Raw genomic sequence first — 230,686 nt, 5'->3', positions numbered from 1 at the left:
CGTTTTTCCGCGTCGCGCAATTCACGATCGGCGTCTTCCAGGGCGATCTGCGCGGTCTTGAGCTCTTCATCGACGGTCATGCGCTTGTCGAGCAGTTCTTCAAGTTTCAGACGCAGCTCTTCCAGCGGCGCCTCGCCCTCCTCCAGATTCAGACTCAACTGTTCGCGCTTTTCAGTCAGGCGCTCGGCCTGCATCTCCAGACGCTCCAGCGCCTGGCGCGTGGAGTCATGCTGGGCGCGCAACGAGCCGAGACGCACGGCCAATTGGTGGGCATGATCCTTGTGCTGCCGCGCTTCCTGACGCACGCGATCAAGGCGCTCGCGCAGGCTGTCGCGCTGGGCCAGCAGCAACTCGCGCTGCTCGGTGTCGAGCGCCATGGAATCCAGCGCTTCCTGCAAATTCATGCGCGCTTCGCCGACCTGTTCGTGCTCAAGCTCGCGCTGTTCGGCGAGTTCGACCAGTTCTTCATCGAGACGGGTGCGGCGCAATGTCAGTTGCTCGGCCTTGGCCTTGCCGGCGGACAACTGCGCTTTCAGTTCGCCTTGCTGGCGCGCTTCGTCCTGCAGCAAGCGGCGCAGATGTTCGCGGCCGTTTTCCTGCTGGCGCTGTTGCGCGCGCAGGGTTTGCAGGCGGGTCTCCATGGCCTCGACCGTGGCTTCACGCTCTTCGCGTTCAAGCTGCAAGTCTTCGATTTCCTGGCCACGGGCGAGCATGCCGCTTTCCGCTTCGCTGGCGCGACGTACACGCAAGAAGTGCCGAGCGACCCAATAGCCATCGCGACTGATCAGGCTCTGCCCGGCGCTCAACTGGCCGCGCAAGGCCAGCGCCTGTTCAAGGCTGTCGACCGGTTTGACCTGACCAAGCCACGGCGACAGATCGATCTGCGCCTCGACTTTGTCCAGCAGACTGCCGGCCACCCGCACGCCATCGCTGGCCGGGCTGAGCAGGCGCAGATCGCCCTGGGTGAATCCGGACAGATCAAAACCGCTGAAATCGTCGACCAGCACCGCTTGCAGATCGGCGCCGAGCACGGTTTCCACCGCCAGCTCCCAACCGGCCTCGACCTTCAGGCCTTCGGCCAGGCGCGGACGCTCGGCGAGATTGTGTTCCTTCAACCATTCGGCGGTGCCGGTGCCCGGATCGAGCGCGGCCTGCTGCAAGGCTTCCAGCGACGCCAGACGCCCATTGAGCCGCTGCAGATCGCCCTGCGCCTGCTGCTGCGCGCTCAGCGCCTGCTGCAATTCCTGACGCAGTTGTTCGAGCTTTTCGACCTGTGCTTCTTCGCTGGTCTGTAAATCTTCGAGGGTCGCTTCGGACTCGGCGAGCTGCTCGTTGAGCGCCATGATCGCCGCGTCTTCCGGGTCGGCGGACAGCAACGCACGTTCTTCGGCGAGGCGTTTCTGCCGATCGGCCAGACGCTCCATGCTGCTTTCCAGCTGCTGAATCCGCGATTGCTGGACTTCAGCCTGACGGCGCGGTTCGGCAGCGGTCAGGTTGAAAGCATCCCACTGCTCCTGCCAGCCGTGCATGGTGGTTTCGGCTTCTTCGAGGGCCGCAGCGGCTTCCTCGGCGGCGGCGCTGGTGACTTCCTGTTCTGGCGTGAGCATGTCCAGCTCTTCGCCGAGGGTCAGCAACAGCGTGCGGTCGTGGCCCAGGTGCGACTCGGTTTCCAGACGAGCGCGCTCGGCTTCTTTCAGATCGTCCTGCAACTGGCGCAACCGCTGCTGGCCATGCTGAATGCTCTGCTCGACCCGGGCGATGTCGCCGCCGACCGAATAGAAGCGGCCCTGCACCAGATTGAAGCGCTCGGACAGGTCGTGGTGACCGTCGCGCAGGCGCTCGATGGCCGCATCAGCGTTACGCTGTTCAGCGACCAGCGCTTCGAAGCTGACTTCCTGATTGCCGATGATCGACTCGCGCTGGCCGACCTGCTCGTTAAGATCCTGCCAGCGCAGGGCCGACAGTTGCGCCTTGAGCTGACGCTCTTCGGCCTTGAGTTCCTGATACTTTTTCGCCGCCTCGGCCTGACGGTGCAGACGTTCGAGCTGGCGCTCCAGCTCTTCGCGCAGGTCGGTCAGGCGGGCGAGGTTCTCGTGGGTGCGGCGGATGCGGTTTTCAGTCTCGCGGCGACGCTCCTTGTACTTGGAGATGCCGGCGGCTTCTTCGATGAAATTGCGCAGGTCTTCGGGCTTGGATTCGATCAGCTTGGAGATCATCCCCTGTTCGATGATCGAGTAGCTGCGCGGGCCGAGGCCGGTGCCGAGGAAGATATCGGTGATGTCGCGCCGACGGCATTTGGTGCCGTTGAGGTAATAAGTGGTCTGGCTGTCGCGGGTGACTTTGCGGCGGATGGAAATCTCCGCGTAGGCGGCGTATTCGCCGAGCAGCGTGCCGTCTGAGTTGTCGAACACCAGTTCGATACTGGCCTGGCTCACCGGTTTGCGGCTGGTCGAACCGTTGAAGATGACGTCGGTCATCGACTCGCCACGGAGGTTCTTCGCCGAACTTTCGCCCATCACCCAGCGCACGGCGTCGATGATGTTCGACTTGCCGCAACCGTTCGGCCCGACGACCGCCGCCATGTTACTGGGGAAGTTCACCGTGGTCGGGTCGACGAAGGATTTGAACCCCGCCAGTTTGATGCACTTCAGCCGCACGCTCAGGCAACCGTCAGCGCAGACACCACCAGATCGCAGCTGCGCTGGGCATACGCCGTGAGCACGATGCGGATCTGCGGCAAATCACGGGCGAGTACGGCGGCGAGCAAGCGTTCGAACAGTTCGAGGAATTCGCTCATTTCCGCCTTGCGCTGTTCGAGGGCGAGGAAATACGCGCGGCTCATCGCCGGCTGGAGGTTCTCGACGGTTTCTTGCAGGTACGGATTGTTGGCAAACGGATAGGCGGCGCGCATCACCGCGAAGCTGTCATCGACGAAGCTGCGGATATCGCCGCGTTCGTAATTGGCGGTCAGGCGCTGCTGGATCTGCACGAACGGCGCCATGTCCGACTGCACTTGCCAGCCATTGGCCACCGAATTGCCTAGCAGGATATACAGCTCGCTCATCAGCGTGCACAGGCTCTGCACCTTGTGCGGCGTCAGCTCGGTAACGTGGGCGCCACGACGCGGCAGGATCGCGATCAGGTGACGGCGCTCGAGGATCAGCAAGGCTTCGCGGACCGAACCGCGGCTGACGTTGAGCGCCAGCGTGACCTTCTGTTCCTGGATGCGCTCTCCCGGCTTCATTTCGCCACGAATGATGCGTTCGGCGAGGTGGTGAGCGATTTGCTCGGCGAGGCTGTCCGGCGCCTTGAACGTCATGGTTGTCCTTCAAACTCTATCGATCTGCACAAGCGGCGCAGTGTAGCGCAAATGCGCGGTCATGGCGGAGTGCCCACTCAGCGGTTTTTGGCACGAATCCCGCAAAAAAGCGCAGTGACCGATGAAGGTCAATACTGAATAGACACGCTGTTGATCGACGAAACGGATTTTCCTGACCTTTAAGTCAGAAAACCATTGACCGAAAAGTCAGACCTGCTAAATTCGGTTCACGTCGGTTAACAACAATAATGAGTCTGCGAGGCCTTCCGTGATCCAGTTTTTACTTAACCAGGAACTCCGTAGCGAGCACGCCCTGGACCCGAATCTGACTGTGCTCAATTACCTGCGTGAACATGTGGGCAAGCCCGGCACCAAAGAAGGTTGCGCCAGCGGCGACTGCGGCGCCTGCACCGTGGTGGTTGGCGAGTTGCAGACCGATGACACGGGGCGTGAACATATTCGCTATCGCAGCCTCAACTCGTGCCTGACCTTCGTTTCGTCGTTGCACGGCAAACAACTGATCAGCGTCGAAGACCTCAAGCACAAGGGCGAACTGCACAGCGTGCAGAAAGCCATGGTGGAGTGCCACGGTTCGCAGTGCGGCTTCTGCACCCCCGGTTTTGTGATGTCGTTGTTCGCCCTGCAAAAGAACAGCGATGCGCCGGATCAGGCCAAGGCTCACGAAGCGCTGGCCGGCAACCTCTGCCGCTGCACTGGCTACCGGCCGATTCTCGCCGCTGCCGAACAATCCTGCTGCGCCAAGCCAGCGGATCAGTTCGACGCCCGTGAAGCCGAAACCATTGCCCGCCTCAAGGCCATCGCGCCGACCGATATCGGTGAACTCAACAGCGGTGACAAACGCTGCCTGGTGCCGCTGACCGTCGCTGACCTGGCCGACCTCTACGACGCTTATCCGCAAGCGCGGCTGCTCGCCGGCGGCACCGATCTGGCGCTGGAAGTCACCCAGTTCCACCGCACTCTGCCGGTGATGATCTACGTCGGCAACGTCGCCGAAATGAAGCGCATCGAAACCTTCGATGACCGCATCGAAATCGGCGCCGCCACCGCCCTTTCCGACTGCTACGAGGCGTTGAATGCCGAGTACCCGGACTTCGGCGAACTGCTGCACCGCTTCGCCTCATTGCAGATCCGCAATCAGGGCACCCTCGGCGGCAACATCGGTAACGCCTCGCCGATCGGTGACTCGCCACCGCTGCTGATCGCCCTCGGCGCGCAGATCGTGCTGTGCAAAGGCGAAACCCGCCGCACCTTGAACCTGGAAGATTACTTCATCGACTATCGCGTCACCGCGCGCCAGGAAAGCGAGTTCATCGAAAAAATCATCGTCCCGCGCGCCAGCGCCGAGCAGTTGTTCCGCGCCTATAAAGTGTCGAAGCGCCTGGACGACGACATCTCCGCCGTCTGTGCTGCGTTCAATCTGCGCGTGGAAAACGGTGTGATCAGCGACGCCCGGGTGGCCTTCGGCGGTATGGCGGCAATCCCCAAACGCGCCGCGCATTGCGAAGCCGTGCTGCAAGGTGCGCCGTTCAACAACGCCGTGATCGAACGTGCCTGCGCCGCGCTGGCCGGGGATTTCACACCGCTCTCGGACTTCCGCGCCAGCAAGGAATATCGCCTGCTCAGCGCGCAAAACCTGCTGCGCAAATACTTCATCGAACTGCAAACACCGCACATCGAGACTCGGGTGACCGCTTATGTCTAACCATCACGCCGTAGAGAAGACCCAGGCTGAATTGGCCGAATTGTTCGCCAAGGATCTGACCACCGGTGTCGGCCGCAGCGTCAAGCACGACAGCGCCGCCAAGCATGTGTCCGGTGAAGCGCAGTACATCGATGATCGCCTGGAATTTCCCAACCAGCTGCACCTGTATGCACGCCTGTCGGACCGCGCCCACGCGAAAATCCTCAGCATCGACACGTCGCCGTGCTACGCCTTCGAAGGCGTGCGCATCGTCATCACCCACGAAGACGTGCCGGGCCTGAAGGACATCGGCCCGCTGATGCCGGGTGACCCGCTGCTGGCCATCGATGACGTGCAGTTCGTCGGCCAGCCAGTGCTGGCAGTCGCGGCGAAAGATCTGGAGACCGCGCGCAAAGCAGCGATGGCCGCAATCATCGAATACGAAGACCTCGAACCGGTGCTCGACGTCGTCGAAGCCCTGCGCAAGCGCCATTTCGTGCTCGACAGCCACACCCATCAGCGCGGCGATTCGGCTTCGGCGCTGGCCACGGCTGAACACCGTATTCAGGGCACGCTGCACATCGGCGGCCAGGAGCACTTCTATCTGGAGACGCAAATCTCCTCGGTGATGCCTACCGAAGATGGCGGGATGATCGTCTACTGCTCGACGCAGAACCCGACCGAAGTGCAAAAACTGGTCGCCGAAGTGCTCGACGTGTCGATGAACAAGATCGTTGTCGACATGCGCCGCATGGGCGGTGGTTTCGGTGGCAAGGAAACCCAGGCCGCGAGCCCGGCGTGCCTGTGCGCGGTGGTCGCGCACCTCACCGGCCAACCGACCAAGATGCGCCTGCCGCGCGTCGAAGACATGCTGATGACCGGCAAGCGCCACCCGTTCTACGTTGAGTACGACGTCGGTTTCGACAGCAGCGGCCGTCTGCACGGGATCAACATGGAGCTGGCCGGCAACTGCGGCTGCTCGCCGGACTTGTCTGCTTCGATCGTTGACCGGGCGATGTTCCACTCGGACAACTCCTACTATCTCGGCGATGCCACCATCAACGGTCACCGTTGCAAGACCAACACCGCCTCGAACACTGCTTATCGCGGCTTCGGCGGCCCGCAAGGCATGGTCGCCATCGAAGAAGTGATGGACGCGATTGCCCGGCATCTGAAGCTCGACCCGCTGGCGGTGCGCAAGGCCAACTACTACGGCAAGACCGAGCGCAACGTCACCCACTACTACCAGACCGTCGAGCACAACATGCTCGAGGAAATGACCGCCGAGCTGGAAGAAAGCAGCCAGTACCACGAACGCCGCGAAGCGATCCGTCGCTACAACGCCAACAGCCCGATCCTCAAAAAGGGCCTGGCGCTGACCCCGGTGAAATTCGGTATTTCCTTCACCGCGAGCTTCTTGAATCAGGCTGGTGCGCTGATCCACATCTACACCGACGGCAGCATCCACCTGAACCACGGCGGTACGGAAATGGGTCAGGGCCTGAATACCAAAGTCGCCCAGGTCGTGGCGGAAGTGTTCCAGGTCGAAATCGATCGTGTGCAGATCACTGCGACCAACACCGACAAAGTGCCGAATACCTCGCCGACCGCTGCCTCCAGCGGCGCCGACCTGAACGGCAAAGCCGCGCAGAACGCAGCACAGACCATCAAGCAACGCCTGGTCGAATTCGCCGCGCGGCACTACAAGGTCAGCGAAGAAGACGTCGAATTCCGCAACGGCCACGTGCGGGTGCGCGAGCAGATTCTGACCTTCGAAGCGCTGATCCAGCAGGCGTATTTCAATCAGGTCTCGCTGTCCAGCACCGGCTTCTACAAGACTCCGAAAATCTACTACGACCGCAGTCAGGCCCGTGGGCGTCCGTTCTATTACTTCGCTTTCGGCGCAGCCTGCTGCGAAGTGATCGTCGATACCCTGACCGGCGAGTACAAGATGCTGCGCACCGACATCCTGCATGACGTCGGCGCCTCGCTGAACCCGTCGATCGACATCGGTCAGGTCGAGGGCGGTTTCGTCCAGGGCATGGGCTGGCTGACCATGGAAGAGCTGGTCTGGAACAACAAGGGCAAGCTGATGACCAACGGCCCGGCCAGCTACAAGATCCCGGCGGTGGCGGACATGCCGCTGGATCTGCGGGTGAAACTGGTGGAAAACCGCAAGAACCCGGAAGACACGGTGTTCCATTCCAAAGCCGTCGGTGAACCGCCGTTCATGCTCGGCATCGCCGCGTGGTGCGCAATCAAGGACGCGGTGGCGAGCCTCGGGGATTATCAGCATCAGCCGAAAATCGACGCGCCAGCCACGCCGGAGCGGGTGTTGTGGGGCTGTGAGCAGATGCGCCAGCTTAAAGCGGTGAAGGCTGTCGAAGCTGAAACCGCGGTTGTTTGATGATCGTTCCCACGCTCTGCGTGGGAATGCAGCCCGCGACGCTCTGCGTCGCATCCTGAACAGCGGACGCGGAGCGTCCAGTGATGCATTCCCACGCAGAGCGTGGGAACGATCTGAGAGGTGTGTATGTACAACTGGATCGACGCCCTCGCCGACCTGCAGAATCAGGGCGAGCCCTGTGTGCTGGTGACGATCATCGAAGAACTCGGTTCGACGCCACGCAACGCCGGCTCGAAAATGGTCGTCAGCGCCGACCGCCTGTTCGACACCATCGGTGGCGGGCATCTGGAATTCAAAGCCATGCAGATCGCCCGCGAGATGCTCGCCAGCGGTAAGCAGGACACCCATCTGGAGCGCTTCAGCCTCGGTGCCAGCCTCGGCCAGTGTTGCGGCGGCGCCACGGTGTTGCTGTTCGAACCGATGGGCCAGGTCCAGGCGCAGATTGCCGTGTTCGGTGCAGGCCACGTCGGTCGCGCCCTCGTGCCGCTGCTGGCCAGCCTGCCCTGCCGGGTGCGCTGGATCGATTCGCGCGAGGCCGAGTTCCCTGAACACATCCCCCACGGCGTGCGTAAAATCGTCAGCGAAGAGCCGGTGGATGAAGTCGATGACCTGCCCGCCGGCAGCTACTGCATCGTCATGACCCACAATCATCAGCTCGATCTGGAGCTGACCGCGGCGATTCTCAAGCGCAACGATTTCACCTGGTTCGGCCTGATCGGTTCGAAAACCAAACGCGCCAAGTTCGAACATCGCCTGCGCGATCGTGGTTTCGACCCGAGCGTGGTGCAGCGCATGCGCTGTCCGATGGGCATCGGCGAAGTCAAAGGCAAACTGCCTGTGGAAATCGCCATCTCCATCGCCGGAGAAATCATCGCCACCTACAACGCCAATTTCGGCCAGCACAGCGCCCGCGCCGAACCGATTGCCCGACTGCTGCCCGCCTCGCGCCGCAGCCAGTCCGCCAAACTCAAAGCCTCAAACTGATTAGAGAACCCTCATGCCTCTGACTCGCAAAGCCTACCGCGCCGCCATCCTGCACAGCATCGCCGACCCTGCCGAAGTCGGCATCGAAGCCTCTTATGAATATTTCGAGGACGGCCTGCTGGTGGTCGACGACGGCAGGATCAGTGCCCTCGGCCACGCCAGCGAACTGCTGCCAACCCTGCCGGCAGATATCGAGATCAACCATTATCAGGATGCGCTGATCACCCCGGGCTTTATCGACACACACATTCACCTGCCGCAGACCGGCATGGTCGGCTCCTACGGCGAGCAATTGCTCGACTGGCTGAACACCTACACCTTTCCCTGCGAAAGCCAGTTTGGCGACAAGGCCCACGCCGACGAAGTGGCGGACATCTTTATCAAGGAACTGCTGCGCAACGGCACCACTACGGCGCTGGTGTTCGGCAGCGTGCATCCGCAATCAGTGAATTCGTTTTTCGAAGCGGCGGAAAAGCTTGATCTGCGCATGATCGCCGGCAAGGTGATGATGGACCGCAATGCCCCGGATTATCTGGTCGATACCGCCGAATCCAGCTACGTCGACAGCAAGGCGCTGATCGAGCGCTGGCACGGCAAGGGTCGCTTGCACTATGCGGTGACGCCGCGCTTCGCCCCCACCAGCACCCCGGAACAACTGACCCTGGCCGGGCAATTGCTGACGGAATACCCGGATCTGTACATGCAGACCCACATCAGCGAAAACCTCAAGGAAATCGAGTGGGTCAAGGAACTGTTCCCGGAGCGCAAGGGCTACCTCGACGTCTACGATCATTTCCAATTGCTCGGCGAACGCTCGGTATTCGCCCACGGCGTGCACCTGTGTGACGAAGAATGCGCGCGACTGGCAGAAACCGGCTCGGCGATCTCGTTCTGCCCGACCTCGAACCTGTTCCTCGGCAGCGGCCTGTTCAACCTGCCGATGGCCGAGAAACACAAGCTCAATGTCGGCCTCGGCACCGACGTCGGCGGCGGTACCAGTTTCTCGCTGCTGCAGACGCTGAACGAAGCGTACAAAGTGATGCAACTGCAAGGCGCGCGCCTGAGTCCGTTCAAATCGTTGTATCTGGCGACCCTCGGTGGTGCGCGGGCGCTGCGCCTGGAAGACAAGATCGGTAACCTGCAACCGGGCTCCGATGCCGACTTCCTGGTGCTGGATTACAACGCCACGCCGCTGCTGAGCTATCGCTTGAAGCAGTCCAATAACATTGCCGAGACGTTGTTTGTGCTGATGACCCTGGGCGATGACCGCACCGTGGCGCAGACGTATGCAGCGGGGGCGCTGGTGCATCAGCGCTAGGTTTTCCTGCACTGATCGTTCCCACGCTCTGCGTGGGAATGCAGCCCGTGACGCTCCGCGTCACTGGACGCGGAGCGTCCCTAGAGGCATTCCCACGCAGAGCGTGGGAACGATCATCCCCGGAGGTGTTTACCCCGGGGGATTTTTATTGCCTGTCAGATCGCCTTCGCGAGCAAGCTCGCTCCCACATGGGAATGCATTTCAAATGTGGGAGCGAGCTTGCTCGCGAAGGGGACGACTCGGTGTCATTTAGAGCTTGGCCGCTGGACGCCCTGGCTTCTTGGTCTGCAACAAATGCGAGAACACCGCATGCAGATCATCCGACGCGCCTTCCTCGTCGAGGTTGAGCTTGCTGTCGATGTGATCCATGTGATGCATCATCAGGTTCACCGCCAGTTCGCCGTCGCGCTTTTCAATGGCGTCGATCAACTGGGTGTGTTCGTCGTACGAACAATGCGAGCGGTTGCCGCTTTCGTACTGGGCGATGATCAATGAAGTCTGCGACACCAGGCTGCGCTGGAAGCTGATCAACGGTGCGTTCATCGCCGCTTCGGCAAGTTTCAAGTGGAATTCACCCGATAGACGAATACCGGCACCACGATCGCCACGGGAGAAGCTGTCGCGCTCGTCGTTGACCATCTGCCGCAGTTCGGAGATCTGCTCGGCCGTGGCGTGCTGAACCGCCAGTTCAGTGATCGCCCGCTCGACCAGACGCCGAGCGAGGAACACTTGACGCGCCTCTTCAACGCTCGGGCTGGCGACCACGGCACCACGATTGGGCCGCAACAGCACCACGCCTTCATGGGCCAGACGCGACAGCGCGCGGCGAATGATGGTGCGGCTGACCCCGAAGATTTCCCCCAGCGCTTCTTCGCTCAACTTGGTACCGGGCGCCAGACGCTGCTCGAGGATGGCCTCGAAGATATGCGCGTAGACAATATCGTCCTGGGTTCCGCTGCGGCCGGCTTTGCCTGCTCGCGGTTGTTTCTTGAGGGGTTGCAACTGTTCGTTCATGGGCACTCGAGTCGGGAAAACTGCGGCGAATAGACCGTGACTGTAATACGGCACAGTAGGTCGCTGGCAAGTATCGCGTAAAAAACAGCGCGATTGTACACAATGAATGGTGGCAACACGACTGTACGGCTGTTTGCGCCTGCGGCTGTATTGCAACGCTGGGTTACGTTTGAGTTTAGGCTTGATCGCAGAATCCGCCTTCTACGCACAATCCCCTTATGTAGGAGCTGCCGAAGGCTGCGATCTCTTGATCTTGCTTCTTAAAATCAAAGTCAAAAGATCGCAGCCTTCGGCAGCTCCTACAGGGGGATGTGTTGTGGCGGACATCTCCATTGGTATAAGGAACACCGCCGTCATGACCGACGCCACCCACGCCCGCCTGCGCCCTCTGGCCGACACCTCGCCTTCCGCCATCGTCGCCGGTTTCATCGCGATGATGACCGGTTACACCAGTTCGCTGGTGCTGATGTTCCAGGCCGGGCAAGCGGCCGGCCTGAGCAGCGGGCAGATTTCCTCGTGGATCTGGGCGATTTCGATCGGCATGGCTGTGTGTTCGATCGGCCTGTCGCTGCGCTATCGCACACCGATCACCATCGCCTGGTCGACCCCCGGCGCGGCGTTGCTGATCACCAGTCTGGGCGGCGTCGGTTACGGCGAGGCGATCGGCGCCTACATCACGTGCGCGGTGCTGGTGACGATCTGCGGCCTGACCGGCAGCTTCGAACGGCTGGTAAAAAAGATCCCGGCCTCTCTGGCGGCGGCTCTGCTGGCAGGGATTCTGTTCAAGATCGGCAGCGAAATCTTCGTCGCCGCGCAACACCGTACCGGGCTGGTGCTGGGAATGTTCTTCACTTATCTGCTGGTCAAGCGCCTGTCACCACGCTATGCGGTGCTCGCGGCGCTGCTGATCGGCACTGCGCTGTCGGGCTTCATGGGGCTGCTGGATTTCAGCGGCTTTCACCTGGAGGTCGCCACCCCGGTCTGGACCACGCCGCACTTCTCTCTGGCCGCAACCATCAGCATCGGCATTCCGCTGTTCGTGGTGGCGATGACCTCGCAGAACATGCCCGGCATCGCCGTGCTCCGCGCCGATGGCTATAACGTCCCGGCCTCGCCACTGATCACCACCACCGGCATTGCCTCGCTGCTGTTGGCGCCGTTCGGCTCCCACGGCATCAACCTCGCGGCGATCAGCGCGGCGATCTGCACCGGCCCGCATGCCCATGAAGATCGCAACAAGCGCTACACCGCAGCGGTGTGGTGCGGGGTGTTCTACGGGATTGCCGGGGTCTTCGGCGCGACGTTGGCGGCATTGTTTGCGGCGTTGCCGAAAGAACTGGTGCTGTCGATTGCCGCGCTGGCGTTGTTCGGCTCGATCATCAATGGCTTGAGCATTGCCATGAGCGAGGTGAAGGAACGGGAAGCGGCGTTGATCACCTTCATGGTCACGGCGTCGGGGCTGACGCTATTTTCCATTGGTTCGGCGTTTTGGGGGATTGTCGCGGGGGTTTTGACGCTGGTGATTTTGAATTGGCGCAGAGCTTAAGATCAAAAGCCCCTCACCCTAACCCTCTCCCAAAGGGAGAGGGGACTGACCAAGGTGCTCGGAAGATATACGCCGACGAGGGATACCAAGTCGAACTCACATCCCGAAAAGCCCACAGATCGGCTCCCTCTCCCTCGGGAGAGGGCTGGGGTGAGGGGCGAGTCCACCATCAAATCCAAGCCGTATCACCTAAACACCAGACGAAAAAAAACGGCGACCCTCAGGTCGCCGTTTTTTCAGTATCACTTGGCCGCGTTGATCGGCTTTTCCGGATACCACACGTCCAGCAGCGGGCTGACTTCGTACTTGGTCAGCTCGGAGCGGTCTTTCAGCCAGGCTTCAACGGCAGCGCGCTGCTCTTCGTTGACCGAGCCACGCTTCTGCAGGCACACCAGACCGAAGTCGTCGCCGCCAACATAACCCAGACCGTTGGCTTCCATGGCTTCTTTGATGAATGCTTCGAGGAAAGCGTCAATGGCTTCTTCGGACAAGTCTTCTTTGAAGTCCAGGTTCAGTTCGAAACCCAGCTCTTGAAATTCATCAACGCACAGTTTTTTGCGCAGACGCTGGGAACGGTTAGTCGCCATTGGAACAATCCTCTTAAGTAATAACGGCCGGCACTTTACCAGTTTAAGCCGGCGATTGCCCGACTCTCTGGTCGCTGCGGCCGACCGCCTGTAAAAAAATAAGCGATTGGCCGGTCGCGACACGGCACAAGCTGTTACAGCTTGGGGCATAATGCCGACACTTTCATGACCACTGAGGGCCTTTTCATCCATGTCCTCGTCTTTTTCCCCCTCTTTTGCAGGGTTTTATTGCATATGATCAAATCGTTGCGTCCACTGTTTCTCGCCGGCCTTCTTCTGCCTCTGGCCCTGCCTGTCTCCGCTGCCACCATCAACACTTCCCTCACCCCGAACGTCGAAAAAGCCCTCAAGGCCAGCAAGTTGCAGCCCACTGCGCTGTCGCTGGTGATGGTGCCGCTCGACGGTCCGGGCACGCCGACCGTGTTCAACGCCGACGTCTCGGTCAATCCGGCCTCGACGATGAAACTGGTCACCACCTACGCGGCGCTGGAAATGCTCGGCCCCAACCATCAGTGGAAAACCGAGTTCTACACCGATGGCGACCTGAGCGGCGGCATTCTCAACGGCAACCTCTACCTCAAGGGTGGCGGTGACCCGAAGCTGAACATGGAAAAACTCTGGCTGCTGATGCGTGACCTGCGCGCCAACGGCGTGACCCAGATCACCGGCGATCTGATCCTCGACCGCAACTTTTTCGTGCAGCCGCAATTGCCGGAATTCAACGATGACGGCAACGACGACAACAAGCCGTTCCTGGTCAAACCCGACTCATTGCTGGTCAACCTCAAGGCCCTGCGCTTTGTTGCGCGCAATGACGGTGGCCGCGTACTGATTTCGGTTGAGCCGCCGATTGCCAGCATCCGCATCGAAAACACCGTCAAGGCGCTGCCGTCCAAGCAATGCACCGGCGGCGTGCGCTACAACCCGGTGCCGCAGGCCGATGGCAGCGTGACCGTAACCGTCGGCGGCCAGTTGGGCGAAGGCTGCAGCTCGCAGACTTACCTGTCGCTGCTCGACCACGCGACCTACACGGCTGGCGCCGTGCGGGCGATCTGGAAGGAACTGGGTGGCAGCATCCAGGGCAAGGATCGTCTGGCACCGACGCCGAGCAGCGCCAAACTGCTCGCCCGCGCGTACTCGCCGGATCTGGCCGAGATCATCCGCGACATCAACAAATACAGTAACAACACCATGGCCCAGCAGCTGTTCCTCAGTCTTGGCCAGCGTTTCCGCAACGATGCCGACGGTGATGACGCCCGGGCTGCGCAACGCGTGGTGCGGCAGTGGCTGGCGAAGAAAGGCATCACCGCGCCGCATCTGGTGATGGAGAACGGCTCCGGTCTGTCGCGGGCCGAGCGGGTCAGCGCGCGTGAGATGGCCAACATGCTGCAAGCCGCCTGGCACAGTCCGTACGCCGCCGAGTACATCAGCTCGCTGCCGATTGCCGGCACCGACGGCACCATGCGCAAACGCCTGAAAACCACAGCGATGCGCGGTGAAGCCCACGTCAAGACCGGCACCCTGAACACCGTGCGCGCGATCGCCGGTTTCAGCCGTGATGTGAATGGCAATACCTGGGCGGTGGTAGCGATCCTTAACGACAAGGCCCCGTTCGGCGCCTCGTCGGTGCTCGATCAGGTGCTGCTGGATCTGTACAAACAGCCGAAACTGCCGCAGACCGCTTCGGTGCTGTAAGCGGATTCTGAAAACACCTTCAAACCCTGTGGGAGCGAGCTTGCTCGCGAAGACGTCAGAACAGTCAATACCCATTGACTGTTCGACCGCTTTCGCGAGCAAGCTCGCTCCCACACTGGTTTTGCGCCAGGCTCAGCTCATCTCCCGCTCAACCCGATCCCGGCCATTCTGCTTCGCCGCGTAAACCCCTGAGTCAGCACGCAGCAGCAGCGCATCCGCGCCCTCCCCCGGGCGCCAGCTGGCGATGCCGAAACTCGCGGTGACCAAGCCGACCACATCTACCGGCGCGCTACGCAAACCTTCCCACAACTCCATCGCCAGCATGTAGGCGTGTTCGCCGTCGATGTCCGGGCACAGCACCATGAACTCTTCACCGCCCAAACGGCAGAACACGTCGGTGCGGCGCAGGCGATGGCCGATCCGCTCGCAGACTGCCTGCAGCACGCGGTCGCCGACGGCGTGGCCGAACTGATCGTTGATGCGCTTGAAGTGGTCGATGTCGAGCATGATCACCGACAGCTCACCGCCGCCACGCTCGACCCGGGCCATTTCGGTGGTCAGGCGTTCCTGGAAATAGCGGCGGTTGTGAATGCCGGTCAGCGAGTCGGTGATCGACAACGCGCGCAATTCTTCTTCCACGCGCTTGAGATCGGAGATATCCGAGATATAACCGTGCCACAGCACTCCGCCGCCCGGCAGCTCTTCCGGTGTCGCCTCGCCGCGCACCCAGCGCAGACCGCGCTCGGGCAGTTGCACGCGGTACTCCTCGCGCCAGGGGCTGAGGTTTTCCGCCGATTCGCGGATCGAGCTGCGCACGCGAATCGCATCCTGCGGGTGGATACGACTGAAGATCGCCTCGGAGTCGAGCAGCAGCACATCCGGCTCCAGCTCGTAGATTTCGCGGATGCCATCGCTGGCGTAGATCACGCTGAAGCGTCCGTCGAATTCCATCTTGAATTGGTAGATGCCACCGGGAACATGGGCGCTGAGCTTCTTCAGCAAAGTGTCGCGTGCTGCCAGCACCTCGTGCACTCGCTTGCGTTCGGTGATATCGATGCAGATCGCCAGATGACCGACCCACAGGCCTTGCTCGTCAAGCACCGGGGTGGCGAGCATGTTCACCGGCAGGTGACTGCCATCGCTGCGCACCAGGGTCCATTCGCGTGCCTCGTGGCCGCCGACTTCGCCGCCCTCGACCAGCATCGCGTGGCAAGTCGGAATACTTTTGCCGTAGCGCGCACTCAACTCGGCCGAACGCGCCGCCAGTTCCCGTGGCAAATGCAGGTTCTCCAGGGTCATGCGCCCGACCACTTCGGCGCTGCTGTAGCCGAGCATTTGCTCGGCGCCGGGATTGAAAGTGTTGATCACCCCGCGCAGGTCGGTGGCAATGATCGCGACCTGAGTGGCGGCATTCAGCACGCCGCGCAACTGACCGTGGGTGCCGCGCAGTTCCTGCTCGCGCTCGTGCAACTCCTGGGTGCGCACCTCGACCAGGCGCACCGCGCGCTGGCGCTGGCTGACCAGCACATAAAGCAAGGCGCTGAGCAATGCGCTGAGCAAGCCACCAAGAATGATCACGCTGCCCACCGACGAATGGTTGGCCTGCATGAACGCTTCGCTCGGCAGGATATCGACCTGATAGTCGTGATCGGCCATGCGCAGCAAGCGCGTCGCTGCCAGATCGCCGGGCACCGCCTCGTTGCTCGATTCGAACAGCGCTTCGTGCTGATCCTGGGTCGACAGGTCGAGAATGCGCACCGACAGGTAATCGTGCAGGGCATCGGGCAGTCCGTCGGCGAGCAACTGGCGCATGCTGATCACCGCCATCACATAGCCGAACGGCTGCGATTCTCCGGCGCGACTGACCGGCGCCAGTAGCAACACCCCACGCGCGTAGGAAGGCTCAATCCCGACCAGATGCATCGGTTGCGACACCGCCATGCTGCCGAGCTGGTCGGCGCGTTGCAGGGTTTCGCGGCGCATGGGTTGGGCGAGCAAGTCGTAGCCCAGCGGTGGCGCCAGTCGGCTTTGGGTTTGCGTGTAGAGCACCGGCACGTATTCGTCGCGCGGCGCCGCCAGTTGCAGCTCGCCCTTGGCGTCGAGTTCGCGAATGGTGAAATTGCTCAGGCCTTCGTCACGCACCTGCTGTTCGAACGCGGCCCGTTCGGCACCGCTGACTCGCGGCGCGTAGGTATAGGCTTGGGTGCGCAGCAATAAGGGTCGAGAGTAACCATCGAATTCAGCGCGGGACACCGATTCGGAGTTGGCGAAGAACCGCCGCAGACTATCGAGACGTTGCTCCTGGTCCTGAAAACGTTCGGCGATGCGGCTGTAGCGTTCGTTGGCCAGCAGTTGGAAACGCTGACGCGATTGTTGCTGAAACTGGTTGAAGGTGCCCCATGCGAGCAGCCCGGTGAGAATCCCGCCGGCAAGCAACACCAGCAAAGCGACCAGCCAGGCTGAGACGTCTTCACTGATGAAACCGAGGATTTTCGGGCGCACGGGGTGCAACGGCATAAGCACGACTCACTCCGCCAGATTTGCGGGAAAACCCCATTGGCGGTGTGTGAGTTATAGCTATTAGCCACTAATTTAGCTAGCACCGCTGGATCCACCGAGCCGTTAAAAATCAACGCTCTGTGGATCCAACCAGTGAAAGCGTCAACGAGCCGTGATTTTCCAGGCGCGGTGGATCTTGGTATTGCGGGCGAAATCCGGATCAATGGTCTGCGCACTGATTTCCTCGACCGCATAACGCTCGGCGAGGTTTTCCTCCAACTGGAACTTGCGGAAGTTGTTGGAGAAATACAGCACGCCACCCGGTGCCAGCCGCGCCATCGCCAAGTCGATCAACTGCACCTGATCGCGCTGCACATCGAAGATGCCTTCCATGCGCTTGGAGTTGGAGAACGTCGGCGGGTCGATGAAGATCAGGTCGTACTCGTCGCGGCTGCTTTCCAGCCACGCCATCACATCGCCCTGCTCCAGACGGTTCTTGTCCGAGAAGCCGTTCAGCGACAGGTTGCGCCGCGCCCAGTCCAGATAGGTTTTCGACAGATCGACGCTGGTGGTGCTGCGCGCGCCGCCCTTGGCCGCGTGCACGCTGGCGGTCGCGGTGTAGCAGAACAGATTGAGGAAGCGTTTGCCGGCCGCTTCTTTCTGGATACGCATGCGCATCGGCCGGTGATCGAGGAACAGGCCGGTGTCGAGGTAGTCGGTGAGGTTGACCAGCAACTTCACGCCACCTTCATTGACCTCGACAAACTTGCCCTGCGCCGCCTGACGCTCGTACTGCTTGGTGCCGCTCTGCCGCTCGCGGCGCTTGACCACCACACGGTTCTTGTCGACGTTCAACGCCTGCGGAATGGCCGCCAGCGCATCGAACATGCGCGCCGAGGCTTTTTCCGGGTCGATGGATTTCGGCGCGGCGTATTCCTGAACGTGCACCCAGTCGTGGTACAGGTCGATGGCCATCGCGTATTCCGGCATGTCGGCATCATAGACGCGGTAGCAATCGATGCCTTCGCGCTTGACCCACTTGCCCATCGCCTTGAGATTTTTCTGCAAGCGATTGGCAAACATCTGCCCGCCTTCGCTCAGGCGCGGTTGTTCGATCACTGGCGCCGGGGCTGGCGTCGGCTTGATCGGGTTGCCGTTCTTGTTGAACTTGCGCTCTTGCGGCTCGTCCGGGGTCTGATCGTAAGCCGCTTGCTCGCGCTCGGCCTGACGCTGTTCCGGAGTGCGACGTTCGCCAGTGACGAACTGATCCGGCAGAACCTTGATCAGCAGCAGTTTGCACGGCAGCGCGCCGTTCCAGAACGAATACTGTTTGTGGCTGCGGATACCCATGCGCTTGCCCAGATCCGGGGCGCCGGTGAACACCGCCGCTTCCCAGTTCAGGCAGGCCTGACGCAGACGCTCGCCGAGGTTCTGGTAGAGATACAGCAGGCTGGCTTCGTCACCGAGACGCTCGCCGTACGGCGGGTTGCAGATCACCAGGCCTTTCTGGTTCTGGTCCGGGCGCGGCTCGAAGGTCGCCACTTCGCCCTGGTAGATCTTGATCCACTCGCTGAGGCCGGCACGTTCAACGTTGTTGCGGCCTGGCTGAATCAATCGTGGGTCGGCTTCGTAACCGCGAATCCACAGCGGCGGTTTGGCCAGACCGGCGGCGGCACGCTCGACGGCTTCTTCATGGAGTTTTTTCCACAGTGCCGGCACGTGACCGAGCCACGCGGTAAAGCCCCACTGCTCGCGACGCAGGTTCGGCGCCATGTCGGCGGCGATCATCCCGGCTTCGACGAGGAACGTACCGACACCGCACATCGGGTCAGCCAGTGCGCCGCCTTCGGCAGCAATACGCGGCCAGCCGGAACGGATGAGGATTGCCGCCGCGAGGTTTTCCTTCAGCGGCGCCGCACCCTGCTGCAAGCGATAGCCGCGCTGGTGCAGGCTGTGGCCGGAGAGGTCGAGGGACAGAATCGCTTCGCCGCGATCCAGACGCAGGTGAATGCGCAGGTCCGGGTTGAGTTTGTCGATGGATGGACGATCGCCCTGCGGCGTGCGCAGTTTGTCGACGATGGCGTCTTTGACTTTCAGCGCGCCGAAGTGGGTGTTGTCGATGCCCGAACCGTGGCCGCTGAATTCGACGGCCAGGGTGCCGTCGCTGAGCATGTGATCCTGCCAGTCGATGTCGAGCACGCCGTGGTAGAGGTCTTCGGCGTCCTTCATCGGGAAACGCTTGAGCACCAGCAACACACGGTTGGCCAGACGCGACCAGAGGCACAGACGATAGGCGGTTTCCATGGTCGCCATGCCACGCACGGCGGAGGTGTGCTCGCGCGCTTCTTCAAGGCCAAGCCCGACGGCTTCCTCGATGAGCAGGCCTTCAAGGCCTTTGGGGCAAGTGAGGAAGAGTTCGAAACGATCGGACATGGTAATTCCAGAGCCTTTGGCTAGTGGGCCGGCAACGCATTGCCGACCCGGTTTTCAATCAGGCGCTTTTCTGAAAGAGCGCCCGCGTGGCACGAAGGTGTGCCGTTCCATCCCCGCTGCTCGGGTTAAAAGAGCTTAGATGCCGGGACAGATAAAAAAGTTGGTGCAACAAAAAGACTGAAAGCGACCCTTCGTCGAATATTATCCAAGCGCAAACGTGGGTCATTCTCACTAAAGGACTAACCCCCTGAGTCAGCGGGGCGCCGATCATACCGGGGTTTGCGCATTGAACGTTGAATAAATACGCGGTTACTTATCGCCATAGCATCCTTTACGTTACGTGCTTATGACAAAACGATCATTCCCTCGGTGTGACTCATTGGTTAGAACTGAGCACAGGTTGACGTCGCAACGGCGTCAACACCTTGGCTCGCCACGCCGGCAGCGAGCCGCACGATGGCAGGTTTTTTCTGCCAGACCTCAATTGAGGTCAACGCGACACTACAGTCAACAAGTGAGGGAAACACCCTATGAGAAGACTTAAGCGTGATCCGTTGGAAAGAGCATTTTTGCGCGGATATCAATATGGCGTTGGTGGCAAATCCCGTGAGCTTTGCCCATTTACTCTACCGTCGGTACGTCAAGCCTGGATCAACGGCTGGCGAGAAGGACGCGGCGACAACTGGGACGGTATGACCGGCACTGCGGGAATCCACAGACTCAACGAACTTCACGCCGTCGGCTGACACAGGGCATTTATTCCGACACGACAATCTGAATTTGCAATGAACTAACCACGCACGTCCTTCCCGGACGGCGGGCTACGGCCCAGGGGCTCCTTCGAGGAGCCCTTTTTAATGCCTGCAAAAAGGGTTAACCGGGAGCCACGTGGCGAGGGGATTTATCCCCGCTCGGCTGCGCAGCAGTCGCGAAGTCGGAATTTCAATTTAACTGGCATATCAATGTGCAAGGTTTGGGGCTGCTGGGCAGCCCAGCGGGGATAAATCCCCTCGCCACAAAGGCTCCCACAAGGCCTCCGCAATCCTCAGCGCAACGCGGCGATGGCGTCTACCGATTCACGAATCAGCGCCGGGCCTTTGTAGATGAAGCCCGAATAGATCTGCACCAGGCTCGCGCCAGCGGTAATTTTCTCCGCCGCGTGTTTGCCCTCGGTAATCCCGCCCGCAGCAATGATCGGCAAACGCCCGACCAATTCGCTCGCCAGCACTTTCACGGTATGGGTGCTCTTCTCACGCACCGGCGCACCCGACAGCCCGCCCGCCTCGTCGCCATGCTCCATGCCTTCGACGCCGATACGGCTCAAAGTCGTATTGGTGGCGATCACCGCGTCCATGCCGGTTTCGATCAATGCCTGGGCAACCTGCGCAGTCTCTTCGTCGGTCATGTCCGGCGCGATCTTGATCGCCAGCGGCACATGCTTGCCGTGACGCAGGGCCAGTTCGGCGCGACGGGTGGCCAGATCAGCGAGCAATTGCTTGAGCGAGTCACCGAACTGCAGGCTGCGCAGGCCCGGGGTGTTTGGCGAGCTGACGTTGACGGTGACGTAGCTGGCGTGAGCGTAAACCTTGTCCAGGCAGATCAGGTAATCGTCGACCGCACGCTCGACCGGGGTATCGAAGTTCTTGCCGATATTGATCCCCAGCACGCCCTGGTATTTTGCCGCAGCGACCCGCGCCAGCAGGTTGTCCACACCGAGGTTGTTGAAACCCATGCGGTTGATGATCGCCTCGGCTTCCGGCAGGCGGAAGATTCGTGGTTTCGGGTTACCCGGCTGCGGACGCGGGGTCACGGTGCCGATTTCGACAAAACCGAAACCCAGTTGCGCAAAGCCATCGATGGCCGCGCCGTTCTTGTCCAGACCTGCCGCCAGCCCTACCGGGTTCGGAAACTCCAGCCCCATGACGGTCACCGGCATTTTCGCCGGCGCCTTGCACAGCAAGCCGTTGAGGCCCAAACGTCCACCCGCGCCGATCAGATCCAGCGACAGATCGTGGGAGGTTTCCGGGGAAAGTTTGAACAACAGCTGACGGGCCAGGGTGTACATGGGCGGCAATGACTCGGGCGGCGAAAAGAGGCGGCGATTATAGCCGGGCATCGTCCCCCGGCGCGAGGCGCCTGCGCGAATCAGGCGACTGGCATATGCCTTGCACCACCCCGCTCATCAGTCTGCCGACCAATGACGGCGCGCAGGCCAGGACAATGGCGTCGTCCCCGGGTTTTGCTTGCGCAGAATCCGGGACGACGTTTTTTTTGAGGTAGCGTATGAACGAAACGTCCTTGGGGCCTCTGGCCTGGGTCAATGGCAGCGATGCGCCGGAAAAGAGCGCGATCGATCTAGGCTTCATGGCGCTGAGCGACTGCGCCTCGGTGGTGGTCGCCGCCACTCAGGGCTTCGCCCAGCCCTACGGCCTGACCCTGAACCTCAAGCGTCAGGCGTCATGGGCCAACTTGCGCGACAAGCTGGTCAGCGGCGAACTGGATGCCGCGCACAGCCTGTACGGGCTGATTTATGCGGTGCACCTGGGCATCGGCGGCGTCGCCCCGACCGACATGGCAGTGCTGATGGGCCTGAACCAGAATGGCCAGAGCCTGAACCTGTCCCATGGTTTGCAACAGGCTGGCGTGAACAGTCCTGAAGCGCTCGATCGGCATGTGCACCAAAGCCGCGCAAAACTGACCTTCGCCCAGACCTTCCCCACCGGCACCCATGCGATGTGGCTTTATTACTGGCTGGCGAGCCAGGGCATTCATCCGTTGCAGGACGTCGACAGCGTGGTGGTGCCGCCGCCGCAAATGGTTGCGCACCTGCAAGCCGGGCGCATCGACGGTTTTTGCGTCGGCGAACCGTGGGCGGCCAGCGCCGTGCAGCAGAATCTCGGTTTCACCCTGGCGACCAGCCAGAGCATCTGGCCCGACCACCCGGAAAAAGTCCTCGGCTGCACCCGCGAATTCGTCGAGCAATATCCCAACACCGCGCGGGCGCTGGTCATGGCCATCCTTGAGGCCAGCCGCTTCATCGAAGAGAGCCCGGAAAACCGCCGCAGCACCGCGCAATTGCTCAGCGCCACCGAATACCTCGACACCCCCGCCGCGTGCATCGAGCCGCGTTTCATGGGGGATTACGCCGACGGCCTCGGCAATCGCTGGCAGGATCCGCATGCGCTGCGTTTTCATGGCGATGGCGAGGTCAATCTGCCCTACCTTTCCGACGGCATGTGGTTCATGACCCAGTTCCGTCGCTGGGGTCTGTTGCGCGAGGATCCCGATTATCTGGCCGTCGCCCGCCAGGTTCAGCGCCTGGATTTGTACCGCGAGGCAGCGAGCGCTGTCGGTATTGCGGCTTCGCACGCAGACCTGCGCAGCAGCCAGTTGCTCGATGGCAAGGTCTGGGACGGCAGCGATCCGGCGGGCTATGCGCGCAGTTTCAAACTGCACGCGCTGAACGACGATGCCCCCCTTCTCGCCCGCCGCTGACAGGAGACCGCGAACATGTTGCGCATTCTGCTGATCAACGACACCGCGAAAAAAGTCGGACGCCTGAAAGCGGCGCTGACCGAGGCCGGCTTCGAGGTAATCGACGAGTCCGGCCTGACCATCGACCTGCCGGCGCGCGTCGAAACGGTGCGCCCGGACGTGATCCTGATCGATACCGAGTCACCGAGCCGTGATGTCATGGAGCAAGTGGTGCTGGTCAGCCGCGACCAGCCCCGGCCGATCGTGATGTTTACCGACGAACATGACCCGGGGGTGATGCGTCAGGCGATCAAGTCCGGGGTCAGTGCCTACATCGTCGAAGGCATTCACGCACAACGGTTGCAGCCGATTCTCGACGTGGCGATGGCGCGCTTCGAGAGTGACCAGGCCTTGCGCGCGCAATTGCAGGCCCGTGACCAGCAACTGGCCGAGCGCAAGCGCATTGAACTGGCCAAGGGTTTGCTGATGAAGATGAAGGACTGCAACGAGGAACAGGCCTACACGCTGATGCGCCGCCAGGCGATGAGCCGCCAGCAGAAGCTGATTCAGGTGGCGGAGCAGATCATTGCCATGAGTGAGTTGCTGGGCTGAAGTTTTCGCTGCAAATCAAGAGCCCCTCACCCTAGCCCTCTCCCGGAGGGAGAGGGAACCGACCGCGTTGTCTGGCGCTGTCCGCCGACCTGAACGACCGAGTCGATTATGGATTCACTCGAAATCGTTCAGATCGGCAAATGATGCGGCCATCCCCCGCTCGGTTCCCTCTCCCTCTGGGAGAGGGCTAGGGTGAGGGGCTTTTGCTTTTCAGCTGTTGGCACAAATCTCGCTAAGTAAAACGCACAGGTAACCAACGGCGGTTGCCCCACCTACGACAAAGACGTCGCTCACCCCGTTCGCCCCTCGGCGAATCAGGTAGCGGCGTTTTTGCGTTTTGGCCCCATAGAGCGGGGCCGGTGGTGCGGCCGTGAGGCGCTCCACCTGCTGTGCATGACTCCTTTCGAGACTCTTTTCAGCCGAGGTGCGCGATGAATTCAAGCTTCTGGAAATCCGGCCATACCCCGACCCTGTTCGCGGCCTTCCTGTATTTCGACCTGAGCTTCATGGTCTGGTACCTGCTCGGCCCGCTGGCGGTGCAGATTGCCGCCGACCTGCACCTGACCACCCAGCAACGCGGCCTTGTGGTCGCCACGCCGATTCTGGCCGGCGCGGTGTTGCGCTTCGCCATGGGCATGCTCGCTGATCGCTTGTCGCCGAAGACCGCCGGGCTGATCGGCCAGGTCATCGTCATCTGCGCGCTGTTCGGTGCGTGGAAACTCGGCATCCACAGTTATGAACAGGCGCTGATCCTCGGCCTGTTCCTCGGCATGGCCGGCGCGTCGTTCGCCGTGGCCCTGCCGCTGGCCTCGCAGTGGTACCCGCCAGAGCACCAAGGCAAAGCCATGGGCATCGCCGGTGCGGGCAACTCCGGCACCGTGTTCGCCGCGCTGCTGGCGCCAGTGATTGCCGCCGCGTTCGGCTGGAGCAATGTTTTCGGTTTCGCCCTAATCCCGCTGGTTTTGACCTTGGTGCTGTTCGCCCTGTTGGCAAAAAACGCCCCGCAGCGGCCAAAACCCAAAGCCATGGCCGACTACTTCAAGGCCCTCGGTGATCGCGACAGCTGGTGGTTCATGTTTTTCTACAGCGTCACCTTCGGCGGCTTCATCGGCCTAGCCAGCGCCCTGCCCGGTTACTTCAACGATCAATACGGTCTGAGCCCGGTGACCGCCGGCTATTACACCGCTGCCTGCGTGTTCGGCGGTAGCCTGATGCGGCCATTGGGTGGCGCGCTGGCCGATCGCTTCGGCGGCATCCGCACTTTGCTGGCGATGTATACCGTCGCAGCCATCTGCATCGCAGCGGTGGGCTTCAATCTGCCAAGTTCCTACGCGGCGCTGGCGCTTTTCGTCTGCACCATGCTCGGCTTGGGTGCTGGCAACGGTGCGGTTTTCCAATTGGTGCCGCAGCGTTTTCGTCTGGAGATCGGCGTGATGACCGGGTTGATCGGCATGGCCGGCGGTATCGGCGGCTTCGCCCTCGCCGCCGGTATGGGCGCGATCAAGCAAAGCACCGGCAGTTATCAACTGGCGCTGTGGTTGTTCGCCAGCCTGGGTGTGTTGGCTTGGTTTGGCCTGCACGGCGTCAAGCGTCGCTGGAGAACCACCTGGGGCTCGGCGGCGGTGACAGCGGCGCGGGTCTGAGGCCTCAATGGCCCTGCAACTGAGCTTCGCCGAAGCCAGCGCCACCGGCCCGCGCGCGGAGAATCAGGACGCCCTGCGTTCGGTGACTCCGGCGCCGGCACTGGCGGTGAGCAAGGGTTATCTGTTCGCCATCGCCGACGGCGTCAGCCAGTGCGCCGATGGCGGCCTCGCCGCGCGTTCGACCTTGCAGGCGCTGGCGCAGGACTACTACGCGACGCCGGAAACCTGGAGCGTGGCCCAAGCGCTAGATCGCCTGCTGCTCGCGCAAAATCGCTGGCTGCAGGCCAACGGCGGCGGGCAACCGTTGCTGACCACGGTCAGCGCGCTAGTGATGCGCGGTCGACGCTTCACCCTCGCCCACGTCGGCGATTGCCGGGTCTATCGCTGGCACGCCGAGCGCTTGCAGCGCATCAGCGAGGATCACGTCTGGGAGCAACCGGGCATGCAACACGTGCTCAAGCGTGCGCTCGGGCTCGATCAGCATCTGGTCTTGGATTTCCTCGACGGCGAACTGCGTGAGGGCGAAAGCTTCGTTTTGCTCAGCGACGGCGTCTGGTCGACCCTGGGCGATACCGCAATCGCGGCGATTCTGCGTGATCAAGCGGATCTGCCCAGCGCGGCGCAAACCTTGGTCAACGCCGCGCATCTGGCCGGCAGTCAGGACAATGCCAGTGCCCTGCTGGTGCGCGTCGATGCGCTGGGCGAAGCGAGCATTGGCGATGCGCTGGTGCAATTGCAGCAATGGCCACTGCCGCCAACGCTGAAACCCGGTCAAGCGTTTGAAGGCTGGCAGGTGCAAGGCATCATCGGCCAGAGCCAGCAATCATTGCTGTATCGCGTGCTCGATAGTCAGGGCCAGCCTTGGCTGTTGAAGACCTTGCCGACGCGGCTGGCCGACCATCCGCAAGCCGGGCAGGCGCTGCTGTCGGAAGAATGGTTCCTCAAGCGCGTGGCCGGCCGGCATTTTCCGCAAATCCATGCCTGCACTCAGCGTCAGCATTTGTATTACGTCATGCGCGAATACGCCGGGACGACGCTGGCCGACGTGTTTCAACATAGCGGCCCGTTGCCTTTGGCGCAGTGGCAGGACATCGCCGAACGGCTATTGCGCGCGGTCGGGCTGCTGCATCGGCGGCAGATTCTGCATCGCGACATCAAACCGGAAAACCTGTTGCTGGGGGATGATGGCGAGCTGCGCCTGCTGGATTTCGGCCTGGCTTATTGCCCGGGACTGTCCGAGGACGCGCCGTCGACCCTGCCGGGAACGCCTGGTTTCATCGCCCCGGAAGCGTTTCGCGGCGAACCACCGAGTGCGCAGCAGGATTTGTACTCAGTCGGCGTCACTCTCTATTACCTGCTCACCGGGCATTTCCCCTATGGCGAGATCGAAGCGTTTCAGCGGCCCCGATTCGGCGTGCCGGTGAGTGCCAGTCGCTATCGCCCGGACTTGCCGGAATGGCTGGCGCAAAGTCTGGAACGCGGCGTCGCCGCCGATCCGCAGCAACGCTTCGAAACCGCTGAAGAGTGGCTGCTGGTGCTGGAACAGGGTGAGCGGCAAAGTTTGAGTATGCGGCCCCGGCCTTTACTCGAGCGAGAGCCGTTGAAGGTCTGGCGGACCATGGCGTTGGTGGCGTTGCTGGGGAATGTGGTGCTGCTGGTTTTGTTGTTTCACAGTTGAACCGCGCCGCGCCATTCGCGAGCAAGCTCGCTCCCACAGGGGATTGGTGTCGTTCGCAGACACCTTGTGGGAGCGAGCCTGCTCGCGAAGGCATTCGGCTTCACACCGCATAACCCCAAGAATTAACGCGCCACGAACGAGCAACACGCCTCGATTCGGTGCAAAAAAATCTCCTGTCACAACCCCAATCCCCAATAAATACGCGTCCCCCCGAGTTGGCACAACCACTGCATTACCCTTTTCACCATACATAAAGCCCAACCTTCAACGACGAAGGCTGCGCTTCCCGAGAGAACGGGACCAGGACAAAGGCGTCCTCGCTAGGCAACTAGCGGGACGCCTTTTTTTGTTTGCGCAAAATTTGTCGAGCAAGGCCCGACGGCCCACCAGAGGCCAGCCGCAGCTCCCGGAGAACCTGATGAAAAAACTCAAACTGGTGATGATCGGCAATGGCATGGCCGGGGTGCGTACCCTGGAAGAACTGCTCAAGCTGAGCGACGAGCTCTACGACATCACCGTCTTCGGCGCCGAACCGCACACCAACTACAACCGCATCCTGCTGTCGCCGGTGCTGGCCGGCGAGCAGACGTTCGAAGAGATCGTCCTCAACGACCTCGACTGGTACCTGGAAAACAACATCAAATTGCTGCTCAACCGCAAAGTGGTGGAGATCGACCGGGTCAAGCGCCGGGTAATCGCCGAGGACGGCACCGAGGCCGAGTATGACCGTCTATTGATCGCCACCGGCTCGACCCCGTTCATCCTGCCAATCCCCGGCAACACCTTGCAGGGCGTGATCGGTTACCGCGACATAGCCGACACCCAAGCCATGATCGACACCGCCAAGACCCACAAGCACGCCGTGGTCATCGGCGGCGGCCTGCTCGGCCTCGAAGCGGCCAACGGCCTGATGCTGCGCGGCATGCACGTGACCGTGGTGCACCTCGGCGAATGGCTGCTGGAGCGGCAACTGGACAAGACCAGCGGCCAGCTTCTGCAATCGGCGCTGGAATCCCGTGGCCTGCATTTTCGCCTGTGCGAACAGACCCAAGCCCTGCACGATGCCGGCAATGGCCGGGTCGGTTCGGTGCAGTTCAAGAACGGCGACATCATTCCTGCCGATCTGGTGGTGATGGCCGCCGGCATCCGCCCCAACACCGAACTGGCAGAAAAGGCCGGCATTCCGTGCAATCGCGGGATTCTGGTCAACGACACCCTGCAAACCTACGACCCGCGCATCTACGCAATCGGCGAATGCGCCAGCCATCGCGGCATTGCCTACGGCCTCGTTGCGCCGCTGTTCGAACAAGCCAAGGTCTGCGCCAATCACCTCGCGCAACTGGGTTTCGCTCGCTATCAGGGCTCGGTGACTTCGACCAAATTGAAAGTCACCGGCATCGACCTGTTCTCCGCCGGCGACTTCATGGGCGGCGAAGGCACCGAGACCATCACCCTCTCCGACCCGATCGGCGGCGTGTACAAAAAACTGGTGATCAAGGATGACGTGCTGGTCGGCGCCTGTCTGTACGGCGATACGGCAGATGGCGGTTGGTATTTCCGGCAGATTCGTGAGAATCACGCCATCGGCGAGATCCGCGATCACCTCATGTTCGGCGAAAACGCTTTAGGCGACGTAGGACATCAGGGCCAGGACAAAGCCATGGTCATGGCCGACAGCGCCGAAGTGTGTGGCTGCAACGGTGTGTGCAAGGGCACCATCGTCAAGGCGATTCAGGAACACGGCCTGTTCAGCGTCGATGAAGTGAAGAAACACACCAAGGCTGCCAGCTCCTGCGGTTCCTGCGCCGGTCTGGTCGAGCAAATTCTGATCAATACCGTGGGCGGCGCGGCGGACGTCAAACCGAAGAGCGAAAAAGCCATCTGCGGTTGCAGCGACCTCAACCACGGGCAGATTCGTCACGCGATCCGTCAGGAACACCTGCTGACCATCGCCGAGACCATGAGTTACCTGAACTGGCGCACGCCCAATGGCTGCGCGACCTGTCGCCCGGCGCTCAACTACTACCTGATTTCCACCTGGCCGGGCGAAGCCAAGGACGACCCGCAATCGCGTCTGATCAACGAACGCGCCCACGCCAACATCCAGAAGGACGGCACCTATTCGGTGGTGCCGCGCATGTGGGGCGGCGTGACCAATCCATCGGAACTGCGGCGGATCGCCGATGTGGCCGACAAGTACAACGTGCCGATGGTCAAGGTCACCGGCGGTCAGCGCATCGACTTGCTGGGGATCAAGAAACAGGACCTGCCCGGCGTGTGGAAAGACCTCGACATGCCGTCCGGCCACGCCTACGGCAAATCCATCCGCACCGTGAAAACCTGCGTCGGCAGCGAGTTCTGCCGCTTCGGCACGCAGAACTCGACGCAACTGGGCATCGAACTCGAGCACGACCTGTTCAACATGTGGTCGCCGCACAAAGTGAAGCTGGCGGTGTCCGGTTGCCCACGGAACTGCTCGGAAGCGGGCATCAAGGACGTAGGAATTATCGGCGTCGACTCCGGCTGGGAGATGTACATCGGTGGCAACGGCGGGATCAAGACCGAAGTCGCCGAGTTCTTCGTCAAACTGAAAACTGCCGAGGAAGTCCGCGAATACAACGGCGCATTCCTGCAGCTCTACCGCGAGGAAGCCTTCTACCTCGAACGCACCGTGCATTACCTGCAACGGGTCGGTATGGAGCACATCAAGAAGAACGTGCTCGAAGACGCCGAGCGGCGTAAGGCCCTGAATGAGCGCCTGCAATTCTCCCTGTCGTTCGAACAGGACCCATGGAAAGAGCGCCTGGCGCAGCCGCAACTGAAGAAAGAATTCGACGTGATCCCCGTGAAAAACCTGGAGGTGCCGGCATGAACTGGCTCGATATCTGTGCGCTGGAAGAGATCAACGCCCTCGGTTCGCGGATCATTGCCGGGCCGAAAGGAGACATCGCGATTTTTCGTACAAGCGACGACGAGGTTTTCGCCCTCGATGACCGCTGCCCGCACAAGGGCGGCCCGCTGTCGCAAGGCCTGATCTACGGCAAGCGCGTGGCCTGCCCGCTGCACAACTGGCAGATCGACCTGGAAACCGGCGAAGCTCAGGCGCCAGACATCGGCTGTGCCCATCACCATCCGGCGCGGGTCGAGAATGGCCGGGTGCAACTGGCCCTGCGGGACGCCATCTGATGAACCGCCAGACGACCGCCTCGACCTGCTGTTACTGCGGGGTCGGCTGCGGCGTACTGATCGAGCATGACGGCGAGCGCATCCTCGGCGTCAGCGGCGATCCGGCGCACCCGGCCAACTTCGGCAAACTGTGCAGCAAAGGCTCGACGCTGCACCTGACCGGCGACCTCGCCACCCGCGCCTTGTACCCGGAACTGCGCCTGGGCAAAGGCCTGGCGCGCAGCCGTACTGACTGGGATACCGCCCTCGACCACGCGACCAACGTGTTTGCCGAAACCATCGCCGAACACGGCCCGGACAGCGTGGCGTTCTACATCTCCGGGCAGTTGCTCACCGAGGACTACTACGCCTTCAACAAACTGGCGCGGGCGCTGGTCGGCACCAACAACATCGACAGCAATTCGCGGCTGTGCATGTCCTCGGCGGTGGTCGGCTACAAACGCAGCCTCGGTGCCGATGCGCCGCCGTGCAGTTACGAAGACCTGGAGCTGAGCGACTGCGTGATGATCGTCGGCAGTAACATGGCCTACGCCCATCCGGTACTTTTTCGTCGGCTGGAGGAAGCCAAATCCCGTCGCCCGCAGATGAAAGTCATCGTTATCGACCCGCGTCGCACGGACACCTGCGATTTGGCTGACCTGCACCTGGCGATTCTTCCGGGCACCGATGTCGCCTTGTTCCATGGGATTTTGCATCTGCTGCTGTGGGAAGACTGGATCGATCGCGATTTCATCAAGGCGCACACCGAAGGCCTCGCCGAACTCAAGACGCTGGTGCGCGATTACACCCCGCAGATGGTTTCGCAACTGTGCGGCATCAGCATCGAGCAACTGCAGCAATGCGCAGAATGGGTCGGCACGGCGCCGAGCTTCCTGTCGCTGTGGTGCATGGGCCTGAATCAGTCCACCGCCGGCAGCGCAAAGAACAGCGCGCTGATCAATCTGCACTTGGCCACCGGGCAAATCGGCCGGCCCGGTGCAGGACCTTTCTCCCTGACGGGTCAGCCAAATGCGATGGGCGGGCGGGAAACCGGCAGTCTGTCCAATCTGCTGCCCGGTCACCGCGATGCCGCCAACCCGGAGCATCGCGCCGAGGTGGCGGCGTATTGGGGCGTGGAGAGCTTGCCCGAGGCGCCGGGCCTGAGCGCCATCGAACTGTTCGAAAACCTGCGCAGCGGCAAAATCAGAGCACTGTGGATTGCCTGTACCAATCCAGCGCAATCGATGCCAGACCAGAGCGCAGTCCGCGCAGCGCTTGAGGCCTGCCCGTTTGTGGTGTTGCAGGAAGCCTTTCGCACCACCGAAACCGCTGCGTTTGCCGACCTGCTGTTACCCGCCGCCAGTTGGGGCGAGAAAGAAGGTTCGGTGACCAACTCCGAGCGGCGCATTTCCCACGTGCGCAAAGCGGTTGTCGCACCGGGCGAAGCGCGGCCGGACTGGGCAATCACGGTGGATTTCGCACAGCGTCTGGAGAAACGTCTGCGCCCCAAGCAGCCAAGTCTGTTCGCTTTCGATCAACCTTCGCAGTTGTTTGATGAATTCAAAGCGCTGACCCGTGGGCGAGACCTGGATCTGTCCGGGATCAGTCATGCCTTGATCGACCAGATCGGTCCGCAGCAATGGCCCTTCCCTGCCGGCGCCCGGCAAGGCACGCCACGCTTGTACGGCGACGGCATTTTCCCTACAGCCAATGGCCGCGCGCAGTTCATTGCGGATCCGTACCGCGCCGCCAAGGAACAACGCGACGCGCGCTTCCCGCTGACTTTGATCACCGGCCGCCTGCGTGACCAGTGGCACGGCATGAGCCGCACCGGCACCGCCGCGCAATTGTTCGGCCACGTCAGCGAAGCCGTGCTGAGCCTGCACCCGGACGAGATGCGCCGGCACCGCTTGCAGCCCGGCGATCTGGTCAGTTTGAAAAGCCGCCGTGGCGCGGTGATTGTTGCGGTCGGCAACGACGACAGCGTGCGTCCGGGCCAGGCGTTTCTGCCGATGCACTGGGGCGATCGCTATCTCAAGGGCGGCGTCAACACGCTGACCTTGCCGGCTTTTGATCCACTGTCCAAACAACCGGAGCTCAAGCACAGCGGCGTGCGTCTGGAGGCAGTCAACCTGCCGTGGCAGCTGTTCGCCTTGATCGAGGGTGATGTTCAACGGCATTTCGAGACGCTACGACCGCTGTGCGAGGCGTTTTCCTACGTCAGCCTCAGCCTTGTCGGTCGTGACCGGCCAGCGTTGCTGATACGCGCTGCACACGCCGAGGCGCCGGATCCACAGCTGCTGGGCGAGATCGACCAATGCCTGTCCTTGCTGGATGGCCCGGTTCTGGCCTATGACGATCCGCGTCGCGCCATTGGCAAGCGGGTGCGCATCGAGAACGGCCGTATCACTGCGATTCGCCTGGCCGGCGAAACCCTTGCGCAACACTGGCTGCAAAGCCTGTGGCTGGAGGGCCGCGCCGACCAACAACTGCGGCGCTGGCTGCTCGCGCCGATGAGCGCGCCGCCGGGCGCGCCGCCGGGCGCTGTCGGCGCCATTGCGACCGACAAGACCTTGTGCAATTGCGAAAACGTCAGCCTCAACGCAGTCTGCGCCGGCATTCGCCAGGGACTGGATCTGCAAGGCCTGAAAAACAATCTCCGATGCGGTACGCAATGCGGTTCCTGCGTGCCGGAAATCAAGCGTCTGCTGGCTGCCGAAGCGCGGCCGGTCGCGGTCATTTAACGAGGACAACACCATGAATGCGAAAGTCTGGCTGGTGGGCGCAGGCCCTGGCGATCCGGAGTTGCTGACGCTCAAAGCGGTGCGCGCGTTGCGCGAGGCCGATGTGGTGATGATCGATGATCTGGTCAACGACGCGGTGCTGGAGCACTGCCCGGCTGCGCGGGTGATCCCGGTGGGCAAACGCGGCGGCTGCCGTTCGACCCCGCAGGCGTTTATCCATCGGCTGATGCTGCGTTATGCGCGCCAGGGCAAATGCGTGGTGCGCCTGAAGGGCGGCGATCCGTGTATTTTCGGGCGCGGTGGCGAAGAAGCGCAGTGGTTGCGCGAGCGGGGGATTGAAGTGGAACTGGTCAATGGCATCACCGCCGGTCTGGCCGGGGCGACGCAATGCGATATTCCGCTGACGTTGCGTGGCGTGGCACGCGGAGTAACGTTGGTGACTGCGCACACCCAGGATGACAGCCAGTTGAACTGGCAGGCGCTGGCGCAAGGCGGGACGACGCTGGTGGTTTACATGGGCGTGGCCAAGCTGGGCGAGATTCGTGATCAGCTGTTGGCCGGAGGAATGGCGGCGCATACGCCAGTGGCGATGATCGAAAACGCCTCGTTGGCGCATCAGCGTGAATGTCGCAGTGATTTGACTGCGATGGCTGAGGATGCCTCGGCGTTTGAATTGAAGAGCCCGGCGATTCTGGTGATTGGCGCGGTGGCTGCTGTCGTGGAAGAGCAAAAGATCGCAGCCTTCGGCAGCTCCGGGACGGCGTACAACGTGCAGGCGCTTTAAGCGTCAAAGCCAAATCGCAGACAAAGAAAAGCCCGGCCTGAGCCGGGCTTTTCCATCAGCGGCAGCTAATTACTTAGCTTGAGCTTCAACCTGCGCTTCTACGCGACGGTTTACAGCGCGGCCAGCGTCAGTTTTGTTGTCAGCAACTGGGCGGGATTCGCCGTAGCCAACAGACTGAACGCGGGACGATTCAACACCGTACTGGTTGGTCAGAACTTGCTTAACGGCGTTTGCACGACGCTCGGACAGTTTCTGGTTGTAAGCGTCAGGACCGACGGAGTCAGTGTGACCTTCAACAGTAGTGGTGGTGGATGGGTACTGCTTCATGAAGTCAGCCAGGTTCTTGATGTCGCCGTAGCTGTTTGGCTTGACTACCGACTTGTCGAAGTCGAATTTCACGTCCAGCTCAACACGAACAACTTCAGCAACTGCTGGGCAGCCATCAGCGTCAACGGTTACGTTGGCTGGGGTGTCCGGGCACTTGTCAACGTTGTCGCAAACGCCATCGTTGTCGCTGTCGGAGCAGACTTCAGCAGGTGCTGGAACTGGAGCAGCAGCTGGCTTGGAGCCGCCACCGAAGTTCACACCGATACCGACGCTAGGAGCCCACTCGGTGTCGCCCTGGTCGATGTTGTACTGAGCTTCAACGCCGGCACGGGCGTAGAAGTTCTCGGTGAAGTACAGCTTGGCACCGCCGCCAACGTTGGCGAAGGTGGAACGGTTACGACCGTTCGAACCGTTCTGGTCGATGCTCTGGTCAGAGAAACCGGCCGAAACGTATGGACGAATCATGTCGCCTGGGTTGTTGAAGTGGTACAGAGCGTCCAGAGCGGTGTTAGCGCCTTTGACGTTCTTGCCATCGTCGGCACGTACGTTGTGCACTTCGTCGTAGCCCAGACGCAGTTCAACGTCGTCGGTCAGGAAGTAACCGATCGAACCGCCGAACAGGTTGCCGTTGTTCTTGAAGTTACGAGCGCTGTCGAATTGTTCTTTCTTAGCGAAGCCTTCGATTTCAACTGCGCCTTGGCCTTGTGCCAGAGCGCCGATCGAAGTGGCGGCAATCAGAGAACCAATGGCCAAGCCCAAGGTGTTTTTCAGTTTCATCCGTTAAATCCCCATCTGGTGATTGTGAAGCAGTCCCGCAAACCGGGGGACAACTCGGCGGCAAGTCTATCAGAACTTGCCTACACGTAAGAGATATTTGCGCTGAACTAAGTTTCAGCAATGCCTGCAAATTTCTCACGCAATTTATCTAGAGCGCGTTTGTAACGCATTTTTGTCGCACTCAAACCCATATGCATGATGTCTGCGATCTCCTGAAACTCCAGCTCTGCGACAAATCGTAGCACCAGAATTTCGCGGTCAATCGGATTCACATACACCAGCCAGCGATCAAGCCCACCCTTCTCCTCCGGCTTCGGCGCCTTTTCTTCAGACGCTTCTTCAAGAGGGTCCAGACTGAGAGCGTCCATCAAGCGACGCTTACGCCGTTCCTTCCGATACTGCGTGATGCATTCGTTGTAAGTGATGCTGTAAAGCCAGGTTTTGAACTTCGATTTCCCCTCGAAGTTCTTCAGGCCGTACAGCACCTTCAGCATCACTTCCTGACAGACATCGTCTGCGTCGCGATCGTTCCCAAGATATCTCGCGCAGACGTTAAATAATGTTCGCTGGTAACGCCGCATCAACTCTTCGTAGGCGCGCGTTACGTGAAACAGCTCGGTATGCGAGCGCGCGACCAACTCCTCATCAGAGAGCTCGCGGGGGTCGTAGCGCGTGGATAGCGGTTGGGCTTTATTCAAAACAAGTCGTGCCGACAGTCAGGTCAATGTCCGCCACAACCAGCCTCGGCTGGCATTTTGCGGCGGCATACATTAGCAGGGTTTGCCGGTTTAGCGGCTACTCACATGCTGTTCCAGCAGGATCCGATTGGAGAGAGAGACTAGCTCACCCTCATCGGTCAGCAATGTGGTTTTAACCGTGCCGATCTCTTCGATCTGGCCTTCGACCTCGCCAACACGCACTTGTTGCCCAACCTCGTACAGCTCACGCACATAGATTCCCGCAAGAATCTGACCGGCGATTTCCCGGCTTCCCAAACCCATGGCCAGCGCAACTGCCAGACCAACGGTAATCAATACGATGACAATCACATGGTTCAGCAGGTCGGTCTTGACCTCGAGCTGGCTGATCGCAACCGAAATGCTGATGATGATCACCAGCCCCTGCGCGATCCGCCCCAACCCCGAAGCGTAGTCCAGGCCTACGCCTTCTGCTGCGCCGCGCACCAGCCCGTTGGCCAGTTGCGCGAGCAGCACACCGACCAGCAACACCAGCGCGGCGCCGAATACTTTCGGCAGATACAACGCCAGCATGTCCAGCGTAGCTGAAACTCGTTCAAGGCCAAGGGATTCTGCCGCAGATACCAGAAAAATCAGCAGAACGAACCAGTAGACGATTTTACCGATCAAGGTCGAGATCGGCACCTGCAGCCCGGCGCGCGACATCAGCTTGGTCAGCCCGGTGCCGCCCATCAGGCGATCGAGGCCCAGTTTGGCGAGCAATTTGGAGAGCAAGGTGTCGAGCAGCTTGGCCACGACGAAACCCAACAGCAGCACAACCAGTGCGCCGAACAGGTTCGGAATGAAGTTAGCGACTTTGGTCCACAACGCAGTCATTGCAGTGACGAGGCTCTGAGTCCAGAGATCAAGTTCCATATTCAATCAGCCTTATCAGCAGTGCGAGCAGTGGTTTTACGAAGACGGGAAACCGGCGAGACATGCGCCGAGCCATTGTTCAGGGCGATCATCAGCGCGGGCAGCCAGCGGCCCAGCAGGCTGAACAGATCACCGGCGCCGACCTGGCGGTTGGCGGTTTTGAGTACGCGGCCAAGGCACGCATCGTCGTCGCGGCTGGACGGCGAAGCGTTGAGCATGTCGCGCAAAGACTGTTCAAACGGATCGTGCATACGCACCTCTCGTGATGTCTGTGAAAGACGCGGGCAGATTTACTCGGGTCACATGCGCCATGTTCACACCCAGCGCAATCGACGGAACAACCACCACTGGCCGCATGCCAGGGCGAGCACCGTCAGGCAGGCGATCAGGAACCCATACGGGCTTTCGGCGAACGGAATACCGCCGACATTGATGCCGAGCAGACCGGTGATGAAACTCATCGGTAAAAAGATGCAGGTAATAATGCCGAAGCGGTACATGGTGCGGTTCATGTGCACGCTCAAACGCCGGTCTTCGGCCTCCAGCACAAGCCCCACGCGCTCTCGGGTCAATTCGAGCTCTTCCAGATAACGGGTCAGGCTGTTGTTCAATTCGTTCCAGTAGTCGGCGTCGTCTTCGACGAACCACGGCAGTTTGATCCGCGTCAGCTGTCCGAAAATATCCCGCTGTGGGGCGAGAAAACGCTTCAGCCCAGCGGCTCTGCGGCGGATGTGCAAAATGGCCCCATGCTCGGGGGTATACCGTTCGTCGGCGTCGAGTTTTTCTTCCTCTTCATCCACCACTTCCGACAGGCATGTGACCAGATCCTGCACTTTATTGGTGAGGAACTGCGCCAGATACAGCATCAATTCCGAAGAAGTTTTCGGCCCTTTGCCCTCAACGAGGAGCGCCAGCAACTCATCCGTAGCCCGCAACGGACGCAAGCGCAGGGAAATCACTCGCTGAGCCGAGGCGAAAATCCGCACCGAGACCATGTCTTCCGGCTCGGCGCCCGGGTTGAGATTGACCCCGCGCAGAAACAGCAGCAGCTCGGAGTCGGGCAATGGCAACAGACGCGGGCGAGTATTCTCTTCCAGCAACAGATCGCAGGTGAATTCATTGAGCCCGCTGGACTTGCGCAGCCAGGTCTGGGTCTGCGGATGGCTGCGATCCCAGTGCAGCCACAGGCTTTCATGGGCCTGCAGCTGCAAATCGTCGAGCTCAGTCCGGGCTATCGAACGCGCACCGCCCTTGCCGTCCAGCACCAGGGCATGCACCAGCCCCCATTGCGCGTTTTCTTCCTCGAACATCCGCATCCCTTGTCGAAAAGCTTATTCAGGCATTTTCAGCGGGCTCGGCGACACGATCACGCCGTTGTTGTCCGCATAAATGTACTGGCCTGGGTGGAACGTCACGCCGGCGAACGTCACCGGGACGTTGAGGTCGCCAATGCCGCGCTTGTCGGTTTTCATCGGATGGCTGGCCAGCGCCTGCACGCCGAGATCGGTCTGGGCGATGACGTCGACGTCACGGATGCAACCGTAGATCACCAGCCCTTCCCAACCGTTCTGCGCGGCCTTGGCGGCGATCATGTCGCCCAGCAGGGCGCGGCGCAGCGAACCGCCGCCATCGACCACCAACACCTTGCCCTTGCCATTGAGTTCGGCCTGTTCCTTGACCAGCGAATTGTCTTCGAAGCACTTGATGGTCACGATTTCGCCGCCGAAGGAATCCCGGCCGCCGAAATTGCTGAACATCGGTTCCAGCACCTGCACCAGCTCCGGGTAGGCGTCGCACAGGTCAGGCGTAAGGTAATGTTCCATCGAAAAACTCCTGTAACAAGGAAGACGATCAAGGATGCCGCATTCTGATGAGACGAGTTCCGGCGGTCGCTGTTTACCTTAGTCCATGCCATGGTCGCTGAGCGAACCTGAACCGCAGCTGAAACGTTATCGCTAAACAGTCACGAAATATGACCGGAACCGCACAATGCGTCATATCTTAGCCGCAAGCCAGGCTGAACGGAACGCCCCTCACACCGCAGCGGCCAGATCCGTCGCCTGCGCCAGCAATGGCGTCTGCTGATCGTTCAACCAGCGCGCCACCAAGGGCCACACTTCAGCCTGCGCTGCTTTGCTCACCAGCATTTCGACATGACCGAAATTGTCCGAGAAGCCCTGCTCGCGGCCCAGATTGATGAACTGCTTGCACTCGGAACCGATCTGCTCGAACAGCTTGCGGCAGGCCCATGCCGGATCCTGATGATCGCCCGCTGCGGTCACGGCCAACACCGGCACCTGCACCTCGGCAAGTCCGGCCCACCAGTCCTTGTCCTTGTCGCCGAAGCGGCCGAACAAGCCGTACCAGCGCATGCTTTCGATGGCCAGGCCGATCGGCTCGTCTTCCGGGCCGCGTTTGAGGCGTGAGCCGGACAACTGCGCGAAACGCTTGAGAATAAAGCGCCCGCCCCATTCCACCGGTGGGATTTTCAACGGCCAGTAGGTGCGGCTGACCTGCGTGCCGAAAAACGCCGCCGAGGCCACGGCCGGTTCGCCGAGATATTCGCCACCGAGCGCCGCCGCCAGGGTGATGCCGCCCAGCGAATGGCCGATCCAGTGCGGGATCTGTCCGCTCTGCTCACGCACGAACGCGGCAATCGCCGGCAGATCGTAGCGGGCGTAGTCGGCCACACGATTTCGCCGATAGTCTTCGTTGCGCTGAGACAGGCCGTGACCGCGCATTTCCGGGATCCACACGTCGAAGCCCAGCCGCGTCAGATACGCGCCGAGCCCGAGGCCTTTGGGGGAAAACCAGAAGCGCCGATTGGAAAAGCTGCCGTGCAACAGAATCACCGGCACGCCGCGTGGCGCCGTGTCATCGGCCATGCCCAGGCGGGTGACGGCGATCTCTACGGACCAGTCCGGGCTGTTGCCGGGTTTCAATCGATAGACGTCTTCGCTCAGATCGCCGCGCCGCTCGGCGCTGATCAGCGCGACAGGAAACAGGTTGCTGCTGCTTTGCATAATGCTCTTGCACAAAAAAGGGCGGCATCCGCTGGAGCCCGCCCTACTTCAATCTCAAGGCCCGCTCCCACATGGGGCGCGGGCCAATTACATACTGATCAAGCCTGACCTTCGGCGAGGAAGAACCAGGTTTCCAGCACGGTGTCCGGGTTCAGCGACACGCTTTCGATGCCCTGTTCCATCAGCCACTTGGCCAGATCCGGGTGGTCCGAAGGACCCTGACCGCAGATGCCGATGTACTTGCCGGCCTTGTTGCAGGCCTGAATGGCGTTGGCCAACAGCTTCTTCACCGCCGGATTACGCTCGTCGAACAAGTGCGCGATGATCCCGGAGTCACGGTCCAGACCCAAAGTCAGTTGGGTCAGGTCGTTGGAGCCGATCGAGAAACCGTCGAAGAATTCGAGGAATTCCTCGGCCAGAATCGCGTTCGATGGCAGTTCGCACATCATGATCACGCGCAGACCGTTCTCGCCGCGCTTCAAGCCGTTCTCGGCGAGCAGATCGACCACCTGGCTGGCTTCGCCCAGAGTACGGACGAACGGCACCATGATTTCCACGTTGGTCAGGCCCATCTCGTTACGCACACGTTTCAATGCGCGGCATTCGAGCTCGAAGCAATCGCGGAACGATTCGCTGATGTAACGCGAAGCGCCACGGAAGCCCAGCATCGGGTTCTCTTCTTCCGGCTCGTAGAGCTTGCCGCCGATCAGGTTGGCGTATTCGTTGGACTTGAAGTCCGACAGACGCACGATGACTTTTTTCGGCGTGAACGCTGCAGCCAGGGTGCTGATGCCTTCCACCAGTTTGTCGACGTAGAAGTCGACCGGGTCGCTGTAACCGGCAATACGCTTGTCGACGCTGTCCTTGATTTCCTGCGGCAGGCCGTCGTAGTTCAACAGCGCTTTCGGGTGCACGCCAATCATGCGGTTGATGATGAATTCCAGACGCGCCAGACCAACGCCGGCGTTCGGCAATTGCGCGAAGTCGAAGGCGCGATCCGGATTGCCGACGTTCATCATGATCTTGAACGGCAGCTCCGGCATGGCGTCGACGGAGTTCTTCTTGATGTCGAAGCCCAGTTCGCCTTCGAAGATGTAGCCGGTGTCGCCTTCGGCGCAGGACACGGTCACGCCCTGGCCATCCTTCAGCAGCTGGGTGGCGTTGCCGCAACCGACCACCGCCGGAATGCCCAGCTCACGGGCGATGATCGCCGCGTGGCAGGTACGCCCGCCCCGGTTGGTGACAATGGCGCTGGCGCGCTTCATCACCGGTTCCCAGTCCGGGTCGGTCATGTCGGAAACCAGCACGTCGCCCGGCTGGACTTTGTCCATTTCCGAGACGTCTTTGATGATGCGTACTTTGCCGGCGCCGATGCGCTGGCCGATCGCCCGACCTTCCACCAGCACGGTGCCGGTTTCCTTGAGCAGGTAACGTTCCATCACGTTGGCCTGGGTGCGGCTTTTCACGGTTTCCGGACGCGCCTGCACGATGTACAGCTTGCCGTCGTCACCGTCCTTGGCCCACTCGATGTCCATCGGGCAGCCGTAGTGCTTCTCGATGATCATCGCCTGCTTGGCCAGCTCGCTGACTTCGGCGTCGGTCAGGCAGAAACGCGCGCGTTCGGCCTTGTCGACATCGACGGTCTTGACCGAACGACCGGCCTTGGCCTCGTCGCCGTAGATCATCTTGATGGCTTTGCTGCCCAGATTGCGACGCAGGATCGCCGGACGACCGGCTTCCAGCGTGCCTTTGTGTACGTAGAACTCATCCGGGTTGACCGCGCCTTGTACGACGGTTTCACCCAGGCCGTAAGCGCCGGTGATGAACACCACGTCACGGAAACCCGATTCGGTATCGAGGGTGAACATCACGCCGGCGGTGCCGGTTTCCGAACGCACCATGCGCTGCACGCCAGCCGACAGGGCGACCAGTTTGTGGTCGAAGCCCTGGTGCACGCGGTAGGAAATCGCACGGTCGTTGAACAGCGAAGCGAACACCTCTTTGGCGGCGCGGATAACGTTTTCCACACCACGGATGTTCAGGAAGGTTTCCTGCTGACCGGCGAAGGACGCGTCCGGCAGGTCTTCGGCGGTGGCGGAAGAACGCACGGCCACGGCCACATCAGGATTGCCCGCCGACAGCGCGGCGAACGCGGTGCGGATCTCGGTGTTGAGCTTTTCAGGGAATTCGGCGTCCATGATCCATTGGCGGATCTGCGCACCGGTCTTGGCCAGGGCATTGACGTCGTCGACGTCGAGCGCGTCGAGGGCCTTGTGGATCTGCTCGTTCAGGCCGCTCAGTTCGAGGAAGTCACGATAGGCCTGAGCCGTCGTGGCGAAGCCGCCGGGGACCGAAACACCGGCGCCTGCCAGGTTACTGATCATCTCGCCCAGGGATGCGTTCTTGCCCCCCACATGCTCAACATCGTGTTTGCCGAGCTTATCGAGGGAAACTACGTACTCTACCAAGGTGATCTCTCCACTAACTGTGTTGGAAAAGCTCAGAAACCGGCGGCCCGGGGGAGCCTTGGCCGGTTGTATGGCCTGGACCTGGAAAATAAGTGAGAATGCGGGCCAATGGCGGCCGGCAAATCGCGCCTATCATATCCAAGATTCGTTACTAGCTTAAGGCCCAAGGTGCAAATGAAACGATCTGCTTTCTTCATCTCCGATGGCACCGGCATTACCGCCGAAACCCTGGGTCAAAGCCTGTTGGCGCAGTTCGAAAACATTACCTTCAGCAAATTCACGCGGCCCTACATCGACAGCGTGGAAAAAGCGCGGGCCATGGTACAACAAATCAACAAAGCCGCTGAAACCGACGGCTTTCGGCCGATCATCTTCGACACCATCGTCAATCAGGACATTCGTGAGATTCTCGCAACGTCCAATGGTTTCATGATCGACATTTTCTCGACCTTCCTCGCGCCGCTCGAACAGGAGCTCACCGAGCATTCTTCCTACACCGTCGGCAAATCCCATTCCATCGGGCACAACTCCAATTACATGGAGCGCATCGAGGCGGTGAACTTCGCCCTCGACAACGATGACGGCGCGCGCACCCACTATTACGACAAAGCCGATCTGATACTAGTGGGCGTGTCGCGATGCGGCAAAACGCCGACGTGTCTGTACATGGCCATGCAGTTCGGCATCCGCGCGGCCAACTATCCGCTGACCGAAGACGACATGGAGCGCCTGACCCTGCCGACGGCCCTGCGCGCCCATCAGCACAAGCTGTTCGGCCTGACCATCGACCCCGACCGCCTGACCGCGATCCGCAATGAGCGTAAGCCCAACAGCCGCTACTCGAGCTACGCCCAGTGCGAATTCGAAGTGCGCGAAGTGGAAAACCTGTTCCGCCGCGAAAACATTCCGCATATCAATTCCACGCATTTCTCGGTGGAAGAGATTTCGGCGAAGATTCTGGTGGAGAAAGGCGTTGAGCGGCGGTTCAAGTAGTCCGGCGTTGCCTGATCTGGCGCCTTCGCGAGCAGGCTCGCTCCCACAGTGGACCTGCATCGTAACGACTGTGGGAGCGAGCCTGCTCGCGAAGAACGATAACGCGGTCTGTCAGAGCACAAACAGATCGATGAATCGATTCACCGCTGTGGCTTCCAGCCGCGCCTGATCCTCACAGAGCGCAAATATCTCAGCGCAACGCTGGCCGGCAAACCGCGTGGCCAGATTGGCCTTGAACTTGTCCTCCAGCAACGGAATGCCCTCGGCGCGGCGGCGGCGATGGCCGATCGGGTACTCCACCACGACGTTGTCGGTGCTGCTGCCGTCCTTGAAAAACACCTGCACGGCGTTGGCAATCGAGCGTTTGTCGGGCTCAAGGTATTCGCGGGTGAAGCGCGGTTCTTCGACAATCACCATTTTTTCTCGCAGCACATCGATGATCGGATGCGCCTTGTGGAAGTCGTCTTCGTAGTGCTCAGCCACCAGATTGCCGAATGCCAGCGGCACGGCGGTCATGTATTGCAGGCAGTGGTCGCGGTCGGCGGCATTGGCCAGCGGGCCGACCTTGGAAATGATGCGGATCGCCGATTCATGGGTGGTGATGACGATGCGGTCGATCTCATGCAGCCGATTGCGAACCAGCGGATGCAAGGTCACCGCCGCCTCGCACGCCGTCTGCGCATGGAATTCGGCGGGGAAACTGATCTTGAACAGCACGTTTTCCATCACGTAACTGCCGAACGGCCGGGAAAAGCTGAAAGCGCGCTTGTCCTCGGGCTTGAGCGCCAGATCGTTGTTGGTGTGGCTGAACGATACGTCATAGAAGCCCCACTGCTTCGCGCTCAAAACGCCGGGAATGCCCATCTCACCGCGCATGGCGATGTCGGCCAGGCGCACGCCGCGACTCGCCGCATCCCCTGCCGCCCAGGATTTGCGCGAGCCGGCGTTCGGCGCATGGCGATAGGTACGCAGCGCCTGACCGTCGGCGAAGGCATGGGACAGCGCCGACAGCATCTGCTCGCGATTGGCACCCATCAGTCTGGCGCTGACGGCGGTCGAGGCGACTTTCACCAGAATGACGTGGTCGAGTCCAACCCGGTTGAAGGAGTTTTCCAGAGCGATCACGCCTTGAATCTCGTGGGCCATGATCATCGCTTCCAGCACATCGCGGACCGTCAGCGGCGCTTCACCGTTAGCGATGCGTTTCTGTGACAGGTGATCAGCAACGGCGAGGATGGCACCGAGGTTGTCCGATGGATGCCCCCATTCGGCGGCAAGCCAGGTGTCGTTGTAGTCGAGCCAGCGGACAATGCAGCCGATATCCCAAGCGGCTTTGACCGGATCGAGGCGATAAGGGGTACCTGGGACCCGTGCACCGAACGGTACAACCGTGCCTTCGACGATCGGGCCGAGGTGTTTCGTGCATTCGGGAAAACGCAGGGCCAGCAGACCACAGCCCAGCGTGTCGATCAGGCAATTGCGCGCGGTGTTCAGCGCCTCGGCGGATTCGGGCTTGAAGGTGAGGACGTAGTCGGCGATGTCCTGCAGGACTGCGTCGTAATCGGGGCGGTTGTTCAGGTCGACGTTGGCGCTCATGTTCGATTCACTCGTGAAGTGGTTCGTTGATGGGACCTCGGTTCAGGGCTAACGATTTCTTATGATTGAAATGCAATCCACTGTGGGAGCGAGCCTGCTCGCGAAGGCTGAGTGTCAGTCAACATTTGCATGTCTGATGCATCGCTTTCGCGAGCAGGCTCGCTCCCACAGGGATATTGCTGTTGCTTAAAAGCAATCGCCGGGCACGCGGACATAGCCCTCCATGAGCACCCGCGCACTGCGGCTCATGATGGCTTTCTTCACCACCCACTCGCCATTCTCCAGCGTCGCCTCGGCGCCCACGCGCAACGTCCCGGACGGATGGCCGAAACGCACGGCATTGCGTTCAACGCCACCAGCAGCAAGATTGACCAACGTCCCGGAAATCGCTGCCGCCGTGCCGATCGCCACCGCTGCCGTGCCCATCATCGCGTGGTGCAGCTTGCCCATCGACAACGCGCGCACCAGCAGATCGACATCACCAGCAGCGATCGCTTTACCACTCGACGCTACGTAATCCGCAGGCTTGGCGACGAACGCGACTTTCGGCGTGTGCTGCCGCTTGGCGGCTTCTTCCAGATTGGCGATCAGGCCCATGCGCAACGCACCGTAAGCACGAATCGTCTCGAACATCAGCAGCGCTTTTGGATCGCCGTTGATCGCGCCCTGGAGTTCGGTGCCGGTGTAACCGATGTCTTCGGCGTTGACGAAAATCGTCGGGATCCCGGCGTTGATCATCGTCGCCTTGAACGTGCCGACACCCGGTACTTCCAGCTCATCGACCAGATTGCCGGTGGGGAACATCGAGCCACCGCCGCCCTCTTCTTCCGCCGCCGGATCCATGAATTCGACCTGCACTTCGGCCGCCGGAAAGGTCACGCCATCGAGCTCGAAATCACCGGTTTCCTGCACTTCGCCGTTGGTGATCGGCACGTGGGCGATGATGGTCTTACCGATGTTGGCCTGCCACACGCGCACCACCGCCACGCCGTTGTGCGGAATGCGGCTGGCGTCGACCAGACCGTTGCTGATGGCGAACGAACCGACCGCCGCCGAGAGGTTGCCGCAGTTGCCGCTCCAGTCGACGAACGGCTTGTCGATCGACACTTGGCCGAACAGGTAATCGACGTCGTGATCGGCGCGGGTGCTTTTCGACAGGATCACGGTTTTGCTGGTGCTCGACGTCGCGCCGCCCATGCCGTCGATCTGCTTGTCGTAGGGATCGGGGCTGCCGATCACTCGCAGCAACAAAGCGTCGCGCGCCGGGCCTGGAACCTGCGCTGCTTCGGGCAGATCCTTGAGGCTGAAGAACACGCCTTTGCTGGTGCCGCCGCGCATGTAAGTCGCAGGGATTCTGATTTGTGGTGCGTGAGCCATGATTGCTCCTTCTAAGCGGCCAAGGGACTCATCACCCCTCGGCCGCTGAACCTGTTTAAACGGCTACCGCCGATCCTTCAAGGAAGTCCTGTGCGAAGCGCTGCAACACGCCGCCGGCCTCGTAGATCGACACTTCTTCAGCGGTATCGAGACGGCAGGTCACCGGCACTTCGACGCGCTCGCCGTTCTTGCGATTGATCACCAGCGTCAGATCCGCGCGGGGTTTGCGTTCGCCGATCACGTCGTAGGTTTCGCTGCCGTCGATGGCCAGGGTGTGGCGGTTGGTGCCGGGTTTGAATTCCAGCGGCAACACGCCCATGCCCACCAGGTTGGTGCGGTGAATGCGCTCGAAACCTTCAGCGGCAATCGCCTCGACACCGGCCAGGCGCACGCCTTTCGCCGCCCAGTCACGGGACGAACCCTGACCGTAGTCAGCGCCAGCGATGATGATCAGCGGCTGCTTGCGTTGCATGTAGGTTTCGATGGCTTCCCACATGCGCATGACCTGGCCTTCCGGCTCGACACGCGCCAGCGAACCCTGCTTGACCTTGCCGTTTTCCACGACCATTTCGTTGAACAGTTTCGGGTTGGCGAAGGTCGCGCGCTGGGCCGTCAGGTGGTCGCCACGGTGAGTGGCGTAGGAGTTGAAGTCCTCTTCCGGCAGGCCCATTTTCGCCAGGTATTCGCCGGCGGCGCTGTCTAGCATGATCGCGTTCGATGGCGACAGGTGATCAGTGGTGATGTTGTCCGGCAGCACCGCCAGCGGGCGCATGCCCTTCAGCGGACGGGCGCCGGCCAGCGCGCCTTCCCAGTACGGCGGACGGCGGATGTAGGTGCTCATCTCGCGCCAGTCGTACAGCGGCGCGACTTTCGGCCCGGTGTCTTCATGCACGGCGAACATCGGAATGTAGACCTGACGGAACTGCTCAGGCTTGACCGACGACTTCACCACCGCATCGATTTCTTCGTCGCTCGGCCAGATGTCTTTCAGGCGGATTTCCCGGCCATCGACCACGCCCAGCACATCCTTCTCGATATCGAAACGGATGGTCCCGGCGATCGCGTAGGCAACCACCAGCGGCGGCGAGGCGAGGAATGCCTGTTTGGCGTACGGGTGAATGCGGCCGTCGAAGTTGCGGTTGCCGGAAAGCACTGCGGTCGCGTACAGATCGCGGTCGATGATCTCTTGCTGGATCAGCGGATCGAGGGCGCCGGACATGCCGTTGCAAGTGGTGCAGGCAAATGCCACAACGCCGAAACCGAGCTGTTCAAGTTCAGTGGTCAGCCCCGCTTCATCGAGGTACAGCGCCACGGTTTTCGAGCCCGGCGCCAGCGAAGATTTGACCCACGGCTTGCGCGTCAGGCCGAGCTTGTTGGCATTGCGCGCCAACAGGCCAGCGGCGATGACATTGCGCGGGTTGCTGGTGTTGGTGCAACTGGTGATGGCGGCGATGATCACCGCGCCGTCGGGCATTTGCCCCGGCACGTCATCCCACTGCCCGGAGATGCCTTTGGCCGCCAGATCGGACACCGCGACGCGGGCGTGCGGGTTGCTCGGGCCGGCCATGTTGCGCACCACCGAGGACAGATCAAAAGTCAGGCCGCGCTCGTATTGCGCGCCTTTCAAGCTGTCAGCCCAGAGGCCGGTCAACTTGGCGTATTGCTCGACCAGTTGCACTTGCTGGTCTTCACGACCGGTCAGTTTCAGGTAATCGATGGTCTGCTGGTCGATGTAGAACATCGCCGCCGTGGCGCCGTATTCCGGGGCCATGTTGGAGATGGTCGCGCGGTCGCCGAGGGTCAGCGCCGCCGCGCCTTCGCCGAAAAACTCCAACCAGGCGCCAACGACTTTCTGTTTGCGCAGGTATTCGGTCAGGGCCAGGACCATGTCGGTAGCGGTGATGCCCGGTTGCAACTTGCCGGTCAGTTCGACGCCAACGCTTTCCGGCAGGCGCATCCACGACGCGCGACCGAGCATCACGCTCTCGGCTTCGAGGCCGCCGACGCCGATGGCAATCACACCCAGCGCATCGACGTGCGGCGTGTGGCTGTCGGTGCCGACGCAGGTGTCGGGGAACGCCACGCCTTCGCGCACCTGAATCACCGGGGACATTTTCTCCAGGTTGATCTGGTGCATGATGCCGTTGCCCGGCGGGATCACATCGACGTTCTTGAAGGCCTTTTTGGTCCAGTTGATGAAGTGGAAACGGTCTTCGTTGCGGCGATCTTCGATGGCGCGGTTCTTCTCGAAGGCCTGGGCATCGAAACCGCCCGCCTCGACGGCCAGCGAGTGGTCGACGATCAATTGCGTCGGCACCACCGGGTTGACCTGCGCCGGGTCACCGCCCTGCAAAGCGATGGCGTCACGCAGACCGGCGAGGTCGACCAGCGCGGTCTGGCCGAGGATGTCATGGCAGACCACCCGCGCCGGGAACCACGGGAAATCGAGGTCGCGCTTGCGTTCGATCAGTTGCTTGAGGGAATCGGTGAGCGTGGCCGGGTCGCAGCGACGCACAAGGTTTTCCGCCAGCACGCGGGAGGTGTACGGCAGGGTGTCGTAGCTGCCAGGCGCAATCGCCTCGACCGCCGCGCGGGTGTCGAAGTAATCCAGCGGCGTGCCGGGCAGGTTCTTGCGGAATTCTGTGTTCATCGGGTCAGGACTCGGGTCACGGTGGTTGCAAAGGGTGGGCGTTACACCGACCTTGAAATTCACCCCGAACCCTGTGGGAGCTGGCTTGCCAGCGATAGCGGTGGGTCAGTCGACATCAATGTTGAATGTGACTCAGTCATCGCTGGCAAGCCAGCTCCCACAGGGTCTTCGGTGAATCTCGGATCAGCGCTTGGCCCTCACCATTCAGCGACGTTCGATTGGCACGAACTTGCGCTGTTCGACGCCGGTGTACTCGGCGCTTGGGCGGATGATGCGGTTGTTGGCGCGTTGTTCGAACACGTGCGCGGCCCAGCCGGTCAGGCGCGAGCAGACGAAGATCGGCGTGAACAGCTTGGTCGGGATGCCCATGAAGTGGTACGCCGAGGCGTGATAGAAGTCGGCATTCGGGAACAGTTTCTTCTGCTCCCACATGGTCTTGTCGATGGCTTCCGAGACAGGGAACAACACCTTGTCGCCGACCTCGTCCGCGAGTTTTTTCGACCAGCCCTTGATCACCTCGTTGCGCGGGTCGCTGTCCTTATAGATCGCGTGGCCGAAACCCATGATCTTGTCCTTGCGCTCGAGCATGCCGAGGGTGCCTTTGATCGCCTCTTCCGGCGACGAGAAGCGCTCGATCATTTCCATCGCCGCTTCGTTGGCGCCACCGTGCAACGGGCCACGCAGCGAACCGATCGCCGCCGTCACGCACGAGTACAGGTCCGACAAAGTCGAAGCGCAAACCCGTGCGGTAAAGGTCGAGGCATTGAATTCGTGTTCGGCGTAGAGGATCAGCGACACGTTCATCACTTTGACGTGCAATTCACTCGGTTTCTTGCCGTGCAGCAGGTGCAGGAAGTGGCCACCGATGGTTGGCTCGTCGCTGACGCAGTCGATGCGCTTGCCGTCGTGGCTGAAGCGATACCAGTAGCACATGATCGCCGGGAACGCGGCGAGCAGACGGTCGGTCTTGTCGCGCTGTTCGGCGAAGTCTTTCTCCGGTTCGATGTTGCCGAGGAATGAGCAACCGGTGCGCATGACGTCCATCGGGTGGGCGTCGGCGGGAATGCGTTCAAGCACTTCTTTAAGCGCCTGCGGCAGGTCGCGCAGCTTGCTCAGTTTGCTTTGATAGTCGGCCAGTTGCGCTTTGGTCGGCAGTTCGCCGTACAGCAGCAGATAGGCGACTTCTTCAAATTGCGCATCGGCGGCCAGTTCACGCACGTCGTAGCCGCGATAGGTCAGCCCGGCTCCGGCCTGGCCCACGGTGGACAGTGCGGTTTGCCCGGCTACCTGGCCACGGAGCCCGGCGCCACTGAGTACTTTTGCTTCGGCCATTGTGTTCTCCAATCTTCTTGAATTTGTATGGGGAAACTTGTGGGAGCGAGCCTGCTCGCGAAAGCGCTGGATCAGTCGACATCAATGTTGGATGTCAGTCCGTCTTCGCGAGCAGGCTCGCTCCCACAGGGTTTTGTTCAGCCTTTCTTCTGTGCAAACAACGCATCGAGCTTCTGCTCGAACGTGTGGTAATCGATACGATCGTAGAGCTCCATGCGAGTCTGCATGGTGTCGATGACATTCTGTTGCGTGCCATCGCGGCGGATCGCCGTGTAGACGTTTTCCGCTGCCTTGTTCATCGCGCGGAACGCCGACAGTGGATACAGGACCAGCGAGACGTCGGCGCCGGCAAGTTGTTCGGTGGTGTACAGCGGCGTTGCGCCGAACTCGGTGATGTTGGCCAGGATCGGTGCTTTCACACGATTGGCGAACAGCTTGTACATGTCCAGTTCGGTAATCGCTTCCGGGAAGATCATGTCAGCGCCGGCTTCGATGCACGCTGCCGCGCGATCAAGTGCCGATTCCAGACCTTCCACCGCCAGTGCGTCGGTACGCGCCATGATCACGAAGCTGTCATCGGTACGGGCATCGACGGCAGCTTTGATGCGATCGACCATTTCCTGCTGGCTGACGATTTCTTTATTGGGGCGATGGCCGCAGCGCTTGGCGCCGACCTGATCCTCGATGTGAATCGCCGCCGCGCCGAACTTGATCATCGACTTGACCGTACGCGCCACGTTGAACGCCGACGAGCCAAAACCGGTGTCGACATCCACCAGCAGCGGCAGGTCGCAAACGTCGGTGATACGGCGCACGTCGGTGAGCACGTCGTCCAGCCCGGTGATGCCCAGGTCCGGCACGCCGAGCGAGCCTGCGGCCACGCCGCCACCGGACAGGTAGATCGCCTTGAAACCGGCGCGCTTGGCCAGCAGCGCGTGGTTGGCGTTGATCGCGCCGACCACTTGCAAAGGATGCTCGCTGGCGACCGCATCGCGGAAGCGCTGGCCCGGCGTGTTCAGGTTGGAAGTCATGCATCACCTCGTTCAGTGGCTGTCTTGTTGTGGGCGCCGTCCTCGTAGTGACGGGCGATGTTGCGTTTCGAGGCGCCGATGTGGCGGCGCATCAACAATTCCGCGAGCTCGCCGTCGCGGTCGGCGATGGCATCGAGAATGCGGTGGTGTTCGGCGAAGGCCTGGTGCGGGCGGTTCGGCGTGGTGGAAAACTGGATGCGGTACATGCGCACCAGTTGATACAGCTCGCCGCAGAGCATCTGCGTCAGCGTGCGATTGCCGCTGCCCTGGATGATCCGGTAATGAAAGTCGAAGTCGCCTTCCTGCTGGTAGTAACCGACGCCGGCCTGAAATGCCGCATCGCGCTCGTGGGTTTCCAGGACCCGGCGCAGTTCGTCGATTTCCTCGACGCTCATGCGCTCGGCAGCGAGGCGGCAGGCCATGCCTTCGAGAGATTCACGGATTTCGTAGAGTTCGATCAATTCGGCATGGCTGAGCGAGACCACCCGCGCACCGACGTGCGGCACACGCACCAGCAAGCGCTGGCCTTCCAGACGATGGATCGCCTCACGCAGCGGCCCCCGGCTGATGCCATAGGTGCGCGCCAGCTCCGGCTCGGAGATCTTGCTGCCCGGGGCGATTTCGCCTTTGACGATAGCCGCCTGGATGCGCCGGAAGACGTTTTCCGACAGCGTCTCGGAATCGTCGCCATTGATGACCGGGGGATCGAGTTGATCCAGCATGATTGTCGACACCTTTAAATCCAATGCGGCAAAAACTAGCCAATCTGGCCCAATGAGTCAAAGGATAAATAGGTATTGTCGACAATCGTCTAATAACCTCAAAAAGATCGCAGCCTTCGGCAGCTCCTACAGGGCGCACGCAAATCCAAATGTAGGAGCTGCCGCAGGCTGCGATCTTTTGATCTTGCTACACCCTGCCCCAAGCGCTGGCGCCATAAAACCACCGTGCTAGAATGCCGCCCGCATTTGCGGGTCTTTGTACGGCTTGCCATAAAAAGCTGCCAGGCACACGCGGGGGCTTGCGCACGGTTGCGCGGGCACCTGAACCGATAACGGAACGCTGCGCACCAGGATTTATGAGACTCAAGCCTTTCCCCACCTTTTTTGCTCTGTTTTGCCTGCCCGGCCTCGCCGTCGCGGGGGAAAAAACCGTGTACGGCCTCAACGAATACGCTTCGCTTGACGGCATCAATCTCGAAGTTGCGGCCAAACTCGACACCGGGGCGAAAACCGCCTCGCTGAGTGCCCGCGACATCAAACGTTTCAAACGCAACGGTGAATCCTGGGTACGTTTCTACCTGGCCATCGACACCGCGCATTCACACCCCATCGAACGGCCGCTGGCTCGCGTCAGCAAGATCAAGCGCCGCGCCGGCGACTACGATCCAGAAGAAGGCAAGCAGTACACCGCCCGTCCGGTGATCGAGCTGGATATCTGCATGGGTTCGGCATTGCGCAGCATCGAAGTGAACCTCACCGACCGAAGTGCGTTCCAATACCCGCTTTTGATCGGCTCCGAGGCGCTGAAACGCTTCGACGCGCTGGTCGACCCCAGTCTTAAATACGCTGCCGGCAAACCTGCCTGCACCATCGCCGCTCATACCGCCGAGTAATTTCCATGCGTTCTCTAACCTTCCACCTGAAAATCCTGATCGCCGTGCTGGTGCTGCTGGGCGTTTCGGTTACGGCCTATCAGATTTTCGTGCTCGGCATCCCGGTGACCGAAGACGCCACCGACGACCTGTGGAACATCGACGCCAAGGTCGAGTTCGTCGCCAGCACCAAGGATCCGGTGAAGATCCAGATGTTCGTGCCGCCGTTGAGCCGCGACTACGTCAGTCTCAACGAAAGCTTCATCTCCAATAACTACGGCGTAGCGGTCAACCGCATCGACGGCAACCGCAAGGTGACCTGGTCGGCCCGTCGCGCCAAGGGCAACCAGACGCTGTATTACCGTCTGGTGCTGACCAAGCGCTACACCGCGGAAAAATCCAAGGTCAAAGGCCCGACCTTCCGTGACAGCATGGTCATCGAAGGCCCGGAAAAAATCGCCGCCGAAGCCCTGCTCGCGCCGATTCGCCAACACTCGGCCGACGTCGAAACCTTTATTGGCGAGGCGATCAAGCGCGTCAACAACGTGAATGACGACAACGTCAAATTGCTGCTGGCCGGCGATCCGTCGACTTCGCACAAAGCCAAGATCGTCGAACTGCTGCTGTCGATTGCCCACGTTCCGGTAGAAAAAGTGCACACCATCCGCCTCGTCGCCGATCAGCCTCAGACTCCCGAACTGTGGCTGCGCAGCTTCAACGGCAACGACTGGCTGTACTTCAACCCGGAAACCGGTGAGCAAGGCCTGCCGACCGACCGCCTGCTGTGGTGGACCGGTGACGAAAACCTGATCACCGTCGACGGCGGCAAGAAAGCCAACGTGACCTTCAGCCTGAACAACAGCGAGATGAACGCGATTCGTCTGGCCAAGCTGACCGACGAAAACACTGACGCCAACTTCCTCGATTACTCGCTGTACGGCTTGCCGCTGCAGACCCAGCAGACCTTCATGATCATGGTGATGATCCCGATCGGCGTGCTGGTGATCCTGATCCTGCGCAACCTGGTCGGCCTGCAGACCCTGGGCACATTCACCCCGGTGCTGATCGCCCTCGCCTTCCGCGAAACGCAGCTGGGCTTCGGCATTCTGCTGTTCACGGTGATCACCGCGCTGGGCCTGTCGCTGCGCTCGTATCTCGAACATCTGAAGCTGCAAATGCTGCCGCGCCTGTCGGTGGTGCTGACCTTCGTCGTGGTGTTGATTGCGGCGATCAGTCTGTTCAGCCACAAGCTTGGCCTTGAGCGTGGCTTGTCGGTGGCGCTGTTCCCGATGGTGATTCTGACCATGACCATCGAACGCCTGTCGATTACCTGGGAAGAACGCGGCGCCAACCATGCGCTGAAAGTCGCGATCGGCACGCTGTTCGCCGCCTCCCTGGCGCACCTGATCATGACCGTGCCGGAGCTGGTGTACTTCGTGTTTACCTTCCCGGCGATCCTGCTGATTCTGGTCGGATTCATGCTGGCGATGGGGCGCTATCGCGGCTACCGCCTGACCGAACTGGTGCGTTTCAAGGCCTTCCTGAAGAAGGCTGACGCCTGATGTTCGGTTTCTGGAAGACCTGGAAGGCCCTCGAGGCGCGCGGCATCATGGGCATCAACCGCCGCAACGCGGACTACGTGCTCAAGTACAACAAGCGCAGCCTGTACCCGATCGTCGATGACAAGATCCTCACCAAGGAACGCGCCATCGCCGCCGGCATTCACGTGCCGGAGCTGTACGGGGTGATCTCCACCGAGAAGGAAATCGACAAGCTCGACGAGATCATCGGCGGGCGCAGCGACTTCGTGATCAAACCGGCGCAGGGCGCGGGTGGCGACGGCATCATCGTCATCGCCGACCGCTTCGAAGGCCGTTATCGCACGGTGTCGGGCAAGATCCTTGCCCACGAAGAGCTGGAGCATCACATCTCCAGCATCCTCACCGGCCTGTACTCGCTGGGCGGCCACCGCGACCGCGCGCTGATCGAATACCGTGTGACCCCGGACCAGATCTTCAAGAGCATCAGCTACGAAGGCGTGCCGGACATCCGCATCATCGTGCTGATGGGTTACCCGGTGATGGCGATGTTGCGTCTGCCGACCCGTCAGTCAGGCGGCAAGGCCAACCTGCACCAGGGCGCCATTGGCGTTGGTGTGGATCTGGCCACCGGCCTTACGCTGCGCGGCACCTGGCTGAACAACATCATCACCAAACACCCCGACACCACCAACGCGGTGGATGGCGTGCAACTGCCCTATTGGGACGGTTTCATGAAACTCGCCGCCGGCTGCTATGAGCTGTGCGGGCTGGGTTATATCGGCGTGGACATGGTGCTCGATCAGGAAAAGGGTCCGTTGATTCTCGAACTGAATGCACGGCCGGGGCTGAACATTCAGATCGCCAACGATTGCGGCCTGACCTTGCGCACTCACGCGGTCGAAGCGCGGCTGGAAGAGCTGAAGGCGCGGGGCGTTAAGGAATCGGTAGAAGAGCGGGTGGCGTTTACTCAGGAAATGTTTGGGCATATTCCTGCGGTCGAGGGCTAAAAGCTGAAAAGCCCCTCACCCTAGCCCTCTCCCGGAGGGAGAGGGGACTGACCGTGGTGGATGCGAGAGCTGCGCCGACCTGAAATACCCGGTCGAACTCCGGCCTTGAAAAGCATGAAGATCGGCTCCCTTTCCCCCTCGCCCCCTTGGGGGAGAGGGCTGGGGTGAGGGGGAGGCTTTTGACTTTGATCTGGCAGCGCAGAGGACTACAATCCCCACCCCGCCTCAACGGCCGATCTGCCCCGCCCATGCTGACCTGCTCCGTACACCCACTGCCCTACCGCGCCAACCCCGCCGACTATTTCGCGGCCATTCGCAACGCACCCGGCGCCGTGCTGCTCGACAGCGGCCGGCCGAGCGCTGAACGCGGCCGTTATGACCTGCTCAGCGCCTGGCCGCTGGAACAACTGGCGGTGTTGCCGGACGAGAGCGGCGCGCATTTCCTCCAGCGCCTGCGTGACCACCTCAGCCGCTTGGGCGAAGCGCAGTTGCCCGCCGGGTACGAATTGCCGTTCGCCGGCGGACTGATCGGTTATCTGAGCTACGACTTCGGCCGGCATCTGGAAAACCTGCCGAGTCAGGCGCTGGATGACCTGCAACTGCCCGATGCGCGTTTTGGCCTGTACGACTGGGCGCTGATCAGTGATCACCACGGGCAAACCAGCCAATTGGTCTTTCATCCATCGCTTGTCGACAGTGAACGGCTGCGATTGATCGCGCTGTTCACTCAGCTTCAAGTTGACGCGCTGGCGCCCTTCAAACTGAACGCCCCGATGGCCGCTGATCTCTCGGCCGACGATTACCGTCAGGCCTTCGAACGCATTCAGGACTACATCCAGGCCGGCGACTGCTATCAGGTCAACTTCGCGCAACGCTTCCGCGCGCAGTGCCAGGGCGATCCGTGGCTGGCTTACTGCGCTTTGCGTCAGGCCTGCCCGACGCCGTTCTCCGGGTTCCAGAGCCTGCCCGATGGCGGCGCGGTGCTGAGCCTGTCACCGGAACGTTTCGTCAGAGTCAGCCAGCGTCAGGTTGAAACCCGTCCGATCAAGGGCACCCGCCCTCGCGGCCTGACCCCAGCCGAGGACGCGGCCAACGCCGCCGAACTCTTGGCGAGCCCCAAGGACCGCGCAGAAAACCTGATGATCGTCGACCTGCTGCGCAACGATCTCGGGCGCACCTGCCGCATCGGCTCGGTGCGGGTGCCGGAGTTGTTCAGTCTGGAAAGCTATCCGAACGTGCATCACCTGGTCAGCAGCGTGACCGGTGAACTGGCGGCGGATCGTGATGCGCTGGACCTGATCGCTGGCAGCTTCCCCGGCGGCTCGATCACCGGCGCACCAAAGATTCGGGCGATGCAGATCATCGACGAGCTGGAACCGACGCGGCGCGGTCTGTATTGCGGCTCGTTACTGTATCTGGACGTGCGCGGCGAGATGGACAGCTCTATCGCCATCCGCAGTCTGCTGGTCAAGGATGGCCAGGTGTGCTGCTGGGGCGGCGGCGGGATCGTCGCCGATTCGGACTGGCAGGCGGAGTATCAGGAGTCGATGACCAAAGTGCGGATCCTGCTCGATACCCTGCAAAACCTCTGAGGAATGATCGTTCCCACGCTCCGCGTGGGAATGCAGCCCGGGACGCTCCGCGTCCCATCCAAAGCCGAACGCGGAGCGTCCGTTGAGGCATTCCCACGCAGAGCGTGGGAACGATCATCAGGTAGCCAGGCTTACAGGCTGAGATCGCGGTTTGAGGCTTTGACGAATTCCCGCTTCAGCTCTTCAAACGTATGCACCGCCGGGAACTGCGGAAACTCGCGAATCACGTTGTCCGGCGCGTGAAACAGAATCCCTGCGTCCGCCTCGCCGAGCATGGTCGTGTCGTTGTACGAATCACCCGCCGCGATCACCCGGTAGTACAGGCTCTTGAACGCCAGCACCGACTGGCGCTTGGGATCTTTCTGGCGCAGTTGATAGCCCGTCACCCGACCGCTTTCGTCAGTGATCAAGCGGTGGCAAAGCAGAGTCGGGAAGCCCAGCTGGCGCATCAACGGCTGCGAGAATTCATAAAAGGTGTCCGAGAGAATCACCACCTGGAAACGCTCGCGCAGCCAGTTGACGAACTCCACCGCACCATCCAGCGGTTTCAGCGTGGCGATCACTTCCTGAATGTCCGAGAGCTTGAGGCCGTGCTCGTCGAGGATGCGCAAACGCTGCTTCATCAATACGTCGTAATCGGGAATGTCCCGAGTGGTGGCCTTGAGGGAGTCGATTCCGGTTTTTTCGGCGAAGGCGATCCAGATTTCCGGTACCAGTACCCCTTCAAGATCCAGGCAAGCAATTTCCACAAGACACTCCCGTTTGTAGTGATTATTTGAGTCAAGCGAGGCCGAACTCTAGCGTCTGCACCAGACGCGCGCAACGCAGAGGACGCCCCGGCCCCGGCAGCTTTTTGTTACCATCGGCCCCCTATAGAGCGCCCGAGCGCCATTGACCTGTAGGAAGCCGCCCTGATGAGCCCAACGTTCGACGTCGTGGAACTCGCCACGACCTATGCCAACAAATCCGCCCAGGACATCCTCAAGCTCGCCTTCGCCGAGTTCGGCGATGACTTGTGGATATCTTTCAGCGGCGCCGAGGACGTGGTGCTGGTGGACATGGCGTGGAAGCTGAACAAGAACGTCAAAGTGTTCAGCCTCGACACCGGCCGCCTGCACCCGGAGACCTACCGTTTCATCGAGCAGGTGCGCGAGCATTACCAGATCGATATTGAAATCGTCTCGCCGGACTACACGAAACTCGAACCGTTCGTGAAGGAAAAAGGCCTGTTCAGCTTCTACAAAGATGGCCACGGCGAATGCTGCGGCATCCGCAAGATCGAACCGCTGCGGCGCAAGCTGTCCGACGTCAAAGCCTGGGCCACCGGCCAGCGCCGCGACCAGAGCCCGGGCACCCGCAGCGCTGTGGCGGTGCTGGAAATCGACACGGCGTTCTCGACACCGGAACGCACCCTGTACAAGTTCAACCCGCTGGCGCAGATGACCAGCGAGGAGATCTGGGGTTACATCCGCATGCTCGAACTGCCCTACAACAGCCTGCACGAGCGCGGTTTCATCAGCATCGGCTGCGAACCCTGCACCCGCCCGGTGCTGCCGAACCAGCACGAGCGCGAAGGCCGCTGGTGGTGGGAAGAAGCCACGCAGAAAGAATGCGGCTTGCACGCGGGGAATATCATCAGCAAGAGCAAGGTTTGATCATTTGCTGAAATGAGTTCCCCTGTGGGAGCGAGCCTGCTCGCGAAAGCGCCGTTCCAGTCAACGTTTCAGTTGCCTGATCCACCGCATTCGCGAGCAGGTTCGCTCCCACATTGAATATGTGCCAGGCACACAAAATGTGTACACAAGGTTGTCACCATCGGTGCCATTTATGTGTGCACTTTCAGTTCCGACGCCCTGAAAAGTTACACTCCCCAGCAGAATCCCCATCTGCTTGCCCCTCTGCAAACTCCCTCCCCTGAAAAAAATTCCTGTCCAATCGATCAATTTATATCGCCGGTTTTTCAGCGACTTATGTTGCATCGATAACTATTCGAAATGAGCCCTGCCGCTTATAGATTGGCAACTGGCACAAATCTGGCTTTATCGCATACATGTTTTGTATACAAAACTGCAAAACATGCACACTTTCGATCCGCAAGCCTGAAGCGCCCTATCCCGTACAGGCTGCAGATGCCCCGTAACCAGTGATGTTTTCACCGCCGCGACGAAGATTTGTCGAGCCTGAGCGCTCATGCACAGTCATCGCGGTGGCGAACGTCAGGAGCCTGCCGGAATGCGTACAAGTCTTTCGAATAACATCGCGCTGAATCTGCCCTCCGCCACGCTCGATCAACCGTTGCCCGATGACGGACTGAGCGAGCCGCTGCAACTGAGCCCGCGTCTGCACAACAGCGATCTGGCGCCGACCAAAGCCGAAGGCCGGCGCTGGGGCCAGTACAGCATCTTCGCCCTGTGGACGAATGATGTGCACAACATCGCCAACTACTCGTTCGCCATCGGCCTGTATGCGTTGGGCCTGGGCGGCTGGCAGATTCTGTTGTCGCTGGGGATTGGCGCGGCGCTGGTGTACTTCTTCATGAACCTGTCCGGGTACATGGGGCAGAAAACCGGGGTGCCGTTTCCGGTGATCAGCCGGATCAGTTTCGGCATTCACGGTGCGCAAATTCCTGCATTGATCAGGGCGGTTATCGCCATCGCCTGGTTCGGTATTCAGACGTATCTCGCCTCAGTGGTATTCCGCGTCTTGCTGACTGCCGTGCATCCGGGCTTTGCCGAATACGATCACAACTCGATTCTCGGTCTGTCGAGCCTGGGCTGGGTGTGCTTTGTAGCAATCTGGCTGGTGCAACTGGCGATCCTCGCCTACGGCATGGAGATGGTGCGCCGTTACGAGGCATTTGCCGGGCCGGTGATTCTGCTGACCGTTGCTGCCCTCGCCGGGTGGATGTACTTCCAGGCCAACGCGACCATTGCCTGGTCGATCCGCGAGCCGCTGACCGGTGGCGAGATGTGGCGCAACATCTTTGCCGGCGGCGCGTTGTGGCTGGCGATCTACGGCACGCTGATTCTCAATTTCTGCGACTTCGCCCGTTCTTCGCCGTGCCGCAAGACCATCAAGGTAGGAAATTTCTGGGGTTTGCCGGTGAACATTCTGGTGTTCGCTGCGATAACCGTACTGCTGTGTGGCGCGCAGTTCCAGATCAACGGCCGGATCATCGAAAGTCCGACCGAAATCATCGCCTCGATCCCCAACACATTCTTTCTGGTGCTCGGCTGCCTGGCTTTTCTGATCGTCACCGTTGCGGTGAACATCATGGCCAACTTCGTCGCCCCGGCGTTCGTCCTCAGCAACCTGGCGCCGAAGTACCTGACCTTCCGCCGCGCCGGGTTGATCAGCGCGACCATTGCCGTGCTGATCCTGCCGTGGAACCTCTACAACAGCCCGCTGGTGATCGTGTATTTCCTGTCGGGCCTCGGCGCCCTGCTTGGCCCGCTGTACGGGGTGATCATGGTCGACTACTGGCTGATCCGCAAAGGCCGGATCAACGTGCCGCAGCTCTACAGCGAAGATCCCAACGGCGCTTATTACTACAGCCGTGGCATCAATTTCCGCGCGGTGGCGGCGTTTATTCCGGCAGCGCTGATCGCCATCGTCCTGGTCCTGGTACCTGGTTTCCACAGTGTTTCGCCATTCTCCTGGCTGATCGGTGCCGGTATCGCCGGCATGCTTTACCTGATCATCGCCAAACGCCAGACGCATTACGCCGACGTCAGCGGCGAATGCATCGCTGTGGATAACGTCAGCCATTGATCCCTTCGCGGCCCGGTTTTCGGGCCGCACCACTGCCCGCAATAAGGATTTTCCATGCGTATTCTCGTGGTCAACGTCAACACCACCGAATCCATCACCGACGCCATCGCCCGCTCGGCGCAGGCCGTCGCTTCGCCCGGTACCGAAATCGTCGGCCTGACGCCGTATTTCGGCGCCGAATCGATTGAAGGCAACTTCGAAAGCTACCTGGCCGCCATCGCCGTGATGGACCGGGTGATGGCCTACGATCAACCCTTCGATGCGGTGATCCAGGCGGGCTACGGCGAGCACGGCCGCGAGGGTTTGCAGGAATTGCTCAACGTGCCGGTGGTGGACATCACCGATGCGGCGGCCAGCACCGCGATGTTTCTCGGCCATGCCTACTCGGTGGTGACCACACTGGATCGCACCGTGCCGCTGATCGAGGATCGGCTGAAATTGTCCGGTCTGTGGGATCGCTGTGCGTCGGTGCGCGCCAGTGGTCTGGCGGTTCTGGAGCTGGAACACGAACCGCAGCGCGCACTGGAAGCGATCGTGCAGCAGGCCGAACTGGCGGTGACCCAGGACAAGGCCGAGGTGATTTGCCTGGGCTGCGGCGGCATGGCCGGGCTGGACGAGCAGATCCGCCGGCGCACCGGCGTGCCGGTGGTGGATGGCGTGACAGCGGCGGTGACGATTGCCGAATCGCTGGTGCGCTTGAAGTTGTCGACGTCGAAGGTGCGCACGTATGCGACGCCACGGCCGAAGAACATTATTGGCTGGGCGCAGCGCTTTGGTCGATAGACCGAGTTATCGTTCATCGCGGGCAAGCCCGCTCCCACAGGATTTTGTGTTGTTTGCAAGATGTGTGAACAACTCAAAACTTGTGGGAGCGGGCTTGCCCGCGATAGCCGCAACTCGGTTTGGTGCCTGGCTCAGATAGCACTAAACCGCCGCCCCAGTCCCTGCTCAGCAAACTGTTCAATCACAAAATCCACAAACGCCCGGGTCTTGCCCGGCAACAATTTGTGCTCGGCGTAATAGATCGAAATGTTGCCGTCATCGACAAACCAGTCAGGCAGCACCCGCTGTAACGTCCCTGCCTGAAGATACGGCACCGCAAACGGCATGCTCACCAGCGCAATGCCCAAACCTTGCATCGCGGTTGCACAGGCAGCCTCGGAATCACTCATGGTCATTCGCGCCCGCAATGTCAGCGGACTGTGTTGCTGATCGCGGTGAGTCAGTTGCCAGGAGCGCACGCGTCCGGTCTGCGGTGAGCGAATCAGAATGCCGTCGTGTTGCCTGAGGTCATCGGGATGGCTGATCGGCGCATGTTTTTGCAGATAGTCCTCCGATGCCACCAACACCCGATGCGCCGGTGTCAGCCTGCGCGCAACCACGCCTTGTGGCAGTTCAAAGCCGCCACCAATCGCTGCGTCGAAGCCCTGTCCGATCAGGTCGACCTGGCGGTTATCGAAATGCCAGTCCGGGTTGATCGCCGGATAGCGCCGCAAGAACTCACCGAGCAGCGGCACGATATAGAGACGACCGAACACCGTACCCATGCTGACTTTCAGCGTGCCGGCGGGTTGCCCGCCGGCACTGGCCAGATTGGCCACGGCATTCTGGATGGTGGTCAGGCTGGCGCTGACTTCACTCAAAAACAGCTGCCCCGCTTCGGTCAGGGTCAGGCTGCGTGTACTACGCTGGAACAGCCGCACGCCAAGCCGCGCCTCCAGTTTCGCCACGCTCTTGCCGACCGCCGCCGGGGTCAGGCTCAAGCGTCGCGCGGCTTCGGCGAAGCTGCCGACTTCGGCGCTGCGCACAAAGCATTCGATACTGCTGAACGTTTCCATGATCGCCACTATAAACTTTTGGTTTACACAGACTATAGCAATCATGGTCTACCCGGTTGTCGATGCCACGCCGATACTCGGCACCAACACCAAGGCATTCCGCCTTGAACACTTGGAGATCGAACATGACCACTCAACACCTCAGCGGTAAGGTAGCTCTGATTCAAGGCGGTTCGCGCGGCATCGGCGCGGCCATCGTCAAACGTCTGGCCGCTGAAGGCGCCGCCGTCGCTTTCACTTACGTCAGCTCCGCCGCCAAAGCCGAAGAACTGCAGAACAGCATCACCGGCAACGGCGGCAAAGCCTTGGCGATCAAGGCTGACAGCGCCGATGCCAGCGCGATTCGCCACGCCGTCAGCGCCACCGTCGAAGCGTTTGGACGCCTGGACATTCTGGTCAACAACGCCGGCGTACTGGCCATCGCGCCGCTGGAAGACTTCAAACTCGAGGACTTCGATCAGACCCTGGCCATCAACGTGCGCAGCGTGTTCATTGCGTCCCAGGAAGCGGCGAAACACATGGGCGAAGGCTCGCGGATCATCAACATCGGCAGCACCAACGCCGACCGCATGCCCTTCGGCGGTGGCGGCGTGTACGCGATGAGCAAATCGGCACTGGTCGGCCTGACCAAAGGCCTGGCCCGCGACCTCGGCCCACGAGGCATCACCATCAACAACGTGCAACCTGGCCCGGTCGACACCGACATGAACCCGGCCCATGGCGAATTCGCCGACAGCCTGATCCCGCTGATGGCCGTCGGTCGTTACGGCACCGCCGAAGAAATCGCCAGCTTCGTCGCCTACCTGGCCGGACCGGAAGCCGGTTACATCACCGGTGCCAGCCTGACCATCGACGGTGGTTTCGGCGCCTGACAGACCGGCAAGAAAAAACGCCGCCCTTCTTTATAGCAAGGGCGGCGTTTTTGCGTGGACGGTCAAGCCAGTTCCAGCATCGGTAAGCCAAAGGCGCTGGGCCTGAAGTCTTTCAGCGAGCGGATAATGCCGTCAGCGTGAGCATATTTCTCGTCTGCCATTGCTGCGTCGGGGATGGCGATTGCGGTCATGCCTGCCGCTTTCGCTGCGGTGACGCCAAACGGCGAATCCTCGAACACCAGACAATCCTTGGGCGCAACGCCCAAACGCCGGGCGGCGGTGAGGAAAATATCCGGCGCCGGTTTGGCCGCGCCGACTTCCGGATCGTCCGCCGTGACGATGAAATCGAACAGCGCAAACCACTCACGGTGCAAGGTGGTTTTCTGCCCGAACGACTGGCGCGACGAACTGGTGCCCACCGCGATCGGGATGTTGTGCGCCTTGAGGTGACGCACCAGCGCTTCGGCCCCCGGCATCGCCTGCGCCTTGGGGAAACGCTCGCGCATCAGCGGCTCGCGAATCTGCAGGAATTCTTCCGGAGTGATCGGTAGTTCCAGCGCCTGCACCACGTAATTGGCCAGGTCATTGGCACCGCGACCAATGATGTTTTGTTTGACGCTCCAGTCGAAGGTTTTCCCGTAGCGCCCGGCAATCAGCGAGGTGACCTCGGTGTAAATGCCCTCGGTGTCGAGCAGCAAACCGTCCATATCGAAAATCACGGCCTTGATCGGGCCGAACGTCTTCAGCGGTGCATTCATCATCGGATCCGTTAACAAAGACATCCCGGGCGACAGGCAACGTGCCGCAACGCGGATCTGATTAATGGGTTCAGCAGCATAGCGAGGCCGATGGACATTGAGCAACGGGCAATGCCATCGACGCCTTTTCGCATTTAGCGAAAACTCCTACAGACACTGCCTACTTCCCCGACTTCTTTCCTTTTTGATCCCCCGCAAAGTCCGCGCTCCCGTTTTTTCACATGCGCGAGCGACTGCGAATGTTTCAACCCGATCGGCTCCTGGCCCTGAACAACAGCATCGGACTGCTGGTGGTGGCCGCCCTGAATCCGAAGCAGCCAGATTTCGAAGCGCTGATCGACGAGTTTCGCCTGTGCCTGAAAAACTACGACGCCTGGGCCGAGCAGTTCTGGACCGGGACCGCGCTGGACATCGAGCAGGTGTTCAAGGTTGGCAATGACGTACAACTGAGCGCGCCGATCACCTCGCGCGCACCTGTCAGCTCATCGGTGGTCATGTGTCCGGCCAGCGGTCCGTTGACCTTGGTGCACCTGTTTGAAGCGGCGCGCTTTGTGCCGATCGGCGACACCCCGGTGACCCTCGAACCGCTGCTCAGCGAAGTCGACGGCGTACAGACCTTCGGCGAACCACTGCGCCACACCATCGGCCCGAGCGGGATCCTCGAGGTCACCGATTGCGTGCGGAGCCAGCGCTACCGCGTCACCTTCTTTCCCGATGTTTCTACCGACCATGTCCGCGCCCTGTATGCCTCATATGAAGGCGTCATTGCCGGTCTTGAAGGCTGGCTGCGCGGCGAATGGACGGGCTTCCAACCGCAATGGACGGAGTTTTCCAGCGCCGGCTTTCTTGATCGTTACGGACAGTTGCAACGGGCCGATTGGCGCGGCCTGGAAAAAGCCCTGAATGGCGTCTGGGATGACATTCGGCAACTGTTCGCCCTCCTTGCCGATCTGCAGGAGCACAGCGCAAAGCTCCTGGAATACCTGAGCGAAGCCGAACTTGAGGCGCTGCTGGCGGCTTCCAGCGAGGCGATTGCCAACGCCTTGTTGATGCTCAGCGACGAGCCGTTGCTGTTCATTCATCTGGCTGCGTTCACCAGTTGGCTGAAGATGCTGCCGCCGCAATACCTCGCCGAAGTGGTGGCCGAAGTTCGCACCGAGTTGCTCATCAGTTTCCTGTTGATGCGCGTCGCCGGCGGTGCCGGCGTATCGCTGCGTTTGAGCAGCAAGGTACTGGCGAAAGTCAAGTCGCCACGGGCGCGAGAGTGGCTGGCCGCCTCAGCCTTGCGTCTGGCTGAGCTGACTTCTACAACGGAGCTCAAGCAGCACGCGAGCACGCTGAAGCCGCTGATGTTTCATGCCCGCGAAGTGGAGCTGAAGCCGACGCCATCGATTCCGCTGAACATTCGCCAGGCCGACGCGGTGGTATTGAGCGTGCCGAATCCGGCGCCGCTCGCGCGGGAAAAATCCCAAGGCATGGCGCGCCTTGAGCGCCACGAGCCCCACGACGACGTCCCCGACCAAGCGAAAAACCCCAACGGCGATGCCGCCGATTGCGTGCCCAAAACCTGTACCAACGGCTGCCCGGTGTCGATGGTCACCGGCGAAGAACTGCTGACCCTGACCGACGCGGTGCTCGATGGCGTGCTGCCGTTCGAGTTCACCCGTTTGTACCGCAGCAGCGCGGTCGAGATCGACATCGGCCTGGGGTTCGGCTGGAGCCATACGCTGGCCCATCGCCTGTCCTTCGACGGCGATGGCGTGATCTGGATCGATCATGAGAACCGCCGCACTCGGTTTCCCCTGCCCAATGTCGCGCGCCCGGCGATTCACAACAGCCTGTCGCGGGCGGCGATCTTTCTCGGCGATGAGCCGGAAGAACTGATTCTGGCGTTGGCCGGCGACAGTGCGCGGTTTTACCATTTTCGCGCCGGCCGGCTGACCGCAATCAGCGATGTCTACGGTAATCGTCTGACCCTGCAACGCGATCGCTCCGACCGCATTCAGCGTCTGGACAACGGCGCCGGCCGCGCCCTGCTGTTGCGGTATGACCGCGCGCAACTGGTGGCAGTCGATTACCAAGTCTTTGTTCAGGGCGAGTGGACCACCGAGCAAAACCTCGCCACCTACAGCTTCGATGCGCGGCAACGCCTGCTGGTGGCGACCAACGCGGTCGGCGACAGCGAGCGCTACGACTACGACGATCACCACGTCATCCTCCAGCGCCAGCTGACCGGCGGCGCGAGCTTCTTCTGGGAGTGGCAGCGCGAGGGCAAAGCCGCCCGCTGCGTGCGGCACTGGGCGTCGTTCTCGCAGATGAACACCCGTTACGTCTGGAACGATGACGACGCCAGCGTGACCGTGCATTACGTCGACGGCACCGAAGAAGTCTACGTCCACGACGAACGTGCGCGGCTGGTGCGTCAGGTCGCGGCCGATGGCGGCGAGCAGCTCAAGGCCTATGACCAGCAGGGGCGCTTGATCGCCGAGCAGGATGCGTTGGGCGCGGTTACCGAATACCGCTACGACGAAGTCGGACGGCTGATCGCGCTGATTCCGCCGGACGATGCACCAACGTCCTACGAGTACCGCAACGGTTTTCTCTACAAGCGTTGCCGTGGTGATGCGGTGTGGATTTACCGGCGCAACGCCGAAGGCGCCGTCACCGAAGCGGTCGATCCCGACGGTCAGGTCACCCATTACTACTACAACCTGCGCGGGCAATTGCTGTCGCTGCGTTATCCGGACAGCAGCCGCCACCGCTGGGTGTGGAACGAGCTCGGCCAGCTCATCGAAGAAACCCTGCCCGATGGCGGCGTGCGGCGTTTTTCCTACGATGCGCTGGGACGGCGGATTACCACCCAGGACGAATTCGGTGTTGTCAGTCGTCAGCAGTGGGACGCCGCCGGCCGACTGATCCTGACGACTTCTCCTACGGGCAGCACGCGCGCCTACAGCTACGGCGCCTACGGCCAGATCACCGCCGAACGCGATGAACTGGGGCGCATCACCCGCTATGAATATGACGATGATCTGCACCTGGTCTCGCGGCGCATCAACCCCGACGGCACCCGCGTGCAGTACCGCTACGACCATGCGCGGTTGCTGCTGACCGAGATTGAAAACGAATCGGGCGAAAAGTACCGACTGGATTACACGCCGACCGGATTGATCCGACAGGAAACCGGGTTTGATGGGCGCCGGACTGCGTATGCCTATGACCTCAATGGGCACCTGCTGGAAAAAACCGAGTTTGGTGATTTCGGTCCCAGTCTGGTCACCCGCTACGAGCGCGACGCGGCTGGAAGGTTGCGAGTCAAAACCCTGCCCGATGGGATCAAGGTCCACTACGACTACGACCGCCTCGGACGATTGATCGGTGTCGATGACGGCCAGAACCATCCGCTGGCCTTCGAGTACGACCGTCAGGACCGGCTGATCACCGAGCATCAGGGCTGGGGCACCTTGCGCTACGCCTATGACGCCTGCGGCCAGCTCAAACGCCTGCGCCTGCCGGACAACAGCAAGCTCGATTATCACTACGCCAAGGGCGGTGCGCTGTCGGCCATCGACCTTAATGGCACGCCGCTGACCCGGCATGTGTATCAGTCCGGTCGCGAGCAGCAACGCCAGCAAGGTCTGCTGCTCAGCGAATACTCCTACGACGATCAGGGCCGTTTGCTCGCCCACGCTGTAGGCCATCGCCACGCCTCGCTGTACCGCCGCGATTATGCCTACAGCGCCAACGGCAATCTCGAGCACATTGCCGACAGCCGCCACGGCCAGCGCACCTACGGCTACGACGCCCTCGACCGGTTGATCCGCGTACGTCACTCACGCGACGAACTGCCCGAATCCTTCGCCCACGACCCGGCCGGCAACCTGCTGATGCAGGATCGCCCCGGTCCCGCGCAGATCAAAGGCAACCGCCTGCTGATGCAGGGCGACCGCCATTACGACTACGACGCCTTCGGCAACCTGATCCGCGAACGCCGAGGCCACGGCCAGACCCTGGTCACCGAATACCGCTACGACTGCCAGCACCGCCTGATCGGCCTGACCCGCCCCGACGGCCAGACCGCCACTTATCACTACGACGCCTTCGGCCGGCGCATCCGCAAAACAGTGGATGGCGCCGTCACCGAATTCTTCTGGCAAGGCGAACACCTCGTCGCCGAAAGCAGCGCCACGCAATACCGCAGCTTCCTCTACGAACCCGGCACCTTCCGCCCACTCGCGATGCTCGATGGCAAAGGCCCGAAAAAGGCCTGCCCCTTCTACTACCAACTCGACCACCTCGGCACCCCGCAGGAACTCACCGACTACAGCGGCGAAATCGTCTGGTCCGCGCAATACGACGCCTACGGCAAAGTCGCCGCCGTCACCCTCGCCGGCGAAGACTACCTGGATCAACCGCTGCGTTTTCAGGGGCAGTATTTCGATGTTGAAAGCGGCCTGCATTACAACCGGCATCGGTATTACGACCCGAGATTGGGGCGGTATCTGACACCGGACCCGGTGAAGCTCGCGGGTGGGTTGAATCAGTATCAGTACGTGCCGAATCCGACGGGGTGGGTGGATCCGTTGGGGTTGACGTCCAATTGTCCGCCGCCGAAGAAGCTTGGGTGTGAGGTTCCGGGGGCAAGTGATGGGGTTAAGGTTGATGATGGGGAGCCTGATGCACCAGCGCCTAAGAAAAAACAGGAATATCTGTACCGAGGAGACTCAAGAGACCCGTCCGATGTTTTTGTGAACGGATTCAAAAGCAAGGGAGACAGCGAGGACTTATTCCTCCACTCCATTGATAGCGATTTTCCTCCAAGCGGCTTTATCAGCACCTCCCCCTCTAGAGATGTGGGAAAAGAGTTTGCTACCAGCTTTTTTACAAAAACCGGGTTTCTTTATACTTTGAAGAGAGTCGAGGGCTATGATTTGAAGCAAGAATTAGGAAACCGATACAAATTTTCCCGAGAACAGGAATTCGCCGTTCCAAAAGTCATCAAAAATGAAGATATTCTAGGCGCCACGATAATTATTGATGATGGGCGTGACTTTGGTTACTCCATCCCGAATCCATATAGGAAAATTGACAAATGATTTCGGAGTTCAAAATTATCGTAGAAAAAAAATACGCAATCAAAGATGTAATTCTGATTTGCGACAGCGAGGAAATAAGCATAACCCTAAGCCTGGACGAACTATCGCCAAAAACATACACCGGCAAAAATTTTTATCACTGTTTCGGCTTAATCCGCAAGGACAACCCCCTAGTAACTTTCTTTTGCAAAGGCTCAAAGTTAAATGTTCACCCCTCGAGCTTATCATCACAAATGTCTCTTGGTTTAAAAGCTTATGAATTGACAAATGGAGCAGAACCATCACTGAAAGATGTGGTGTCGATATTTGACTACGAAAATGAAAACCTAACAAACTCACCAGAACTACAAAGAGAATTTTTCTTACAGTGGATGGGGACCTAGGGGCAGAAAGATATATTTTTTTGACGACAGAAATGATAAATGGCGCCCAAGTGAATTTTAAGAAAGACGCAAGCCGAGCCTTAACCAACACTACGTAAAGACGCTTTTTAGGTAGATCGACAGACTAAAAGAAAAATATGAATTACTGGAATGAGATACATGGCAGTAAACTCTTCAACATGGTCTTCAGCCGAAATGTACCTATCGGAGAGATTAAGCTCTTCACTCTAAACATAGACAATAATCTTTCAACACTGACTCTGGCATTTGACATCAGAGAAATTCCAGACACGCCTCCGAAGAAGTGGGAATCCATAGGATACAATGCTTGTCGCATAGGGATAACGTGCAGTGAAGTTACAAGCTTGACGACATCCAATCTCCCCACACGGGAAATACTTCAATTATCCATTAAAAATTTTGAGAGCGGGCACTTGGTTTGCATTGCATCAGAGACTTCCGAGATAAAATTCATTACGTCATCGTTGAGATTAAGAGAACCTAGCGTCTATTTAACAGTGTCACCTGTCTAAAATCACGCACTTAACACTCCACGCGCAGCGCCTGCAAGACCAAAAGCAATATCACCAACGCTAAAGCTATTACCGCCCCAAAGAGCATACCGCAATTTTTAAACAATAAAAAATGCAATCCAGCCAGCCAATTCATCGGACTAGATATTTTGCAAATTAGGAGAAAAGGATGAGTGATCAAACCTTGGATGCCCTGATAAATGACTTTATTGCTATGGTAGAGACAAGCACGCTGATATTTGAAGAAAAATTTGGTACTCGAGACATTCGAAGGCTTTGGCATACCAAGGCGATAAAGCGTCGCGGGAGAGTCACTCGAGGAGTTAAATATGAATTGCACGGCATTGGCTGCCGCATTAATTTATCGACAGGAACTGTAGATTTTGACTATGGGCCTAATGGTGAAATCAATGGGTTTGACATTTGCCGCTTATACTTCTTTGCTTGCGAAAGACCATCTAAATATAGAAAATACTGCGACAAAAAAATAATCGAAAAAGAATTCGCCGAATACATAGACCTAAAAAAAATCAAGAAAATCTCTTTAATTAGCAACTTATATATATGGACCAACTAAAAAGAAACCGAAAAGACCAAAACGCATAAAAAATCACCCTGACTTCGGCATCTACTTGTGAGACAAACACCAAAATTCACAATGTAAAAATCATTAGAAATATTGGAAAAACCATTTTCGAGACAAGAGCGAATGAAACATGTCATCCTAAAAAGACTCGATACCGATCGACTGGATAATAATAGAAAAACATGAGCAACAACATGATACGTCTCGAAGACTTGATCAAAGGCTTCCTCAGCAAAGTTGAAGAAGGAACAACGCTATTACAAGAAAAATTTGGTACTCGAAACATCCTAAGACTTTGGAGGAGCGGCAAAATAGAACGTTGCGGAGAAATCATCGATGGTGTTGAATATGAACTACACGGCATAGGCTGTGCTATTCATTTTCCCACTGACTCAGTGGACTTCGATTACGGTTCGAATAACAGGATCGATGGTTTTGATGAGTGGCGCCTTTACATACACGCCACCGACAGGCCTTTAAGATATAAAAAATACACTAACATGAAATTTCTTGAGCGTGAATTCAAGACCTATATAGATGCAGGCAGAATCAAAAAAATGTCGCCCTCCGATGACCTCTATGTATTAATCGACCCGCATGAAAACTCTGAAAACTAGACTTAGGCACCTACTGACTCAGGCCTTTATGCCAAAGTTCACCTCTTAAAAACCTCACTGTTCATCTCAATCCTCTGAAAGAAAAGAACAGCATGGCTCGCAAATGACTAAGAAATATCCCGCGCATATTGTGAAGATCGACCCAATCATTGAGGAAATGCTACTGCTCAGCATCAACGGTGTGACTGTGAGATGTTTCGCAGGCCACTGCCCGTCAGTCATCGAAGTAGGTGAGACCTACTCAGCCGAGTTCGAAATGGTGCTGCCGGACGAAATTGACATCGCAAAATGTGAAAACAGCGAAACATATGTCGAGATGCTTGACGACGGTTTCTCATGCGAGATCCAGGGGCGCTTAGAAGGCGATACGCTCAAGTCGTTCGTCGAATTTGCGGATCAAGATATCCACTTCGATTTTCCGCACCTCAATGGTCAGTTTGTAAAAATCAGAGCACAAAGAATCGACGTATCATTCTGAGGAACAGATTTTTCTGTAGGGCCTGCTGAGTCAGGCCCTTAAACCATCATTCAACACCTCAACCCCACCTCACTGCTCATCCCCATCCTCCTCATACTCCATATCCGCCTCATCCGCATCATTCAACGGCACCGTCGCATCATCCATCAGCGAGCCGGGATCTTCATTCCCCGGATCATTGATAAACGGCAATCCACTCGGGCCCTTCTCTTCTTTGCCTTCGGTTTCCGGAGTCATGGCGCACCTCTTGAGCGTGTGGGATGTATGACGTTCGAAAAGCCCTGCCGCCAATCGTTCCTCTGCCTGACGGCCACACACGAAAAACCCGGCGCCAGGCCGGGTTTTCGTTGATCAATCAGCGATGTTTATTTTTGTGTTTGTTCTTGTGCTTGTGGCCGCCGGAATGAGATCCGCCGTCGTCGTCGCCAAGATTGTTACCTACCGCGCCGCCTGCTGCGCCGCCCAGGCCTGCGCCAATGGCGGAGCCGGTGGAGCCGCCGAGGCTGTTGCCGACGACCGAGCCGCCTGCCGCGCCAAGGCCGCCGCCGATCGCGGCTTCGGTGCGGTTGCGTTTGTTCGCGCCGACGGCACTACCTGCCGCGCCGCCAACACCTGCGCCGACCGCTGCGCCCGTACTGCCGCCAAGTTGTCCGCCAACCACATTACCCAGCGCACCGCCGAGACCACCGCCTACGGCAGCGGTGCCATCTCCGGCCGCCATCGCGCCCTGCGCCACGACCAAGCCAAAAAACAGTGCAGATAATGACAATCGCATATGAACCTCGCAGTTCCCGAATCGGGACAGTCCGCCCAAGCGGGGCGTATGCAGATTGGAGATGATTTCGCACGAAACGTTCAGCCATGAAAAAGCCCGACATCGAGTCGGGCTTTTTCTGACAGGCCATCAGTCTCAGTGGCGCTTGTGACCTTTGCCCAGGTTGCTGCCGACTGCGCCGCCGGCCGCGCCGCCCAGACCCGCGCCGATGGTGGCGCCGTTGCGGCCGCCCAGGCTGTTGCCGATCACCGAACCACCGGCTGCACCGACACCGCCGCCGATCGCCGCTTTGGTGCGGCTGCCCTTGCGTGCGGCGACTGCGCTGCCCGCTGCGCCCGCGACGCCAGCACCAATGGCAGCACCGGTGCTGCCGCCCATTTTCTGACCGACCACGTTACCCAGCGCGCCACCCAGGCCACCGCCCAGCGCCGCGGTGCCATCACCGGCAGCCATTGCACCTTGAGCAACCAGAAGGCCAAGAACCAGAGCAGGCAGTGTTAAACGCATGACGAAAACCTCAAATAAACGGGATGACGAGAAGGAGCGGGATTTAATGCGCTCGGCACAGGGAAGTCCAGACGCCGGCGACAGCGTCGATTGGACCGCGATCAGGGAAAAGGTTTTATGCCGGGCAAAAAAAAGCCCGCTGGGGAGACGGGCTGGAGACTTGCTTTCTAACGGATGGCTTCACACTACGTTGGCCAACGTGAAAAGTTTGTGAAAAAAAACCGACATTAATGTCAACGCCCGCCCCCTCATTCTTGCGCACATAAAAAACCCCGTTCAATGACGGGGTGCAGGATGAAATCACTTTCTGGTCCTTGCCGTGACCTTGGGCAGGAATTTCGCTTTCGGCCCTTTGGGGGCCGTGGATTTGATTTTGCCGATGCTGACCGGATCCTCGCCAAACCCCGACTGATACTCCGACTGACCGCAGCGCACACAGTTGTTGAATGAAAACTCAGCGCCATCATCTTCGATAAATGGACCTGACATAGACTCTCCCCTACGCAACCGGGCCGACACCGGCAAAACAGTTTTGCCTGAAAAATATCGTCCCTCAGCGCTTTTGAGACTAGCTGGTCACTACTGGACTTGCCGTTCAGAAAGGCTGATCACCGACGAATGGAAAAAAGTGTCGCGAGCGATCATTCGCTAAAGATTTCCATCGAACGGCCGCTGCCCTGACTCCTACCAATGAATCTCAAGGAGAGATCATGCAGATCAATGGATTCCCGAACATGCCAGTCGTAAAACTCACGGACGAGCAGATCGCTGCCGGCAAGGCCGGTGCGGAAAAACTCAAGGAAAAGATCGCCTCGGGTGAAATCACCATCAAATACCCGGACAAACCGCTTCTCCAGCCGGGCGTCGTCTACCATCCCAGCGAGCCAGCGCCATCGGCGCAGCCTGACGGGACACCGCCCCTCGTTGCCATCGATACACCGCTGACCTATGACGCAAGAGGTGCTGTGTCGCTCAAACCTCAAGGCTGATTGACGCGAAAAAAGCCCATTCCTCGTGCGAGTGGGCTTTGCCTTCAACGCAATGATCAACGCAGCTTCACCGCCGTTCCGGTGACAAACACCACGACCATGCCACCCTTGCCTGCCGGCATGCTGATCTCAAAATCCACGCCAACCACCGCGTCAGCCTGCAATGCCCGCGCCCGATCTTTCAATTCATCGGTTGCCTGAATGCGTGCTTCTTTAAGAGCCCGCTCCAACGTCTGCGAGCGCCCGCCAAAGAAGTCGCGCATGCCGGCGAACATATCGCGGATCACGTTGACCCCTTGCACAGACTCGGCGCTGACAATGTCCAGATAGGCCGTGATCTGCCGCCCCTCGACGGAATGAGTGGTGGAAATGATCATGAAAGTCGTCCCTTTACTGCATAAGTGAAGGCAGCGATTGTAACGCGGCACCAGATCTGGCCCGTGCCTCAATTGGATTTAACGACCCACAATTGATCCAGCTTCGTCGTAAAACTCGAACTCATCATCTCCCGTCGCATGCCCCAGGCCGGATCCGCCGGCACACTCCCCGCTCGCAACGTTCCATGCCCCCAGCGCTGATTGATCTGGTCGAGCACCCCCATCACCCTCTCCGCCGCTTGAGGTTGGGACTGTGCAAACAGGTCTTCGGTAAATTCTCCGGGCTGTCGCAGATCCATCAACAGCACCTCAGCCTTGCTGTACTTGAACCCCGGCCGGAACAATCGATCGATCGCTTCGCTCGCCACCTTGCTCAGCAATCGCACATCATTGGTCGGATAAGGCAACTCGATCAGCGCGCCATTGGCGTACTTCGCCTCTTCCGGATTGAACATGCCGGTGCGGATACTCACGCGGATCTTTTTGCACAGCGAACTCTGCGCACGCAGCTTTTCCGCCGCTCGATGCACATAAGTAGCAACGGCTTCCTTGATCGGCTCGATGGTAGTCAAACGGTTGCCAAACATGCGGCTGCTGCAAATTTCCTGCTTCGGCGGTTCTGTTTCCGACAGTTCCAGACAGGATGTGCCGCCCAGTTCGCGCGCGGTCTTCTCGATCACCACGCTGAACTTGCGCCGCAGTGTCCACGGATCGGCCTTCGCCAGGTCCATCGCGCTTCTGATCTGCATGCTTTCCAGATGAGCTTTCATCCGCCGCCCGACGCCCCACACTTCACCGACATCGGTATTGCGCAGCACCCAGTCGCGTTTGGACGGATCGCAGATGTCGACCACGCCGCCGGTATGCGCTTGCAAGCGTTTGGCAGTGTGGTTGGCGAGCTTGGCCAGCGTTTTCGTGGGGGCGATGCCGACGCCGACCGGGATGCCGGTGCGCTTATAAACAGCAGAGCGGATGGTGCGGCCAAACGCGGTCAGGTCCCCAGGGATGCCGCTGAGATCGGCGAACGCCTCATCAATGCTGTACACCTCGACGGCCGGCACCATGGATTCGATGATCGTCATCACCCGCTCGCTCATGTCGCCGTACAAGGCGTAATTACTGCTGAACACCTGAATGCCATGGCGGCGCAAATCATCGCGAATCTGGAAATACGGCGCGCCCATTTTCACAAAGGGCTTGGCTTCATAACTGCGCGCAATCACGCAGCCATCGTTATTGCTCAGCACGACAATCGGCGTCTTCGCCAGATCGGGCCGGAACACTCGCTCACAGCTGGCATAGAAGCTGTTGCAATCGATCAGCGCGAAGACCTGCTCACGGTTTGCCATGGTCGCGCACGCTGTAAGTCACCACACCCCAGATCACCAGCTCATCCCCTTCCATCACGTAGCGAGGCGGGTATTTGCTGTTGGCCGAAAGAAGGATGACGGTGTTGTCGCGCATGTGCAGGCGCTTGCAGATGGGTTCGGAGTTGAGACCGGCGATGACGATATCGCCGTGCTCGGCATTCAGGCTGCGATCGACGATCACCAGATCACCGCAAAATATCCCGGCGTCCTGCATGCTTTCGCCTTCGATCTTCGCCAGATAAACGTGCGGCGCACGAATATCAAAAACCTCGTCCAGAGAGATGTGCTTTTCAATGTGATCAGCCGCAGGCGAAGGAAAACCGGCGGGAATCCGAAACGAATACAGCGCAAGCTTTTCGCCCGCGCCTGACAAAGGGCCGAGGATGGTGACGCTCATGATACGAACCTGATAGTGAATTTACTGTATGCGCATACAGTAAACTCGGGACGGTTCGGAGGGTCAATGAGGCGTGTAGGAGATTTCGACGGGTGACAGGGTTTTGTACAACTTCTACTGAGAGCCAGATTTCGCCACTACGCGTGGACCTCACGATCGAGCACGTCTGCAACCCATTGATTGATGCTCTTATGGGCTAGCTGCGCCTTTACAGCGACCGTCGCATGCAGCGCTGGCGCCAAGCGCAGGCTGAGATTCCCCGAATAGGGTTTCTGCGGTGCGCGACCGAGCCTGGCGCAGGTATCGAGATAATCAGTCACGGCCTCCTGGAACGCGTTCCGCAGCTCTGCGACCGACTCACCATGGAATCCGACGACGTCCTTGATACCGGCGATATGGCCGACGAAGAGGCCGTCTTCGTCACTGTATTCAATACGGGCGGCATAGCCGTTGTAGTTCATTACGTTCACGGGATGACTCCTGCTTGCTCAAGAAAAGCCCGAGCGTCGCGCACCTGATAGGGCTTTGCTTCTTTGTCTGGGTGGGGCCGGTGAAAAGTCACGACCACACCGTTCAATTCAAAGCGCACTCTTGAACCATTGCCTTCAATGGTCTGGGCGCCCACTGCGCCGAAGAGCGATTCCATACGCACCCACTCCAAGTTATTCGGGACCGGCCTTGAAAAAATAGCTTTGAGCGTGCCGCGCTGTTTGTTGTTCATGGTATTAGATCATGATACCGCGATGGTAGGGCAACTGGGGCAAACCGCAATTACGAGGAGAAAGCCTGCTTTCTGCGGGAAACGTATTTCCTGATGAAGCCGCTGCAGACTGGTACGGCATCAGGATAACGAGAGACTCAATGCGCGGTTGTAGGCAAATTCTCGGAGTTGCGTGAGGAAGAGCGACTTTTCCGTTTCCGACAGGCAGAGTTCTTTTCCGAGTACCAGAATTGGGGAACCGTGATATAGCACAGATATTTTGGCGAGAAAAAGGTGAGGGAGCTGTGCTCTTGGCGCACCATCCAAGACACAAAAAAACCGACACTGAGTCGGGTTAGTTTTATTAGTCGTTTTTTGGCTTCCAGAAACGCAAAACCCCTGAAAACTTTAACGTTTTCAGGGGTTTTGTCGTTTCAAATTTGGCGGTGAAGGAGAGATTCGAACTCTCGATACAGTTTCCTGTATACACACTTTCCAGGCGTGCTCCTTAAGCCACTCGGACACTTCACCGTATCTCCGCAGACATGTTCTGTCTGTCGAGGCGCGCTAATGTAGTCGAAAGCTTTTGCGATGGCAAACTTTTTTTCAGAATTTTCATGCGCTTAAGAGAGGCCCTTGCGTTCAGCCAGAGCGGACGATGGCAAACCTGCCAATCTCGGGTAAGCCGTGCGCTTCCTTTTATAGCAGGCAACACGCGCGCGACGCTGGCCGAAGCGCAAAACGGTGACTGGCAGGTCAGTCACGGCGCTTTACCTGGCTTGCGGCGGTGGGTAACGTCTGCCCATCTTTCTAATAAGGAATAGCGTCATGAGCGAGTTGATTGCCTACCACCTCGAAGACGGTATCGCGACCCTGACCCTGAACAATGGCAAGGTCAACGCGATTTCTCCGGATGTGATTGCGGCGTTTAACGCGGCGCTGGATCAGGCGGTGGCGGATCGCGCGGTGGTGATCATCACCGGGCAGCCGGGGATCCTCTCGGGCGGGTATGACCTGAAGGTGATGACCGCCGGCCCGAAAGAAGCCGTTGCGCTGGTGACAGCCGGTTCGACGCTGGCCCGCCGCCTGCTCTCTCACCCGTTCCCGGTGATCGTTGCTTGCCCGGGACACGCTGTGGCCAAGGGTGCTTTCCTGCTGTTGTCCGCCGATTACCGCATCGGTGTCGATGGCCCGTTCAGCATCGGCCTGAACGAAGTGCAGATCGGCATGACCATGCACCACGCCGGTATTGAGCTGGCACGCGACCGTTTGCGGCGTTCGGCTTTCCATCGGTCGGTGATCAATGGCGAGATGTTCGATCCGCAAAGTGCTGTTGATGCAGGCTTCCTCGACAAAGTCGTCACAGCCGAAGAATTGCAGGGCGCCGCGCTGGCTGCCGCGCGGCAGTTGAAGAAGATCAACATGCTCGCGCACAAGAACACCAAGCTGAAAGTGCGCAAGCAACTGCTGGAAACTCTTGACGACGCCATCCTGCAGGATCAGCAACATCTGGGCTGACTCGTCCAGGATCTGCCGGTAAGTGAATAGCCCGACCCTCGTGTCGGGCTTTTTCTTACGTCACACGTCGAAGATTCGCGGAAAGCTCTAGGACGCGCCTGACAGGCAAGACTGAAACATGCGCTTAAACATCGGCCATCTCCGGACTCTATAGCGGCAATTGCCGAAAACAGTGCACATCCGTACACTGCGCCACCTTTTGTCCCGGTGGGCGTGCAAAAATGCTGTTTGTGTTTCGTATGTTGTTGATGGGCCTGCACTTTATTCTGGCCGGCGTGCTCGGCGTGATCCTTGGACTGTGCCGCCCGTTCAACCCGGACAACAGCCGACTGTGCGCCCGCCTCTACGCTTTGCCGGCGATGTGTATCTTGCGTTTGCGGGTCAAGTCCGAGGTCAACGGCTTGATGAACAAGCCCGACAGTTGCGTGATCATCGCCAACCATCAGTCCAACTACGATCTGTTCGTGTTCGGCAATGTCGTCCCGCGCCGTACCGTGTGTATCGGCAAGAAAAGCCTGAAGTGGGTGCCGTTGTTCGGCCAGTTGTTCTGGCTGGCCGGCAATGTGTTGATCGACCGTGGCAATGCGCACAAGGCGCGGCAGTCGATGCTGACGACGACCCACACCTTGCAGAACGAAGACACCTCGATCTGGGTGTTTCCGGAAGGCACCCGCAACCTCGGTGAAGATTTGTTGCCGTTCAAAAAAGGCGCGTTTCAGATGGCAATTGCCGCCGGCGTGCCGATCGTTCCGGTGTGCGTGAGCAGCTATATCAAGCACATGCGCCTGAATCGCTGGCGCAGCGGCAACGTTCTCATACGTTCCTTGCCGGCGATTCCTACAGTCGGATTGACCATGGACGACATGCCTATGCTGATCGAGCGATGCCGCGAGCAGATGCGCGAGTGCATCGAGTCGATGGATCGACAACTGCAAGCCGCGTGAAACCAAACCCGCCCCGTGCGGGTTTTCTTTTGCCGGGTGAACTGTAGAAGTTTCACTGACTCTCAAGCAGCGACACGGCTAAGCTGAAGCCTTGTTCCCCTGCCATCTGCCAAGAAGAAGTGAACCACCACCATGGGTCGAGTTGTTGCTGCTGCGGTGTACAGCGAGGGTAAGAAAGTCACCAATATTTCGCTGGACGAAGGTGCTGCGTGGGCTGCCAAACCCGGGCACTTCGTGTGGATCGGCCTGGAAGAACCGGACGCACAGGAATTATCCAACCTGCAACGTCAGTTCAACTTGCATGAACTGGCCATCGAAGACGCGCTGGAAAAACACAGCCGACCGAAACTGGAAACTTTTGGTGACGCTCTGTTTATCGTCACCTACTCGCCGGTCCGCGAAAACGGCGTTTTGCAATTCATCGAAACGCATATTTTCGCTGGCAGGGGTTACATCATCACTGCTCGCAACGGCCACTCCGCGTCGTATGCCTATGTGCGCCAACGCTGTGAAGCGCGCCCGCTGTTGCTTGAGCACGGGGAGGATTTCGTCCTGTACGCGCTGCTCGATTTCGTCATCGAGAACTATCAGCCGGTGGGCGAAGCGATCCACGCCGAGATCGATGAGCTGGAGCGCAACGTTTTGTGTAGCGCCCTCAACGAGCGTGACATCCAGAAGCTGCACGGTTTGCGCCGTGATGTGGTGCGCTTGCGTCGGTACGCGGCACCGATGGTGGAAATCGGCGAAGAGCTGCAAAAGCTGAGTTTCCCGTTCATCGACAAGAACATGCGACCGTACTTTCGCGATGTGCAGATTCACGTGACGCGGCAGATGGAAGACCTGAGCACGCTGGCGGACATTGCCAGCCAGACCATCGAGATTGGCGTGTTGCTCGAGGCATCACGGCAGAGCGTGGTGCAGCGCAAGTTTGCGGCGTGGGCGGCGATTCTCGCGTTCCCGACGGCGGTAGCGGGGATCTACGGGATGAATTTCCAGAACATGCCGGAATTGACCTGGCACTACGGTTACTTTGCAGTGCTGGGGTTTATTGCGGTGGGGTGTGTGAGTTTGTGGGCGAGTTTCAAGCGGTCCGGGTGGCTGTAGCCGGAACCGCGTTGCCCCGGATATTCGCGAGCAGGCTCGCTCCCACAGGGATTGTGGGAGCAGGCCCTTTTAGCGTTGAGCCGCTTCTGGCTTGTGCGCCACGAAGCGCATCATCCACTCTGCAACGGTGGCGCCATGATGCTCCTGCTCTAGGCTCGCGACCCCCTTGCTGTAGATCTGCGAGCCCAGCGCTTCCTGGCGCAGGTCGAGCAGCGCGCGCGAGTAATCGTGAATGAATTCCGGGTGGCCCTGGAAGCACAGCACCTGGTCGTTGATGTGATAAGCCGCGAACGGGCAGAAATCGCTGGAGGCGATGACTGTCGCGTTTTCCGGTAGTTCGGTGACCTGATCCTGGTGGCTGATCAGCAGTGTCAGCTCTTCGCGCACCGGGCTCATCCACGGCGCCTTGGCTGCCAGCTGATAGCTGTGAGTGCCGACTCCCCAACCCTGGGAGGCCCGCTCGCTCTTGCCACCAAGCAGCAGCGCCAGCAATTGATGGCCAAAGCACACGCCGAGCAATTTGTCGCCGCGTTCGTAGCGATTCAGAAGATAGGTCTTGAGGGTCTGGATCCACGGATCCGTACCGAACGAATCGGCTTTGCTGCCGGTGACCAGGTACGCATCGAAAATCTCGTCGTCGCTTGGATACTCACCCTTCACCACGTTATAGACAGTGAACTCAGCGGCGATCGGTTGCTGCGAGAACAGGCGCTGGAACATCTGCCCATAGCCCTGATATTGGTCAATCAATTCGGGCCGCAGGATGTCGGTTTCGAGAATGCAGATGCGCAGCGACATAAAAAATACCTGACACGTGATGGGAATAATGAACACCCCAGAGCCTGCCTTGAAACACGTGGCCAAGGCAAGCCCCGAAATGCTCGCTGGCCCTAGAACATTTCACCTTTCGCCGCTTTGTCCAGCAGCAGCGCTGGCGGGGTAAAGCGCTCGCCGTATTGTTCCGCCAGATACTGCGCGCGGGCGATGAAGTCCTTCAGGCCATACTGGTTGATGAACTGCAGCGCCCCGCCGGTCCATGCGGCGAAACCGATGCCGAAGATCGAGCCGACGTTGGCATCCGCCGTCGAGGTCAGCACGCCCTCCTCCACACAGCGCACGGTTTCGATGGCCTGCACAAACAACAGCCGATCACGCACATCCTTCGCAGAGATCTGTCCGTCGGCCTTCTCGAAGCGCGTTTTCAGCTCCGGCCATAAATGCTTCTGGGCACCGGCTGGATACTCATAAAAACCGCCTCCGGCAGCTTTGCCCGGTCGCTTGAATTCATTGAGCATCAAGTCAATCACGGCAAAGGCCGGGTGCTCAATCAGCGGTTTCCCTTCAGCCTGTAGGTCCTTGGCCGTCTGTTGACGGATATGGCTCATCAGGCTGAGGGAAACTTCGTCGGAGATTGCCAGAGGCCCGACCGGCATCCCGGCCTTGCGCGCTTCGGTCTCGATCATCGGCGCACTGACGCCCTCGCCAAGCATGGCAATGCCCTCGTTGGTGAACGTGCCGAACACCCGCGAGGTAAAGAAGCCGCGACTGTCGTTGACCACGATCGGAGTTTTCTTGATTTGCAGAACGAAATCGAAACCGCGAGCGAGAGTTTCGGCGCTGGTCTGCGCACCTTTGATGATTTCCACCAGCGGCATTTTTTCTACCGGACTGAAGAAATGCAGGCCGATGAATTTGCTTTGATCGGCCACCGCCGTCGCCAGACCGGTGATCGGCAGCGTCGACGTATTGGAAGCAATCACCGCTTCGCCGCCCACGACCTGTTGCGCGGCGGCGGACACCCTGGCTTTGAGTTGGCGATCCTCAAACACAGCTTCGATGATCAGATCGCAACCGGCCAGATCGGCATCGCTTTCGCTCGCAACGATGCGCGCCAGCACCGCTTCGCGCTGTTCGGCAGTCATTTGGCCACGGGCAACTTTCTTGTCCAGCAGCGCTGCGGAATGCGCTTTGCCCTTTTCGGCAGCGGCGAGGTTGATGTCCTTGAGGACGACCTCGATACCGGCCGAGGCGCTGACAAACGCGATGCCTGCGCCCATCATTCCGGCGCCGAGCACACCGACTTTGCGGGTTTTATAGGGCGCAAAACCTTGCGGCCTGGAACCGCCGGCGTTGATCTCGTTCAGTTGAAACCAGAACGTACCGATCAGATTTTTCGAGATCTGCCCGGTCGTCAGCTCGGTGAAGTAACGGGTTTCGATCAGGTGCGCGGTGTCGAAATCGACCTGAGCGCCCTCCACCGCCGCGCATAGAATCTTCTCCGGCGCCGGCAGAGTGCCTTGGGTTTTCGCGCGCAGGATCGACGGCGCAATCGCCAGCATCTGCGCCACTTTCGGGTTCGATGGCGTGCCGCCAGGAATCTGGTAACCCTTGACGTCCCAGCGCTGCACTGGCGCCGGATTGGCGAGAATCCAGGCGCGCGCCTTGGCCAGCAGCTCATCGCGATCCGCTGCCAGTTCATCAATCAGCCCGGCCTGCAACGCCTGTTGCGGGCGCACCTTCTTGCCTTCAAGCAAATACGGTAGGGCTTTTTCGATACCGAGCATGCGCACCATGCGCACCACCCCGCCGCCGCCCGGCAGCAGGCCCAGGGTCACTTCCGGAAGACCGAGTTGCACCGAGGCGTCATCAACAGCAATGCGGTGGTGACAGGCCAGACAGATCTCCCAGCCGCCGCCCAGCGCGGCGCCGTTGATCGCCGCGACCACCGGTTTGCCGAGGGTTTCCAGGCTGCGCAATTGCTCCTTGAGGGTCAGCACCATGTCGTAGAAAGCTTTGGCTTCGGGCTTGCCGACCTTGATCAGTTCATTGAGGTCGCCGCCGGCAAAAAAGGTTTTCTTCGCCGAGGTGATGATCACTCCGGAAATGCTGTCTTTCTCGGCCAGCAAGCGGGCGACGCAAGCGGCCATGGCCTCGCGGTACACGGCGTTCATGGTGTTGGCGCTCTGGCCCGGCATGTCCATGGTCAGCACGACGATACCGTCCTGGCCTTTTTCGTAACGAATGGCTTCGCTCATAACAGGGTTCCTTGAAGTCGGGGCTCAGAGGCGTTCGATGATGGTGGCAATGCCCATGCCGCCGCCGACACACAGCGTCGCCAGGCCGTAGCGCAGATGCCGCGCTTCCAGTTCATCAAGCAGGGTGCCGAGGATCGCGCAACCCGTGGCGCCCAGCGGGTGGCCCATGGCGATCGAGCCGCCGTTGACGTTGACCTTGCCGGGATCGACGGCCATGTCCTTGATGAATTTCAAAACCACCGAAGCAAACGCTTCGTTGACCTCGAACAGATCGATGTCCTCCACGCGCAGTCCGGCCTTCGCCAAGGCTTTGCGGGTCGCCGGCGCTGGGCCGGTGAGCATGATGGTCGGATCTGTGCTGGTGACGGCCGTGGCGACGATACGCGCGCGTGGCTGCAGCCCCAGCGTGCGGCCCTTGGCTTCGGAGCCGATGAGCATCAGCGCCGCACCGTCGACAATCCCGGAACTGTTGCCCGGCGTGTGCACGTGGTTGATCCGCTCGACATGGCTGTAGACCCGCAACGCCGTGGCGTCAAAGCCCATCTGCCCGATCATTTCGAAACTTGGCTTGAGCTTGCCCAGGCCTTCGAGGGTCGATTCGGCGCGGATAAACTCATCGTGATCAAGCAGGATGATGCCGTTTTGATCCTGCACCGGCACCAGCGACTTGTTGAACGAGCCGTCGGACCGTGCTCGCGCGGCTTTTTGCTGGGAGTGCAGTGCGTAGGCATCGACATCCTGCCGGCTGAAGCCTTCGAGGGTGGCGATCAGATCGGCGCCGACCCCTTGCGGGGTGAAATGGCTGTGCAGGTTGGTCTGCGGGTCCAGTGCCCAGGCGCCGCCATCGCTGCCCATTGGCACCCGCGACATCGACTCGACGCCGCCAACCACCACAAGATCCTCGAAGCCGGAGCGCACTTTCATCGCGCCAAGATTCACCGCTTCCAGACCCGAAGCGCAGAAACGGTTGATCTGCACACCGGCGACGCTGACGTCCCAGTCGGCCACTTGCACCGCCGTCTTGGCGATGTCCGAGCCTTGATCGCCAATCGGCGTGACGCAGCCGAGGACAACATCATCGACCTGACTGGTGTCCAGCGCGGTGCGCGCCTGCAAGGCGCTCAGCAAACCGGCCACCAGGTTGACCGGCTTCACGCTGTGCAGCGCGCCATCGGCCTTGCCTTTGCCACGCGGGGTGCGCAATGCATCGAAAATCAAAGCTTCAGTCATGACGTCCTCGAACCTGATTTATTGTCACTTCACTTTCGCCCTGCGCCGACTGGCAGGCAATGACCACATTGCTCAAAGCGCTTGACGCACACGCTCAGACGGACGGTCATCCGTCATCAGGTGAACCGGTTCAGGTCGCCGAGTTGTCTAGCCAGCGGGCGGCAAAGAAGCTGGCAATACGCCTCATGCCGTTTTAAGAGCTTTTGCAAAGAACTCCATATGAAATGGATCTAAGCGAAGGGAGACGCGGGCTCTAAGGTGAAGATGTACGCCATCGTCGTCGGGTTTTGCCGAGACGGGCGTCCTTTAACAGGAAGTGCAACGCGTGCCGTCAGGGATATGCAGTCAGGCATGCATCAGGAAATAACAATAAAGGCGGTCAAGCCATGTTCAAACAACCGAAAGTACGTCAAGCAGGACTCATTCTTTTCGCCACGACGCTGTTGTTGATCTTGCCGAATCTGACCAAAGTCATCGGCTGATTCAAACGTCGCGTGCTGTATATCGCCACTGAAAATGTGACTGGCCCGCTACCCGGGCCAGCGCGGTTGTGCCAACCTTTGCGCACTCCCACGACATGGACGGCGATCATTTGAAAACGCTCACTGCGCTCGGTGCCTTGCTGCTGAGCTTGCCCTTGTCCGCCGCACAACTGGATCTGCAGTTGGGCGCAAACAGCCGCACCTGGCAGACCGAAGAGCTGCTCAAACATCCTCAGCTGCAAACTCTCACGATCAACAATGATGTTTCCTACAAGAAGGACATGACCTATCAGGCTGTGCCTCTGGCCGCATTGCTGAAGGGGGTCAAGCCGGAGGATCACTTGCAAGCGGTGGCGCTGGACGGCTTTGCCGCAGAGCTGGCCGCCGCGCCCTTGCTGAACAAGGACGGCGCACGAGCATGGCTGGCAATCGAGGACCCGGCGCGGCCGTGGCCACCGCTGTCTGCCGGCAAGCACAGCGCCGGGCCGTTCTATCTGGTCTGGACCGATCCGCAGGCCGGCAATATCAGCCCCGAACAGTGGCCGTTCGAAGTCGCCAGCATCAAGCTGATGGCGCCGGTGGCCCAACGCTTCCCTGCCCTGCTGCCCGATCCTGCCTTGAAGGCCGATGATCCGGTGAACAAGGGTTTTGCCCTGTTTCAGAAAAACTGCCTGGCCTGTCACCGGTTGAATGGTGCCGGAGACGCGCAGTTCGGTCCGGATCTGAATATTCCGTATAGCCCGACCGAGTATTTCGGGGCGGATTTCTTGAAGCGCTACATCCGCGATCCGCAGAGTTTGCGCCAATGGCCGCAGGCGAAGATGCCCGGGTTTTCCGCGCAGGTGTTGCCGGATGGAGACCTGGAAATGCTGGTGGGCTATCTCAAGCACATGGCCGGCCGCAAAGCCAAGCCGTAAGCCTTAGGGTGTTATTACTGGCCTCTTCGCTGGCAAGCCAGCTCCCACAGGGTAGGCGCAGAGTTCGAATCACCGGTCATCCTGTGGGAGCTGGCTTGCCAGCGATAGCGGTATCCCGAATCTATTGTTGCTGCACGGAAATAACCGGCGTCGGCGAGACGAACACCTTCGCATGCATCTGCTCACAGCCGCCGCCCCGGCGCATGCCACGGACCGGGCAGGCATCGAGATAATCCAGGCCGACCGCCAGCTTCAAGTGTCGCTCCGGACGCGCCAGTTGGTTGGTCACGTCGAAGCTGTACCACGCGTCATCCAGCCACGCTTCTGCCCAGGCATGACTGGCCAGATGCTCGCAATCTTCGCTGTAGAGATACCCCGACACGTAACGCGACGGCACGCCAAGACTGCGCGCGCAGGCCAGAAACGCATGGGCATGATCCTGACAAACCCCGGCGCGACCGGCGAAAGCTTCGGCGGCGCTGGTGTCGACTTCGGTTGAGCCCGGCGTGTAGGTCATGTGCTGATTCAAACCGTGCATCAAGTCGATCAGCGCGGTGCGATCACGCCGTTGCTTGCAGTTCTTCGCGGCAAATTCGCGCAAGGCTTCATCGGCTTCGGTCAGGCGCGTGAAGCGCAGGAACGGCAGCGCCGACTGGCTCTCATGTTCGGCCTCGCGCAATTCATCGATATCGACCTGCCCCCGGGCGCCGATGATGATCGCTTCGTGCGGCTCGTCCATGGTCAGCACATGCAGGATGTTGCCGAACGGATCGAGCTGCGCACGCACCGGACGCGGCAGGTCGAGTTGCCAACTGAGGACATGCTGGCGCTCGCTGTCGTGGGGCGTCAGGCGCAGGTACTGGATGCTCGCGCGCACCTGATCTTCGTAGTGATAGGTGGTCTCGTGGCTTATGGAAAGTCTCATGCAGCCTCCAGGTAGGAACTGTGAATGGCGTTGCCCAACTGGCGCACCAGCGGGATGAATTCGGTCAGCCAGGCGTGCAGGCCTTCTTCGAGGATTTCGTTGATGCCGGTGTAGCGCAGGCGTGCGTCCATTTCCGCCGCCAGGCGTTGTGCCGGTCGGCCGTTGGCGCCTGGCAGTTGCGCGAGGATCTGGTCGATCTCTTCGGTACAGGCACGCAGCGAACGCGGCACATCGGCGCGTAACAGCAGCAGTTCGGCGACATGCCGGGCGCCGGGCGCGTCGCGGTAGATTTCGGTGTAGGCCTCGAATGAGGACAAGGCGCGCAGCAGCGCACTCCATTGGTAATAGGCGTGCGCCGTGCCGTCGCTGACTGCTTCGGCCTGATCGCCGGCCATTTCGTAACGGGCATCGAGCAGGCGCAGCGTGTTGTCCGCGCGCTCGATAAACGTGCCCAGACGAATAAAGCGAAACGCGTCGTTGCGCATGATCGTGCCGTATGAGGCGCCACGAAACAGGTGCGAACGTTCCTTGATCCATTCACAGAAACGACTCATGCCATAGCGGCTCAAGCCCTGTTCGGCGATGCCGCGAATTTCCAGCCAGGTCGCGTTGATGTTTTCCCACATGTCCGCAGTGATTCGCCCGCGCACGGCATGGGCACTGGCCCGCGCAGCGCCAAGGCAGCTGTAGATGCTCGCCGGGTTGGCCGCGTCCAGTGCGAAGAAATGCAGCAAGCGTTCAGCGTGCAGGTCACCGTGGCGTTCAAGGTAATCGTCCAGGGTGCCGGTGATCAGCAACGGCATGGCGAGTTCGTGCAGACCGTCGCCGCGCCCGTCCTGCGGCATCAGCGACAGCGAATAACTGATGTCGAGCATGCGCGCGAGATTCTCCGCACGCTCCAGGTAACGCGACATCCAGTACAGATCCGAGGCAGTTCTACTTAACATGGCAAGCTTCCTTCAATCCTCGACTACCCAGGTGTCCTTGGTCCCGCCGCCCTGGGAGGAGTTCACCACCAGGGAGCCTTCACGCAACGCGACACGGGTCAAACCGCCAGGCACCACACGGGTTTCGCGACCGGACAGCACAAACGGACGCAAATCGATATGGCGCGGCGCGATGCCGTTTTCGACAAAGGTCGGACAGGTCGACAGCGACAGCGTCGGCTGCGCGATGTAGGCATGGGGTTTGGCTTTGATGCGCTCACGAAAGGCATCGATTTCCGCTGTCGTCGCGGCTGGCCCAACGAGCATCCCGTAACCGCCGGAGCCTTGGGTCTCCTTGACCACCAGTTCCGGAAGATTGGCCAGCACGTGGGACAGCTCGGACGGGTTGCGGCACTGCCAGGTCGGCACGTTTTTCAGAATCGGCTCTTCGTCGAGGTAGAAACGGATCATGTCGGTGACAAACGGATACACCGATTTATCGTCCGCCACTCCGGTGCCGATGGCGTTGGCCAGCACCACGTTGCCGGAACGATAGGAGGACAGCAGCCCAGGCACGCCGAGCATTGAGTCCGGGTTGAATGCCAGCGGATCGAGGAAGGCGTCGTCGAGGCGACGATAGATCACGTCGACCGCTTTCGGGCCATCGGTGGTGCGCATGAATACCTTGTCGTCACGCACAAACAAATCCGCGCCTTCTACCAGTTCCACGCCCATTTCCCGGGCAAGAAACGCGTGTTCGAAGAACGCGCTGTTGAAGCGTCCCGGCGTCAACACCACCACGCTCGGGTTGTCGATCGGGCTTGAGCTTTTCAGGGTGTCGAGCAGCAGATTGGGATAGTGATCGATCGGGGCGATGCGCTGGGCGGAGAACAGTTCGGGGAACAGACGCATCATCATCTTGCGATCTTCGAGCATGTAGCTGACGCCGCTGGGTGTGCGCAGGTTGTCTTCGAGAACGTAATAAGTGCCATCGCCATCGCGCACCAGATCGACGCCGGAGATGTGCGAATAGATATCGCGGTGCAGATCCAGACCTTGCATCGCCAATTGGTATTGCTCGTTGGCCAGCACCTGTTCGGCGGGAATAATCCCGGCCTTGATGATGCGCTGCTCGTGGTAGAGGTCGGCGAGAAACATGTTCAACGCTTTGACCCGCTGAATGCAGCCGCGCTCGACAATCCGCCATTCACTGGCCGGAATGCTGCGGGGAATGGTGTCGAACGGAATCAGGCGCTCGGTGCCCTGCTCGTCGCCATAGAGCGTGAAGGTGATCCCGGCACGGTGGAACAGCAGATCGGCCTCGCGGCGGCGCTGCGCGAGCAGCTCGTCGGGCGTCTCGGCCAGCCAGCGGGCAAATTCCCGGTAATGCGGGCGGACCAGTCCGCCGGCATCGTACATCTCGTCAAAATAGGTGCGGATCATGCCGTACTCCTTGTCACTCCGGACATACAGGCCTTCGCAAGGCCCGTGCCATCGGCATAAACGCTTTGATTTCAATCGGTTGTAGATCCACGCCGAAGGCTGCGCACCATTCCTGTGCGGCAAATGCCCCGGTCCGATTGCCCCCGCTTCATTGCGACGCACTGCATCGCCTATCACCAGCATAGTCAGAGTTGATTTCACTGCCCGGCCACGACTGCGGATAATCCGCGCATTCGCTGCAAAACTTCCCCGGCACGCCGCCGCGAAGTAGACAGCTCAACTGATCTGAACTGCCTTGGCAGCCCCGTCCCGACAGGACTTTATTGCATACCCGTCTTCCCTTTTAGCCACCCTCTCCGGTGGCTTTTTTTTGCCCAGGATTCTTGTTTCAGGGTTTTGCCACTGCGATGTGCAGAAGCCAGAAACGACAACGGCCGACCCGAAGGTCAGCCGTTGCCCGACAGACAATGCGCAATATCAATTCAACCGGTAACGATTGCGCACCTCCTGCTTCACGCCCCAACCCTCGATAATGCCGCCCAGCGGTTCGACCACGGCTGAAAAGCCTTGCTCGAAATCGCCGATGTCGTCATAGGTTGCGTACATCACTTTGCTCAATTCCAGCGACCAGGCGCCGTCGTCGCGCGCACTGACCTGGGCATTGATGGATTCACCACGAAATTTGCCTGCTGCCCTGCGCGCCCGCTCCTCGTCCGGGAAAATCGCGTAGAACTCGATGGGATGGAACCGGGAAAAATCGAAACCGCCTTCTTTCATGCGGCGCAGAACGTTGCTGCTGATGTCTTCTTGATAGGCTGTGCTCATGAATCGTCCCCCTCGATTGATGGATAGACTTTCCGTATTCCCGCCCCGGGCCTTTTGGCCTAAGTACTACGGCAACGTGGTTGCGCGCGGGAAACAAGCATGTAGCTGACAAGACCAGACCTTAGCGATCCATTCGCTGATCTCGCTTGCAGAGTAGCCCCAAGAGAGCGCCGCTGCCAAGGCCTGGTTTACGAGATGACAGGAAGTGTTCAGACAGGGGTGATGCTGCGGATTTCGATGCCGTTCTGGGTCTTGAGGTTTTTCACACCGGCATCGGCGGTGCGCCCTTCCAGATCGTTGAGATCCAGCTTGGCGGCGACCGGAAGAAGCCGCTCTTTGACGAGCCGTGCGGCTTCATCATCGGACGGGCATTCCTCACGTTCGAAGACTTCATCGACAATTTCACCGTGATCATCCACGAAAGTGACTTTCCACTTTTGCATCAGTGCCTCCTCGATCAACCCGTAAATGGGCTTACCTCTATCTCGACTTTTTTCCGCGATAGTTGGTTCAAAAGGATTACAGCCGACAACGGTGAAAATAACCATCCAATCGGTAAGGCGGACTTCTGTGGCGAGGGGATTTATCCCCTCACCACAAAAGCTCCCTTGCAGAGCGACTTCAGCGTGATCAGTCGTTGCTCGGCTTGTTGACCGCCTGCAGCACGTATTGCGGCAAGGCGAACGCGCCGATGTGGATTTCCGGGTTGTAGTAACGGGTGACGATGCCGCTGCCGATGAAGCGCTGTTGCAGGGTTTCACGGCTGAGCTTGCGGTAGGCCGGGTTGGTCGAGCCCCAGGCGAAGGTCATCGAACCGCCGATGTAGGTCGGCACGGCGGCCTGGTAGAAATGCCAGTCCGGGAACAGGCTGCGCAGGCGACCGGCGGTGGTTTTGACTTCGTCGATTTGCATGAACGGTGTGCCGTTCTGAGTCACCAGGATGCCGCCTTCGTTCAGGCAGCGGTGGCATGCCTGGTAGAAGTTCTCCGAGAACAGCACTTCGCCCGGGCCGATCGGGTCGGTGGAGTCGGAGATGATCACGTCGAATTTTTCAGTGGTGGTAGCGACGAAACGCATGCCGTCATCGATCACTAGGTTCAGGCGCGGATCGTCGTAGGCACCGGCGGAATGGTTCGGCAGGAACTCCTTGCACATGTCGACCACGGTGCCGTCGATTTCAACCATGGTGATGTGCTCGACGCCGGCGTGCTTGGTCACTTCGCGTAGCATACCGCCGTCACCGCCGCCGATGATCAGCACGCGCTTGGCAGTGCCATGGGCGAGGATCGGCACGTGGGTGAGCATCTCGTGGTAGATGAATTCGTCAGCTTCGGTGGTCTGGATCACGCCGTCCAGCGCCATCACCCGGCCCATGCGCGGGTTCTGGAAGATCACCAGATGCTGGTGTTCGGTGCGCACTTCGTGCAGCAGTTTTTCCATGCGAAAACGCTGGCCGTAGCCTTCGTAGAGGGTTTCCAGGTACTCGCTGGTCTTGGTGACGGTCATGGTCAAGTGCTCCGATAAATGCGCGGGCGCCATCGTGGGGACGATTGCCCGGGAAAGGCGCGCATTCTACGTTGCCGAAGATGACAGGTCGAACCTCCGGTTGTTTTTTACCAGCGCAAATTACTGTGGGAGCGAGCCTGCTCGCGAAAGCGCAGCATCAGTTGCCGGTGATGGCGACTGACCCAACGTCTTCGCGAGCAGGCTCGCTCCCACAGAGATGACCGTGTGATCGAAAATCAGCTCAGATCCGGACGTTGCCCCGTGGCCCGGCAATCGCCCAGATGATCAGGCCCAGCACCGGCAGGAGGATGATCAGCAACACCCAGACGATTTTCATTCCGGTGGAGGCGCCGCTTTTCAGCACGTTGATGATGGCCCAGATGTCGAGGGCAAGGATGATCAGGCCAATCAGACCGTTGAACGTGGAACCCATGGTGTCGCTCCAGAATAGTGGCATGCACTTTTAGGATAGACGGTCGCGCGCAGGGTTCCCTTTTATTGCGTTCAGACGTGAACGGCGACCTTCAAGGCTTCCAGCGCTGGCGCGGCGGCGATGCCAACCTCGGCGCACAACTCCAGCACGCGGGGCACATCGTTGCCGTAGACCAGGACCATTTGCAACTCATCGTCGAGCAACTGGCTGAAGTTCATCAACGTGTAACCGCCGTTCTCCTTGTTCAGGCTGCTCATTTGCACCTGGATGCGGTTGAGTGCGGTCAGCGCTTCGGTCTTGGCCAGTTGTTTGGGCTTGAGATTGAAATCGACGCCCGGACCAAACGAGGCAACGATTTGTGCGAACAGGTCGACATAGGTATCGGCCTGAAACAGCACGGTTTCCGGCAGGCTACCGACCACTACCCACTCACCCAGCGGGATCGGGAAAGTGTCGTCGTAGTTGATGTCCGGATTGGCGGTCAGAAAAGCCTCGGCATCGGCGTAGGCCTGAGCGGCTTCGTCGGCCACCTTCAGGATCTCGTCCTCGCCCATGCAGCTGGAGCTGATTTTGCTGATGAGTTCGACGAGTGCGGCTTTCATGAGGGCGGATCCTGTGGCGGAGGTGAATTTTCAGGGCGCGAAGGATAGCGCATTCTGCCCTTCGCCACAGTCCGTGGACTTTACGCCAGCAACTTTTCCAGCTGCGCGGTGGTATCGACCGCGCCCATGGTCCGCGCCGCATCCAGCGCGGTCACGCCGTTGGCGTCCTTGGCTTTCGGGTCTGCACCCTGGCCGATCAGGTAGTCGACGATTTCAACGCGGTTGAACATTGCCGCCATCATCAGCGCCGTGCGGCCGTCGAAGGAAGAACCTTCAATCTCGGCGCCCGCCTCGACCAGCGCCTTGACCACCGCCAGATCGCCCTTGAACGCGGCGCCGGCAATCGGGCTCTGGCCGTTGCCATTGCGCATTTCCGGATCGGCCTTGTGTTTAAGCAGGACCTTCACCGCATCAACATGGCCGTAGTAGCTGGCGAGCATCAACAAGGTGTCGCCCTTGCTGTTTTTCAGGTTCACCGGCAGCCCGGCGGTGACCAGGCGATCAAGCATCTCGGCATCACCGTCGCGCGCCTTGTTGAAAACCTGCTCGGTGAATTCGGCAGCTTCTTCAGGGGTCATCTGGCGGCTTTGGTCGGACATGGGGCACTCCATTTCGGTCTATCGGAAAGCCGACAGTTTCCCGAGCGCGACGGTGGCTGTCACTCGGTTTTTTCCGAGCGTCCCGATAGCCACACTCAATATCGATGTTTGCCCTGTTGAATTTCAGCGAGGATTTGCTCACTGACATGCACATAGGTTTCGCTGCCCGGCAGCCAGGCGAAGATCGGGTCATCGCCGGTGAGCCCGGGGTCAAAGCCTTCCGTTTTCAGGCGAGTTTTCTGGTATTTGAAGGTCCCGGTGGTTTCCATTTTCACTTTCACCCGCAAGAACAACGGCACGGCATAAGCCGGCATACGTTGCCGGACGAAACTCAGCAGTTCAGCGAAATCCAGCGTGGCCAAGGATTCGGCGGGAGTAATTGCAGCCATCCCCGCACGCCCATTGGTGTTGGGGATCTCCACACCGTAGGCCACGGCTTCAGCGATCAGCGGATGTTGCAGCAACAAATTCTCGACTTCGGTGGTCGACACGTTTTCACCCTTCCAGCGATAGGTATCGCCGAGGCGATCAACAAATTGCGCATGGCCGAAACCGATATTGCGCAGCAGGTCGCCGGTGTTGAAAAAGCGATCGCCCTTGTTGAACACATCGTGGAGGACGACGCGGGCGGTTTTCTGCGGGTCGGTGTAACCGTCCAGCGGTGCCTTGTCGTCGATCCGCGCCAGCAGCAGGCCCTGCTCGCCCTTGCCGACCTTGCGCATGAAACCATCATCGCCGCGCAATGGCTCGCCACTGTCATGGTCGTAAGCGACCAGTTCCCACGCCATCAGCGAAAACCCGACAGTGTTGTCGAAATTGAGGATGTTGGTGAAACCGATGTTGCCGTCGCTCGCCGCGTACAGCTCACAAATGTGCTCGACGGCAAAACGCGTCTTGAACTCGGCCCAGGCACCAGGACGCAAACCATTGCCGATCATCTTGCGCACGTCGTGCCGGCTGTCATCGGCGCTGAGCGGTTGCTCGACCAGGTAGCGACACAGCTCACCGACATAGCCGATGGTGGTTGCGCGATAGCGGCGCACATCATTCCAGAACTGGCTGGCGCTGAACTTGCGGCGGATGGCGAAACCCGAGGCGCCATTGATCGCCGATCCCCAGCACACGCACAGACCCGTGGCGTGATACAGCGGCAAGGTGCAGTAGACGACGTCATCCGGGCGCATATCGAGGGCGATCATGCCGAAGCTCGCCGAACTGCGCATCCAGCGTCCATGCTTGAAAACACCGGCCTTAGGCAGGCCGGTGGTGCCGGAGGTGTAGATGTAGAAACACGGATCGTCGAAGAAAATCTGCGCGCTGCTCGGCGGGTTATCGCTACTGGCGTCAGCACTGGCGCTGATCAGATTGACGTAACCCTCAGGCGCGATGCCCGGATGGCTGTAGGTGTCCTGATCGGCGACGAACCAGGTGCGCGGCGCTGCGATCGCAACCTGATCACGCACGCCGGCATAGGCAGCGGTCAGTTCTTCGCCAACCACAATAGCCACCGGCGCGACCAGATTGATGCTGTGAACAAGCGTGTCGCGCATCAACGAGGTATTGAGCAGCGCACTCACCGCGCCGAGCTTGGCCAGCGCCAGGATTGTCACCAGTAATTCCGCACGGTTCTCGATGAACACCGCGACCACATCGCCCTTGCCGATGCCTTGCTCGCTCAGGTAATGCGCAATGCGATTGGCCCACTGATTGACCTGCGTGTAGGTCAACGCCACGTCGCCCTGCAACAACGCCACACCATCGGGATTGCGCAGCGTCGCCTGCTCGAACGTCCAGCCCAGACCACACGTTTGGGTCGGATCCGTGACATTGGCCACTTTCATGCCTTTGACCACGCGGGGGATGGCCTTGGCGATCATCGGCAGTTTGCGGAGCATCATGCCCCAGGTAATCGTGTCGCTTGGTGCGTGACGCATGAAAGCTCCCCGTTCGATCTTGACGTGCAGACCGCTGTTCTTGTTATCGGGTAATGACTGCGACCGACGCGTTTACGCTGTGGGTCGAGAAGGAAAGTACGTCAGTGCTCGCGGGGCTGTACACGCGGTTTTTGCAATGATTTGTATCCCGTCGCGCCTCCGGGGAAGAGCGGATTCTGGTACGGACGTTTGGTTCCGTTGTACAAGGAAAAATCACGCAAAATGCAGGATGCACGATGGCCATTCATGCAGATTGCACGACGCCTGCAAAATGCAATGCCTTCAACTTATTGATTTTAAAAGGATTTTATTCGCACCAATACTGGCACAAACGCTGCAACTACCTCCGCATGCTTGCCATTCAAGTACATACGGAGCTGATGACATGAGCCTGATTCAAGAAAAATTTACATCGCTGTTCTCCAACTACGAAGTCAGCACTGCCCCACGTCCTGACGGTGGCATCCTGCTCACTCTGCGTAGCAGCGACGGCAAAGTCTTCAAACGCGCCCTCTCGTATCAGCAACTGCATGCCGGTGACCAACTGTCGTGGGCGATCAGCGCGATCCGCCGCGACCTGGCCGAACAAGCCAGCGAGCTGCCGCAAATTGCAATGCTGCAGAGCCAGCAGCGTTTTGCTCTGCCAACCTATCACTCGCTGTAATTTTTAAAGCGCTATAAACAAAACAGGCCGTGGAGCTTTCGCTTCACGGCCTGTTTTTTTGTGTTGATGCAGAACCCTGTGGGAGCGAGCTTGCTCGCGAAAGCGGTGTGTCAGGGCTAAATTTTTATCTGATATTGCGCCTTCGCGAGCAAGCTCGCTCCCACATTTGATTCGTGTGGATCAGAAAGCTTCGGGTTCAATTCCGGTGAAGATGTCGACGGTAATGTGGCTTCCCAGCTCCCCCCCTTCACGCGCCAGGCCGCAGGTTTTCAGGCCAGCCGACTGCGCAGCATCGAGCTCTTCGACGATGTCCGAGAGAAACAGGATCTCCCCCGCATCTACCCCAATTGCCTGCTGAATATGGCGATAAGACTGCGCCTCACGCTTCGGCCCCGACGTCGTGTCGAAATAGCCGTTGAACAGCGGCGTCAGATCGCCCGCCTCCGAGCAGCCGAAAATCAGTTTCTGCGCCTGGATTGAACCGGACGAATAAACAAACAGTTGATAACCCGCCGCATGCCAACGTTGCAGCGCTTCAACGGCATCCGGATAAACATGCCCTTTCAGCTGCCCTGCCTGATAGCCCTGCGCCCAGACCATGCCCTGCAATGCCTTGAGCGGCGTGGCTTTGCGGTCTTCGGCGATCCAGCTCAAGAGGATTTCAACAACCCGTTCAACGTCAGCCAGCGGCTCATTGCTGTCTCGGCGCACGGCGTCGAGCTGTTCGGCGACATCAGCACGCGAAGCGTTCTGCCGCACAAAGTCGGGCAAATGTTTGGCGGCGTAGGGAAACAGCACGTCGAAGACGAAACTCACCGCGCTGGTGGTGCCTTCAATGTCGGTGAGGATGGCTTTGATCGACACGGTTTCAGTCCTCCAGACGCGGGAAGCGACCGGCGATGTCTTCGCCGGTGAAATTGGCAACCCAGCCTTCCGGGTTGTTGAACAGACGGATCGCCACAAAGTGCGGATGTTCGCCCATGTCGAACCAGTGCTTGGTGCCGGCCGGAACCGAGATCAGGTCGTTCTTCTCACAGAGAACGGCATAGACGTAATCGTCGATGTGCAGGGTAAACAAGCCACGACCGGCAACGAAAAATCGCACTTCGTCTTCGCCATGGCGGTGCTCTTCGAGGAACTTGGCGCGCAGTTCGGCTTTTTGCGGATGGTCGCTGTTGAGGCTGATCACGTCGACGGTGATGTAGCCGCGCTCGGTCATCAGCTTGTCGATCTGCTCTTTATAAGCGCTGATGACCTCTTCCTGACTGGCGCCGGGCTGGATCTTCGCGGCGGCCTGCCAGCGGTCGAAACGCACGCCCTGCTCGGCCAGCGTCGAGGCGATGTCTTCGAAATGGGTCAGCACCTTGTTGGGAATCTCAGGGCTGGAAACGTGATAAACGGACAGGCTGCTCATGGGCAATTCCTCGGTAGCGGCGGCGCCGTCCGGCTCTTGCAGACCGGTCGGGCGCCGCATGGCATCAGGCAAACAGGCTGTTTCAGATGAACTCAGCCTTGGCGGTTCATGACGCTGCGGGTTTTCAACTCGCATTCAAACAGGAATTCAAAAGCCTCGATCTGCCGCAGCGCGTCGCTCATCTGCGCGCCCCAGGTGTAGAGACCATGGCCGCGAATCAGATAACCGACGCAATCGGGATGGGCGTCGAGCCAAGGCTGCACCTTGGCGGCGAGGCGTGCAATGTCCTGATCGTTGTCGAAAATCGGCACACGCACCCGCGATTCGTGAGTCGAGATGCCGCTGAAGGCTTTCTGCAATTCGTAGTCTTCGAATTCGATGAAGTCCTCCGGAGTCAGGCGCGACAGCACCGTGGCGTTCACCGAATGGGTGTGCAGCACCGCACCGATCTGCGCACGCCAGTTGTAGAGCTGGGTGTGCAACAAGGTTTCGGCGGAGGGTTTCTTGCCCGGCTCCAGACTATTGCCGGCCAGATCGGTAGCGAGCACGTCATCCACACCCAACTGGCCCTTGTGCTTGCCCGATACGGTCAACAGCGCTTCGCTCGGCGACAGGCGCGTCGAATAGTTGCTGCTGGTGGCTGGCGACCAGCCACGGCCATATAGAAAACGCCCGGCGTCAACGATCTGCTGGGCGAGCTGTTCACGGCTAAGGCTCATGGCCTGTCCTCTTGCATACATGTGGCAATGATAACGGCAGCGGCAAGCGCTGCGAGACTGGCAATACTAAAGGTCAATGTCGCGCCAAGGGCATTCCAGCTGTAACCGGAATACAGCGCACCGAGCGCCCCGCCGGTGCCGGCCAGTGCCGCATACAGCGCCTGGCCCTGGCCTTGCTGGCGGGCGCCGAAACTACGTTGCACGAAAGCGATGGCAGCCGCATGAAAGCTGCCGAAAGTCGCTGCGTGCAGCACTTGGGCGAACAACAGCACCCAGAGAAACTCCGCAAACGAACCGAGCAGCACCCAGCGCAACGCCGCCAGCAGGAAACTCGCCAGCAGCACCCGGCGCAGGGAAAAGCGCGCCAGAATGCGGCTCATGGCCATGAACATCAGCACTTCCGCCACCACACCCACGGCCCAGAGCATGCCGATGACGCCACGGCTGTAACCGAGGCGTTCAAGGTGCAGGGTCAGAAAGGTGTAATACGGCCCATGGCTGACCTGCATCAGCGCGACGCAGGCATAAAACGCCAACACGCCGGGATGGCGCAATTGCTTGAGAAAGCCCTCACCCGCCGGCCGATTGCCTTGCGCCGGCTGCGCATTCGGCACCCACAAACTGCTGAGGACGATGCCAGCCATGATCAGCACCAGCGCCGCCGGATAAATGTCCAGACTGAGCCATTCGAACAGCCGCCCCAGCACCACCACGGTGATGATGAAACCGATCGAGCCCCACAGGCGAATCTGGCTGTAGCGCGACGTTTGCCCCTGCAGATGCGCGAGAGTGATGACTTCAAACTGCGGCAGCACCGCATGCCAGAAGAACGCATGCAAGGCCATGACCATCGCCAGCCAGGCGTAGGTCTGACTGACGAAGATCAGCGAAAAGGTCAGCAACGTGCACACCGCACCAAAGCGCACGATGGCCAGACGCCTGCCGGTGTAATCGCCGAGCCAGCCCCAGATGTTCGGCGCCACACAGCGCATCAGCATCGGAATCGCCACCAGCTCGCCGATGCGCGCGGCGCTGAAGCCGAGGTGATCGAAGTACAGCGCCAGAAACGGCGCTGTCGAACCGAGCAAGGCGAAATAGAACAGATAGAAACTGGACAGCCGCCAGTAAGGAAGCGCCGCCACGCCGGTTATGCCGCGACGGCTTTGAGCGCAGCCATCAGAGCTGGCCCAGCACCGGCGTGCTCACGCGCACATCGGCGTTCTGCCCACGGTGGCGCAGCAGGTGATCCATCAGCACGATGGCCATCATCGCTTCGGCGATCGGCGTCGCGCGGATACCGACGCAAGGGTCGTGACGACCCTTGGTGATCACGTCGACCGGGTTGCCATTCACGTCGATCGAACGCCCCGGGGTGGTGATGCTCGAGGTCGGTTTCAATGCCAGATGCGCAACGATTGGCTGGCCGGACGAGATGCCACCGAGGATGCCGCCGGCGTTGTTGCTGAGGAAACCCTCCGGCGTCAGTTCATCGCGGTGTTCGGTTCCGCGCTGGGCGACGCAGGCGAAACCGGCGCCGATCTCCACGCCTTTGACCGCGTTGATGCTCATCAGCGCGTGGGCCAGTTCGGCATCGAGGCGATCGAAAATCGGCTCGCCAAGACCCGGCATCACGCCTTCGGCGACCACGGTGATCTTCGCCCCGACCGAGTCCTGATCGCGGCGCAACTGGTCCATGTAGGCTTCCAGCTCCGGGACCTTGTCCGGGTCAGGGCTGAAAAAGGCGTTTTCTTCGACCGAATCCCAGGTCTTGAACGGAATTTCGATCGGGCCGAGCTGGCTCATGTAACCGCGAATGACGATGCCCTGACTGGCCAGATACTTCTTGGCGATCGCACCGGCCGCTACGCGCATGGCGGTTTCCCGCGCCGAACTGCGGCCACCGCCGCGATAATCGCGCTCGCCGTATTTATGGTGATAGGTGTAGTCGGCGTGGGCCGGGCGGAACAGGTCCTTGATCGCCGAGTAGTCCTTGGACTTCTGGTCGGTGTTGCGAATCAGCAGGCCGATCGAGCAACCGGTGGTGCGGCCCTCGAACACGCCGGAGAGGATTTCGACTTCATCGGCTTCCTGGCGCTGGGTCGTGTGGCGGCTGGTGCCAGGCTTGCGGCGATCGAGGTCGCGCTGCAGATCTTCCAGGGAAATCTCCAGACCCGGCGGGCAGCCGTCGACAATGGCGACCAACGCCGGACCATGGCTTTCGCCAGCGGTGGTGACAGTGAACAACTTGCCGTAGGTATTGCCGGACATGCAGGACGCTCCGTGAAATCAAACCCGAATTCTTGATGCGCGCCAGTATACGCAGGCTAACCGAGTAGTTCATCCTCGAACCTTAGTGGTGCTGGCGAGTCCAACCGGCACCTTGACCAATGATGGCGTGATGATGCTGCGAGTTCTGATCTTGAGTCTTACCCTCTTTACCGGCTTTGCCCAAGCGACAGTCCTACAGCGCCCGGTCACTCTGGACACCGGCAGCGGCGAACTTTTCGGTTCGCTGTTGCTGCCCAAGTCCGACAGCCCGGTGCCGATTGTTCTGATGATTTCTGGCTCGGGTCCTACAGATCGCGACGGAAACAACCCCGACGGCGGGCGCAATGACAGCCTCAAGCGCTTGGCCTGGGTGCTGGCCAAACACAACATCGCCAGCGTGCGCTATGACAAGCGCGGCGTCGCCGCGAGCCTGGCGGCCGCTCCTGATGAACGTGATTTGTCTGTAGAAGGCTACGCGGCGGACGCCGTGGCGTGGGGGCAGAAGCTCAAGGCCGATCCGCGTTTCGGCAAACTGATTCTGCTCGGCCACAGCGAAGGCGCGCTGATTGCCAGCCTCGCCGCGCCGAAACTGGACTCAGCGGCGGTGATCTCGCTGTCCGGCAGCGCGCGCCCGGTCGATCAGGTAATCCGCGAACAGTTGGCGCGCAGCCTGCCGCCGCCACTGATGCTGCGCAGCAACGAACTGCTCGACAGCCTCAAGGCCGGCCACACCGATGACAACGTGCCGCAACCGTTGCAGGTGATCTTTCGCCCGAGCGTGCAGCCGTACCTGATTTCGCTGTTCCGTCAGGACCCGGCGCAAGCCTTTGCCCAGCTGAAAATGCCGGCACTGATCGTTCAGGGCAGCAACGACATTCAGGTCGGCACCGAAGACGCGAAGCTGCTCAAGGCGGCGAAACCGGACGCGCAACTGACGGTGATCGAAGGCATGAATCATGTGCTGCGCATCGTCCATAACGATATGAAGCGGCAATTGGCCTCCTACAAAGACCCGAATTTGCCCCTGGCCGCCGAACTCGGCGCTGCCGTCATCGAATTTATTGACGGAATTCGTGCAAGTTAACTGCGTTTTACCCTCCAGCCTCACAGAAAACGGCCGATAAGCCTTTGTCGCCAGCGCAACGTCTGGCGGCAAGCAGGGCTTGGACAGGATCTCGCCGTTATGACTGAAACCCAGACTTCACCCGACACCAGCGCTGAAAAAGACGCACCGCCAGCGGTCGAACTGCCGTGGGCGGATGTTCAGGCCGAGCACCACAAGATGCTCCGCCTGGCGCCGCTGCAGACCGACCGCAACACCGGTGGCCGGCCGTTGCGCTTTGTCGAATTCGGTTACGCCGAGCGCAACAGCAAAGAGCGCAGCCTGATGCGCATGGCGATCAAGCTGCCCAACCAGCGTGTGCGCAAAGAACAAAATCATCTTGATGTGTGGGTCGACCACGCGAGCAAACGTGTGAGTTTCGGTCCCGACAGTGGCTTGCAGGTCGAACCGCTGAATCGCGGCATTGGTCGTTTCATGGCCGCGCAAGGCATCAATTGGGCGAAAAAGCGCTGGCCCGGCTACACCGTCGAAGGCATGGACCTGAACAACAAGGACGCGCTAAACGAAGACACTCGCTTGCGTCGCGACCATTTCCTGCGCGTGCACGGTTTCGATGTGGTTTACGCCGACGCCCAGCATTTGAAAGGCAGCATCAAGGCGGTTCAGGTCGGTGATCTACTGGGTGACTGGAACAGCGAAAAAATGCAGATCGTCGAGATTCTTGAAGCCGCGCAGATGCTGCAGCAGGCCGAACAGAATCTCGCTGAGCAGGAAGTGAAACTGAAGAAGCAGGAAGAGAAAGTCAGCAAGTTCAAGCGTGAAGACGCCGGGTTGCGCTTCACCATTACGTGTCTGGTGGCGTTTGCGGTGTTTCAGGCGGGGTTGTTGATCTGGATTGCTACGCACCGGTAGATCAAAAGATCGCAGCCTCCGGCAGCTCCTACACTGGAATGATGGACATCCTGCAGGAGCTGCCGAAGGCTGCGATCCGATCGTTCCCATGCTCTGCGTGGGAATGCAGCCCGGGACGCTCTGCGTCCCTAAAAGAGGTCAGACGCGAGCTGCGAAAAGTGCCTGATGCGCGCGGCACTGCTCGGCTGTCAGCATGAACACGCCATGCCCGCCGCGCTGGAACTCCAGCCAGGCGAAATCGACTTCCGGGTACAACGCCTCGACGTGCACCTGGCTGTTGCCCACCTCGACAATCAGTAAACCTTTCTCGGTCAGGTGATCCGCCGCTTCGGCGAGCATGCGCCGGACCAGATTCAGACCATCATCACCGCAGGCCAGGCCCAGTTCCGGCTCGTGCTGATATTCGTCCGGCATGTCGGCGAAATCTTCCGCGTCGACGTAGGGCGGGTTCGACACGATCAGATCGAAACGCTGACCCGGCAAACCATCGAAGCCATCACCCTGCACGGTGTAGACGCGCTCATCGACGCCATGGCGTTCGATGTTCTGGTTGGCTACTTCCAGCGCCTCGAACGACAGGTCCGCGAGCACTACCTCGGCATTCTGAAACTCGTAAGCACAGGCAATACCGATGCAACCGGAACCCGTGCACAGGTCGAGAATTCGTGCCGGTTCGTTGCCGATCCATGGCGCAAAGCGGTTTTCGATCAGCTCACCGATCGGCGAACGCGGGATCAGCACGCGCTGGTCGACGATGAACGACATGCCGCAGAACCACGCTTCACCGAGCAGGTAGGCGGTGGGAACGCGATCTTCGATGCGGCGCTTGAGCAAGCGCTGCAGATTGACCAGTTCGTCATCTTCGAGCGCGCAATCAAGATAGCTGTCGGCGATTTCCCAAGGCAGGTGCAAAGCGCCCAGCACCAACTGGCGAGCCTCGTCCCAGGCGTTGTCGGTGCCATGACCGAAAAACAGATCCTCCCCATGGAAGCGGCTGACGGCCCAACGGATGTGGTCGCGCAGGGTACGAAGTCGGGAAGTGATCACGGCGTAGAACTCCAGAAAAAACGACTGGCGATTCTAGCAGCCAAAACGCCCGACGACGACGCAGGAAAAACCGCGCTGCAACGGTAGGAGATTTCTTTTTTTTGCATCAGGCATTGAACGGAACGTGTAACTTGACAAGGCTGCAGGCCAAGAACGACGGCGCCTACGATGGTAGCGATTCACAGAACCGCTCAGCCAGAGGACAATGTCGCAAAAGCCCCACCCCGAGGAGCCCCAGAATGTCCGTTCCAAAAACGATGTTTCAACTCAGCGGTCGCGGTTACGCAGCGGCCACCCTGAGCCATGCCACCGTGGTCATCATCGATGCCCAGAAGGAATACCTCAGTGGCCCGCTGGCCCTGAGCGGCATGGACGCGGCCGTCGCGAACATCAAACAAGTGGTTGCCGCAGCCCGTGCCGCCGGTCGGCCGATCGTGCACGTGCGTCATCTCGGCACCGTTGGTGGCCTGTTCGACCCGCAGGGCGAACGTGGCGAATTCATCCCCGGTCTCGAACCGCAAGGCGATGAAACCATTATCGGCAAACTGCTGCCGAGCGCATTCCATGGCACCGAACTGCTCGAGCGCCTGCAAAACCTCGGCTCTCTGGACCTGATCGTCTGCGGTTTCATGAGTCACTCCAGCGTCAGCACCACCGTGCGCGCGGCGAAGAATCTCGGTTTCCGCTGCACGCTGGTCGAAGACGCCTGCGCGACACGCGATCTGCCGTTCAAGGGCGGCGTGCTCAGCGCCGAACGCGTGCAGGAAGCGGAAATGGCGATCATGGCTGACAACTTCGCCACGCTGGCCAAGACTCAGGACCTGATCTGATCCTGCCCTTGTGAGCGGTGCATTGGCGCCGCTCATCCGCTATATCCGCTGATTTGCCGCAAATGCCATAGCCTCAGGAACAACCCGGTCAACTCCCGGTCGAAGGGCCGATACCATTGAGGAAGGTCGGAATGAAGTTATCCGATGGATTTGACGCACGCCGTTTGCGGCCCAAAGGCCAAAGCAACTGGCGTTTTCGATTTGGCGCGGCGATCTCGGCCATTCTGGCGACGTTCGGCGTGCTGCTGGCGATGGCTGGTGCAGCCAGCCTGCTCGGCCGTCCGCCGGCGCTGGGTGACCTGAACGCATCACCGCTGGGCTCGGCAATCATGCTTGCCGTCGGCTTGCTGTTTCTGTATTTCGGCGTTGCCCTGTGGCGCCGCTGCCGCCGTCGCGCACGGCAATCGCGGGAACTGAACATGTCCCCGCATCTGATGAAAAAACACGACTGACCCAACGGCCTGGCTTTTTGCCGGGCCGTTTTCTGTCGACTTGGGTAAACTGGCCGCCCTTCGCGGAGGCTGACATGCAAGACGACGATTTTTCTCTGTTCAAAAGTGCCATCCAGGGCGTCAAGCCGATCAAGCACGACCGCGCCGACACCGGCAAACCCAAGGCTGACCGCGCGCAGATCGCCAAGCTGCGTCAGTCCGCCACCGTGCGCAGCGACACCACCATCATTGACGGCTTGTCCGACCAGTTCGTGATCGACGTCGGCCCGGAAGACGAGCTGATGTGGTCCCGCGATGGCGTGCAGGAAAGCCAGATGCGCAAGCTCAAGGTCGGGCAGATCCCGTTCGAAGGCAGCCTCGACCTGCACGGCATGAGCGTGGAAAAGGCTCGGGAAACACTTTGGGCCTTTCTCGCCGAAGCGACCAAATTCGAAATCCGCTGCGTGCGCGTGACGCACGGCAAGGCTGTGCGCCTGGATGGCAAGCGCCCGATGATCAAAAGCCACGTCAACACCTGGCTGCGCCAGCATGCGCAAGTGCTCGGTTTCTGCTCCTGCCAGGCCCGCCACGGCGGCGCCGGCGCGGTTTATGTGATGCTGAAACGGACGATGATGGAAGGCCGCGACGAATAAAGCCGTCACACCGAACTTGCAGGGTTGTGTCCGCCACCGTACCCTTGCCCTTTGCGAAAATCCCCACAGGTAGTTTCATGTCCCTGGAACAGAATTACACCGCGATTCTCGGCCAATTGGGCGAGGACGTGTCCCGCGAGGGCCTGCTCGACACGCCAAAGCGTGCCGCCAAAGCCATGCAGTACCTCTGCCGCGGTTATGCACAGACGCTCGAAGAGGTCACCAACGGTGCCCTGTTCAGCTCCGACAACAGCGAGATGGTGCTGGTCAAGGACATCGAGCTGTATTCGTTGTGCGAACACCACCTGCTGCCGTTCATCGGCAAGGCGCATGTCGCCTACATCCCGAGCGGCAAAGTGCTGGGCCTGTCGAAGGTTGCGCGGATCGTCGATATGTACGCGCGCCGCCTGCAGATTCAGGAAAACCTCAGCCGCCAGATCGCCGACGCGGTAATGCAAGTCACCGGCGCGCTGGGCGTGGCCGTGGTGATCGAAGCCAAGCACATGTGCATGATGATGCGCGGCGTCGAAAAGCAGAATTCGTCGATGATCACTTCGGTGATGCTCGGTGAATTCCGTGAAAACGCGGCAACCCGTAGCGAATTCCTCAGCCTCATCAAGTAATTCGCAACAGAAAAGAACCGGCATTGATCGCCGGTTTTTTTTCGCCTGTGAAAAATCGGGTAAGCTGCGCGCCTTTCTTCATTTGCACCGTGAGGCTTTCAACGTGTTCGTCAAAGCGCTTCGTGTCGGCCTCGGCCAACTGGTTATCTTCATCGACTTCATTACCCGCCCGGGCAAGAAAAAGCGCCCCGCTACTGCTCAGGCGCAAGTCGACGCTGCCGCGAAAGATCTGACGCTGTATCAGTTTCACGCCTGCCCGTTCTGCGTGAAAACCCGCCGCGCCCTGCATCGCCTGAATGTACCGGTGGCGCTGAAAGACGCGAAGAACAACGAGCAGGATCGCCAGACCCTGCTGGAACAGGGTGGCCGAATCAAAGTGCCTTGCCTGCGTATTGAAGAGAACGGGCAAACCACCTGGATGTATGAATCCAAGGTGATTATCGATTATCTGGATAAGCGGTTTGCGGCGGTCTGATGTTAATGGGTTGGAGCGCTAGCCGCCTTCGCGAGCAGGCTCGCTCCCACCCTTGAAACGCATCCCGTCCTGTGGGAGCGAGCCTGCTCGCGATGAGGCCACACTGACAACGCCGGCCCTTGAGCCGGCGTTTTTGCTAGGCCGCCCTTTCCATCTGCGCCCGCCGCACCACCGCCGCCAACCGCTTCAGCCCTTCATCCAGCCGCGACGGATCGATGTGACTGAAATTCAAGCGCAAATGCCCATGATGCTTGTCCGGCTCAGGAAAGAACGGCTCACCGGGCATGAATGCCACATCATTGGCCAACGCCTCATTGAGCAATGACCGGGTGTCCAGCGGTTGCTTCAACGTCAGCCAAAAAAACAGCCCGCCCTGGGGCATGTTCCACTCAGCCAGATCGGCAAAATGCTCTTCCAGCGCCAACTGAAACGCATCGCGCCGCTGCCGATAGAAATCCCGCAGCTCGCTCAAATGCTGTTGATACTTCTGCGAGCCGATCCATTGCAGCGCCTGCCATTGGCCGATGCGATTGGTGTGCAGATCCGCCGATTGCTTGAGTTTGAGCAGGTGCGGGAACAGATCCGGACTGGCGATCAAGTAACCGACACGCAAACCCGGGAGCAAGGTTTTCGACACGGTGCCGGTGTAGATCCAGCTGGCTTTTCTCAGACGCGCCGCAATCGGCTTCGCGCTGCCACCATCGAAAGTCAGTTCGCGGTATGGCTCATCTTCAATCAGCGTGACGCCAAATTCATCGAGCAATGCCGCGACTGCGGCGCGCTTGGCCTCGCTGTAGCGCACGGCGGAAGGATTCTGAAACGTCGGGATCAGGTAGATAAACGCCGGACGGTGTTGTTCCAGACGTTTGCGCAGTTGCGCCAGGTTGGGTCCGTCGGCTTCCTGCGGCACGGTCAGGCAATCGGCGCCAAACAGTTGGAAGATTTGCAGCGCGGCCAGATAAGTCGGCGCCTCCAACAGAATCTCCGTGCCCTTGTCGATGTACAGCTTGGCCGCTAGATCCAGGGTTTGCTGCGAGCCGCTGACCACCAGCACCTGACTCGCCTCGCATTCAAGGCCCAGCGCCCTCGCCTCTGCCGCCAGCGCCTCGCGCAAGGCCGGCTCGCCTTCGCTCATGCCGTACTGCCCCAGCGACAGCGGCATCTCGTCCCACTCCACCTTCGGCAACATCGTCTCAGCGGGCAAACCGCCGGCAAACGACATCACCTCTGGACGCTGGGCGGCGGCGAGAATTTCTCGGATCAAAGAACTTTTCAGGCGCGAGACACGTTCGGAAAAAGCCATGGGGATCACCGTAGCGAGGCAGGTAAAAAATGAGTCAAACTGGTTGACTGAAACTACGACAGCTTGAGCGAGTACGTCAACATGCTTGACCTTAAAAACCCCGCAACTCAGCAACAGGCCATGGAAGCGTTCTTCTTCGGCTATCAGGCGTTCACGGCCAAGGCGGATGAAATGCTCGAGCGCCGCGGACTCTCGCGGGTGCATCAGCGCATCGTGTTTTTCATCGCGCGCTATCCGAACCTGAGTGTGAAAGAGTTGCTGGCCCTGCTGGGCGTAAGCAAACAAGCGTTGAACATGCCCCTGCGCCAGTTGCAGGAAATGCATCTGGTCGACAGCGTCGCTTCACAGACGGACAAGCGTAAGCGCCTGCTTGAGCTGACGGCGGAAGGCGCGAAGTTCGAGCAGGCGTTGCGCCGTGAGCAGGTGAAATTGCTTGAGCGGGTGTTTGCCGAGGCGGGGGAAGCGGCGGTGAATGGGTGGTTGGCGGTGAATCTGGCGCTTGGGGGCAGTCAGACGCATCTTGATTGACAGGACCGCCCTCTTCGCGAGCAGTCTCGCTCCCACATGGGAACGCTTTACAAAGGTGAGAGCGAGCCTGCTCGCGAAGCCATCCTGGATGGGCATATATCCCTATCAGCAAAAAAATCGGCGACAAAAACCAAAACAATATTTGCTTTATTTGTACACAAAAGCATAATCCACTGCGTGCGAGTTCCTGACTACACGGTCAACAAATTCGCGTATGCCTCAAAGGGCCGCTGCCACCCCTCATGGGGTCCGGCCCTGGAAATAACAATAAAACTCTTGAGGAGTACTCGCTGTGGAAAGCCGCAAATCCGAAGCACCGCCGCTCGAGCTCACGCCGCCATTACGCAATGGCCTGCTGGAGCGTCTGTTCAAACTCAGCTTGCATGGCACCACGGTGAAGACCGAGCTGATTGCCGGTCTGACAACCTTCATCACCATGGCTTACATCATTTTCGTCAACCCGAACATCATGGCCGATGCCGGGATCGATCACGGCGCAGCCTTCGTCGCCACCTGTATCGCTGCCGCATTGGGCTGCCTGTTGATGGGGCTCTACGCCAACTGGCCGGTCGGCCTGGCGCCGGGCATGGGCCTCAATGCTTTCTTCACCTACACCGTGGTCGGCACCATGGGCTACAACTGGGAAACCGCCCTCGGCGCGGTGTTTGTCTCGGGCGTGCTGTTCATGTTCCTGACCTTTTCGCGGATTCGCGAGTGGCTGCTCAACAGTATTCCGGTCAGTTTACGTTTTGCGATGGGCGCCGGTGTTGGTCTGTTCCTGGGCCTGATCGGGCTGAAGACTGCCGGCATCGTCGTCGACAGCCCGGCCACCCTGATCAAACTTGGCTCGCTGCGCGAACCCGGCCCGTTGCTCGCCGCGATCTGCTTCCTGATGATCGCGATCCTCAGTTACCACCGCGTGTTCGGTGCGATTCTGATCAGCATCATCACCGTCACCCTCGCCGGTTGGGGCCTGGGTCTGGTCCACTACGAGGGCATCATGTCCGCGCCGCCGAGCCTGGCGCCGACCTGGATGGCAATGAACGTCGCCGGCGTGTTCAACGTCAGCATGATCAGCGTAGTACTGGCCTTCCTCTTCGTGCACATGTTCGACACCGCCGGCACGCTGATGGGCGTGGCCCAGCGCGCCAACCTTGTCGCCGCTGACGGTCGCATCGAGAACCTTTCCCGAGCCATGAAGGCAGATAGCGCCTCTAGCGTATTCGGCGCCGTGGTTGGCGTGCCCCCAGTGACAAGTTACGTGGAAAGCGCCGCCGGCGTAGCCGCTGGTGGTCGGACTGGTCTTACCGCCGTCACCGTGGGTGTGCTATTTATAGCGGCCATGTTTTTCGCACCGCTGGCTGGCATGATTCCCGCTTATGCCACAGCAGGTGCCCTGATTTACGTGGCGATGCTGATGATGGGCGGCATGGCCCACATCGAATGGGACGAGGCTACCGACGCCATTCCGGCGATTGTCACGGCGATCATGATGCCGCTGACCTTCTCCGTCGCCGACGGCATCGCGCTGGGCTTTATTACTTACGTCGCGTTGAAGGCCGGCACCGGCAAGTACAAGGAAATTTCCGTCAGCCTGTGGGTGCTCTGCGCGATCTTCATCGCCAAGTTCATCTTCCTGTAAGCGCTGCGCGGTTCAGGCTTCAAACCAGCCTCACCCTCACCGGTGGGGCTTTTGCACATCTCGATAACAACAAAGGAGCAAAACGATGAGTCTGGAAACCTGGCTGCTGTTCAGTGGCGCTGCACTGGTGGTGATCCTGATCCCGGGGCCACTGTCATTGCTGATGATCAGCAACAGTCTGAATTACGGTTTACGCAGGTCGTACCCCGCGTTCCTGGGTGGCGTGATCGCCTCGATCTGCCTGCTCAGCGCTTCGGCACTGGGGCTTGGCGCTCTGTTGCTGGCCTCGGAACAGTTGTTCAGCGCGCTGAAAATCATCGGTGCGCTGTACCTTTTTTATCTCGCCTGGCAGAGCTGGCAACAGTCGCGTCAGCCATCGACGGGTGCCGAAGTACCCGAAGCCGCACCGGTGCCGCGTTTTCGCACATTGTTCGGACGCGCTTTTGTACTGGGTGCGAGCAACCCTAAGGACATCCTGTTTTTCGCCGCGTTTCTTCCACAGTTCCTCCGCGCAGACCAACCGTTTCTGCCGCAGTTACTGATCATGATTGCGACCTGGGTAGTGCTCGATCTGTGCTGCAAACTGGCTTACGGTCTGGGTGCCAATGGTGCCGCACGTTATTTGCGCAGCGGCAAAGGCCAGAGTTGGTTCAATCGGGTGAGTGCCGGACTGTTTGGTGGTGCTGGCGCGGCGTCGTTGCTTGGCAGCCACTGACTGAAAAGCGCCACTATTGATTATCCTGCCGGAATGGATCTCGGGCAGGATCATGTTGTTCATGAATCAATTAAGTGTGAGCAACATCCAGTCCCTGATATGCAATAGATAGCAACAACCCTTCGATATACAGGTCTCGAAAGGCCAACGTAATATCCTTGGCCTTAACAACAATTGCCGGAACAAGGAAGTTCTAATGGCCACACTTATACGCGAAGCAATAGCACAAACCGACCCTGCAATACATGCGGACACCCAACCTGTTTCCGATACCGTCATAGTTATGGATTTGGGCTATGAATCCAACGAATACAAGCCTTCAACCATCGACCATGGCCAAACCAGTGGAAAATCGAGTCAGTTGCAAATGGTGGACGAAGTGTTCGGCCCTTTGGAGATTGGCGATATTTCGATTACTCGTACAGCGCTCGACGGACTAGGCGCAACAATTGACGGTCAGCCATTGAATGGCCAGAACAGCTTCTTTCGCCGCCCCAAACTTTCTTTTATCAATAGCCTGCAGTTCGACGCCAATAAAGTTGAACACTTTCTGAAAACTTCAACAGGCAGCGATGGCTACTTGTTACCCACGCTCCTGTTTGAAATGGCCAGCCAGCGCCCGCTTGGCGCCCCTCAGCTCTTGAGGGAAAACATTGCCAATGAAAAGGTAGCCGGCAATTACCGCGACAAACTGGTAAAACTTCTGAGCGCAGCACAGTCGCTTGATCTACAACACGTGCACGTCCCCAAACATCATCCCCGCTGGGCGGCATTGACCAAAAGCTACGCGACGCTGGGCTCCAGCCTGGGCATCCAGGGTTTCGGCATTTTCATGGGGATTCGTGGCGTAATCGATGCGATCAAAGCCGATAACCGTGCTGAAGTAGCGATAAACAGCGCGGGCATTGCGTCGGAGCTGGCCTCCATCGCGGCCGATGTCACGGTCAGTAAAATAGCCACACAGATGCTCACAGCCGGACAGAATGCTTACCGGGACTTCGCCCGAACACGCTTCGCCCTCAGACTGGGTCGATCGGGCGGTCTGGTCGGCGGCATGCTGACGCTGCCCTTCGACATCTTTACCGCCGTGAGATCCATGAACGCCGCTGAGAATGCCACCGGCAAAGAGGCTATGGATCATTACGTCAGCGCTGGCCTGAGCATTACCAGTGCAGCCATGACCGTCATTCTCGGCACTGCCGCGATGGCCGGTTTCTCGCTTGCCGGCCCCGTCGGGCTTGCAGCCGGCGCGATTCTCGCCATTGGCTCGCAGGTCTACGGTGCGGTACGTATCGTTGACGACATAGATGACTACATCGAATTAACCGTTGATGAGCGGTGGCGTAGCGGATGGTTTTCGTTCTGCATGATGGACGTCGACGAAAGCGTTCAAAACCGCTATATCAAGGCCAAAACACTACTTCAACACTCATTGCAGTTAAAAAAGACCGCGAGAACGCTACTCGATGGCCCCTTGAAAGAGAGCACCGAAGCCATCGTCAATGGCAAGTTTGATGTACGCCTGAAACCGACGCGGGTCTGGAAACGAAACTGGTGGACCAAACAGGATGCGTGGGAGTCGGTCAATGTCCCTGAAGTGGTAGGCACCGATGACATCATTGATGCAAGCGCAGGGGTTACAAAAGATACACCCGGCGCGGAACTGGGAGTTGCGGCAGAGGGCAAAAACATTCTGTGGTTTCTCAGCGAGGGTAATGACTCGATCAAAGGTGTAGAAAAAAAACCCAACACGTTCTATTACAAGTCAGGAAAAAAACAACTGTCGGGCGGTGAAGGCAATGACCAGTTCCTGTTTGAGAACGCAGCCGCTTTCCTCGAAAAGGACAGCCATGTTGCAGAATATTCAACGCTGAGCGGCGGCGCAGGAAATGACACACTGGTACTTGGCGGCAATTACTCCTCTCGTGATACGAACAGAACTGGCTATGACATAGATTTGCTGGCCGGAACATTGCAGATCATCACCAGCGATGTCGATGCCGAGAATAACAAGATATCCATCCTGCACAGTTTGCTGGACAGTATCGAAAATATTGAAACAGTCTATCGCGCAGCAAGCGTTGTAACCGGCACTGCGCAAAACAACGTCATCAAATCACGGGGCAGCGACATCATTGAAGCTGGCGCCGGAGACGATCAGATATTCCTCTCCCGCGAAAAAGCAAAAGCGTCGGGAGGCGCCGGTGCGGATCAATATTACATTGCGCATGTGGCTGGTCGTTTTTCCATTATCGATGATGGTGAACAGACCAGTTATATCGTCATGAATTGGCGCAAGGACCTGATTGAGTCCTGGGCTATCGAGGGCAATGACCTGGTCATCCGCTCAGGCTTCGAAACTCATGACAATCCCAAAAACGTATTGACCATTCATGACGTTTACAAGAAAAACGAAGGCACAAGAAAGCTGAGCAACAAAAATCTGATTTTCATAACCAGTGATGATTGCCATTTCAGACTTGACCTGCCTGAAACAATCCCGGATGGCCACACCGCCGATATACCGGAAATTTTCGTCAAACGTGGCAAACCGGTAACACCGATCATTATTTATGCGCCGGAATGCTGGATCCGACACCGCAAGGAAGCGAGCTATTACGTACCGAGAACCGGCAAGGCCAACACTTTCTACGCGGTTTTACGTCCGGATGTCATAACCCGGATATATCTGGACTTCACCAGTGATGAGCTGACAAAAGCCGAGGCGCATTTTTTCTCCGACAAACCCAAGTCATATCGACTGACTGTCGGCTGCCATCTCGTCTATCACTTCGGCGCGAAGACCATCAAGCTGAATTATTACTCGGCTGCGCGTAGCGAAGACGATCACGACAATATCATCAAGATCCTGCGAACCATGGCCGTGCGACCGTTCGGCCGTTATGTGTTGATTTTCAAGGACGGTGTCGTTGCAAACGCTGGTCTTACAGCGGAAACCGACATCCCGCCAGCCTTTACTGACTTCTCGGTCTCGAGGCATTGGGTAACCCAGATGAAAGTGCCACTCACGGGTCGTTCTCGACAGTGCTTTTATGCGCTGCCTGAGAAAGCGGGTTACTCGCTTGGCACTACGAGGAGTTGCGCAATGCCGATACCACTGGCCGTGCAAACCAGCATGGACGCCTATGAAGGAGTGGGTGCGAGTTATCTCATCCACGTACTGCCTGACATGACTATCAGACTCTCGACTCCTGGCGCGCTCGCCAATGCCAAAGAGCGGCTTCCCTACTCATCCACCTGGGAACTTGATGCAACGCAGCTCGGCGAGATCGATATAAAACTCGAAGAAAACCGGCTTTCCATCGGCACTACCACTTTTTATCTGCCTGTCTATGAAAGCGAGGATTTGATAGACCAGATCCGCGTTATTGCCACCGGTGGAGTTGTACATACGGTCGATCTGGTCTTTGACCGTGTCTATCTGGATGGTCTCGATGCACGTTTTTTCGAAGAGCCCGACGCCTCAAAAGCACTCCCGCAAGCTCTTGCCGCATTGGCCAATGACGAAGTCAAAGTCTGGAACATTATCTGCCTTAACGACCAGACCGCGCGCGTGGGCTACAACTTTGCCGCGCATGGCTGGGTATTGCGTGCCGACAAATCCCGCATCGAAAAGTCTGCTTTAAGGGTGGTGAATCGCTGCAACCACCAAACCAACATTTTCGGCCCCGTTTCTGTGATGAAAGTGCCTCCCGCGTAATTCGCCGGTCGTTCGTCAATAAACCCATTTTTTTCGAGCGTTGCTGTCTACGCGGCACTTGCACGCGTCTGCGCGCTCTTTTACCGAGCATTCCCCATGGCCAAGTCACCCAAGAAAGTCCCTGCAGTAAAACCACCCACTGCCCCCGATGCTGGACATTCCGGCTCACCGCCTCTCGTCAGCCGTATGGGCCTGGACATGCCTGACGCCCTGCTTCTGGGCATCGATTCACCGGCCGTCAGTCAAGCGGCAAGCACATCTGCCGCAGCCAGAACACCGCCCACGGTTACCGTTCACGCCCTGCCGGATGCAACGGAAAACTTCAGCGCCACTCGTAACGCAATCGCCTGGCCGCAAGAGCGTTTCCACGAACTGGTACCCGTGGCGCAGAACGAAGGTTTGTTCACCGGACCGGATCAGCGCACGTACGCTCAGATCGCTAATGAAGGCCAGTTCGTCGTCGAGCAGGACGGGCAAGGCAATTATCATGTGCCTCTGACCTTCGCACCCGGTGTGCCCGGCCTGCCCCTGACCCGCCTCGAGGGTCAGACGACTTGGCAGATCCGGCGGCCCGAGAGGCTATCCAACCGGCCTGCATCCGCCACCCCCAACCTGCCCTCATACATCTCGCCGGCCGACGCCATGACGCTGAGCAAGCCTGAGCTGGCAACGGAGGGCCTTCGATACAACAGACTCAGGCAGACCTTCGTAACGACGGTGGACGGCACGGTCATGGTGCGCAAAAACAAGGATGGCGAATACCAACAAGCGTTTGCCTCGACGAGCAATGCACCCGACGTTTTCTTCGAGCAAATCCCCGGCACTGTTTTCTGGCGACAAAAACCGCCAGGGGCGAAGCCATCGCAAACGCCAGCCCAATCCAGCCAGCCAGGCGAACAGACCGACCAGGCAGCACCTGGCCCGAGCAAGCGTCCCCGACTTGCCGAAGCCGCAGAGACGCTAACCGCGTCGACAGCCAAGCCGTCCTCTGACAACGACCAGACGCCGTATTTCTGGCTTCCCTGGGGGCATCTGAACAAACCTGCGCACACCGAATCGGTACAGCTTGGCTGGCTGCATTATCCAATCGTTCCGGTTGGCTCGAATACGGCGCCCACCGTGTATTTCGTATGTCATCCCGAGTTTTTCCCGAGCGGTTTCGACGCTTTCGAGAACATGCTGAAAAACGCCCCCGAGCAACAGCCGGTGGCGACGTTTCGAATCGGCAGCGATCCAGGTGAAGTCCATCCGGGCAAACGCTTTTTCGAAGAGCCTATAACAACGTCCGTCGCTCGCGCGTTCCCTGATTTTTCGCAAGCGACAACGACAGCCGTTGCCCGCAGGTTATTCGAACTCGCCGATCATTCCCCGACGATTACCGGCACCGGTCTGATCAACGTTCAGGCCGTCTTGCATCAATGGAAACAATTGCCGTTTTCCACAGCACCTGATTTTGCCGACCCGCTGAATATGCTCGCCATAGCGCCGGACATCGATCTGGGGGGCAAGCGGCTTATCCCGATGCCTTCCCAGACCGACAGCGAATTGCAACGCCTGACCTTTGATCCACAGCACTTCTCCTCCGCCTGGAATCATTACAAGACCTATCCATCAGATCTGAATCTGCGGCGATTGCTCGGCGCGTTGCTGGTCGGCTGTGGTTACGAGCTGTTCCCACTGACCTATGAACACAGAATGCCGACGCTGGTATTCAAACGCGCCGGTCACGATCAAATCTTCTTTTTGAAACTGGGGGCAATCAGTCAAGCCGGCCTGACTCACGTTCCTGGCAACGAACTGACAGAACCGAGCTTGCCCGCCAGAATCGGTCAGGACGCCTTCAAGGCACTGACCGATGCAGCGGCGCAGAACAAAGTGGTATGGCTGATAGGAGGCGTATTGAAGGTCGCGTCCACGCCAGACTCGGTGTTCATTATTCGCGAGCGCTGACCCGAGACTCGACTGCGCCGGCAGTTGCGCCGTAAACACGCATAAAAAAAGCCCGCAGTGTGAGCGGGCGAAAGACCAAAGAAGCTATATGCGCAGTCGCTTCCCGGTGGGGGCAGCTGCTTGGGGGTCAGCTGCCCCGATACGTGGAATAGCTGTAAGGCGAAATCAGCAGAGGCACGTGATAGTGGTCCTGCTCGGCAGAGATGCCGAAACGCAGTACGACGACATCGAGAAACGCCGGCTCGGGCAGTTGTACGCCACGGGCGCGGTAGTAATCGCCGGCATGGAACTGCACCTGATAAACCCCGGTGCGATAATCGTCGCCTTGCAGCAACGGCGCATCGACCCGGCCATCGCTGTTGGTTGTCGCACTGGCGACCAATTCCAGGTGCGATCCTTCAACGCGGTACAGCTCGACCTTGATCGAGCTGCCCGGGCAACCGTGTGCAGCGTCCAAAACGTGTGTTGTCAAACGTCCCATTGATTCTGCGCGCCCGGCCGCAACAAGCGGTCAGACTTCGCGCCTCCCGAAGTCAGTTGAAAAGGAGACCGCACCGTTTCGGAGCACGAAACGCTGCGGCGAGCGACTGATTAAGACACTTTTCAAAAAAATTGTACACAATAAAAGCGACATTTTTCGCTTCACCCCCGCCATGCGGGTCTTTATCACCAATTCGCAGGCAAAGCGCCTGAACATTGAACCTTCTATTCATTAGCTGACTGGTCAGGCAGGTTTCTTGCAGGCTGGAACCATTAACAGCAAAAGATGACAGCCGGTGAAAAATGCGAAAATTCAGGCTTACAAAATGTAAATAAAGTTGTATACAATCAGCCCATCGCTGTGACGCCAGCCTGCCAGGCCGCCACACCAATCTGTCAACGTACAAGAAGGAAGACTGCAGTGAGCGCTGACTACCCACGCGACCTGATCGGTTACGGCAGTAACCCTCCTCACCCACACTGGCCGGGAAATGCCCGGATCGCCCTGTCCTTCGTACTCAATTACGAAGAAGGTGGCGAGCGCAACATTCTGCACGGCGACAAGGAATCCGAAGCCTTCCTCTCCGAAATGGTCGCCGCTCAGCCGCTGCAAGGCGCTCGCAACATGAGCATGGAATCGCTTTACGAGTATGGCAGCCGTGCCGGCGTCTGGCGGATTCTGAAGCTGTTCAAGGAATTCGACATTCCGTTGACCATCTTCGCCGTGGCCATGGCCGCCCAGCGTCACCCGGACGTGATCCGTGCGATGGTCGAGGCCGGCCATGAAATCTGCAGCCATGGCTACCGCTGGATCGACTATCAGTACATGGATGAAGCGCAGGAACGCGAGCACATGCTCGAAGCGATCCGCATCCTCACCGAACTGACCGGCGAACGTCCGCTGGGCTGGTACACCGGCCGCACCGGGCCGAACACCCGCCGGCTGGTCATGGAAGAAGGCGGTTTCCTCTACGACTGCGACACCTACGACGACGACCTGCCCTACTGGGAACCGAACAACCCTACCGGCAAGCCGCACCTGGTGATCCCCTACACCCTCGACACCAACGACATGCGCTTCACGCAAGTGCAGGGTTTCAACAAGGGTGACGATTTCTTCGAATACCTCAAAGACGCGTTCGACGTGCTTTACGCCGAAGGTGCCGAAGCGCCGAAAATGCTTTCGATCGGTCTGCACTGCCGCCTGATCGGCCGTCCTGGTCGCCTCGCTTCACTCAAGCGCTTTATCGAATATGCCAAAAGTCATGAACAGGTGTGGTTCAGCCGTCGCGTCGACATCGCGCGTCACTGGCAAGAAACCCACCCGTACCAAGGGACTGCAAAATGAGCCGCTTTCAAACCCTGCAACCGTCGACCCTGAGCCGCGACGCTTTCGTCAAAGCCTTCGCCGACATCTACGAACATTCGCCATGGGTGGCCGAAAAGGCCTACGACCTCGGTGCGGACGCTTCGATCGACGAGATCGAAACCCTGCACCAGCGCATGAGCGATATCCTGTTGAGCGCCGATCATGCCAGCCAGCTGGCCCTGATCAACGCTCACCCGGACCTGGCCGGCAAAGCCGCCGTCCAGGGCCAACTGACCGAAGCCAGCACCAATGAACAGGCTGGCGCCGGTATTCACCAATGCACGGCCGAAGAGTTCCAGCGCTTCACCGAGCTGAACGACGCCTACAAAGCCAAGTTCAAGTTTCCCTTCATCATGGCGGTAAAAGGCAGCAACCGGCATCAGATCCTCGCGGCGTTCGAAACGCGCATCAACAATTCGGTGGAAGCCGAGTTCAAATGCGCGCTGGCGGAGATCAACAAGATTGCCCTGTTCCGTTTACTGACTCTTTAGCAAGCCTGGCCCGAGCGTGAATGAACGCGCAAACGCCCAGGGCCCTGCGAGCATCCCCAGCCAACTTATCAAAGGCAGACAAGAAGAATGAAAGCTTACGCCGTACCTTTCGAAAAATACGTCAACCTGGCCGACGCCCGTTTGGGCACCAAGATCATTTCGGTCACCGATGACTGGTTCGCAGACGCCAATCGTCTGTTCCAACCGACCCCGGCCGTATGGAAGGAGGGCGTGTTCGATGACAACGGCAAGTGGATGGACGGCTGGGAGTCGCGCCGCAAGCGCTTCGAAGGTTTCGACAGCGCGGTGATCCGTCTGGGCGTACCGGGCTCAATCAAAGGCGTGGACATCGACACTTCATTCTTCACCGGCAACTACCCGCCATCGGCCTCGCTGGAAGCGTGCTTCCTGGCCTCGGGCGAGCCGGATGAAAACACCCAGTGGACCGAAGTGCTGTCGGCCGTCGAGCTGCAGGGCAACAGCCACCACTACCACGAAATCAGCAACGACAAAGCGTTCAGCCACCTGCGCTTCAACATCTACCCGGACGGCGGTGTTGCCCGTCTGCGCGTATACGGCATTCCGTTCCGCGACTGGTCCGCTGTGGGTGACAACGAGCAAGTGGACTTGGCAGCAGCCCTCAACGGTGGCCGCGCCCTCGCCTGCTCCGACGAACACTTCGGCCGCATGAGCAACATCCTCAACCCGGGCCGTGGCATCAACATGGGCGACGGCTGGGAAACCGCGCGTCGTCGCACACCGGGCAATGACTGGGTGATCGTCGCCCTGGGTCATCCGGGCGAGATCGAGAAGATCGTCGTCGACACCCTGCACTTCAAAGGCAACTACCCGGACACTTGCTCGATCCAGGGCGCGTTCGTCAAGGGCGGCACCGACAGCCAGATCGAAACCCAGTCGCTGTTCTGGCGCGAACTGCTGCCAAGCCAGAAGCTGGAAATGCACGCCGAACACACCTTCGTCGAGCAGATCAAGGCACTCGGCCCGATCACCCACATCCGCCTGAACGTGTTCCCGGATGGTGGCGTGAGTCGCCTGCGTGTATTGGGCAAGGTCGCTAAATAACACTGCAATGATCGTTCCCACGCTCTGCGTGGGAATGCATCACTGGACGCTCTGCGTCCGCTTTGGATGTGACGCGGAGCGTCACGGGCTGCACTCCCACGCAGAGCGTGGGAACGATCACTCAACGAAAAGAAGAACAGCATGCGCACACTGACGATTGAACCGCTGACCAAAGAAGCCTTCGCCCCTTTCGGTGACGTGATCGAAACCGACGGCAGCGATCACTTCATGATCAACAACGGTTCGACCATGCGCTTCCACAAACTGGCGACGGTCGAAACCGCGACGCCTGAGGACAACGCAATCATCAGTATTTTCCGCGCCGACGCGCAGGACATGCCGCTGACCGTTTGCATGCTGGAACGCCATCCGCTGGGCAGCCAGGCTTTCATTCCGCTGCTCGGCAACCCCTTTCTGATCGTGGTCGCGCCAGTTGGCGATGCACCTGTATCAGGCTTGGTCCGCGCCTTCGTCACCAACGGCAGGCAGGGCATCAATTACCATCGCGGCGTCTGGCACCACCCGGTGCTGACGATCGAAAAGCGGGATGACTTCCTGGTGGTTGATCGCAGTGGCACAGGCAATAACTGCGATGAGCATTTTTTCAAAGAGGATGAGCGGTTGATCCTCGCCCCCCACCAATAAGAGAAGGTCTGATCACTCGACAACAAGAGTGACAGGCGAGAGGTAAAGACTGTGGAAGCACATCTGTTGGAATGGCTGAACCTGAGCGTGCGCTGGGTTCACATGATCACTGGCGTGGCCTGGATCGGCGCGTCGTTCTACTTCGTCTGGCTGGAGAACAACCTCAACCGCGTCAACCCGAAAACCGGTCTGGCCGGTGATCTGTGGGCGATCCACGGCGGCGGCATCTACCACCTGGAAAAATACAAACTGGCCCCACCGTCCATGCCGGACAACCTGCACTGGTTCAAGTGGGAAGCCTACTTCACCTGGATGTCGGGGATCGCGCTGCTGTGCGTGGTGTTCTACTCCAATCCGGTGCTCTACCTCGTGGCACCCGGCAGTGGCCTCAGCGGTCCTGAAGGCGTGGCCATCGGTATCGGCTCGCTGATCGTCGGCTGGTTCGTCTACGACTTCCTCTGCGATTCGGCTCTGGGCAAGAAACCCGCCCTGCTCGGCTTCATCCTGTTCGTGCTGATCATTGCCGCCGCCTATGGCTTCAGCAAAGTGTTCAGCGGTCGTGGTGCGTACCTGCACGTCGGCGCGATCATCGGCACCATCATGGTCGGTAACGTGTTCCGCATCATCATGCCGGCGCAACGGGCACTGGTCGCGGCGATCGCCGAGAACCGCACGCCTGATCCGGCCCTGCCGGCCAAGGGTCTGCTGCGTTCGCGTCACAACAACTACTTCACCCTGCCAGTGCTGTTCATCATGATCAGCAACCACTTTCCGAGCACTTACGGCAGCCAGTACAACTGGTTGATCCTGGCCGGGATCGCGGTGCTGGCAGTATTGGTGCGTCACTACTTCAACACCCGTCACGACAGCCACAAGTTTGCCTGGACCCTGCCGGTGGCAGCGGTGGGCATGATCTGCCTGGCCTACGTCACTGGACCGACGCCGATGTCGACTGCACCTGAAGTGGCCAAGGCACCGGCGAAAATCGAGTACCAACCGCTGCCGGAGACGGCACTGGGCGGTGGCGCGAAACCGGCCGAAGCGGCGCAACCTGCGGCACCCGCAGCTCCTGCGGCGGCACCCGCGCAAGCCTCGAATGCCGGCCCCGGTTTCGACAAGGTGCACAACGTGATTCAAGAGCGTTGCACGGTGTGCCATTCGTCCAAGCCGACCAGCCCGTTGTTCAGCGCAGCCCCGGCCGGTGTGATGTTCGACACCCCCGAGCAGATCCGCCAGAACGCCGCGCGCATTCAGGCGCAAGCCATCACCACGCAGATCATGCCACTGGGCAACATCACCCAGATGACCCAGCAGGAACGTGACCTGATCGGTGCCTGGATTGCCCAGGGAGCGCAGACCAATTAATCGTTGAAAGCATCGCGAGCAGGCTCACGCCTACAGAGATCCTGTGGGAGCGAGCCTGCTCGCGAATAGCCGCCGCAACGCGGTCTCCCCTGATGCAAAGAAACAGCTGCAAGCAACCCGGCAGCTGTTAATCACAAGAATAAAAAAGATCCGAGGTGTTGCATGTCCGAGCTGTCCAAAGCGCGCATCCCCGACGCACCCGCCATTCAGCGTTTGCCCCTTTTGCAACTGATCCTGGTCGGTCTGCAACATGTTCTGCTGATGTACGGCGGTGCCATCGCGGTGCCGCTGATCATCGGACAGGCCGCTGGCCTGAGTCGTGAAGAAATCGCCTTCCTGATCAACGCCGACCTGCTCGTCGCCGGCATCGCCACTATCGTGCAGTCGCTCGGCATCGGCCCGATGGGCATTCGCATGCCGGTGATGATGGGCGCCAGTTTCGCTGCGGTCGGCAGCATGGTGGCCATGGCCGGCATGCCCGGCATCGGTCTGCAAGGGATCTTTGGTGCGACGATCGCCGCCGGTTTCTTCGGCATGCTGATCGCGCCGTTCATGTCCAAGGTCGTGCGTTTCTTCCCGCCGCTGGTGACCGGCACGGTCATCACCTCGATCGGTTTATCGCTGTTCCCCGTGGCCGTGAACTGGGCCGGTGGCGGGGTCGACGCCGCGCAATTCGGTTCGCCGATTTATCTGGCCATCGCTGCGCTGGTGCTGGCCACCATCCTGTTGGTTCATCGCTTCATGCGCGGTTTCTGGGTCAACATTTCCGTGCTGATCGGCATGTGCCTGGGCTATGTATTGTGCGGCGTGATCGGCATGGTCGACCTCAGCGGCATGGCCAGCGCACCGTGGATTCAGTTCGTCACCCCGCTGCATTTCGGCATGCCCAAATTCGAGCTGGCGCCGATTCTGTCGATGTGCCTGGTGGTGGTGATCATTTTCGTCGAGTCCACCGGGATGTTCCTCGCGCTGGGCAAGATCACCGGCCAGGAAGTCTGCCCGCGCATGCTCCGTCGTGGCTTGTTGTGCGATGCCGGCGCGTCGTTTTTCGCCGGTTTCTTCAACACCTTCACTCACTCCTCGTTCGCGCAGAACATCGGCCTGGTGCAGATGACCGGTGTGCGCTGCCGCTCGGTGACCATCGTTGCCGGTGGCCTGCTGATCGTCCTCAGCCTGTTGCCGAAAGCGGCGTTTCTGGTGGCATCGATTCCACCGGCGGTGCTGGGCGGCGCGGCGATTGCGATGTTCGGCATGGTCGCCGCGACTGGCATCAAGATCCTGCAAGAGGCGGACATCGGTGACCGCCGCAATCAGTTGCTGGTCGCGGTGAGCATCGGTATGGGCCTGATCCCGGTGGTACGTCCGGAATTCTTCGCCCACCTGCCGCTGTGGATGAGCCCGATCACCCACAGCGGCATCGCCATGGCCACCCTCAGCGCCCTGACGCTGAACCTGCTGTTCAACATCCTCGGCGGCAAAGAGCGTGCGGCGATCAATGATTGCCATGCGCACTGATTGAAACCACCACACCACCTGTGGGAGCGAGCCTGCTCGCGAAAGCACTGTGTCATTCAACATTGATGGCGACTGACACAACTGCTTCGCGAGCAGGCTCGCTCCCACAGGGACTACGCAACTGCTTGTGCCTCAAACAATAAAAACAACAGGGAGCAACAGATGATCCGCACGCAAAGCAACGTTCTGTTGAGTGGCGGCCTGCTGACCGCGAGTCAGGCCATGGCCGGCGATCTGCTGCTGTGGCAGAGCAACAGCCTCAGCTATCTGTACGGCAAGAACTTCGCGATCAACCCGTCCTATCAGCAGACGGTCACCTTCGAGCACGCCGACAAGTGGAAGTACGGCGACAACTTTCTGTTCGTCGACAAGATCTTCTACAACGGCAAGGAGGACCCGAACAAAGGTCCGCACACCTTCTACGGCGAGTTCACCCCGCGCCTGTCTTTCGGCAAGATCCTCGACCGCAAGATCGAGTTCGGCCCGATCAAGGATGTGCTGTTGGCGATGACCTACGAGTACGGCGAAGGTGAAAGCGAGGCCTACCTGATCGGTCCCGGCTTCGATCTGAAAGTGCCCGGCTTCAACTACGTCACCCTGAACATTTTCCGCCGCCAGACCGAAGGCCCGCGGCCCGGCGACGGTGTCTGGCAGATCACCCCCGCGTGGTCCTACAGCTTTCCGTTGGGCAATTCCGATGTGCTGATCGACGGTTACCTCGACTGGGTCGTCGACAACGACGAAAACTCACGCGGCACCTACCACGCCAACCTGCACATCAATCCGCAGATCAAATACGACCTCGGCAAAGCCATGGGCTGGAGCCAGAAACAGGTATACGTCGGCACCGAGTACAGCTACTGGAAGAACAAATACGGCATTGAAAACAGCCACTCGTTCGATACCAACCAGAACACTGCCAGCCTGCTGCTGAAGGTGCACTTCTGAAATGGCCCGCAACCGTGCGCCATGCCTATCGTCGGTGCTCTGTTGCGGGGCACTTGAGCCTTGGCCGAGGAGTCAGTATTCTCCGCGGCCTTCCGAATTCGCTCTAAAAAAAAGCCTGAATTCAATTTCTGACCGAAAAGCCAACTTATCCCGGCTGCGGTCAGTCCTGAGGCATCCCGAAAACACGCTCGTCGACTGTTTTTCAGCAGCCGAACGGGCGTTTTTTGGTTTTTCAAAAGCCTTGGCGCAGCTTTTGCTACCAGCATTCAAAGCTGACCGATCGGATGAAATTTGCGGTACGAAAAAAGGCGCCACATCAGAGCGCCGATCTTAAAAAAATAACGTGGAACACCTACTTTGGGAGCAACCGAATGAAACGTATGTGCACCAGCCTGATGCTGGCCGGATCGATGTTCGCCGGCGGCCAGGCGATGGCCGAAGGCCTGCTGCAGTGGCAGAACAACAGCCTGACCTACCTGTATGGCAAGGACTTCCAGGTCAACCCGCGCATTCAGCAGACCGTGACCTTCGAGCACGCCGATGCCTGGAAGTATGGGGACAACTTCCTGTTCATCGACAAGATCTTCTACAACGGCAAGGATGATGGCGGCGTCGGCTCCAACACCTACTACGGCGAGCTCAGCCCGCGCCTGTCATTCGGCAAGATCTTCGATCAGAAACTGGCCTTCGGCCCGGTGACTGACGTGTTGCTGGCCATGACCTACGAGTTCGGTGAAGGCGATACCGAGTCGTACCTGATCGGTCCGGGCTTCGACCTGGCGATTCCAGGCTTCGATTACTTCCAGCTGAACTTCTACCAGCGTCACACCCAGGGCGCACGCGCCGGTGACAATGTCTGGCAGATCACCCCGGTGTGGTCCTACACCATTCCGGTGGGCAAATCGAACATCCTCATCGACGGCTTCATGGACTGGGTGGTCGACAACGACTCCAATTCCAAGGGCGACTACCACGCCAACCTGCACTTCAACCCGCAGGTCAAATACGACTTGGGCAAGGCGCTGAATTTCGGCGAGAAGCAGTTGTATGTCGGTGTCGAGTACGACTACTGGTCGGACAAGTACGGGATCAAGGACAGCCAGTACTTCAAGACCGATCAGAGTACCACGAGCTTCCTGGTCAAGTTCCACTTCTGACCCGGCGGCGTCCTCCCCGACGCCTTCGCGAGCAAGCTCGCTCCCACGGTGGTTCTATGTTGACTGCAAATTGCGCATTCAATGCAAAACCCTGTGGGAGCGAGCTTGCTCGCGAACAGGCTCACCGTAATTTCAGGCAGGAGCCACCGCTTCAGATATCCGCAAAAACCGGCACAGTTCCTCACGCTTGGCCAACGCATCCCGCCGCCCCAACTCGATCAACTCGCTGCAATACCCCGCCTCGAACAGCAGGTAACTGAGCACCCCCGCCCCGCTCGTCTTCGTCGCCCCCGGCCCGCGCAGAAACAGGCGCAACGCCGCTGGCAGCTCCTGACGATGCCGTGCGGCGATTTCGTCGATCGGCTGACTCGGCGCAATCACCAGCACTTCCACCGGCGCCACACCCAGCGCACGGGTCGGCGTGCCGGTCGGGAGCAAATGACTGAACTGATTCAGACGCTGCAGCAGCTCGATATCGCTTTCCAGACTGTCGATAAACGTGCTGTTGAGCATATGCCCGCCGATCTGCGCCAGCGTCGGTTGCTGGCCGCTGTAGGCGCGCTCCAGCGGCTGCTGCGGATCAACGCCGCGCGGGTTGCCGCTGACGCCCACCACCAGCACGCGACTGGCACCCAGATGCAGCGCCGGGCTGATCGGCGCCGACTGGCGTACTGCGCCGTCACCGAAATATTCCTCGCCGATTTTTACCGGCGCGAACAACAGCGGGATCGCCGAACTGGCCAACAGGTGATCGACCGACAATTGCGTCGGCACGCCAATGCGGCGGTGCCGCAGCCAGGCGTCGATGGTGCCGCCGCCCTGATAGAACGTCACCGCTTGCCCCGATTCGTAGCCGAACGCGGTCACCGCCACCGCATGCAATTGCTTGCGCGCGATGGATTCGGCGATGCCGGGCAGGTGCAGTTTTTCCTCGAGCAGTTCGCGCAGCGGCGAACTGTTGAGCAGCGCCACCGGCATCTGTCGACCGAGACCGAGCAGGCTGTGGCTGACGAAGCGGCTGGCTTGATGGATGACTCCAGGCCAGTCGCTGCGCAACACGCGGTGGCTGCGAAAGCCCTGCCAGAACTGGGTCAGGCGTTCGATGGCGGCGCGAAAATCCGTGGCGCCACTGGCCAGGCTGACCGCATTGATCGCCCCGGCCGAGGTGCCGACGATCACCGGAAACGGATTGTCCGCGCCGACCGGCAGCAACTCGGCAATCGCCGCCAGCACCCCGACCTGATAAGCCGCCCGAGCCCCGCCGCCGGAAAGAATCAAACCTGTGACCGGTTCAACAGGACTCATCGCAACACTCCACAGTGCTTGTCAGTACGGGTGAATCAACGACGCTTGGGATAAAGTTTCGGCTCACCCGGCGGGCGACTCTTGAAGCGCCGATGCGCCCATAGATATTGCTCGGGGCAGGCACGCAAAGCGCTCTCGACCCACTGATTGATGCGGATGCAATCGGCCTCCTCGCTCTCGCCGGGGAAGTCTTCCAGCGGCGGATGAATCACCAGGCGATAACCACTGCCGTCGGCCAGACGTTCCTGAGTGAACGGCACCACCAGCGCTTTGCCCAGCCGTGCAAACTTGGTCGTCGCAGTGACGGTGGCGGCCTGAATGCCGAACAGCGGCACGAAGACGCTCTGCTTGGCGCCGTAATCCTGATCCGGCGCATACCAGATCGCCCGCCCCGAGCGCAGCAGTTTGAGCATGCCGCGCACGTCATCGCGCTCCACCGCCAGCGAATCGAGATTGTGCCGCTCGCGGCCACGGCGCTGGACGAAGTCGAACAAGGGGTTTTTGTGTTCGCGGTACATGCCGTCGATGGTGTGCTGCTGGCCGAGCAGCGCCGCGCCGATTTCCAGCGTGGTGAAATGCGCGGCCATGAGGATGACGCCTTTGCCTTCACGCTGAGCCTTCTGCAGATGTTCAAGGCCTTCGACGTGGGCCAGTTTCGCCAGACGCTCGCGCGACCACCACCAGCTCATCGCCATTTCAAAAAAGGCAATGCCGGTAGAGGCGAAGTTTTCCTTGAGCAGGCGTTTGCGCTCGGCGGCGGATTTTTCCGGGAAGCACAATTCCAGATTGCGCCGGGCGATGGTTCGCCGGTCGCTGGCGACGCGATACATCAACGCGCCCAAAACTCGACCGATGGTCAGCAGCGCCGGATACGGCAGCTGCACGATCAGCCACAAAAGCCCCAGGCCGCACCAGAGCGGCCAGAAGCGCGGAGCAAGATATGCTTTTCGAAAACGCGGGCGATCCATTAAAGCTTCCGTAAATACAGTGGCCGCGCATTCTACATCGTTCGACCCGGCTTGCGGCTCGCGGGCGTTCTCGTTATAAGTCTCGGCACTTTTAGTGACAAGCCGTTGTATGCCGACATGAGCCAAACCGACCCGTTAGACCAAGATCCCGTATTCCAGCTCAAGGGCAGCATGCTGGCCATCACTGTGCTGGAACTGGCCCGTAACGACCTCGAAAGCCTCGATCGGCAATTGGCCGCCAAAGTCGCCCAGGCGCCGAATTTTTTCAGCAATGCACCGCTGGTCCTGGCGCTGGACAAACTGCCGCCGAATCAGGGCGCGGTTGATCTGCCGGGGCTGATGCGCGTCTGCCGTCAGCACGGCCTGCGTACCTTGGCCATTCGTGCCAGCCGCATCGAAGACATCGCCGCTGCCATCGCCATCGACATCCCCGTGCTACCGCCCTCCGGCGCCCGCGAGCGTCCGCTGGAGACGCCGGAAGCCGAAGTCAAAAAGAAGCCGGAAAAGCCGCCTGAGCCGAGCGTCAAACCGACCCGCGTAATCACCACGCCAGTACGTGGTGGCCAACAGATATATGCCCAGGGTGGCGATCTGGTCGTGGTCTCTTCGGTCAGTCCGGGGGCGGAACTTCTTGCCGATGGCAACATCCATGTATACGGCCCGATGCGCGGCCGTGCGCTGGCCGGCGTCAAAGGTGACACCAAGGCACGGATTTTCTGTCAGCAATTGAGCGCTGAACTGATCTCCATCGCCGGTCATTACAAGGTCTCCGAGGATTTGCGTCGCGATCCGATGTGGGGCTCGGGCGTCCAGGTCAGCCTGTCAGGCGACGTGTTGAACATCATTCGGCTTTAACGGATACTGCCGCATTTTCCAAGCATCTCTAAAACGTAGCGAAAACGGCTCAAACGAAGTAGGAAAAAGGCCCAAAGCCAAATTCCAGCCAAGGCTGTCCGACTGCAGTAGTTTTCAAGAGATGTTTTTCAGGGGCTGAACAGTCCTTCTTCCTTAGGGGTGAAACACCTTGGCCAAGATTCTCGTGGTTACATCCGGCAAGGGTGGTGTGGGTAAGACCACCACCAGCGCCGCTATCGGTACCGGTCTCGCTCTGCGCGGCCACAAAACAGTGATCGTCGACTTCGACGTGGGCTTGCGTAACCTCGACCTGATCATGGGTTGCGAGCGCCGCGTGGTGTATGACTTCGTCAACGTGGTAAACGGCGAAGCCAACCTGCAACAGGCACTGATCAAAGACAAGCGCCTGGAAAACCTCTACGTACTGGCGGCCAGCCAGACCCGCGACAAAGACGCGCTGACCGTCGAAGGCGTGGAAAAAGTCCTGATGGAGCTCAAGGAACAATTCGAGTTCGTCGTCTGCGACTCCCCGGCGGGCATCGAGAAAGGTGCGCACCTGGCCATGTATTTCGCCGATGAAGCGATCGTCGTGACCAACCCGGAAGTGTCCTCGGTACGTGACTCGGACCGCATGCTCGGCCTGCTGGCAAGCAAATCGCGCCGCGCCGAACGTGGCGAAGACCCGATCAAGGAACACCTGCTGATCACCCGCTACCACCCGGAGCGTGTCGAGAAGGGCGAGATGCTCGGCGTTGAAGACGTCAAGGAAATCCTCTCGGTGACCCTGCTCGGCGTCATCCCGGAATCCCAGGCAGTGCTCAAGGCTTCCAACCAGGGCGTGCCGGTGATTCTCGACGACCAGAGCGATGCCGGTCAGGCTTACAGCGATACCGTCGACCGCCTGCTGGGCAAAGAAAAAGCCCACCGATTCCTCGATGTCGAGAAGAAGGGATTCTTCGAGCGCCTGTTTGGAGGTAGGTAATGAACCTTTTTGACTTCTTTCGTGCCAACAAAAAGCCAAGTACCGCCTCGGTAGCGAAAGAGCGTCTACAGATCATCGTGGCGCATGAGCGCGGCCAGCGCAGCACGCCGGATTACCTGCCAGCCTTGCAGAAGGAACTGGTCGACGTGATCCGCAAGTACGTCAACATCGGCAACGACGACGTACATGTTGCACTGGAAAGCCAGGGCAGTTGCTCGATTCTGGAACTCAACATCACCCTGCCCGATCGCTGAGTCGATCCGGCAGGTATGACGGCGGTTCAGGGCCATTCCCCAGTGGAATGGCCCTGAACCGCCGTTGGCATTTGTTACGAGGCTGTTTTAATGCCGCTGTCCAACATCCGCATCATTCATGAGGACGCCGCCGTACTGGTGGTCGACAAACCGACCCTGCTGCTCTCGGTGCCCGGTCGCGCTGACGACAACAAGGACTGCCTGATTACCCGCTTGCAGGAAAACGGCTACCCGGAAGCGCGCATCGTCCATCGTCTGGACTGGGAAACCTCGGGCATCATCCTGCTGGCCCGGGATGCCGACACCCATCGCGAGCTGTCGCGGCAGTTTCATGATCGCGAAACCGAAAAGGCCTACACCGCTTTGGCCTGGGGTCAGCCGGAACTGGACAGCGGCAGCATCGATCTGCCCCTTCGCTACGATCCGCCGACCAAACCACGGCATGTGGTCGATCACGAATTCGGCAAACATGCGCTGACGTTCTGGAAGGTGCTGGAACGGTGCGGCGACTGGTGCCGCGTCGAACTGACACCGATTACCGGGCGCTCGCATCAACTGCGCGTGCACATGTTGTCGATCGGCCATCCGCTGCTCGGTGACGGACTCTACGCCCACGAGCAGGCGCTGGCCGCCTGGCCACGTTTGTGCCTGCACGCGAGCATGCTCAGCTTCACTCATCCGCAAACCGGCGAACGCCTGCGCTTCGAGTGCCCGGCGCCATTCTGAAATGCGTAAATACTTTGAAAGCCCTTCCTTGCGAAGGGCTTTTTTTGTCCTGCCAGAATTCCACCGGCAATAGATTGACGTAAAGAACTGTCATAAAATTGTAATCAAATATAAAATCATGGCACTTCGATATCAGGCAGGAGGCCTCTTCCGTGTTCTGCAGCAAAACACTTCAATCCGAATACCCCATTGTGTGCGCATTCGGTAACACCACCCTGCACCTGAGCGAAGCACCCAGCATCCAGGCACGCCAGGCCCTGGAGCAGCTCATTAAAAAACGTCGCGCGCGCAAACTGACCCGAGCCAGCGCACCGTTATCGTCCTGTGAAACACCACTCTTTGCCAAGGTCCAGCCATTGGACACGTTCAAGGCAAAGGTGCGGGTGAGTCTGAACAAACCGCAACGCAACGGGCGCTTCGACTGGCCGCTCGAAGAACTGATAAATTCCCTCGAAGCTCAGCGCCGGGGCGTGGAGATGCCTGCGCTGAAGGGCTATGGCTATACGCGCAGCAGACTCGGCCTGACCGAGGAATTTTTCCTCCTGACTCACCTGCTCGAAGGCCATATGGATGGGGCGGAGTGCATCAGACGCAATCCCGAAAACATCGAGACCTTTATCCTCGACGCGTTTCAACTGCTCAGCTCGCTCGCCAGCAAGAACATCACTCACATGGATTTCTGGGTGGGCAACATCATGGTGCCCGAGCAAACGCACAGGCCACTCAAAGCCATCGACTTTGAAAACTGCTTCGCCGGCCCGACCGCGCACCCAAGTGAAACACTCGGTTTTCAACTCGGCTTCTTTTATCGTCGGGATATCTACAAATTCATTACCGAAGCCGCCTACGATCGCCTGGTCGATCAATATCTCAGCGCGCTGCCCGGTCTATCGAGAGACAGGTTCGAGGCGGTCTATCAGTTGAGCAAACATGAATACGTCGGTCGCAAGCAGCGCCGAGAAGTCTTCCTCAGTGGCAGACTGATCACCGGTTGACGCCCACCCCGGCAACACTTTGAAGCAAGTGCCCGGCCTGCAAATCAGCGGAGCAATACGGTAGACTCGCGCCCCCCGCCGTATGGAGCCGCTTATGCGCGAAGCCTTCCCCCCCATGGAAAAAGTGCCGCACCAGTTGCTCTACCTGATCTATGGTGACAAAGACGTTTATCGGCGCGAGGCGAAATTCAGCATCCTCACCGCCCTGGCACAGCTGCAGCCAGGTGAATCACTGTGCATCCGAGTGCTGACTGATCGTCCGCAGGACTATGCCGGCTGGCCGGTCGATACCGTCCCTTTGAGCGAGCAGACCCTGATCCAGTGGCAGGGCGAAAACGGCTACCACCACCGCCGCAAAGCGTGCGCCATTGCGCTGGGCCTGACACTCGCCGAAAAAACCCTGTTCGTCGATACCGACACGCTGTTTCTTGATTCGCCGCACCGGCTGTTCAGCATGATCACGCCCGGCCGTTACGTGATGGACCGCTTCGAATATGACTGGAGTTACGTCTGTAACCGTGCGGACTACGAAAAACTCGCGCGCTGCCTGCAAGTCCACGGCATCTCTTCGACGAACAGCTTCAAGCTCTACAACAGCGGCTTGTGCGGCGTCACCGATGGCGATGCAGCGCTGCTGGAGAAATCGATCCGGCTGATCGATGAGTGGACGCAGGGTTCGTTCGACATCCATACGATCGAACAGATTGCACTGTCGTTCGCCATGCGCGACCAACCGATCCAGGAAGCGAAGAAATTCGTCTATCACTACTTCGCCGACAAAAACTTCTTCCACGCCATGCAGAAACACTTTTTCGCCCGCCATGGCGAGGCTTTCCACCCCGAACTGCCAGCGCTGTGCACCGAGGTTCCGCGCAGCAAGCCCGTCCCCTCGACCTGGCAGCGCCTGCGCATCAAGTGGAAGCTGCGCAAAAAGCGCGGCGGCATGAAGAAAGTCGGCCGGGCATTGCTGTTCGGCAGTGCTGCACCTGCCCACCCGTATTACGAGATCTGCCGTCACGAATGGTGGGAATCGGCGTCGCGGGAAATCCTGCGTTGGGACAGCGTTGCGCAAAAGGCCTTCTTCGGCAGCGGCAAGGGCTGGCCGAAGCACCTGCCGAAACCCGCCAGAAAGGATGATCAACAAGCGATCATTGCCTACCTGCGCAAGCGCATCGATCAGCACTCCTGAGCGTGCTTGCGCAAACCACTTGCCCAATGGCGCCGAGTGATGCGTTAAACTGCCGCCCATTGCTGTCTGGAGTTTCTTATGCGCGCAGAGTTGAACCAGGGCCTGATCGACTTTCTCAAGGCCTCCCCTACCCCGTTCCACGCCACCGCCAGCCTCGTTCAGCGTCTGGAGGCCGCCGGTTATGTGCGCCTCGACGAGCGCGAGCCATGGTCCACCGAGGCCAACGGCCGCTATTACGTCACCCGTAACGACTCCTCGATCGTCGCGATCAAAATGGGCCGCAACTCGCCACTGCACGACGGTATCCGTCTGGTCGGCGCTCACACCGACAGCCCGTGCCTGCGGGTCAAGCCGCAACCGGAACTGCAACGTCAGGGCTTCTGGCAACTGGGCGTCGAAGTCTACGGCGGCGCGCTGCTGGCGCCATGGTTCGACCGCGATCTGTCGCTCGCCGGCCGCGTGACCTTCCGCCGTGACGGCAAGGTCGAGAGCCAGTTGATCGACTTCAAGGCACCGATCGCGATCATTCCCAACCTGGCCATTCACCTCAACCGTGAAGCCAACCAGGGCTGGGCGATCAACGCGCAGACCGAACTACCGCCGATCCTGGCGCAATTCGCCGGTGACGAGCGCGTCGATTTCCGCGCCGTGCTCACTGATCAACTGGCCCGCGAACACGGCTTGAATGCCGACGTCGTCCTCGATTACGAGCTGAGTTTCTACGACACGCAAAGCGCGGCGGTGATCGGCCTGAACGGCGATTTCATTGCCGGTGCGCGTCTGGACAACCTGCTGTCCTGCTACGCCGGCCTGCAAGCGTTGCTCACCGCCGAAACCGACGAAACCTGCGTGCTGGTCTGTAACGACCACGAAGAAGTCGGCTCCTGCTCGGCGTGCGGTGCCGACGGCCCGATGCTTGAACAGACTCTGCGCCGCCTGCTGCCGGAAGGCGACGAGTTCGTGCGCACTATTCAGAAATCCCTGCTGGTCTCCGCCGACAACGCCCACGGCGTGCATCCCAACTATGCAGACAAGCACGACGCCAACCATGGCCCGAAACTCAACGCCGGCCCGGTGATCAAGGTCAACAGCAACCAGCGCTACGCCACCAATAGCGAAACTGCCGGTTTCTTCCGCCATCTGTGCATGGCCGAAGAAGTCCCGGTGCAAAGCTTCGTGGTGCGCAGCGACATGGGCTGCGGCTCGACGATTGGCCCGATCACCGCCAGCCATCTGGGTGTGCGCACCGTCGACATTGGCCTGCCGACCTTTGCCATGCACTCGATTCGCGAACTGTGCGGCAGCCATGACCTGGCGCATCTGGTCAAAGTGCTCAGCGCGTTTTATGCCAGTCGTGAATTGCCATAAAGGCTGAAAAGCTTCGCGAGCAGGCTCGCTCCCACAATTGAACTGCATTTCATTGTGGGAGCCAGTCATCTCCCCTTGGAATGCCAATCAACCTGTGGGAGCGAGCCTGCTCGCGAAAGCGCCTGTGCAGACAGCAGAATCCTCTCGGCCTGATGCATTCCTGAGCCACATCACACCCTGCCTCGAAAACCCGCCTAGACTGCAAGAATCCTCTACAGACAAGGCAGTCTTCATGATCTCGATGTCCTCCTTCCACGCCATGCTCATTCCCATCCTCAGCGGAATGATCCTGCTGGCCATCGGCTTCAACTTCCGCGACAAGAACGCCGGGGTGTTCGCCATGTGGATCGGCATGCTGATGATCCTCGCCACGGTGGTCTACAAGATCCTCGCCAAACTCAACGAATGACCGCGCCCGGCTCGCATTGCGCCAAGGGGCCTCGTACACTCCAGCGCATCCGCCTATCGCGAGGTTGTTTTCTGGTGTTTGCTCGTCTTTTTGCTTTGCCCGGTCTGCTGCTTGTCTGCCTGATGACGCTGCTGCCGCTGGCGCCCGCCCAGGCAGTCGGTCTGCCCGGCCTGCTCAACACTTCCAAACCGCAGCCTGAAGCCGTGGAACCCCTCGGCCAGTCCCTGGACGAAGTGATCAAGTCGCTGGAAAACGACAAGCAACGCGCGCAGCTGCTCAGTGATCTGAAGAAGCTGCGCGACGCCACGAAGAAAGCTCAGACCACCCCCGAAGAAGGCGTGCTGGGCCTGATCGGCGGCACCCTCGCCAGCTTCGAAAAACAGTTTTCCGGCGCCGACAGCCCGCTCACCCGCTGGTCCAACGAATTCGATCTGGCCAAGGACGAACTGACCAGCAAGCTGCTGCCGGCCAATGAATGGCTGCCGATCATCTTCGGTTTCGCGGTGATCCTGATGGTCTGGAGTCTGCTCGCCGCCGCGCTGATCTGGCTCAGCCACCGCGTGCGTCTGCGCTTCGGCCTCACCGAAGAACTGCCGCAACACCCCAAGGCCCTCGACATGCTGCGCTTTGCCCTGCGCAAGCTCGGGCCGTGGCTGATCGCATTGGTGATGACGGTGTACATGAGCTACGTGCTGCCGTCGTCACTGGGCAAAAGCCTGGCGATGGTGCTGGCCTATGCCTTGGTGGTCGGCACCTGTTTTTCGGCGATCTGCGTGATCGCCTTCTCCCTGCTCGATGGCCCGCACCGCCATCGCGCGCTGTACATTCTGCGTCATCAGGCGTTTCGGCCGCTGTGGCTGATCGGCAGCTTCGCCGCGTTTGGTGAAGCGCTGAGTGATCCGCGTCTGGTCGAGAGCCTGGGCGTGCATCTGGCGCACACCGCCGCGACCACTGCCAATGTGCTCGCGGCGCTGTCGACCGGCCTGTTCATTCTGCGATTCCGCCGACCGATCGCACACCTGTGATCCGCAACCAACCGCTGTCACGCCGCCTGACCCGCCGCGCCCTCAGCGACACCATCGAGATCCTCGGCACCTTCTGGTACGTGCCGGCACTGGTGCTGGTCGGCATCTCGCTGTTCGCCACGTTTGTCTCCGCCGGCGACACCAGCACCGCGCTGCGGCAGTCGCTGATCTGCACGGTGCTGCTGGTGTTGTGCATGGTTATCAACGGCCTCGTGCGCCGCCATTCGCTGAAACCGCAACGCGGGCCGAAACGCCATGCGCTGTATTCGGAGCGACTGAAAAACTTCTTCTACACCCTGACGCATTTGCTGGTGTGGCTGATCTTCATCGAACTGGGCCTGCGCGTCTGGGGCCATTCGCTGATCGCGTTCGCCGAAGGCGATGGCCATGACATCAGCGTCAAACTGTTCAGCCTGATCGGCACGCTGATTTTCTCCTGGCTGATCTGGATCCTCGCCGACACCGCCGTGCACCACGCCCTCACCCGCTCGCGCAAAGGCCTGGCCAACGCCCGGGCGCAGACGATGATGCCGCTGATCCGCAACGTGCTGTTCGTGGCGATATTTATCATTGCGCTGATCGTCGCCCTGGCGAACATGGGCATGAACGTCACGCCGCTGCTGGCCGGTGCCGGCGTGATCGGTCTGGCCATCGGTTTCGGCGCGCAGTCGCTGGTCGCCGACCTGATCACCGGCCTGTTCATCATCATCGAAGACTCGCTGGCCATCGACGATTACGTCGACGTTGGCGGCCACCTCGGCACCGTCGAAGGTCTGACCATCCGCACCGTGCGCCTGCGCGACATCGACGGCATCGTCCACACCATCCCGTTCAGCGAAATCAAAAGCATCAAGAACTACTCGCGGGAATTCGGCTACGCCATCTTCCGCGTCGCCGTGCCGTACAACATGGAAATCGACGACGCGATCAAACTGATGCGCGACGTCGGCCAGAAGATGCGCAGCGATCCGTTGCAGCGCCGCAACATCTGGTCGCCATTGGAGATTCAGGGTGTGGAAAGTTTCGAGTCCGGCAGCGCGATCCTCCGCGCACGGTTCAAGACTGCGCCGATCAAGCAGTGGGAAGTTTCCCGGGCGTTCAATTTGTCGCTGAAAAGGCAACTGGATGAGGCGGGGCTGGATCTGGCGACGCCAAGGATGAGTGTGCAGGTGATTACGCCTGGGGTGGAAATCAAAAAGGAAAGCTGAACAGAGATGGCCCCCTATTGGCAGGTAATACCAATAGGGGGCTAGCTTTATCTGGCCTTGAAACCAGGTTTGCCATTAGCGGAACGCCAGTTTTTTACCTCCAAGACAACATTTTCAGGCCCATCCTTACCTTCCTCTGGGTAGTAAATCAAATCGTAACCAGATGGATGTTCAACTAGCCGGCAGAACTCAAGAATGGCAGCAATTTGCTGCTTTTCTGTAGTAAACCCGGAATCATGTATTTTCCTGACAAACTCGAGAAAATCTTCCTCTCTCATATCCTGTATCGATCTCATATCAAAGCCCTTTATGAATTTCAACATGCGCCTTCGGGGTAACGATATTTATGTTGTCAGCATTATATAAATCCCCTCCCTCGGCCAAGCCGACCTTATGATGCAGTTCGTATTTCACTCTTGCTCCTGCTGAATCGTTCATTCTAACTATCGGGGCTTTGCCCTTTTTCATTTCGTTCAAACTTGTTTCATTAAATAAGTCAGCCAGTTTTTCGTCATTGAAAACAGCTTTCCAGAATGTTTCTCTGAATGCTCTGAAACTGTTGAACTGACGACCCCGTAACTGATCAGCAATGTGCGATGGGATTAGCGCCCCATCACCCTGCGCAGCAGCCCCTAACCATCCACCCGCAACCGGCGCTCCATGACCACTCGCCACCCCTGGATCATTGCGTCGATCCCGGAACATGACGTACTGCGGTGGCAGACCCGATTCCGGTGGGAAGACCAGAATGAAGTCGTCGAAACGAATGTTGCCCCGCCCTGGGTAAGCGTCGATCCGTCCTTCAATCGGCACGAGGTTGCCGCCGATATATCGCGGTGGGGACGGATTCTCGATTGGGAATAGCGTTGAACTGTCTGCCGGCGTTACTGCGGGAGTCCAGACCGCGGTTGTCGGCGGGATGTCAGTGAGGGTCGCGCTGTAAGTGTTGTTCCCTGCGTTGAAACCAGCTGCAACCACGCGAACGCCGGAAGGCCGTTTTGTCCCCGCTACCGGAACGACAAGCAGTTCGGCGAGAGAGCCCGTCAGCGGCCGGGCGCTCAAACGCACCGGCAGATTCAGTCGTGCCCTTTCGCTTGCCAGCCTGTCCAGATCAGGCAGTTGACCGGGCAGCAGATCGGACAATGGAACGCTGAGCAGAAAGCGTTCAGGCAATTCTCCATTGCCCAATGCCGGTGAGTAGACAAATGCACTTACCCCCACCATCAGACCGGACGCCGTGCCAGCAGCCAGCCCCGATAAACCTGCCACCGCCGAGCGAATCGAACCGGCAAGACCCGCCATCAGGCTGTCGGCAATTGCGACCGCACCAGCGGAGGTCGCAAATACGAGTTGGGCGTGGCTGGTATTGCCCTGAAAGCGCAAAAGGCTACTGTGCCCACCGGGGGTGTCCTGCCGGCGCTTTTCGTCAGCCACCCTGCGTGCTTCGGCTTCAGCCTCAAGCGCCGCCTGTTCCTCGGCACGCTTGCGCTCCAGTGCCTCAGCCGCCAAACGGGCCTGTTCCTCTTCGAGCCGCCTGATTTCATCGGCGGCGGCCTGCCGCGCCAGCTCCTCCGCCAGCCGCCGCGCCTGCTCTTGAGCAACGCGGGCCTGTTCCTGTGCAACCTGCCTGGCGTGTTCCGCCGCCAACCGCGCCTGCTCCTGAGCGATCCGCTCGGCTTCCTGCGCTTGCACCACGGCAATCATGCCCTTGACCGTGGCCGACTGGCTGTTCAACAAGTTGATGCCTTCGACCAACAACTTGGCATTGAACAAGGCGCTATAGGCCTGCCGAACGCTGACACTACTGCCTCGCCGATTTACCTGCGGTAACCGGCCACCGTTAAAAAACGTTTCAATTTGGGCATGACTGAAACGTTGAATGGCAACGTCTCTCGCCACGAAAAACGCATTGAATTTTCGTGTCGTCAGCGACTCCCTGAATCGCATCTCCCGCGCCAGCGCATCCAAAGGCGGCAATACACTTTGGTCGCCTGCTGCCCGCACTTCTGCCAGTTCATGTTCGATGACTTGAGCAATATTTCTGGAAGTATCTTTGTAGATACTTTCCATATCGAGTATTTCACCCAACGGCGCAAAGTTAATGCCTGGTCCCGAGCCGTCCCCTGCACCTAAATAATGTAAATATTCATCTTGTTTATCCGGACGCACAACAATCGGCGGAAGCGTTATTCCATTACGCTGCATTTATAAGTCCTCCATGGACAATAGTTTTGTCGCACTGACCCGTTATCCTCAAACAGCCAATAACGTGACCGGTACCTGGAGAAATTTATGGAAATAGATGTTGTGCGGTGCGGTACATGGTTATCGCCCGCGTTTTATCTGTCACGCCGGACGGAACTGATAAAGCGGTAGGAGTTTTCGCTGATAACTTATGCTCAAACGTAAATCTGTCGGAGCGCATAGCGTTTTCCGGACCCGATCGCACTTGCGTGCAAAGCCTTTGTCACAGGCAAGGAAGCCAACAACAATAATCAAGGAGAAACCCATGCAACTGACGCGCATTGCCCAGACCCTTTTGCTCACCCTGGTCGCCAGCCACGCCAGTGCCGCGACGATGGACAGCGCCCGCACGCGCATCGCCGAGCAGGCGCAGAAGCTCGAACCGGAGCTGCTCGAAACCCGCCGCGACCTTCACGCTCATCCAGAACTTGGCAACACTGAAAAACGCACCGCTGAACTGGTCGCCAAACAGCTGCAAGCAATGGGCCTGGAAGTGAAAACCGGCGTCGCCCGCACCGGCATTGTCGCCATTCTCAAAGGCGCCCTGCCCGGCCCGACCGTGGCCCTGCGCGCCGACATGGACGCGCTGCCGGTCAAGGAAGTCTCCGACTTGCCGTTCGCTTCGAAAGCCAAAGGCACGTATCTCGACAAGGAAGTCGACGTCATGCACGCCTGCGGCCACGACGCCCACACCGCAATCCTGCTCAGCGCAGCGAAAATTCTGACGGGCATGCGCGACACCCTGCCCGGCACCGTGGTGTTCTACTTCCAGCCCGCCGAAGAAGGCCCGAGCGACTTCATTCCCGACGGCAAAAACACCTGGGGCGCTAAGATGATGGTCGAGGAAGGCGTAATGAAATCGCCGAAACCAGACGCGGTGTTCGGCCTGCACGTCTGGGCCGGCGTCCCCGCCGGCCAGATCGCCTACCGCCCCGGCCCGACCCTGGCCAGCTCCGACGACCTGCGCATCAAGATCCACGGCAAACAAACCCACGCCGGCCGCCCCTGGGATGGCATCGACCCAATCACCGTCGGCGCACAAACCATCGTCGGCCTGCAGACCGTGGTCAGCCGCCGCACCGACATTTCCTCTTACCCGTCGGTGGTCAGCATCGGCACCATCAACGGCGGCACCCGCTACAACATCATCCCCGAATCACTCGACATGACCGGCACCATCCGCTCCTACGACTACGGCATCCGCCAGAAACTGCACAGCGACGTACGCCAGACCATCGAGAAAATCGCCGAAAGCGGCGGCGCCAAAGCCGACGTCACCATCATCGAAAAATACGACCCGACCATTAACAACCCTGCACTAACCGAGAAAATGCTGCCGACATTGAAGTGGGCGGCCAAGGATGATGTGGTGCAGGGACCGCTGGTGGGTGGGGCGGAAGATTTCTCGTTCTTCGCCAAGGAAGCGCCGGGACTGTTTGTGTTTCTTGGAGTGACCCCGAGGGACCAGGACATGAGCAAAGCCGCGCCGAATCACAATCCGGGGTTCTTTGTGGATGAGTCGGCGCTGGTGGTTGGGGTGAGGACACTGGCGCCGTTGGCGACGGATTATCTGTATGGGAATGCGGCGGTGGGCAAGTAGAGAGGGAGGTGACTGTGGGAGCGCAGCGACCAGAAGATCAAACCACATCAACCCCTACGTGAATCGCATCATGCCGCCAAAACTCCAGATCACAATCAATCAGCCGCCCATGCTGATCATAATTGACCCGAGCAATCCTCAATCCCGGACTCCCCACCGACACCCGCAAAGCCGCCGCCGCATCGACAGATAAAGACGTAGGCACGATCTCAAACCGCACCCGCCCATAGTGCAAATCGAAATGCCGCGCATACAACTCGGTGATCGACTGATTCAAATCAAACTCGAGGATCCCCGGAAAAAACTGCGGATTCAGATAGTGCTCCACATACAACACCAGTCGCCCATCAATGCGCCGCGAGCGGCAAATCTGAATCACGCTCGACAACGCCGGCAACTGCAACCACGCACACACCGCCGCCGAAGCCGGCTGCAACCGCGCCGAAATCACCTCGGTCGAAGGTTCGCGCCCCTGCGCACTGACCATGGCGTGGAAGTGACTGCGCTGCATGAGGTTATAAGCCAGACGCGGCGGCGACACGAACCAGCCACGCCGCTCCTCACGGTAAATCTGCCCCTGTGCCTCAAGCTGCAACAGCGCTTCACGCACAGTGATCCGCGTCGTCCCGAACAGCTCGCTCAGCTTGCGTTCAGCGGGCAACTTGCTCCCGGCCGCCAGCAAACCGTGATCGATTTGCTCCTGCAACACTTGGCCAATCGCTGTCACCGCTTTCGTTGCCTCATCGCGCATCAACGTTACCTATCTGGACTAGACCAGCACTGTTTCAGGGCAAATCCGGGCGCTGCTCAGAGCGCTTTCGTGTGTTGCAAGCCTAGGCAGTGCAGATGACCGACAGATGACAAAACTACCCAACGGTCGTTTTCACGGCTTGCAATACATCGGCCAAGTCCCTTGCGTATCGGGCCTGCGTCATGGTCTACGCTTGTTTGGCAACGGCCAATCCCGGGCGGAGAAAAGATCAGCCACAAGGCCATCGACATCAAAATGTCATCCAGCCCGCCTAAATTGGCTCAGGTATTGCTGACCTAGACCAACCCAACCGCAATCGCAGCGTTGAACACGACCAAGGAGCTTCGGAATGAAACAGTTTTTCCTGGCAACACTGTTAGGCTCGACCATTGCAATGTGCAGCGCCGCCATGGCGGCCGACACCGATCTGAAGACCCTCGAAGCCGCTGCGAAAGCGGAAGGCGCCGTCAATAGCGTCGGCATGCCCGACAACTGGGCCAACTGGAAAGGCACCTGGGATGATCTGGCTGCGAATTACGGCTTGAAACACATCGACACCGATATGAGTTCGGCTCAGGAAATCGCCAAGTTCGCCGCTGAAAAAGACAACGCCACCGCCGATATCGGCGACGTCGGTGCTGCCTTCGGCCCGATCGCGGTCAAGCAAGGCGTGGTGCAACCGTACAAGCCAAGCACTTGGGATCAGATTCCGGACTGGGCCAAGGACAAGGACGGCAACTGGGCACTGGCCTACACCGGCACCATCGCCTTCATCGTCAACAAGAAGCTGCTGAACGGCTCCGACGTGCCGACCAAATGGGCTGACCTGAAAACCGGTAAATACAAAGTCTCCATCGGCGACGTGAGCACTGCTGCCCAGGCCGCCAACGGTGTCCTCGCTGCCGCACTGGCCAATGGCGGTGACGAGAAAAACATCAAGCCTGCACTGCTGTTGTTCGCCGACCTCGCCAAACAGGGTCGTCTGTCGATGGCCAACCCGACCATCGCCACCATGGAAAAAGGCGAGATTGAAGTCGGCGTGGTCTGGGACTTCAATGGCCTGAGCTACAAAGCCAAGATGGCCAACCCGGATGATTACGTAGTGCTGATTCCATCCGACGGCTCGGTGATTTCCGGCTACACCACGATCATCAACAAGTACGCGAAAAACCCCAATGCCGCCAAGCTGACGCGCGAATACATCTTCAGCGACGCCGGCCAGACCAACCTCGCCCGCGGCAACGCCCGGCCGATCCGCGCCGAACACCTGCAACTGCCGGAAGACGTGAAAGCCAAACTGCTGCCGAACGAGCAATACAAAAACGTCACGCCGGTCAAGGACGCCGATGCATGGGAGAAGACCTCCAAAGCCCTGCCGCAGCAGTGGAACGAGGAAGTCATCGTAGAGATGAAGTAATCCTGTGATCCCCCTGTTCGGGATCCGCTGAAGATCCGAATGTGGGAGCGAGCCTGCTCGCGAAGGCGGCGCGTCAGTCGACATCACTGTTGAATGATGTATTGCATTCGCGAGCGGGCTCGCTCCCACAGGGGATCGGGTTGATTTCGGAATATCTGAATTTCGCGGAGTTCTTGCCCCTATGAAGCACAACGTCATCCTTGTCGTGCTCGACGGCCTCAACTACGAGGTTGCGTGTCACGCCATGGGGCATCTGCAGGCTTATGTTGGCGCAGGACGCGCGGCGCTCTATCAACTAGAGTGCGAACTGCCGGCCCTGTCCCGACCGCTTTACGAATGTATTCTCACCGGCGTGCCACCGATCGGCAGCGGCATCGTCCACAACAATGTCTCGCGCTTGTCCAACCAGCGCAGCATCTATCACTACGCCCGCGATGCCGGATTGAAAACCGCCGCTGCGGCGTATCACTGGGTCAGCGAGTTGTATAACCGCTCACCGTTCGTGGCCGCGCGCGACCGCCACACCGACGATCCGACGCTGCCGATCCAGCACGGGCATTTCTACTGGAACGACCATTATCCGGATTCGCACCTGTTCGCCGACGCGGAGAACCTGCGCCTGCGTCATGCGCCGGATTTCCTCCTGATCCACCCGATGAATATCGACGACGCCGGACACAAGCACGGCCTCGACAGCTCGCAATACCGCAACAGCGCGCGCTCGGCTGACGTCATCCTCGCCGACTATCTGCAAAGCTGGCTCGACGCTGGTTATCAGGTATTGGTGACCGCCGACCACGGCATGAACAACGATCGCTCGCACAACGGCCTGCTGGCGGAAGAACGTCAGGTGCCGCTGTTCGTCCTCGGCGAGGCGTTCAGCCTCAACCCTGATGTCACACCGAAGCAGACCGAGCTCTGCGGCACGGTTTGCGAGCTGCTCGGCGTGCCCCACGACAAACCTGTGTGCCGGGAGCTGCTCAAGTGAATGCCATGAATCGCGGCAAATGGCTCGCGGCGCTGTGTCTGGTGCCCTTCGCGCTGTTCTTTATCGTCTTCGAAATCGCCCCGCTGGTCTGGGTGATGATCAACAGCCTGCAATCGGAAGAGTCCGGCTGGGGCCTGGCCAACTTCAGCAGGATCTTCGGTTCGAAGTTCTATCGGCAGGCGATCCAGTACAGCCTGGAGATCAGTTTCTGGTCGAGCGTATTCGGCATCATCATCGCCGTGCTGGGTGCGTATTCACTACGCCGCGTCGATTCGAAGCTGCGCAACTTCGTGAATGCCTTCGCCAACATGACCAGCAATTTTGCCGGCGTGCCGCTGGCTTTTGCGTTCATCATCCTGCTCGGTTTCAACGGCAGCATCACCATCATGCTCAAGCAGTCGGGGATCATTCAGGACTTCAACCTGTACTCGAAAACCGGCCTGATCATCCTCTACACCTACTTCCAGATTCCCCTCGGCGTGCTGCTCCTCTACCCGGCTTTCGACGCTCTGCGTGAAGACTGGCGCGAGTCCGCCGCACTGCTCGGCGCCAACGGCTGGCAGTTCTGGCGGCACATCGGCCTGCCGGTATTGACCCCGGCGTTGCTCGGTACTTTCGTCATCCTGCTGGCCAACGCCCTCGGCGCTTACGCCACGGTTTATGCGCTGACCACCGGCAACTTCAACGTTCTGCCGATTCGTATCGCGGCCATGGTCTCCGGCGACATTTCCCTTGACCCGAACCTGGCCAGCGCGCTGGCCGTGGTGCTCGTGGCGCTGATGACCATCGTCACCGTCGTGCATCAATTGCTGTTGAAGAGGAGCTACCATGTCTCGCGCTGAATCCGGCCCGGCCGGCGTCTACCACCGCGTCGTGGTCTATCTGCTGTTCGCCATTCTGCTGTTGCCGCTGCTGGGCACGCTGGTCTATTCGATCGCCAGCAGTTGGTCGGCAACGATTCTGCCCAGCGGCTTCACCTTCAAGTGGTACATCCAGCTGTGGAGCGATCCGCGCTTTCTCCACGCATTCGGGCAGTCGCTGATCGTCTGCGTCGGCGCGCTGGTGTTATCGGTGGTGCTGATCCTGCCGCTGCTGTTTGTCGTGCATTACTACTTTCCGAAACTCGATGCGCTGATGAACATCCTCATCCTGCTGCCCTTCGCGGTACCGCCGGTGGTGTCCTCGGTGGGGCTGTTGCAGCTCTACGGTTCCGGGCCGATGGCGATGGTCGGTACGCCATGGATTCTGATCGGCTGCTACTTCACCGTGGCGCTGCCTTTCATGTACCGCGCGATCACCAACAACCTGCAAGCGATCAACCTGCGCGACCTGATGGACGCCGCGCAACTGCTTGGCGCCAGCACTTTTCAAGCGGCGTTTCTGGTGGTGCTGCCGAATCTGCGCAAAGGCCTGATGGTGGCGCTGCTACTGTCTTTCTCGTTCCTCTTCGGAGAGTTCGTGTTCGCCAACATCCTCGTCGGCACCCGCTACGAAACCCTGCAGGTGTACCTGAACAACATGCGCAACAGCAGCGGCCACTTCACCAGTGCGCTGGTCATTTCGTATTTCTTTTTCGTGCTGGTCCTGACCTGGATCGCCAACATCTTGAACAAGGACAAAAGCGAATGAGCTACGTCAGCGTCCAACACCTGCAGAAAAGTTATGCCGGCACCACGGTGTTCAGCGACATCGATTGCGAAATCAACAAAGGCGAGTTCGTCACCCTGCTCGGCCCGTCCGGTTGCGGCAAGTCGACTTTGCTGCGCTGCATCGCCGGGCTGACCCCGGTGGATGGCGGCAAGATCCTCCTCGACGGTGTCGACCTCGTGCCGTTGAGCCCACAGAAACGTGGCATCGGTATGGTCTTTCAAAGCTACGCGCTATTCCCCAACATGACCGTCGAACAGAACGTCGCCTTCGGCCTGCGCATGCAAAAGGTCAACGCCGATGACAGCCACAAGCGCGTCTCTGAAGTGTTGAAACTGGTTGAACTGCACGACTTCGCCAGCCGCTATCCGCATCAACTGTCAGGTGGGCAGTGCCAACGTGTCGCCCTCGCCCGGTCGCTGGTGACCCGCCCACGCTTGTTGCTGCTGGATGAGCCGCTGTCGGCGCTCGATGCTCGGATTCGCAAGCACTTGCGCGAACAGATCCGTCAGATCCAGCGCGAACTCGGCCTGACCACGATCTTCGTCACCCACGATCAGGAAGAAGCGCTGACCATGTCGGACCGGATTTTCCTGATGAATCAGGGAAAGATCGTCCAGAGCGGCGACGCCGAAACCCTCTACACCGCGCCGGTCGATGTATTCGCCGCCGGCTTCATCGGCAACTACAACCTGCTCGACGCCGAGGCTGCGTCGAAGCTGTTGCAACGGCCGATCAACCACCGCATCGCCATCCGCCCGGAAGCCATCGAATTGAGCCTCGACGGCGAACTCGACGCGCAGATCCGCAGCCACAGCCTGCTCGGCAACGTCATTCGCTATCGCGTCGAAGCGCGCGGCGTGGAACTGGTGGTGGATGTGCTCAACCGCTCCGCCGCCGATCTGCATCCCGACGGACAGCGCCTGGCACTTTCCATCGATCCAACGGCCTTGTGCGAAGTAGCATAAAAGCAGCTGCAAGCTTCGAGCTACAAGCTTCAAGTTGTAGACTGCGGTGCACCTGATTTTAATTCTTGCAGCTATTAGCTCGTAGCTTGCAGCTGTTCTCGGAGAGAACCCGATGGCTTTGGCAATTTTTGATCTGGACGAAACGTTGATCCACGGCGACTGCTCCTCGCTATGGAGTGAGCAGATGGTCCGCCTCGGCTGGGTCGATGGCGAGTCGTTCATGCAGCGCGACAAGGAACTGATGGATGCCTATGGCCGCGGACATCTGGCGATGGAGGACTATATGGCCTTCAGTCTCGAACCATTGATTGGCCGTACCCCTGAGGAAATCGAGCACTTGGTTGGCCCGTGGGTGGAAGATTTCATTGAACCGATCATCTTCAGCGACGCGACCAAAACCATCGCCGCCCACCGCAAGGCCGGCGACCGGATTCTGGTGATTTCGGCATCCGGTGCGCACCTGGTTCGCCCGATCGCTGATCGTCTGGGCATCGACGAGATATTGGCCATCGAACTGGAAGTCGCCCATGGCGTGTACAGCGGCAACACCGTCGGCACCCTGACTTACCGCGAAGGCAAGATCACCCGCTTGCTGGAATGGCTGGATGCCGAAGAAGAAAACCTCGAAGGCGCGAGTTTTTATTCCGATTCGCGCAACGATCTGCCGTTGTTGCTTAAGGTGGACTTCCCGCACGTGGTCAATCCGGATCCGGTGCTGCTTGAGCACGCCGAAAAGGCCGGCTGGCCGATCCACCTCTGGAAATAAAAGCAAAAGATCGCAGCCTTCGGCAGCTCCTACTTTTGGAATGCGTGCCTCTGTAGGAGCTGCCGAAGGCTGCGATCTTTTGACCTTGTTTTGCTGTCAGCTCAAACCCTCATTGATCACCAACACCAACTTGCCCGCCACCGTATTGCTCGCCAGTTCGGCAAACGCTGCTTCGGCATCCTTCACCGCAAACGCTTTGGCCAATTGCGGACGCAAGCGGCCCTCGGCAAACAGCGGCCAGACATGCTGGCCCAGGTCACTGAGCAGATCGGCCTTGAACTGATCGCCACGACTGCGCAACGTTGAACCGAGCAGTTGCACACGCTTGGCCAACACCTGCGCCAGATCCAGCTTCGCCTCGCGCCCGCCCATCAAACCGATCAGCACCCAACGCCCGTCCAGCGCCATCAGCTTGAGGTTCAATGCTGAATAATTGCCGCCCACCGGATCGAGAATCACGTCGAACGGCCCGAAGTCGCGCAGGCTCTCCAGATCATCGGTGCGCACCACGCCGCCCTGCGCACCCAGCGCTTCGCAGTAAGCCAGGCGCTCGGCGGAACCGACGCTGACCCAGCACGGGTTGCCGAAGGCTTTGCACAGCTGAATGGCGGCTGAACCGATTCCACTTGCGCCGGCGTGCAGGAGAATTTTCTCACCGGGCTTCAACGCTGCAAGTTGAAACACATTCAGCCAGACGGTGGCGTACACCTCGGGCAATGCCGCCGCCTCGATCAGCGAAACACCTTCGGGCACCGGCAGCACGTGCCGTCCGTCGACGACCACCTCTTCGGCCATGCCGCCCCCGGCCAGCAAGGCGCAAACCCGATCGCCGACCTGCCAGGACGAGCCCGCACCGACTTCGCTGATCACCCCGGAGCACTCAAGACCGAGCACGTGGCTGGCACCGGGGGGCGGCGGATAAAGCCCTGCCTTCTGTAATAAATCGGCGCGATTGAGGCCGGCTGCCGCCACCCGGATGCGGACTTGTCCTACATCGCAGGTAGGGCTCGGCTCTTCAACCCATGCCACTTGACCTTCAACGCCTTGCAATGCCTTCACACTGCCTCCATAGTGAGTCTGGACTGAGCCCGAAGCTGTAGCGCCGGGCTTTTTGCATTATGCGACCGGCTCTCAAAGAACCGGCGACTTCAAAGACGGCCTAATATGCGTTATCAATTGTCCCCGCGTCGAATCAGCATGAAGCATCTGCTCCCCAGCACCGCCCTCGCTCTTTTCATCGGTATCGGCCTGTTGCCGGTGTCGGGCACCACATTCGCAGCCAACAGCTGGGACAAGTTGCAGCCTGATCGCGATGAAGTCATCGCCAGCCTGAACGTCGTCGAGTTGCTCAAGCGTCACCACTACAGCAAGCCGCCGCTCGACGATGCGCGCTCGGTGATCATCTACGACAGCTACATCAAGCTGCTCGACCCGTCGCGCAGCTATTTCATGGCCAGCGACATCGCCGAATTCGACAAGTGGAAGACGCAGTTCGACGACTTCCTCAAAAGCGGCGACCTCAACGCCGGGTTCACCATCTACAAGCGCTATCTGGACCGCGTCAAGGCGCGTCTGGACTTCGCCCTTGCCGAGCTGAACAAAGGCGTCGACAAGATGGACTTCAACACCAAGGAGACCTTGCTGATCGATCGCAAGGACGCGCCTTGGCTCAAGTCCACCGCAGAACTCGACGACCTGTGGCGCAAACGCGTCAAGGACGAAGTGCTGCGCCAGAAGATCGCCGGCAAAGACCCGAAGCAGATCCAGGAAACCCTGACCAAGCGCTACAAGAATCAGCTGGCGCGTCTCGACCAGACCCGCGCCGAGGACATCTTCCAGGCGTACATCAACACCTTCGCCATGTCCTACGACCCGCACACCAACTATCTGTCGCCGGATAACGCGGAAAACTTCGACATCAACATGAGCCTGTCCCTCGAGGGCATCGGTGCCGTGTTGCAGAGCGACAACGATCAAGTGAAGGTCGTGCGTCTGGTGCCGGCAGGCCCGGCGGACAAGACCAAGCAGGTCGCTCCGGCCGACAAGATCATCGGCGTTGCCCAGGGCAACAAGGAAATGGTCGACGTGGTCGGCTGGCGTCTGGACGAAGTGGTCAAACTGATTCGCGGTCCGAAAGGCACCGTGGTGCGCCTGGAAGTGATTCCGGCGAGCAATGCGCCAAACGATCAGACCACCAAGATCGTGCCGATCACCCGTGAAGCGGTGAAGCTCGAAGACCAGGCCGTGAAGAAGTCGATTCTCAGCCTGAAACAGGACGGCAAGGACTACAAACTCGGCGTGATCGAGATCCCGGCCTTCTACCTCGACTTCAAGGCCTTCCGTGCCGGTGATCCGGACTACAAGAGCACCACCCGCGACGTCAAGAAGCTGCTCACCGAGCTGCAGAAGGACAAAGTCGACGGCGTGGTCATCGACCTGCGCAACAACGGCGGCGGCTCCCTGCAGGAAGCCACCGAACTGACCAGCCTGTTTATCGATAAAGGTCCGACCGTGCTGGTGCGTAATGCCGATGGCCGTGTCGACGTCCTCGAGGACGAAAACCCGGGCGCGTTCTACAAAGGCCCGATGGCGCTGCTGGTCAACCGCCTGTCCGCCTCGGCCTCGGAAATCTTCGCCGGCGCCATGCAGGACTACCACCGCGCGCTGATCATCGGTGGTCAGACCTTCGGCAAAGGCACCGTGCAGACTATTCAGCCGCTGAACCATGGCGAACTGAAACTGACCCTGGCCAAGTTTTATCGTGTCTCCGGGCAGAGCACCCAGCACCAGGGCGTGCTGCCGGACATCGACTACCCGTCGCTGATCGACACCAAGGAAATCGGTGAAAGCGCCCTGCCGGAAGCCATGCCGTGGGACACCATCCGCGCGGCGATCAAACCAGCGGCCGATCCGTTCAAGCCGTTTCTCGCCCAGCTGAAGTCCGAACATGACGCGCGCACCAACAAGGATGCCGAGTTCGTGTTCATCCGCGACAAGCTGGCCCTGGCGCAGAAACTGATGGAAGAAAAAACCGTCAGCCTCAACGAAGCCGATCGTCGTGCCCAGCACGCCGACATCGACGCCAAGCAGCTGGCGATGGAGAACATCCGTCGCAAGGCCAAAGGCGAAGAACCGCTCAAAGAGCTGAAGAAAGAAGACGAAGACGCATTGGCCGCTGCCGAGCCGGACAAGGTCAAACCGGAAGATGATGCCTACCTGAGCGAAACCGGGCGCGTCCTGCTGGATTACCTGAAACTGAGCAATCAGGTGGCCAAGAAGTAAGTGATGGCAATTTAGTGCTGACGATCCCCGGATCGTCATCAAACAGTCATCATTCTGTCGTGCAATAAAGGACCGGGAGCAAGCGCTCCCGGTCCTTTTTTTATCGCCAGAGACTACCATGACCACGACCGAACAGCTGAGCGCGTTGAGCTCGATCCTGACTCAAAGCGGTTTACACAGCCTGTTCCAGCCGATCATCTGTCTTTCCGAACGCCGCATTCTCGGTTACGAAGCCCTGACCCGTGGCCCGTCCAACAGCCCTCTTCACTCGCCGATTGCCCTGTTCGCCGTGGCGCGACAGGCTGGCCGATTGAGCGAACTGGAGATCGCCTGCCGGCAAAGCGCCTGTCGCCGCTTCAATGAGCAGCAACTGCCGGGCAAGCTGTTCCTTAACGTCTCGCCAGAATCCTTGCTCGAAGCCGCGCACCAACCCGGGCGTACGTTGCAACTGCTGCAGGACTTGGGCATTGCGCCGAGCCAAGTGGTCATCGAGCTCACCGAGCAGACGCCAATCGATGACTTCCAGTTGCTGCAAACCGCTCTGCATCACTATCGGGCGATGGGTTTTTCCATTGCGCTGGACGACTTGGGCGCAGGCTATTCGAGCCTGCGCCTGTGGTCGGAATTGCGTCCGGATTACGTGAAGATCGACCGGCACTTCATCGACGGTATTCATCAGGATGCATTGAAAAGAGAGTTTGTCGGTTCGATTCTGCAAATCGCCAAAGCCTCGCGCGCGCAAGTCATCGCCGAGGGCATCGAGCTACCGGAAGAACTCGCGGTGCTGACTGAAATGGGCGTCGACCTGGTGCAGGGCTACCTGCTCGGCCGCCCTCAGGAACATCCATCCCGCGACGCTCGCGCCTTAATGCCCAAACACGATAGCAGCGCCGTCGCGCTGAATGACGAAGGCAGCGACCTCAGCGCCCTGCTCAACGACCAGCCCGCCGTGCAACGCGATACGCCCACCGCGACGGTACTGGAAGCCTTCCGCCGCCAGGCCAATCTCAATTCGCTCGCGGTGCTCGACGAACAAGGCCAGCCCTGCGGCATCGTCCATCGCCACTCGCTGTCGGACGCACTGCTCAAACCGTTTGCCACCGATCTGTTCGCGCGCAAACCGATCAGCCGCCTGATGAACGATGATTTCCTCGCCGTGGAAATCAGCCAGTCGCTGCAGCAGGTCAGCCGCCTGATCACCAGCCGCGCCCGCCAGCGCATCGAAGAAGACTTCATCATCACCCTCAACGGCAGTTACCTCGGCCTCGGCCGGGTGATCGACGTGCTGAAACTGATCACCGAACTGAAAATCCAGCAGGCACGCTACGCAAATCCCCTTACCCTGCTCCCGGGCAACGTACCAATCCAGCAATGCCTCACGCGCCTGCTGCAACAGGCCCGCGAGTCGATCATCTGCTACGTCGACATCGACAGCTTCAAACCCTTCAACGACATCTACGGCTACGGCCGTGGCGACGAAGTCCTGCTCTGCCTGGCCCAATGCCTCAACGAACGCATCGACCCCACCCGCGACTTCGTCGGCCACATCGGCGGCGACGACTTCCTCCTCGTCCTCGGCCCCGAAGACTGGCGCAAACGTCTAAACCAACTGCTCGACGATTTCCAAAGCCAATGCCGCCGCTTCTATCGCCCCGAGCATCTGGAGGCCGGCTGCTTCGTTGCACCCAATCGCCAAGGCGTGCGGCAGGAGTTTGCGTTGTTGTCGTTATCGATCGGGGTGGTACATCTGCGACCTGAAGCTTGCGCAACGCTTGATGCCAGCCAGCTTGCGGAGATGGCTTCGCAGGCTAAGCATCATGCGAAGGGGGTTGTGGGGTTTAGTGTGTATTTGCTCGATGCTGCAGCGCCTCCGGCCCAGACATCACAGCTAGTTGGTTAAACCCCAGCACAGTAGCGCATCATGAACTCCATGTAGTTCACAATCATAATCTAGCGATCACATGCCCCTCTTTCAAGACACGGAAGGGTAGTAAGTAGTCACGACTAATTCTCAATCTATCGGATAGTCGCAAGCCCAAGGGGGAACGAACAACTCTGGATTAATCCCATTCAATTCAAGAAAGGCATTTATTTCGTCCTCCGTCTCCATTTTTTTCAGTTTTGTAATTGTGATATCGCTAGCACCAAAACTATCTCTGGTTTCCAAAATATGAACTGGCACGGTGAACTCAATGAAGACGAACTTAGAGCTCTTGGAATCCTCAAGGAAGTCGTAATAGCGTTCTCCTGGGTGCCTATCCATAAAATTCAAGTGATACACAGCATAAATGGCAGCCCATTTCCGAAGCGAACGATCATGCGAAGGCATCTCTTGGGCTATCTCTGTGTAATTTCTAGCTTCCAGCCCCCACCATACTTTTCTAGAAATCACTTTGTAAATGCTCATTTTTCCGTTTGATGAGGCTCGCCCCATATTACTCTCGTGTGAATTCGTTAGTTCACAGACTCCATCAACATCGCGTTGTGTGCTCTACGCCGGCGGTGGCAATGGACTAATCAAATCGGATACCCGCACCGCCATGGGGGGCAGAATAATTCCGGATTGATCGCGAGCCGTTCCAAAACCGTATAGATATCCTCCTCAGAATTAACGGACACAAAGTTTAATATCACGACATCCCGATCATCAATACCATCGCTGGAGCCAATTTCTTTAATAGCCAAAGTAAACACTACAATCGAAAACCTAAACCCTTTCGATTTATGAATAAAATCGTAATATTGATGCGGATCGCCTGAGAAAGAATATTTGTATATAGCATATATTGAGACCCACTTTCGACTTGAGTGATCTTTGCACGGAAGTTCTTGTGCAATATTGTCGTAGCTCGTCCCTTCGAGTCCATACCATACGCTACGAGCGATTTTCTTCTGCTGTTTCATTTTTGAAGTGAAAATGAGTTTGGCCGGTAAAACCTGAAGTGTCGGATCGGTACTATGGCTTGAAATATTTCTTGCTTATTAAAACCCGTCCCCACCAAGTAACTCCAACATTGTAAGAGTGTGAAAAAATTAAGCAGCAGCTAATTTATCAATTCTGAGCAACCGCCTAACTTGCCGCCACTTCCACCAACAGACTATAACCCTCACATTCTAATGGCAATCACCATGTAGACCTATCTTCGCGAGCAGCCTTATCAATATCCTCCCTCCAAACTTCAGCAGCCAAACGGTACACATCTGCAAAAAAACAGCGGGGACTCTCCAACGAGTACCATTCTGCCCTAGGCCAACTGCAGGTTTCGCTTTCATCAATATCGAATAAGCTTTCAAAGTCATAGGCCGAATTGCTTAGCGCTTCTTCTAACGCCTCGAACAAAACAAACTTATGCCTGTACGAAAGATAGGGCAAGTTCAAACAATACTTCCTTATTAGCCTCTCTCTATCCTCTGATATATCTGGATTATATGCGCCCAGCTCCATGCCGCGAGTTTCCTCCCGATCATAAACATCCAAGACACCAATAAACCAAGTAAACCTTGGCTTGAAAAGCTCGTCCAAATACGGATCTTTAATCATATTTTCTTCTCCGAGGGGTAACCCGTGAATGGCTCTTGGGTGTTGATTTTATCGAATTTAACCTCAAACCAATTCATATTTTCATTCAAAATCGGGTTTTCAGGATCGTTCCTATTCGGCTTCCAGCCACGCCCTGCGCCGGGCAACTCCAACCTGACAATTGGAGTCTCATTGTGATCTTTACCAGTATGTCTGATTAAGCCATTTTTATCTTTCGTCATCGCCTTGTTCAATGCTCCCAAATGCATGCGCCAGTTATGAAACTGTGAGCTGGGATTTCCCCTTGGAGGAAATGGAGTGATTCCAGTGTGAGGATCAGTGCCATCGATAGCGCGCTGTTTTAGAGCATGATCAGGAATTTCGGGACCGTGTTTCCTTACCGTGTGCATGTCATAACGTTCTTCGTACTCATAAACGCGCCGTTTCGCATTCTCCTCAGCCACTTCATCAATCCTCGCCCGTCGTTCCTGCGCCGTCATCTTTGGCAGCGGGGGCGCTCCCTCTTCGACGACCACGCGACCAGCCTCGTACCGCATAGGACGTCGCGGCGCTGACGGTGGACAAATGCAACTCAACCCCAACGGATCCACCCACCCCGTCGGATTCGGCACGTACTGGTACTGGTTCAACCCACCCGCGAGCTTCACCGGGTCCGGGGTCAGATACCTTCCCAATCTCGGGTCGTAATACCGATGCCGGTTGTAATGCAATCCGCTTTCAACATCGAAATACTGCCCCTGAAAACGCAGCGGTTGGTCGAGGTAGTCTTCGCCGGCCAGGGTGACGGCGGCGACTTTGCCGTAGGCGTCGTATTGCGCGGACCAGACGATTTCGCCGCTGTAGTCGGTGAGTTCCTGTGGGGTGCCGAGGTGGTCGAGTTGGTAGTAGAAGGGGCAGGCCTTTTTCGGGCCTTTGCCATCGAGCATCGCGAGTGGGCGGAAGGTGCCGGGTTCGTAGAGGAAGCTGCGGTATTGCGTGGCGCTGCTTTCGGCGACGAGGTGTTCGCCTTGCCAGAAGAATTCGGTGACGGCGCCATCCACTGTTTTGCGGATGCGCCGGCCGAAGGCGTCGTAGTGATAAGTGGCGGTCTGGCCGTCGGGGCGGGTCAGGCCGATCAGGCGGTGCTGGCAGTCGTAGCGGTATTCGGTGACCAGGGTCTGGCCGTGGCCACGGCGTTCGCGGATCAGGTTGCCGAAGGCGTCGTAGTCGTAATGGCGGTCGCCCTGCATCAGCAGGCGGTTGCCTTTGATCTGCGCGGGACCGGGGCGATCCTGCATCAGCAGGTTGCCGGCCGGGTCGTGGGCGAAGGATTCGGGCAGTTCGTCGCGCGAGTGGCGTACGCGGATCAACCGGTCGAGGGCGTCGTAGCCGTAGGTGCGCTGGCCGTGGCGGCTGTCGGCAATGTGCTCGAGATTGCCGTTGGCGCTGTAGGCATAATCGCGGCGGTACAGCGAGGCGTGGCGATGGCCTACGGCGTGGGCGAGCAAGCGGCCCTGATCGTCGTAGGAATATTCGCTGAGCAGCAGACCCTGCTGGCGTTGCTGTTCACGACCGCAGTGGTAGACGTGGCGCGTGAGCGGCGTGCCATTGAGGTCGATGGCTGACAGCGCACCGCCCTTGGCGTAGTGATAATCGAGCTTGCTGTTATCCGGCAGACGCAGGCGCTTGAGCTGGCCGCAGGCGTCATAGGCGTAGCGCAGAGTGCCCCAGCCCTGATGCTCGGTGATCAGCCGATCCTGACGGTCATACTCGAAGGCCAGCGGATGGTTCTGGCCGTCATCGACAGCAACCAAGCGGCCGAGGCGGTCGTAGTCGTAGCGGATCTTGGCGCCATTGGGCAGGGTCTTGACCAGCAAACGCCCGGCCTTGTCGCGCTCATAGTGGGTGACCAGACTGGGGCCGAAATCCCCAAACTCGGTCTTCTCCAGCAGGTGCCCGTTGAGGTCGTAGACGTAAGCCGTACGCCGCCCATCAAACCCGGTTTCCTGTCGGATCAATCCGGTCGGCGTGTAATCCAGTCGGTACTTTTCGCCCGATTCGTTTTCAATCTCGGTCAGCAACAGCCGCGCATGGTCATAGCGATACTGCACGCGGGTGCCGTCAGGATTGATCCGCCGCGAGACCAGGTGCAGATCATCGTCATATTCATAGCGGGTGATACGACCGAGCTCGTCGCGCTCAGCGGTGATCTGCCCGTAGGCGCCGTAGCTGTAGGCGCGGGTGCTGCCCGTAGGAGAAGTCGTCAGGATCAGTCGGCCGGCCGCGTCCCACTCCTGACGACTGACAACACCAAATTCGTCCTGGGTGGTAATCCGCCGTCCCAGCGCATCGTAGGAAAAGCGCCGCACGCCGCCATCGGGCAGGGTTTCTTCGATGAGCTGGCCGAGCTCGTTCCACACCCAGCGGTGGCGGCTGCTGTCCGGATAACGCAGCGACAGCAATTGCCCGCGCAGGTTGTAGTAGTAATGGGTGACCTGGCCGTCGGGATCGACCGCTTCGGTAACGGCGCCTTCGGCGTTGCGCCGGTAAATCCACACCGCATCACCACGGCAACGCTTGTAGAGAAAACCGTTGCGGTACTCGTAGGACGTTGGTGCATCGTCCGGCGGAATCAGCGCGATCAGCCGTCCGACTTCGTCGTAGCGGTATTCGGTGACCGCGCCCAACGCATCCTGCTCGGCGATCAAGCGCCCCTGCTGGTCATAGGCCTTGAGCTGCTCGCCGCCATCGGCCGCAACCTGACGCACCAGCCGCGCACGATCGTCGTGGACGTAGACTTCTTCGGTGCCGTCGACGTAATGCACGGTCACGCTGGCGTCGTCATCGTTCCAGACGTAACGGGTGTTCATCTGCGAGAACGACGCCCAGTGGCGCACGCAGCGGGCGGCTTTGCCCTCGCGCTGCCACTCCCAGAAGAAGCTCGCGCCGCCGGTTAGCTGGCGCTGGAGGATGACGTGGTGATCGTCGTAGTCGTAGCGTTCGCTGTCGCCCACCGCGTTGGTCGCGACCAGCAGGCGTTGCCGCGCATCGAAGCTGTAGGTGGCAAGGTTTTGTTCGGTGGTCCACTCGCCCTGAACAAAGACTTGGTAATCGACCGCCACCAGTTGCGCGCGGTCATAACGCAACAGCAGGGCGCGTCCGGCGCCGTTGTCCAGACGCTGAATGCGGTCGGAGCGATCGCGTTGCAGGGTCAGACGATTACCGTAGACATCGCTGATTGCGGTCAGTCGTCCGGCGCGAAAGTGATAGAACCGCGCGCTGTCACCGGCCAGGGCGAGGATCAGTTCTTCCGGCTCATCGCCGAGAAAGATCGCCGCCCGCGACAGGCTGTTGTGAATCGCTGGGCGCGCGACGTTGGGCAGGGGAAAGCGGGTGCGGCGGTTTTCGTGGTCGATCCAGATCACGCCATCGCCGTCGAAGGACAGGCGATGGGCCAGCGTATGGCTCCAGCCGAAACCCAGGCCGATGTCGATCTCGACCGCGCTGCTGCGGTACAAGCGGGTGAACTCGAAGGGCAGCACGCCATCAAGCACTGCGTCGGTCAGGGTCAGCAGTTCTTCGCCGGTGACCATCGACACCGGGCAGCCGTTGGTACAGGTTTTGGGCACGCAATCGGCGGCATCGCCGTTGGGGTTTTTCGCTTGGTCGGGCGCGTCGTCGTGTGGCTCGTCTTTCTTCAACATGGCGTTGCGCTTGGCATCCCAGCGCAATTGCATCCGGCCCTTTTTCACCCCGGCGGCGATGCCCCGCGCGGCAACGGCTTTGTAGCGGTCAACGTATTCAATAAAGGCGTTGACGATGCTGAACAGCGCCTTGACCAGACGCTTGGCGACGTTGAACAGCTGCGTTGCGCGGTCTGCCAGACGCAGCGTCAGATAAGCGATCCCCGCCCCCGCTCCGACAAACGTCAGCACCACGCTGATCAACACATCGATGATCAGTTGCACGATCATCATCGACGCCACTTCAGCAGACTTGCCGGCAACCTCGCTGGGCGGCAGCATGTCCAGCCACAGACTCGCCGACCGTAGCAGCAAGCACATCGCCGCTTCGTCACTGACCAGCAACTGCAGCTTTTCCATGAGATCCGGAGCGGTCTGTGCCAGCTCGATCAGATCAGCCGCGCCGCTGCCTAGACGCTCGGCAAACTTGCCGGGGTCCTGGAGGATTTCCGAGAGCAGACCGAGGCTGTCCCATACCCCTTCGATGGCCGCCCAACTGCCGGCGAGCATGCCGTTGCTGGCTGCGGTCGCCACCGACTGTGACCACTGCGGCTTGAAACCTTGCCACTCGCTACGCAGCCAGCGCTCAAGTTCGCCGGTCAAACCGTCGTAGGATTTGAACAGCTCGTCGACTTGACTGGAGGTGACAGCGCTGTGGACCAGAACGCGGTAGAACTTGCCCTCGTCGCCTCTGAACTCGCCCTTGCCCTGCTGATCAAGGGTGACCGGCGCGGTTTTGCCGCTATCCACGTCGACCACATCGACGGAAATGTTGCCCAGCGGGATGTCGTAGACCGATTCGAACTTGCTCTCGATTTGCATCAGCCCGCCGTGCGGGCACTGGACGACGCTGGAGGAAAATTCGTCGTCGCTGCTGCTGACCGACGTACTGCTATCGCCGAAGCGGATGATCCGCTCCATACCCACCAGCGATGGCAGGTCTGCTGCCTCGCTGATCTGGTCCGCCCTGCGACTGAGCCAGTGATCAAGCTGTTTGCGGTAGAGGCTGAGCGTTTGCGGAAAGCTGTCGAGTTCCTGCTCGATGCGCGCGATGGCTTCCATCAACACACGCGAGCAAACAAGGTGGACTGAAAAACGGGCTGAAGCATGAGCGGTCCCTCGCGCAAGAAATTAGTCGCGGGAACTGTGCGGGGGATCAAAGAGGAAAGAAGTCAGGCGAGTAGGCAAAGGATGTAGGACTAATCTGCAATCCAGCATCAAGCGAAAAACGTGCAGGCAGAAACGTAAACGCGGCGTGAGGAAACCTCACGCCGCGTTTACTTAGAAGACATACATGGAATTACTGCGTTGAATCACCAGCCTTCAGCTGTTGCAGCTTCAGCTCGGCCAACGGGTGGCCGGCCTTGGCGGCCATGCTCCACCAACGAGCGGCCTCAACGGGATCCGGCGCCTTGCTCGGGGTACCGGCGAGGCTGATCACGCCAACTTGATAAGCGGCTTTACCATCGCCGGCCAACGCCGCCAGACGCAGTAAACGCACGCCTTCTTCACGCGCGCCCAACCCGACGCCGCGAAAAGTCAGAATGTGCCCATAAAAGCTTTGCGCACCGACATCGCCGAGGTTGGCCATTCGTGCAAACTGGCCTTCGAGCCAGCGCCAGCCACGCGGCTGGCGAACGAACCACGACCAATGAAACAGCCTGCGGGCCAGCCAGTAACCGGCCCGCGCCTTGAGCCGCAGAAACACTCAGGCCTCCGCCGATTCCGGGTATTCGTATTCGAAGACGCGCACCACTTCCGACGCATGCCAGGACGCCGCCGCAACGCCATCTGACGGCCCGGAAAAGCGCCCCAGACGCTCGACACATTCAAAGAACCCGGTACGCGGCAAACGACTCGCGCCCTGACTGATGACCAGCGAACTGCGCAACGGCTGCTCGGCTTTGGCATCCAGTGCGGCCAGATGCTCCAGCGCAGCCGTCAGTGTCTGCATCGCCGGTGTCGGCAGCTGCAAACGCTCAAGCAAGGCTCGATAGGTCAGAAGATGGCGCTGACGGCGCGCCTGGTCCAGTTCCCCCAGCAATCCGTCCCAATGTTGACGGCTGATGCGTACGCTCACGATTCGTCCCTCCAACCCGGCACCGTCAGTTCCCAGGCCAGGCTGCGGCGAATCGCGGCGTCGGGCTGACGCTCACCACTTTCGATCATGGCCAGGTAAGACGGGCTGATGCCTACCGTGCGGGCCAGCGCCTCGATGGCGATGCCCTTCCCTTCGCGCAAACTGCGTAATTGATCCAGACCCGGAAGAATCGGCTCCGGCGAGGCGGCGAGCGGCGCTGCTGGCTGCTGCACCGGTGTTGCGTTGATCCCTGCTGCTTTCAGTAAAGCCTGATATTGAGCCCACGGCAGAACCGCGTATTCGGGTTCGCCATCGCGTGCAATTATCTGAATATCCATGACTACCCCGTAGGACAACACCACTTAGCGAGTCGGCACTTTTCCCTAGAAGTGTAATCCTAACAGCGGCCAAGGTCGCGAGTGGTATCTATCTGTAGGCAGTCTTGGTCAGTCAGGGCTTTTTCGGGCCTTGCAACTGCAATTGTTCAGGGGTATCAGGGAGGCGTTCAACCACGGCCAGCTTTTCGGGTTGCTGGCGCTTGCGCCACAGGCGGAAGGCGTTGAGCTCGTCATCGAGGGTTTTCATCAGCCAGGCGAGGACAGCGATGTCATCGAGCATGCCGAACATGGGAATGAAATCCGGAATGGCATCGACCGGGCTGAGGAAATACATCAGGCCCGCCACCACCGAAATCAGCGACTTGGCACTGATCGCGCGATACTCGCCACGCCAGTAGGCCAGGCACAGCGACTGTAGCAAGCGCAGATCATCCTTGAGTTTGCCCAAGCGATTGCCTTGCGCGGCGCCTTTGCTGGCCACGGCAAACAACAGGGTCGGCAGGCGTCCACGGGCCAGCAGGCGACCGGCCAACGGCAGGAATCGAGCGAAATTCCACGGAGCTTTCATCTATTCTTCCCGTTGAAATGTTATCCACACAAATTGTGGATAACCTTGTGAACAGAGCTGCATTTCAGCGCTGAGAACCCCGTTTCATAAGGGCTGCGCTTAGATCGGGCGTTTTTTACTCACATAAAAAAGCCCAATATTTCATTGACTTGGCGGCTCAGGGCGTCTAGCGCGGGCAGCCTCAAAGCTATGACTGTGTTGAACGGCGTCAGTTCGCTCTGTTTACCTTTCCTGACCTGCAGATGCAACAACGCCCCGCATAAGCGAGGCGTTGTTGGCGATGCCGTTGCGTGTTACTTGGCAGCGGCGTCTTCTTTGGCTGGATCCTTGATGGCCAGCAGTTCCAGGTCGAAAACCAGAACCGAGTTGGCCGGGATTGCCGGGCTTGGCGACTGAGCGCCGTAAGCCAGATCGCTAGGGATGTACAGTTTGTACTTCTCGCCAACGTGCATCAGTTGCAGACCTTCAACCCAACCCGGGATCACGCCACTGACTGGCAGATCGATCGGGCTGCCGCGCTCTACGGAGCTGTCGAACACGGTGCCATTGGTCAGCTTGCCGGTGTAGTGAACAGTGACGACGTCGGTCGGCTTAGGCTGTGGGCCATCGGCTTTCTTCACTACTTCGTACTGCAGGCCCGAAGCGGTGGTGGTGACACCGGCCTTCTTGCCGTTTTCTTCGAGGAATTTCTTGCCGGCGGCTGCCGACTCTTCACTCATCTTGGCCATACGCTCTTCAGCACGCTTTTGCAGCGAGGCGAAGGCTTCGACCAGTTCTTCATCTTTCAGCTTCTGTTCTTTCTTGCCAACGGCATCTTCGATGCCCTGGGCTACCGCTTTGGAGTCCAGATCATCCATGCCTTCCTGGGCAAGGCTTTTGCCCATGTTCAGGCCGATGCCGTAGGAAGCTTTTTGCGCCGGGGTTTTCAGCTCTACGCTGGTCTGCGAGTCACAACCCGCGAGTACCAGGCTAACCAGGGCTACCGCCGCCGCCAACCGATGCTGTTTCATGCTATTTCCTTGTTCATGCGCCGAATGGGCAATCGAGTAAAGCCGCGAGCTTATCAGGCCGCCACGACCAATGGCTACCGGCATGAGAGCAGGAATCTTCCGATAAGTTCAGGGATTAAAACGCATTTGGACAACGGCTGGATGAAGCTTCTGTCATCCACGGACGACAAGCGTCATCGGAGCTTGCCTCAGCGTCTGGCGTAATGGCCACTTGCCCAGCAGTCATGGCTCAGGCATAACAGCGCAACAATTCGACAAGGATGTTTAACTTGCGCCTTCTATTCCGCGTTCTCACTCTGGGGATCGTGCTAGCGATAATCGCCGTTGCGATGATTGTCTATTACGTCGCCAACCCGAAATTGCCCTTCTACACCCCGCCGCAACAGGTACGTTACCTGGATCAATGGAGCGAAGAGCAACGGCAGACCTACTACTTCACGCCGCAAGGTACGCAAGTCAAAGGCCTGCGTTACGAGTGGTTCCAGGCTTTGGAATTGCCCTTCTCTGAGCAGCGCTTCGCCTCCCCTGAACATCTCGCCCGTTTCGGCTTCCTGGTCGACCCGCAGCAGAAATCTAGCCCGAACAATCCCGGCAACCTCCCCGTCGGTTTTGCCCGGCACCAGAATCCCGGCAACGCATCGGAGCATTATCTGGACATCACCTGCGCTGCTTGCCACACCGGCGAGTTGCGCTATAAAGACCAGGCCGTGCGTATCGATGGCGGCAGCGCACAGCACGTGTTGCCTTCCAGCGTTCCTACATTGCGCGGCGGCAGTTTCGGACAGGCCCTGGTCGCCAGTCTCGCCTCGACTTACTACAACCCATGGAAGTTTGAGCGCTTCGCCCGCCAGGTGCTCGGAGATGATTACGAAGCGCGCCGCGAACAATTGCGCAGCGAGTTCAAGACCTCGCTGAACACCTTCGTCAAAGTGGCGTGGAACGACACCCATCGCGGCCTGTACCCGACCGAGGAAGGCCCGGGGCGCACCGACGCGTTCGGCCGGATTGCCAACGCTACGTTTGGCGACGCGATTTCCCCCGCCAACTACCGCGTGGCCGATGCCCCGGTGGATTACCCGCAGCTGTGGGACATGTGGACGTTCGATTGGGTGCAGTGGAATGGCTCGGCCCAGCAGCCGATGGCGCGCAACATCGGCGAGGCGCTCGGCGTCGGTGCCACGCTGAATTTCTTCGACGCCAATGGCCAGCCGCTGCAAGGCGCTGAGCGCTACCCCTCCAGCGTGCGCGTGCGCGATCTGCACGCCATCGAAGAAACCTTGCAGCAGCTGAAGCCGCCAACCTGGCCCGAAGATCTGTTCGGTGCGATCGACAAGCCGCTGGCCGCCAGAGGCCGCGCGCTGTTCGCGGAAAACTGCGCCGGCTGCCATGTCCCGCGCCAATCGCAGGAAGGCGAACGCTGGGTGCAGCACTTGCACATGCTTCCCGTGGAGGTGATCGGCACCGATCCGAATGCGGCCAACAACGTTGCCAGTCACCGTTTCGACCTGAGCGCGCTGCAATGGGATGTCGAAGAGCTGCAAAAGATGGACGTCAAGTTGCACCCCGAACCCAAGGAGCCGCTTGATCTGCGCCAATTGTCGGTGGCCAAGGGCCTCGCTTACGTCACCGCATTCGTGGAAAACCGTGCCTATCGCGACGCGCAGATCACGCCGGAAGAAAAACCGCGCATGGATGGTTTCGGCCTGCCGATCGGCGTGCGCGAGAAAGTCGCTTACAAGGCCCGGCCGCTGGCTGGCGTGTGGGCGACTGCGCCGTTTCTGCACAACGGCTCGGTGCCGAGCCTTTATCAGTTGCTGTCACCGCAGGATGAGCGCGCCACCACCTTCTATAAAGGCACGCTCGAATACGACCCGCACCACCTCGGCTATCGCACCGAACCTTTCACCAACGGTTTTCTGTTCGACACGCGCATCAGCGGCAACCACAACAGCGGCCACGAATTCCGCGCCAGCGCTCGCGGTAACGGGGTGATCGGCCGCCTCCTGCAACCCGAGGAGCGCTGGGCGCTGCTCGAATACCTGAAAGTATTGGGCGGACCACTGGAGGCGCAGTTGCCATGATCATGCCGACATTCAAAAGAGAACTGCCACCACTCGCGCGGTTCTGGCTCTGGTTGGGGCGCTTGCTTGGCAAGACTCTGCTGATTCTGCTGGTCATCGCCCTGCTCGGCTGGGCCATCGCCACCGCGTGGTTTGCCTGGCAGCATCGCGGGCCGGTGTCGGCGCAGGAACAGATTCCAGCAGGCGAAGCGGCGATGACCCAAGACGTCATCCAAACCGCAGTGCGCATCGTCGACCAGCACCGCGAACCCACGCGTTATCTGCGCGATGCCCACGCCAAAGCGCATGGCTGCGTGAAGGCGCAAGTGCAGGTGTTACCGGAACTGGCGCAATCGCTGCGACGGGGTGTGTTCAGCGAGCCGGGCAAGACCTGGCAGGCGCTGATCCGGTTGTCCAACGGCAATGCCTATCCGCAATTCGACAGCATTCGCGATGCGCGCGGAATGGCGATCAAGTTGCTTGAGGTTCCTGGCACGCAACTGCTCGGCAATCGCCAGGAGCAGCATGAACAGGATTTCGTGATGTTCAGCCATCCGAACTTCTTTGTCAGCGATGTCGCCGAGTATCGTCAGAATGTAGCGGCGCAGGCTGACGGCAAGAAGGTCATGGCGTTTTTTCCGACGTGGGATCCGCGCACCTGGCAGGTCCGTCATCTATTCATCGCGCTGGCAACCCTGTCAGCGCCGCCGGACAGTCCGACTGAGACCACATATTTCTCGGTATCGCCCTACAAGTTCGGTGAGGCCAATGCGAAATTCCGCGTCGTGCCGGATCCGGAGCGTTGCCCGGCGTATACGCTGCCCAAACAGAATCACGACTTGCCGAATTTCCTGCGCAGCGCACTGAATCAGCAGTTGTCGACGGATCGGGTGCCGGCGTGCTTCGCCTTGCAGATCCAGCGCCAGGACGCGAACAAATACATGCCGATCGAGGACACGAGCATTGAGTGGCGTGAGCAGGATGCACCGTTTGAAACCGTGGCGCGGATCACCCTGCCCGCGCAGGACTTCGACACGCCGGCGCTGAATCTGCAATGCGACAACCTGTCGTTCAACCCGTGGTTCGGCATCGAGGCGCATCGGCCGATTGGCGGGATCAATCGCTTGCGCAAGGCAGTGTACGAGGCGGTGAGCGATTATCGGCATGCCCGCAATGCGGCGCAGTAGCGCGGCGATTTTATAAATCGCAGACAGCAAAAAGCCCGCACAAGGCGGGCTTTTTGTGGTGTCTGGCGTTCAGTTCCAGATACCGAATATGGCGCAGCGGACGGGACTCGAACCCGCGACCCCCGGCGTGACAGGCCGGTATTCTAACCGACTGAACTACCGCTGCGCGAAACGCTTGAAACGAATGGTGGGTGATGACGGGATCGAACCGCCGACATTCTGCTTGTAAGGCAGAAGCTCTCCCAGCTGAGCTAATCACCCTTCGCTTCGTTACGGGGCGCATTATGCCACAGGTTTTCGTAAAATGTTGATTTAATTGAATATTTTTCAAAAAAATCTGAAAACCGGTGAAACGATACATCCCGCGGGTACAACCTTGAGACAGAAAAAAACCCGCTTCAGCGGGTTTTCCGTGGCGACCTGGCGTTCAGTGGTCCAGGTTACCGAATATGGCGCAGCGGACGGGACTCGAACCCGCGACCCCCGGCGTGACAGGCCGGTATTCTAACCGACTGAACTACCGCTGCGCTAAACACTTGAAACGAATGGTGGGTGATGACGGGATCGAACCGCCGACATTCTGCTTGTAAGGCAGACGCTCTCCCAGCTGAGCTAATCACCCTTCGCTTCGGTGTGGCGCGCATTCTACGGAGCACCCCCACCTCTGGCAAGCACTTTTTTAAATAATTTTCCGAGGCCTTCCAAAGGCTTAGAGAAGGGTTGGCCTATGCCCCGGCGAAGACAATAATGCCCCCCTTTGTATAAAGGAGTGACTCGCCCCATGTGGTTCAAGAACCTGCTGATCTATCGCCTGACCCAAGACCTGCCTGTCGATGCCGAGGCGCTGGAAACTGCACTGGCGACCAAACTGGCGCGGCCGTGTGCAAGCCAGGAGCTGACCACTTACGGTTTCGTCGCACCGTTCGGCAAGGGCGAAGATGCGCCGCTGGTGCACGTCAGCGGCGATTTCCTGCTGATCTCTGCGCGCAAGGAAGAACGTATTCTGCCGGGCAGCGTCGTGCGTGACGCGGTCAAGGAAAAGGTCGAAGAGATCGAAGCCGAGCAGATGCGCAAGGTCTATAAGAAGGAACGCGACCAGATCAAGGATGAAATCATCCAGGCCTTTCTGCCGCGCGCATTCATTCGTCGCTCGTCGACCTTCGCCGCGATCGCGCCGAAACAGGGCCTGATCCTGGTCAACTCGGCCAGCCCGAAACGCGCCGAAGACCTGCTGTCGACCCTGCGCGAAGTGATCGGCACCCTGCCCGTGCGTCCGCTCACCGTGAAAATGGCACCGACTGCGGTGATGACCGAGTGGGTCACCACGCAGAAAGCCGCCGACGATTTTTATGTACTGGACGAGTGCGAACTGCGCGACACCCACGAAGACGGCGGCATCGTCCGTTGCAAGCGTCAGGACCTGACCAGTGAAGAAATCCAGCTGCACCTGAGCACCGGCAAAGTCGTCACTCAGCTGTCGCTGGCCTGGCAGGACAAACTGTCGTTCATGCTCGACGACAAGATGACCGTCAAGCGCCTGAAATTCGAGGATCTGTTGCAGGATCAGGCGGAACAGGACGGCGGCGACGAAGCCCTGGGCCAACTGGATGCCAGCTTCACCCTGATGATGCTGACCTTCGGCGACTTCCTGCCGGCACTGGTTGAAGCGTTGGGTGGGGAAGAGATGCCGCAGGGGATCTGACTCTGAAGAGTAACCTGTGGGAGCGAGCCTGCTCGCGAATGCGGTGCGCCAGCAACATTAATGTATCTGGCTCACCGCTTTCGCGAGCAGGCTCGCTCCCACAATGTTTTGTGGTGTAACCAAAGATAAGGATCAAGCCATGCGCGCACTGGCTGCACTCAGCCGCTTTGTCGGCAATACCTTCGCTTACTGGGTTCTGATATTCGCCGTCGTGGCCTTCCTGCAACCGGCGTGGTTCATCGGCCTGAAAAGCGCGATCGTACCGCTGCTGGGTCTGGTGATGTTCGGCATGGGCCTGACCCTCAAACTCGACGACTTCGCCGCCGTCGCTCGCCACCCATGGCGGGTGGCGCTGGGCGTGGTTGCGCATTTCGTGATCATGCCCGGTGTGGCGTGGTTGCTCTGCCAGGTTTTTCACCTGCCGCCGGAAATCGCCGTCGGGGTGATTCTGGTCGGTTGCTGCCCGAGCGGCACCTCTTCGAACGTGATGACCTGGCTGGCGCGCGGTGATCTGGCGCTTTCCGTGGCGATTGCCGCCGTCACCACCCTCCTCGCTCCGCTGCTGACCCCGGCACTGATCTGGCTGTTGGCCTCGGCGTGGCTGCCGGTATCGTTCATGGAGCTGTTCTGGTCGATCCTGCAAGTGGTGCTGTTGCCGATCGTTCTCGGCGTGGTCGCGCAGCGGCTGCTCGGCGACAAGGTGCGGCATGCGGTGGATGTGTTACCGCTGGTGTCGGTGGTCAGCATCGTGATTATCGTCACCGCCGTGGTGGCGGCGAGTCAGGCGAAAATCGCCGAGTCCGGCCTGCTGATCATGGCCGTGGTCATGCTGCACAACAGCTTCGGTTATCTGCTCGGCTACTTCACCGGGCGCCTGTTCGGCCTGCCGCTGGCTCAGCGCAAGTCGCTGGCACTGGAAGTCGGCATGCAGAATTCGGGACTGGGCGCGGCATTGGCCAGTGCGCACTTCTCGCCACTGTCGGCGGTGCCGAGCGCGCTGTTCAGCGTTTGGCACAATATTTCCGGAGCACTGCTGTCGACGTACTTCCGGCGCATGAGCGAGAAGGAAGACCGCGACAACCTCGCGCAACGGGCTGCCGATTGAGGCTGAAAACTTGATCCCCGGGTTAATGCTCGTCAGTATATTGCGCAACGCGGGGACGACCCTGCGGCTCGCTCGAGTCATTAATCTGGGGACGACCCCGTCAATCGATGGAGGTCCTGCATGTCCTGGATCATTCTGTTTTGCGCCGGCCTGTTCGAAGTCGGCTGGGCCGTCGGCCTGAAATACACCGACGGCTTCACCCGCCCGCTCCCCACCGCCCTGACCGTTGCCGCCATGGCCATCAGCCTTGGTTTGCTCGGTCTGGCGATGAAGGAATTGCCGTTGGGTACGGCCTATGCGATCTGGACCGGTGTCGGTGCCGTGGGTACAGTGATCGCCGGGATCATTCTGTTCGGTGAGTCGATGGCATTGATTCGGCTGGTCAGTGTGGCGTTGATCGTCACGGGTTTGATAGGCCTTAAAGTCAGCGCTTAAGCCACTAGCGTCTTCGCGAGCAGGCTCGCTCCCACATTCAACCGCGTTCCGTCATTGGAATACGGCCAACTGTGGGAGCGAGCCTGCTTGCGAAGGGGCCTTTTAATACACCGACTATCTGACGGATCCGCGCAACTCCCCCACCAACACCTGCAACTTCGCCGGCTCCGTCCCTTCGGTAATTGCCGGCCCCGCCACCAGCGTCACCCGCGACCACAAGCGATGGAACAAGCCCTTGTTCGGATCGCGACTGAAGAAACTCCCCCACAATCCTTGCAGCGCCAGCGGAATCACCGGCACCGGCGTCTCCTCCAGAATGCGCGTCACGCCGCCGCGAAACTCGTTGATCTCGCCATCGGCGGTCAATTTGCCTTCCGGGAAAATACACACCAGCTCACCGTCCTTCAGATACTGAGCGATGCGGGTGAAGGCTTTTTCGTAGATCTGGATATCTTCCTGGCGTCCGGCAATCGGAATAGCGCCCGCCGTGCGGAAGATAAAGTTCAGCACCGGCAAGTTGTAGATCTTGTAGTACATGACAAAGCGAATCGGCCTACGCACGGCACCGCCGATGAGCAAGGCGTCAACGAACGACACGTGGTTGCACACCAACAGCGCCGCGCCCTCGTCCGGGATCGCTTCAAGGTTGCGGTGCTCGACGCGGTACATGGAATGGCTGAGCAGCCAGATCATGAAGCGCATGCTGAATTCCGGAACGATCTTGAAGATGTAGGCGTTGACGCCGATGTTCAGCAGCGACACCACCAGGAACAGTTGCGGGATCGACAGTTTGGCGACGCTCAACAACACGATCGAAACAATCGCCGACACCACCATAAACAGCGCGTTGAGAATGTTGTTGGCGGCAATCACCCGCGCCCGTTCGTTTTCAGCCGTACGCGACTGGATCAGCGCGTACAGCGGGACAATATAGAAGCCACCGAAAATGCCGAGGCCAAGGATGTCGATCAACACCGCCCAGGTGTGAACGAAGCCGAGCACCGCAATCCAGCTATGGCCGGTGACGCTGTCCGGGATCCCACCGGAATGCCACCACAGCAACAGGCCGAACACGGTCAGGCCAAACGAGCCAAAGGGCACCAGCCCGATCTCGACTTTGCGCCCGGAGAGCTTTTCGCAGAGCATCGAACCCAGCGCGATGCCCACCGAAAACACCGTCAAAATCAACGTGACCACGGTTTCGTCACCGTGCATCCATTCCTTGGCGTAGGCCGGGATCTGCGTCAGGTAAATCGCCCCGACAAACCAGAACCACGAGTTGCCGACAATCGAGCGCGACACCGCGGGCGTCTGGCCCAGACCGAGTTTCAGCGTCGCCCAGGACTGGCTGAAGATATTCCAGTTCAGGCGCATTTCCGGCGATGAGGCCGCCGCGCGCGGAATGCTGCGGCTGGCCAGATAACCCAGCACGGCAATGCCGACGATCGCTGCGGAGACTACCGGCGCGTAGTGCTCGGACGACATCATGATCCCGGCGCCGATGGTGCCGGCGAGAATCGCCAGAAACGTGCCCATTTCCACCAGACCGTTGCCGCCGACCAATTCATCGTCGCGCAAGGCCTGCGGCAGGATCGAATACTTCACCGGGCCGAACAACGCCGAGTGAGTGCCCATGGCGAACAGTGCCACCAGCATCAGCGACAGATGATCGAAGAGGAAGCCGATCGATCCTACGGCCATGATGGCGATTTCCGCGAGCTTGATCAGACGGATCAGCGCGTCCTTGGCGAATTTTTCCCCAAATTGCCCGGCCAGCGCCGAGAACAGGAAAAACGGCAGGATAAACAGCAGCGCGCAGAGGTTGACCCAGATCGAGCGATCGCCCTCGATGGTCAGCCGATAGAGGATGGCGAGGATCAACGACTGCTTGAACACGTTGTCGTTGAACGCGCCGAGCGACTGGGTAATAAAGAAGGGCAAAAAGCGCCGGGTGCGCAACAGGTTGAACTGTGAGGGGTGACTCATCTTCCGTGTTTCCTGATGTTAGGTAGTGAGGCCTGGGTGCTTGTTATTGGAATCCCGCACCACGATCCAGGCCACACCTTACCTAAACTTTTCGGATTATTTCTTCAAACCTGCAATACACGGCGAGACAAACAGCTCGCCTCGCCACGCGCCCTGCACGGTGCGCTTGCCGACGATCAGCCACATTGCCGCCAACAAAATCACCAGCGCCGTACCGAACACACTGAAAAATGTCAGGTTGAGGATACTTGCCAGTTTCAGCGTCGCCAGCGAATACACGCCCAATGGGAAGGTGAAGCCCCACCAGCCGAGGTTGAACGGAATGCCGTCACGCAGATAACGCCCGGTGATCAGCAGCGCCATCAACATCCACCACAGACCAAAACCCCACAGCGTGATCCCAGCGACCAGACCCAGGCCTGAAGCAATTTCACCGACGCCGGGCAGACCATTCGCGGCAAAAATCGCTGGCGCCTCACCGCCCAACAGCAACATGCCCAGGGCACCGGTGCCGATCGGACCCAGCGCCAGCCAGCTCGACGCGGCCATGTTTTCGTGGGGCAGTTTGTGCAAGGCCATGCGCAGCAACAGAATGGTGAGAATGCTGAACGCCACTGGCAGGGAGAAAGCCCAGAGCACATAGCTGGTGGTCAATACGACGAGTTGCCCATGGGCGTCGGGCAGATGCGGCGCGAGCAAGCCACCGCTGGCCGCTGCCACTTCCGCTGCCACCACCGGCAGCAACCAGACCGCGGTCATCTGATCGATGCTGTGTTCCTGGCGGGTAAACATCATGTACGGAATCAGCACACCGCAGGCCAGCGACATCGCCACATCGATCCACCACAACACTTCAACAAGTTGAATAACACCGTCGCCCCAGCGCGGCAGGCCGAACAACAGAAAGCCGTTAATGATCGTCGCCAGGCCCATGGGAATGGTGCCGAAGAACATCGACACGGTGGAATGACCGAAAATCCGCCGCGCCTCGTCAAAGAACAAAATCCAGCGCGCGGCGTAGGCAGCGGTAAACAGGCTGAACAAGAGAATGTTGAACAGCCACAGCCCCTCGGCCACGGCGCGCAATCCGGGAATGGCCAGCGGCAACTGGGCAAGCGCCAATGCCAGCACACCGGTGCCCATGGTCGCGGCGAACCAGTTCGGCGTGAACTGGCGGATCACTTCACGAGGATGTTGAAGCTGACTGAAAGGTTTGTAGCCGGGGGTGACGCTGTTGCGGCAAATCATCATGAACTCCTGTCCTCTGGTGAGGTTGAATCCATGGTAGATCCGAATCGAATATCGATATAACGGGTAATATCTCTAACTGTTATCTGTTTTGCAGATAAGCGTCTACACGCGCTAAGGAGCGCTGCAAACTCTGCCCGTCTGCGGACGCAGACTGAGCAGCAGCGCAGCCACGGCCAGCACGATCAATACAACGCCGTAACCGTCGGTGGTCACCAGCAACCCGAAACTGCGAGCCAGGTGCCCGGCCAGCAACGCCGGCAAACAGAACGCCAGATAACTGAGCACGTAATACGCCGACATCAACCCGGCTCGTTCATGCGGCAAAGCCAGAGGTACCAGGCTGCGCACCGCTCCGAGAAAGCCCGAACCAAAGCCGCAACCGGCGACCAGTGTGCCGAAGAAAAACAGCGGCAGACTGGCGCCATGCACGCCGAGCAAAATCAGAATCAGCCCAACCGGCAGCAAGCTCGCACCCAGCCGCAGCGCCTGAGCGGCCGGACGATTGCGCATCATGAAAATCATCAACGCACCGGTCACGGTGAGCGCCGCGACCGTAGCGCCGCCGATCAGATTGGAGGTAGAACCAGTGGCCGTGCGCACCAATGACGGTGCCAGCGAGGCATAAAAACCACCGAGCGCCCAGGTTGCGGTGTTCAGCGGCAGCACTCGCCACAACGTTGAACGCGCTTGCACCGGCACGTGCAGGGTCGGCCGCAACGACGCCAGCGCCCCACCTTGCCGCGTAACACTCTCCGGCAGGCGCCAGACATACACGCCTTGCAACACAAACAGTGCCAACAGTAACCAGTAAGTCAGCTGTAACGGCGCCGGCGCGAATTCCGCCAGCAAGCCACAACCCAAACCGCCCAGAGCCATCCCGAGTAACGGTGCGACACTGTTGATCAGCGGCCCCTGCTGCCGGTCGGTATCGAGCAGCGTTGCGCTCAATACGGCAGTGGCCATGCCAGTGGCAAAACCCTGCAACACTCGTGCGCTGATCAGCCAAGCCACGCTGTCGGCATAAATGAACAGCAACATGGCCAGCGCATTGAGCAACACGGCGGTAAAGATCACCGGTTTGCGTCCGAGATGGTCGGAAAGCGAACCCACCGTCAGCAACGCTGCCAACAGACTGAAAGCGTAAACGGCGAAGATCAGCGTGAGCATCGCTGCCGAGAAATGCAGTTGATCCTGATACAAGTGATACAACGGCGTCGGCGCGGTGGAAGCGGCGAGAAAACTGAGTAAGGTGATCGCCAGAAACCACAAGCTGGACCGGTGAGAAGCGAAATTATTCAAGGGGCTGGTCATGGGCACACTCCGCAAAAGCTAATTTTTTGCTTTTGCGCAGTGTGCTACCGCCCAGCGCTTAAAGCAAATTCTTTGTGTTAAGGTCTGCCGCATGGCTATTAAAGAAGGTTTACGCCCCGGTGGCCGCAGTGCCCGGGTGCAGGAGTCGATTCATTCGGCGGTCAATGCGCTGCTGCGAGAGCAGGAACGTTCTACCGTGACCGTCCCGCAAATCGCCGCCCGCGCGGGGGTTACGCCGTCGACGATCTACCGCCGCTGGGGTGATCTGGCAGCATTGCTGGCGGACGTCGCCCTCGCCCGCATGCGCCCGGACAGCGAGCCGGCGAACACTGGCAGCCTGCGCGGCGATATCCGCGCCTGGGCCGAGCAATATCTCGACGAGATGAGCTCGGAGGTCGGGCGCAACATGATGCGCGACGTGCAGGCCAGCGCTACGCCGGGCTATTGCGTGGCGATCATCGGTGCGCAGTTGCAGACCATTGTCGATCGCTATCCGGATGAAAAGGCGCCGAGTGTCGATCGCTTGATCAATCTGGTGGTGGCGCCGGTGGTGTTCCGGATTCTGTTTTCGGCCACGGCGCTGGAGGTTGATGAGTTGCATCGGTTGATCGATATTGCGCTGCGTCGGGACTGACGCGCTCGCTCCCACAAGGAAATGCATTCCATTGTGGGAGCGAGCCTGCTCGCGAAGAGGCCCGCCCGGACACCACAAAAACCACCCGGTACCCCGCCTGCGACACCCCGCCACGCCACGACCTTGGTCGACACTGACTAACCGCCGCGCGCGTGCGAGACTGTCCGCCCGGGCAGGAGTGCCGGGGGAGTCTTTTGTCGGGAGTGCTGCATGTCGTTGTCCACCGGGCTGATCGCCGTCGTTGCCCTGGCCTACATGGCCATCATGTTCGCCATCGCCTTCTACGGCGACCGTCGCAGCACACCGTTGCCGCCACGTGTGCGTGCCTGGGTGTACAGCCTGTCGCTGGCGGTTTACTGCACCAGCTGGACGTTCTTCGGCGCGGTCGGTCAGGCGGCGGAACAACTGTGGTCATTCCTGCCGATCTACCTCGGGCCGATCCTGCTGCTGGTCGGCGCGCCGTGGGTCCTGCAGAAAATGGTGATGATCAGCAAACAGGAGAACATCACCTCCATCGCCGACTTCATCGCCGCGCGCTACGGCAAATCGCAATCGCTGGCGGTGGTGGTGGCGCTGATCTGTCTGGTCGGCGTGTTGCCCTATATTGCCCTGCAACTCAAAGGCATAGTCCTCGGCGTGAACCTGTTGATCGGCGCCGGCGCCGATGCCATGGGCACCCGCGCTCAAGACACGGCGCTGATCGTGTCGCTGGTGCTGGCGTTGTTCACCATCGTCTTCGGTACGCGCAACCTCGACGCCACCGAACACCACCGTGGCATGGTGCTGGCGATTGCCTTTGAATCGCTGGTCAAGCTGTTCGCCTTTCTCGCCGTCGGCGCCTTCGTCACGTACGGCCTGTATGACGGTTTCGACGACCTGTTCAATCAGGCGATGCTCGCCCCGCGCCTTGAGGCGTACTGGAAGGAAACCATCAACTGGCCATCGATGGTGGTGCAGACCGGCGTGGCGATGATGGCGATCATCTGCCTGCCGCGGCAATTTCACGTGACCGTGGTGGAGAACATCGACCCTCAGGATCTGCGTCTGGCGAAATGGGTCTTCCCCGCCTATCTGGCTTTGGCCGCATTGTTTGTAGTCCCGATCGCTCTCGCCGGTCAGATGATGCTGCCCAGTGATGTACTGCCCGACTCGTTCGTGATCAGCCTGCCGCTGGCCCAGGCCCATCCGGCGCTGGCGATGCTGGCGTTTATCGGCGGCGCATCGGCAGCGACCGGCATGGTGATTGTCGCCAGCGTCGCACTGTCGACCATGGTCTCCAACGACATGCTGCTGCCGTGGCTGTTGCGCCGCAACAACGCCGAGCGCCCGTTCGAGGTGTTCCGCCAGTGGATGCTCTCGGTGCGCCGCGTCAGCATCGTGGTGATTCTGCTGCTGGCCTACGTCAGTTATCGCTTGCTCGGCTCGACCGCGAGCCTGGCGACAATCGGCCAGATCGCCTTCGCCGCGGTTACGCAACTGGCGCCGGCGATGCTCGGCGCGCTGTATTGGAAACAGGCCAACCGTCGCGGCGTGTTCGCCGGCCTCGCCACCGGCACCTTTCTGTGGTTCTACACGCTAGTACTGCCGATTGCCGCGCACAGTCTCGGCTGGTCGCTGGCGAGTTTTCCCGGCTTGGCGTGGCTGCACAGCAATCCGCTGAACCTGCCGATCACGCCGCTGACCCAAGGCGTGGTGCTGTCGCTGGCCGGTAACTTCACCCTGTTCGCCTGGGTCTCGGTGCTCTCGCGCACGCGGGTTTCCGAGCACTGGCAGGCTGGGCGTTTCATCGGCCAGGAAATCAGCGCACGACCTAATGCTCGTTCGATGCTGGCGGTACAGATCGACGATCTGCTGCAACTGGCGGCGCGTTTTGTCGGCGAAGAACGCGCGCGGCAGAGCTTCATTCGCTTCGCCTACCGTCAGGGCAAGGGCTTCAACCCCAACCAGAACGCCGACAGCGAATGGATTGCCCACACCGAACGCTTGCTGGCCGGTGTCCTTGGCGCTTCTTCGACGCGCGCTGTAGTAAAAGCCGCCATCGAAGGTCGGGAAATGCAGTTGGAGGACGTAGTCCGTATCGCTGACGAAGCCTCGGAAGTGCTGCAGTTCAACCGAGCGCTGCTGCAAGGCGCGATCGAGAACATCACTCAGGGCATCAGCGTGGTCGACCAGTCGCTGAAACTGGTGGCGTGGAACCGGCGTTATCTGGAGCTGTTCAACTACCCCGACGGCCTGATCAGCGTCGGCCGGCCGATTGCCGACATCATTCGCTACAACGCCGAACGCGGCTTGTGCGGCCCCGGCGAAGCGGAAGTGCACGTCGCGCGACGCTTGCACTGGATGCGTCAAGGCCGCGCGCACACTTCCGAACGGCTGTTCCCCAATGGCCGGGTGATCGAGCTGATCGGCAACCCGATGCCCGGCGGCGGATTTGTCATGAGTTTCACCGACATTACCGCGTTCCGCGAAGCCGAACAGGCGCTGACCGAGGCCAACGAAGGGCTGGAACAACGGGTCAGCGAGCGTACCCAGGAACTGTCGCAACTCAACGTCGCGCTCACCGAAGCCAAGGGCAATGCCGAGGCGGCCAACCAGTCGAAAACCCGCTTCCTCGCCGCCGTCAGCCATGACTTGATGCAACCGCTGAACGCCGCACGGCTGTTCTCCGCCGCCCTCTCCCACCAGAACGAAGGCTTGAGCGCAGAGGCGCAACAACTGGTGCAACACCTCGACAGCTCGCTGCGTTCGGCGGAAGACCTGATCAGCGATCTGCTGGACATCTCGCGTCTGGAAAACGGCAAGATCAACCCGGACCGCAAAGCGTTCGTCGTCAATGAACTGTTCGACACCCTCGGCGCAGAATTCAAGGCACTGGCCCAAGAGCAAAAACTCACGTTCCGGGTGCGTGGCAGTCAATTGCGCATCGACAGCGACATCAAACTGCTGCGGCGGATTCTGCAGAACTTCCTCACCAACGCGTTCCGCTACGCCAAAGGCCCGGTGCTGCTGGGCGTGCGTCGGCGCGGTGGTGAGTTATGTCTGGAAGTCTGGGATCGCGGCCCGGGCATTCCGGAAGACAAGCAGCAAGTGATTTTCGAAGAGTTCAAACGCCTCGACAGCCACCAGACCCGCGCCGAAAAAGGCCTGGGCCTGGGTCTGGCGATCGCCGACGGCTTGTGCCGCGTGCTCGGGCACACCCTGCGCGTTCGCTCCTGGCCGGGGCGCGGCAGTGTGTTCAGCGTCACGGTACCGCTGGCGCGCGCGCAAACGCCTGCGGCGAGCGCCTCGGTCGAACCGAACAGCAAAATGCTCAGCGGCGCGCAGGTGCTGTGCATCGATAACGAAGACAGCATCCTGATCGGCATGAACAGCCTGTTGAGCCGCTGGGGCTGCCAGGTGTGGACGGCGCGCAACCGCGAAGAATGCGCAGCGATATTGAATGAAGGTGTGCGGCCGCAACTGGCGCTGGTCGACTATCACCTCGACCACGGCGATACCGGCACAGAGCTGATGGCCTGGTTGCGCACGCGCCTGGGTGAACCCGTGCCCGGCGTGGTCATCAGCGCGGATGGACGCCCGGAGACCGTGGCGCAAGTGCATGCGGCGGGCCTGGATTACCTGGCCAAACCGGTGAAGCCGGCAGCGTTGCGGGCGCTTTTGAGTCGGTATTTGCCGTTGTAGAAGGTGACCTTGCAGACGCCTTCGCGAGCAGGCTCGCTCCCACCGAAAAGCAAAAGCAAAAGATCGCAGCCTTCGGCAGCTCCTACACAATGAGCGCAAGCTCGAGTGCTTTTGATCTTGATTCACCGGCGACGTCGGAAGGCTGAGCGGATTGATCCCGGAGCGAAGGAACCCGAGCTTGCGAGGGCCGAACGTAGGAGCAAGCGTTTTTTTGCTTATTTTTTTACTGGGCCGGCATTCCGGGCGTTTGTAAAAAAAGTGAGTCGCCGTAAGGGCGAAACCGCCAGCCGCCATCACCGCAGCAACGGATATGCCCCCAAAATCAGCCCAAAAAACGACGCCTACTCAGGCAACTCAACCAACCCATCAACATCCGTCATCGCCCGCTCCAGCAAATCCGCCGGCAAGCTCTTGCTCGCCCGCGCACCGAGCAACTTCAACTGCTCACTGCGGCTGACCAGATTACCGCGCCCCTCTGTCAGCTTGTTGCGCGCTGAGCTGTAAGCCTTGTCCAGTTGCTGCAGACGATTGCCCACTTCGTCCAGATCCTGAATAAACAACACGAACTTGTCGTACAGCCAACCCGCGCGCTCGGCGATTTCCCGGGCGTTCTGGCTCTGCCGCTCCTGCTTCCACAGACTGTCGATCACCCGCAACGTGGCCAGCAGCGTAGTCGGGCTGACGATCACGATATTGCGGTCGAAGGCTTCCTGAAACAGCGAAGGCTCAGCCTGCAGCGCAGCGGAAAATGCCGCTTCGATCGGTACGAACAACAAAACGAAATCGAGGCTGTGCAGGCCTTCCAAGCGCTTGTAATCCTTGCCGGCCAGACCTTTGACATGATTGCGCAGCGACAATACATGCTGCTTGATCGCGACCTGCCCCAACGTTTCGTCATCTGCCGCAACATACTGTTGATACGCGGTGAGGCTGACTTTCGAGTCGACCACGACTTGCTTGTCGCCGGGCAGATAAATGATCACATCGGGCTGGAAGCGCTCGCCGTCCGGGCCTTTGAGATTGACCTGGGTCTGGTACTCGCGGCCCTTCTCCAGACCTGCATGCTCAAGAACGCGCTCGAGGATCAGTTCGCCCCAATTGCCCTGGGTTTTCTGGCCCTTGAGCGCGCGAGTCAGGTTGGTCGCTTCGTCGCTCAAACGCAGATTCAATGCCTGCAAACGCTCCAGCTCCTTGGCCAGCGAGAAGCGCTCGCGGGCTTCGGCCTGATAGCTTTCTTCCACGCGTTTTTCAAAGGACTGGATGCGTTCTTTCAACGGATCGAGTAACTGCCCGAGCCGCTGCTGGCTGGTTTCGGCAAAGCGCTGCTCACGCTCATCGAAGATCTTGCCGGCCAGCTCGGCGAATTGCGCACGCAACTCATCGCGCGAGCCTTGCAGGTCGTTGAGACGTTGTTGATGGCTTTCCTGTTGTTCGCGAAGTTCGGCACTCAGCGAGGCAGCGTGGGCGTCGAGGCGGCGTAACTCAGCATCCTTGTTGGCGCGTTCGAGGTTCCAGGCGTGAGAGGCGTCGCGGGCGTCGTCGCGCTCGATCTGCAGCAATTCAACTTCGCGGCGCAGCGCGGCGAGGTCTGCCTGTTTGGCGGCATTGGCCTGGCCGAGATCGGCGATTTCATCGCGGCTCGCTTCAAGCTGCGCGGTGAGGCCGTCCTGGGCCAGTTGCGCCATGGCCAGGCGCTCTTCGAGCAAGGCCAGATCGGCCTGGGCGTTGCTGGCCCGGCGTTGCAGTTGCCAGGCCAGCGCCAACAGCGGCAACCCTGCCGCCGCCAGACCGAGCAATACGCTGGTCAAGTCCATAGCCATAGCGACTCCTGCCAATCGGATAAAGCCTGAAGGTTAACCAAGGTGTCAGGGCTTGGACAGCTCAGTCTTCGATCAGACCGAGTTCCTGCTGCGCGCGACGGTCACCGGCGCGGGCGGCCTGACGCAGCAGCTCCTGACCGATACGCCGGTCACGGGCATTGCCGCACTCCCGGCAAATCAATTGGCCGAGGCGGCTTTGTGCGGCGACCACGCCTTCTCGGGCCGGTTGCTTGAGCAGACGGCCGGCGATGTGCTTGGCGCTGGGGCTGTCGCTCAGGCGCGGCGCATCGAGCAGCCATTCGGCCACACGCACGGAAAAACGCTTGGGAGCGGTAACAGAGGTCGGGTTGGAGGTAACAGAGTCTGATACTGAGCGAAACTTCATAAAGCACTGCGGGACAGATCGGAAGGCGCGCCACTTTACTCTCTTTTTCTTACAGGTAAAGTCGAAAAAAACCCGGCACGCCCGTCCTAGAGCAAGCGCTAGGGACAATCCACAGAAGCTGTGGATAAGTCAGTGGACAACCGCTCTGTGATCCTCGCAAAGCCTTATGGAATGGGGCTCGCAGTCAAACTGACGATTTTTTCACCAACAAAAAAAGACGATATTTTTCATTGACTTAAACTTTTGATACAGGCAGCGACTGGAGTCAGGATCGATGTGACAGTTGCGTTACGCTCTGCGCAACTAATGTGCACAAGTACCTGTGAGCCGGTTATATGCGTGCGCTTTTTCGGGTCATTTTGCGCAGCTGCGACCGACCGAAAGGCTCTGCGAAAAGCATGCACGCCGACGGACGGTGCGACACGACCTTTCTCTGTGACCCTTTTTTTGGTCATGGGGTTTGCTTCGCCCGAACGGATCCGTTACTATCCGCGGCGTTAGTACCAAGCTGAAAGTCAATTCCGGTCGAACATCTCCCCACGGTCAACTTCCAACAGGAAGACACTGCCGAAAAAAGCGGGAACGACCCCTCGATGGTTTCCAGGTAAATCTTGCGACGACGCTGCCTTTGAACGAAAACAAAGGGCGTTGCGAAGAACACTTACTCTGACCGAACCAACCTGCAAATTGATCAGGATCTTCACCCCGGGCCCAGAACCTTTGCCCTCGCTGTGATGCCTGTCCTCCTAAGTACCTACCTGCCAGCCCAAGCGCGCTCACTTATCAGCGCTTCAAACTGGCTGCTTTGTTCCAGTCGGGTTCTTCGTTCGATCAATGGTGATCAACGTTACTGGAACGTTTTAACGTTGCACGGTTCTTATCCGTGTCATTTGTAGGAACACCTAATAACTATGTCTACTCAAATCCAGACTCAGGATGCCATTCGCACCCTAACTAATGCTTTTGCTCCAATGAACTGCCTGATCATGGCCGCTCGCAAAGGCTGCTTCAGCTTCACCGTGGTCAATGAACACGGCATCGCTCGTCACAGCGAGCGTTTGTACCCCGATCAATACTCCAGCGCCGAACCGCTGCAGGCCGTGATCGAGCGTACCCGTCAGGCACTGGTTGCCTGAAAGCCGGACAGGCTGCAAAAGCAAAGCCCTGCTGAAAAGCGGGGCTTTTTATTGCCTGATATTTCACTTTTAGCGCTGCGCTTCTAAGCATGTTCCGATCTAACGCCCGGGATGCGATGGCGGAAATATTTTAAAAACAGACCTTTACACGCTGAATATGACACTACACTTCAACTCAAGCGGCTTGACCCGCTTGCGGCGAGCCTGAGTCGATCCACTGCTGCCAAGGCCCCTTCAGGACTCGCCCTCAACAACAAGAACCGAGGGTGTTATGGGTATCGCTGCCAGCGAACTGTGCCGCTATGTGATCCGTCCCACGCTGATTTATCTGGGACGCCACTGCGCAACTGCCGAATCCCTGCTGCTGGGTATCGCCGCCAGCCAGTCCGCCCTCGGGTCTGCCCTGCATGACCGCCGTGGCCATGGCCTCTACCGGATTGCCGAGCATCGGCATCAGGCCCTCTGGGATGATTATCTGGCGCTCGATCCGGAGCGCGCCAGCCTGGTGCGCGGCCTCGCCAGTCAGCATGCGTTCCTCAGCGGCCCGCATCTGGAACTGACCGTCAACCTGCGTTACGCCACGGCCATCGCCTGGCTGCTGGTAGAAGAACAGAACCCCATCCTCCCCGCTCCGACCGACCTGCTCGGCATGGCGCGCATCTGGCGCCAGACCTTTCAACCGCAAGGCCGTTTGCGCGACTTCACCTATGCCTGGCAAACCTGTGTTTCACCGTTGAATCAGGTCGCTTGCTGACCGGGCGGTTTCACAAGTTCTCGCAACAAGTCGCCATTTTGGTCGGATTGTCCTACAAAACCGCTCTAACTCAAGGCTTACAAGCTATAGCGCTGGGACGAAAATGTTGGTAATTTTCGCCCCGGTGATCACCAGGAGTTCTAATAATGAAAAAAGTCATGCTCAAAACCACCCTTAGCCTCGCCGTTACCCTTGCCTCCACACAAATCTTCGCGGCAGGTTTTGCCCTCAACGAACAAAGCATCAGTGGGATGGGGACTGGTTTTGCCGGGCGATCTTCTTCTGCCGACGACGCAAGCACTGTTTATGGCAACCCGGCCGGCATGGCGCGCATCAAGCGCGAACAAGTCACCGGCGGCGTCGCCCTGGTCGACGCGCATACCGATATCAGCGATACCAGCTCCAGCCCGAACGGCGGCAGCAACAAAGGCGACATGGTGCCCCTCACTGCCGTACCGATGGGCTTCTATGTAAAACCGATCGATGATCACTGGGCATTCGGCCTCGGTGTGTACGTGCCGTTCGGTCTGATCACGGATTACGAAAACGGCTTCGCCGGTCGTTACTTCGGCAGCAAGTCCGAAGTGCAAGTCATCACTTTCCAGCCAACCGTTAGCTACGCCTTCAACGACAAGGTGTCGATCGGTTTCGGCCCGACCATCAACCGCATCGACGGCTCGCTGGAATCCAACCTGTCGATCACCCAGGCACTGCCGGACGGCAAGGTCAAGATCAAGGGTGACGACACCGCGCTGGGCTACAACGTCGGCTTGCTGGTCCAGGCCACCGACACCACCCGTGTCGGCCTGACCTATCACTCCAAGGTCGACTACAAGCTCGAAGGCGACACCAAGGTCAACTACAACGCTCTGGCGCTGGTGGGCGTTGGCGCCAACCAGAAGTACGACGCTTCGTTGAAGATCACCACGCCGGAATCCGTGGACCTGTCGGTCACCCAGGCGATCAACGATCGCTGGAACGTCTACGCCGGCACCACTTGGACCCGCTGGAGCCAGCTGGACAAGATCACCGTGAAGAACTCCGGCGTGCAGCCTCTGCTGGCCGGTCAGTTCGGTTCGATCAACGAAGACCAGAACTGGCATGACTCCTGGGCCTATGCCGTGGGTACCTCGTACCAGTTGAACAAGGAATGGGTACTGCGTACCGGTCTGACCTTCGACCAATCGCCAACCAATAACGAAGACCGCTCGCCGCGTATCCCGACTGGCGACCGCACCATCTTCAGTATCGGTGCCGGCTGGAGCCCGACGGACGACCTGACCATCGACGTCGCGTACTCGTACCTGAAAGAAGAGTCGGTCAACATCCGCAACGAAAACGCGCGCGGCCAGACTTACGATGCCAAGTATGAAAACTCGGCAAACGGCTTCGGTGTCGGCGCGACTTACCGCTTCTGATGCACCGTGGCGAGGCTAACCCCTCGCCCACCAAAAAGCCCCGCTCTCTTTACAGAGGCGGGGCTTTTTCATGTCTGTAATTTTTCACTGGAACGACAACATCACCCTTGTGGGAGCGAGCCTGCTCGCGAAGGCGGTATGTCAGATGTTGATTTGCTGACTGACACACCGCTTCGCGAGCAGGCTCGCTCCCACAGAGAACAGCGTTAATCAGGGCTTCAGCGGTTTGGAGGCAATTGCCTTTTCGATCGCCGCAATAAATTCCGGATCATCCGGTTTGGTCAAACTGGAAAAACTCGCCACGACCTTGCCCTGCCGGTCGACCACATACTTGTAGAAGTTCCACTTCGGCGCATTGCTCTGCGCGGCCAGCACCTGAAACAGATGCGTGGCGTCATCGCCGCGAACCTTCTGCGGCTCGGTCATGTTGAAGGTCACGCCATAATTGGCGTAGCAGACCTTGGCGGTTTCCGCGCTGTCCTTGGACTCCTGCTTGAAGTCATTCGACGGCACGCCGAGCATTTCCAGCCCCTGATCCTTATAGCGCTTGTTCAGCGCCTCGAGGCCTTCGAACTGCGAGGCGAAACCGCAGAAGCTGGCGGTATTGACCACCACCAGCGGCTTGTCGGCGTACTGCTTGCACAGATCGATGGATTCCTTGGCGCGCAACTTGGGCAGCGAGCCTTGCAGCAGCTCAGGACAATCCGCGGCCTGGGCCAGGCCAGTCAACGCCATCAGCAACGCGGGAACAGCACACCAGCGCATCAACATGTCGAATTTCCTTGGGCAGTCATCAGGCTTCGACGTTACTCGCCGCGCTGCCATCTAGCAAATGCTCATGCCCAACTGCATCAGCGCCAGACCGCCGCGTTGCCAGCCCCACCACACCAGCGCCAACAGCGCAGCAGCCAGTGCGGCAACAACGACCCGCGCGCAGATCCGGCTCATGCTGCGCTCGCCGCAGCTTGCAGGCGCGCCACCGGACGCTCGCGCACCGGCCAGTTCAGCGCCGCCGCGAGCAGGCTCAAGAGAACCGCCACTTGCCAGATCAAGTCATAACTCCCGGTTCGGTCGTACACCACCCCGCCCAGCCAGCCGCCAAGGAATGAGCCGAGCTGATGGAACAGAAAGACGATGCCACCGAGCATGGACAAATTGCGCACGCCGAACAAGGTCGCCACCGTACCGTTGGTCAACGGCACCGTCGACAGCCACAGGAAGCCCATGGCCATGCCGAACAGATAAGCCGACGTGGTCGTCACCGGTAACCAAAGGAACAGCACAATGACCACCGCGCGCAGCAGGTACAACGCTGTCAGCAGCCGCGGTTTGGACATGCGGCCACCGAGCCAACCAGCGGTGTAAGTGCCGAAGATATTGAACAGCCCGATCAACGCCAGCACCGTAGTGCCGACACTGGCGGGCAGATGCTGATCGACCAGATACGCTGGCAAGTGCACACCGATGAACACCACCTGAAAACCGCAGACAAAAAAGCCGAACGCCAGCAGCCAGAAACCGGAGTGCGAGCAGGCCTCACGCAGCGCTTCGGAAAGAGTCTGTTCATGGCCAAGCACCGGCAGCGGCTTGTCCTTGAGCATGCTCACCAGCGGCACAATCAACGCCACCAACAGGCCTAGCACCAGCAATGCGGCCGACCAGCCGAGCCAGCCGATCAAACCGAGCGTGCCCGGCAACATCGCAAACTGGCCGAACGAACCGGCGGCGCTGGCGATCCCCATGCCCATGCTGCGTTTCTCTGGCGGCACAGCGCGACCCACAACACCAAGAATGACCGAAAACGAAGTGCCCGAAAGACCGATACCGATCAGCAGGCCGGCACTGAGTGACAGAGTCACTGCCGAATCAGACAGGCCCATGCACACCAGGCCCGCCGCGTAGAGGATCCCACCGACCAGCACCACTTTCGCCGCGCCGAAGCGGTCAGCCAGCGCGCCGGTGAACGGTTGCGCCAGGCCCCAGATCAGGTTTTGCAGGGCGATGGCGAAGGCAAACACTTCGCGGCCCCAGCCGAACTGCGCGCTCATCGGCGACAGGAACAGACCGAACCCGTGGCGCACGCCCAATGACAACGCCAGGATCAGCGCACTCCCCAGCAACACCCAACCGCACGTACGCCACATCGTTGTCATTGTTATTCTCCAGTCGCGGGTATATACCCGCTTGAGCTCGAAAAAACCGCCGTCAGGCCAGTTCGTCGAGCAATTTGAGCAAGGTTTCGCGCTTCTCGGCACCGAGCCGGTCGATCAGCCGCTGTTGCGCCGCTTCCCACGCCGGCAGTGCCGCTGCCAGGCGCTGCACGCCGGTTTCAGTGAGGCGCACGATGCGGTTGCGCATGTCCTCGCCTTCGGCCAGCGCCACCAGACCTTCGCCTTCCAGCACACGTAAATTGCGCCCGAGAGTGCTGCGATCCAGGCCCATGGCCTCAGCCAGTTCGGAAATGCTCGGTTGCTCCAGCCGCTGCAGATTGCACAGCAGAGAATACTGGGCAACGTTGATCCCGAAGCCGTCGAGAGCGCCGTCGTAATGCCTGCTGACGCCACGCGCGGCGCGACGCAGGTTGGTGCACAAACACTGAGAAGGAAGCATGATGCGTGTATATACCCGCGAGTGTGTTAAATCAAGTTACAGATGAGTTTACTGTGAACATCATTGTTGCCGGTGAGGCCGCCTTCGCGAGCAGGCTCGCTCCCACAGGGGATTGCATTTCGAAGGTGGAGCGAGCCTGCTCGCGAAGGGGCCGGCATCATCTCCGCAAATCCTTCAGACCAAAGCGAGCCCCACCAACACCCCCATCTCCAGCAATTCCAGCAACGCCCCCGCCGTGTCCCCGGTAGTCCCGCCCAACCGCCGCATCATCAAACGCCGCAGCCAGACAAACCCGACCAGCGAAATCAGCACCACGCCGAAACCGGCGATAAACACGCAGCCCAAGGCACTCAACCCCAGCACCCACCACCCCGCTGTGCGCGGCAGATGATCGGCCAGTGCCTGACCCAAGCCACCCGCACGCACATACGGCGTAGTCAGAAACAACCCCAACAGCGCCGCTCGCCCGAGCACCGGCACGATGATCAGCGCCAGGGTATCCCCTTGTTCGATCAGTGCCAGCAGCGCGGCAAATTTGAGCAACAACACCAGCACCAGCGTGACCACCGCAATCGGCCCGCTGCGCGGATCTTTCATGATCGTCAGCGTGCGCTCGCGATCACCAAAACCGCCGAGCCAGGCATCGGCGCTGTCGGCCAGGCCATCGAGATGCAGCGCGCCGCTGAGCAATACCCACACGGTCAGCAACAGCGCCGCATGCAGCAACAACGGCGCGCCGGCCAACAACAGATTCAACGCGAAGAGGATCAGCCCGAACAGCAATCCCACCAGCGGATAAAACAGCAGCGAACGGCCAAGCTGTTGCGGCTCAGGCATGCCCGGCAGGCGAATCGGCAGGCTGCTGAGAAACTGCAAGGCGATCCACAGCGGCAACATCTCAGTGACCTTCCTTGAGCGCGCCGTCCGCAGTGACCGTTAGCGCAAACAGCGCGCCGTGGCCGACCTCGACATTGAGCAACTGTTCCCGCGGCAGACCTCGAGCCTGCGCGAGCAACAAGCGCATCACGCCGCCGTGGCTGACCAGCAGAATCCGTTCGCCGGCGTAAGCCGCGTGCAATCGCGCAACCGCCGCCAACACCCGCGCAGAAAACGCGCTGACCGGCTCCCCCTGCGGTGGCGTGAAGCCATAGGGATCAGCCCAGAACAGCCCCAGCGCTTCGGCATCCGTCTCCATCAATGCCGCCGCGCTCTGCCCTTCCCACGCGCCGAAATGCAGTTCCCGCAGATCCTTGTCCAGATGCACGGACAGATTCAGTTGCTCGCCGAGTTCAGCTGCGAAGCGCGCGCAGCGCTGCAATGGCGAACTGACGATACGATCCCACGGCCCGCCGTCGACTACCGCTGCACGCATCTGCGTCCAGCCGGTTGCGGTCAGCGCATCGTCGAGGCTGCCGCGCAAGCCGCCGCCGAGTTCCGTTTCGCCATGGCGCAGCAGATCCAGGCGCAGGCTCATGCCGGGCGATCCGCCACGGCTGCTTCGGCGAACGTCGCCATTTGCCCGTGCAGGTCACAGGCCAGACGCAACAACGGCACTGCCAACGCCGCGCCACTGCCTTCGCCCAGGCGCAGGCCGAGCTCGAGCAGCGGCTCGGCGCTCAAGGTTTCCAGCACATGACGATGGCCCGGCTCGGCACCGCGATGGCCAAACAACAGCCACTCACGACAGGCCGGATTCAAGCGCACCGCGACCAGTGCCGCGACCGTGCAGATAAAGCCGTCAACCAGCACCGCGATGCCTTCCTGCGCGCAGGCCAGATAGGCGCCAACCAACGCGGCAACCTCGAACCCACCGAGATTGAACAACGTCTGCAAGGCATCGCCACGCTGCGCGGCATGCAGCGCCAGCGCGCGTTCGATCACCTGTGCCTTGTGGCTGACGCCAGCGGCATTCAGCCCGGTGCCGGGACCGGTCAGGTGCGCCACCGGGCAATCGAGCAAGGCACAGGCCAGCGCACTGGCCGCCGTGGTGTTGCCGATGCCCATTTCGCCACCGATGAACAACTGGGTGCCGGCGGCTTTCGCGCGCAAGACACTGTCGCGACCGGCCTGCAAGGCCGATTCGCCCTGCGCCTGAGTCATCGCTGCGCCCTGAGCGAAGTTCGCTGTTCCCGCGCCGATGTTCAGATGGCGCACGCCGGGCAGATTCAGCGCCGGGTTCACCGTGCCCAGATCGACCACTTCCAGCTGCGCACCGAGCTGACGCGCCAGCACGCTGATCGCCGCGCCGCCGCTGACAAAGTTGAGCAGCATCTGCCCGGTAACTTCCTGCGGATAAGCCGATACGCCTTCGGCTACCACGCCATGGTCGCCAGCGAAAATCGCGATCCAGACTTGATCCAGCGTTGGCTTGAGCTGACCTTGCAGACCGGCCAGTTGCACGGCCACCGATTCAAGGCGCCCCAGCGAACCGGCCGGTTTGGTCAGTTGCTGCTGGCGCTCGGTCGCTTGCGCGAAGATCTCGGCATTCACGGTTTTGCATGGGTTCAGCCACCAGGTCGGGCTCATAACGCAGGTCCTTTCAAAGTCAGGGGCAGGCCGGCGACGGTCAGGACAACTCGCTGACAACGCTCGGCCAGAGCTTGATGCAGCCAACCGGCTTCATCGACATAGCGGCGAGTCAATTCGCCCAGCGGCACGACACCCATTCCGGTCTCGTTGCTGACAAAAATGATTTCACCCGGCAACGACGCCAGGCAGTCGAGCAAGGCTTCACGCTCGGCGGTGAGACGTTTGGCGTCGTCGAGCATCAGCAGATTGGTCAGCCACAGGGTCAGGCAATCGACCAGCAGGCAGCGCTCGGCGCCGGCGGATTCGCGCAGTACGCGGGCCAGTTCCAGCGGTTCTTCGATCAACGCCCATTCAGCCGGGCGGCGTGCGCGGTGATGGGCGACGCGCTGGTTCATTTCGCCGTCCAGCGGTTGGCTGGTGGCGATGTAGGTGACCGCCAGATGGCTGTCGCTGGCGAGTTTTTCCGCCAGACGACTCTTGCCGGAGCGGGCGCCGCCGAGGATCAGTTGGAGCATGGGTTCATCCAAAAATGTGTGGTGAGACAACCGGCCTCTTCGCGAGCAGGCTCGCTCCCACCGTTGATCGCATTTCCCTGTGGGAGCGAGCCTGCTCGCGAAGAGGCCAGTCCAGACAACTCAAATCCCACAGAGCTGACGCAACAGCCCGGTATCCAGATGCTTCTCCACCAGATCCGCCAGCCGCTCGATGTCGCGTTCGCGCAAGCTGTGGTAATCGACTTCCTGCACATCACTCAACCCGGCCCAGCGCAGCAACGCCGCGCTCGCCTCGGGGGATTCGAACAAGCCGTGCAGATAGGTGCCGAACACCTGGCCATCGGCACTCTGCGCACCATCGCATCGACCGTCGTCCAGATGCACCGCCGGGTTTTCCAGTGCCGGTCCGCTGGTCACGCCAGCATGGATTTCATAACCGCTGACTGCGGCGTTTTCCAGTGCCAGCCGCCCGCGCACGTTGCGCAGTTGCTTGTCGGCTTCGAGCTGCGTTTCGAACGCCAGCAGCCCCAGACCGGCGCTGGAGCCGGCAGCGCCTTCCAGCCCAAGCGGATCGTGCACCTGTTCACCGAGCATCTGCAGACCGCCGCAAATCCCCAGCACCTTGCCGCCGTAGCGCAGATGCCGATTGATTGCCGCGTCCCAGCCGTTGGCGCGCAGATAAGCCAGATCACTGCGCACGCTTTTCGAGCCCGGCAGGATAATCAGGTCGGCGGCGGGAATCGCCTGCCCCGGGCCGACAAATTGCAGATCCACCTGCGGATGCAGACGCAGCGGGTCGAAGTCGGTGTGATTGCTGATGCGCGGCAGCACCGGCACCACCACTTTCAAGACCTGCTCGGCCTTGTCGGTCTGGCGTTGGTCGATGCCGTCCTCGGCCTCGAGGTGCAGGTCCATCACGTACGGCAACACGCCGACCACCGGTTTGCCGGTGCGTTGTTCCAGCCAGTCGAGGCCCGGTTGCAGCAAGGCGATATCGCCGCGAAAGCGGTTGATGATGAAGCCTTTGACCCGCGCCTGTTCACTCGGTGAAAGCAATTCCAGGGTGCCGACCAAATGTGCAAACACGCCGCCCCGATTGATGTCGGCGATCAGCAAAACCGGGCAATCCACCGCCTCGGCAAAGCCCATGTTGGCAATGTCGCCAGCGCGCAGATTGATCTCGGCCGGCGAACCGGCGCCTTCGACCATTACCAGCGGATACGCAGCGCTGAGTCGCTCGTGCGAGGCGAGCACCGCTTGCATCGCGATGGCCTTGTAATCGTGATAGGCGACGGCGTTCATCGTCGTCACCGCGCGGCCATGAATGATCACTTGCGCGCCGGTGTCGCTGTTGGGCTTGAGCAATACCGGATTCATATCGGTGTGCGGTTCAAGACCGGCCGCTTGCGCCTGCACTGCCTGCGCGCGGCCGATCTCGCCGCCGTCAGCGGTGACTGCGCTGTTGAGCGCCATGTTCTGCGGTTTGAACGGCACCACCGCCACGCCCTGGCGGGTGGCCCAGCGGCACAACGCCGTCACCAAAGTGCTTTTGCCGGCATCGGACGTAGTGCCTTGCACCATCAGAGTGGTCATGGGTGGTCCTTGGTGAAAGCTTGCAAAGCCTGTTCGAGACGCAGCGCTTGCGCGGCATCCGCTGGCAGGCCGAAACGCACACTGCTGTTGTGGCTGAACAGGCGCAGGAGGATGCCGCGCCGGGCGAGGAATTCGTGCAGCGCTTCGGCGTGCTCGGTGATCAGCCACTGAAACAGCGCGCAGCCACCCTGCGGTGCAAAACCGCAACGGGTCAGCAGCGCCGCCAGCCGTTCGCTCGCTTCATCGCTGCGAATCCGCTGACGGGTGTGACCCTCGGTGTCTTGCAGGCACGCCGTACCGAGCACCCGCGTCGGCCCGCTCACCGCCCACGGCCCGACCTGTTCGGCGAGCAGTTTGAGCAACTTGCGCTCGGCCAGAACGAAACCGAGGCGCACCCCGGCCAGACCGAAAAACTTGCCGAACGAACGCAACACCACCAGCCCGACCTGATGCGCATAGGGCGCCAGGCTCAGTTGCGGCGTGTTGTCCATAAACGCTTCGTCGACTACCAGCCAGCCGCCACGTTGCGCCAGCCGCGCATGCCAGTCGAGCAGGCGTGCCGGGGTCAGGCTGAGGCCGGTCGGATTGTTCGGATTGACCACCACCAGCACATCGAGACTGTCGAGAAAGAACTCGACTTCCTGCTCGAGCACTTCACGGACGATGTAACCGCTGCGCCGCCAGGCTTCGGCATGCTCGGCATAGCACGGCGACAACACGCCGACCTTGCCGGCCCGGCGCAGACGCGGCAGCAACTGGATAGCCATTTGCGAGCCGGCGACCGGTAGCACCTGCGCGGCGCCGTAATAATCGCAGGCGGCCTGTTCCAGTCCGTCATCGGTTTCCGGCAAGCGCGCCCAAGCGCGCAGCGGGATCTCCGGGATCGGGAACGGCCATGGCGCGAGGCCGCTGGACAGGTCGAGCCAGTCGGCTTCGGCAATCCCGTAATCGAGTGCAGCCTTGCGCAACCGGCCACCGTGCTCAAGCATATAATTCCGCCCCCAGGCAAAGCATCAGCAGCCATAACCATACGCCGCGCTGGACCAATTGCCAGCCACGCTCGATGGAATCGGCATCTGCCGGCGCACCTTCGCCCAGTTGCGGGCGCTCATGCAGTTCGCCGTGATAGATCGCCGGGCCACCCAACTCGACGCCCAGCGCACCGGCACCGGCCGCCATCACCGGGCCGGCGTTGGGGCTGTCCCACTGCGGCGCCTGGGTGCGCCAGCATTTGAGCGCGAGTCGGGTTTTGCCGAGCAGCGCGTAGGTCAACGCCACCAGACGCGCAGGAATGTAGTTCAACACGTCGTCGATTTTCGCCGCCGCCCAGCCGAAACGCTCGAAGCGTTCGTTGCGATAACCCCACATCGCATCGAGGGTATTGCTCAAGCGATACAGGACCACGCCCGGCGCGCCGGCGACGACAAACCAGAACAGCGCAGCGAACACTGCATCGCTGCCGTTCTCCAGCACCGACTCAGTCGCGGCGCGGGCCACGGCGTTGCTGTCCAGTTCATTGGTCTGGCGGCTGACCAGATAGCCGACGCGCTTGCGCGCCTCGTCCAGATCATCGGCGCGTAACGCAGCCGCGACCGGCGCGACATGCTCGCCGAGGCTGCGCATGCCGAGGGCGCAATACAGCGCGAGAATCTCGACAATCCAGCCGACATAGGGCGCCCAGGAAAATGCCGTGGCGAGCAAGGTCAGCGGCAGTACCGCGATAACCCACGCGGTCACGCCATGGCTGCGCCAGCCACGGCCGCCGGCGTTGAAGCGTTGCTCGATGCGCCCGGCAAATTTGCCGAACGCCACCAGCGGATGCCAGCGTTTCGGTTCACCGAGCAGCGCATCCAGCGCTACCGCGGCGACACTCAGCAACGCCACACTCATTGACTCACTCCCCAATAATTTTCGTAAAGCAACTCGTTCAGCGGTCGCGCCTGCGCCCAGCCTTCAAGTACCAGCATCGGTGCCGGATAGAATTCCTTGACCGGGCCGAGACACAACACCGCCAGCGGCTTGGCACCGGCCGGCAACTTGAGCAAATCCGCCAAGGCTTGCGGTTCGAACAGCGAGACCCAGCCCATGCCCAGGCCTTCAGCGCGGGAGGCCAGCCACAGATTCTGGATCGCGCAGGACAACGAGGCCATGTCCATTTCCGGCAACGTGCGCCGACCGAAAATGTGCTTTTCGCGATCGTCCATCAGCGCCGCGACCAGCACCTCAGCGCAATCGTTGATGCCTTCGACCTTGAGTTGCATGAACTCATCGCTGCGCTCGCCAAGGGCTTCGGCGGTGCGGATGCGCTCTTCTTCCACCAGATCGCGGATCTGCCCGCGCAGAGCACGATCGCTGATGCGGATGAAGCGCCACGGCTGCATCAGGCCGACGCTCGGCGCTTGATGAGCGGCTTCGAGCAGACGACGCAGCAACTGCGGCTCGACGCTGCCACCGGTGAAGTGGCGCATGTCGCGGCGTTCGGCGATGGCCTTGTAGACCGCTGCGCGTTCGGCTTCGGAAAATGTGTTATCGGTCATGGCCCTTTCGCGAGCAGGCTCGCTCCCACAGGGTTCAGGTCATCCATTGTGGGAGCAAGCCTGCTCGCGAAGGCGACCTGACGATCTGGCGCAAACAATGCCGCAATCGCAGTCGGATTCGACGGGAAATAAAAGTGCACGTACGACGCCGTCATCCGCCCTTCTCGATAAACCGCCTCAGCGCCGCGCCCGCCATTGGGACTCAGCCCACGGGCAATCGGCGTCAGCTCGGTGGTGGTCAGCGAATGATGATAGGTATGCCCACGCAACTCCCCTTCCGGCAGCTCAACCGCCTGCAACGCCAGCGCCGCCAGACGCTTCTGCATCACCGCCTCGCCCTTGAGCAAACCGACCAGCTCAGCACGGGTGCCTTGCACGTCGGTCAGCGAATCCAGCAGGTAAAGCATGCCGCCACACTCGGCGAGCAACGGCTTGCCCGCCGCGTGGTGCGCGCGGATTGCCGCCAGCATTGACGCGTTTTGCGCCAGCGCGACGTGGTGCAGTTCCGGATAACCGCCCGGCAGATACAGGCTGTCCGCCTCGGGCAATTGCGTGTCGCGGATCGGCGAGAAAAACTGCAGTTCGGCGCCCATCGCCCGCAGCAGATCGAGACTGGCGCCATAGGTGAAGGCAAAGGCTTCATCACGGGCGACGGCGATGCGCACACCTTTCAATAAGGGCTCGGCGGCGATGACGTCAGGCGCGGCGAATTCAACGGCGGGGGGCAGCGCGACTTGGCAACTGCTGGCCAGCGCATCGGCGGCCGCGTCGAGACGCAGATCCAGATCATTCAATTCGCTGGCCTGAACCAGACCGAGGTGGCGGCTCGGCAATTCGATGCCGGTCTCGCGGGACAGCGCGCCGTACCAGCGCAGACCTTCGGTGAGGCTGCCTTCGAGCAATTGCGCATGGCGCAAGGTGCCGACGCGGTTGGCCAGCACGCCAGCGAACGGCAAGTCCGGCTGATACTTCGCCAGGCCCAGCGCCAAGGCGCCAAAGGTCTGCGCCATGGCGGTGCCGTCGATCACGCCGAGCACCGGCACACCGAAGTGGCGCGCCAGATCAGCGCTGGATGGCGTGCCGTCGAACAGGCCCATCACGCCTTCAATCAGAATCAGGTCGGCCTCGGCGGCGGCTTCCCACAACAGCCGGCGACTTTCCCGCTCGCCGACCATCCACATGTCCAGTTGATACACCGGCGCACCGCTGGCGCGCTCGAGGATCATCGGGTCGAGAAAATCCGGACCGCATTTGAATACGCGCACCTTGCGCCCCTGATTGCGATGCAAACGGGCGAGTGCAGCGGTGACGGTGGTCTTGCCCTGACCGGAGGCCGGAGCGGCGATCAACACCGCCGGGCAGTGACGTGGTTGCTTCAAAGTTCGACGCCTTTCTGCGCTTTGATCCCGGCCTGGAAGGCGTGCTTGAGCATGCCCATCTCGGTGACCGTGTCGCCCATCTCGATCATTTCCGGCTTGGCGCCGCGACCGGTGACCACCACGTGCTGCATCGGCGGACGCGCCTGCAAATCGCTGAGCACCTGATCGAGATCGAGGTAGCCGTGCTTGAGGGCGATGTTCAATTCGTCGAGCACCACCAGACCGATCGAAGGGTCGCGCAACAATTCGCGCGAGACTTCCCAAGCGGCGGTCGCCGCGGCGATGTCACGTTGGCGATCCTGGGTTTCCCAGGTGAAGCCTTCGCCCATGACGTGGAAACGCACCTGCTCGGGAAAGCGGCGGAAAAACAATTCTTCGCCAGTGCTGTTGCGGCCCTTGATGAACTGCACCACGCCGCACTGCATGCCGTGGCCCATGGCGCGGGCGAGCATGCCGAATGCCGAGCTGCTCTTGCCTTTGCCGTTGCCGGTCAGCACCAGCACCAGGCCACATTCGTCGGGCGAGTTGGCAATGCGTTCGTCGATCACGGCTTTCTTGCGCTGCATGCGCGCCAGATGGCGCTCGTCACGCTCGGGGGAATCAGTCATGGGGGGGAGCTCTCCGTTGAGGCTGGATAACGGCGGGCAGGCACAAGAATAGACGGCAAAAAGCCTGGCATCGCCCACCGTGATGCCGCTGAGATGGATCAGGCCGGTCTCCGGGCTCATGAGCGGCGTTTCGCCGGACTGCGCGCCTTCCCGCTTCTTTCGAGGCAGTGGCTCAAGGCGCAGTTTTCACTCATTTACCGTTGCGGGGGCAGCGCCGGGATCGTCGTGGCTTCGCTTGCAGACCACCCTCACCGGCTTCCCTGTTTCACTCTGTCGACTCGGGGCCACAGAGCACCTGAAACAAGCGGCGAAGGTTAGAGGGTTGGGGGTGGAGCGTCAATTGAAGAGGCGCTTTGCGCGCGAATAACTGCCGTTGATCCATTGTGCAGCGGCAATCTTGTGCCAGACTGCGACAAGTGATATCAAAGAGCCATGCTTTTCCCGAAAAGCCCACTACAACAATAAGGATGACGACGATGCAAGGCATGATCATCAGCAACCCGCGCCTGGAATTTCTGCGCCCGGTGCTGGAACGCTGGTTTGACTGTATCGATCGCTACAACACCGTTCGCGGCGACAACGACACGCCATATTGGCACGACGAGAAAGCCAATCTCGGCCTGCTCGCGGCAGCGGCGTGGATGGCTGAAATGGTCACGCTGAACGACACGGCCACGCGCAAACAGAGCGAAGAAGGCGAACGCAATGCCCGCGCCGATCTGTTGATTGCCGGCAGCGAAGACCGTGCATTCATTCAGGCCACGCAACGCTGGCCACGGGTCAACAACCTCAACCTGACCCAGGCCCTGCTCGACATCACCGCTGATGCCAAGCGCATCAGCTACGCCAGCGATCTCAAGCTCGGCTGCCTCTTCATCGCTCCGCAAAAAGCCCAGCACAGCGCCAGCCCTGAAGAACTGCAGGACATGGTCGACGACCTGCAAAAGGAACACACCTGCGCCGTGGCCTGGTATTTCCCCTACGCCTATCGCAAATTGCACAGCGACGCGGGCAACTATCATCCGGGCATCGCCGTGCTGTTCAAGGAAGCCCGCGGTTGAGCAGTTGAACCATCGGGCCTGCGCCCTCCTCTATGTTTAGGAATGCATTCATAGGGAAGATCAGCAATGCGCAAGGCCCCACTCGCTCTCATCATCGCCGTCGCTGGCGGGCTCGCTGCCTGCGGTGAAACCTCCAGCCTGCAAGTTTCCGACGGCACCGGTCCGTCACCGAAACTGCCCGAACCGAACAAGACACTGATCCCGACAGTGAACATCGCCCCGGCGGTGGGCTGGCCGGAAGGTGCGAAACCGACCGCTGCGGCCGGCACCCAGGTCGCGGCGTTTGCCGAAGGCCTCGATCACCCGCGCTGGCTCTATGTACTGCCCAACGGCGATGTGTTGGTGGCGGAAACCAACGCGCCGCCCAAGCCCGATGACAGCAAAGGCATTCGTGGCTGGGTGATGAAGAAAGTCATGGGCAAGGCCGGCGCCGGCGTGCCCAGCCCGAACCGCATCACCCTGTTGCGTGATGCCGACCACGATGGCGTCGCAGAAACCCGTACGGTGTTCCTGCAGAACCTCAACTCGCCGTTTGGCATGACGCTCGTCGGCAACGATTTGTACGTAGCCGACACCGACCGCCTGCTGCGCTTCAACTACGAGCCGGGCGCCACCGAGATCAAGACCCAACCGATCAAAGTCGTCGACTTGCCCGGCGGCACGCTGAATCACCACTGGACCAAAAACGTCATCGCCAGCAAGGACGGCAACAAGCTCTACGTCACCGTCGGCTCGAACAGTAACGTTGGCGAAAACGGTCTGGATCAGGAAGAAGGCCGCGCGGCGATCTGGGAAGTCGACCGTGCGACCGGCAATCACCGGATCTTCGCCTCGGGTATCCGCAACCCCAACGGCCTCGCCTGGGAACCCACCAGCGGCGCCTTGTGGACAGCGGTCAACGAGCGTGACGAAATCGGCAGCGATCTGGTGCCGGACTACATCACCTCGGTCAAGGACGGCGGCTTCTATGGCTGGCCGTTCAGCTATTACGGGCAACACGTCGATGTTCGGGTCAAACCGCAGAATCCTGATCTGGTGGCCAAGGCCATCGCTCCGGATTACGCGGTCGGTCCGCACACCGCTTCGCTGGGCCTGACCTTCGCCGAGGGCAACAGCCTGCCGGCGCAATTCAAGGAAGGCGCATTCATTGGCCAGCACGGCTCGTGGAACCGCAAACCGCACAGCGGCTACAAGGTGATTTTCGTGCCGTTCACTGGCGGCAAACCGACCGGGCAGCCGGTGGATGTGCTGACCGGTTTCCTCGACAAGGATGAGAACGCGCTGGGCCGCCCAGTGGGCGTGGTCATCGATCAGCAAGGTGGCTTGCTGGTGGCGGATGATGTCGGGAACAAGGTGTGGCGCGTGTCGGCCAGCAAGTAAGTTAAGCGCGAAGCAAAAAATGTGGGAGCGAGCCTGCTCGCGAAAGCGGTTTATCAGTCAAATCATTGTCGACTGACACTCCGCCTTCGCGAGCAGGCTCGCTCCCACAATTAGTTATGCATACGCGCTAGGGGTTATGCGCCAACTGCCCCGGCTGCAACACCCGCTTGGCGCTCAGATACGCCTTCTGCCAATAGGCCTTCGACAGACTGTCGAGCTTGACCGTGCCGCCAGTGGCCGGTGCATGCACGAAGCGCCCCTCACCGACGTAAATCCCCGCGTGACTGACCTGCGAGCCGCCATTGGTGGCGAAGAAAATCAGGTCGCCGGTCTGCAAGCCTTCCTTGCCGACATTCGGCGCCTGCATGACGATCATTTCACGGGTCGAGCGTGGCAGCGAAATTCCCGCCGCGTCGCGGTATACGAAACCGATCAGACCACTGCAATCGAAGCCGGAGTCCGGCGTGTTACCGCCCCAGCGGTACGGTGTGCCGACCAGGCCGAGGGCACGGAACAGCACGTCTTCAGCAACGGGGGAAAAAGCCTGGGAAGGAGCGAACACGATTGGCGCGCGAACCACGGGGGCTGGCGGCGGTGTGCGGCTGGCGCAGGCGCTGAGCAGCGCGGCGCAAAGGATCAAGGTGAGGCGGGCCGACATCGTCATAAGCAGAACATCCTGATCTGGCTGCGGCTTTCTCTGCCGAATGGACAGAAACAAAACCGCCTGCGTCATCACGCAGGCGGTTTGCCATCAATATAGATTCAGGATTCTAGCGGCTACGCGGCAAACTTCAAGTAAGACTTTAACTTCACCTTGTAAAGTTTAGGTCTACTCCGTTGCCGTGCCGTTTTGTCGCCGCGAACGCAGCGACATGCAGGTTACTTGCGAGCGGTGACCACGGTCGGCGCCATAGCGAGTGCACGCTTGGCTTCGATGAAAGTCTTGCTCCAGTAGCTGTCACCCAGGCTGTCGATGCGAACACCGCCGCTGCGACGACTGCTGGAGTGAATGAACTGGTTGTCACCCAGGTAGATGCCGGCGTGACTGACACGACCGCGACGACCATTGGTGGCGAAGAACAGCAGATCACCCGGTTCAAGGTTGCTGCGCGAAACCAGTGGCGCATCAACGTTGATCATTTCGCGAGTGGAGCGCGGCAGGTTCATGCCCGCCTCTTCGCGGAACAGGTAACCGATGAAACCGCTGCAATCGAAACCGGCTTCAGAGGTACCGCCGAAACGGTAACGAGTACCGATCAGGGACATGCCGCGTTCGAGGATGCTGTCAGCCAGTACAGGAAGCTGATAAGGCTTGCTGCCGTTGAACTGGTTGAGTTCTTTTTCGGTGTCCAGCTCTTCCTGGTAAATAACGGAAGACTGGGCGGTAGCAGAATTCTTGACCTGTTGCGGCGGCTCTTGAACCGGAGAATGAGCAGCACAACCGAATAACAGGGTAACGAGTGCGAGAGGCACGAGGGGTGCGAAGCGCTTTAGCATGGGCACGACCGTGGCTGATAGTTGTAAAGAAGCCGAGACTATGCCCGCTATCGTCCTCATTTGCAAATTCAATCGAACTTTATGTGACTTCCCGGTTTCGCGTTTACATCTAAGCGCGTAACTCGTCTGGCCGGTGAATCGGCGCAGGGACGGAGGTTTTCTGGCGCCTGAAAGCTGGAAAAAGCCCACTACTACCAGCCCAGAGTTTCCTTGAGGAAGGGAATGGTCAGCTTGCGTTGCGCTTGCAGGGACGCCTGATCAAGCTGTTCGAGCAGATCGAACAGCGCGCTCATGCTGCGTGTACCGCGAGTGAGAATGAAGTGCCCGACTTCATCGGTCAGGTGCAGACCGCGACGGGATGCGCGCAATTGCAGCGCACGCAATTTGTCTTCATCAGAAAGTGGGCGCATCTGGAAGATCAGCGCCAGGGTCAGGCGGGATTTCAGGTCGGCGAGCTTCACTGGCAATTCGCGCGGCGAAGTGGACGCGGCAATCAACAGGCGCCGGCCGCTGTCACGCAGACGATTGAACAGATGAAACATCGCCTCTTCCCAGTCCGCCTTGCCGGCAATCACCTGCAAGTCATCCAGGCAGACCAGTTCGTACTGTTCAAGGTTGTCGAGGATTTCCACGCCGCGGTCCATCAACTCGGCCAGCGGCAGATACACCGCCGGTTCGCCCATCTGCTCGAAGCGCAGGCACGCGGCCTGCAACAGATGCGTGCGCCCGACGCCGTGCTTGCCCCACAGGTATATCAGGCTCTCCGTCCACCCGGCGTCGGCTTCGCAGAGACGCTCGACATAGCCGAGTGCAGCGGCATTGGCGCCTGGGTAGTAGTTGATGAAGGTGGCGTCGTCACGCAGACGCACACCTAGGGGCAGCTGAATCGGTTTCATGCTGACTGAACAGTTCTCAAAGGAACCGTTAGTGGCCTCTGTGTAAAGTTGGCGAAGTTTATACCCGTGAGGCTGAGCGCACAATGCGACAGACCCCAAGCAAAATCAAAGGTTTGCGTTGGCGCACCGGTTTTGTGACGGATTCTCTGGCGCCCTCGCTCGAACGAAACGGGGCAGCCCGGCCAAGCGCCGGGCCGCCCGCGCCATCACAGTTCAGGTTCGTCAACGCCGCTGTAGATCCCGGAATCCTTATACAAGTCGTGGACATGACGCACCAGCACCATGATCACCGCTGCCACCGGCAACGCCAGCAGAACGCCGGTGAAACCGAACAGCTCGCCACCCGCGAGGATCGCGAAGATCACCGCCACCGGGTGCAAGCCGATCCGATCCCCGACCAGCAGCGGCGTCAGCACCATGCCTTCCAGTGCCTGACCGACCATGAACACTGCGACAATCCCGACCATCGGGTACAGATCGCCACCGAACTGGAACAACCCGGCGATCAATGCCGCGCCGATGCCGATGACAAAACCCATGTACGGCACGATCGCCGCGAGACCGGCAATCAGGCCGATCAACAGCCCCAGTTCCAGACCGACGATCATCAGGCCAGCCGCGTAGATCACCCCCAACGCAACCATCACCAGCAACTGCCCACGCACGAACGCGCCGAGCACTTCGTGGCACTCGCCCGCCAGCGCAACCACGCGCTCTTCGCGATCACGTGGCAGCAGGCTGCGGATCTTGCCCATCATCACGTCCCAGTCGCGCAACAGATAGAAGCTCACCACAGGGATCAGCACCAGGTTCGCCAACCAGCCGATCAGCGCCAGGCTCGAGGCCGTCGCCTGACTCAGCACAACGCCGACGATGTCGGTGGTCTGGCCCATGTGCTCGCTGATCGCAGCTTTGACTTTATCGAACTTCCAGAAGCCGTCCGACAAACCAAGCTTCGCTTGCGCCCACGGCACAGCGGTGTGTTGCAACCAGTCGAGCATCTGCGGCGCCAGCTCGTACAGACGCAGCAACTGCTTGGCGAGCATTGGTACCAGCACCAGCAGCAACGCCGTAACGATCAGCGTGAACAAGGCAAACACGGCAATCACGCCCCAGGTTCGCGACAGCCCGAGCCGCTCCAGACGATCCACCAGCGGATCGAACAGATAAGCCAGCAACAACGCGACCAGAAACGGCGTGAGGATCGGGTGCAGCAACCATACAAACGCGCAAAGCAGGACTACCCCACCGAGCCAGAACCAACGCCGCGTATCGGCCATTTACCACTCCTGACGCTTCTATATAAAGAAAGACTTACCAGCGGAACCGCAACGACGGTGCCGCCGCTGCCGGGGTTGGCGCTGCCACCGCAGGCGTACCATCCGCCGCTGGCTGGGCAGGCGCCACCGGAACCGGCGCTTCGGCCGGCAGTTCCTGCAACTTCGCCAGCGACAATTGCGCGCGCAATTGATCGACGCTGCCATTGACCCGGTAGACGATGCGATCACCCTGCACGCTTTGCAGACGCACGCCAAACGGTTCGAGTAACCGCAGCAGCGCCGCATAATGCTCCAGATTCATGCCCTGCACTTCCAGGGTCTGCTGACCCGATGCGCCGGGTTTGGCGACAAATCGCGGCGCCAGACGCTCGGCCACCGCCAGCATCACCGCATCGGCAACAGCTGCCTGATCAGCGCCCTGCACACTGCCGGCCTCTTTCTGATCACCGAGCCACAAGCGCCATTTCGCCTGCCACTGCCCGCCCTCTTCGCGCGCGTGCACCGCCAGCAAGGCGTCAGCGTTGTAGCGTTCCGAAGCACTGCGCAGGGGCGCGGGATCAGCGCTTTCCAGCGCAGGTGCGGTGGCGAGCAGTTGCTCACTGAGATCAGCCAGTGGCAAACGCAGTGGCAAACCGCGATGTTGTGCGGCCGTGCGCAACGTTGCGGCTGCGGTTTGACCGTCACCGACCAGGCTCGCACCTTCAGTTGAATCGTTCAGCCACCAGCCGAGGATCGACGGCCGACTCGCGCCCCACACCGGCAACCCGGCCCGGCGCAAGGCCTGCTCGGTGGTTGCCGGATCGAAGTCGACTTTCAGCACTTCCGGTGGCCCGGCGTCGAAGCCGAACTGGCTGATGATCTGCTGCGGGTCCTTGCGGATCGGCGCCAGCCCCGGGTTCTGCGCGGCTTTCGGGTCGCCGGTCAGGCGCAGCACCAGGGTATCGAGCGCCGCCTGCGTGGCGCGATCGCGCTCTTGCGGCGCCTGGCCGTTGACTGGCTGACGCACCTGATACAGCCCCTTGAGGTTTTCGGCATGGCTCGCCAGGCTGACCAGCGTCAGGCAGCCTACAAACAATAATTTACAAAAACGCATGGAAAATTCCCGTCGACAGGAGCGGCTGGAACACGCCGCGTGAACCGTTTGAGCAAGGCTGTGACCCCCACCCCTGGCAAAACATTCACACGGTGGCGGTAAGTTTTTGCACAGTCCTAACGATAGACGGTTAATCGCCACACCTTATACAGGCAGTCATACCCTGCGATTGCAAAAAATTTCCGCCGATATGGCCCTGCCCGTCGGTGCGAGGATGGCCGCTGCCCCTCAAGCCTGATAAAATCGCGCGCCTTCGCAGACCGGCAACAGCCGGGCCCCTCGAAACTCGCGTGAGGCGATCGCCCATCGAGTTCGATGTTCCCGCTGAACTCGGTCGTTACCCCCTGAATCCCCTCCCCTAAAGGCCTGGATCATGAGCAAGCAACCCTCCCTGAGCTACAAGGACGCCGGTGTAGACATCGACGCCGGTGAAGCATTGGTCGAACGCATCAAGAGCGTCGCCAAGCGCACTGCGCGCCCGGAAGTCATGGGCGGCCTGGGCGGTTTCGGCGCCCTCTGCGAAATCCCGGCCGGCTACAAGCAGCCAGTGCTGGTGTCCGGCACCGACGGCGTCGGCACCAAGCTGCGTCTGGCGCTGAACCTGAACAAGCACGACAGCATCGGCATCGACCTGGTCGCCATGTGCGTCAACGATCTGGTGGTGTGCGGCGCCGAGCCGCTGTTCTTCCTCGACTACTACGCCACCGGCAAACTGAATGTCGACACCGCTGCCCAGGTTGTCACCGGCATCGGCGCTGGCTGCGAACTGTCGGGTTGCTCGCTGGTTGGCGGCGAAACCGCTGAAATGCCAGGCATGTACGAAGGCGAAGACTACGACCTGGCCGGTTTCTGCGTCGGCGTGGTGGAAAAGTCGGAAATCATCGACGGCTCGAAAGTTGCCACCGGTGACGCCCTGATCGCCCTGCCATCGTCCGGCCCGCACTCCAATGGCTACTCGCTGATCCGCAAGATCATCGAAGTTTCCGGTGCCGACATCGAGAACACCCAGCTCGACGGCAAACCGCTGACCGACCTGTTGATGGCCCCGACCCGCATCTACGTCAAGCCACTGCTCAAGCTGATCAAGGACACTGGCGCTGTGAAGGCCATGGCCCACATCACCGGTGGCGGCCTGCTCGACAACATCCCGCGCGTGTTGCCAAAAGGCGCGCAAGCAGTGGTTGACGTGGCCAGCTGGACTCGCCCGGCCGTGTTCGACTGGCTGCAAGAGAAAGGCAACGTTGATGAAACCGAAATGCACCGCGTATTGAACTGCGGCGTCGGCATGGTCATCTGCGTGGCTCAGGAGCACGTCGAAGTGGCCCTGAACACTCTGCGTGACGCTGGCGAGCAGCCTTGGGTCATCGGTCAGATCGCCGTGGCCGCCGAGGGCGCTGCGCAGGTCGAGCTGAAGAACCTCAAGGCTCACTGATGCCAAAGTCCTGTGATGTCGTGGTGCTGTTGTCCGGCACCGGCAGTAACTTGCAGGCTCTGATCGACAGCACGCGGACCGGCGACAGCCCGGTCCGCATCGCTGCGGTGATTTCCAACCGCGCCGACGCCTACGGCCTGCAACGCGCCCGCGACGCGGGTATCGCCACCCGCTCGCTGGATCACAAAGCATTCGAGGGCCGCGAGGCCTTCGATGCCGCGTTGATCGAACTGATCGACCAATTCAACCCCAAACTCGTGGTACTGGCCGGCTTCATGCGCATTCTCAGCGCTGATTTCGTGCGCCACTACCAGGGTCGCCTGCTCAACATCCACCCGTCGCTGCTGCCCAAATACAAAGGGTTACACACTCATCAGCGTGCGCTGGAGGCCGGCGATAAGGAACATGGCTGCTCCGTGCACTTCGTCACCGAGGAACTCGATGGCGGACCACTGGTCGTACAAGCAGTATTACCGGTAGAGTTGCACGACACGCCGCAGAGTCTGGCGCAACGAGTCCACGTTCAGGAACACCTGATCTACCCGATGGCAGTACGCTGGTTTGCCGAAGGCAGGCTGACACTCGGTGACCAGGGTGCTTTACTCGACGGCCAGTTACTCGCCGCCAGCGGCCACTTGATTCGACACTAGGAGATATTATGCGTCGCGCCCTGCTCTTCGCTTGCGCTCTGCTCGCCCTGCCCTTCGCGCAGGCAGCGGACCTTCAACCGTTCTCCGCCAGCTACACCGCCGACTGGAAGCAGCTGCCCATGAGCGGCACCGCCGAACGCAGCCTGACCAAGGAAGCCGACGGCGTCTGGAAGCTCAGCTTCAAGGCATCGATGATGATCGCCAGCCTGACTGAAGAAAGCACCCTGAAGCTGGACAAGGACACGCTGCTGCCGCAGTCCTACCACTTTGAACGTGGCGGTCTGGGCAAAGCGAAAAAAGCTGATCTGGACTTCGACTGGGCCAACAAACTGGTGACCGGCACCGACCGTGGCGACGCGGTGAAAATCCCGCTGAACCGTGGCATGGTCGACAAGTCGACCTATCAACTGGCGCTGCAGCACGACGTTGCCGCCGGCAAGAAAAGCATGAGCTATCAGGTCGTCGATGATGGCGAAGTCGACACCTACGACTTCCGCGTGCTGGGTTCGGAGAAGGTCGACACCAAGGCCGGCCAGATCGACGCGATCAAGGTCGAGCGCGTGCGCGATCCGACACAAAGCAAGCGCATCACCGTGCTGTGGTTCGCCAAAGACTGGGATTACCTGCTGGTGCGCCTGCAACAGGTCGAGACTGACGGCAAGGAGTACAACATCATGCTCCAGGACGGTACGGTCAACGGTAAGACTGTCAAAGGCAGCTGATCGACCGCAACAACAAAGAGCCCCGCGAATGCGGGGCTTTTTATTGCCCGCAGTTTACGCAAACACAACAATCCCTGTGGGAGCGAGCCTGCTCGCGAAGGCGTCTGCTCAGCCAACCTTTTCAGGGGCTGACACTGCGCTTTCGCGAGCAGGCTCGCTCCCACAGGTTTCAATTGCAATGGATTGCGCGGTCAGACAGAAAACCGCGCCACCATCCCGTTCAGATCCACCGCCAACTTCGACAACTCCTGACTCGCCGCACTGGTCTGATTGGCCCCTGCCGATGTCTGCATTGCCAGATCACGAATATTCATCAGATTGCGATCCACCTCGCGCGCCACCGCTGCCTGCTCTTCCGAGGCACTGGCGATGATTAGATTGCGCTCGTTGATCAAGGTAAACGCCGAGGCAATTTCCTCCAGGGCCGAGCCTGCGCTCTTCGCCAGCTCGAGGGTCGAGCGCGCCCTTGAGTTGCTCTGCTGCATCGAACTGACCGCTGAATCGGTGCCCTGCTGAATCCCGCCGATCATCTGCTCGATTTCCTGGGTCGACTGCTGGGTGCGATGCGCCAGCGCCCGCACTTCATCCGCCACCACCGCAAAGCCACGCCCGGCATCGCCGGCGCGCGCGGCTTCGATCGCGGCGTTGAGGGCGAGCAGATTGGTCTGTTCGGCAATCGAGCGAATCACGTCCAGCACTTTGCTGATGCCATGAACCTTTTGCGCCAGCGCCTCGACCTGCGCGGCATTATTGGTGACATCGCCAGCGAGAAACTCGATCGACGTCACCGTCTGCTGAACTTGCTCGCGCCCCTGGCGGGCGATGCGGTCGGATTCGCGGGAAGCTTCAGACGTGGCCACGGCGTTGTTCGCCACCTCTTCCACCGCCGCCGTCATCTGGTTGACCGCAGTGGCGGCCTGCTCGATTTCCTGGCTCTGCTGATGCAGGCCGCGAGTGGCATCTTCGGTGACGCTGCTGAGTTCTTCGGCGGCCGAGGCCAGTTGCGTGGACGACTCGGAAATGCGTCGGATTGTGTCGCGCAGATTGTGCTGCATGCTTTTCAGCGCTTGCAGCAGGCGCGCCGGCTCGTCTTTGCCAACGATGTGAATGTCGCCGGTCAAATCCCCACCGGCCACCACTTCGGCGACGCTGAGCGATTGCGACAACGGCACGACAATGCTGCGCGTCAGCAGCAACGCCAGGCCGACGGTAATCAGCGCAGCCATGGCGATCATTACTGCGACCCACACCCGCGATTGCTTGAAGACCAAGCGCGCTGCCTCAGTGGCGAGACCGGCATTTTGCTTGTTCAACTCGACCAGCTGGCGCAGGGTGGCGGCGATTTCATCGGCCAGCGGACTCATCTGATCATTGAGAATCGCCGAAGCGTCTGCCACCCGATTCTGCGCTGACAGCTGCAGGACTTGCGCCTGCAGTTCCAGGTATTTGTGCTCGGCAACCTTGAAGCGATCAAACAGCGCGCGCTCTTCCGGCAAAATGATCAACGCGTCATAACGCTGCTGCGCTTCGCTCAAGCCACTGCGCAGCTCGTCGAGCTTGGCGACATTCTGCTCCAGTGCCTTGGGGTCACGGTTGAGCAACAGGCGCATGGTCAGTGCACGCAGACGCAGCATGTCCTGACTCATCTCCCCCACCGCCATCACGCTTGGCAGCCAGTTGTTGTCGACTTCATCGGACTGCGCTCGCATGTTCGACATTTGCAGCAAGGCGAACGCGCCGAGGGCAAACACCATCAGGGCCAGCAGGCCGAAACCGAGACCGGCGCGCGGGGCAATATTGAGACTACGGATATTCATCACTCTGGCTCCTTCCAAAAGCGCTGCATCAGCCTGCAGCGGGTTGCTTTAGAAGGTATCGGCATTGCCGAGAAATTGCGTAAGACGAAAAAGCGATAGGCAGACGAGCGGCTAGTCCGAACCCATGGCTTTGACGTTTCAGCGCGGACCGGCGGGTTTACCAGTGTTGCGCGGCAATATCGCCAGGAAGTTATCGCGCGCGACTTTGCGCGCCACCGCTTCCGGCAGCGCATCGAGAAACGGCTTGTAGCTGTGCATTTCCTGACCGAGCTTGTTGAACCGTCCTACCACGTCAGAGCCGAGCATGAAGCGCTCGGGGTACTTTTCCACCAGCGCCAGCCATTCGGCGCGCGGCTTGCCCTGCTCGTCCAGCAAGTAAGGCGTGAGCATGCTCCACGACAGGTCGATAAACAGATTCGGATAGGCCTCAAGCATGCGCGTCAGGGTTGGCAGGAGAAACGGCAACTGGGTCTGATGCCGATGGATCTCGGCGCTGGTGCCGGCATGCGCCCAGATGAATCGCGTGTGCGGATGATTGCGCAGCGGCTCTTCAACTTCCTTCAGGTACAGCGGATTTTTCTCACGCTTGGAAGTGATGTTGGAATGCAGCATCACCGGCAGATCGTTTTCCGCAGCGAGGTGATAGATCTTGGTCATTGCCTCGTTGTTCGCTCGAGGCGTGTCGCCGGAGGTCAGCGCGGTCAGGTCATCGTGCCGGGTGAACACCTCGCCGATGCCCTGCCACAAACCCGGATACAGATCGAGCATGCGCTGGATGTGCGCGGCGGAATTCTTGTCATTGGGATTGAAGCCGGACAGGAACGGATGAAAGTACTGGCGCTGCTCCGGCGCAAGTTTTTCCACCGCGTCGGCAATGATCACATCGGTGGCGCTGTACCAATAGGCATCGGCGTCATCACCGGCGTAATAACGCGGGCGCTTGGGTTCGTCTTCATGCCATTTCTTCGCCACGGGAATGCCGGAAATCATCACGTGCTCGATGGAATTTTCTTTCATGGCCGTGAGCAATTTCTGCATGCCGGCGCTTTCCTGGAAAAAATCCACGTAATGCAGGTGCGCATCGCTGTAGGTGTATTCGCGGGCACTGGCGCTGCCAGCGAACAGCAGCAGACAGGCAAGACTCAGACGAGACAAGGACACAAGTAATCTCCGGCAGATGGGCATAGCCTAGACCGCGCCCGAACGACAAGGGTTCATCCCTGCCGAAAAGCGGAACGCCCACTGCCGGGAATGCTCTATAACTGCAGGGTCTGCTTTGATCGAACGATTTTTCCTACCGCCTGTGAGGTTTCCATGACTGTTACCGTCAATACCGTCTCCGCCGAAGGTTTTCGTCACACCGTCCAGATCGACGACCACGAATTGTTTGCCGATGTACCGAAAACCGCCGGGGGTGAAGGCACCGCGCCCGAGCCACACGATTACTTCGACGCTGCGCTGGGCGCCTGCAAAGCGCTGACCGTGAAAATGTATGCGAAGAAAAAAGACATCCCGCTGACCGGCGTGGGAGTCGAGGTAAAGCGCGACAACAGCCAGGAACAGAAAGGCAAATACGCCCTGCATGTCACCCTTACGCTCAAAGGCGTACTCACCGACGCCCAGCGCGAGGAACTGCTGCGTGTGGCCGATCGCTGCCCGATTCACAAATTGATGACCACCAGCGAAGTCAGTATCGAAACCCACGCACCACAAGGCTTCGACAGCCAATAATCCTCCTGATGCCAGCGGCGGGTTATGCTTCTGGCATCACCCGCTCAGCCTGGAATGCACCATGGACACGCCACTCCTGATCATCCGCCCGCGCGCAGAAGACGTCGAAGGCCAGCCGATTCTGCGCCCGCTGCCGTCAGCCAAATGCCGCAACGTCGGGCCTTTCGTGTTTTTCGATCACATGCTCGAAACGATTTATCCGACGGGTAAAGGCATGGATATCCGACAGCATCCGCACATTGGTCTGTCGACGCTTACCTATCTGTTCGAAGGGCAATTGCAGCACAAGGACAGTCTGGGCTCCGATCAAGTGGTCGGTGCCGGCGATGTCAGCTGGATGACCGCCGGCAGCGCCATCGCCCACGTCGAGCGTACGCCAGCGCCACTGCTCGCCGAGACCTTCACCCTGCATGGCCTGCAAGTCTGGCTGGCCTCGCCCAAGGCGCACGAACAAGGCCCGGGGCATTACAGTCATCACCCGGCAGCGACGTTGCCGGTCAGCGATAACCTTGGCGTGCAGATTCGCATGATTGCAGGGTCAGGCTTTTGCCTGGAATCGCCGGTGCCGGTGCTTTCTCCTACGTTGTATGCGGAAGTGAAGATGCAGACCGCGACCACATTGCTGATTCCGACCGAGCATGAAGAACGCGCGGTGTATGTGTTGAGCGGTGATGCGCAGTTGAATGGCGAGGCGATCGAGCCGCATGCGCTGGTGGTGTTGCCAGCCGGCGAAGAGATGAGCCTGTTTGCCGAAAGCGATGTGCACGCGGTGGTGTTCGGCGGCGCGGCGCTGGACGGTCCGAGGCGGATCAACTGGAATTTTGTTGCCAGTGATCCAGCGGCGATTGATGAGGCACGGCGCAAGTGGGCGGCCAAGGATTGGCCGACGGTGCCGGGGGAAGTCGAGCGGATCGAATTACCGCGCTAAGCCGCTTACCCTCACCCCAGCCCTCTCCCAGAGGGAGAGGGAGCCGACCGAGGCGTCTTGCGTTATACATCGACCTGAAAAATCTCGGCGATTATGGATTCGCCTATTCACGTTCAGGTCGACGCCACTCCCGAGCCCCCCAATCAGTTCCCTCTCCCTCCGGGAGAGGGCTAGGGTGAGGGGCTTTTCGCTTTTCGCTTTTAACCGTTGAACACTTCATCCAGCAGATCATGCATCGACTTGAACGCGCGCTTGGCGGTCTTTTCGTCGTACATCATCTTGCCCGGTACATTGGCATGCGGGTCGGTAAACGAGTGCACCGCGCCGCCGTAGCTGAGCAGTTGCCAGTCGACCTTCGCCGCGTTCATCTCATCTTCGAACGCTGGCAGTTGCTCCTTCGGCACCAACGGATCGGATGCGCCATGCAGCACGAGCACCGAGCCCTTGATGTTCTGCGCATCCGCCGGGTTCGGCGAATCCAGCGTGCCGTGGAACGACACCGCCGCTTTTACCGGCGCGCCGGTGCGGGCCAGGTCCAGCGCACAGCAACCACCGAAGCAGAAACCGAACACCGCCAGTTTCGAAGTATCCACCGTGGCTTCGCCCTGGCTCTGCAACTGCTCGAAAGCCACTTGCAGGCGCTTGCGCAACAGCGCGCGGTCGTCCTTGAGCGGCATCATCGCTGCCAGCGCCTCATCAGCGTTCTGCGGACGTACGCTCTGGCCATAGACATCCGCAATCAACACCACGTAGCCCTTGGCCGCTACCGCTTTGGCGATGTCTTCGGCACCGGCGCTGACGCCCATCCAGTTCGGCGCCATCAGCAAACCCGGGCGCGCAGCCTTGTGCTCGGCGTCGAACGCCAGGCGACCTTCATAGGCCTGGCCGTCAATCTGATAGACCACGGAACGTACAGTGACTTGGCTCATTTCTGACTCCTGATTGAGTAAACACCAGAACGAAAAAACCCGCCGAAGCGGGTTTTTCCTACAACGTGATCAAACCGACAGTTCAACCAGCAGCTTGTTCAGCCGGCGCACGTAAGCGGCCGGATCCTTCAAGCTGTCGCCAGCCGCCAGGGCGGCCTGATCGAAGAGGATGTGCGACAGGTCGCCAAAACGCTCTTCGCTCTGCTCGCCATCGAGTTTCTCGATCAGCGGGTGGCTCGGGTTGAATTCGAAGATCGGCTTCGAATCCGGGACTTTCTGCCCGCTGGCTTCGAGGATCTGGCGCATTTGCAGGCCCAGGTCCTGTTCGCCGATGGCCAGAATGGCCGGCGAATCGGTCAGACGATGGGATACGCGGACTTCAGCCACGGAATCACCCAGAGCAGTTTTCAGACGCTCGACCAGGCCTTCTTTGGACTTGGCGACTTCTTCTGCGGCTTTCTTGTCCTCTTCCGAGTCCAGGTTGCCCAGATCGAGGTCACCGCGCGCCACGTCGACAAACGTCTTGCCGTCGAATTCGCTGAGGTAGCTCATCAGCCACTCGTCGATGCGATCGGTCAGCAGCAGCACTTCGATGCCTTTCTTGCGGAAGACTTCCAGGTGCGGGCTGTTCTTGACCTGCGCGTAGGTTTCGCCGGTGAGGTAGTAGATCTTGTCCTGACCTTCCTTGGCGCGGGCCAGGTAGTCAGCCAGACCGACAACCTGCTCGCCGTCGTCGCCCTGGGTCGATGCGAAACGCAGCAGACCGGCAATTTTCTCTTTGTTGGCGAAGTCTTCTGCCGGGCCTTCTTTCATGACCTGACCGAAGTTTTTCCAGAAGCCTTTGTATTGCTCAGGCTCGTTCTTCGCCAGTTTTTCCAGCATGTCGAGCACACGCTTGGTCAGCGCGGTTTTCATCGAATCGATGATCGGGTCTTTCTGCAGGATTTCACGCGACACGTTCAGCGACAGGTCGTTGGAATCGACCACGCCTTTGATGAAGCGCAGGTACAGCGGCAGGAACGACTCGGCCTGATCCATCACAAACACACGCTGCACGTACAGCTTCAGGCCTTTCGGCGCTTCACGCTGGTACAGGTCAAACGGCGCGCGGGCCGGCACGTACAGCAGCGAGCTGTACTCAAGCTTGCCTTCAACCTTGTTGTGGCTCCACGACAGCGGATTTTCGAAGTCGTGAGCGATGTGTTTGTAGAACTCCTGGTATTCCTCGTCTTTGACTTCAGTGCGCGGACGGGTCCACAGCGCGCTGGCACGGTTGACGGTTTCCCATTCAACGGCTGGAGCCTCTTCGCCTTCGGCCGGAGTGACTTCCTTCGGCAGTTCGATCGGCAAAGCGATGTGGTCGGAGTACTTCTTGATGATGTTGCGCAGACGCCAGCCATCCGCGAATTCGTCTTCGCCGGATTTCAGGTGCAGGACGATGCGGGTGCCGCGCTCTGGCTTGTCGATGGTGGCGACTTCGAACTCGCCCTCGCCTTTCGACGACCAGTGCACGCCTTCGCTGGCATCGGTGCCGGCGCGACGGCTGTAAACATCAACCTTGTCGGCAACGATGAAGGCCGAGTAGAAGCCGACACCGAACTGGCCGATCAGGTGCGAATCTTTCTTCTGATCGCCGGACAGGTTTTTCATGAAATCGGCGGTGCCGGATTTGGCGATGGTCCCCAGGTGGGTGATCACATCGTCACGGTTCATGCCGATACCGTTGTCTTCGAGAGTGACGGTCTTGGCGTCCTTGTCGAAGCTCACACGGATTTTCAGGTCAGCGCCACCTTCGAGCAACTCAGGCTTGGCCAGGGCTTCGAAGCGCAGCTTGTCGACAGCGTCAGAGGCGTTCGAGATCAATTCGCGAAGGAAAATTTCCTTATTCGAATACAGCGAATGGATCATGAGGTGCAGCAGCTGCTTTACCTCGGTCTGGAAGCCCAGGGTTTCCTTTTGAGTTTCCACACTCATGGTCATCAAACTCCAATCAGATGGCAGTGGCCGCGACCCGAAATGGTCTGCGGCGGGTTGTCATCTGAGTTGGGGGCGCTGTTCAGGATTTCAAGGGCTCATCAATTTTGAAGTGCGCGCGGGCGGTGGCGATCGGTTCGGCCTCGGTACTCTGCCAGGCAGTGACCGCTACGTTAGCGACGCGACGGCCCTGACGGCAGACCTGACACCTGGCCCAAGTGTCGCGAAACTGCCCGGCGCGCAGGTAATCGAGGGAAAAATCGATGATCTTCGGCACACCCGGCGTGCCGGTGAAAATCAGCAAATGCAGGGCTGCGGCCAGCTCCATGAAGCCGGCAATCACGCCACCATGGATCGCCGGCAATAAAGGGTTACCAATGTTGTCCTTGTTCGCCGGCAGCTTGAACAAGAGCTCATCGCCAACCCGCGAACATTCGATACCGATCAGCCCGGCATAAGGGATCAGTGCCAGCAGCGGCGCGTAATCGCCCTGCGCGTGAGCCTGTTGCAGCTGCTCCCTGAGATCGTTGCTCATTGGCTCGCTCCCTTGATCGCGCCCGCGAAACCTTTGCTGCCCTTCAGACCGATGCCCATGCGCATGAATGTGCCGACGACGTGGGCAATCGGTTGCTCGGGATCGTCCTGGTAGGCAAAACCACGGGCAAAGATCACGTCGGTGGTGACGCGATAGCACTGGGCAAAGCCGTACACCGCTTTGTTCGGTTCAGCGGCGTGCATGTAGTCGATGCGCAGATCGAGGGTCGGACAGACTTCGAACTCCGGCAGCACGCACAGGGTCGACATGCCGCATGCAGTGTCCATCAATGAAGTGATGGCGCCGCCATGAATGACTCCGGTTTCGGGATTGCCGACGATTTTTTCGCTGTACGGCAGGATCACCGTCAGCCCTTCGCTGGAGGCACTTTGCACCTGCAGACCGAGGACCTGACAGTGGCGCAATGCCGATAAGAAGCGCGTCGCGCGCTCAAAAACGGGGTTTTCGGCCATGTGATAATTACTCGCGTTTGGGCCTTGTGCCAGTAGTGAGAAAAGCGGCAAAAGTTCCGTGATAAAACAAACTTATATATCTGAAACAATTGAGGAACTTAACCCGTAGCGCCGAGTTCTTAAGGCCAGTAGTTATTTTCCATAAGGAGATACACCCCATGCGTAAGACTTTAGCTATTGCCTTGATGTTGACCGCTTCCCTCGGTCTCGCTGCCTGCGATAAAAAATCCGAGGACAAAGCTCAAGATGCCAACCAACATGCTGAGCAAGCTCAGCAAGACATGAACAAAGCTCAGGATAAAGTGAACGACGCAGCAAAAGAAAACGCCGAAGCTGCCAAAGCTCAGGCTGAATCGAACGCCGCTGCTCAAGAAGAAGCCGCCAAAAAGCAATAAGCTTTCTGGTGTGAAAGGAAAACCCGCCAAGTGCGGGTTTTCTTTTGCCTGCGATTTACCGGTTAGAGCAACACGGTTCTAAAAGTCGGACTAATCATCAGCAACAACGAACAGATGAAGCCAACTAGCCACATCAGGCTGCGCAACTTCGCCAGATCGGCCAGAGAGAACCACAGATAGAAAATCCGCGAGATCACGAAGATGATCGCCAGCGCATCGATCAGCCAACCCGCGGTTTGCGTGGTGTGCGCCATCAGCACGCCGACAGCGAAGAGGATGAAGGCTTCAATGCTGTTCTGATGGGCCGCCAGCGCCCTCGCACCGAAGCCGGTCAACTGCGCCTGCTGCTGCCGCGGCAAGTGATTGTCATACCCGCCCTGCTCTTTCATGGCCTTGGCCACCGGCATACGCGCCACATAGACCAATAAAGCACTGATAAACACACACCAGAACGGAATACTCATCAAACAGCCTCTTTGTTCGCCTCAGGGACGGGCGCCTCTGTAGGGGTATAGACCATGACATCGAGAACGTCGGAATGAAACTCGCGGCGATACAACACCACCACGACTCCCGCGCTCATGATCATGAACAGCCACGGACTGACGAACCAGGCCAGCATACTCATGCCGAAGTAATAAGAACGCAGGCCGAAGTTGAACTGGTTGGCCGCCATCGAAATCACCCGCGCCGCCCGTGAAGCGAAGGCCTTGCGTTCCTGCTCGGTCACTTGGCGCTCGCCGATCATCGGCGCTGAACCGACCAGAATCGCCGCGAAGTTGTATTGGCGCATGCACCAGCTGAACGTGAAGAACGCATAGACGAACACCAGTGCCAGGCACAGCAACTTGATCTCCGACATGCCCTGCGACGCCTGCTGCACCATCGGAATATCCGCCAACAACGACACGGCTCGGTCGGACGCACCGAGCACGGTGAGAATACCGGCGAGGATGATCAGCGTGCTGGACGCGAAAAACGAGGCGTTGCGCTCCAGATTGCCGATCACGCTGGCATCGGCGATGCGGTTGTCACGCAGCAGCATGCGGCGCATCCAGTCTTCGCGGTAAAGGTGCAACACGCTGGCCAGACACGCCGTATCACGGGCCTTCCAGGTGGCATAACGGGTGTAACCGCCCCAGCAGACGACGAACCAGACGGCGGCGAGCAAGTGGATCAGATTGGCTTGGATGAACGACATTCGTTGTCCTGAGCAAGAGGAATGATGGAGGGAACCCTTCGTTTCGACGTGTTGGCTCGTAAAAAGACACGCTCATTGAAGAGTCAAATTTATTCAAAATAGACCGCAGCTATCAGTTTTCAGAGGCTTATACCTGTCAACTCTGACAGTAGCGCTTAGGGTATGGCGAGGCATAAGGTCGTTTTCTCAAACGGGAACACTGACCGCTCCCCTATCAGACAAGGATTTGAGCATGAGACCTTTGAACGCTGCGCTGCCCATTGACACAACGTTTGGCAACCGGGGGTACGCCGAGTCATTTGCTACGGGAAGCCAGGCTTTGAACATCGCAGGCTTGCGCCCGGATGGAAAGATCCTTCTCGTGGGACAAACTGTTGTAGAGGGCAAGGTCAGTTTTCATTTGGCGCAATTACTGGCAGACGGTACTAACGATACTGGCTTCAACGAAAACGGTTTGATCGTAGGTACGTTTACAGGTTCGGGACAAGCCAGCGGCACTGGCGCCTGTCTTTATAAAGACGGTAAGGCGCTGCTTTTTGGGTATCAATATGATGAGGACCAAGGAACTCGATTTGCGCTTGCCAGATTCTTCGCTGATGGTGAAAGAGATCGCGATTTCGGTCCCGATGGGACGGTTTACGTCCCTTTCCTGCCACAGTCCGAATCGCAATTGCCAAAACCGGAAGCTTCCATCAAGTCGCAATCCAGAACCAGGTTAGTACTGACTGCTGATGAAAAAATACTCGTCGGTCAAAGCAACCGATTGTTCAGACTTGATCAGAAAGGAGATTTCGATACCGCTTTCAACAACAAAGGCTGGTTGGATCTTGCAATGGGCATTGCTTCTATTTCAGTGGCAGAGGATGGAGTAATCACAGTCGCAGGTTCGAGGGCTGGAGAAGGAAAGATTGTGCGCCTGAACGTCGATGGAACGCCCCATAAAGACTTCGGCGATGATGGCACCGGGACCGTCTACATTCCATCGGATTACCCGGCCAGCGTACGAAGCCTGATGTTACGTGCTGACGGCAGCTTCTTTGTTGCTGGCCAGGTCGACACATCGCCTGACGACGTTTGGGGTAAAGGACGCAAAGCAATGATGGCCGCGTACAACCCGAACGGTAGACCAAATCTCGCATTCAATCAGGGTAAGCCTGTTGTCACTGATCTTGGATTAACCGACGGTTGCACTTTGTTCGATCTAAGTGGTGAGCCTGAGGATGGCTTGGTTGTGGTGGGGAGTACAGGGCAAATAACCAGGGAGCAAATGCTTGCCTGCCGCTATCTGGCAACGGGTGAACTGGACACAACCTTTGGAGATGGCAAGGGATACGTGACTCACTCTATGGGGCCCGGTATGCAATGGATCTCGGTAGCAGTGCAGCCCGACAAGCGAATACTCCTGAGCCGTGACAGCGACAACGTCAATGTGGGAGCTCTGGTCGTACGTTATCTGGGCTGAGGATTATCAGCTCTGATAAAAAATGCCCCGTATCGATTGATACGGGGCATTTCTGTTTAACCGGGGCTGACCCACTTGTGGCGGGTCTGAACCACGTCAGGCAGTGACTTCGCTGCGCTTGCCCAGCAGGCGATCGCAGACCACGGCGACCACCAGGGTCATCACGCACGGCACCAGCCACGCCAGACCCTGCTCGCTCAGCGGCAGATGGGTCAGCTGAGTTGGCATCCAGTCGGCCAGACCAGCGCCTTTCAAGGCGTCGATGGTGCCGAACAGGAACGACACCAGCATCACCGGGCCAAGAATGCGCCCGTGCTCATGCCAGAAATCCTTGCAGAAGCTCAGCGCGACCAGAACGATGCACGGCGGGTAGATCGCAGTGAGTACCGGAATCGAGAAAGCAATCAGTTTGGTCAGACCGAGGTTGGAGACCAGCAGCGAGAACGCTGCGAGGATAATCACCAGCGTCTTGTAGGACAGTGGCAGCACACGGCTGAAGTATTCAGCACAGGCACAGGTCAGGCCAACCGCCGTGACCAGACACGCCAGCGAGATCAGCACCGCAAGGAAACCACTGCCCAGCGAACCGAAGGTGTGCTGCACGTACGCATGCAACACCGCCGCGCCATTAGTGGCGCCGACCGCGACTTCATGGCTGCCGGACCCGAGGCGGAACAGGCTGACGTAGACCAGTGCCAGACCCACGCCGGCAATCAGCCCGGCAATGATCGCGTAACGGGTGATCAGCGCTGGCGACTCGACGCCACGGGAGCGGATCGCGTTGACGATAACGATGCCGAATACCAGTGCGCCGAGGGTATCCATGGTCAGGTAACCATTGATGAAGCCTTGGGAAAACGGTGCCGCCACATACTCTGGAGTGCCGTGACCGATGTCACCCGCCGGCAAGGCGAACGCGGCGATGCCCAGTACTGCCAGCGCAAAGATTTTCAGCGGCGCGAGGAAGCGGCCCACGGTATCCAGCAATCGCCCAGGGTAGAGCGAAATGAAGAACACCAGCAGGAAGTACACCGAGCTGTAGAGGAACAGCGCCAGCGGGCTTTCACCGGTCAATGGCGCCAGACCCACTTCAAAGGATACGGTCGCGGTACGCGGAGTGGCGAACAGCGGCCCCACAGCCAGATAGCATGCCGCCGCGAGGATACCGCCGGCGATCTTGCCGATCGGGCTGCTCAGCGCATCCATCGCGCCGCCGACCTTGGCCAGCGCCACCACAGTGACTACCGGCAAACCAACGGCGGTAATCAGAAAGCCCAGCGCAGCCATCCAGACGTGAGGTCCGGCCTGCAAGCCAACGATCGGCGGGAAAATGATGTTACCGGCCCCGACAAACAGGGCAAACGTCATAAAACCAAGTGCCAGGATGTCCTGACCTTTCAAAACTTTCATTAAGGTAATACCACACTACTGAAATCGGAATTTAGAGGGGGATTGCCCTGTTGGATTAGGGAAATGCTGTCGATCCGTATGGGACTGACCCTTAAAGCGCGTGGCTGCCTTGTGGGCGGCGGACGCAAAAATGGCGGCCAGCCTAACGAATTTGGCTGAAAAACGCACTGTTGGAGGGCGAACTATCCGATACGCGACGTTTCCGTGTCGCGTTTACATATCTATTTTTCATACAGAGAACACGTATTCATCACAGCAAACCTGTGGCGAGGGGATTTATCCCCGTTGGACTGCGCAGCAGTCCCAAAGAATCCGAGCTGGAACTGCCTGACTGATCATGGTCGCTTGCATGGGGGCCGCTTCGCAGCCCAGCGGGGATAAATCCCCTCGCCAAAACAGCGCTCAAAATTCTCATAAGCCAGAAACGACAAAGGCCACCCGAAGGTGGCCTTTGTTGCTGGAGCTAAAAAGTCAGCCGAAGCTTACTTCTTCACTTCCCAGCCAGTCAGCTCGGCCAGGGCCTTGCCGATGTCTGCCAGCGAACGCACGGTTTTAACGCCTGCGTCTTGCAGCGCAGCGAATTTCTCGTCTGCAGTGCCTTTGCCGCCAGAGATGATTGCGCCAGCATGGCCCATGCGCTTGCCCGGAGGAGCAGTCACACCAGCGATGTAGGAAACAACCGGCTTGGTCACGTTAGCCTTGATGTAGGCAGCCGCTTCTTCTTCAGCCGAACCGCCGATCTCGCCGATCATCACGATCGCCTCGGTCTTCGGGTCTTCCTGGAACAGCTTCAGGATGTCGATGAAGTTCGAACCCGGGATCGGGTCACCGCCGATGCCGACGCAAGTCGACTGACCGAAACCGGCGTCAGTGGTCTGCTTCACAGCTTCGTAGGTCAGGGTGCCGGAACGCGAAACGATACCGACCTTGCCTGGCAAGTGAATGTGACCTGGCATAATGCCGATCTTGCATTCGCCTGGGGTGATCACGCCTGGGCAGTTAGGGCCGATCAGGACTACGCCCAGCTCGTCGCACTTAACTTTGGCGTCCAGCATGTCCAGGGTAGGAATGCCTTCGGTGATGCAGACGATCAGCTTGATGCCGCCGAATGCCGCTTCCAGGATCGAGTCCTTGCAAAACGGAGCCGGAACGTAGATCACGCTGGCGGTAGCGCCAGTGGCAGCTACTGCGTCTTTTACGGTGTTGAACACTGGCAGACCCAGGTGCTCGGTGCCGCCCTTGCCTGGAGTTACGCCACCAACCATCTTGGTGCCGTATTCGATGGCTTGCTGGGTGTGGAAACTACCTTGCGAACCGGTAATACCCTGGCAGATAACTTTGGTGTCTTTATTGATCAGGACGCTCATTATTTGCCCTCCGCAGCTTTGACAACTTGTTGAGCAGCGTCGGTCAGGCTGGTAGCAGCGATGATGTTCAAACCGCTTTCTGCCAGTACTTTAGCGCCCAGCTCAGCGTTGTTGCCTTCAAGGCGAACAACAACCGGGATTTTCACGCCGACTTCTTTCACAGCGCCGATGATGCCTTCGGCAATCATGTCGCAGCGAACGATGCCGCCGAAGATGTTGACCAGTACTGCCGCGACGTTCTGGTCGGACAGGATGATCTTGAACGCTTCAGTAACGCGTTCCTTGGTAGCGCCACCACCTACGTCGAGGAAGTTGGCTGGCTTGCCGCCATGCAGGTTGACGATGTCCATGGTACCCATGGCCAGACCGGCACCGTTGACCATGCAGCCGATGTTGCCTTCCAGGGCTACGTAGTTCAGTTCGAACTTGGCAGCGTGCGCTTCGCGCGGATCGTCCTGCGACGGATCGTGGAAAGCCTTCAGCTTAGGCTGACGGTACATGGCGTTGGCGTCGATGTTGATCTTCGCGTCGAGGCAGTGCAGATCGCCGTCAGCCTTGATCACCAGCGGGTTCACTTCCAGCAGAGCCAGGTCGTGGTCTTTGAACAGCTTGGCCAGACCTACGAAGATCTTGGCGAACTGAGTGACCTGCTTGCCTTCCAGACCCAGCTGGAATGCCAGCTCGCGACCCTGGGATGGCTGAGCGCCAACCAGTGGATCGATAGTGGCCTTGAGAATTTTTTCTGGAGTGTCGTGAGCGATTTTCTCGATGTCCACGCCACCTTCTGTGGAAGCCATGAACACGATGCGACGGCTCGAACGGTCAACGACAGCGCCCAGGTACAGCTCTTTAGCGATATCAGTGCACGATTCAACCAGGATCTTGGTGACTGGCTGGCCATTGGCGTCAGTCTGGTAAGTCACCAGACGCTTGCCCAGCCACTGCTGTGCGAAGGCTTTGGCGTCTTCTTTGCTGCGAACCAGCTTTACGCCGCCCGCTTTACCGCGACCACCGGCGTGAACCTGGGCTTTGACGACCCACTCGTTGCCGCCGATCTTGTCGCAAGCTTCTGCTGCTGCTTCCGGGGTGTCTACTGCGTAACCAGTGGAAACTGGCAGGCCGTATTCAGCGAACAGCTGCTTACCCTGATACTCGTGAAGATTCATGCTTTTTACCGTCTTCGTTAGGTACTGCGCATTCGGCGCTGCGCTCGTTTGAGTGCCGCGCCACCTGTGACTGCTGCTTGCGTAGCTGGGCTACGCAAGACTGCGTCCGGCGGACATTCCGCGGTGAGTCTTGCTCGCAAGGCTCACGACGGGCCGTTGCCGCCGTGGTTTCTTATTATGTCTTAACGCTTCTTGCGGTTGGCAATGTGAATGGCGCCGCCATTCACTGCCAGAGCAGCTTCGTGCAAGGCTTCGGACAGGGTCGGATGGGAGAAAACCATCATGCCCAGGTCTTCAGCGCTGGTGCCGAATTCCATACCGATCGCGCCCTGCTGAACCAGTTCTGCAGCGCTCGGGCCAATCACGTGCACGCCCAATACGCGGTCGGTCTTGGCATCGGCGATGACCTTGACGAAACCACCGGTATCGTTGGCAGCCATGGCACGGCCGGAAGCGGCGAACGGGAAGGTGCCGACGTTGACTTCAACGCCTTCGGCCTTCAGCGCCTGCTCGGTTTTGCCAACCCACGCGATTTCCGGGTGAGTATAAATAACCGAAGGGATCAAATCATAGTTCATCTGAGCCTTGTGGCCCTTGATGCGCTCGACAACCATGATGCCTTCTTCCGAAGCCTTGTGGGCCAGCATCATGCCGCGAACCACGTCACCGATGGCGAAGACGCCCGGTACAGCTGTGACGCAATGGTCATCGACCGCGATGAAACCGCGCTCGTCGATTTCCACGCCACAGTCGGCAGACAGCAGATCAGTGGTCACCGGACGGCGACCAACGGCTACGATCAGCTTGTCGAAAGTGATGGTCTGTTCGCCGTTGGCATCGGTGTAGTTGACGACGACTTCTTCGCCGTTGACTTTCGAACCGGTAACGCGAGCGCCCAGCTTGATGTCCAGACCCTGTTTGGTCAGGGTTTTCAGCGCTTCCTTGGAAACAGCGGTGTCCGCTGCCATCAGGAAAGTGTCCAGTGCTTCGAGAACAGTCACTTCTGCACCCAGACGCGACCATACCGAACCCAGCTCCAGACCGATCACGCCAGCGCCGATCACGCCCAGACGTTTAGGTACGGACTGGAACTCCAGAGCGCCAGTCGAATCGACGATGACTTTCTGGTCAACCGGAGCCGGTGGAATGTCGATCGGACGCGAACCTGGCGCGAGGATGACGTTTTCCGCTTCGATGACTTCAACCGAACCGTCCGGCTTGGTGACTTCGACTTTCTTGCCGGCCAGCAGCTTGCCGTGGCCCTGGATCGAAGTAACGCCGTTGGCCTTGAACAGGGTGGCAACGCCGCCGGTCAGGTTCTTGACGATGCCAGCCTTGCGGCCAACCATCGCAGCGACGTCCATTTTGACTTCGCCGGTCGAGATACCGTGAACGTTGAAGCTCTCTTTGGCTTCCTTGTATTTCCACGAGCTGTCGAGCAGCGCCTTGGAAGGAATGCAACCCACGTTCAGGCAGGTACCGCCCAGGGCTTGCTTGCCCTCTGCGTCGGTGTACTTCTCGATGCAGGCAGTGGTCAGGCCCAACTGAGCAGCCTTGATGGCCGCTACATAGCCACCAGGGCCGGCACCGATCACTACTACGTCAAATTTCTGCGACATTCAAAAAATCCTCTTTAGCAATAAAGCTACAAGCCGCAAGCTTCAAGCTGCAAGCCCACCCGCTCGCCTTGAGCTTGAGGCTTGTAGCTGAAAGCTTGCAGCTGCTTTTTAGATATCCAGCAACAGACGAGCCGGATCTTCCAGCAGGTTCTTGATGGTCACCAGGAAGGTCACAGCTTCTTTGCCATCGATCAGGCGGTGATCGTAGGACAGAGCCAGGTACATCATCGGACGGATCACGACCTGACCGTTGATGGCCATCGGACGCTGGATGATGTTGTGCATGCCCAGAATCGCTGCCTGCGGCGGGTTGACGATCGGTGTCGACATCATCGAACCGAAGGTACCACCGTTGGTGATGGTGAAGGTACCACCGGTCATCTCGTCCATCGACAGTTTGCCGTCACGGGCTTTCTTGCCAAATGTTGCGATGCCGCCTTCGATTTCAGCCAGGCTCATCAGCTCGGCGTTACGCAGAACCGGTACCACCAGGCCACGGTCGCTGGAAACGGCAACGCCGATGTCTGCGTAGCCGTGATAAACGATGTCGCCGCCGTCGATCGACGCGTTGACAGCCGGGAAGCGTTTCAGTGCTTCGGTGGCCGCTTTCACGAAGAACGACATGAAGCCCAGGCGTACGCCGTTGTGGGACTTCTCGAACAGGTCCTTGTACTTCGAACGCAGAGCCATGACTTCGGTCATGTCGACTTCGTTGAACGTGGTCAGCATCGCCATGTTCGACTGGGCTTCAACCAGACGCTTGGCCACGGTGGCACGTACGCGAGTCATCGGTACGCGCTTCTCGATGCGGTCGCCGGCAGCGAACACAGGCGCAGCAGCCGAAGGAGCAGCAGCCTTGGCAGGTGCGGCAGCCGGAGCGGCTTTCTTGGCAGCAACCGCTGCTACCACGTCTTCCTTGGTCACACGACCGCCCTTGCCGGTGCCGGCAACGGAAGCGATGTTGATGCCGTTTTCTTCAGCCAGCTTGCGCGCGGCAGGAGCGGCGATCGGGTCATCTTCGCCATCGGCAGCAGCTGGTGCGGCAGCGGCAGTAGCGGCCGGAGCAGCAGCGGCGGCAGGAGCGGCAGCAGCAGCGCCGCCCTCTTCGATCGAGCCCAGGACCTGGTTCGACAGAACGGTAGCGCCCTCTTCGGCAACGATTGCGCCCAGCACGCCGTCAGCTTCAGCCAACACTTCGAGCACGACTTTGTCGGTTTCGATATCGACGATCAGGTCGTCACGCTTGACGGCCTCACCTGGTTTCTTGTGCCAGGTGGCAACGGTGCCATCGGCAACCGATTCCGGGAATGACGGGGCTTTGATTTCGATAGCCATTATCTGTGGGTCCTTAAAATTCGGTTTCAGTCAGCGCGAAGGCGTTAAACAGTGAAAGCATCTTGCAGCAGTTTTTCCTGCTGCTCGGCGTGCATCGATGCGTAACCACAAGCTGGCGCAGCCGAAGCCTCACGGCCCGCGTACTCGAGTACGAGAGTCTTGTCGAGGTTGGCGATGCTGCGACGCAAGTGATGCTGGCTGCAGTACCAGGCACCCTGGTTCATCGGCTCTTCCTGACACCAAACGGCGTGTTTGACGTTGGTGTATGGAGCCAGGACTTCTTTCAAGTCGTCCTCAGGGAACGGATACAGCTGCTCGATACGCACGATGGCGATATCTTCGCGGCCTTCGGCACGGCGTTTTTCCAGCAGGTCGTAGTAGACCTTGCCGCTGCACAGAACCACGCGCTCGACCTTTTTCGGGTCCAGTGCGTCGATTTCCGGGATCACGGTCTGGAACGAACCTTCGGCCAGATCTTCCAGCGTCGAGATGGCCAGCTTGTGGCGCAGCAGCGACTTCGGCGTCAGCACGACCAGCGGCTTGCGCAGCGGACGAATCACCTGACGACGCAGCAAGTGGTAGATCTGCGCTGGCGTGGTCGGCATGCACACCTGAATGTTGTGCTCGGCGCACAGCTGCAGGTAACGCTCAAGACGTGCCGAGCTGTGCTCAGGGCCCTGGCCTTCGTAACCGTGTGGCAGCAGCATGGTCAGACCGCAGAGACGGCCCCACTTGTGCTCGCCGCTGGTGATGAACTGGTCGATCACGACCTGAGCACCGTTGGCGAAGTCGCCGAACTGGGCTTCCCAGATCACCAGCGCGTTTGGCGTGGTGGTCGAGTAACCGTATTCGAATGCCAGTACCGCTTCTTCCGAGAGGAACGAGTCGTACAGGTCGAAACGTGGCTGACCGTCGTACAGGTTCTGCAGCGGAATGTAGGTGCCCGCGTCTTTCTGGTTGTGCAACACAGCGTGACGGTGCGAGAACGTACCGCGGCCGATGTCCTGACCGGTCATGCGAATCGGGTGACCTTCGAAAGCCAGGGTCGCGTACGCCATGGTTTCGGCGTAACCCCAGTTGATCGGCAGGCCGCCGGCTTGCATCTTCTGACGGTCTTCGTAGATCTTCGCGACCTGACGCTGAACGACGAAGCCTTCCGGAATTTCCAGCAGCTTGGCGGACAGCTCTTGCAGGGTCTTCAGATCGAAACGCGTGTCGTGACGCGCGGTCCAGGCGTGGCCCAGGTACGGACGCCAGTCGACGAACAGTTCTTTGTTCGGCTCTTTGACCAGCGATTTCACCACGTGCAGACCGTTGTCCAGCGCGTTGCGGTATTCGTCGACCTTGGCCTGAACACGTTCAGCGTCGAGCACACCGGCCTGGGTCAGGCGATCAGCGTACAGCTCACGGGTGGTGCGCTGCTTGGTGATCTGCTGATACATCAGTGGCTGGGTGCCGCTTGGCTCGTCGGCCTCGTTGTGGCCGCGACGACGGTAGCAGACCAGATCGATCACCACGTCACGCTTGAACTGCATGCGGTAGTCGATGGCCAGTTGGGTCACGAACAGCACGGCTTCCGGATCATCACCATTCACATGGAGGATCGGCGCCTGGATCATCTTGGCAACGTCGGTGGCGTACTCGGTGGAACGCGAGTCCAGCGGGTTGCTGATGGTGAAACCAACCTGGTTGTTGATCACGATGTGCACGGTACCGCCGGTCTTGAAACCGCGGGTCTGCGACATCTGGAAGGTTTCCATGACCACGCCCTGACCGGCGAATGCCGCGTCACCGTGGATGGAGATCGGCAGAACTTTCTCACCGGTCAGGTCGTTGCGACGGTCCTGACGGGCGCGCACCGAACCTTCGACCACCGGGGAAACGATTTCCAGGTGGGACGGGTTGAACGCCATGGCGAGGTGAACTTCACCGCCGGTGGTCATCACGTTGGACGAGAAGCCCTGGTGGTATTTAACGTCACCGGAACCCAGCTCGACCTTCTTCTTGCCTTCGAACTCGTCGAACAGCTCGCGCGGGTTCTTGCCGAAGGTGTTGACCAGTACGTTCAGACGGCCACGGTGGGCCATGCCGATGACGACTTCCTTGGTGCCGTACGAGCCGGAACGCTGGATCAGTTCGTCGAGCATCGGAATCAGGCTTTCGCCGCCTTCCAGACCGAAACGCTTGGTGCCCGGGTATTTGGTGCCCAGGTATTTTTCCAGGCCTTCACCGGCAGTCACGCGCTCAAGCAGGTGGCTCTTGATGTCGGCGGAATACGTCGGACGACCACGCACGCTTTCCAGACGCTGCTGGAACCACTGGCGCTGCTCGGAATCGGTGATGTGCGTGAATTCAGCGCCGATGGTGCGGCAATATGTCTGCTGCAACGCTTCGTGAATTTCGCGTAGGCTCGCTTCCTCTTTGCCGATGAACAGGTCGCCGGCACGGAAGGTCGTATCAAGATCGGCATTGGTCAAGCCGTAATGATTGATCGACAGGTCTGCAGGTGCAGGACGCTGCCACAGCCCCAGCGGGTCAAGCTGGGCTGCCTGGTGGCCACGCATACGGTAGGCCTGGATCAATCGCAGCACTTCAACTTGCTTCTTCTCGTGCTCACTGCTCACGCTGCCGGCGGAAACCGGTTGGGCGCGGCGCTGGTTCTTTGCCAGCAGCACGAAATGATCGCGAATCGTCGAGTGCGAAACATCAGTGGCAGAGTTGCCGTCGGCTGGCAACTTCTGAAAGTAGGTGCGCCACTCTTCTGGCACAGCGTTAGGGTCGTGCAGGTAGAGCTCATAAAGCTCTTCCACATAGGCAGCGTTTCCACCTGAAAGGTAGGCGCTGTTCCACATGCGCTGCATCACGCTTTCTTGCATGCTTGGTCACCCTCGGTTAGGGGAACACCATCGGTGTCGACACCGAGCAAACTTGCAGAAGTCCGAATGCAGCGACTAAAACAAGCCACCTAGGATCACACTGATAGTCCGGGTACCAGCCCGGATGCCCCTGCTTGTCTCATTTCTTCAAAAGAAGAGCTGCAGCTTATGGCTACGGCTCTGGTTATAGCCATGACGCGGGTTGAAGCCCGCGCCACAGCCTCTACGGTGCAACGGTTACAGCAGCTGAATCACACGCCGCTCGAAAGCAGCATGTTACGGATGTGACCGATGGCCTTAGTCGGGTTCAGGCCTTTCGGACATACGTTGACGCAGTTCATGATGCCCCGGCAGCGGAAAACGCTGAACGGGTCGTCAAGTGAAGCCAGACGCTCGCTGGTCTTGGTGTCGCGACTGTCTGCCAGGAAGCGGTAGGCTTGCAGCAGCGCAGCAGGACCCAGGAACTTGTCCGGGTTCCACCAGAAGGACGGGCAAGAGGTCGAGCAGCAGGCGCACAGGATGCACTCGTACAGACCGTCGAGCTTTTCGCGCTCTTCTGGCGACTGCAGACGCTCGATGGCCGGAGCCGGCGTGTCGTTCTGCAGGTAAGGCTTCACCTTCTCGTATTGCTTGTAGAAGATGCTCATATCGACGACCAGGTCACGGATAACCGGCAAACCTGGCAGCGGACGAACGATCAGTTTGTTGCCTTTTACAACGGCAGACAGCGGCGTAATGCAGGCCAGACCGTTCTTGCCGTTGATGTTCATGCCGTCGGAGCCGCAGACGCCTTCACGGCAGGAGCGACGATAGGAGAAACCTTCGTCCTGCTCTTTGATCAGGGCCAGCACGTCCAGCACCATCAGGTCTTTACCACCGGTATCGACCTGGAAATCCTGCATGAACGGCGCAGCGTCCTGATCAGGGTTGTAGCGATAAACACTGACTTGCAACATGGCGGTCACCCTTAATAAGTCCGGACTTTAGGTTCGAAAGTCGGAACAGTCTTCGGCGAGAAGTTCACGGCACGCTTGGTGACGCGCTTGTCACCCGGGAAGTACAGGGTGTGGCACAGCCAGTTTTCGTCATCACGGTCTTCGAAGTCTTCACGGGCGTGAGCGCCGCGGGACTCTTTACGTACTTCGGCCGCGATGGCGGTAGCTTCAGCCACTTCCAGCAGGTTCTGCAGTTCCAGCGCTTCGATACGTGCAGTGTTGAACGCTTGCGACTTGTCGTTGATCTTCACGTTGGCGATACGCTTGCGCAGATCGGCCAGCTGAGCGATGCCCTTCTGCATGTATTCGCCGGTACGGAATACACCGAAGTAGTTCTGCATGCAGCTTTGCAGCTCGCGACGCAGGGTGGCAACGTCTTCACCGTCGGTACGGTTGTTCAGCGCGTTCAGACGCGACAGTGCAGCTTCGATGTCGGACTCGGTAGCGTCGTCGTATTCGATGCCATCGGTCAACGCCTTTTCCAGGTGCAGGCCGGCAGCGCGACCGAAGACCACCAGGTCGAGCAGCGAGTTGCCGCCCAGACGGTTCGCACCGTGTACCGATACGCAAGCCACTTCGCCTACCGCGAACAGGCCAGGAATGATCTGGTCCTGACCTTCGGCGTTCTGGGTGATCGCCTGGCCATGAATGTTGGTGGCAACGCCGCCCATCATGTAGTGGCAGGTCGGCACAACCGGAACCGGAGCAACGACCGGGTCAACGTGGGCGAAAGTCTTCGACAGTTCGCAGATGCCTGGCAGACGGCTGTGCAGCACTTCCTCGCCCAGGTGGTCGAGTTTGAGCATTACGTGGTCGCCATTCGGACCGCAACCGTTGCCGGCGATGATTTCCTTGACCATCGAACGGGCAACCACGTCACGACCTGCAAGGTCTTTCGCGTTCGGAGCATAACGCTCCATGAAACGCTCGCCGTGCTTGTTGATCAGGTAACCACCTTCACCACGGCAACCTTCGGTAACCAGTACACCGGCGCCGGCGATGCCGGTCGGGTGGAACTGCCACATTTCGATGTCTTGTACCGGCACGCCAGCACGCAGAGCCATGCCGACGCCGTCACCGGTGTTGATCAGGGCGTTGGTGGTGGACGCGTAGATACGGCCTGCACCGCCAGTGGCCAGGACGGTGGCCTTGGCACGGATGTAGGAGGTTTCGCCGGTTTCGATGCAGATCGCGATCACACCAACGAATTCGCCTTCCTGGTTTTTCACCAGATCAACAGCGTAGTACTCGTTGAGGAACGTGGTACCGGCTTTCAGGTTGCCCTGATAAAGCGTGTGCAGCAGCGCGTGACCGGTACGGTCGGATGCAGCGCAAGTACGTGCAGCCTGACCGCCCTTGCCGTAGTCCTTGGACTGGCCACCGAACGGACGCTGGTAGATGCGGCCTTGCTCGGTACGCGAGAACGGCAGACCCATGTGGTCCAGCTCGAAAACAGCGGCCGGGCCTTCCTGACACATGTATTCGATAGCGTCCTGGTCACCGATATAGTCGGAACCCTTGACGGTATCGTACATGTGCCAGCGCCAGTCATCGTTCGGGTCGGCCGAAGCGATGGCGCACGTGATGCCGCCCTGCGCGGACACAGTGTGCGAACGGGTCGGGAAAACCTTGGTGATCACCGCAGTCTTGTGGCCGCCCTGTGCCAGCTGCAGCGCAGCGCGCATGCCGGCACCGCCACCACCAATAATGATGGCGTCGAAAGAAATCGTTGGAATGTTAGCCATGAATCAGATACCCCAGAGAATCTGCACACCCCAGACGAAGTAAGCGAACATCGCAACGCCGCATACCGCCTGGAAAAGGAAACGTATCGCCGTTGCGGACTTGCCGAACGCCATTGGCGTCAGGTAGTCGGTCGCGATGGTCCACATGCCGACCCAGGCGTGAGCGCCCAGAGCAACAAGGGCCAGCAGGCTGAAAATACGCATTCCGTTGTGAGCGAACAGTTCATGCCACTGGGCATACTCGAGGCCAGGGTTGGCGACGATGTATCCGATCAGAAAGATGAAGTAAGCCGCGAGAACGACCGCAGACACACGCTGTGCCATCCAGTCATAGAGGCCCGAACGCGACAGGTTAGTGACGTTAGTTACCATATCCAGACTCCTGCCAGAACGATTACCACCACGGAAACGGCGATAACGATTTTCGAGCCCAGTTTGCCGCCTTCCAGCGTCTCACCGATGCCCATGTCCATGATCAAGTGGCGCACACCGGCTACCAGGTGATACAGCAGAGCGGACAGGATGCCCCAAATCACTAGCTTGGCTAGCGGACTGGTCAGACACGCTTTCACCTGACCGAAGCCTTCCTCGGAGCTCAGCGACTTGTCCAATGCGTAAAGCATGATGGCAAGGCACACGAAGAGGATGACACCGGAGATACGGTGAAGAATGGACGTGTAAGCAGTGACTGGGAGTTTGATGGTCCTTAGGTCTAGGTTTACAGGTCGTTGGCTTTTCACGGCTTTTTTTTCACACTGAAGAGCCCCTAACAATCAGGGCAAAGTTGTTGGGGAGTGCACTGGTCAGGTAACCACCACCCAGGGATGCGACCCCCAATGAAAGCAAGCCCAAAAGCCCTTGGCGGTCGGTGGCCGAGTATAGACAGTTAGGCTACTAATGACAACGCGTTCACCTACCCCCAATAGCGGATTGCACAAGTTGCATAAAAGGCGTAAATGGCAGGCAATTTCGAGGAAAAAGTCGGCTTAAAGCCTTCTGGAGCAAGACTTTAGGCAAATTGACATTCGAATTTATCTCACTATAGTGGTGCGGGCCCTGCGTGGGGGGTCTGTCTGATGGTTCAAGCATAAATAGGAGGCCACATGGCTGACAAAAAAGCGCAGTTGATCATCGAGGGCGCAGCCCCCGTCGAGCTGCCCATTTTAACCGGCACCGTTGGTCCCGATGTAATCGATGTTCGGGGCCTGACGGCCACGGGCCGCTTCACTTTCGACCCGGGTTTCATGTCGACCGCTTCGTGCGAATCGAAAATTACCTATATCGACGGCGACAACGGCATTTTGTTGCACCGCGGCTACCCGATCGAACAGCTGGCTGAAAAGTCGGACTACCTGGAAACCTGCTACCTGCTGCTCAACGGCGAATTGCCGACCGCAGAACAGAAGGCCCAGTTCGTCAGCACCGTGAAGAACCACACCATGGTTCACGAGCAACTGAAAACCTTCTTCAACGGTTTCCGTCGCGACGCCCACCCGATGGCCGTCATGTGCGGTGTAGTCGGCGCCCTCTCGGCCTTCTACCACGACTCCCTGGACATCAATAACCCGCAGCATCGCGAAATTTCCGCGATCCGTCTGGTTGCGAAGATGCCGACCCTGGCAGCGATGGTTTACAAGTATTCCATGGGCCAACCCATGATGTACCCGCGCAACGATCTGACTTACGCGGAAAACTTCCTGCACATGATGTTCAACACCCCGTGCGAGATCAAACCGATCAGCCCGGTACTCGCCAAGGCCATGGACCGGATCTTCATCCTCCACGCCGACCACGAGCAGAACGCTTCGACCTCCACCGTGCGTCTGGCCGGCTCTTCGGGTGCCAACCCGTTCGCCTGCATCGCCGCCGGTATCGCCGCACTGTGGGGTCCTGCCCACGGCGGTGCGAACGAAGCCGTGCTGACCATGCTCGACGAGATTGGCGATGTGTCGAACATCGACAAGTTCATCGCCAAGGCCAAGGACAAGAACGATCCGTTCAAGTTGATGGGCTTCGGTCACCGCGTCTACAAGAACCGCGACCCTCGCGCGACTGTCATGAAGCAGACCTGCGACGAAGTGCTGAAGGAACTGGGCATCAACAACGATCCGCAACTCGAACTGGCCATGCGCCTGGAAGAGATCGCGTTGACCGACCCGTACTTCATCGAGCGCTCGCTGTACCCGAACGTCGACTTCTATTCGGGGATCATCCTCAAGGCGATCGGCATTCCAACCAGCATGTTCACGGTGATTTTCGCCCTGGCGCGTACTGTGGGCTGGATTTCGCACTGGAAAGAAATGCTTTCGAGCCCGTACAAGATTGGCCGTCCGCGCCAGCTGTACACCGGTTACGAGTCGCGTGACATCACCAAGCTGGAAGATCGCAAATAAGGTTTTTCTTTTTTTTGTGATGGTTTAGTGGTGTGTCAGGAACGGCCTCTTATATAGAGGCCGTTTTTGTTTGTGGTCTCAGCGGCCTTCGGGCCGACTGGTTCTTGGATTCTGGGGGCATATCCGTTGCTGCGGGTGCTGCCGCTGGCGGTTTCGCTCTTACAGCGAGTCACCTTTTTCAGACGCCAAAAAGGTAACCCAAAAGGCTTTGCCCCGGCGTACGGCCCGCTCGCTGGGGCTCGGGGTACCTTCGTTACGGGACCGATCCGGGCGCAGCGGCTCCGGTCGGCTTCGCTGCACCTACACTCGCTGTGTACGACTGCGTCGTACGGTCGCTGCGCTCCCACACCCGGATCGATCCCGTAACGAAGCCTGCCGAAAGGGCAAAAGATCAAAAGCAAAAGCCAAAGCCAGATCAAGAGCCCCTCACCCTAGCCCTCTCCCGGAGGGAGAGGGGACTGACCGAGGTGTTCAGGCGAAATACGCCGACTTGCGAT

Annotated in this window: 203 protein-coding genes, 5 tRNA genes, 3 pseudogenes and 1 riboswitch (1 of these 212 cut by a window edge); of the genes and pseudogenes, 95 read left to right on the top strand and 116 right to left on the bottom strand. The window is 59.6% G+C overall.

Translation table 11 applies throughout. The features are described 5' to 3' along the window. Positions 1-2,657, bottom strand: partial view of a chromosome segregation protein SMC gene (smc, locus tag AAEZ10_RS03905; RefSeq protein WP_350567797.1) — the 5' portion only. Its footprint begins 832 nt before the window's first position; only the first 2,657 of its 3,489 coding nucleotides appear in the window; its start codon is at positions 2,655-2,657; its stop codon lies off the left edge, out of view. A gap of 2 nt (positions 2,658-2,659) precedes the next feature. Continuing rightward, on the bottom strand, positions 2,660-3,319 hold the full coding sequence (locus AAEZ10_RS03900; RefSeq protein ID WP_039763015.1) for a GntR family transcriptional regulator: 660 nt from the start codon (positions 3,317-3,319) through the stop codon (positions 2,660-2,662). A gap of 268 nt (positions 3,320-3,587) precedes the next feature. Between AAEZ10_RS03900 and xdhA the strand changes: the two genes are divergently transcribed. From xdhA to guaD, 4 genes are all read left to right on the top strand, one after another. Next, positions 3,588-5,042, top strand: coding sequence for a xanthine dehydrogenase small subunit (gene xdhA / locus AAEZ10_RS03895; RefSeq protein WP_350567794.1), 1,455 nt, complete (start codon positions 3,588-3,590; stop codon positions 5,040-5,042). Beyond that, on the top strand, positions 5,035-7,428 hold the full coding sequence (xdhB, locus tag AAEZ10_RS03890; protein ID WP_243241730.1) for a xanthine dehydrogenase molybdopterin binding subunit: 2,394 nt from the start codon (positions 5,035-5,037) through the stop codon (positions 7,426-7,428). The genes xdhA and xdhB overlap by 8 nt, the downstream gene beginning before the upstream one ends. A gap of 126 nt (positions 7,429-7,554) precedes the next feature. Next, a complete protein-coding gene (gene xdhC / locus AAEZ10_RS03885; RefSeq protein WP_073473987.1) occupies positions 7,555-8,412 on the top strand; it encodes a xanthine dehydrogenase accessory protein XdhC in 858 nt (285 codons plus the stop codon). 13 nt (positions 8,413-8,425) lie between these two features. Continuing rightward, on the top strand, positions 8,426-9,730 hold the full coding sequence (gene guaD / locus AAEZ10_RS03880; RefSeq protein WP_350567790.1) for a guanine deaminase: 1,305 nt from the start codon (positions 8,426-8,428) through the stop codon (positions 9,728-9,730). A gap of 249 nt (positions 9,731-9,979) precedes the next feature. On the opposite strand, the gene AAEZ10_RS03875 is transcribed toward guaD, so the two are convergent. After that, the gene (locus tag AAEZ10_RS03875; RefSeq protein WP_350567787.1) at positions 9,980-10,744 is read right to left on the bottom strand and encodes a GntR family transcriptional regulator; all 765 of its coding nucleotides are present in this window, start codon (positions 10,742-10,744) and stop codon (positions 9,980-9,982) included. Between the two features lie 355 nt (positions 10,745-11,099). Between AAEZ10_RS03875 and AAEZ10_RS03870 the strand changes: the two genes are divergently transcribed. Next, positions 11,100-12,290 carry a benzoate/H(+) symporter BenE family transporter gene (locus AAEZ10_RS03870; protein ID WP_350567784.1) on the top strand — a complete coding sequence of 397 codons (1,191 nt, stop codon included), beginning with the start codon at positions 11,100-11,102 and terminating at the stop codon, positions 12,288-12,290. Between the two features lie 242 nt (positions 12,291-12,532). Here AAEZ10_RS03870 and AAEZ10_RS03865 read toward each other — a convergent pair whose 3' ends face one another. Beyond that, positions 12,533-12,877, bottom strand: a complete 345-nt coding sequence (locus AAEZ10_RS03865; RefSeq protein WP_071171591.1) for a YggL family protein — start codon at positions 12,875-12,877, stop codon at positions 12,533-12,535. 234 nt (positions 12,878-13,111) lie between these two features. Here AAEZ10_RS03865 and dacB point away from each other — a divergent pair, with 234 nt between their 5' ends. Then, entirely contained in the window at positions 13,112-14,572 is a 1,461-nt protein-coding gene (dacB, locus tag AAEZ10_RS03860; RefSeq protein WP_039763007.1) for a D-alanyl-D-alanine carboxypeptidase/D-alanyl-D-alanine endopeptidase, read from the top strand. A 132-nt stretch (positions 14,573-14,704) separates the two neighbouring features. Here the strand turns inward: dacB and AAEZ10_RS03855 are convergent, their stop codons facing one another. Then, on the bottom strand, positions 14,705-17,089 hold the full coding sequence (locus tag AAEZ10_RS03855) for a sensor domain-containing diguanylate cyclase (protein WP_350567780.1): 2,385 nt from the start codon (positions 17,087-17,089) through the stop codon (positions 14,705-14,707). A 144-nt stretch (positions 17,090-17,233) separates the two neighbouring features. Then, positions 17,234-19,504: a bifunctional 23S rRNA (guanine(2069)-N(7))-methyltransferase RlmK/23S rRNA (guanine(2445)-N(2))-methyltransferase RlmL gene (gene rlmKL / locus AAEZ10_RS03850; RefSeq protein WP_024012311.1), complete on the bottom strand. Its 2,271-nt coding sequence runs from the start codon at positions 19,502-19,504 to the stop codon at positions 17,234-17,236. Positions 19,505-20,034: 530 nt separating this feature from the next. Here rlmKL and rmf point away from each other — a divergent pair. Further along, complete coding sequence (gene rmf, locus AAEZ10_RS03845; RefSeq protein WP_003223300.1) at positions 20,035-20,250, top strand: ribosome modulation factor; 216 nt, start codon at positions 20,035-20,037, stop codon at positions 20,248-20,250. A gap of 299 nt (positions 20,251-20,549) precedes the next feature. Here rmf and AAEZ10_RS03840 read toward each other — a convergent pair whose 3' ends face one another. Beyond that, positions 20,550-21,569, bottom strand: coding sequence for a quinone-dependent dihydroorotate dehydrogenase (locus tag AAEZ10_RS03840; RefSeq protein WP_350567775.1), 1,020 nt, complete (start codon positions 21,567-21,569; stop codon positions 20,550-20,552). Positions 21,570-21,787: 218 nt separating this feature from the next. Between AAEZ10_RS03840 and AAEZ10_RS03835 the strand changes: the two genes are divergently transcribed. From AAEZ10_RS03835 to cobA, 8 genes are all read left to right on the top strand, one after another. Beyond that, positions 21,788-22,999: a CmpA/NrtA family ABC transporter substrate-binding protein gene (locus AAEZ10_RS03835; protein ID WP_350567772.1), complete on the top strand. Its 1,212-nt coding sequence runs from the start codon at positions 21,788-21,790 to the stop codon at positions 22,997-22,999. Between the two features lie 15 nt (positions 23,000-23,014). After that, positions 23,015-23,590 (top strand): ANTAR domain-containing response regulator, encoded by a 576-nt coding sequence (locus AAEZ10_RS03830; protein WP_056784167.1) that lies wholly within the window; start codon positions 23,015-23,017, stop codon positions 23,588-23,590. Between the two features lie 431 nt (positions 23,591-24,021). Beyond that, on the top strand, positions 24,022-25,233 hold the full coding sequence (locus tag AAEZ10_RS03825) for a nitrate/nitrite transporter (RefSeq protein ID WP_016773839.1): 1,212 nt from the start codon (positions 24,022-24,024) through the stop codon (positions 25,231-25,233). Between the two features lie 7 nt (positions 25,234-25,240). Beyond that, positions 25,241-26,911, top strand: coding sequence for a bifunctional protein-serine/threonine kinase/phosphatase (locus tag AAEZ10_RS03820; RefSeq protein ID WP_350567767.1), 1,671 nt, complete (start codon positions 25,241-25,243; stop codon positions 26,909-26,911). A gap of 418 nt (positions 26,912-27,329) precedes the next feature. Next, a complete protein-coding gene (gene nirB / locus AAEZ10_RS03815; protein WP_350567764.1) occupies positions 27,330-29,783 on the top strand; it encodes a nitrite reductase large subunit NirB in 2,454 nt (817 codons plus the stop codon). Further along, complete coding sequence (nirD, locus tag AAEZ10_RS03810) at positions 29,780-30,097, top strand: nitrite reductase small subunit NirD (RefSeq protein WP_016773836.1); 318 nt, start codon at positions 29,780-29,782, stop codon at positions 30,095-30,097. Before nirB ends, nirD begins: the two co-directional genes overlap by 4 nt. Then, a complete protein-coding gene (locus tag AAEZ10_RS03805) occupies positions 30,097-32,820 on the top strand; it encodes a nitrate reductase (RefSeq protein WP_350567761.1) in 2,724 nt (907 codons plus the stop codon). Before nirD ends, AAEZ10_RS03805 begins: the two co-directional genes overlap by 1 nt. A gap of 13 nt (positions 32,821-32,833) precedes the next feature. Next, on the top strand, positions 32,834-33,604 hold the full coding sequence (gene cobA / locus AAEZ10_RS03800; protein ID WP_350567758.1) for a uroporphyrinogen-III C-methyltransferase: 771 nt from the start codon (positions 32,834-32,836) through the stop codon (positions 33,602-33,604). Positions 33,605-33,673: 69 nt separating this feature from the next. On the opposite strand, the gene AAEZ10_RS03795 is transcribed toward cobA, so the two are convergent. From AAEZ10_RS03795 to ppsA, 8 genes are all read right to left on the bottom strand, one after another. Beyond that, complete coding sequence (locus tag AAEZ10_RS03795; RefSeq protein ID WP_071171582.1) at positions 33,674-34,708, bottom strand: OmpA family protein; 1,035 nt, start codon at positions 34,706-34,708, stop codon at positions 33,674-33,676. Between the two features lie 107 nt (positions 34,709-34,815). Further along, a complete protein-coding gene (gene sigX / locus AAEZ10_RS03790) occupies positions 34,816-35,406 on the bottom strand; it encodes an RNA polymerase sigma factor SigX (RefSeq protein ID WP_016773832.1) in 591 nt (196 codons plus the stop codon). A 90-nt stretch (positions 35,407-35,496) separates the two neighbouring features. After that, complete coding sequence (locus AAEZ10_RS03785) at positions 35,497-36,321, bottom strand: mechanosensitive ion channel family protein (protein WP_016773831.1); 825 nt, start codon at positions 36,319-36,321, stop codon at positions 35,497-35,499. A 2-nt stretch (positions 36,322-36,323) separates the two neighbouring features. After that, a complete protein-coding gene (locus tag AAEZ10_RS03780) occupies positions 36,324-36,572 on the bottom strand; it encodes a hypothetical protein (RefSeq protein ID WP_003223293.1) in 249 nt (82 codons plus the stop codon). 63 nt (positions 36,573-36,635) lie between these two features. Then, positions 36,636-37,631, bottom strand: coding sequence for a divalent cation transporter CmaX (cmaX, locus tag AAEZ10_RS03775; RefSeq protein ID WP_073473971.1), 996 nt, complete (start codon positions 37,629-37,631; stop codon positions 36,636-36,638). A 21-nt stretch (positions 37,632-37,652) separates the two neighbouring features. Next, positions 37,653-38,144 (bottom strand): ribonuclease E activity regulator RraA, encoded by a 492-nt coding sequence (gene rraA, locus AAEZ10_RS03770; protein ID WP_016773829.1) that lies wholly within the window; start codon positions 38,142-38,144, stop codon positions 37,653-37,655. A 210-nt stretch (positions 38,145-38,354) separates the two neighbouring features. Continuing rightward, entirely contained in the window at positions 38,355-39,344 is a 990-nt protein-coding gene (locus tag AAEZ10_RS03765; RefSeq protein WP_122700448.1) for an alpha/beta fold hydrolase, read from the bottom strand. 98 nt (positions 39,345-39,442) lie between these two features. Continuing rightward, the gene (gene ppsA, locus AAEZ10_RS03760) at positions 39,443-41,812 is read right to left on the bottom strand and encodes a phosphoenolpyruvate synthase (protein WP_039762994.1); all 2,370 of its coding nucleotides are present in this window, start codon (positions 41,810-41,812) and stop codon (positions 39,443-39,445) included. A gap of 174 nt (positions 41,813-41,986) precedes the next feature. Here ppsA and ppsR point away from each other — a divergent pair, with 174 nt between their 5' ends. Continuing rightward, complete coding sequence (ppsR, locus tag AAEZ10_RS03755) at positions 41,987-42,805, top strand: posphoenolpyruvate synthetase regulatory kinase/phosphorylase PpsR (RefSeq protein WP_016773826.1); 819 nt, start codon at positions 41,987-41,989, stop codon at positions 42,803-42,805. Between the two features lie 111 nt (positions 42,806-42,916). Here the strand turns inward: ppsR and prpD are convergent, their stop codons facing one another. The 6 genes from prpD to AAEZ10_RS03725 all read right to left on the bottom strand — a co-directional run bounded on the left by prpD (position 42,917) and on the right by AAEZ10_RS03725 (position 51,510). Further along, the gene (gene prpD, locus AAEZ10_RS03750) at positions 42,917-44,401 is read right to left on the bottom strand and encodes a 2-methylcitrate dehydratase (protein WP_350567749.1); all 1,485 of its coding nucleotides are present in this window, start codon (positions 44,399-44,401) and stop codon (positions 42,917-42,919) included. 186 nt (positions 44,402-44,587) lie between these two features. Then, a complete protein-coding gene (prpF, locus tag AAEZ10_RS03745) occupies positions 44,588-45,778 on the bottom strand; it encodes a 2-methylaconitate cis-trans isomerase PrpF (RefSeq protein WP_071171578.1) in 1,191 nt (396 codons plus the stop codon). A gap of 55 nt (positions 45,779-45,833) precedes the next feature. Continuing rightward, complete coding sequence (acnD, locus tag AAEZ10_RS03740; protein WP_016773823.1) at positions 45,834-48,428, bottom strand: Fe/S-dependent 2-methylisocitrate dehydratase AcnD; 2,595 nt, start codon at positions 48,426-48,428, stop codon at positions 45,834-45,836. A gap of 204 nt (positions 48,429-48,632) precedes the next feature. Then, positions 48,633-49,760 carry a bifunctional 2-methylcitrate synthase/citrate synthase gene (prpC, locus tag AAEZ10_RS03735; protein WP_122750984.1) on the bottom strand — a complete coding sequence of 376 codons (1,128 nt, stop codon included), beginning with the start codon at positions 49,758-49,760 and terminating at the stop codon, positions 48,633-48,635. Between the two features lie 137 nt (positions 49,761-49,897). Then, a complete protein-coding gene (prpB, locus tag AAEZ10_RS03730; protein WP_024012298.1) occupies positions 49,898-50,791 on the bottom strand; it encodes a methylisocitrate lyase in 894 nt (297 codons plus the stop codon). Further along, positions 50,788-51,510 (bottom strand): GntR family transcriptional regulator, encoded by a 723-nt coding sequence (locus AAEZ10_RS03725; protein WP_172834046.1) that lies wholly within the window; start codon positions 51,508-51,510, stop codon positions 50,788-50,790. The genes prpB and AAEZ10_RS03725 overlap by 4 nt, the downstream gene beginning before the upstream one ends. A 359-nt stretch (positions 51,511-51,869) precedes the next feature. Between AAEZ10_RS03725 and rloA the strand changes: the two genes are divergently transcribed. From rloA to pabB, 4 genes are all read left to right on the top strand, one after another. Next, positions 51,870-52,406: a retropepsin-like aspartic peptidase RloA gene (gene rloA, locus AAEZ10_RS03720; protein ID WP_273527284.1), complete on the top strand. Its 537-nt coding sequence runs from the start codon at positions 51,870-51,872 to the stop codon at positions 52,404-52,406. Positions 52,407-52,411: 5 nt separating this feature from the next. Continuing rightward, positions 52,412-53,947: an osmotic stress tolerance membrane protein RloB gene (gene rloB / locus AAEZ10_RS03715; RefSeq protein ID WP_024012295.1), complete on the top strand. Its 1,536-nt coding sequence runs from the start codon at positions 52,412-52,414 to the stop codon at positions 53,945-53,947. Next, complete coding sequence (locus tag AAEZ10_RS03710) at positions 53,947-54,933, top strand: alpha-L-glutamate ligase-like protein (RefSeq protein WP_016773817.1); 987 nt, start codon at positions 53,947-53,949, stop codon at positions 54,931-54,933. Before rloB ends, AAEZ10_RS03710 begins: the two co-directional genes overlap by 1 nt. Positions 54,934-55,181: 248 nt before the next feature. Further along, entirely contained in the window at positions 55,182-56,525 is a 1,344-nt protein-coding gene (gene pabB, locus AAEZ10_RS03705; RefSeq protein ID WP_350567741.1) for an aminodeoxychorismate synthase component I, read from the top strand. A 131-nt stretch (positions 56,526-56,656) separates the two neighbouring features. Here the strand turns inward: pabB and thrH are convergent, their stop codons facing one another. Further along, complete coding sequence (gene thrH / locus AAEZ10_RS03700) at positions 56,657-57,274, bottom strand: bifunctional phosphoserine phosphatase/homoserine phosphotransferase ThrH (RefSeq protein WP_350567738.1); 618 nt, start codon at positions 57,272-57,274, stop codon at positions 56,657-56,659. A gap of 165 nt (positions 57,275-57,439) precedes the next feature. On the opposite strand from thrH, the gene AAEZ10_RS03695 reads away from it, so the two are divergent. The 4 genes and pseudogenes from AAEZ10_RS03695 to AAEZ10_RS03680 all read left to right on the top strand — a co-directional run bounded on the left by AAEZ10_RS03695 (position 57,440) and on the right by AAEZ10_RS03680 (position 61,079). Then, positions 57,440-58,180 carry a phosphoadenylyl-sulfate reductase gene (locus tag AAEZ10_RS03695; RefSeq protein WP_073473953.1) on the top strand — a complete coding sequence of 247 codons (741 nt, stop codon included), beginning with the start codon at positions 57,440-57,442 and terminating at the stop codon, positions 58,178-58,180. A 12-nt stretch (positions 58,181-58,192) separates the two neighbouring features. Then, a pseudogene (locus tag AAEZ10_RS03690) lies at positions 58,193-58,291 on the top strand (metal ABC transporter ATP-binding protein); the annotation flags it as partial. 466 nt (positions 58,292-58,757) lie between these two features. Further along, positions 58,758-60,296, top strand: coding sequence for an NCS1 family nucleobase:cation symporter-1 (locus tag AAEZ10_RS03685; protein ID WP_282387019.1), 1,539 nt, complete (start codon positions 58,758-58,760; stop codon positions 60,294-60,296). Between the two features lie 54 nt (positions 60,297-60,350). Further along, positions 60,351-61,079: an aspartate/glutamate racemase family protein gene (locus tag AAEZ10_RS03680; RefSeq protein ID WP_122705849.1), complete on the top strand. Its 729-nt coding sequence runs from the start codon at positions 60,351-60,353 to the stop codon at positions 61,077-61,079. A 131-nt stretch (positions 61,080-61,210) separates the two neighbouring features. Here the strand turns inward: AAEZ10_RS03680 and AAEZ10_RS03675 are convergent, their stop codons facing one another. Further along, positions 61,211-62,134, bottom strand: a complete 924-nt coding sequence (locus tag AAEZ10_RS03675) for a LysR family transcriptional regulator (protein ID WP_073473947.1) — start codon at positions 62,132-62,134, stop codon at positions 61,211-61,213. 125 nt (positions 62,135-62,259) lie between these two features. Between AAEZ10_RS03675 and AAEZ10_RS03670 the strand changes: the two genes are divergently transcribed. Next, a complete protein-coding gene (locus AAEZ10_RS03670) occupies positions 62,260-63,006 on the top strand; it encodes a 3-oxoacyl-ACP reductase family protein (RefSeq protein WP_073473945.1) in 747 nt (248 codons plus the stop codon). Between the two features lie 62 nt (positions 63,007-63,068). Here the strand turns inward: AAEZ10_RS03670 and AAEZ10_RS03665 are convergent, their stop codons facing one another. Then, positions 63,069-63,764 (bottom strand): HAD-IA family hydrolase, encoded by a 696-nt coding sequence (locus AAEZ10_RS03665; protein WP_024012290.1) that lies wholly within the window; start codon positions 63,762-63,764, stop codon positions 63,069-63,071. Positions 63,765-64,003: 239 nt separating this feature from the next. Between AAEZ10_RS03665 and AAEZ10_RS03660 the strand changes: the two genes are divergently transcribed. The 6 genes from AAEZ10_RS03660 (at position 64,004) to AAEZ10_RS03635 (ending at position 71,457) form a co-directional block, all read left to right on the top strand. Beyond that, positions 64,004-68,860 (top strand): RHS repeat-associated core domain-containing protein, encoded by a 4,857-nt coding sequence (locus tag AAEZ10_RS03660; RefSeq protein WP_350567731.1) that lies wholly within the window; start codon positions 64,004-64,006, stop codon positions 68,858-68,860. After that, complete coding sequence (locus AAEZ10_RS03655; protein ID WP_073473938.1) at positions 68,857-69,243, top strand: hypothetical protein; 387 nt, start codon at positions 68,857-68,859, stop codon at positions 69,241-69,243. Before AAEZ10_RS03660 ends, AAEZ10_RS03655 begins: the two co-directional genes overlap by 4 nt. A 137-nt stretch (positions 69,244-69,380) precedes the next feature. After that, complete coding sequence (locus AAEZ10_RS03650) at positions 69,381-69,776, top strand: Imm50 family immunity protein (protein WP_073473936.1); 396 nt, start codon at positions 69,381-69,383, stop codon at positions 69,774-69,776. A 169-nt stretch (positions 69,777-69,945) separates the two neighbouring features. Continuing rightward, the gene (locus AAEZ10_RS03645) at positions 69,946-70,353 is read left to right on the top strand and encodes a DUF6896 domain-containing protein (protein WP_073473934.1); all 408 of its coding nucleotides are present in this window, start codon (positions 69,946-69,948) and stop codon (positions 70,351-70,353) included. Positions 70,354-70,556: 203 nt separating this feature from the next. Further along, a complete protein-coding gene (locus AAEZ10_RS03640; protein ID WP_350567726.1) occupies positions 70,557-70,979 on the top strand; it encodes a DUF6896 domain-containing protein in 423 nt (140 codons plus the stop codon). A 103-nt stretch (positions 70,980-71,082) separates the two neighbouring features. Then, positions 71,083-71,457, top strand: a complete 375-nt coding sequence (locus AAEZ10_RS03635; RefSeq protein WP_016773806.1) for a UCP019853 family protein — start codon at positions 71,083-71,085, stop codon at positions 71,455-71,457. A 69-nt stretch (positions 71,458-71,526) separates the two neighbouring features. On the opposite strand, the gene AAEZ10_RS03630 is transcribed toward AAEZ10_RS03635, so the two are convergent. The 4 genes from AAEZ10_RS03630 to AAEZ10_RS03615 all read right to left on the bottom strand — a co-directional run bounded on the left by AAEZ10_RS03630 (position 71,527) and on the right by AAEZ10_RS03615 (position 73,228). Next, on the bottom strand, positions 71,527-71,694 hold the full coding sequence (locus tag AAEZ10_RS03630; protein ID WP_016773805.1) for a hypothetical protein: 168 nt from the start codon (positions 71,692-71,694) through the stop codon (positions 71,527-71,529). Between the two features lie 118 nt (positions 71,695-71,812). Continuing rightward, positions 71,813-72,232, bottom strand: coding sequence for a glycine zipper domain-containing protein (locus tag AAEZ10_RS03625; RefSeq protein ID WP_024012287.1), 420 nt, complete (start codon positions 72,230-72,232; stop codon positions 71,813-71,815). Between the two features lie 135 nt (positions 72,233-72,367). Beyond that, entirely contained in the window at positions 72,368-72,739 is a 372-nt protein-coding gene (locus AAEZ10_RS03620; protein WP_016773803.1) for a hypothetical protein, read from the bottom strand. A 300-nt stretch (positions 72,740-73,039) separates the two neighbouring features. Beyond that, positions 73,040-73,228, bottom strand: a complete 189-nt coding sequence (locus tag AAEZ10_RS03615; RefSeq protein ID WP_024012286.1) for a hypothetical protein — start codon at positions 73,226-73,228, stop codon at positions 73,040-73,042. 221 nt (positions 73,229-73,449) lie between these two features. On the opposite strand from AAEZ10_RS03615, the gene AAEZ10_RS03610 reads away from it, so the two are divergent. Next, positions 73,450-73,728, top strand: a complete 279-nt coding sequence (locus AAEZ10_RS03610) for a hypothetical protein (RefSeq protein WP_122747084.1) — start codon at positions 73,450-73,452, stop codon at positions 73,726-73,728. 56 nt (positions 73,729-73,784) lie between these two features. Here the strand turns inward: AAEZ10_RS03610 and AAEZ10_RS03605 are convergent, their stop codons facing one another. The 6 genes from AAEZ10_RS03605 to AAEZ10_RS03580 form a co-directional block, all read right to left on the bottom strand. Further along, positions 73,785-74,105 carry a YbjQ family protein gene (locus AAEZ10_RS03605; RefSeq protein WP_016773801.1) on the bottom strand — a complete coding sequence of 107 codons (321 nt, stop codon included), beginning with the start codon at positions 74,103-74,105 and terminating at the stop codon, positions 73,785-73,787. A 68-nt stretch (positions 74,106-74,173) separates the two neighbouring features. Continuing rightward, a complete protein-coding gene (locus AAEZ10_RS03600) occupies positions 74,174-75,454 on the bottom strand; it encodes a Y-family DNA polymerase (protein WP_350567719.1) in 1,281 nt (426 codons plus the stop codon). Then, positions 75,441-75,872: a LexA family protein gene (locus AAEZ10_RS03595; RefSeq protein WP_071171561.1), complete on the bottom strand. Its 432-nt coding sequence runs from the start codon at positions 75,870-75,872 to the stop codon at positions 75,441-75,443. The genes AAEZ10_RS03600 and AAEZ10_RS03595 overlap by 14 nt, the downstream gene beginning before the upstream one ends. A gap of 137 nt (positions 75,873-76,009) precedes the next feature. After that, entirely contained in the window at positions 76,010-76,342 is a 333-nt protein-coding gene (locus AAEZ10_RS03590) for a type II toxin-antitoxin system HicB family antitoxin (RefSeq protein ID WP_071171560.1), read from the bottom strand. Then, complete coding sequence (locus AAEZ10_RS03585) at positions 76,339-76,593, bottom strand: type II toxin-antitoxin system HicA family toxin (protein ID WP_071171559.1); 255 nt, start codon at positions 76,591-76,593, stop codon at positions 76,339-76,341. The genes AAEZ10_RS03590 and AAEZ10_RS03585 overlap by 4 nt, the downstream gene beginning before the upstream one ends. Positions 76,594-77,013: 420 nt before the next feature. Then, positions 77,014-77,103: transfer RNA gene (locus AAEZ10_RS03580), tRNA-Ser, on the bottom strand. A gap of 297 nt (positions 77,104-77,400) precedes the next feature. Between AAEZ10_RS03580 and AAEZ10_RS03575 the strand changes: the two genes are divergently transcribed. From AAEZ10_RS03575 to AAEZ10_RS03565, 3 genes are all read left to right on the top strand, one after another. Further along, a complete protein-coding gene (locus tag AAEZ10_RS03575; RefSeq protein WP_076566844.1) occupies positions 77,401-78,090 on the top strand; it encodes a crotonase/enoyl-CoA hydratase family protein in 690 nt (229 codons plus the stop codon). A gap of 221 nt (positions 78,091-78,311) precedes the next feature. After that, a complete protein-coding gene (locus tag AAEZ10_RS03570; RefSeq protein WP_076566842.1) occupies positions 78,312-79,034 on the top strand; it encodes a 1-acylglycerol-3-phosphate O-acyltransferase in 723 nt (240 codons plus the stop codon). A gap of 132 nt (positions 79,035-79,166) precedes the next feature. Beyond that, a complete protein-coding gene (locus AAEZ10_RS03565) occupies positions 79,167-80,138 on the top strand; it encodes a magnesium and cobalt transport protein CorA (RefSeq protein ID WP_071171539.1) in 972 nt (323 codons plus the stop codon). 69 nt (positions 80,139-80,207) lie between these two features. Here AAEZ10_RS03565 and AAEZ10_RS03560 read toward each other — a convergent pair whose 3' ends face one another. The 3 genes from AAEZ10_RS03560 to AAEZ10_RS03550 all read right to left on the bottom strand — a co-directional run bounded on the left by AAEZ10_RS03560 (position 80,208) and on the right by AAEZ10_RS03550 (position 84,403). Continuing rightward, a complete protein-coding gene (locus tag AAEZ10_RS03560; protein ID WP_110645140.1) occupies positions 80,208-80,936 on the bottom strand; it encodes an amidotransferase in 729 nt (242 codons plus the stop codon). 92 nt (positions 80,937-81,028) lie between these two features. Beyond that, on the bottom strand, positions 81,029-83,173 hold the full coding sequence (locus AAEZ10_RS03555) for a 3-hydroxyacyl-CoA dehydrogenase NAD-binding domain-containing protein (RefSeq protein WP_350567712.1): 2,145 nt from the start codon (positions 83,171-83,173) through the stop codon (positions 81,029-81,031). 24 nt (positions 83,174-83,197) lie between these two features. Continuing rightward, complete coding sequence (locus AAEZ10_RS03550; protein WP_350567709.1) at positions 83,198-84,403, bottom strand: acetyl-CoA C-acetyltransferase; 1,206 nt, start codon at positions 84,401-84,403, stop codon at positions 83,198-83,200. A 577-nt stretch (positions 84,404-84,980) separates the two neighbouring features. Here AAEZ10_RS03550 and AAEZ10_RS03545 point away from each other — a divergent pair. Further along, positions 84,981-85,802: a c-type cytochrome gene (locus AAEZ10_RS03545; protein WP_136494181.1), complete on the top strand. Its 822-nt coding sequence runs from the start codon at positions 84,981-84,983 to the stop codon at positions 85,800-85,802. Between the two features lie 121 nt (positions 85,803-85,923). Here the strand turns inward: AAEZ10_RS03545 and AAEZ10_RS03540 are convergent, their stop codons facing one another. The 10 genes from AAEZ10_RS03540 to AAEZ10_RS03495 form a co-directional block, all read right to left on the bottom strand. Continuing rightward, positions 85,924-86,727: a transglutaminase family protein gene (locus tag AAEZ10_RS03540; RefSeq protein ID WP_073472583.1), complete on the bottom strand. Its 804-nt coding sequence runs from the start codon at positions 86,725-86,727 to the stop codon at positions 85,924-85,926. Continuing rightward, positions 86,724-87,674 carry an alpha-E domain-containing protein gene (locus AAEZ10_RS03535; protein ID WP_016773788.1) on the bottom strand — a complete coding sequence of 317 codons (951 nt, stop codon included), beginning with the start codon at positions 87,672-87,674 and terminating at the stop codon, positions 86,724-86,726. The genes AAEZ10_RS03540 and AAEZ10_RS03535 overlap by 4 nt, the downstream gene beginning before the upstream one ends. A gap of 12 nt (positions 87,675-87,686) precedes the next feature. Then, positions 87,687-89,096: a circularly permuted type 2 ATP-grasp protein gene (locus AAEZ10_RS03530; RefSeq protein ID WP_016773787.1), complete on the bottom strand. Its 1,410-nt coding sequence runs from the start codon at positions 89,094-89,096 to the stop codon at positions 87,687-87,689. A gap of 477 nt (positions 89,097-89,573) precedes the next feature. Further along, positions 89,574-89,921 (bottom strand): ribonuclease E inhibitor RraB, encoded by a 348-nt coding sequence (locus AAEZ10_RS03525; RefSeq protein ID WP_003223226.1) that lies wholly within the window; start codon positions 89,919-89,921, stop codon positions 89,574-89,576. Between the two features lie 209 nt (positions 89,922-90,130). Beyond that, positions 90,131-90,364: a hypothetical protein gene (locus tag AAEZ10_RS03520; protein ID WP_024012230.1), complete on the bottom strand. Its 234-nt coding sequence runs from the start codon at positions 90,362-90,364 to the stop codon at positions 90,131-90,133. Between the two features lie 187 nt (positions 90,365-90,551). Then, on the bottom strand, positions 90,552-91,427 hold the full coding sequence (gene speE / locus AAEZ10_RS03515; RefSeq protein WP_016773785.1) for a polyamine aminopropyltransferase: 876 nt from the start codon (positions 91,425-91,427) through the stop codon (positions 90,552-90,554). 241 nt (positions 91,428-91,668) lie between these two features. Then, complete coding sequence (locus AAEZ10_RS03510; RefSeq protein ID WP_016773784.1) at positions 91,669-91,860, bottom strand: PLDc N-terminal domain-containing protein; 192 nt, start codon at positions 91,858-91,860, stop codon at positions 91,669-91,671. A gap of 71 nt (positions 91,861-91,931) precedes the next feature. After that, a complete protein-coding gene (locus AAEZ10_RS03505; RefSeq protein ID WP_350567702.1) occupies positions 91,932-92,462 on the bottom strand; it encodes a hypothetical protein in 531 nt (176 codons plus the stop codon). Between the two features lie 80 nt (positions 92,463-92,542). Continuing rightward, a complete protein-coding gene (locus AAEZ10_RS03500; protein ID WP_039763836.1) occupies positions 92,543-93,061 on the bottom strand; it encodes an ankyrin repeat domain-containing protein in 519 nt (172 codons plus the stop codon). Between the two features lie 95 nt (positions 93,062-93,156). Next, positions 93,157-94,995, bottom strand: a complete 1,839-nt coding sequence (locus tag AAEZ10_RS03495; protein WP_350567699.1) for a long-chain-acyl-CoA synthetase — start codon at positions 94,993-94,995, stop codon at positions 93,157-93,159. 385 nt (positions 94,996-95,380) lie between these two features. Here AAEZ10_RS03495 and AAEZ10_RS03490 point away from each other — a divergent pair, with 385 nt between their 5' ends. Further along, positions 95,381-95,659, top strand: coding sequence for a DUF3509 domain-containing protein (locus tag AAEZ10_RS03490; RefSeq protein WP_016773780.1), 279 nt, complete (start codon positions 95,381-95,383; stop codon positions 95,657-95,659). 180 nt (positions 95,660-95,839) lie between these two features. On the opposite strand, the gene mtnC is transcribed toward AAEZ10_RS03490, so the two are convergent. From mtnC to aroC, 5 genes are all read right to left on the bottom strand, one after another. Beyond that, positions 95,840-96,523 (bottom strand): acireductone synthase, encoded by a 684-nt coding sequence (mtnC, locus tag AAEZ10_RS03485; RefSeq protein WP_110645134.1) that lies wholly within the window; start codon positions 96,521-96,523, stop codon positions 95,840-95,842. Between the two features lie 4 nt (positions 96,524-96,527). Next, positions 96,528-97,073, bottom strand: coding sequence for a 1,2-dihydroxy-3-keto-5-methylthiopentene dioxygenase (locus tag AAEZ10_RS03480; RefSeq protein ID WP_038861971.1), 546 nt, complete (start codon positions 97,071-97,073; stop codon positions 96,528-96,530). A gap of 92 nt (positions 97,074-97,165) precedes the next feature. Continuing rightward, entirely contained in the window at positions 97,166-97,792 is a 627-nt protein-coding gene (locus AAEZ10_RS03475; RefSeq protein ID WP_273527758.1) for a methylthioribulose 1-phosphate dehydratase, read from the bottom strand. Then, positions 97,789-98,934 carry an MFS transporter gene (locus tag AAEZ10_RS03470; protein ID WP_073472596.1) on the bottom strand — a complete coding sequence of 382 codons (1,146 nt, stop codon included), beginning with the start codon at positions 98,932-98,934 and terminating at the stop codon, positions 97,789-97,791. The genes AAEZ10_RS03475 and AAEZ10_RS03470 overlap by 4 nt, the downstream gene beginning before the upstream one ends. 34 nt (positions 98,935-98,968) lie before the next feature. Continuing rightward, positions 98,969-100,060: a chorismate synthase gene (aroC, locus tag AAEZ10_RS03465; protein ID WP_024012223.1), complete on the bottom strand. Its 1,092-nt coding sequence runs from the start codon at positions 100,058-100,060 to the stop codon at positions 98,969-98,971. Between the two features lie 130 nt (positions 100,061-100,190). On the opposite strand from aroC, the gene AAEZ10_RS03460 reads away from it, so the two are divergent. Together AAEZ10_RS03460 and AAEZ10_RS03455 are read left to right on the top strand one after the other, a co-directional pair. Next, positions 100,191-101,144, top strand: coding sequence for an alpha/beta hydrolase (locus AAEZ10_RS03460; protein ID WP_073473552.1), 954 nt, complete (start codon positions 100,191-100,193; stop codon positions 101,142-101,144). 99 nt (positions 101,145-101,243) lie between these two features. Continuing rightward, positions 101,244-102,035 carry a hypothetical protein gene (locus AAEZ10_RS03455; protein ID WP_350567693.1) on the top strand — a complete coding sequence of 264 codons (792 nt, stop codon included), beginning with the start codon at positions 101,244-101,246 and terminating at the stop codon, positions 102,033-102,035. 138 nt (positions 102,036-102,173) lie between these two features. Here AAEZ10_RS03455 and prmB read toward each other — a convergent pair whose 3' ends face one another. Further along, on the bottom strand, positions 102,174-103,082 hold the full coding sequence (gene prmB / locus AAEZ10_RS03450) for a 50S ribosomal protein L3 N(5)-glutamine methyltransferase (protein WP_122602857.1): 909 nt from the start codon (positions 103,080-103,082) through the stop codon (positions 102,174-102,176). 239 nt (positions 103,083-103,321) lie between these two features. On the opposite strand from prmB, the gene AAEZ10_RS03445 reads away from it, so the two are divergent. The 5 genes from AAEZ10_RS03445 (at position 103,322) to AAEZ10_RS03425 (ending at position 106,094) form a co-directional block, all read left to right on the top strand. Beyond that, positions 103,322-103,912, top strand: a complete 591-nt coding sequence (locus tag AAEZ10_RS03445) for a cysteine hydrolase family protein (protein WP_016773772.1) — start codon at positions 103,322-103,324, stop codon at positions 103,910-103,912. 131 nt (positions 103,913-104,043) lie between these two features. Continuing rightward, the gene (locus AAEZ10_RS03440; protein ID WP_016773771.1) at positions 104,044-104,364 is read left to right on the top strand and encodes a hypothetical protein; all 321 of its coding nucleotides are present in this window, start codon (positions 104,044-104,046) and stop codon (positions 104,362-104,364) included. Positions 104,365-104,438: 74 nt separating this feature from the next. Next, positions 104,439-104,996: a Smr/MutS family protein gene (locus AAEZ10_RS03435; protein ID WP_016773770.1), complete on the top strand. Its 558-nt coding sequence runs from the start codon at positions 104,439-104,441 to the stop codon at positions 104,994-104,996. Positions 104,997-105,073: 77 nt separating this feature from the next. Further along, positions 105,074-105,619, top strand: a complete 546-nt coding sequence (folE, locus tag AAEZ10_RS03430) for a GTP cyclohydrolase I FolE (protein ID WP_016773769.1) — start codon at positions 105,074-105,076, stop codon at positions 105,617-105,619. Between the two features lie 103 nt (positions 105,620-105,722). Next, complete coding sequence (locus tag AAEZ10_RS03425) at positions 105,723-106,094, top strand: glutathione S-transferase N-terminal domain-containing protein (RefSeq protein ID WP_122747071.1); 372 nt, start codon at positions 105,723-105,725, stop codon at positions 106,092-106,094. A gap of 136 nt (positions 106,095-106,230) precedes the next feature. On the opposite strand, the gene AAEZ10_RS03420 is transcribed toward AAEZ10_RS03425, so the two are convergent. Continuing rightward, complete coding sequence (locus AAEZ10_RS03420; protein WP_110645132.1) at positions 106,231-107,397, bottom strand: aminotransferase-like domain-containing protein; 1,167 nt, start codon at positions 107,395-107,397, stop codon at positions 106,231-106,233. An 81-nt stretch (positions 107,398-107,478) separates the two neighbouring features. Here AAEZ10_RS03420 and AAEZ10_RS03415 point away from each other — a divergent pair, with 81 nt between their 5' ends. The 5 genes from AAEZ10_RS03415 to AAEZ10_RS03395 all read left to right on the top strand — a co-directional run bounded on the left by AAEZ10_RS03415 (position 107,479) and on the right by AAEZ10_RS03395 (position 115,953). Continuing rightward, positions 107,479-107,925 (top strand): MarR family winged helix-turn-helix transcriptional regulator, encoded by a 447-nt coding sequence (locus tag AAEZ10_RS03415; RefSeq protein ID WP_282384509.1) that lies wholly within the window; start codon positions 107,479-107,481, stop codon positions 107,923-107,925. A gap of 292 nt (positions 107,926-108,217) precedes the next feature. Continuing rightward, a complete protein-coding gene (locus AAEZ10_RS03410; protein WP_024012217.1) occupies positions 108,218-109,567 on the top strand; it encodes an NCS2 family permease in 1,350 nt (449 codons plus the stop codon). A gap of 85 nt (positions 109,568-109,652) precedes the next feature. Beyond that, positions 109,653-110,282 carry a LysE family translocator gene (locus AAEZ10_RS03405; protein WP_016773765.1) on the top strand — a complete coding sequence of 210 codons (630 nt, stop codon included), beginning with the start codon at positions 109,653-109,655 and terminating at the stop codon, positions 110,280-110,282. Between the two features lie 196 nt (positions 110,283-110,478). Then, the gene (locus AAEZ10_RS03400; RefSeq protein ID WP_350567684.1) at positions 110,479-114,003 is read left to right on the top strand and encodes a calcium-binding protein; all 3,525 of its coding nucleotides are present in this window, start codon (positions 110,479-110,481) and stop codon (positions 114,001-114,003) included. A gap of 96 nt (positions 114,004-114,099) precedes the next feature. Next, the gene (locus tag AAEZ10_RS03395; protein ID WP_350567681.1) at positions 114,100-115,953 is read left to right on the top strand and encodes a hypothetical protein; all 1,854 of its coding nucleotides are present in this window, start codon (positions 114,100-114,102) and stop codon (positions 115,951-115,953) included. Between the two features lie 127 nt (positions 115,954-116,080). Here AAEZ10_RS03395 and uraH read toward each other — a convergent pair whose 3' ends face one another. Next, entirely contained in the window at positions 116,081-116,434 is a 354-nt protein-coding gene (gene uraH, locus AAEZ10_RS03390; protein WP_007944445.1) for a hydroxyisourate hydrolase, read from the bottom strand. Positions 116,435-116,854: 420 nt separating this feature from the next. Here uraH and puuE point away from each other — a divergent pair, with 420 nt between their 5' ends. From puuE to AAEZ10_RS03350, 8 genes are all read left to right on the top strand, one after another. Next, positions 116,855-117,781 carry an allantoinase PuuE gene (gene puuE / locus AAEZ10_RS03385; RefSeq protein WP_024012213.1) on the top strand — a complete coding sequence of 309 codons (927 nt, stop codon included), beginning with the start codon at positions 116,855-116,857 and terminating at the stop codon, positions 117,779-117,781. After that, positions 117,778-118,293: a 2-oxo-4-hydroxy-4-carboxy-5-ureidoimidazoline decarboxylase gene (gene uraD, locus AAEZ10_RS03380; RefSeq protein WP_016773760.1), complete on the top strand. Its 516-nt coding sequence runs from the start codon at positions 117,778-117,780 to the stop codon at positions 118,291-118,293. The genes puuE and uraD overlap by 4 nt, the downstream gene beginning before the upstream one ends. An 87-nt stretch (positions 118,294-118,380) precedes the next feature. Continuing rightward, positions 118,381-119,376 (top strand): allantoicase, encoded by a 996-nt coding sequence (gene alc / locus AAEZ10_RS03375; protein WP_016773759.1) that lies wholly within the window; start codon positions 118,381-118,383, stop codon positions 119,374-119,376. Between the two features lie 141 nt (positions 119,377-119,517). Continuing rightward, positions 119,518-120,021, top strand: coding sequence for an ureidoglycolate lyase (locus AAEZ10_RS03370; RefSeq protein WP_039763801.1), 504 nt, complete (start codon positions 119,518-119,520; stop codon positions 120,019-120,021). A gap of 51 nt (positions 120,022-120,072) precedes the next feature. Beyond that, entirely contained in the window at positions 120,073-121,386 is a 1,314-nt protein-coding gene (locus AAEZ10_RS03365; RefSeq protein WP_016773757.1) for a urate hydroxylase PuuD, read from the top strand. Between the two features lie 162 nt (positions 121,387-121,548). Beyond that, positions 121,549-122,901 (top strand): nucleobase:cation symporter-2 family protein, encoded by a 1,353-nt coding sequence (locus AAEZ10_RS03360; protein ID WP_039763799.1) that lies wholly within the window; start codon positions 121,549-121,551, stop codon positions 122,899-122,901. A gap of 162 nt (positions 122,902-123,063) precedes the next feature. After that, positions 123,064-123,849, top strand: coding sequence for an outer membrane protein OmpK (locus AAEZ10_RS03355; RefSeq protein WP_350567672.1), 786 nt, complete (start codon positions 123,064-123,066; stop codon positions 123,847-123,849). A gap of 371 nt (positions 123,850-124,220) precedes the next feature. Continuing rightward, positions 124,221-125,006, top strand: a complete 786-nt coding sequence (locus AAEZ10_RS03350; protein ID WP_056784020.1) for an outer membrane protein OmpK — start codon at positions 124,221-124,223, stop codon at positions 125,004-125,006. Positions 125,007-125,138: 132 nt separating this feature from the next. Here the strand turns inward: AAEZ10_RS03350 and AAEZ10_RS03345 are convergent, their stop codons facing one another. Next, positions 125,139-126,311 carry a patatin-like phospholipase family protein gene (locus AAEZ10_RS03345; RefSeq protein WP_071171519.1) on the bottom strand — a complete coding sequence of 391 codons (1,173 nt, stop codon included), beginning with the start codon at positions 126,309-126,311 and terminating at the stop codon, positions 125,139-125,141. A 35-nt stretch (positions 126,312-126,346) separates the two neighbouring features. Further along, positions 126,347-127,279 carry a lipid A biosynthesis lauroyl acyltransferase gene (locus AAEZ10_RS03340; protein WP_016773752.1) on the bottom strand — a complete coding sequence of 311 codons (933 nt, stop codon included), beginning with the start codon at positions 127,277-127,279 and terminating at the stop codon, positions 126,347-126,349. A 117-nt stretch (positions 127,280-127,396) separates the two neighbouring features. On the opposite strand from AAEZ10_RS03340, the gene minC reads away from it, so the two are divergent. From minC to AAEZ10_RS03295, 9 genes and pseudogenes are all read left to right on the top strand, one after another. Next, a complete protein-coding gene (minC, locus tag AAEZ10_RS03335) occupies positions 127,397-128,134 on the top strand; it encodes a septum site-determining protein MinC (RefSeq protein ID WP_024012205.1) in 738 nt (245 codons plus the stop codon). 169 nt (positions 128,135-128,303) lie between these two features. Further along, positions 128,304-129,116 (top strand): septum site-determining protein MinD, encoded by an 813-nt coding sequence (gene minD / locus AAEZ10_RS03330; protein WP_007913953.1) that lies wholly within the window; start codon positions 128,304-128,306, stop codon positions 129,114-129,116. Then, complete coding sequence (gene minE, locus AAEZ10_RS03325) at positions 129,116-129,370, top strand: cell division topological specificity factor MinE (protein ID WP_003223146.1); 255 nt, start codon at positions 129,116-129,118, stop codon at positions 129,368-129,370. The genes minD and minE overlap by 1 nt, the downstream gene beginning before the upstream one ends. A gap of 90 nt (positions 129,371-129,460) precedes the next feature. Continuing rightward, a complete protein-coding gene (locus AAEZ10_RS03320) occupies positions 129,461-130,096 on the top strand; it encodes an RluA family pseudouridine synthase (protein ID WP_024012204.1) in 636 nt (211 codons plus the stop codon). 152 nt (positions 130,097-130,248) lie between these two features. Further along, a complete protein-coding gene (locus AAEZ10_RS03315) occupies positions 130,249-131,091 on the top strand; it encodes a phosphotransferase family protein (protein ID WP_350567662.1) in 843 nt (280 codons plus the stop codon). A gap of 94 nt (positions 131,092-131,185) precedes the next feature. Further along, positions 131,186-132,280 (top strand): hypothetical protein, encoded by a 1,095-nt coding sequence (locus AAEZ10_RS03310; RefSeq protein WP_273528956.1) that lies wholly within the window; start codon positions 131,186-131,188, stop codon positions 132,278-132,280. A gap of 78 nt (positions 132,281-132,358) precedes the next feature. Beyond that, positions 132,359-133,648, top strand: a complete 1,290-nt coding sequence (locus AAEZ10_RS03305; protein ID WP_016773748.1) for a M18 family aminopeptidase — start codon at positions 132,359-132,361, stop codon at positions 133,646-133,648. Between the two features lie 232 nt (positions 133,649-133,880). Next, a complete protein-coding gene (locus tag AAEZ10_RS03300) occupies positions 133,881-134,057 on the top strand; it encodes a hypothetical protein (protein ID WP_016773747.1) in 177 nt (58 codons plus the stop codon). Between the two features lie 74 nt (positions 134,058-134,131). Continuing rightward, a pseudogene (locus AAEZ10_RS03295) lies at positions 134,132-136,290 on the top strand (mechanosensitive ion channel family protein). Positions 136,291-136,337: 47 nt separating this feature from the next. Here AAEZ10_RS03295 and AAEZ10_RS03290 read toward each other — a convergent pair. Together AAEZ10_RS03290 and AAEZ10_RS03285 are read right to left on the bottom strand one after the other, a co-directional pair. Then, on the bottom strand, positions 136,338-136,568 hold the full coding sequence (locus tag AAEZ10_RS03290; RefSeq protein WP_305887775.1) for a bacteriocin immunity protein: 231 nt from the start codon (positions 136,566-136,568) through the stop codon (positions 136,338-136,340). Between the two features lie 19 nt (positions 136,569-136,587). Beyond that, positions 136,588-138,495 carry a pyocin-S2/colicin E7-DNase domain-containing protein gene (locus AAEZ10_RS03285; RefSeq protein WP_350567657.1) on the bottom strand — a complete coding sequence of 636 codons (1,908 nt, stop codon included), beginning with the start codon at positions 138,493-138,495 and terminating at the stop codon, positions 136,588-136,590. A 304-nt stretch (positions 138,496-138,799) separates the two neighbouring features. Between AAEZ10_RS03285 and AAEZ10_RS03280 the strand changes: the two genes are divergently transcribed. Continuing rightward, complete coding sequence (locus AAEZ10_RS03280; protein WP_350567654.1) at positions 138,800-140,134, top strand: amidohydrolase; 1,335 nt, start codon at positions 138,800-138,802, stop codon at positions 140,132-140,134. Between the two features lie 37 nt (positions 140,135-140,171). Here AAEZ10_RS03280 and phnR read toward each other — a convergent pair whose 3' ends face one another. Beyond that, on the bottom strand, positions 140,172-140,885 hold the full coding sequence (phnR, locus tag AAEZ10_RS03275; RefSeq protein ID WP_016773745.1) for a phosphonate utilization transcriptional regulator PhnR: 714 nt from the start codon (positions 140,883-140,885) through the stop codon (positions 140,172-140,174). 349 nt (positions 140,886-141,234) lie between these two features. On the opposite strand from phnR, the gene AAEZ10_RS03270 reads away from it, so the two are divergent. The 6 genes from AAEZ10_RS03270 to AAEZ10_RS03245 all read left to right on the top strand — a co-directional run bounded on the left by AAEZ10_RS03270 (position 141,235) and on the right by AAEZ10_RS03245 (position 146,671). Continuing rightward, entirely contained in the window at positions 141,235-142,302 is a 1,068-nt protein-coding gene (locus AAEZ10_RS03270) for an ABC transporter substrate-binding protein (RefSeq protein WP_350567652.1), read from the top strand. Between the two features lie 181 nt (positions 142,303-142,483). Next, positions 142,484-143,290 carry an alkaline phosphatase family protein gene (locus AAEZ10_RS03265; RefSeq protein ID WP_130929268.1) on the top strand — a complete coding sequence of 269 codons (807 nt, stop codon included), beginning with the start codon at positions 142,484-142,486 and terminating at the stop codon, positions 143,288-143,290. A gap of 5 nt (positions 143,291-143,295) precedes the next feature. Further along, entirely contained in the window at positions 143,296-144,132 is an 837-nt protein-coding gene (locus tag AAEZ10_RS03260) for an ABC transporter permease (RefSeq protein ID WP_160768335.1), read from the top strand. After that, positions 144,119-144,919, top strand: a complete 801-nt coding sequence (locus AAEZ10_RS03255) for an ABC transporter permease (RefSeq protein ID WP_056784005.1) — start codon at positions 144,119-144,121, stop codon at positions 144,917-144,919. The genes AAEZ10_RS03260 and AAEZ10_RS03255 overlap by 14 nt, the downstream gene beginning before the upstream one ends. Beyond that, complete coding sequence (locus tag AAEZ10_RS03250) at positions 144,916-145,905, top strand: ABC transporter ATP-binding protein (protein ID WP_130929269.1); 990 nt, start codon at positions 144,916-144,918, stop codon at positions 145,903-145,905. Before AAEZ10_RS03255 ends, AAEZ10_RS03250 begins: the two co-directional genes overlap by 4 nt. Before the next feature lie 112 nt (positions 145,906-146,017). Continuing rightward, entirely contained in the window at positions 146,018-146,671 is a 654-nt protein-coding gene (locus AAEZ10_RS03245) for an HAD family hydrolase (RefSeq protein ID WP_016773740.1), read from the top strand. Positions 146,672-146,767: 96 nt separating this feature from the next. Here the strand turns inward: AAEZ10_RS03245 and AAEZ10_RS03240 are convergent, their stop codons facing one another. Continuing rightward, positions 146,768-147,730: a zinc-binding dehydrogenase gene (locus AAEZ10_RS03240; protein WP_133340149.1), complete on the bottom strand. Its 963-nt coding sequence runs from the start codon at positions 147,728-147,730 to the stop codon at positions 146,768-146,770. 138 nt (positions 147,731-147,868) lie between these two features. On the opposite strand from AAEZ10_RS03240, the gene AAEZ10_RS03235 reads away from it, so the two are divergent. Then, positions 147,869-149,953 (top strand): carboxy terminal-processing peptidase, encoded by a 2,085-nt coding sequence (locus AAEZ10_RS03235; RefSeq protein ID WP_162999827.1) that lies wholly within the window; start codon positions 147,869-147,871, stop codon positions 149,951-149,953. Between the two features lie 118 nt (positions 149,954-150,071). Then, entirely contained in the window at positions 150,072-151,853 is a 1,782-nt protein-coding gene (locus AAEZ10_RS03230; protein WP_350567645.1) for a bifunctional diguanylate cyclase/phosphodiesterase, read from the top strand. Between the two features lie 111 nt (positions 151,854-151,964). On the opposite strand, the gene AAEZ10_RS03225 is transcribed toward AAEZ10_RS03230, so the two are convergent. The 8 genes from AAEZ10_RS03225 to bamJ all read right to left on the bottom strand — a co-directional run bounded on the left by AAEZ10_RS03225 (position 151,965) and on the right by bamJ (position 161,212). Continuing rightward, the gene (locus AAEZ10_RS03225; RefSeq protein ID WP_110645194.1) at positions 151,965-152,360 is read right to left on the bottom strand and encodes a hypothetical protein; all 396 of its coding nucleotides are present in this window, start codon (positions 152,358-152,360) and stop codon (positions 151,965-151,967) included. A 717-nt stretch (positions 152,361-153,077) separates the two neighbouring features. Continuing rightward, positions 153,078-153,494 carry a hypothetical protein gene (locus tag AAEZ10_RS03220; RefSeq protein ID WP_110645114.1) on the bottom strand — a complete coding sequence of 139 codons (417 nt, stop codon included), beginning with the start codon at positions 153,492-153,494 and terminating at the stop codon, positions 153,078-153,080. Next, complete coding sequence (locus tag AAEZ10_RS03215) at positions 153,491-158,278, bottom strand: RHS repeat-associated core domain-containing protein (protein WP_350567641.1); 4,788 nt, start codon at positions 158,276-158,278, stop codon at positions 153,491-153,493. Before AAEZ10_RS03215 ends, AAEZ10_RS03220 begins: the two co-directional genes overlap by 4 nt. 238 nt (positions 158,279-158,516) lie before the next feature. After that, positions 158,517-158,924, bottom strand: coding sequence for an SEL1-like repeat protein (locus AAEZ10_RS03210; RefSeq protein WP_323168347.1), 408 nt, complete (start codon positions 158,922-158,924; stop codon positions 158,517-158,519). Further along, on the bottom strand, positions 158,925-159,296 hold the full coding sequence (locus AAEZ10_RS03205; protein WP_003223109.1) for a hypothetical protein: 372 nt from the start codon (positions 159,294-159,296) through the stop codon (positions 158,925-158,927). Further along, entirely contained in the window at positions 159,293-159,634 is a 342-nt protein-coding gene (locus tag AAEZ10_RS03200; protein WP_056783977.1) for a helix-turn-helix domain-containing protein, read from the bottom strand. Before AAEZ10_RS03200 ends, AAEZ10_RS03205 begins: the two co-directional genes overlap by 4 nt. Before the next feature lie 112 nt (positions 159,635-159,746). Then, a complete protein-coding gene (locus AAEZ10_RS03195) occupies positions 159,747-160,202 on the bottom strand; it encodes a YkvA family protein (protein ID WP_016773733.1) in 456 nt (151 codons plus the stop codon). 293 nt (positions 160,203-160,495) lie between these two features. After that, on the bottom strand, positions 160,496-161,212 hold the full coding sequence (bamJ, locus tag AAEZ10_RS03190; protein ID WP_016773732.1) for a BamJ family beta-barrel-assembly machinery protein: 717 nt from the start codon (positions 161,210-161,212) through the stop codon (positions 160,496-160,498). Between the two features lie 269 nt (positions 161,213-161,481). Between bamJ and AAEZ10_RS03185 the strand changes: the two genes are divergently transcribed. Both AAEZ10_RS03185 and AAEZ10_RS03180 read left to right on the top strand, forming a co-directional pair. After that, on the top strand, positions 161,482-163,293 hold the full coding sequence (locus AAEZ10_RS03185; protein ID WP_350567635.1) for a di-heme-cytochrome C peroxidase: 1,812 nt from the start codon (positions 161,482-161,484) through the stop codon (positions 163,291-163,293). Next, a complete protein-coding gene (locus tag AAEZ10_RS03180; protein ID WP_350567632.1) occupies positions 163,290-164,459 on the top strand; it encodes a catalase family protein in 1,170 nt (389 codons plus the stop codon). The genes AAEZ10_RS03185 and AAEZ10_RS03180 overlap by 4 nt, the downstream gene beginning before the upstream one ends. Before the next feature lie 89 nt (positions 164,460-164,548). Here the strand turns inward: AAEZ10_RS03180 and AAEZ10_RS03175 are convergent. From AAEZ10_RS03175 to AAEZ10_RS03160, 4 genes are all read right to left on the bottom strand, one after another. After that, a tRNA-Asp gene (locus tag AAEZ10_RS03175) sits at positions 164,549-164,625 on the bottom strand. Positions 164,626-164,644: 19 nt separating this feature from the next. Continuing rightward, a tRNA-Val gene (locus tag AAEZ10_RS03170) sits at positions 164,645-164,720 on the bottom strand. A gap of 189 nt (positions 164,721-164,909) precedes the next feature. Further along, positions 164,910-164,986: transfer RNA gene (locus tag AAEZ10_RS03165), tRNA-Asp, on the bottom strand. Positions 164,987-165,005: 19 nt separating this feature from the next. Continuing rightward, positions 165,006-165,081 (bottom strand) — tRNA-Val (locus tag AAEZ10_RS03160). A gap of 159 nt (positions 165,082-165,240) precedes the next feature. Between AAEZ10_RS03160 and rdgC the strand changes: the two genes are divergently transcribed. The 3 genes from rdgC to sugE all read left to right on the top strand — a co-directional run bounded on the left by rdgC (position 165,241) and on the right by sugE (position 167,701). Continuing rightward, positions 165,241-166,161, top strand: coding sequence for a recombination-associated protein RdgC (gene rdgC, locus AAEZ10_RS03155; protein WP_024012190.1), 921 nt, complete (start codon positions 165,241-165,243; stop codon positions 166,159-166,161). 139 nt (positions 166,162-166,300) lie between these two features. Beyond that, positions 166,301-167,266, top strand: coding sequence for a bile acid:sodium symporter family protein (locus tag AAEZ10_RS03150; RefSeq protein ID WP_122752087.1), 966 nt, complete (start codon positions 166,301-166,303; stop codon positions 167,264-167,266). A 120-nt stretch (positions 167,267-167,386) separates the two neighbouring features. Continuing rightward, positions 167,387-167,701 (top strand): quaternary ammonium compound efflux SMR transporter SugE, encoded by a 315-nt coding sequence (gene sugE, locus AAEZ10_RS03145; protein WP_024012188.1) that lies wholly within the window; start codon positions 167,387-167,389, stop codon positions 167,699-167,701. Between the two features lie 114 nt (positions 167,702-167,815). On the opposite strand, the gene AAEZ10_RS03140 is transcribed toward sugE, so the two are convergent. The 3 genes from AAEZ10_RS03140 to AAEZ10_RS03130 all read right to left on the bottom strand — a co-directional run bounded on the left by AAEZ10_RS03140 (position 167,816) and on the right by AAEZ10_RS03130 (position 172,237). Beyond that, the gene (locus tag AAEZ10_RS03140; RefSeq protein ID WP_122602267.1) at positions 167,816-169,687 is read right to left on the bottom strand and encodes an MFS transporter; all 1,872 of its coding nucleotides are present in this window, start codon (positions 169,685-169,687) and stop codon (positions 167,816-167,818) included. Between the two features lie 96 nt (positions 169,688-169,783). Further along, complete coding sequence (locus AAEZ10_RS03135) at positions 169,784-170,935, bottom strand: TDT family transporter (RefSeq protein WP_350567626.1); 1,152 nt, start codon at positions 170,933-170,935, stop codon at positions 169,784-169,786. Positions 170,936-171,049: 114 nt separating this feature from the next. Further along, on the bottom strand, positions 171,050-172,237 hold the full coding sequence (locus AAEZ10_RS03130; RefSeq protein WP_350568240.1) for an MFS transporter: 1,188 nt from the start codon (positions 172,235-172,237) through the stop codon (positions 171,050-171,052). A gap of 103 nt (positions 172,238-172,340) precedes the next feature. On the opposite strand from AAEZ10_RS03130, the gene AAEZ10_RS03125 reads away from it, so the two are divergent. Then, the gene (locus AAEZ10_RS03125) at positions 172,341-172,883 is read left to right on the top strand and encodes a TetR/AcrR family transcriptional regulator (protein WP_350567623.1); all 543 of its coding nucleotides are present in this window, start codon (positions 172,341-172,343) and stop codon (positions 172,881-172,883) included. A gap of 210 nt (positions 172,884-173,093) precedes the next feature. Then, positions 173,094-176,564 (top strand): hybrid sensor histidine kinase/response regulator, encoded by a 3,471-nt coding sequence (locus AAEZ10_RS03120; RefSeq protein ID WP_073472656.1) that lies wholly within the window; start codon positions 173,094-173,096, stop codon positions 176,562-176,564. 341 nt (positions 176,565-176,905) lie between these two features. Here the strand turns inward: AAEZ10_RS03120 and AAEZ10_RS03115 are convergent, their stop codons facing one another. Together AAEZ10_RS03115 and AAEZ10_RS03110 are read right to left on the bottom strand one after the other, a co-directional pair. Next, positions 176,906-178,270, bottom strand: coding sequence for a DNA recombination protein RmuC (locus AAEZ10_RS03115; protein ID WP_350568237.1), 1,365 nt, complete (start codon positions 178,268-178,270; stop codon positions 176,906-176,908). Positions 178,271-178,445: 175 nt separating this feature from the next. Then, complete coding sequence (locus AAEZ10_RS03110; protein WP_073472660.1) at positions 178,446-178,769, bottom strand: SEL1-like repeat protein; 324 nt, start codon at positions 178,767-178,769, stop codon at positions 178,446-178,448. A 911-nt stretch (positions 178,770-179,680) separates the two neighbouring features. Between AAEZ10_RS03110 and AAEZ10_RS03105 the strand changes: the two genes are divergently transcribed. From AAEZ10_RS03105 to AAEZ10_RS03095, 3 genes are all read left to right on the top strand, one after another. Next, positions 179,681-179,905, top strand: a complete 225-nt coding sequence (locus AAEZ10_RS03105; protein WP_016773719.1) for a hypothetical protein — start codon at positions 179,681-179,683, stop codon at positions 179,903-179,905. Between the two features lie 271 nt (positions 179,906-180,176). Further along, positions 180,177-180,659 (top strand): hypothetical protein, encoded by a 483-nt coding sequence (locus tag AAEZ10_RS03100; protein WP_073472662.1) that lies wholly within the window; start codon positions 180,177-180,179, stop codon positions 180,657-180,659. A 146-nt stretch (positions 180,660-180,805) separates the two neighbouring features. Then, on the top strand, positions 180,806-182,077 hold the full coding sequence (locus AAEZ10_RS03095; protein ID WP_056783953.1) for an OmpP1/FadL family transporter: 1,272 nt from the start codon (positions 180,806-180,808) through the stop codon (positions 182,075-182,077). Between the two features lie 210 nt (positions 182,078-182,287). Here the strand turns inward: AAEZ10_RS03095 and AAEZ10_RS03090 are convergent, their stop codons facing one another. The 14 genes from AAEZ10_RS03090 to cobO form a co-directional block, all read right to left on the bottom strand. Beyond that, positions 182,288-182,848 carry a glutathione peroxidase gene (locus tag AAEZ10_RS03090; RefSeq protein WP_350567616.1) on the bottom strand — a complete coding sequence of 187 codons (561 nt, stop codon included), beginning with the start codon at positions 182,846-182,848 and terminating at the stop codon, positions 182,288-182,290. Between the two features lie 54 nt (positions 182,849-182,902). Next, positions 182,903-183,025, bottom strand: a complete 123-nt coding sequence (locus tag AAEZ10_RS03085; protein WP_016773715.1) for a hypothetical protein — start codon at positions 183,023-183,025, stop codon at positions 182,903-182,905. Further along, on the bottom strand, positions 183,022-184,230 hold the full coding sequence (locus AAEZ10_RS03080; RefSeq protein WP_350567613.1) for an MFS transporter: 1,209 nt from the start codon (positions 184,228-184,230) through the stop codon (positions 183,022-183,024). The genes AAEZ10_RS03085 and AAEZ10_RS03080 overlap by 4 nt, the downstream gene beginning before the upstream one ends. A 52-nt stretch (positions 184,231-184,282) precedes the next feature. Next, positions 184,283-184,687, bottom strand: coding sequence for a MarR family winged helix-turn-helix transcriptional regulator (locus AAEZ10_RS03075; RefSeq protein WP_016773714.1), 405 nt, complete (start codon positions 184,685-184,687; stop codon positions 184,283-184,285). A 174-nt stretch (positions 184,688-184,861) separates the two neighbouring features. Continuing rightward, positions 184,862-185,584, bottom strand: coding sequence for an adenosylcobinamide-GDP ribazoletransferase (locus tag AAEZ10_RS03070; protein WP_350567610.1), 723 nt, complete (start codon positions 185,582-185,584; stop codon positions 184,862-184,864). Between the two features lies 1 nt (position 185,585). Then, a complete protein-coding gene (cobC, locus tag AAEZ10_RS03065) occupies positions 185,586-186,161 on the bottom strand; it encodes an alpha-ribazole phosphatase family protein (protein WP_350567607.1) in 576 nt (191 codons plus the stop codon). Continuing rightward, positions 186,158-187,213 (bottom strand): nicotinate-nucleotide--dimethylbenzimidazole phosphoribosyltransferase, encoded by a 1,056-nt coding sequence (gene cobT / locus AAEZ10_RS03060; RefSeq protein WP_350567604.1) that lies wholly within the window; start codon positions 187,211-187,213, stop codon positions 186,158-186,160. Before cobT ends, cobC begins: the two co-directional genes overlap by 4 nt. Continuing rightward, positions 187,210-187,731 carry a bifunctional adenosylcobinamide kinase/adenosylcobinamide-phosphate guanylyltransferase gene (cobU, locus tag AAEZ10_RS03055; protein ID WP_122747459.1) on the bottom strand — a complete coding sequence of 174 codons (522 nt, stop codon included), beginning with the start codon at positions 187,729-187,731 and terminating at the stop codon, positions 187,210-187,212. Before cobU ends, cobT begins: the two co-directional genes overlap by 4 nt. 120 nt (positions 187,732-187,851) lie before the next feature. Further along, on the bottom strand, positions 187,852-189,303 hold the full coding sequence (locus AAEZ10_RS03050; protein ID WP_350567600.1) for a cobyric acid synthase: 1,452 nt from the start codon (positions 189,301-189,303) through the stop codon (positions 187,852-187,854). Further along, positions 189,300-190,292 (bottom strand): threonine-phosphate decarboxylase CobD, encoded by a 993-nt coding sequence (gene cobD, locus AAEZ10_RS03045; RefSeq protein WP_073472676.1) that lies wholly within the window; start codon positions 190,290-190,292, stop codon positions 189,300-189,302. The genes AAEZ10_RS03050 and cobD overlap by 4 nt, the downstream gene beginning before the upstream one ends. After that, positions 190,285-191,193 carry an adenosylcobinamide-phosphate synthase CbiB gene (gene cbiB / locus AAEZ10_RS03040; RefSeq protein WP_350567597.1) on the bottom strand — a complete coding sequence of 303 codons (909 nt, stop codon included), beginning with the start codon at positions 191,191-191,193 and terminating at the stop codon, positions 190,285-190,287. The genes cobD and cbiB overlap by 8 nt, the downstream gene beginning before the upstream one ends. Continuing rightward, positions 191,190-191,840, bottom strand: a complete 651-nt coding sequence (bluB, locus tag AAEZ10_RS03035) for a 5,6-dimethylbenzimidazole synthase (RefSeq protein WP_024012169.1) — start codon at positions 191,838-191,840, stop codon at positions 191,190-191,192. The genes cbiB and bluB overlap by 4 nt, the downstream gene beginning before the upstream one ends. Then, entirely contained in the window at positions 191,837-193,219 is a 1,383-nt protein-coding gene (locus tag AAEZ10_RS03030; RefSeq protein WP_339100333.1) for a cobyrinic acid a,c-diamide synthase CobB, read from the bottom strand. The genes bluB and AAEZ10_RS03030 overlap by 4 nt, the downstream gene beginning before the upstream one ends. Then, positions 193,216-193,827 carry a cob(I)yrinic acid a,c-diamide adenosyltransferase gene (gene cobO / locus AAEZ10_RS03025; protein ID WP_016773703.1) on the bottom strand — a complete coding sequence of 204 codons (612 nt, stop codon included), beginning with the start codon at positions 193,825-193,827 and terminating at the stop codon, positions 193,216-193,218. The genes AAEZ10_RS03030 and cobO overlap by 4 nt, the downstream gene beginning before the upstream one ends. An 84-nt stretch (positions 193,828-193,911) precedes the next feature. Continuing rightward, positions 193,912-194,141: riboswitch (cobalamin riboswitch) on the bottom strand. A gap of 162 nt (positions 194,142-194,303) precedes the next feature. On the opposite strand from cobO, the gene AAEZ10_RS03020 reads away from it, so the two are divergent. Together AAEZ10_RS03020 and AAEZ10_RS03015 are read left to right on the top strand one after the other, a co-directional pair. After that, entirely contained in the window at positions 194,304-194,888 is a 585-nt protein-coding gene (locus AAEZ10_RS03020) for a hypothetical protein (RefSeq protein WP_339100334.1), read from the top strand. A 66-nt stretch (positions 194,889-194,954) separates the two neighbouring features. Further along, positions 194,955-196,268: a PQQ-dependent sugar dehydrogenase gene (locus AAEZ10_RS03015; RefSeq protein ID WP_339100335.1), complete on the top strand. Its 1,314-nt coding sequence runs from the start codon at positions 194,955-194,957 to the stop codon at positions 196,266-196,268. A gap of 127 nt (positions 196,269-196,395) precedes the next feature. On the opposite strand, the gene AAEZ10_RS03010 is transcribed toward AAEZ10_RS03015, so the two are convergent. The 5 genes from AAEZ10_RS03010 to AAEZ10_RS02990 all read right to left on the bottom strand — a co-directional run bounded on the left by AAEZ10_RS03010 (position 196,396) and on the right by AAEZ10_RS02990 (position 201,034). Further along, positions 196,396-196,932: a C40 family peptidase gene (locus AAEZ10_RS03010; protein WP_041479547.1), complete on the bottom strand. Its 537-nt coding sequence runs from the start codon at positions 196,930-196,932 to the stop codon at positions 196,396-196,398. Between the two features lie 215 nt (positions 196,933-197,147). Further along, positions 197,148-197,765, bottom strand: a complete 618-nt coding sequence (locus tag AAEZ10_RS03005; protein ID WP_016773699.1) for a C40 family peptidase — start codon at positions 197,763-197,765, stop codon at positions 197,148-197,150. Positions 197,766-197,956: 191 nt separating this feature from the next. Continuing rightward, positions 197,957-198,661: a DnaA regulatory inactivator Hda gene (hda, locus tag AAEZ10_RS03000; protein ID WP_007919828.1), complete on the bottom strand. Its 705-nt coding sequence runs from the start codon at positions 198,659-198,661 to the stop codon at positions 197,957-197,959. A gap of 206 nt (positions 198,662-198,867) precedes the next feature. Further along, complete coding sequence (locus tag AAEZ10_RS02995) at positions 198,868-199,941, bottom strand: AI-2E family transporter (protein WP_016773697.1); 1,074 nt, start codon at positions 199,939-199,941, stop codon at positions 198,868-198,870. A 34-nt stretch (positions 199,942-199,975) separates the two neighbouring features. Next, positions 199,976-201,034, bottom strand: a complete 1,059-nt coding sequence (locus tag AAEZ10_RS02990) for a DUF2066 domain-containing protein (RefSeq protein ID WP_350567589.1) — start codon at positions 201,032-201,034, stop codon at positions 199,976-199,978. 373 nt (positions 201,035-201,407) lie between these two features. Here AAEZ10_RS02990 and purM point away from each other — a divergent pair, with 373 nt between their 5' ends. The 3 genes from purM to AAEZ10_RS02975 are packed head-to-tail and all read left to right on the top strand — an operon-like array spanning position 201,408 to position 203,838. Continuing rightward, a complete protein-coding gene (purM, locus tag AAEZ10_RS02985) occupies positions 201,408-202,466 on the top strand; it encodes a phosphoribosylformylglycinamidine cyclo-ligase (protein WP_039763675.1) in 1,059 nt (352 codons plus the stop codon). Further along, positions 202,466-203,116 (top strand): phosphoribosylglycinamide formyltransferase, encoded by a 651-nt coding sequence (gene purN / locus AAEZ10_RS02980; protein ID WP_110645097.1) that lies wholly within the window; start codon positions 202,466-202,468, stop codon positions 203,114-203,116. The genes purM and purN overlap by 1 nt, the downstream gene beginning before the upstream one ends. Before the next feature lie 8 nt (positions 203,117-203,124). Beyond that, entirely contained in the window at positions 203,125-203,838 is a 714-nt protein-coding gene (locus tag AAEZ10_RS02975) for a DUF3108 domain-containing protein (RefSeq protein WP_056783915.1), read from the top strand. A 191-nt stretch (positions 203,839-204,029) separates the two neighbouring features. Here AAEZ10_RS02975 and AAEZ10_RS27870 read toward each other — a convergent pair whose 3' ends face one another. The 3 genes and pseudogenes from AAEZ10_RS27870 to AAEZ10_RS02965 form a co-directional block, all read right to left on the bottom strand. Then, a complete protein-coding gene (locus tag AAEZ10_RS27870; protein WP_499088626.1) occupies positions 204,030-204,893 on the bottom strand; it encodes a methyl-accepting chemotaxis protein in 864 nt (287 codons plus the stop codon). Continuing rightward, positions 204,885-205,655, bottom strand: a pseudogene (locus AAEZ10_RS27865) (MCP four helix bundle domain-containing protein); the annotation flags it as partial. The pseudogene AAEZ10_RS27865 and the gene AAEZ10_RS27870, both read right to left, overlap by 9 nt. Positions 205,656-205,793: 138 nt before the next feature. Then, entirely contained in the window at positions 205,794-206,840 is a 1,047-nt protein-coding gene (locus AAEZ10_RS02965; protein WP_122747449.1) for an amidohydrolase family protein, read from the bottom strand. A gap of 129 nt (positions 206,841-206,969) precedes the next feature. Between AAEZ10_RS02965 and AAEZ10_RS02960 the strand changes: the two genes are divergently transcribed. Together AAEZ10_RS02960 and AAEZ10_RS02955 are read left to right on the top strand one after the other, a co-directional pair. After that, the gene (locus AAEZ10_RS02960) at positions 206,970-207,386 is read left to right on the top strand and encodes an OsmC family protein (RefSeq protein WP_016773690.1); all 417 of its coding nucleotides are present in this window, start codon (positions 206,970-206,972) and stop codon (positions 207,384-207,386) included. A gap of 61 nt (positions 207,387-207,447) precedes the next feature. Further along, on the top strand, positions 207,448-208,314 hold the full coding sequence (locus tag AAEZ10_RS02955; protein WP_073472696.1) for a pirin family protein: 867 nt from the start codon (positions 207,448-207,450) through the stop codon (positions 208,312-208,314). 200 nt (positions 208,315-208,514) lie between these two features. On the opposite strand, the gene AAEZ10_RS02950 is transcribed toward AAEZ10_RS02955, so the two are convergent. The 4 genes from AAEZ10_RS02950 to AAEZ10_RS02935 form a co-directional block, all read right to left on the bottom strand. Then, positions 208,515-209,243: a dienelactone hydrolase family protein gene (locus AAEZ10_RS02950; protein ID WP_122704671.1), complete on the bottom strand. Its 729-nt coding sequence runs from the start codon at positions 209,241-209,243 to the stop codon at positions 208,515-208,517. 69 nt (positions 209,244-209,312) lie between these two features. Beyond that, positions 209,313-211,217, bottom strand: a complete 1,905-nt coding sequence (htpG, locus tag AAEZ10_RS02945) for a molecular chaperone HtpG (RefSeq protein WP_042607640.1) — start codon at positions 211,215-211,217, stop codon at positions 209,313-209,315. A gap of 82 nt (positions 211,218-211,299) precedes the next feature. Next, positions 211,300-211,752, bottom strand: coding sequence for a PaaI family thioesterase (locus tag AAEZ10_RS02940; protein WP_016773686.1), 453 nt, complete (start codon positions 211,750-211,752; stop codon positions 211,300-211,302). Beyond that, positions 211,749-212,225, bottom strand: a complete 477-nt coding sequence (locus AAEZ10_RS02935) for a PaaI family thioesterase (protein ID WP_122704674.1) — start codon at positions 212,223-212,225, stop codon at positions 211,749-211,751. Before AAEZ10_RS02935 ends, AAEZ10_RS02940 begins: the two co-directional genes overlap by 4 nt. A gap of 158 nt (positions 212,226-212,383) precedes the next feature. Between AAEZ10_RS02935 and AAEZ10_RS02930 the strand changes: the two genes are divergently transcribed. Then, on the top strand, positions 212,384-212,620 hold the full coding sequence (locus AAEZ10_RS02930) for a hypothetical protein (RefSeq protein WP_007959016.1): 237 nt from the start codon (positions 212,384-212,386) through the stop codon (positions 212,618-212,620). A gap of 62 nt (positions 212,621-212,682) precedes the next feature. On the opposite strand, the gene AAEZ10_RS02925 is transcribed toward AAEZ10_RS02930, so the two are convergent. Further along, a complete protein-coding gene (locus AAEZ10_RS02925; protein WP_350567576.1) occupies positions 212,683-213,084 on the bottom strand; it encodes an MAPEG family protein in 402 nt (133 codons plus the stop codon). Further along, positions 213,084-213,821, bottom strand: coding sequence for a DUF599 domain-containing protein (locus AAEZ10_RS02920; RefSeq protein WP_016773682.1), 738 nt, complete (start codon positions 213,819-213,821; stop codon positions 213,084-213,086). Before AAEZ10_RS02920 ends, AAEZ10_RS02925 begins: the two co-directional genes overlap by 1 nt. A gap of 232 nt (positions 213,822-214,053) precedes the next feature. Between AAEZ10_RS02920 and AAEZ10_RS02915 the strand changes: the two genes are divergently transcribed. Continuing rightward, positions 214,054-215,283: an NHL repeat-containing protein gene (locus tag AAEZ10_RS02915; RefSeq protein ID WP_339100339.1), complete on the top strand. Its 1,230-nt coding sequence runs from the start codon at positions 214,054-214,056 to the stop codon at positions 215,281-215,283. A 96-nt stretch (positions 215,284-215,379) separates the two neighbouring features. Here AAEZ10_RS02915 and brnQ read toward each other — a convergent pair whose 3' ends face one another. The 10 genes from brnQ to sdhC all read right to left on the bottom strand — a co-directional run bounded on the left by brnQ (position 215,380) and on the right by sdhC (position 228,536). Then, a complete protein-coding gene (brnQ, locus tag AAEZ10_RS02910; protein WP_350567572.1) occupies positions 215,380-216,693 on the bottom strand; it encodes a branched-chain amino acid transport system II carrier protein in 1,314 nt (437 codons plus the stop codon). 482 nt (positions 216,694-217,175) lie between these two features. Next, complete coding sequence (gene sucD, locus AAEZ10_RS02905; protein ID WP_016773680.1) at positions 217,176-218,060, bottom strand: succinate--CoA ligase subunit alpha; 885 nt, start codon at positions 218,058-218,060, stop codon at positions 217,176-217,178. Next, positions 218,060-219,226: an ADP-forming succinate--CoA ligase subunit beta gene (gene sucC / locus AAEZ10_RS02900; RefSeq protein ID WP_016773679.1), complete on the bottom strand. Its 1,167-nt coding sequence runs from the start codon at positions 219,224-219,226 to the stop codon at positions 218,060-218,062. The genes sucD and sucC overlap by 1 nt, the downstream gene beginning before the upstream one ends. Positions 219,227-219,408: 182 nt before the next feature. Then, positions 219,409-220,845: a dihydrolipoyl dehydrogenase gene (gene lpdA / locus AAEZ10_RS02895; protein ID WP_016773678.1), complete on the bottom strand. Its 1,437-nt coding sequence runs from the start codon at positions 220,843-220,845 to the stop codon at positions 219,409-219,411. A gap of 108 nt (positions 220,846-220,953) precedes the next feature. Further along, on the bottom strand, positions 220,954-222,180 hold the full coding sequence (gene odhB / locus AAEZ10_RS02890) for a 2-oxoglutarate dehydrogenase complex dihydrolipoyllysine-residue succinyltransferase (RefSeq protein WP_024012151.1): 1,227 nt from the start codon (positions 222,178-222,180) through the stop codon (positions 220,954-220,956). A gap of 44 nt (positions 222,181-222,224) precedes the next feature. Further along, positions 222,225-225,056: a 2-oxoglutarate dehydrogenase E1 component gene (locus AAEZ10_RS02885; protein ID WP_041479560.1), complete on the bottom strand. Its 2,832-nt coding sequence runs from the start codon at positions 225,054-225,056 to the stop codon at positions 222,225-222,227. 251 nt (positions 225,057-225,307) lie between these two features. After that, a complete protein-coding gene (locus AAEZ10_RS02880) occupies positions 225,308-226,012 on the bottom strand; it encodes a succinate dehydrogenase iron-sulfur subunit (RefSeq protein ID WP_016773675.1) in 705 nt (234 codons plus the stop codon). An 11-nt stretch (positions 226,013-226,023) separates the two neighbouring features. Then, positions 226,024-227,796 (bottom strand): succinate dehydrogenase flavoprotein subunit, encoded by a 1,773-nt coding sequence (gene sdhA / locus AAEZ10_RS02875; RefSeq protein ID WP_024012149.1) that lies wholly within the window; start codon positions 227,794-227,796, stop codon positions 226,024-226,026. A 3-nt stretch (positions 227,797-227,799) separates the two neighbouring features. Further along, positions 227,800-228,168: a succinate dehydrogenase, hydrophobic membrane anchor protein gene (gene sdhD, locus AAEZ10_RS02870; protein ID WP_008049683.1), complete on the bottom strand. Its 369-nt coding sequence runs from the start codon at positions 228,166-228,168 to the stop codon at positions 227,800-227,802. Further along, on the bottom strand, positions 228,162-228,536 hold the full coding sequence (gene sdhC / locus AAEZ10_RS02865; RefSeq protein ID WP_016773673.1) for a succinate dehydrogenase, cytochrome b556 subunit: 375 nt from the start codon (positions 228,534-228,536) through the stop codon (positions 228,162-228,164). Before sdhC ends, sdhD begins: the two co-directional genes overlap by 7 nt. A gap of 363 nt (positions 228,537-228,899) precedes the next feature. Here sdhC and gltA point away from each other — a divergent pair, with 363 nt between their 5' ends. Beyond that, positions 228,900-230,189: a citrate synthase gene (gene gltA / locus AAEZ10_RS02860; protein WP_003222994.1), complete on the top strand. Its 1,290-nt coding sequence runs from the start codon at positions 228,900-228,902 to the stop codon at positions 230,187-230,189. The last annotated feature ends 497 nt before the right edge of the window (positions 230,190-230,686 follow it).

The organism is Pseudomonas sp. H26/SER47-MNA-CIBAN-0231 (assembly GCF_040310465.1).
GTDB lineage: Bacteria > Pseudomonadota > Gammaproteobacteria > Pseudomonadales > Pseudomonadaceae > Aquipseudomonas > Aquipseudomonas atacamensis.
This window is presented reverse-complemented; position numbering and strand designations above follow the sequence as displayed.

Coding starts and splice junctions, on each gene's coding strand:
- AAEZ10_RS03900 (WP_039763015.1), bottom strand. CDS start 3,319: ATGACGTTCAAGGCGCCGGACAGCCTCGCCGAGCAAATCGCTCACCAC.
- xdhB (WP_243241730.1), top strand. CDS start 5,035: ATGTCTAACCATCACGCCGTAGAGAAGACCCAGGCTGAATTGGCCGAA.
- xdhC (WP_073473987.1), top strand. CDS start 7,555: ATGTACAACTGGATCGACGCCCTCGCCGACCTGCAGAATCAGGGCGAG.
- guaD (WP_350567790.1), top strand. CDS start 8,426: ATGCCTCTGACTCGCAAAGCCTACCGCGCCGCCATCCTGCACAGCATC.
- AAEZ10_RS03875 (WP_350567787.1), bottom strand. CDS start 10,744: ATGAACGAACAGTTGCAACCCCTCAAGAAACAACCGCGAGCAGGCAAA.
- AAEZ10_RS03870 (WP_350567784.1), top strand. CDS start 11,100: ATGACCGACGCCACCCACGCCCGCCTGCGCCCTCTGGCCGACACCTCG.
- AAEZ10_RS03865 (WP_071171591.1), bottom strand. CDS start 12,877: ATGGCGACTAACCGTTCCCAGCGTCTGCGCAAAAAACTGTGCGTTGAT.
- dacB (WP_039763007.1), top strand. CDS start 13,112: ATGATCAAATCGTTGCGTCCACTGTTTCTCGCCGGCCTTCTTCTGCCT.
- AAEZ10_RS03855 (WP_350567780.1), bottom strand. CDS start 17,089: ATGCCGTTGCACCCCGTGCGCCCGAAAATCCTCGGTTTCATCAGTGAA.
- rlmKL (WP_024012311.1), bottom strand. CDS start 19,504: ATGTCCGATCGTTTCGAACTCTTCCTCACTTGCCCCAAAGGCCTTGAA.
- rmf (WP_003223300.1), top strand. CDS start 20,035: ATGAGAAGACTTAAGCGTGATCCGTTGGAAAGAGCATTTTTGCGCGGA.
- AAEZ10_RS03840 (WP_350567775.1), bottom strand. CDS start 21,569: ATGTACACCCTGGCCCGTCAGCTGTTGTTCAAACTTTCCCCGGAAACC.
- AAEZ10_RS03835 (WP_350567772.1), top strand. CDS start 21,788: ATGAACGAAACGTCCTTGGGGCCTCTGGCCTGGGTCAATGGCAGCGAT.
- AAEZ10_RS03830 (WP_056784167.1), top strand. CDS start 23,015: ATGTTGCGCATTCTGCTGATCAACGACACCGCGAAAAAAGTCGGACGC.
- AAEZ10_RS03825 (WP_016773839.1), top strand. CDS start 24,022: ATGAATTCAAGCTTCTGGAAATCCGGCCATACCCCGACCCTGTTCGCG.
- AAEZ10_RS03820 (WP_350567767.1), top strand. CDS start 25,241: ATGGCCCTGCAACTGAGCTTCGCCGAAGCCAGCGCCACCGGCCCGCGC.
- nirB (WP_350567764.1), top strand. CDS start 27,330: ATGAAAAAACTCAAACTGGTGATGATCGGCAATGGCATGGCCGGGGTG.
- nirD (WP_016773836.1), top strand. CDS start 29,780: ATGAACTGGCTCGATATCTGTGCGCTGGAAGAGATCAACGCCCTCGGT.
- AAEZ10_RS03805 (WP_350567761.1), top strand. CDS start 30,097: ATGAACCGCCAGACGACCGCCTCGACCTGCTGTTACTGCGGGGTCGGC.
- cobA (WP_350567758.1), top strand. CDS start 32,834: ATGAATGCGAAAGTCTGGCTGGTGGGCGCAGGCCCTGGCGATCCGGAG.
- AAEZ10_RS03795 (WP_071171582.1), bottom strand. CDS start 34,708: ATGAAACTGAAAAACACCTTGGGCTTGGCCATTGGTTCTCTGATTGCC.
- AAEZ10_RS03785 (WP_016773831.1), bottom strand. CDS start 36,321: ATGGAACTTGATCTCTGGACTCAGAGCCTCGTCACTGCAATGACTGCG.
- AAEZ10_RS03780 (WP_003223293.1), bottom strand. CDS start 36,572: ATGCACGATCCGTTTGAACAGTCTTTGCGCGACATGCTCAACGCTTCG.
- cmaX (WP_073473971.1), bottom strand. CDS start 37,631: ATGTTCGAGGAAGAAAACGCGCAATGGGGGCTGGTGCATGCCCTGGTG.
- rraA (WP_016773829.1), bottom strand. CDS start 38,144: ATGGAACATTACCTTACGCCTGACCTGTGCGACGCCTACCCGGAGCTG.
- AAEZ10_RS03765 (WP_122700448.1), bottom strand. CDS start 39,344: ATGCAAAGCAGCAGCAACCTGTTTCCTGTCGCGCTGATCAGCGCCGAG.
- ppsR (WP_016773826.1), top strand. CDS start 41,987: ATGAAACGATCTGCTTTCTTCATCTCCGATGGCACCGGCATTACCGCC.
- prpD (WP_350567749.1), bottom strand. CDS start 44,401: ATGAGCGCCAACGTCGACCTGAACAACCGCCCCGATTACGACGCAGTC.
- prpF (WP_071171578.1), bottom strand. CDS start 45,778: ATGGCTCACGCACCACAAATCAGAATCCCTGCGACTTACATGCGCGGC.
- acnD (WP_016773823.1), bottom strand. CDS start 48,428: ATGAACACAGAATTCCGCAAGAACCTGCCCGGCACGCCGCTGGATTAC.
- prpC (WP_122750984.1), bottom strand. CDS start 49,760: ATGGCCGAAGCAAAAGTACTCAGTGGCGCCGGGCTCCGTGGCCAGGTA.
- prpB (WP_024012298.1), bottom strand. CDS start 50,791: ATGACTTCCAACCTGAACACGCCGGGCCAGCGCTTCCGCGATGCGGTC.
- rloA (WP_273527284.1), top strand. CDS start 51,870: ATGAGACTCAAGCCTTTCCCCACCTTTTTTGCTCTGTTTTGCCTGCCC.
- rloB (WP_024012295.1), top strand. CDS start 52,412: ATGCGTTCTCTAACCTTCCACCTGAAAATCCTGATCGCCGTGCTGGTG.
- AAEZ10_RS03710 (WP_016773817.1), top strand. CDS start 53,947: ATGTTCGGTTTCTGGAAGACCTGGAAGGCCCTCGAGGCGCGCGGCATC.
- pabB (WP_350567741.1), top strand. CDS start 55,182: ATGCTGACCTGCTCCGTACACCCACTGCCCTACCGCGCCAACCCCGCC.
- AAEZ10_RS03695 (WP_073473953.1), top strand. CDS start 57,440: ATGAGCCCAACGTTCGACGTCGTGGAACTCGCCACGACCTATGCCAAC.
- AAEZ10_RS03685 (WP_282387019.1), top strand. CDS start 58,758: ATGCGTACAAGTCTTTCGAATAACATCGCGCTGAATCTGCCCTCCGCC.
- AAEZ10_RS03680 (WP_122705849.1), top strand. CDS start 60,351: ATGCGTATTCTCGTGGTCAACGTCAACACCACCGAATCCATCACCGAC.
- AAEZ10_RS03675 (WP_073473947.1), bottom strand. CDS start 62,134: ATGGAAACGTTCAGCAGTATCGAATGCTTTGTGCGCAGCGCCGAAGTC.
- AAEZ10_RS03670 (WP_073473945.1), top strand. CDS start 62,260: ATGACCACTCAACACCTCAGCGGTAAGGTAGCTCTGATTCAAGGCGGT.
- AAEZ10_RS03665 (WP_024012290.1), bottom strand. CDS start 63,764: ATGAATGCACCGCTGAAGACGTTCGGCCCGATCAAGGCCGTGATTTTC.
- AAEZ10_RS03660 (WP_350567731.1), top strand. CDS start 64,004: ATGTTTCAACCCGATCGGCTCCTGGCCCTGAACAACAGCATCGGACTG.
- AAEZ10_RS03655 (WP_073473938.1), top strand. CDS start 68,857: ATGATTTCGGAGTTCAAAATTATCGTAGAAAAAAAATACGCAATCAAA.
- AAEZ10_RS03650 (WP_073473936.1), top strand. CDS start 69,381: ATGAATTACTGGAATGAGATACATGGCAGTAAACTCTTCAACATGGTC.
- AAEZ10_RS03645 (WP_073473934.1), top strand. CDS start 69,946: ATGAGTGATCAAACCTTGGATGCCCTGATAAATGACTTTATTGCTATG.
- AAEZ10_RS03640 (WP_350567726.1), top strand. CDS start 70,557: ATGATACGTCTCGAAGACTTGATCAAAGGCTTCCTCAGCAAAGTTGAA.
- AAEZ10_RS03635 (WP_016773806.1), top strand. CDS start 71,083: ATGACTAAGAAATATCCCGCGCATATTGTGAAGATCGACCCAATCATT.
- AAEZ10_RS03630 (WP_016773805.1), bottom strand. CDS start 71,694: ATGACTCCGGAAACCGAAGGCAAAGAAGAGAAGGGCCCGAGTGGATTG.
- AAEZ10_RS03625 (WP_024012287.1), bottom strand. CDS start 72,232: ATGCGATTGTCATTATCTGCACTGTTTTTTGGCTTGGTCGTGGCGCAG.
- AAEZ10_RS03620 (WP_016773803.1), bottom strand. CDS start 72,739: ATGCGTTTAACACTGCCTGCTCTGGTTCTTGGCCTTCTGGTTGCTCAA.
- AAEZ10_RS03615 (WP_024012286.1), bottom strand. CDS start 73,228: ATGTCAGGTCCATTTATCGAAGATGATGGCGCTGAGTTTTCATTCAAC.
- AAEZ10_RS03610 (WP_122747084.1), top strand. CDS start 73,450: ATGCAGATCAATGGATTCCCGAACATGCCAGTCGTAAAACTCACGGAC.
- AAEZ10_RS03605 (WP_016773801.1), bottom strand. CDS start 74,105: ATGATCATTTCCACCACTCATTCCGTCGAGGGGCGGCAGATCACGGCC.
- AAEZ10_RS03600 (WP_350567719.1), bottom strand. CDS start 75,454: ATGGCAAACCGTGAGCAGGTCTTCGCGCTGATCGATTGCAACAGCTTC.
- AAEZ10_RS03595 (WP_071171561.1), bottom strand. CDS start 75,872: ATGAGCGTCACCATCCTCGGCCCTTTGTCAGGCGCGGGCGAAAAGCTT.
- AAEZ10_RS03585 (WP_071171559.1), bottom strand. CDS start 76,593: ATGAACAACAAACAGCGCGGCACGCTCAAAGCTATTTTTTCAAGGCCG.
- AAEZ10_RS03575 (WP_076566844.1), top strand. CDS start 77,401: ATGAGCGAGTTGATTGCCTACCACCTCGAAGACGGTATCGCGACCCTG.
- AAEZ10_RS03570 (WP_076566842.1), top strand. CDS start 78,312: ATGCTGTTTGTGTTTCGTATGTTGTTGATGGGCCTGCACTTTATTCTG.
- AAEZ10_RS03565 (WP_071171539.1), top strand. CDS start 79,167: ATGGGTCGAGTTGTTGCTGCTGCGGTGTACAGCGAGGGTAAGAAAGTC.
- AAEZ10_RS03560 (WP_110645140.1), bottom strand. CDS start 80,936: ATGTCGCTGCGCATCTGCATTCTCGAAACCGACATCCTGCGGCCCGAA.
- AAEZ10_RS03555 (WP_350567712.1), bottom strand. CDS start 83,173: ATGAGCGAAGCCATTCGTTACGAAAAAGGCCAGGACGGTATCGTCGTG.
- AAEZ10_RS03550 (WP_350567709.1), bottom strand. CDS start 84,403: ATGACTGAAGCTTTGATTTTCGATGCATTGCGCACCCCGCGTGGCAAA.
- AAEZ10_RS03545 (WP_136494181.1), top strand. CDS start 84,981: ATGGACGGCGATCATTTGAAAACGCTCACTGCGCTCGGTGCCTTGCTG.
- AAEZ10_RS03540 (WP_073472583.1), bottom strand. CDS start 86,727: ATGAGACTTTCCATAAGCCACGAGACCACCTATCACTACGAAGATCAG.
- AAEZ10_RS03535 (WP_016773788.1), bottom strand. CDS start 87,674: ATGTTAAGTAGAACTGCCTCGGATCTGTACTGGATGTCGCGTTACCTG.
- AAEZ10_RS03530 (WP_016773787.1), bottom strand. CDS start 89,096: ATGATCCGCACCTATTTTGACGAGATGTACGATGCCGGCGGACTGGTC.
- AAEZ10_RS03525 (WP_003223226.1), bottom strand. CDS start 89,921: ATGAGCACAGCCTATCAAGAAGACATCAGCAGCAACGTTCTGCGCCGC.
- AAEZ10_RS03520 (WP_024012230.1), bottom strand. CDS start 90,364: ATGCAAAAGTGGAAAGTCACTTTCGTGGATGATCACGGTGAAATTGTC.
- speE (WP_016773785.1), bottom strand. CDS start 91,427: ATGACCGTCACCAAGACCAGCGAGTACCTGGAAACCCTCTACGAAGGC.
- AAEZ10_RS03510 (WP_016773784.1), bottom strand. CDS start 91,860: ATGGGTTCCACGTTCAACGGTCTGATTGGCCTGATCATCCTTGCCCTC.
- AAEZ10_RS03505 (WP_350567702.1), bottom strand. CDS start 92,462: ATGAAAGCCGCACTCGTCGAACTCATCAGCAAAATCAGCTCCAGCTGC.
- AAEZ10_RS03500 (WP_039763836.1), bottom strand. CDS start 93,061: ATGTCCGACCAAAGCCGCCAGATGACCCCTGAAGAAGCTGCCGAATTC.
- AAEZ10_RS03495 (WP_350567699.1), bottom strand. CDS start 94,995: ATGCGTCACGCACCAAGCGACACGATTACCTGGGGCATGATGCTCCGC.
- AAEZ10_RS03490 (WP_016773780.1), top strand. CDS start 95,381: ATGAGCCTGATTCAAGAAAAATTTACATCGCTGTTCTCCAACTACGAA.
- AAEZ10_RS03480 (WP_038861971.1), bottom strand. CDS start 97,073: ATGAGCAGCCTGTCCGTTTATCACGTTTCCAGCCCTGAGATTCCCAAC.
- AAEZ10_RS03475 (WP_273527758.1), bottom strand. CDS start 97,792: ATGAGCCTTAGCCGTGAACAGCTCGCCCAGCAGATCGTTGACGCCGGG.
- aroC (WP_024012223.1), bottom strand. CDS start 100,060: ATGTCCGGCAATACCTACGGCAAGTTGTTCACTGTCACCACCGCTGGC.
- AAEZ10_RS03460 (WP_073473552.1), top strand. CDS start 100,191: ATGATGCTGCGAGTTCTGATCTTGAGTCTTACCCTCTTTACCGGCTTT.
- AAEZ10_RS03455 (WP_350567693.1), top strand. CDS start 101,244: ATGACTGAAACCCAGACTTCACCCGACACCAGCGCTGAAAAAGACGCA.
- AAEZ10_RS03445 (WP_016773772.1), top strand. CDS start 103,322: ATGTCCGTTCCAAAAACGATGTTTCAACTCAGCGGTCGCGGTTACGCA.
- AAEZ10_RS03440 (WP_016773771.1), top strand. CDS start 104,044: ATGAAGTTATCCGATGGATTTGACGCACGCCGTTTGCGGCCCAAAGGC.
- AAEZ10_RS03435 (WP_016773770.1), top strand. CDS start 104,439: ATGCAAGACGACGATTTTTCTCTGTTCAAAAGTGCCATCCAGGGCGTC.
- folE (WP_016773769.1), top strand. CDS start 105,074: ATGTCCCTGGAACAGAATTACACCGCGATTCTCGGCCAATTGGGCGAG.
- AAEZ10_RS03420 (WP_110645132.1), bottom strand. CDS start 107,397: ATGGCTTTTTCCGAACGTGTCTCGCGCCTGAAAAGTTCTTTGATCCGA.
- AAEZ10_RS03415 (WP_282384509.1), top strand. CDS start 107,479: ATGCTTGACCTTAAAAACCCCGCAACTCAGCAACAGGCCATGGAAGCG.
- AAEZ10_RS03405 (WP_016773765.1), top strand. CDS start 109,653: ATGAGTCTGGAAACCTGGCTGCTGTTCAGTGGCGCTGCACTGGTGGTG.
- AAEZ10_RS03400 (WP_350567684.1), top strand. CDS start 110,479: ATGGCCACACTTATACGCGAAGCAATAGCACAAACCGACCCTGCAATA.
- AAEZ10_RS03395 (WP_350567681.1), top strand. CDS start 114,100: ATGGCCAAGTCACCCAAGAAAGTCCCTGCAGTAAAACCACCCACTGCC.
- uraH (WP_007944445.1), bottom strand. CDS start 116,434: ATGGGACGTTTGACAACACACGTTTTGGACGCTGCACACGGTTGCCCG.
- uraD (WP_016773760.1), top strand. CDS start 117,778: ATGAGCCGCTTTCAAACCCTGCAACCGTCGACCCTGAGCCGCGACGCT.
- alc (WP_016773759.1), top strand. CDS start 118,381: ATGAAAGCTTACGCCGTACCTTTCGAAAAATACGTCAACCTGGCCGAC.
- AAEZ10_RS03370 (WP_039763801.1), top strand. CDS start 119,518: ATGCGCACACTGACGATTGAACCGCTGACCAAAGAAGCCTTCGCCCCT.
- AAEZ10_RS03360 (WP_039763799.1), top strand. CDS start 121,549: ATGTCCGAGCTGTCCAAAGCGCGCATCCCCGACGCACCCGCCATTCAG.
- AAEZ10_RS03355 (WP_350567672.1), top strand. CDS start 123,064: ATGATCCGCACGCAAAGCAACGTTCTGTTGAGTGGCGGCCTGCTGACC.
- AAEZ10_RS03350 (WP_056784020.1), top strand. CDS start 124,221: ATGAAACGTATGTGCACCAGCCTGATGCTGGCCGGATCGATGTTCGCC.
- AAEZ10_RS03345 (WP_071171519.1), bottom strand. CDS start 126,311: ATGAGTCCTGTTGAACCGGTCACAGGTTTGATTCTTTCCGGCGGCGGG.
- AAEZ10_RS03340 (WP_016773752.1), bottom strand. CDS start 127,279: ATGGATCGCCCGCGTTTTCGAAAAGCATATCTTGCTCCGCGCTTCTGG.
- minC (WP_024012205.1), top strand. CDS start 127,397: ATGAGCCAAACCGACCCGTTAGACCAAGATCCCGTATTCCAGCTCAAG.
- minE (WP_003223146.1), top strand. CDS start 129,116: ATGAACCTTTTTGACTTCTTTCGTGCCAACAAAAAGCCAAGTACCGCC.
- AAEZ10_RS03320 (WP_024012204.1), top strand. CDS start 129,461: ATGCCGCTGTCCAACATCCGCATCATTCATGAGGACGCCGCCGTACTG.
- AAEZ10_RS03310 (WP_273528956.1), top strand. CDS start 131,186: ATGCGCGAAGCCTTCCCCCCCATGGAAAAAGTGCCGCACCAGTTGCTC.
- AAEZ10_RS03305 (WP_016773748.1), top strand. CDS start 132,359: ATGCGCGCAGAGTTGAACCAGGGCCTGATCGACTTTCTCAAGGCCTCC.
- AAEZ10_RS03300 (WP_016773747.1), top strand. CDS start 133,881: ATGATCTCGATGTCCTCCTTCCACGCCATGCTCATTCCCATCCTCAGC.
- AAEZ10_RS03290 (WP_305887775.1), bottom strand. CDS start 136,568: ATGAGAGAGGAAGATTTTCTCGAGTTTGTCAGGAAAATACATGATTCC.
- AAEZ10_RS03285 (WP_350567657.1), bottom strand. CDS start 138,495: ATGCAGCGTAATGGAATAACGCTTCCGCCGATTGTTGTGCGTCCGGAT.
- AAEZ10_RS03280 (WP_350567654.1), top strand. CDS start 138,800: ATGCAACTGACGCGCATTGCCCAGACCCTTTTGCTCACCCTGGTCGCC.
- phnR (WP_016773745.1), bottom strand. CDS start 140,885: ATGCGCGATGAGGCAACGAAAGCGGTGACAGCGATTGGCCAAGTGTTG.
- AAEZ10_RS03270 (WP_350567652.1), top strand. CDS start 141,235: ATGAAACAGTTTTTCCTGGCAACACTGTTAGGCTCGACCATTGCAATG.
- AAEZ10_RS03265 (WP_130929268.1), top strand. CDS start 142,484: ATGAAGCACAACGTCATCCTTGTCGTGCTCGACGGCCTCAACTACGAG.
- AAEZ10_RS03260 (WP_160768335.1), top strand. CDS start 143,296: ATGAATCGCGGCAAATGGCTCGCGGCGCTGTGTCTGGTGCCCTTCGCG.
- AAEZ10_RS03255 (WP_056784005.1), top strand. CDS start 144,119: ATGTCTCGCGCTGAATCCGGCCCGGCCGGCGTCTACCACCGCGTCGTG.
- AAEZ10_RS03250 (WP_130929269.1), top strand. CDS start 144,916: ATGAGCTACGTCAGCGTCCAACACCTGCAGAAAAGTTATGCCGGCACC.
- AAEZ10_RS03245 (WP_016773740.1), top strand. CDS start 146,018: ATGGCTTTGGCAATTTTTGATCTGGACGAAACGTTGATCCACGGCGAC.
- AAEZ10_RS03235 (WP_162999827.1), top strand. CDS start 147,869: ATGAAGCATCTGCTCCCCAGCACCGCCCTCGCTCTTTTCATCGGTATC.
- AAEZ10_RS03230 (WP_350567645.1), top strand. CDS start 150,072: ATGACCACGACCGAACAGCTGAGCGCGTTGAGCTCGATCCTGACTCAA.
- AAEZ10_RS03225 (WP_110645194.1), bottom strand. CDS start 152,360: ATGAGCATTTACAAAGTGATTTCTAGAAAAGTATGGTGGGGGCTGGAA.
- AAEZ10_RS03220 (WP_110645114.1), bottom strand. CDS start 153,494: ATGATTAAAGATCCGTATTTGGACGAGCTTTTCAAGCCAAGGTTTACT.
- AAEZ10_RS03215 (WP_350567641.1), bottom strand. CDS start 158,278: ATGGAAGCCATCGCGCGCATCGAGCAGGAACTCGACAGCTTTCCGCAA.
- AAEZ10_RS03200 (WP_056783977.1), bottom strand. CDS start 159,634: ATGGATATTCAGATAATTGCACGCGATGGCGAACCCGAATACGCGGTT.
- AAEZ10_RS03195 (WP_016773733.1), bottom strand. CDS start 160,202: ATGAAAGCTCCGTGGAATTTCGCTCGATTCCTGCCGTTGGCCGGTCGC.
- bamJ (WP_016773732.1), bottom strand. CDS start 161,212: ATGAAACAGCATCGGTTGGCGGCGGCGGTAGCCCTGGTTAGCCTGGTA.
- AAEZ10_RS03180 (WP_350567632.1), top strand. CDS start 163,290: ATGATCATGCCGACATTCAAAAGAGAACTGCCACCACTCGCGCGGTTC.
- rdgC (WP_024012190.1), top strand. CDS start 165,241: ATGTGGTTCAAGAACCTGCTGATCTATCGCCTGACCCAAGACCTGCCT.
- AAEZ10_RS03150 (WP_122752087.1), top strand. CDS start 166,301: ATGCGCGCACTGGCTGCACTCAGCCGCTTTGTCGGCAATACCTTCGCT.
- sugE (WP_024012188.1), top strand. CDS start 167,387: ATGTCCTGGATCATTCTGTTTTGCGCCGGCCTGTTCGAAGTCGGCTGG.
- AAEZ10_RS03140 (WP_122602267.1), bottom strand. CDS start 169,687: ATGAGTCACCCCTCACAGTTCAACCTGTTGCGCACCCGGCGCTTTTTG.
- AAEZ10_RS03135 (WP_350567626.1), bottom strand. CDS start 170,935: ATGATTTGCCGCAACAGCGTCACCCCCGGCTACAAACCTTTCAGTCAG.
- AAEZ10_RS03125 (WP_350567623.1), top strand. CDS start 172,341: ATGGCTATTAAAGAAGGTTTACGCCCCGGTGGCCGCAGTGCCCGGGTG.
- AAEZ10_RS03120 (WP_073472656.1), top strand. CDS start 173,094: ATGTCGTTGTCCACCGGGCTGATCGCCGTCGTTGCCCTGGCCTACATG.
- AAEZ10_RS03110 (WP_073472660.1), bottom strand. CDS start 178,769: ATGAAGTTTCGCTCAGTATCAGACTCTGTTACCTCCAACCCGACCTCT.
- AAEZ10_RS03105 (WP_016773719.1), top strand. CDS start 179,681: ATGTCTACTCAAATCCAGACTCAGGATGCCATTCGCACCCTAACTAAT.
- AAEZ10_RS03100 (WP_073472662.1), top strand. CDS start 180,177: ATGGGTATCGCTGCCAGCGAACTGTGCCGCTATGTGATCCGTCCCACG.
- AAEZ10_RS03095 (WP_056783953.1), top strand. CDS start 180,806: ATGAAAAAAGTCATGCTCAAAACCACCCTTAGCCTCGCCGTTACCCTT.
- AAEZ10_RS03090 (WP_350567616.1), bottom strand. CDS start 182,848: ATGTTGATGCGCTGGTGTGCTGTTCCCGCGTTGCTGATGGCGTTGACT.
- AAEZ10_RS03085 (WP_016773715.1), bottom strand. CDS start 183,025: ATGAGCCGGATCTGCGCGCGGGTCGTTGTTGCCGCACTGGCTGCTGCG.
- AAEZ10_RS03080 (WP_350567613.1), bottom strand. CDS start 184,230: ATGACAACGATGTGGCGTACGTGCGGTTGGGTGTTGCTGGGGAGTGCG.
- AAEZ10_RS03075 (WP_016773714.1), bottom strand. CDS start 184,687: ATGCTTCCTTCTCAGTGTTTGTGCACCAACCTGCGTCGCGCCGCGCGT.
- AAEZ10_RS03070 (WP_350567610.1), bottom strand. CDS start 185,584: ATGTTGCCGCTGTGGATCGCCTTGCAGTTTCTCAGCAGCCTGCCGATT.
- cobC (WP_350567607.1), bottom strand. CDS start 186,161: ATGAGCCTGCGCCTGGATCTGCTGCGCCATGGCGAAACGGAACTCGGC.
- cobT (WP_350567604.1), bottom strand. CDS start 187,213: ATGAGCCCGACCTGGTGGCTGAACCCATGCAAAACCGTGAATGCCGAG.
- cobU (WP_122747459.1), bottom strand. CDS start 187,731: ATGCTCCAACTGATCCTCGGCGGCGCCCGCTCCGGCAAGAGTCGTCTG.
- AAEZ10_RS03050 (WP_350567600.1), bottom strand. CDS start 189,303: ATGACCACTCTGATGGTGCAAGGCACTACGTCCGATGCCGGCAAAAGC.
- cobD (WP_073472676.1), bottom strand. CDS start 190,292: ATGCTTGAGCACGGTGGCCGGTTGCGCAAGGCTGCACTCGATTACGGG.
- cbiB (WP_350567597.1), bottom strand. CDS start 191,193: ATGAGTGTGGCGTTGCTGAGTGTCGCCGCGGTAGCGCTGGATGCGCTG.
- bluB (WP_024012169.1), bottom strand. CDS start 191,840: ATGACCGATAACACATTTTCCGAAGCCGAACGCGCAGCGGTCTACAAG.
- cobO (WP_016773703.1), bottom strand. CDS start 193,827: ATGACTGATTCCCCCGAGCGTGACGAGCGCCATCTGGCGCGCATGCAG.
- AAEZ10_RS03020 (WP_339100334.1), top strand. CDS start 194,304: ATGCAAGGCATGATCATCAGCAACCCGCGCCTGGAATTTCTGCGCCCG.
- AAEZ10_RS03015 (WP_339100335.1), top strand. CDS start 194,955: ATGCGCAAGGCCCCACTCGCTCTCATCATCGCCGTCGCTGGCGGGCTC.
- AAEZ10_RS03010 (WP_041479547.1), bottom strand. CDS start 196,932: ATGACGATGTCGGCCCGCCTCACCTTGATCCTTTGCGCCGCGCTGCTC.
- AAEZ10_RS03005 (WP_016773699.1), bottom strand. CDS start 197,765: ATGCTAAAGCGCTTCGCACCCCTCGTGCCTCTCGCACTCGTTACCCTG.
- hda (WP_007919828.1), bottom strand. CDS start 198,661: ATGAAACCGATTCAGCTGCCCCTAGGTGTGCGTCTGCGTGACGACGCC.
- AAEZ10_RS02995 (WP_016773697.1), bottom strand. CDS start 199,941: ATGGCCGATACGCGGCGTTGGTTCTGGCTCGGTGGGGTAGTCCTGCTT.
- AAEZ10_RS02990 (WP_350567589.1), bottom strand. CDS start 201,034: ATGCGTTTTTGTAAATTATTGTTTGTAGGCTGCCTGACGCTGGTCAGC.
- purM (WP_039763675.1), top strand. CDS start 201,408: ATGAGCAAGCAACCCTCCCTGAGCTACAAGGACGCCGGTGTAGACATC.
- purN (WP_110645097.1), top strand. CDS start 202,466: ATGCCAAAGTCCTGTGATGTCGTGGTGCTGTTGTCCGGCACCGGCAGT.
- AAEZ10_RS02975 (WP_056783915.1), top strand. CDS start 203,125: ATGCGTCGCGCCCTGCTCTTCGCTTGCGCTCTGCTCGCCCTGCCCTTC.
- AAEZ10_RS27870 (WP_499088626.1), bottom strand. CDS start 204,893: ATGCAGCACAATCTGCGCGACACAATCCGACGCATTTCCGAGTCGTCC.
- AAEZ10_RS02965 (WP_122747449.1), bottom strand. CDS start 206,840: ATGCCCATCTGCCGGAGATTACTTGTGTCCTTGTCTCGTCTGAGTCTT.
- AAEZ10_RS02960 (WP_016773690.1), top strand. CDS start 206,970: ATGACTGTTACCGTCAATACCGTCTCCGCCGAAGGTTTTCGTCACACC.
- AAEZ10_RS02955 (WP_073472696.1), top strand. CDS start 207,448: ATGGACACGCCACTCCTGATCATCCGCCCGCGCGCAGAAGACGTCGAA.
- AAEZ10_RS02950 (WP_122704671.1), bottom strand. CDS start 209,243: ATGAGCCAAGTCACTGTACGTTCCGTGGTCTATCAGATTGACGGCCAG.
- htpG (WP_042607640.1), bottom strand. CDS start 211,217: ATGAGTGTGGAAACTCAAAAGGAAACCCTGGGCTTCCAGACCGAGGTA.
- AAEZ10_RS02940 (WP_016773686.1), bottom strand. CDS start 211,752: ATGAGCAACGATCTCAGGGAGCAGCTGCAACAGGCTCACGCGCAGGGC.
- AAEZ10_RS02935 (WP_122704674.1), bottom strand. CDS start 212,225: ATGGCCGAAAACCCCGTTTTTGAGCGCGCGACGCGCTTCTTATCGGCA.
- AAEZ10_RS02930 (WP_007959016.1), top strand. CDS start 212,384: ATGCGTAAGACTTTAGCTATTGCCTTGATGTTGACCGCTTCCCTCGGT.
- AAEZ10_RS02925 (WP_350567576.1), bottom strand. CDS start 213,084: ATGAGTATTCCGTTCTGGTGTGTGTTTATCAGTGCTTTATTGGTCTAT.
- AAEZ10_RS02920 (WP_016773682.1), bottom strand. CDS start 213,821: ATGTCGTTCATCCAAGCCAATCTGATCCACTTGCTCGCCGCCGTCTGG.
- AAEZ10_RS02915 (WP_339100339.1), top strand. CDS start 214,054: ATGAGACCTTTGAACGCTGCGCTGCCCATTGACACAACGTTTGGCAAC.
- brnQ (WP_350567572.1), bottom strand. CDS start 216,693: ATGAAAGTTTTGAAAGGTCAGGACATCCTGGCACTTGGTTTTATGACG.
- sucD (WP_016773680.1), bottom strand. CDS start 218,060: ATGAGCGTCCTGATCAATAAAGACACCAAAGTTATCTGCCAGGGTATT.
- sucC (WP_016773679.1), bottom strand. CDS start 219,226: ATGAATCTTCACGAGTATCAGGGTAAGCAGCTGTTCGCTGAATACGGC.
- lpdA (WP_016773678.1), bottom strand. CDS start 220,845: ATGTCGCAGAAATTTGACGTAGTAGTGATCGGTGCCGGCCCTGGTGGC.
- odhB (WP_024012151.1), bottom strand. CDS start 222,180: ATGGCTATCGAAATCAAAGCCCCGTCATTCCCGGAATCGGTTGCCGAT.
- AAEZ10_RS02885 (WP_041479560.1), bottom strand. CDS start 225,056: ATGCAAGAAAGCGTGATGCAGCGCATGTGGAACAGCGCCTACCTTTCA.
- AAEZ10_RS02880 (WP_016773675.1), bottom strand. CDS start 226,012: ATGTTGCAAGTCAGTGTTTATCGCTACAACCCTGATCAGGACGCTGCG.
- sdhA (WP_024012149.1), bottom strand. CDS start 227,796: ATGGCTAACATTCCAACGATTTCTTTCGACGCCATCATTATTGGTGGT.
- sdhD (WP_008049683.1), bottom strand. CDS start 228,168: ATGGTAACTAACGTCACTAACCTGTCGCGTTCGGGCCTCTATGACTGG.
- gltA (WP_003222994.1), top strand. CDS start 228,900: ATGGCTGACAAAAAAGCGCAGTTGATCATCGAGGGCGCAGCCCCCGTC.